A 227,467-nucleotide genomic window follows, 5' to 3' on the forward strand; every position below is an offset into this window, starting at 1 on the left:
CGAGCGGGTCCGCTGAAGCGGCTCCCCGAGGGGCCTATGGAGTCTCCTTTGGATAAAGGTTTCATGTAAACGCTTGCATTCCTCACTGACTGGTGATTAGTGTGATGGTCGGCACACAGACAATACGGCCGTTTTTCACCGGTACTCAGCGAGGAGCACTCCAGTATGAAAACCCGCAAATTCCTACTTCCCGTCGCCACAGCAGGCATTTTGGCCATCACCCTCTCGGCGTGTGGCGGCGGAGGTGGCGGCACTACCGGCGGCGGCGACGCCGCCTCGCAGGGCCTGGATGGACGCGGCCCCATCACCTACGTTCAGGGCAAGGACAACAGCAACGTTGTCCGTCCGCTGATCGAAAAGTGGAACGCAGCCCACCCGAACGAGAAGGTCACCTTCAAGGAGCAGACGGACCAGGCCGACCAGCAGCACGACGACCTCGTACAGCACTTCCAGGCCAAGGACGCCGGCTATGACGTCGCGAGCGTCGACGTCGTCTGGACCGCGGAATTCGCTGCCAAGGGCTGGCTGCAGCCGCTCAAGGACAAGATGGCGCTGGATACCTCGGCCATGCTGAAGCCGACCGTCACGGCCGCGTCCTACAAGGGCACGCTGTACGCGGCACCGGAATCGTCCGACGGCGGCATCCTGTACTACCGCAAGGACCTGGTCCCCACGCCCCCGAAGACCTGGGACGAAATGATCAGCATGTGCTCCGTCGCCAAGGCCAACAACATTGGCTGCTACTCCGGCCAGTTCAAGAAGTACGAGGGCCTGACCGTCAACGCGTCCGAGGCCATCAACTCCGCCGGCGGCGCCGTGCTGGATGCCGATGGCAAGCCCAACCTGCTCACCCCTGAGGCCAAGGCGGGCATGGCGAACCTGACCAAGGCCTACGCCGACGGCGACATTCCCAAGGAGGCCATCACCTTCCAGGAAGAGGAAAGCCGCCAGGCTTTCCAGGACGGCAAGCTGCTGTTCCTGCGCAACTGGCCGTACGTCTACAACCTGGCCACCACTGAAGGATCCTCGAAGGTCAAGGACGTCCTGGGCATGACCGCCCTCCCGGGCAAGGACGGTCCGGGCGCCTCGTCCCTCGGCGGCCACAGCGCCGCGATCAGCGTCTACTCCAAGAACAAGGCCACTGCCTTGGACTTCCTGAAGTTCCTCACCACCGAAGAAACGCAGAAGTTCTTCGCCACGCAGGGTTCGCTCGCTCCGGTGCTCGGCAAGCTCTACGACGACCAGGAGCTCGTCGCCAAGCTGCCGTACCTGCCGGTCCTGAAGACCTCCATCGAGAACGCCGTGCCGCGTCCGGTTACCCCGTTCTACCCGGCCGTTACCAAGGCCATCCAGGAAAACGCGTACTCGGCCATCAAGGGTGAGAAGACCGTAGACGCTGCCCTGTCCGACATGCAGAAGTCCATCGAGTCCGCTAGCGCGGGACAGTAGGTCCATCATGGCAACCGAAGTAGGCCCGACGTCGGTCAAGGCACCGGCGTCGGGCGAGGCCCCGATCCACCACGGCCCCAAGGGCGTCGGGGAGGACAACCGCATCGCGACGCAGGGGCGCTGGGCAGCCTGGCTGCTGGCGCCGACCATCATCGCCTTGTCGGTCGTGATCGTGTACCCGATCATTACCGCCGTTGTGATGTCCTTCCAGAAAGACGCCGGCCTGGACCCAGCCACGGGTCTCTTTGTCGAAGGCGGGCCGGCCGGCTTCTCGAACTACTACAACTGGATTTTCCAGCAATGCCCGGCTCCCGACGGCGGAACCGTTGACTGCCCGCCGGGTACCCTCGGTGCGCAGTTCTGGTCCGCCACCGGCACCACCTTCTTCTTCACCATCGTCACGGTGGCCCTGGAAACAGTGCTCGGCTTCTGGATGGCCGTCATCATGGCGCGCGCCTTCAAGGGCCGCAGCCTGGTCCGTGCAGCCGTCCTGGTGCCGTGGGCCATCCCCACCGCCGTTACGGCCAAGCTGTGGCTGTTCATCTTCGCCTTCGAAGGCATCGGCAACAAGCTCTTCAACACCACAGTCCTGTGGACCGGCAGCGAATGGCCGGCCCGGTGGGCAGTGATCATCGCGGATGTCTGGAAGACCACACCATTTATGGCGCTGCTGATTCTCGCCGGCCTGCAGATGATTCCCGCGGAAGTGTACGAGGCAGCCAAGGTCGACGGCGCCACCGCCTGGCAGCGGTTCCGGATGATCACGCTGCCGCTGGTGAAGCCGGCGCTCATGGTGGCCATCCTGTTCCGCACCCTGGACGCACTGCGCATGTTCGACCTCCCGTACATCCTGACGGGCGGAGCCAACAACACCACCACGCTGTCCATTCTGGTGATCAACCAAATCAGGCAAGGCTTCAACGCGGCGGCGGCGTTGTCCACCATCACGTTCATCATCATCTTTCTGGTGGCTTTCATCTTTGTGCGCTTCCTCGGAGCGAACGTGGTGGAGCAGCAGACCGGCGCAGGTAAGGGGAAGAAATGACCGCCGCGACCGAACTCCGCGCGAAGCAGGACCAGGGGCGCAAGGCGGCGCAGAACCGCGAAAAGTGGGCCAACGGCCGCACCTACATCAGCGCGGTCGTGATCCTCTTCTGGTGCCTGGCCCCGGCCTACTGGATGGTGGTGACGGCGTTCCGCGATGTCGGCTACACCTACGACACCTCGATCCTGCCGACCCACGTGACGCTGGACAACTTCAAGACGGCGTTCGACACCTCCTTCGGCAACCACTTCGGCCAGGCGCTGCTCAACAGCCTCTTCATCGGCACCGTCGTTACCCTGGTGTCGCTGCTGATCGGCGTGTTCGCCGCGTACGCCCTGGCCCGGCTGAACTTCCGGTTCAAGTACCTCGTGCTGGGCTTCATCCTGGGGGCCTCCATGTTCCCCGGCGTCGCCCTCATCACGCCGCTGTTCCAGCTGTTCACGAACATCGGCTGGATGGGCACCTACCAGGCCCTGATCATCCCGAACATCTCGTTCGTGCTGCCACTGACCGTCTACACCATGACGTCCTTCTTCCGGGAGATGCCGTGGGAGCTGGAAGAATCGGCGCGGGTCGACGGATGCACGCAGGGCCAGGCCTTCAGGAAGGTCATCATGCCGCTGGCCGCACCGGCCATCTTCACGACGGCCATCCTGGCATTCATCTCCTCGTGGAATGAATTCCTGATCGCCAGCCAGCTCTCCAGCGACGCAACGCAGCCGGTCACCGTGGCCATTGCCAGCTTCGCCGGTGCACAGCCCAACCAGATCCCGTACACCGCGATCATGGCTGCGGGCACCATCGTGACCATTCCCCTGGTCATCCTGGTCCTGGTATTCCAGCGTAAGATCGTGGCTGGCCTGACCGCCGGTGCGGTTAAATGACTGTGGCGTCATGACGGACGAACAGAACCAGGGCCACGTGCCGCCGACGCGCCGGAAGGTGCGTTCGGGCGAGGATTTCGACATCATCATCGGGTTCCTCGGCTTCTGGGCCGTCGTGCTGCTGGTGGTCACCGTCTGGATGGAAGTGACCGCCCAGCCGGCCCTCTTCTGGGCCCTGGGTCTGCTCGCCATGCTGCTGGCCCTTTACGGGATGATCCGGCTGCGCCGGCGCTTGCCGCGCCGGACCGCCAGCCGGCGCGGCTAGGCAGCCAAGAGCAGGAACTAGTTACAGGAACGACTGCCGCGGGGAGGCAGGGCGCCGCACATCTGCGGGCAGCGCCCTGCCTTCCGCGGACCGTCAATAAGGGGGCAAAGGTGGCACGGACAGAAAGGGCGCAACGGGGCGGCCATTCCGGCGTCAGCATTGAAGATGTTGCCGCCGCTGCCGGCGTATCCACGGCCACCGTATCCCGTGCCGTCCGCGGGCTGCCCCGCGTATCTCCGGCGACGCGGGAGAAGATCCTCGCCATTGCCGAGTCCCTGGGCTACGTCGCCTCGTCCTCGGCGTCCGGCCTGGCGACGGGACGGACCAAGACCATCGGTGTGCTGGCCCCGTTCGTCAGCCGCTGGTTCTTCTCCAAGGCCATCGAGGGCGCAGACCGGGAACTGCACTCGCGCCAGTACAACCTTTCCCTCTTCAATCTTGGCGGCCACGGCAGCAACCGTGAGCGGCTGTTCAGCAAGACCATGGTCTACAAGCAGATCGACGCCCTGCTGGTCCTCTGTATGGCGCTCACCCATGAGGAAATCGATCACCTGCAGAAGATTGACATTCCGCTGGTGGTGGTCGGAGGCCACGTCGAGGAGTGCCCCTACATCGGCATTGACGACTACGCCGCGGCCGCCACCGCGGTCCGGCACCTGATCGGGCTGGGCCACACCGAGATCGCGCTCCTGCACGGCGACGACGAAACCGACCTCAACTTCGACGTCCCCCGGGTCCGGATCCAGGCCTTCCACGACATCATGCGCGAGGCGCGGCTGCCCATCCGGCCCGAATGGGATGTGTGGGGGGACTTCACCGTCCGCAGCGGCCAGGAGGCGTTCCGGCGCCTGTGGACCGCGACCGGGCCCAAGCCCACAGCGATCTTCTGCGCCTCGGACGAGATGGCCATGGGCGTCATTTTCGAGGCGAACAAGGCCGGCGTGCGGGTGCCGCAGGACTTGTCGGTCATCGGGATTGACGACCACGACTTCGCCGAGGCCATGGGGCTCACCACGGTGGGACAGCGCCCGGATCTGCAGGCCGAACTCGGCACCAAGATGCTGCTGGACGAGCTCGACGGCATTCCCGGGGCCGTGCAGTCCGCCGTGGCGCCGCACCGGCTGATCGTGCGGACGACGACGGCGCCGCCGCTGCGCCGGTCGGCCGGCGTGGCCTAGGCTTCTGGCCTAGGAAGCGCGGGCAAGCTGCCGGATTGGCACCCAACGCGTGGCCAGCCGGCGGTAGGCCGCGGCGGCGCCGGTCATGTCGCCTTCAGCCAGGCACTCGATGCCGAGCCGCACGTCCAGCGGCGAATCGTCCGGGTAGACCTTGTCCGCCACCGCGCCGTAGTCCAGTTCCACTGCCGAATCCGGGTGGAAGAGCTCAAGCCATTCCGTGAGCTGGGTCAGGTCCTCGAGCATGTCCAGGTCCGGCGCGGCGAGGGCCAGGTGTGCCACGGCGTAGCTCACGCGCTCCAGCGCCTTGCCTATGCCCGCGCGGATCCGGACGGTCACAATGTGGCCCTCGGATTCGACGACGTCGGTGGGATCCGACTCCTGGAAGAGGCAGAACCAGCTGAAGGGAATGCCCCACGTGGACGCCCGGGTGTGGACCCTGCTCAGGCCATCGTGTGCCCGGACCTCGTCGATGCGTTCCTGGTGCTTGTCCCGCTGTTCTTCCGGGATCAGGAGCTGGGCCAGGGGCCCGTGGATGCCTTCCATCAGGGCATTGGCGGCCAGCCCGGCGCGCAGGACAAGCTGGCTGGGGCAGTACAGCAGCTTGTCGGCCTGCCGCGCGGCAGCCCCGGGGCCGGGCTCGGCGGCGTCGCGGGCTGCGCCGGAGGACGCCTGCCGTGCCGGGGCCGGGACGACGCGCACGAGGTCGGTCCGGCCGGTGGGAAAAGGGTCCCCGTCGGAACGGGTGATGCGGCCCAGGGAGGCCAGGAGCTCGGCATTCTCCACGGCGGCGCGGGACGCCAGGCCCGCGCCCGCAGTCCGCAGGGTTTCCTGCTGCTGCTCGGGGAACGCCTCGAGGGGCTCGTAGATCCGGAGCGCGGAAGAGAACGGCAGGCCGGCCTGGCCGCGGTAAATGTTCCCGGTCATTGGATCACCACGCTTCCCTGGGCGGCAGCCACTAGTCCGCCAGTTCCGCAATCACCGGCGCGTGGTCCGAGGCGCCCTTGCCCTTGCGCTCCTCGCGGTCGATCACCGCGCCGGTGACCCGTGCCGCCAGGGCCGGGGAGCCGAGGATGAAGTCGATCCGCATGCCCTCCTTCTTCGGGAAGCGGAGCTGCGTGTAGTCCCAGTAGGTGTACACCCCAGGTCCCGGGGTGTGCGGGCGGACGACGTCCTGGAAGCCGGCCTCCTCAAAAGCGTGGAAGGCGGCGCGCTCGGGCTCGCTGACGTGGGTCATGGCGTTGGCGCGGAAGAAGTCGATGTCCCAGACGTCGTCGTCCTGCGGGGCGATATTGAAATCGCCCATCAGCGCGATCTGCGCCTGGGGATCGTCCTTGACCCAGGTGCCGGCGTGGGATTTCAGGATGTCCAGCCAGTTGAGCTTGTAGGGCATGTGTTCGTCGTCGAGGGAGCGGCCGTTGGGGACGTAGAGGCTCCAGACCCGGATGCCGCCGCAGGTGGCGCCGATCGCGCGGGCCTCCTGCACGGCGTCCTTGCCGTTCTTGCCGAACACGGGCTGGTCCAGGAAGGTGCGTTCGACGTCGTCGAGTCCCACCCGCGAGGCGATCGCCACGCCGTTCCACTGGCTCAGGCCGAAGTGCGCCACCTCATAGCCCATGCTCTCGAAAAGCTCCCAGGGAAAGTTCTCGTCCTTGCACTTAGTTTCCTGGATAGCGAGGACGTCACAGTCCGTGCGCTGAAGCCAGGCCTCCACACGGTCGGCGCGGGCACGGAGCGAGTTCACATTCCAGGTAGCAATCTTCACAGTCCCTAACTTACCGAACTTGGCCCCCGGGCGAAGCAGTCGGCCGCTTCCGTCCTCTGGAAATTAGTAGGAAGTCCGAGTATATTCGGCTTCAGAGATGATCTGGGTCACATGCAAAGGAGCAGTTGGTCATGGTTCGAGAGCTATCCCATTACATTGGCGGGCAGCGGGTGGAAGGCACTTCCGGCCGGTTCAGCGATGTGTACGATCCCTGTACCGGTGAGGTCCAGGCCCGCTTGCCGCTGGCCAGCGTCGAGGAAGTGCGCAACGCGATTGCCAGCGCGGAAAAGGGGCAGGCGGAATGGGCTGCGATGAATCCGCAGCGCCGCGGCCGGATTCTGCTCAAGTTCGTGGATCTGGTCAACGAGCACATGGACGAACTCGCCACCCTGCTCTCCTCCGAGCACGGCAAGACCTTCCTCGACGCCAAGGGGGACATCCAGCGCGGCATCGAAGTCGTCGAGTTCTCCGCAAGCGCGCCGCACCTGCTCAAGGGCGAGTTCACCGACAGCGCCGGAACCGGCATCGATGTCCACTCGATGCGCCAGCCGCTCGGCGTCGTCGCCGGCATCACGCCGTTCAACTTCCCGGCCATGATCCCGCTCTGGAAGTCCGGTCCTGCGCTCGCCGCGGGCAATTCCTTCATCCTCAAGCCCTCCGAGCGGGACCCGTCTGTGCCGCTTCGCCTGGCCGAGCTCTTCACCGAGGCCGGACTTCCCGACGGTGTCTTCAACGTGGTCAACGGCGACAAGGAAGCCGTGGACGCGCTGCTGGAAGATCCGCGGGTCCAGGCCATCGGGTTCGTCGGCTCCACGCCCATTGCCCAGTACATCTACGCGACCGCCGCGGCCAACGGCAAACGTGCCCAGTGCTTCGGCGGCGCCAAAAACCACATGGTGATCATGCCGGACGCGGACCTGGACATGGCCGCGGACGCCTTGATCGGCGCCGGCTTCGGCTCGGCCGGAGAGCGCTGCATGGCCATCTCGGTCGCGGTGCCGGTGGGGCGGAAGACCGCCGACGTGCTGGTGGAGAAGCTGCAGGAACGGATCGCGGGCCTGAAGGTCGGCCCCAGCCTGGCCAAGGATTCGGACTTCGGCCCGGTGGTGGCGGCCTCCGCGAAGGAGCGGATCGAAGGCTACATCGCCTCCGGCGTCGAGGAAGGCGCCAGCCTCGTGACCGATGGCCGCGGACTCAAAGTCGAGGGCTACGACGGCGGCTTCTGGATCGGCCCGACGCTTTTCGACAACGTCACGAAGGACATGAAGATCTACAAGGAAGAGATCTTCGGCCCGGTCCTCAGCGTGCTCCGCGCCGAGGACTACGACGAAGCCCTCCGGCTCTGCAGCGAACACGAGTTCGGCAATGGCGTGGCCATCTTCACCCGCGACGGCGACGCCGCCCGTGACTTCGCCAGCCGGGTCCAGGTGGGCATGGTGGGCATCAACGTCCCCATTCCGGTGCCGATCGCCTACTACACCTTTGGCGGCTGGAAGGCGTCGGGCTTCGGCGACCTCAACCAGCACGGCGCGGACGCCTTCCGCTTCTACACAAAGACCAAGACGGTCACCACCCGCTGGCCCTCGGGCGTGCGCAGCGGCGCCAGCTTCGTCATGCCGGAAGGCAGCTGATGGGGGCGGAAGTTGCGCGGGAAGCGGCCAGCGGAGCCGCGGCCGGCGGAGCAGCGGCCGGCGAACGCTTGCCCGGGGAAGCAGAGGAAGTCCTGTTTGAACGGCGCGGCAGCCTCGGCGTCGTGACCCTCAACCGGCCCGCGGCCGTCAACGCCCTGACGGCCGGGATGGCCGCCGCCATGCTGGAGCAGCTCACGCTCTGGGCCGACGACGACGCCATTGCTACGGTGCTGGTCCGCGGCGCCGGCGACCGGGGCCTCTGCGCCGGCGGCGACATCGTCGCCATCTACCGGGACATGCTCGACGGCGGGGATGCCACCGCGGACTTCTGGGCGGACGAGTACCGGCTGAACCTGCTGATCTCTGAATACCCCAAGCCCTACGTGGCGTTCATGGACGGGCTGGTCCTGGGCGGCGGCGTCGGGATCTCGGCGCACGGCTCCGTGCGGATCGTCACCGACCGGACCCGCACGGGCATGCCCGAAACGACGATCGGCTTCGTGCCCGACGTCGGCGGCACCCTGCTGCTCTCCGGCTCACCGGGGGAGACCGGCACACACGCGGCCCTGACCGGCGCCCACCTGAGCGGGGCGGACGCGCTGTTCCTGGGCCTCGCCGACAGCTTTGTGCCCTCCGACCGTTTGCCGGAACTGGCTGCAGCGCTCGAAACCGAGGCGGCCGGCGCCGCCGTCGCCCGCTTCACCGAACCGGCTCCGGCGTCGGTGCTCGCGGCACAGCAGGAATGGATCGACGCCTGCTACTCCAGCGACGACGCCGAGGAGATCCTGAGCCGCCTCCGCGCCCTTGGCGGAGAAGCTGGCGGAGAGGCCGCCGCGGCCGCCGACACAATCGAGGCGAAGTCGCCGACGGCGGTGAAGGTGGCGCTGGAGTCCCTGCGCCGCGTTCGCGGGCTGGGCCTGGCGCAGGCGCTCGAGCAGGAGTACCGCGTGGGCCTGCACTTCCTCGCCGGACCGGACTTCCGCGAGGGGATCCGGGCCCAGGTGGTGGACAAGGACCGCAACCCGCGCTGGAAGCCCGCCACCCTCGCGGAGGTCACCCCGGCGGACGTCGCTGCCTACTTCGCCCCGCTGGATGGACGCGAACTGAAGCTCTCCCCGCAGGAGAGGAACAAGGAGAAGAACAATGTCTGAAGCAGGAGCGCCGGAAACAGGCACCATCGCCTTCCTGGGCCTCGGGCACATGGGCGGGCCCATGGCCGTGAACCTGGTCAAGGCCGGCTACCAGGTGACCGGCTTCGACGTCGTGCCGGCGGCCCTGGACGCGGCCCGGGAGCACGGCATTCCAACGGCCGGGACGGCAGCGGAGGCCACCGCGGGGGCCGCCGTCGTGCTGACCATGCTGCCCAGCGGGAAGCACCTCCTGGACGCCTACCGGGGCACCGGCGGTGCGCCCGGCCTGCTTGAAGTGGCCGCCCCGGGCACCATGTTCCTGGACTGTTCCACGATCAACGTGGACGAGGCCCGCGAGGCCGCGGAACTCGCCGTCGCGGCCGGGCACCGGGCCGTCGACGCCCCCGTATCCGGAGGCGTCGTGGGGGCCGAGGCCGGCACACTCACGTTCATGGTCGGTGCCCTCCCGGAGGATTTCGAGGCCGTCAAGCCCCTGCTGGAAGTCATGGGCAAACGGGTGGTTCACTGCGGCGCGCACGGTGCGGGCCAGTCGGCCAAGATCTGCAACAACATGATCCTGGGCGTCTCGATGATCGCCGTCAGCGAGGCCTTTGTGCTGGGCGAGAAGCTCGGGCTGACCCACCAGGCGCTCTTCGACGTCGCGTCCGCCGCCTCCGGACAGTGCTGGGCGCTGACCACCAATTGCCCGGTGCCGGGGCCGGTCCCGACGAGCCCCGCCAACCGGGACTACCAGCCCGGCTTCGCCGGGGCGCTCATGGCCAAGGATCTCAATCTGGCCCTCAACGCGCTCCAAAGCACCGGCGTCGCTGCCCGGCTCGGCCCGCTCGCCGCCGAAATTTACGATACGTTTGCCGCGGAAGGCGGCGCCGGCCGGGACTTCTCCGGCATCATCACCGACATCCGCGAAAAGTCTGAAACAGGCACGTCGGAAGCAGGCAAACCGGGATCCGGCACGCCGGGCGGCAGCCCCGCCGACACCCACGGGCCGAGGCCTTGACCGACAACAGGGCCCGGCGCCGGGCCCGCAACCAGTACCACCGAAGGGGACCACTTTTATGACGGAACAGTACGCGAACATCCTGGTGGAGCGCCGCGGCCGGGTAGGCCTGGTGACGCTCAACCGGCCCGAGGCCCTGAACGCCCTGAACAAGGCCACAATGGACGAGCTGGTGGGGGCCGTCACCGCGATGGACGCGGACCCGGAGGTCGGTGCCGTGGTGGTGACCGGCTCGGCGAAGGCCTTCGCCGCCGGTGCGGACATCAAGGAAATGCAGTCCAAGGGCTACATGGACATGTACGCGGCGGACTGGTTCCGCGGCTGGGAGGACTTCACCCGGCTCCGCATCCCGGTCGTGGCGGCCGTGTCCGGCTTCGCGCTGGGCGGCGGCTGTGAGCTGGCCATGATGTGCGATTTCATCATCGCCGGTGACAACGCCAAATTCGGCCAGCCGGAAATCAACCTCGGCGTGCTCCCGGGCATGGGCGGCTCGCAGCGGCTGACCCGCGCGGTGGGCAAGGCCAAGGCGATGGACATGATCCTGACCGGCCGCTTCATGGACGCCGAGGAAGCCGAACGCGCGGGCCTGGTGTCCCGCGTGGTCCCGGCCGCGGACGTCGTCGAGGAAGCCCTGAAGGCCGCCGGGGTGATCGCCTCCAAGTCCAAGCCCGTGGCGATGGTGGCCAAGGAAGCGGTCAACGCGGCTTTTGAGACCGGGCTGGCCCAGGGCGTGCTGTTCGAACGGCGGGTGTTCCACTCGCTGTTCGCCACCGAGGACCAGAAGGAAGGCATGGCTGCCTTCACCGAGAAGCGCCAACCGGAGTTCAACCACCGCTGAGGCCATACCGGCCACCGGTGTTTGGGGCCACCGTTTTAGGGGCACGGCGCGTTTGGGGCACGGGGCGTGGCCGGCAGGGAGGCAGCCATGACCACCGGATTCCTGGGCGTCGCAGCGTCCCCGGAGGAGGTCGGCGCCTTCGTCCCGGGCGACGCGCTGGTCCCCGCCCCGGACGTGGTGATGGACCGCGGCTTCGACCTGCCCGGGCTGCCCGACGCCGTCTGGCCCTGGATCGTGCAGCTGGGCAAGGAGCGCTCCGGCTGGTACCTGCCACGGTGGGGCGAAGCACTGATCCCGGCCGCGCGCCGGGCCCTCCGGACCATTGACCCGGCACTCCAGGCCCTCAGGGTGGGTGACGTCATTGCGGACTGGGGCGGGCCCGGAGCCGCTTTCGAGATCGTGGCCGTCGACCGGCTGCGGGCGCTCGTGCACCGCTCGCAGCGCGGCGCGCTGGCCGTCAGCTGGGCGATCATGCTGCGGCCGGGCCGCCGTCGTCACGTGAAGATGTCTGCGACGTACCTCCCGTGCGTGCGTTCCACTTCATCCATCCACGCCTCGGCGTCGGGTTTAGAGGCGCCGGTCGCTTCCTGATAGATCAGGACGCACGTGTCCCGGACCTGCGGCGCCATGTGCTTGCCGTCGCCGCAGACATAGACCGTGGCGCCCTGCTTGACCAGTTCGACGACGTCGGCCCGGTCTGCCCACAGCCGGTCCTGGACGTACTTCAGGCCGTCTTCGGGCGCGGTGGAGAAGACCGGCCGCAGATCAAGGTTGGCCTGCTCTGCCCACGATGCCAGTTCCGCGCTGTAGAGGAAGTCGGTGTCCGGGGCCCGACAGCCGAAGAACAGCAGGGCGGGCGCCGGCGTCGTGTCCTCGGCCTCGGCCCGCAGCGCCCGGTCCTGGACGAAGCCGCGGAACGGCGCCAGCCCGGTCCCTGCGCAGACCATGATGAGCGGGACCTCCAGCGACGGCGGCGGGTGGAAGGCCGCGTTCGAGGGACGGACAGTCACCGCGACCCGTGAGCCGGGCCTGGCCTGGGCGAGGTAGGTGGAGGAGGCGCCCTCGAAGACGCCGCGGCCAGACCACGCCGGGGCCTGGACGACGGCAAAGGTCAAGGTGGCGTGGTCGGGGCTCCAGAGCGGGGACGAGGAAATGGAGTAGCGCCGCGGGGTCAGCTGGGTCAGCAGTTGCAGGAACGAGGTGAACGACAGCTGGCATGACGGATACGTTTCCAGCAGGTCCAGGAGCGAGACCCGCTTGTCCAGGATCTCCTCCGCATACCGCCCGCGGTCCTGGGCCAGGGCCTCAAGCTCGGCGCGGTGTGCCGGATCCGCCGCGACATCGGCCAGGTCCTCGAGCTGGATGCGGGTGGCAGGAATCGCGAGCTCGACGTAGCTGCTCAGCAGTTCGCCTACGGCCACGGGCGCGCCAGTGGGTAGGAACGTGTCTCCCCGTTCCATGCTTAGCTGGACGTGCGAGTCGTAGTCGAGGCTGAATCGGGCCAGGGCGCGCTGCACGAGTGTGCTGGGGTTCAGCGGCAGCACGGCCAGGTAGTCCCCGGTCCGGTAGCTCATCCCCTCGGGCAGGGCGATCTCGACATGCCGCTTGGACCGGGCGCCGGGCTTGGCCAGATCGACCAGCTCCCGGTTCGCCACGACGGTGCCCAGGGCCAGCTCGTTCTGGCGCAGCAGCGGGTCCCGGACGTTGCCGACGAACTGCAGTTCAAGCTGGGGCTGTGCGGTGGGGTTGCTGGTCCTCTGCCCGAGGGCGGCGTCCACGGCCGGCCAGAATCCGGCATACCACTCTTCGAAGTCGCCGAAGAAGTCCCCGCGGGCGTTGGCTTCGCCCCGGGCATAGATCCGGGCGGCGCCGGCCGCCTCGAGCCGAGCATCGATGGCCTTGGGCACCTCCTGGTACGTTCGCGCCCAGTCCTTGTTGCCGTTGCCGAAGACGGCGTACCGCACACCCGCCAGACTGCCCGCCTGCAGGCCCTCGGTCCAGGCCACAAATTTCCGGGCGTTGTCCGGCGGCTGTCCCTCGTAGGAGGACGTGACGATGGTGGTGAGTCCCTCCGACGGCAATCCGCCGGCCGCCTCGTCGAGCGGGCCGATGGTGGGGCTGTAGCCGCGCCGTCCGGCGTCGTTGGCGATGCGCTGGGCGAAGTCCTTGGACGTGCCCGCATTGGAACCGTAGAGCACGCGGATCGGAACGCCGTTGGGCGCGGAGGCCGCCGCTTCCGCCTGCCGGGCATGTTCGACGGCGGCCGGCGGCCCGGCTGCGATGGTGACGTCCCGCCGGCGCACATGGATGAACAGCCCTTCGGGCTTCATGGTCAGGGTGTGCTTGATGTGCAGTTCATAGCCCGGGTCCGCGGCCGTGACGTCGAACCGCTGCAGGAGCTTGGCCAGGAAGAGCATGGCCTCCTGCAGGGCAAACCCACGGCCGATGCAGGAGCGCTGCCCGTTGCCGAAGGGCTTCCAGGCATTGGCGGGGATCTCCGCGGCCCGTTCCGGGGAGAACCGGTCCGGATCGAAGATCTCGGCATCCTCGCCCCACGCCTCCTTGTCCCGGTGCAGCAGCGGTATAAGGACCAGGATGGGCTGGCCCGCCGGAAGGTCGTAGCGGCCGCCCAGGGTGGTGTCCTGGAACGGCGCGAGGTTGAACGCCGGGGCGGTGGGCCACAGCCGCAGCGTCTCCTTGAGGATCTGGTCCAGGTACCCCAGCCGGGGCAGGTGCTCGAACCGGGCGCTCTCGGTGCCGAGGACCTCGTCTACCTGGGCGCGTGCCTTGGCCAGGACGGCGGGATGGCGGAGCAGTTCGTAGAGGGCGAAGGAGAGCAGGCCGCTGGTGGTCTCGTGCCCGGCCACCAGGAAGGTGACCATCTGATAGCGGATGTTTTCCTCGTCCAGCCGCTCGCCGGTCACCGGATCCGCGGCGTTGAGCATGGTGTCCAGGATGTCTTCGCTGCCCGCCGGGCTGGGGTTGCGCCGGCGTTCGCTGATCATCTGGTCCGCGACCTCGAACATCAGGGCATGGTCTTCCTCGAGCTGGTGGCGCCGGCGGAGCATGATCTTGTTCTGGACCGGGAGCCTGCGCGCCCGGCTCCCGGACTCGACCAGGGACCGGACCATGGCCCCGACGAAGGGATGCAGCTCTTCCCGGTAGAGGCTGTTGAAGCGGTAGCTGAACGAGCACAGGGCAATCGTGTCCAGGGTCAGCCGGGTGGTGTTGTCCGGAACGTCGATACGGGCCGTGGGGCCGAGCCTCTCCCACTTCAGGAGCAGCTGTTCGGCGATGTCGTCCATCCCGCTGAACATCCGCTTCAGCGCCGCGGGCCCGAACGCGGGCATCAGGATCCGGTGCGCCTTCTGCCAGTTTGGTTCTTCTGTCCTTGCGGTGAACAGGCCGTCGCCGATGAAATCCCGCACCTCCCGAAGGGAGACGCCGAGCACCTTGCCGAAACGGGACTCGTCGCACACTTCGTTGACGAGCTCCTGGGAGGAGATGGCGATGACGCTGCGGTTGAAAAACTGGATGCGGACAATGGGGCCGTACCGCTCGGCCACCTCGACTATTCCCAGGATCCCCTTGCTGGAGTCGATGTCGGGCAAATTGCCGACCACCGGCTTCGGGGGAGGCTGCGGTATGGGGACGCTGGGCGAAGTCATGGCCCCTCCTAGGCGATTGCCAATCGAGGCTCTGAGAGCACTAATTGCTGCCTGACCGGACGGCACTGTCCGGCTTCGAACCACGATACTCCGGTAGGATTCCGGGCAAAATAGGCTCCCGCCGCACGTGGTCCTGGTGGCAACCACAAGCTTGTGACGGGTGGTTTCCTTGTGACAAGTGATGCTGATGAATCGCTCCTACGATCTGACCGATGGGCAGGGGACAACTTCACCGGACAGTAGGACTGGTCATTGCAGTGATCGCCGGCACCGCCGTGGCGCTCCTGTGGGCCGCCGTCGCCGCGGGCGGTCAGGCACAAGTGGAAGGGCCGCCGCACGACGCCGCCATCTACGATCGCCTCGCTGCGGGCGCAGTCCCACAGCCCGGAACGGATCATCGTCGTGGCGGACAATTGCACCCGCCGCCGACACAGTCAAGGAGTCCGCATGAGCCTCACCGGCGGGCCCGTCCCCAGGGGCCTTCTCTTCCCGCAGACCCTCCTGAACACGGAGTGGTTCGCCATCCTGGCGACCTTCGTTGCCATCAATACCGTCATGTACGCGGCCCTCGCCACCGCCAAGGTGCTGCCTAGAGTTTACCGCCCAAACTGGCTGCGGTCCCGGCATGAGCGCGGCGAAACCCGCGGCATCCACCCCGACGCGCCCCGCTGAGCACTAGGCGGAATCTGCCCGCTGGGGAACCTGCGCCGCGGGCGGACCGGCAGGCAACCTGCGCATCCCGGTCAGCGGCGAGAACACCACGAAGCCGCAGCCCAGGAGCGCTCCTGCGGCGGCGATCCACATGGTCGGCAGCATTCCCAGCCAGTCTCCGAGCAAGCCTGCACCAAGGCTGGAGAACGGCATCACCCCCCACACCACGAAGCGGATCGAGGCGTTCATCCGCCCGAGCAGTTGCGGCGGGCACAGGCGCTGCCGGAGGCTCACCTGGGTGATGTTGTACGTCATCACTGCGAACGACTGGCAGAATTCCGCGGCCAGCAGGATCGGCAGGGCGTACTGCGGCGCCGTTGCGGCCAAGGGAATCAGCGCCAGCATCACGGAGAGGGCCACTGCGGAGACCGAAATGAGGCGTCCCTCGCCCACACGGCGCGAAAGGCAGGGCGTGGCGATGGCACCGAGCAGCCCGCCGACAGCCCCGACCGAGAGGATAAGGCCAAGTCCCGCCGCGCCAAGGTGAAGATCCCGGAGCACCAGCAGCGGCAGCAGCGTGAACGTCAGGGTGGCGAACAGGTTGGACGTTGCCGTGGTGCCGACCACCCGTCGAATCAGCGGCTCCCGTGCGACGTACCGGACGCCCTCGGCGATTTCGCTGGCGAGCCTCCTGCGTGTGGACCGGTCCGCGCGCACTTCGCCGTCTTTCACCCGCCACAGCAGGGCTCCCGAGAAGACGTAGGACAAAGAATCCCACACCAGCAACACCGGGGCAGCGGCGACGGCCAGTAGGGCGCCGGCGAGGGCGGGTCCTCCGATCCTGGCCACCTGGAAGCTTGCTTCAAGTTTTGAGTTGGCCTCGGCCACCTGAGGACCGGTCACAAGAACCGGCACATAGCTTTGGTAGGACACGTCAAAAAAGACGGTGCCGATGCCAACAACCGCCGCGACGGCCGCCAGATGCCACAGTTGCAGCGCCCCCAGCCACCACAGCACCGGGATGACGGCGATGGCCAGAGCCCGTACGACGTCGGCGAAGATCATCACCCGCCGCTTGAGCCATCGGTCGACCCACGCCCCGGCCGGGAGCCCGACCACGAAGAAGGCCGCCGTGCCCGCGGCGTTCAGGACCCCGAGCTGCCACTCGTCCGCGCCCAGCACGGACACGGCAAGCAGGGGCAGCGCGAGGATGCTGAATTGTGCTCCGAGCTCGCTGATGCTCTCCGCACCCCACAGCAACAGGAACCCCCGGTGCCTCCAGAGCGAGCGCTGCCCGGTCAGTGTTTCTTGGTCTTCGCCGTCCACGACGTCCTTCACCGTCGAAATAATTTGGGATCAGTCAACCACACACTGAAGCATTTGCTTCGGATCTCGGATAGTGTGATCCGGCGGGGGACCGAAACAGCGCCTTGCCGTGGCCTAAAAGTGTCACGACCAAGCCCACGAGTTCGTCCCGGCCGCCACGGGCGAAGAACGCTATGTGCGTGTCCTCATCGGCTCACGCCGCCCGGAGGGCAAGGGCGTAGGCAGGCTCTGGCTCGGCTTCGCGGATGACGCCGGCTGTCCTGATCCTCGGGGGTGTCAGCCGCTGAAATCCCCGGCGTTCCGGCGGAACGTGCCCAGGATCCGGATCAGCTGGTCCACGTCCTGGTCGCCGAAGCCGGACTGGCCGAAGACCTCGGAGTTGAGCACCGCCGTCGCGCGTTTGGCCAGGGCGCGCCCGTCCGGCGTGAGCTCGATCAGGGTGGTGCGGCCGTCCGTGGGGTGCGGCGAGCGGACCACCAGGCCGGCGTCCTGGAGCCGGTCCACGGCATTGGTGACCGAGGTGGGGTGGACCTGCAGCAGCGCGCTCGCCTTGTTCATGGGCAGCGCCCCGCTGCGGGCGAAGCTGAGCAGTGCCAGCAGCTCGTACCGGGCAAAGGTCAGTCCGAAGGGCTTGAGGACGGCCTCGATCCGGCCCAGCAGAATCTGCTGGGTCCGCATGATGGCGGTGATGGCGGCCATCGGGGCGGCGACGTCGGACCAGCCGTGGCGCTCCCAGTTCAGCCGGGCGTCGGCGATCGGATCTCGCGGAAGCGGCGTTCCCACGCTCAGCCCTGACCCTTGAGCCCGGGGAAATCGGAGTCGGAGTACTCGACGCCGAAGCCCTCGGGAATGGGCCCGCCGCCGTGCCGCACTTCCTCGCTGTGCCGCAGCTCCACGCGGCGGATCTTGCCGGAGATCGTCTTGGGAAGCTCGGCAAACTCCAGCCGGCGGATGCGCTTGAACGGTGCCAGATGCTCCCGGCAGTACCGCAGGATGTCCTCGGCCAGCTCCGGGCCGGGCTGGTGCCCGGCCGCCAGGACCACAAACGCCTTCGGCACCGACAGCTTGAGCGGGTCGGGGGAGGGGACGACGGCGGCCTCCGCCACCGCCGGGTGTTCAATCAGCACGCTCTCGAGCTCGAAGGGGGAGAGCCGGTAGTCGGAGGACTTGAAGACGTCGTCGCCGCGGCCCACATATGTGATGATGCCGCGCTCGTCCCGGCTCGCCATGTCCCCCGTGTGGTAGTAGCCGCCGCGGAAAGCCTCCGCCGTTTTCTGCGGATCGCCGTGGTACGCCTTCATGAGCCCCGCGGGGCGGGGGTCCAGGCGCAGGCAGAGCTCGCCGTCGTCGGCCTCCTCACCGGTGGCGGGGTCCACCAGCACCACGTCGTAGCCGGGCAGCGGCTTGCCCATGGCGCCGATCTTGATCGGCTGGCCCGGGGTGTTGGCGATCTGCACGGTGGATTCCGTCTGTCCGAAGCCGTCCCTGATGGTCTGGCCCCAGGCGCGGTGGACCTGGTCGATCACCTCGGCGTTGAGCGGTTCGCCGGCGGACACCACCTTGGTAGGCGGGTTCTTGAGCAGGGTCAGATCCGCCTGGATGAGCATCCGCCACACCGTGGGCGGGGCGCAGAAGCTGGTCACGGCTTCGCGGTCCATCTGTTCCATGAGCGCCCTGGCGTCGAAGCGATCGTAGTTGTAGATGAACACGCAGGCCTCGGCGATCCAGGGTGTGAACACGTTGGACCAGGCGTGCTTGGCCCAGCCCGGCGAGGCCACGTTCAGGTGCACGTCACCCGGTTCCATCCCGATCCAGAACATCGTGGACAGATGCCCCACCGGGTAGGAGGTGTGCGTGTGTTCCACGAGTTTGGCCTTGGACGTGGTGCCGGAGGTGAAGTACAGCAGCAGTGTCTCGTCCGCAAGGGTGGGGGCGTCCGGGGTGAAGTCCACGCCGGCGGCGGCCGCGTCGGAGTACTGCAGCGCGTCCGGGGCCGCGGCCGGATTCCCGGCGGGGTTAGCTGCGCCCGCACCGATTTCAATGAGCCTGTAGTCACCAGCGACGTCGGCGAACTTGGCGATGTTGGCACTTCCGACGGCGGCCCAGGCCGCGCCGCCGCGCTCCACCCGGTCCTGGAGGTCGGCCGGGCCCATCAGGGTGGTGGTGGGGATCAGGACGATGCCCAGCTTGATCCCGGCCAGCATGAGTTCCCAGAGCTCTACCTGGTTGCCGAGCATGATGATCATCCGGTCCCCGCGCCGCACGCCCTGGCCGCGCAGCCAGTTCGCCACCTGCGAGGAGCGCCGGGAGAGATCCGCGAAGCTGCGCCGGGTGGCGGATCCGTCCTGTTCGACGATCACCAGCGCCGGCTTGTCCGCCTTGGCCGGGTCTGCCGCGAGCTGGTCGAACCAGTCCAGCGCGAAGTTGAATTCCTCGAAGCGCGGCCACTGGAATTCGCTGCGGGCAGCCTCGTAGTCCCCGCGCAGGGCCAGCAGCCGGTCCCGCGCGGCCCGGAACTCATCAGTCACGGTCATGGTGCACCTTTCGAAGTCCTCTGGCGCAGCCCTTCCGGAAAATCCGGCGCCGGCGCCGTTGCCTGGGATCCCGCCGGCCCGGCGCGGCGCCTGCCTAGTGATCCCCGTCACTGTGCAATATACTAGGACATCCAAGGGTTTGGAAGAGCGGCGCTGCTCTGCGGACGGCGCATGACGAAGGGATCGTGCCCGTGCAGCCACAAGGACGTGCCGGCGGACAGCTGGCTCCAGCCGCAGCAGACACCGCATCCGTTGCGGCGGCGCCGCTGCCGCCGTTTCCGGACGCCGACCTCATGTACATCGTGGACCTGCTGCCGCCGGAGGAACAGCTCCGCTACCAGGAGGTCCGGGAGTTCCTGCAGTCCCGGGTCCGTGCCGCGTCGATCGACTACTGGAACCGTGAGGAGTTCCCCTTCGGGCTGCTGGCGGAACTCGGCAAGTACGGCCTGGGCGGCTTGCAGACGGACGGCACGTCCAAGCTCTTCAAGGGGCTCATGTACGTCGAGGTGGCACGCGCCGACGTTTCCCTCTCGGCGCTCGTGGGCATCCACAACGAACTGATCGTCGGCATGATCGACGAGCTGGGCTCGGAGGAGCAGAAGGCCCGCTGGCTCCCCGGCCTCACCGCGTTCACCCAGCTCGGAGCCTTCGCCCTGACCGAGCCGGACCACGGCTCGGACATCGCCGGCGGCCTGGAAACCACCGCGCGGCTCGAGGGCGGCGAATGGGTCATCAACGGTGCCAAGCGGTGGATCGGTGCCGGCACCATCGCGGACTTCGCCCTCGTGTGGGCCCGGGACGTCGCTGACCAGCACGTCAAGGGCTTCATCGTGGAGACGGACCGTCCCGGCTACACCGCCACGAAGATCGCCAACAAGATCGGCCTGCGCATCATGCAGAACGCCGACATTGTCCTCGACGAGGTCCGCATCCCGGCGGCCAACCTGCTGCCCGGCGCCACCGACTTCTCCAAGGCCAACGAGCTCCTGCGCGATTCGCGGGCCTGGGTGGGCTGGCAGGGCGCCGGCATCCAGCTGGCCGCATTCGACGTCGCGCGCGCCTACTCGCTCCAGCGCCGCCAGTTCGGCAAGGAACTGGCCCGCTTCCAGCTCATCCAGCAGCAGCTCGCCGAGATCCTGGGCAACGCGACCGCCTCGCTGGCCCTGATGGCCCAGCTGGCGAGAATCCAGGAAGACGGCAAACTCGAGATGGTCCAGGCGGCCATGGCCAAAGCCACCACCACGCGGCTGGCGCGCGCCTCGGTGGCAATGGGCCGGTCCCTCCTGGGCGGCAACGGCATCAGCAGCGACTACGAGATGGGCAAGCTCTTCGGCGACGCCGAAATCCTCTACACGTACGAGGGCAGCTACGAAATCAATTCACTGATCGTGGCCCGGGCCGTGACGGGAAAGTCGGCGTTCGTCTAGGCTCCCCGCGTGGTCCGGGCTTCCGGCTTGGTTTGGGCTTCCCGCGGTTCAGTGGCGTCGGGCGCCTGCCCTGCCGGGGTGGACTGCCTTGCCGGGGTGGACTGGGCGGCGGCGGGGGTGGGGTGGCCGTATCGGGACGTGCGGTTGCGGCCGCCGTTCTTGGCCTCGTACAGAGCCCGGTCCGCGCAGTCCAGGAGGGAGCCTGCAGTGGCGTCGCGCTGCTCGCAAACCCCGGCGGAGATCGTCAGGTAACCGGCGTCCCCGAACGGTTCGGACGCGATGGCCTTCCGGGCACGTTCCGCGGCGAGCAGGGCCTCGGCGCCGTCGGTCTCCGGGAGCAGCCAAACGAACTCCTCGCCGCCGAACCGGGCCACGATCTCCTTGCTGCGGGCGACCGTCCGGAGCCTCGCGGCGACCTCCGCCAGGACGACGTCGCCCATCAGGTGGCCGTAGGTGTCGTTGATCCGCTTGAAGTGGTCGATATCGAGGACGATCGCACTCAGGTAAGTCCCACGGCTCCCGGCCACCGCAACCTGTTCGGCGAGGTGCCGTTCCAGGGCCCGCCGGTTGGGCAGGCCGCTCAGGGCATCGGTCGTTGCCTGCTGCTCCAGGTCGGTCCGGGCCTCCGTGTTGCCGATGGCAATTTCGACGAGCTCCGCGAACTGGGCCAGCCGCTCCATCATGGCTTCCGTGACCCCGGTGCGCGACTTCGAAGTCAGGCTTACCGCGCCCCACAGGCTGCCGCGGACGCGGATCGGCGCCGCCGCCGCGGACTGGAAGCCGCCGGCGCGCATCTGCTCCGCAACCTGTCCGCCCTCCGGCCGGTAGACGACGTGGGCCGGTTTGCCGGTCACCGCCACCCGGACGGTGGCCGATTCATCCGTCGGTGCGAAGATCTGCCGACGGCTCAGCGTCGGCGGCAGCGTCGGGGCCATGGCGACGATTTCCGCCGAGGAGGCGCCGGTGAAACGGACGACGGCGGCGGAATCGACGTTGAACAGGCCGCGGACGATCGCGGCGACCCGCTCGGAGATGTCCTCGGGGGCCGCGTTGCGGGCGACTTCGGTCGCCAATTCGTGCAGGGCCCGCCAAACCTGCTGTTGCTGGAGGCGCTCGGTGACGTCTACCGCCACCACCATGCCGGCCGCGGCGTCCTCGTCGGAGTAGACCGGCCCGGCATTCAACCGGTAGGTGCGGTGGCCGATCTGCCGGCTCCAGGAGACCTCGCGGCCGGCGAGGGCCGCACGGTAGCGCGGCTCGAGTTCGGCGGCGAGATCGCCCTTGAGCACGTCCTGGATGCGCTGGCCCTCGAGCTCTTCCCTGCGGTAGCCGAACGTCTCCAGTTCCTGGCCTTCGGCGATCAGGTAGCGCAGCTCGGCGTCGAAGAGGAGCACGAAGACACCGGGGACGCTTCGCGCGAGGGCACGGTACCGGTCCATGTCCCGTTGCCGGCGCCGGTCGGCCAGCACCCGCTCCGTGATGTCCGTGACCTGGACGAAGAAGCCCTGCACGGCGCCGTCGCGGGTGTCGGGGGTGTAGGTCACTTCGGTGAAGCGGGACTCGCCCGCAGGGTCCACAAGGGTCCGGTCAAACTGTTGCGCTTCGCCGGCGAGGGCCCGCTCGATGTACGGCCGGTTGGCCTCAAGGACGGCTTCCCCGAGCACGTCCCGGATGTGCATGCCGTGAAGCTGCTGGGGGCTGAAGCCGAACCACTCGCAGTAGGCGTCGTTGGCCAGTCGGTTGCGCAGTCCGTTGTCCCAATAGCCCACGAGGGCCTGTATCCCGTTGAGCACCGCCCGCAGCTGCGCCGGGATCTCAGGCAGTGGCGACGGATCGGCATCGTCCCTGCTGAGCGGGCTGAAATTAGTCATTGCCCCAGTATCCATCGCCGGCCGCGGCAGGGAAAACCGTCAGGAGCAGCTGCCTGGAAAGCTGTCAGGGCATGAACCGGTAGCCGATCCCTGCCTCGGTGAGCAGGTGGCGGGGGTTGGCGGTGTCCGGTTCCAGCTTGCGCCGCAGCTGGGCCATATAGACCCGCAGGTAATTGGTCTCCTTGGCGTACGCCGGCCCCCAGACCTCGGAGAGCAACTGCTGCTGGGTGATGAGCTTTTCCGGATTCCGGACCAGCACTTCGAGCATGTTCCACTCCGTGGGGGTCAGCCGGACGTCCTGTCCGGCCCGGACCACCCGGCGCTTGCCCAGGTCCACCGTGAAGTTCTCCGTGCTGACCACGGCTTCGGTCTCCGGTTCCGTGGTGCGGCGCAGCAGGGCGCGGAGCCGGGCCAGGAGCTCGTCCAGGCCGAACGGTTTGGTGATGTAGTCATCCGCGCCGGCGTCGAGGGCCTGGACTTTGTCCTCGGAACCGTGGCGGGCGGACAGCACCAGGACGGGGACGCTACTGAAGCCGCGCAGCTCCCGGATCACCGCGGTGCCGTCCAGGTCCGGGAGGCCCAGATCCAGGATCACCACCGACGGCGGCTCCTGCCTGGCCTTGAGCAGCGCCGACCGGCCGTCGGCCGCCGCGGAAACGTCGTAGCCGTGGGCCTGCAGGGTGATGCGCAGTGCCCGCAGCAGGTGCGGATCGTCGTCGACCACCAGGACGGCGGTCATGGCGCGTCCTGCCCGGCAGCCGACGTCGACGGTGCCGGGGACGGCGACGGCGGCGGCGGGTGACCGTGGCGGCGGCCGGTCAGCGCCGATTGCGGCTCCAGCGGGGCCTGGCCCGTTGGGGCGTCGTAGGGCTCGCCGCTGGAGAGCGGGAGCGTGACGACCATGGTCAGGCCGCCGCCCGGCGTGGGCTCCGCCGCCAGCCGTCCGCCCATAGCCTCGGTGAAGCCTTTCGCCACGGCCAGGCCGAGCCCGACGCCGGCGGCCTGGGCGGCGTCGTCGAGGCGCTGGAACGGGCGGAACATGTCCAGCACCCGCTCGGCCGGGACGCCGCGGCCGTGGTCGATGATGCGCAGCTCGCCGGCCGGGCGCCCAGCGAGCGTCGCCGGGCTGAGCCCGCCTGCGGTTCCCGCCACCACGATGTCGGAGTCGGGTGCGTATTTGACCGCGTTTTCGACAATGTTCGCGACGACCCGTTCCAGCATGCCCTGGTCGGCGTCGATCTCGGGCATGTTGGCGGGAAGTTCCACCCGCACACGGCCCGGCGGGACGCCGTGCAGGGCGCCCGGGATGACCTCATACCAACGGAGGGGACGAAGCTGCGGGCTGGCCGAGTCGGAGGTGATGCGGGACATGTCCAGCAGGTTGCCGACCAGCAGGTCGAGCCGGTCCGAGCATTCCTCGATCGTGGCCAGCAGTTCCTGCTCTTCCTGCGGGGAATAGCGGGCCCCGGGCTGCCGGAGGCCGCCGACGGCGAGCTTGATCCCGGCCAGCGGGGTCCGGAGATCGTGCGAAACCGCGCGGAGGATGGACGTGCGCATGGTGTTGCTCTCGGCCAGGCGCATCATTTCGCGCCGGCTGGCCACGAGCTGCTGGCGCTCCAGCTGTGCGGCCACGTGCACGCCGAACGCGGCGAGGAGCCGCCGGTCGCTGGCCGGCAGGATCCGGCCGTAGAGGACCAGCCGGGTGGTGGAGTCGATCTCCTCGATGTTCTCGCCGCCGGGGTCCTGACCGTCTGCCGTGTCCTCGCCGGCGGACGCCAGGAGCCGCCAGGCTCCATCGCCGTCGGCAGCTTGGCCGAAGAGGGCCGTGCCGCGGACCTGGAAGACGGTCCTGGCCTGCTCGAGCAGCGCCTGGACAGTGTCGTCGGAGCCGGCCGCCCCGCGGGTGAGGTCACTGAGGGTGGTGGCCTCGGCCCGGGCCCGGGCGGCCTCCTTCGAACGACGGGCGGACAGGTCCACCACCACGGCCACGGCCGCGGACACTCCGAGGAAGACGAAGAGTGCCAGGAAGTTCTGCGCATCGCTGATGGTCAGGTTGCCGAGCGGCGGAGTGGAGAAGTAGTTCACGAGCAGGCTGCTCCACAGGGCCGCCAGGACTGCCGGCCACAGGCCGCCCACCAGGGCGACCGCCACGGAGCCGCTGAGCTGGACCAGCATGGCGGTGGCCAGGCTGTGGTCCGGATTCACGAGGGAGAGCAGCAGTTGCAGGACCGCAGGCACGAGCACAGCCAGGACGAAGCCCACGGCAACCCGGACCCGGCCGAGATCGCGAGAGCGCGGCACCCCAGTGCCCTGGCCGCCGAGCGGATGCGAGACCATGTGGACGTCGATGTCCCCGGAGCCCCGCACCACCCTGGTGCCAACGCCGCCGCCCAGCAGGCCGCCCAGCAGGCTGGCGACGTTCTTGTGCCGCGAGATGCCGACCACGATTTGGGTGGCGTTGACGCTGCGGGCGAAGTCCAGCAGGGCGGTGGCGGGGTCCTCTCCTGCCACGACGTGGTAGCTGCCGCCCAGGTCCTGGATCAGCCGCCGCTGCCGTTCGAGCGCATGCGGCGACTCCGAGGCGACACCATCGGCGGCGCGCACATGGACTGCCAGGAGGTCCCCGCCGCTGACGCGGGTCAGGATGCGGGCCCCGCGCCGGATGAGGGCCTCACCCTCAGGGCCGCCGGTCAGGCCCACGACGATGCGCTCGCGGGCCGGCCAGCTGTCCTGGATCCCGTGCTCGGCCCGGTACTTCGCCAGGCCTTCGTCCACTCGGTCGGCCAGCCACAGCAAGGCGAGCTCGCGCAGCGCACTGAGGTTGCCGAGCCGGAAATAGTTGGAGAGGGCCGCATCGATCTTCTCCGCGGCGTAGATTTTTCCGTCGCTCAGCCGCTGGCGCAACAGTTCAGGCGGGATATCGACCAGATCGATCTGGTCGGCGCGCCGTACGACGTCGTCCGGGACAACTTCATCCGGGACAACTTCAGCCGGGACCGTCTCTGCCTGCCGGACGTCGGTGACGGCGCTGACGACGTCGCCGAGGGACGCCAGATGCTGGATATTGACGGTGGACAGGACATTGATCCCGGCCGTGAGGAGTTCGTCCACGTCCTGCCAGCGTTTCTGGTTGCGGCTGCCCGGGACGTTCGAGTGGGCGTATTCGTCCACCACTGCGGTTTCGGGGGCGCGGGCCAGGACTGCGTCCACGTCCATTTCCTCGAAGTCCGCGCCCCGGTAGCTCAGCGGCCGGGGCGGAATGATCTCCAGGCCCGCCATGAGCGCCCTGGTGTCGGCCCGGCCGTGGTCCAGTGCGAAGGCGACGGCAACGTCCTCGCCCCGCTCACTGAGGCGGTGGGCTTCCTCCAGCATCTCGTAGGTTTTGCCCACTCCGGGCGCGGCCCCCAGGAAGATCCGCAGCGTTCCACGTGCCATGTCGTCATTCTGTCACTTGGAGGCGGACACGGGCGACGCGGCGGCAACTGCCAGGTTCAGTGCGGTCACGTTCACGGACGTCCGCCCGAAGGGCCCCCGCACAGCCGCGTTAGGCAGCCGCGTTAAGGAACCATCAGGATTGTCCGCCGGAGGGGTGCGGCGGTTGCGGACGCTGGTACTGTCGCGGACGGAAGCGGCGCGGAGCGCCGCGTGGAAAGGACATCATGACCACCCTCAGCCGGCCCCCGGCAGACCCGTCGGCGCCGAGACCGGGCGCAGGAGAGCACTTCAGGAACTGGCTGCTGTTCGGCCTCCAGGATGCCAAGGGAATCCATCAAGGTCCCGGGGCCGTGAGTGACAGCCACCTGAAAAAGCACACGTGGTGGCAGGTCATGTGCCTCACCGGCGTGGACTACTTCTCCACCCTGGGCTACCAGCCCGCCATCGCCGCCCTCGCGGCCGGCGTGATTTCGCCGCTGGCCACCCTGGTGCTGGTTGCCGTGACCCTGCTGGGCGCGCTGCCGGTATACCGCCGGGTGGCCGGGGAAAGCCCGCGCGGTGAAGGCTCCATCGCCATGCTGGAACGGCTGTTGCCGCGCTGGGGCGGGAAACTGCTCGTCCTGGTGCTGCTCGGGTTCGCCGCCACGGACTTCATGATCACCATGACGCTCTCCGCCGCCGACGCAACGGCGCACGCGATCGAGAACCCGTTCGCTCCCGACTGGATGCAGGGCCAGAACGTCGCGGTCACGCTGTTCCTGCTGGCCCTGCTGGCAGCGGTGTTCCTCCGCGGTTTCAAGGAAGCGATCGGCGTCGCCGTCGTCCTCGTCGCCCTCTACCTCGGGCTGAACGTCATTGTCGTCGTCACGACGATTTTCGAGGTCATCGGCCACCCGGTGGCCGTGGACAACTGGTGGGTCGCCCTGACCACCCAGCATGGCAGCCCGCTGATGGTGGTGGGGATCGCGCTGCTGGTCTTCCCGAAGCTTGCCCTGGGCCTCTCGGGGTTCGAGACCGGCGTCGCCGTCATGCCGCAAATCCGCGGCCACGCGACGGACACCGAGGAGAACCCCGCGGGCCGGATCCACGGCGCCCGGCGCCTGCTGACCACGGCCGCCGTCATCATGAGCGCATTCCTGGTCACCACGAGCTTCACCACGGTGGTGCTCATCCCGGAGCAGGACTTCCAGCCGGGCGGCCCGGCGAACGGGCGGGCACTGGCATACCTAGCCCACGAATACCTCGGCAACGGCTTCGGCACCGTTTACGACCTCAGCACCATTGCGATCCTGTGGTTTGCCGGCGCTTCCGCCATGGCCGGGCTCCTGAACCTCGTCCCGCGCTACCTGCCCAGGTACGGCATGGCCCCTTCATGGGCCCGCGCCGTGCGGCCGCTGGTCCTGGTGTTCACGCTCGTGGGATTCATGATCACCTGGCTGTTCGACGCCGACGTCGACGCCCAGGGCGGTGCCTACGCCACCGGCGTCCTGGTCCTGATGACCTCGGCGGCGGTCGCCGTGACCTTGTCCGCCCGTGGCCGGCGGCAGCGCAAGCGCAGCATCGGGTTCGGGGTCATCGCCGTCGTGTTCATCTACACCACGGTGGCCAACATCTTCGAGCGGCCCGAGGGCATCCGGATCGCGGCGTTCTTCATCCTCGGGATCATCGTGATCTCGCTGCTTTCGCGCCTCCGGCGCTCCTTCGAGCTCCACGCCACGCACGTGCGGATGGACACGCCGGCCCTGGAATTCCTGGCCGCCAACGAGACCGGCCCCATCGCGATCATCGCCCATGAGCCGCTGCGGCTCAGCGCTGAGGCGTACCGCGACAAGCTCACGTCCGCCATCGAGGTCAGCCATCTTCCGGTGGACTACCAGGCGCTGTTCCTCGAAGTCGTGGTGGATGACTCGTCGGACTTCGAGACCGCGCTCGAGGTCCGCGGGGTGGTCCGGCACGGGTACCAGGTCCTGGAGGTCCACGGGCCCGTGGTTCCCAACACCATCGCCTCCGTGCTGCTGCACATCCGCGACGTCACCGGCCTGATGCCGCACATCTACTTCCGCTGGACGGAAGGAAACCCTTTCACCAACCTCCTGCGGTTCCTGGCCTTCGGCGAAGGCGAGATCGCACCGGTGACGCGGGAAGTCCTGCGCGAGGCCGAACCGGACGTCACACGGCGTCCCTGGGTCCACGTCGGCTGACCCCGCCGGGCGTCCTGACCATGGGCGCCCGGGAACACAAGCGCCCCTCCGGAGGAGTCCTCCGGAGGGGCGTTGTGGTCTTCGGGGAAAGTGTCCCGGCCGGGCGGCCGGGACAAAATCCAAAGTACTTAGAGCGGGCGGATGTTCTCAGCCTGCGGGCCCTTCGGGCCCTGCGTGACGTCGAATTCAACCTTCTGGTTCTCGTCCAGCGAGCGGTAGCCGCTGGTGGCGATTGCCGAGTAGTGGGCGAAAACGTCGGCCGACCCGTCATCCGGGGCAATGAAGCCAAAACCCTTTTCGGCGTTGAACCATTTAACTGTGCCTGTAGCCATGCCTTTATCCTTCTGAAATGCTGCTGATCTCCGGCGGCCATGAGGCCAACGGCTGCGGAGACATTCGTCCGCTGTCCCCAACGTACGGTGCGACGGGCCGCGGTGCAAGGGTCTAATGCGGGTCTTCGCCTCGGTTGTTTGCTTTGGTCATGCCGACGCGGAGTCTGCGAACAGCGCAATCAGGTCCCGGCTGATCTGGTACGGCGACGTCTCGCTGGGGCTGTGGCCGCCGCGGTAGACCGCAATCCGGGCCCCGATCGACTGCGCGAAGTGGCGGTGCAGCGCCAACGGCCAGAGATCGTGTTCGCCGACGGCGACAAACTTCGGCAGCGACGCCGCGGCCAGGACCCGGCGCAGATCCGGGGTGTGCTTCATGAGACCGATGATGTCGACCACCGAGGAGCGGCGCGTGAACGCGAACCGGCTTCTCACGAACCGCAGCCGCTGGGGCGCCACCCTCGCGACATTGCTCCGGATGCCCCAAATCATCAGTGCGGTGCCGGCCCTGCTGTTGACCCAGCCGCTGAACCAGCCGATGAACCGGAGACCGCGGAAACACTGCCCTGGCTCCGGCGGGCAGCTGATCAAGGTCAGGCTGCGGAACTTCTCCGGCCGTTGCCGGAAGGCCAGTTGGGCGACAGTTGCGGCGAAGGAGTAGCCCACGACGTGAGCCGAGCCTTCCTCGGCGTCCAGCATGGCCAGAAGGTCGTCGCGGAAGAGCTCGTAGTCGTAGCGGCACCGCGGCGGAACGAGGTTTTCGGGCCCGGCGCGGGCGGATTCATACTGCCCGGCGATGTCACAGCTGAGCACAAAGTAGCCGGCCGCGGCGAGCTCGGGCAGCATCAGGACGAAGTCTTCCTTGGATCCTGTTGCGCCCGGGACGAGCACCACGCGCGGATTCCCGGGATCTCCGGTGGCGATGGTCGCCAGGGTGCCGCTGGGCGCCGCAAAGTGCCCCCGGATCACGCCGTCGGGGAGGGCGGCCCAGTCGAAGTCGGGCAATGCGGCGTCCCGGCGGGCGGCATCATCCACCAGCCCCGAACCGAAGCCCTCGGGCTCCGGATGCGGCGTGCCGTGTGCGTTGCTGCCAGCAGACACCATGAACTTAAGATAGCCCCTTCATCGGGTCAGCCGGCCAGGCTGCCGGCGGTCGTGGCGGGGAGCGGGGCATCCACCTGCCGCACCGTTCCGGCGGATCCGTCCACGGTCACCCTCTGGCCGGTCCGCAGCCGGGTGGTGGCGTCCGGCACGCCCACGACGGCGGGGATGCCGTATTCGCGGGCCACCACGGCGCCGTGCGAGATCACCCCGCCCATTTCCATCACCAGGGCACCGGCGGTCATGAACAGCGGCGTCCAGCCCGGATCGGTGGAAGGGGCCACCAGGATTTCCCCGGGCTCGAGGTGGGCCCCCACCGGGTCCAGGATGACCCGGACCGTTCCGGTGGCGGTGCCGGCCGACGCCGGTGTCCCGGCGAGGGCTCCGGAGGCGGGTGCCTTGGCCATGACGGCGGCCTCCACGTCCGTTCCGTCGGAAAGCAGGAGCCGGGGGATCCGGCGTCGGCGCAGTTCGACGTCGTAGAGCCGGCGGCGGTCCGAAACGATGCCTTGGAGACTGGCGCCCCGCAAACCCACACGGACCTCGTCGGCTTCCAGGAAATACACATCCTCCGCGGCGGCGATCGCACCGGAGCGGGCCAGCTCGGTGCCGATCGTGTTGAGCTGGCGGTGCATCTCCGCCAGTGCGAGGACGATGTAGAACTTGGGCAGTTCGCGCAGACCGGACAACTGCCGGGTCCGGCGCAGGCAGAATTCCACCAGCCGGGCGCGGAGCCGGCTCCGGGCCCGGGTCCGTTCCACCAGGGTGCGGATCCTGGCCTCGGCGTGTTCCTCGGCGCGGGCGAACTGCCGGTCGGGGGCCTGCTCGGGGTCCTCCACGTGCAGGTAGTTCGAGAGCATGCCGAGGATATGGTCCGGTTTCTCCGACCACCGCGGCATGCCGAGGTCTATCTCCGCCACGGCGCGGTGGCCGTAGCGGTCCAGGAACCCGCGCAGGCCTGTCTGCGCCACCGCGGGCAGCGTGCCGGCGGCGTACATCGCGGCAAGTTCCTTCGGGCCGTGGGCCAGGAACGCCTCACGGGACGCGTCATTCGAGCGGATCGTGACGGCCAGCTGCCAGAGCTCCAGGTCCATCTCGGTGGTGACGTTGTTGGGCAGGCCCCGCAGCACTGCCTCGAGTTCCCTCGGTTCGGCGATGCCGCGCAGCAGCCGGCGGGCCCCGGCCAGCAGGAGGTAGCCAACGGACGGTCCGGGCAGCGTCGCGGTGATCAGCCCGTCCACCGTTTGGTCCAGGATGCGCTGGGTGTGGTCGAGCCGGCCGAAGGCGGTGGCCGGCTCGGGCAGGGCGAGCTCGGCTTCGAGGTGCTTTCCGTAATCGAAGGCATGGCGCAGTTCGGCGGCCGGCCGCGCGACGGCCCTCACCATGGACGGAACCAGCCGGACCGTCAAGCCCAGGCTCCCCAGAGCGCTGGGACCCCGTGCTGTGGGATTGCGCGCTGCGCCGGGACGTGTTTGCCGGTGTGGGCGTTCGCGCACGCCGAACCGCGGATCATCCAGGAGCGCCGGGAAAACAGCGCCCGACCGCCCGTCAGCCAGCGGGAGTATCCGCAGCAGGTAGCGGCGGCCGTACTTGCTGCGCACCATGGCCGTCACGTCCACATACATGCGCAGTCCCGGGTTGACGTACTGCCACGGCCCGTTGCGGTTCCGCATTGAGCCCAGCGCGGAGAGACCCATGGGCGTGAGCGGCCGGGTCAGGCCCTGGAGCAAGCTGCCGCACAGGTACACGCGGGGTTCGACGGCGGCCGCCGACTCCGCGCCGAGGGGTTCCGCGGCGGCCGGGTCCGGCAGCGGATACAACGTAGTAATGGGCCGTGATTGTGTCACCCAGATTTTGCCCGCGCCGTCGATCACCCATTCCACATCCTGGGGTGTGCCGAACAACCGCTGGATGGTGTCGCCCAGCGCAGTGAGTTTGCGGATCCGGGCATCGTCCAGGCTCGGCCGCCGCTTTCCTGCGGTCCCATTCGGTGAGTGCAGCAGAATGCGTCCGGTGGCCGTATCCGCGACGAAGTGGTCCGGGTTCACGCTGCCGGAGACCACTGCCAGGCCCGGACCGGCGCTCGCATCAATGACCGTTTCGGTCCGCGTGCCCGTCACGGGGTTGGCCGTGAACAGCACACCGGCGGTGGTGGCGGCGACGTAGTTTTGAACGACGACGGCGAGTCCGGCGTCGCGGTGGCTGATCCCGTTGGCGGAGCGGTAGGCCACGGCCCGTTCGGTCCAGAGTGAGGCCCAGCAGAGCCGGGCCGACTCGACCACGGCGTCGGCTCCGGAGATGTTGAGGAAGGAATCCTGCTGTCCGGCGAAGCTGGCGAAGGGCAGGTCCTCGGCGGTGGCGGAGGACCTGACCGCCACGGTGGCCCTGCCGCCGAGCCCGGCATACGCGGCGCGGAGGGCGGCGTCGACATCGGCGGGAATCGGCGCGGTCACGATCATTTCCCGCGCCTGCCTCGCCAGTTGGCCCAGGTCGGCCTCGGGGTGGCCCAACCCGGCGTGCCCACCGTGGTCCTGGCCGGGTTCGCCGGCAACCGGTGAGTTCGGTGGGTTCGCTGAGTTATGTGAGTTCGGTGATTCCGGCTGGGCCGCGTCCAGGCGGGCGGCCAGTGCGTCCAGTCCGGCCGGGGCGGCTTTCCGGTAGGCGGCCGTGGTGAGGCAGAAGCCGCGCGGCACCGGGAGCCCCGCCGCGATGAGCCTGCCCAGGTTCAGGGCCTTGCCGCCCACGAGCGGCAGGGGAGCGGATCCCAGTTCGCTGAGATCCACGACGAGGCTTTCCGGTGCCCTGCTCTCTGCAGAACCCATTTCCCTGCTCCCACGTCCCGTTCGCGCGCCTAAGCCGCGTATTCAAGCCATGTCAATTAGCCATGTCGATTAGCTGTGTGAATCAGCCAGGTTTTCAAGCCACGGCCGGTCCGGTCCCGGGTCGCCTGTCCTGGCGCCGCGCCTGTGTGGCCGCTGCGCCCGGTACGGCCTCCTGTGCCGGGCGATACTGCAGGCTTACTTGCCGGCGTCGTCCCCGCCGGTGTCCTCCCACATGACATCGAGGTTGCGGAAGACCGGCGGCCCGTCGCACAGGGCGGCCATCTTCGCGGCGAATTCGGAGGTCTCGGGCCGGTTGGAGTTCTCCATGGCCGACTCGTAGGACTCGAACTCAACGATCGTGAAGTAGGTGCCCGGGCGGTCGCGGTCGGCGGTGGCAATGATGCGGCCGAACGTGGGGGCCGTGCTTCCCTCCGTCCTGGAGGGCCGGCCGAGTTCTTCAATCTCCTCGATGCGGGAGCTCTGAAATTCGATGATCTGCACAAACCTGGCCATGACGGCTCCTCGACGGCGGCGGATGCTGATGCGCTTCACGCTAGACCCTCGTCCTTGCCCGTGCAAGGGCGGGTGGAAGTGGCACATGGAAGGAGGGAAAGGCGGCGGCGCGGCATCCGGCGCCGCCGCCGTCGAGGAGTCCGGCTACGGGGTCAGCAGGACCTTGATGGCGCGCCTCTCGTCCATGGCGCGGTAGGCCTCGGGTGCCTCCTCAAGGGGCATGACCGAGTCGAACACCCGGCCCGGATTGATGGTGCCGTCCAGCACGTCCGCCAGCAGTTCCGGGATGTAGGTCCGGGCCGGGGCCATGCCGCCGCCGATCGTGATGTTGGTGTCGAACAGGAAGCGCAGCGGGGCCTCGGCTCCGCCGGTGGGGACGCCCACAAAGCCGAGGGCGCCGCCGGGACGGACGCTGTGCAGGGCCTGCTCCATGGATTCCTTGGTCCCCACGCACTCCAGCACGGAGTCGGCCAGAACGCCGCCGAGCAGTTCGCGGACCTTGGCGACGCCCCCGCGTTCGGCGACGATGTCCGTGGCCCCGAATTCGCGGGCGATCGCCTGGCGGTCGGCGTGCCGCGACATGGCGATGATCCGCTCCGCGCCGAGGCGCTTGGCGGCCAGGACGCCGCAGAGCCCGACGGCGCCGTCGCCCACCACGACGACCGTCCGGCCGGGGCCGGCTTTGGCCGCGAGCGCCGCGTGGTGGCCGGTGGCCATGACGTCAGAGAGCGTGAGCAGGCTGGCACGGAGGGCGTCGTCCGGATCGGTGACGCCGGGGACCTTGACCAGCGTGGACTCGGCGAGCGGCACGCGGACGGCCTGGCCCTGGCCGCCGTCAATCGCGAGGCCGGTGTCATCCTTGCCGCCCCAGCCGGCGAGGTGATCGCAGGCGACCGTGACGCCGTCCAGGCACTGGGGGCACTCGCCGCAGCTGACCACGAAGGGCGCGATCACGAGGTCGCCCACGGCAAGGTCCGTGATGTCCTCGCCGATGCTTTCGACCGTCCCGATGAACTCGTGCCCGATCGCGGACGGCTTGTGGGTGGGCTTGACCCCGCGGTAGGGCCACAGGTCTGAACCGCAGACGCAGGAGGCGGTGACCTTCACGACGACGTCGGTGGGCAGCTGGACCGTGGGGTAGTCGCGGTCTTCGACTCGGATGTCGCCGGGACCGTGGATGATGGTGGCGCGCATGGGTGCTCCTCGCATTGTGGTGGATGGGCTGGGAACGAGTTTAGTCCTGCGTCCGGAGTGCCGGCAGCCGCTACCGCATGCCCTCGCGGCGGATCGCGGTGGCGATCGCTGCGGCCCGGGTTTCCACGCCGAGCTTGGCGTAAATGTGCGCCAGGTGCGTCTTCACAGTCGCCTCGGAGATGAACAGCCGCTGGCCGAGCTCACGGTTGCTGAGGCCTTCGATCAGCAGGCTCAGCAGCTCCGCCTCGCGCGGTGTCAGGATCTCGTCCGGGTTCCGCAGCTGCTGGAAGAGCCGCGACGCCACAGGAGCGCTCATCACGCTCTTACCCTGGACCGCGCCCCGGATCGCGGCGAAGATCTCCTCCGGCGCGGCATCCTTGAGCAGGTAGCCCATGGCGCCGGCGTCGACGGCGCGGACAATGTCAGCGTCCGAATCGTAGGTGGTGAACACCAGCACGGCCTGCGTGCTGTTGCGGCGGCGCAGCTGTTTGATGGCCTCGATGCCGTCCATGCCAGGCCCCATGGCCAGGTCCATCACCACCACGGCCGGGCCGAGCTGCTCCATCTGGACCAGCGCTTCCTCGCCGGAGGCCGCCTCGGCCACGACCTGGAGATCGGGCTGTGTTCCCAGGAGCGCCCTGAGCCCGCTGCGGACCACCAGATGGTCGTACACCAGCAGCACGGTAATCGGATTCATTGTTCCTCCGCTGTTGGCAGTTGCGCGGCCACGATGGTCCCGACGCCCGGGGTGCTTTCCACCGAGAATACGCCGCCCAGCCTTTCCACCCGCTGGCGCATGGCCCGGAGCCCGTAGCCTCCGGTGTCCGACGGCGGTGCCAGCGACTGCGGGTCGAAGCCGGCGCCGTCGTCGTAAACATCCAGGGTGACCGCGCCGGGCAGGAAGCCCAGCGTTACGGTGGCGCTGGCCGCCACTGCGTGGAGCTTGGTGTTGGCCGCCGCGCTCTGGACCACGCGGAGCAGTGCGTGCCGGACATCCGCTGGCACAGGGCGCGGTTCGCCGGTGACCAGCAGGCGCACGTCCGGGACGTACTGGAACGCCGCCTGAAGCAGGGCGTCCGGCAGCGGTGCCGTTTCCAGTCCGGGGGAGGCGAGCTCGTGGACCAGGCTGCGGGTGTCCGACAGGTTCCGGCGCAGCATTCCGCTGGCGTTTTGGACGTCCTCGCGCGCCGCCGGGCTGGGCCATGACCTGTTCGCGGCTTCCAAAAGGAGCAGGCTGCTGGCCAGGCCCTGCGTCACGGTGTCGTGGATTTCCCGGGACACCCGCTCGCGCTCCTCGATGGTGCCTGCCCGCCGCTCGCTGGCGGCTAGCCGGCCCTGGGCCAGCGACACCTCGGCGTGCAGCCGGCGCTGCTCGGCGGCGTCGCGCTCGATGCGGTCGTAGACCAGGGTCAGCATGAGGCCGACGGCCAGCGGCCCCAGGAGCATGGCCAGATCGCTGCCGTCGCTGAGCCGGAACAGCCCGACGGCGGTGGCCGCCGCCGTCGCGCCGGCCGCCAGGTATGCCACGGGGCCGCTGAAGGCGGTCCGGCACAGGAAGAACAGCGCGAACGAGCACCACGCGAAACTTGGCGCCACGATCACCAGCACCGACCACACCGCCACCAGGACGAACATCCACACAGCCCACGGCCGGCGCCGCTGCGAAAGCACCGCGATCACGGCGTACAGCGAGCACACCGCCGCGGCGAGCGCCAGCACCCACACGTTGTCCGCGGGGCTGTGCCGCATCACGTAGCGGACCGCCGACGCCACCAGCAGGACGGCAAAGCCAAGATGGACGACGGCGTCAATCCGGCCCAGGGCGCCGCTTCCGGCAGCGGTGTGCGGGACGGGTGCGGATCCCGGGGCGGGTTCCGGTGCGGGGATTGGCGGTGTGGGGAGGGCTGGTGGCGAGGAGGGCATGGGGTCCGGTTCGGGGTGGAGGAGTGCTACCCACCATGGTATGACCAGCGTCGCTGCCGGTCTCTCAGCCTTTTGGCTGACAGGCCGAGCCCGATGGGGGAGGCCGCGGCAGACTAACGCCCGATGCCCAGCCAGGTCCTGGGCGGAAGCATGGATTCCAGGCCCGGAGCACGAATCCGGGCAGTTCCAAGAACCTCATTCCCCCAAGAACCTCATTCCCCCAGAACCTCATTCCAAGGAGTACTCGTGAAGATGTCCAAGAAAATCGCCGCTTCCGCTGCCGCGGGAGCATTGCTCCTGACGGGCGGGCTGACGGCCGCGGCCAACGCCGGCACATCGGCCGTGGCTCCCGCGGAGGCGGCCGCTCCCGCCGCTGACATCCAGCCGGTTCCCGCAACGGTGGTTGCCCAGAACCGGATCAGCGCAGGCGCTTCCGGGGACGCGGTCAAGGCCGCGCTGGCCAAGTGCCAGGCGGACCAGCTGCCGTTCGTCACCGTGGCACTGGTGGACAGGTTCGGGACGGTGCAGGCCCTGCTCCGCGGCGACAACGCTGCCGAGCACACCATTGAAGCGGCCCAGCAGAAGGCCTACACGGCTGCCGCCTTCGGCACGCCCACCAGCGACCTGGCCAAGCGCATCAACGGCAACGGACCCAGCATCGCGGACCTCCCCGGCACACTCTTCCTGGCCGGCGGGGTCCCGCTCAAGGTCAACGGGGTCTCCGTGGCCGGGATCGGCGTGGGCGGCGCTCCGGACGGGATGCTGGACGAAGCGTGCGCAACTGCCGGCGCCTCGGCCATCGCTGCCGGGCCCTCGAAGTAGGCTCTGGGGTCATGTGGCGGTTCAGGAGATGGCGGCGGGCGCGGCAGGTAGCCGCGGCATTCATCGCACCGGCAGTCCTGGCATCCTGCGTGGCTGTCTGTCTGGCATCCTGCCGGCCCGGCGGGGATCCCGGCCCACCGGAGACACCGCCGTCGTCAAGTCCTTCAACGGCGGCGGCAACCGCGGCGGCGCCCGCGCCGTCGTCGTCAAGTCCCACGGGGGCGGTAACCGCCTCGGCGCCCCCACCGCCGTCGTCAAGTCCTTCAACGGCGCCGCCGGCCGCTAGTACCCGCCCCGCCCTGTCCCCAGAGGCGCGGGCTGACCTCGACCAGAGACTGATTCGCGCCGCGAAAGCCAACGATGCCGGGGCTGTGGGGGAGCTCATCAAGGCCGGGGGCAACGTGAACGCCAAGGACGCCATCCAGGACTCGGCGTTCCTCTACGCCGGGGCCGAGGGGTTCAACGAGGTGCTCCAGCTGACCTTGGCCGCCGGCGCGGACGTGCGGAGCACCAACCGCTATGGCGGGACGGCGCTGATTCCCGCCAGCGAGCACGGGCACGTGGACACGGTCCGGATCCTGATCGCTGCGGGCGTGCCCGTGAACCACGTCAACAAGCTGGGCTGGACGGCCATGCAGGAAGCCATCCTGCTCAACAACGGAGGTCCCAGGCAGCAGGAGGTGGTCCGGATGCTTCTCGCAGCCGGCGCCGACCCCGGGATCCGGGACCCCCAGGGCCGGACGGCGCTGGAAAATGCAGAGCGGCTGGGGTTTGCGGAGATTGTGGCTCTGATCCGGGAGCAGGGCCAGCCGCGGTGACGCTGCCGAACTTCCCCACCTTTGTCGCCGCTGGACCGGGACACCCCGGGGAAAATCGGGAACACGCCGGGGCAGGCGGTCAAAGGTGGGGAGATTCAGCGGTGCCTTGGCGTCGTCGTGCGCTTAGGCGGCTTCGAGCACGCTGACGTAGTTGGCGATGCCCACGCCGCCCATGTTCTGCACGGCGGCCCGGCGCGGGTTGGCCAGCTGCATGCCGCCGGCGGTGCCGGTGAGCTGCATGGCGGCGATGACGTGCTGGGACACCCCGGTGGCGCCGACGGGGTGTCCCTTGGCCTTGAGCCCGCCGGAGACGTTGACCGGCAGCTTGCCGTCCTTGAAGACCCAGCCCTCCTCGAGCGCCCGGGCGCCCTGGCCGCGTTCGGTCAGTCCCATGGCCTCATACATGAGCAGTTCGGCGATGGTGAAGCAGTCGTGGACTTCCGCGAAGTCGAGGTCCTCCAGCCCGACGCCGGCCATCCCCAGGGCCCGCTGCCAGGACGCCCGGGTGGCCGCGAATTCGGTGGGGTCCCGGCGCTCGGCCGGGAAGAAGTCGTTCGCCTGGCCGAAGCCGGCGAGCCGCACCGGCGCGGTGGCGCCCCCGGTGGGGGCGACGCTGAGGACGACGGCGGCGGCGCCGTCGGACACGGGGGAGCAGTCGGTGCGGCGCAAGGGATCGGCCACCATCGGGTTCTTGTCCGAGACGGTGCGGCAGAACTCCTCGCCGAGGTCCTTGCGGAGCTGGGCGTAGGGGTTGTCGACGCCGTTGCGGTGGTTCTTCGCCGCGATGGTGCCCAGGACATCGCCGAGGGCGCCGTCCCCGTAGCGCTTCCCGTAGTGCTTCGCGACCTCGGCAAAGAGCCCGGTGAACCCGGTGGTGGACGCCTTGCCGGCCATGTCGTAGTCCGCGCCGAGCAGGGCCGCGCCCACGACGTCGGCCCCGGCCTGCGTCATCTTCTCGGCGCCGATCACCAGGACGGTCTTCGCGGTGCCGGCCAGGAGGGACTTCGTGCCCTGCTGGAACGCCGCCGAGCCGGAGGCGCACGCGTTCTCAACCCGGGTGGAAGGCACGTTGGCCAGCTGGTCCGAGACCTGGAGCGCCAGGGAGGACGGGAAGGCCAGCGGCATCATGCCCGAGTTGAACTGGCCCAGGTAGATTTCATCGATCTGGCCGGCCTCGATCCCGGCGTTGCCGATCGCCTCCGTGGCGACCTGCACAATCAGGGATTCCAGGGTCTCGTCGGTGAGTTTGCCGAACCGGCTGTGGCCCCAGCCGGTGAGCAGGACGTCCTTGCCAAACTGTTCCTTCAGGCTCATGCCGTGGCTCCTTCCAAAGCGGATTCGTCAAGGGCGACGTCGAATTCGGCCTCGGTCTTCCCGCGGATCTCCTCCACTGTGACTCCCGGCGCTAGCCGGGTCAGCGTGAGCTGCCGGCCGCCGCCCGTTTCGTGGTCAGGCTTGTGGAGGTCGAAGACCGCGAGGTGGCTGATGATGCGGTCCACGCAGCTCAGGCCGGTGAGCGGCAGCGTGCATTCCTTGACGATCTTGGCGGTCCCGTCTTTGGCGTTGTGCTCGGTGAGCACCACGACGCGCGGGGTGCCGGCCACCAGGTCCATGGCGCCGCCCATGCCCTTGACCATCTTGCCGGGGATGGTCCAGTTGGCGAGGTCGCCGTTCCCGGAGACCTGCATGGCGCCCAGGATCGCAACCTTCACGTGGCCGCCGCGGATCATGCCGAAGGACGTCGCGGAGTCGAAGATGCTGCCGCCGGGCAGGACCGTGACGGTCTGCTTGCCGGCGTTGATGAGGTCCGCGTCTTCCTCGCCCTCGTAAGGGAACGGGCCCATGCCGAGCAGCCCGTTCTCGCTCTGCAGGACAACGCGGACGCCGTCGGGCAGGTTGTTGGCCACCAGCGTGGGGATGCCGATGCCAAGGTTGACGTAGTCGCCGTCGTTCAGTTCTTCGGCCGCGATTGCGGCCATTTCGTCTCGGGTCCAAGCCATGGTGGTTCTCCTAAAAACGTGGGGGTGGGGGCGGCGTTCAGGGCCCGACTAGACGGCGACGGCGGATGCGGCGCCGGCCGCCTCTGCTGCCGCTTCGGTTCGGGGGCGGACGGTCCGCTGTTCGATGTCCTTGACCCGTCCGCTGGCCTGGACCAGGCGCTGGACAAACACACCGGGGGTAACGATGTGGTTCGGATCCAGCTGGCCCGGCTCAAGAATCACCTCGGCCTCGGCGACCGTCACGGCGCCGGCCGTCGCCACCACCGGGTTGAAGTTCTGGGCGGTGTAGCGGTAGATCAGGTTGCCGTCGGTGTCGGCGGTGTGGGCGTGCACGAGTGCGACGTCGGCCTTGATGGCGCGTTCCTGGACGTACGTTTCGCCGTCGAAGTCCGCCAGCGGCTTGCCTTCGGCGACGAGGGTGCCCACGCCGGTTTTCGTGTAGAAGGCCGGGATGCCGGCGCCGCCGGCGCGCAGGCGCTCGGCGAGGGTGCCCTGCGGGGTGAACTCCACCTCCAGTTGGCCGGCGAGGTACTGCTCGGCGAAAAGCTTGTTTTCCCCGACGTAGGACGCGATCACTTTGCGGACCTGGCCGCCTTCGATCAGCACGCCGAGGCCCTTGCCGTCCACGCCCATGTTATTGGAGACCACCGTCAGGTTCTTCACCCCGGAGTCCCGCACTGCCTCGATCAGGTCAGCGGGGATCCCGCTGAGGCCGAAACCGCCGACGGCGAGCGTCATGCCGTCCCGCAGGACGTCCTGCAGGGCAGCCGCTGCCCCGGATTTCACCTTTGACATTGCATCTCCTCATTGAGCTCTACTTGGTTCCAGGTCTTGGTTCCACGTCGCAATCCACTTTGTGGACTCCATGTCTAAAAAGGGAGCCTATGGCGTGTTTAGGACCACTGTCAATGCGAAAAATTCCCGCAAACTGGGGGAGTTTTACAGTGTGGACGGTATGCTTTGGAGTATCCACTATGTGGATGATGGAACCCGATAAGCACCCGAAACGACGTGAGGCACGAAATGAATGCGATACCGGTCCAGGGCGCCCAGGTGGTCAGCCGGGCAGCCAGCCTCCTGCGCATGGTCGGCCGGAAACCCGAGGGCTGCCCGCTGGTGGAGCTCGTGCGTGAGTCGGGACTGACCCGCCCCACGGTGCACCGCCTGCTGAGCTCCCTGGCGGCCGAGGGCCTGCTGGACCAGGATCCGGGCAGCGGCAATTGGGTCCTGGGCCCGGAGATCCTGCTGCTGGGGTCCGTGGCGTCGGCGCGTTTCCCCCTGGAGGACATCGCGAGGCCGAGCCTTCGCCGCCTGGCCGAGGAGACCGGGGAGAGCGCGTTCTTCTCCATCCGCCGCGGGAACGAGACGGTGTGCCTGCTCCGGGAGGAAGGCAGCTTCCCGGTCCGTTCCTTCGTGCTGCACGAGGGCGTCCGGTTTCCGCTCGGCGTGGCCTCCGCCGGCACCGCCATCATGGCCTTCCTGCCGGCAGAAGAGCAGGAAGAGCTGCTCGTAAACTGGGCAGCCCACGCCGGCAGCTTTGCGGCCGCGCACACCGAAGCGCTCGTCAGGGAGAACCTGGAGGCGACGCGGCAGGCCGGCTATTCGGTCAACCCGGGACTGGTCCTGGAAGGCAGCTGGGGGATGGGCGCGGCGGTGTTCAACCAGCGCGGGCTTCCGGCCTGGGCGCTCTCGCTGACCGGCATCGAGCCGCGCTTCCGGGAAGACCGGCGCCCGCAGCTGGGGCGGCTGCTCATGGACGAGGCCCACCGCATTTCGACGCAGCTGCAGGCCTAACGTCCAGGGGGCGCCGACGCCTTAGTCACAAGCTGTGGCCCTCCCGGGGCACATTGGCACGGACACGCCGGCCCTGGGCGCCTAAACGGGTTGTCAGGGCCCCAAAAGTGCCCCCGGATCGCCGGTTGCGTGACGATGCAGGGGCTCAAAGTGCCCCCGGATCGCCGCCCGCGCGAGGATGCAGGGGCTCAAAGTGCCCCCGGAGCCCTGGCTATTTCCACCACGTATCGAAAATCGTCACCGGGACCGTGCGCTTGTGGCGGGTCCGCAGGTACAGGGCCTCGATCCGTTCGGCAGCGGCATCCGGTACGTCGCGGCCCTCGAGGTAGTCATCGATCAGGTCGTAGCCGAGGCCGAGTTCGTCCTCGTCGGTGCGGCCGGGCTTGTCGTCCAAGAGATCCGCCGTCGGGATCTTTTCCCAGATCCGGGCGGGGGCGCCGAGCTCGGCGAGCAGCGCGCGGTTCTGGCGCTTGTTGAGGCCGAACAGCGGCAGGATGTCCGCGCCGCCGTCGCCGAACTTGGTGAAGAACCCGGTGACGGATTCGGCACCGTGGTCCGTGCCGATCACCAGGTAGTTGTGCTCGCCGGCCAGGGCGTATTGGGCAATCATCCGGGTCCGGGCCTTGGTGTTGCCCTTGTGGAAATCGGAGATGTCCGTGCCCACCGTCTTTTGGAACTCGTCCTCGAAGCCGTCCACTGCCGCCGAGATGTTGAACGTCCACTCGGTCTTGGCGCGGATGAAGTCCAGGGCTGCCTGGGCGTCGTCCTCGTCGTGCTGGACACCGTAGGGCAGCCGCACGGCCACGAAATTTGCCTCGACGCCCTCGGCCTCGAGCTCCTCGACCGCCAGCTGGGCCAGCCGCCCGGCCAGGGAGGAGTCCAGGCCGCCCGAGATGCCCAGGACGAAGCCCTTCGTGTGGGTCGCCTTGAGATATTCCTTGAGGAACATCACGCGTTTGCGCACCTCCCAGGCGGGGTCGATCCGGGGCTGCACGCCCATTTCCTCGATGATCTTCGCCTGGAGTTCACGCATGCCTCACAGCCTAGCCAGCGCTGTCAACAACGCTCAACTGTTGCGGCCGCGCTGGCCGGTGGACTGAGGCCGAGGCGTCGGAATGGCGCTACGCCTGCGGGCCGGCGCTGCACTTTGGACCCTCGCTACGCTTTTGGACCCGCGCTACGCGGATACCCGTCGCGCAGGGCCGGATCCGCAGCGCGCGCCCGGAACCGCCGCGAAAACCGCGCCAGATGGGGACGTCCGGTCCGCAGGGCCAGCCGGGGACGTCCGGCCCGCAGGGCCAGCCGGTGAACCCGGCTAGCGCTCCTGCCGCGCCGGCCCGGTGGAACCGCGGACCGTCAGGTGGGTGGGCATCACGGACCGGTTCCGGATGCCGCCGCCGGCCAGCGGGTTCAGCTGGGCCAGCAGCATGGAGACCGCCACCCGGCCGGCCTGTTCGATCGGGGAAGCCATGGTGGACAGCGGCGGATTGCAGAAGTCCGCGCCAAAGATGTCGTCGCAGCCCACAATGCTCATGTCCTCGGGTACGCGGATGCCGCGCTCGCGCAGGCGCTGGAGCATGCCGATGGCGATGAGGTCGTTGAACGCGATGCAGGCCGTGACCCCACTGTGCACGGCGGCGTCCGCTGCTGCCGCGCCGGACTGGGTCTTGGGGGCGAACGGGCCGAGCCGACGGACCTCCACGCCGCACTCCTCGGCCGCCTCGGACAGCGCGGTCCACCGCCGTTCGCTGGACTGGGACGTCAGCGGGCCTGCCACATAGGCCACGCGGGTGTGCCCCAGCGAGATCAGGTGGTCCAGCGCCTGGCTAGTGGCGGACGGTGTGTCGATCAGGACGGCCGGAACGCCGGGAACATCACGGTTGATGGCAACCATGGGCATCTTGGCCGCCGCGTCCAGCAGGGAGGCGTCGGTGAGCCGGGATGCGGCAACGATGATGCCGTCGGCGCTCTTGCGCAGCTGCTCCACGGTGCTGGCCTCCACCTCGTCGGACTCCTCCGTGTCCACCAGCAACTGGGTGTAGCCGGCCGCCTTGAGCTGGAGCTGGGTGCCCCTGATGAGGTCGAAGTAGAACGGGTTGGTGATATCCGGAACCAGGACCCCCACCGCGCCGGTGCGGCCGGAGCTTAGCGCCTTCGCCTGGCTGTTGGGGGTGTAGTGCAGCTGGGCTGCGGCTTCCTCGATCCGCAGCCGCGTCCTGATGTTGACGCGGTCCGGGGTGGACAGCGCCCGGGAAACGGTGGAGGCCGCCACGCCACAGAGCGCGGCGATGTCATGGATGGTGGCCGGGCGGTCCACTGCTGCTGGTTGCGTCGTAGCCACGGCGCTCCTCTCTGAACGTGGTGGCCGGGCCGTGCTGGCCGGGTCGGATGGGCGGTGCTGTGATTGCCGCCACAGAACCGGTCAGCAAAGGATGCCACAGATTGTCAAAGTTTGGCAATCGGTTGTCAATCGTCGGCGGGCATAGCTAGACTGGTTGTACACCGTTTGTGAACTGCGTCACCGCGCTGGAGCCGGAAGCTGCCCGCGTCGGCCGCGAAACCCAGGAGATCCGCGTGAGCAAAACCCCAACAGTCTGGTCACTTTCAGGCTTCGGCGACGAAATAGATCCGGACCCGGCCGTTCAGGCCGCCGTGCTGCTTGCGCTCGGCGCCAGCCACATCGAGGTGCGCAGCGCCTGGGGCACCAATGTCTCCGAACTGGAGCCCGAACAGGTTGCCCGGCTCAAGGAAATCCTCGATGAGAAGGGCCTGAAGGTCTCGGCCGTGGCCAGCCCCATCGGCAAGGTGGACGTCAGCCTGCCGGTGGAGCACGAAGTCGAACGGCTCCGCCAGATCATTTCCGCGGCCAGGGGGCTGGGCACCAAGTACATCCGCATCTTCTCCTTCTACCGGGCGGAAGGCCGCGGCGCCGAAGGCATCCGCGAGGACGTCCTGGCCCGCATGGGCGCCCTTTCGGCGCTCGCCGAGGATTCCGGCGTCGTGCTGCTGCATGAAAATGAAAAGGGCATCTACGGCGATACGCCGCAACGCGTGCTGGACATCATGGAGTCGGTGAACTCGCCCGCGCTGCGTATCGCGTGGGACAACGCCAACTTCGTCCAGGTGGGCGTCAAGCCCTTCACCGAGGGCTACGCCATGCTGCGCCCCTACCTCGAGTACTTCCAGGTCAAGGACGCGCTCTCCACCACCGGCGAAGTGGTGCCCTCCGGCGAGGGCGACGGCGAACTCGACGCAACGATCGCCGCACTGGCGGCGGACGGGTACTCGGGCTTCGCCTCGCTGGAACCCCACCTTGCCACCGCGCACGAACTGGGCGGCTTCTCGGGCCCGGTGGCCTTCGGCGTCGCGGCCCGCGCCTTCGCGGCGCTCGCGGCGAAAAACGGGGTTGAACTCTCTTGAGTACGACGGCGGCGGTCATCGGATGCGGTGATGTTTCCGCCGTGCACTTCGAGGCGGTGGCAAAGCTCGACGGCGCCACGCTGGTTGCGGTCTGCGATTCGGATCCACAACGGCTGGCCGCCGCGGAAGCCGCCTACGGGGTCCCCGGCTTCGCCGACCACCTGAGCCTGATCGAGGCGGTCCGGCCGGACGTGGTGCACATCTGCACCCCGCATGACCAGCACGCCTCGGTGGCGGCGGACTGCCTGGAGAGCGGCGTCAACGTCATCGTGGAGAAGCCGCTGGCCCACACACTGGCGGAGGGCCGGCGGCTGGTTGAGGCGGCCTCGGCCGGCAGCGCGAAAATCGCCGTGTGCTTCCAGAACCGCTACAACGCGACGGCGCAGGCCATGCACGCCCTGCTGTCCTCGGGCGAGCTGGGGGCCGTGGTGGGGGCGTCCGCAACAGTGATGTGGCAGCGCTCCGCCGAGTACTACCAAACCCGGCCGTGGCGGGGGACCTGGGCCGGCGGTGGCGGCGGGCTGATGATGAACCAGGCCATCCATACCGTGGACCTGCTGCAATGGCTGGTGGGCGACGTCGTCACCGTGACGGGCAATACGTCCACGCGGTTCCTGGGCGGCACCATCGAAGTCGAAGACACCGCTGAATTCGTTGCGGAGCATGCCAACGGTGCCCGCAGCGCGTTCTATGCCACCCTGGCCAATGCCTTCAACGCGCCGGTGACGCTCGATGTGGTCACCGAGAATGCCGTCCTGAGCCTGCGCGGAGACCTCACAGTGACGCATGCGGACGGACGCGTGGACCTCGTCCCGGAGCGCCAGAGCGAATCCGGCGGCCGGTCCTACTGGGGTGTCTCGCACGAGCTGCTGATCAACGACTTCTATGGCCGGCTGGACGAGGCAGAGCCCTTCTGGATCAGCCCGGCGGAGGCCGAGAAATCCCTGCGCATCATCAAGGATGTCTACCGGCAGAGCTACCCGGGGTCAGTTGCGCAGGTTTCCTGAGCCGCCAAGACAACCGGTTGCGCTTCTATGCACCCCATGTGAGCTTCCCGATTGCGCGTTTTCATAAGTAATGTTGCAACTCCTTTGACAATCGGTTGCCAAGATCGGCAACACTGCGTACTCTGAATCTCACAAGGCCGGTGTGGCCCACGCCACACCGGCCTGATTCCGTAAGCATCACGTTCCACAGATTCAAAGGAGCCAACAATGAAGTTAGGTCCCAAGGCGGCAGCGTCCGCCCTCATCCTCAGCGCGGCGATGGCGTTGACCGCGTGCGGTGGCGCCGCCAACTCCGGCGCGGCCGCAGGCGCTGCGGCCACGTCCCTGACGATCGGCACCATCCAGGACGTCCGGTCCTGGGACCCCGCCCAGGCCCACGTCGGACACGTCCTCCAGCCGTACCAGGCCGTCTACGACACCCTGATCCTGCGCCAGCCGGACGGAAAGCTCAGCCCGATGCTGGCCACGGCGTGGAAGTACAACGCCGCCAACACCAAGCTGACCGTGGATCTGCGCACGGATGTCACCTTCAGTGACGGGGCCAAGTTCGACGCCGCGGCCGCTAAGGCCAACATGGACCACTTCAAGAAGGCCAACGGCCCGCAGATGGCGCAGCTTTCCTCAGTCCAGGACGTGGCCGTTGTAGACCCCGACACCATCGACATCAACCTCACGGCCCCGGACCCGGCCCTGGAATACTTCCTCAGCCAGGCCGCAGGCCTGATGGGCAGCCCCAAGGCGCTCGGCACCGAGGGCATAAAGACCGAACCGGTCGGCTCCGGCCCCTACGTGATGGACAAGGCAGCGTCCGTCAAGGACTCCCAAACGGTGTTCACGGCCCGCAAGGACTACTGGAACAAGGACCTGCAGAAGTACCAGAAACTCACGTTCAAGATCCTGACCGACCTGACAGCCCGCACCAACGCCCTGGTCTCCGGCCAGGTGGACGCCACGATCCTGGACCCGAAGACCGGCAAGCAGGCAGAAGGCGCCAAGATGCAGCTGGCCGCCAACGAGGTCGACTGGCAGGGCCTGCTGCTGATGGACCGGGACGGTGCCAAGAACCCGGCGCTGCAGAACGTCAAGGTCCGCCAGGCCATCAACTACGCCTTCGACCGCAAGACCATCCTGGACCAGGTTATGCTGGGCCAGGGCACCCCGACGTCCCAGCCGTTCGGCAAGGCCAGCGGGGCCTGGACCGAAGAGCTGGAAAACTACTACAGCTACGACCCGGCCAAGGCCAAGCAGCTGCTCAAGGAAGCCGGCTACGAAAGCGGCGTGACCCTGGAAATCCCGAGCGTTCCCGGGTTCGAAACCCAGATTTCCGTGGTCCAGCAGCAGCTGGCAGACGTCGGCATCACGCTGAAGGTGGGCGCAGCGCTGACCAACACCTTCACCTCCGATGTCGCCGCGCAGAAGTACACGACCATGTACTTCTCCCTGTTCCAGGGCGAGCCGACGGTTGCCGTCAACCAGATCATCTCCACCAAAGCGCTCTACAACCCGTTCAAGAACGCGACGCCGGAGCTGGACGCCAAGATTGAGGCCGTGCGCGCCGGCGGCGCCGATGCCGGCAAGCTGGCCCAGGAAGTCAACAAGTACGTGGTGGAGCAGGCATGGTTCGCGCCGCTCTTCCGGGTGAACCAGATGTACTACCACAACGCCAAGGTGAACGTCACGCCACAGATCCAGCAGGCGGTTCCGTCCATCTACAACTACTCACCGGCCAAGTAGGACCCCATGATCAGGTTCATTGCGAAAAGGCTGGGCAGCGGGCTGGTGGTGCTGTTTGTTGTCTCGGCACTCACCTTCTTCCTGCTGTACACCTCCAGCGGGAGCATCGCCCGGAACATCCTGGGCGATCAGGCCAGCGCCGAACAGGTGGCGCTGAAAGAACACGAGTTGGGGCTGGACCAGCCTCTGCTGGCCCGCTACCTCACCTGGGTTATCGACGCCTTGAGCGGAAACCTTGGGGCCTCCTGGTTCACCTCGGAACCGGTGGCCAACTCCCTGGCCACCCGGATCCCGGTGACCATGACCATGGTCTTCGCCGCAATGATCCTGATCGCGCTTTGCGCGGCACTGATCGGTGTTGCCGCTGCGGTCAAGCGCGGCTGGGTGGACAGGGTGGTCCAGGTCGGCGCCATCATCGGCGACTCCATCCCGGGGTTCGTCATCGGCGTCATCCTGGTCACCATCCTGGCCATCCAGCTGGGCCTCTTCCCGGCCACCAGCACCATCTCCCCGGATGCCGGGGCCGACGCGTGGGTCTATTCAATGTCCCTTCCGGTGATTGCCCTGCTGATCAACGGCGTCACCGGCGGCGCGCAGCAGATCCGCAGCGCCGTCATCAAACAACTTGAGCGCGACTATGTCCGCACCCTGCGCAGCCGCGGGATCGGCGAGCGGGAGATCCTGTTCAAGCACGTCCTGCGCAGCGCGGCTCCGGCCGGCCTGACCGTCCTGAGCCTGCAGCTGATCGGCATGCTTGGCGGCGTGGTGATCATCGAGCAGATCTTCGCCCTTCCCGGCATGGGCCCGCTGGCGGTCGCCGCTACCGGCCAGTCGGACCTCCCGGTGGTGATGGGCGTCGTGATGTACACGGTGGTCGTCGTCATTGTCGTCAACCTGTTGGTCGACATTCTCAATGGCTGGCTCAACCCGAAGGTACGTGTGTCATGAACAATTCTTCTGAAGAAGCAGCCGCAACCGCGGCAACCGCCGCCGCTGCACCCTCTGCCCCGACGGGGCAGGGCGGCACAGGGCAGGGCGGAACAGGGCAGGGCGGAACTGTGGTCCGTTCCACCGTCATCCGGCGCCTGTTCAAGAACCCCCTGGGCATCGTGGCCATGACCATCCTGCTGGCGATCGGCCTCCTGGCCATCCTGGCTCCGGTCCTGGCACCGTTCGACCAGAACTACGCCAACATTGCCAAGACCCTCGCCGCACCGGATTCGGTCAACATCCTGGGAACGGACAGCGCCGGGCGCGATGTCTGGAGCCGTCTGCTGTTCGGTGCGCAGCTGACCCTGCTGTCCGCCCTGCTCTGCGCCGGCGTGGCCATCGGCATCGGCCTGCCGGCCGGCCTGATCGCCGGCTACTACGCCGGCAAGTTCGAGGCAGTCTCCAACTGGGTGGTCAGCATCCTCATGAGCCTTCCCGGGCTGATCGTGCTGCTGACCATCCGGGCGGCCTTCGGCCCCTCGGTGTGGATCTCCATGATCGCCTTCGGCATCCTCATCAGCCCGTCCTACTTCCGGCTGACCCGCACGGCCGTCCAGTCAGTCCGCAACGAGCTCTACGTGGACGCCGCACGGGTCTCCGGACTGTCGGACCTGAGCATCATCGCGCGGCACATCTTCTCCGTGGTCCGGGCCCCCATCATCATCCAGACAGCGGCCATCGCCGGCGTGGCCATCGCCATCCAGTCCGGCCTGGAATTCCTCGGCCTGGGCGATCCCACCAGGGCAACGTGGGGCGTCATGCTCTCCGAGGGCTTCAAGAACGTCTACCTGAACCCGACCCTGCTGTTCTGGCCGGCGCTTGCCATGGCGCTGACCATCGGCGCCCTGGTCCTGCTGGGCAACGCCATCCGCGACGCCCTCGAGGACGGCGAGAAGATCAAGCACCGCAAGAAAAAGGCAACGCTTCAAGGCACGACGACGACGGCGGCGCCCGCCGCCGCGCGCCCGTCGCGGAAGCCTGTGGCCGCCGTCGAGGCCGGAACCGAGCACCACCTGGTCAAGGTGACCAATCTCGGCGTCGGCTATCCCCAGGCGGACGGTTCCATCAAGAAGGTGGTGGACGACGTCTCGTTCCACGTGGACCGCGGCGAGATCCTGGGCATCGTGGGCGAATCCGGCTCGGGCAAGTCCCAGACCGCCTTCTCCATCCTTGGGTTGCTGCCGGACAACGCCCGCATCGTGGCCGGGTCCATCCAGTTCGACGGCAACTACACCGTGGTCCCGGGCGAGGAACGCGTCAGCCAGGAGCGGCTGTCCAAACTGCGCGGCAAGCGGATTTCCTACATTCCGCAGGAGCCCATGAGCAACCTGGATCCGGCCTTCACCATCGGCTACCAGCTGGTGACGCCGATGGTGCGCGTCCTCGGCATCTCCAAGGCCGAGGCGAGGAAGCGGGCGCTGAAACTGCTCACGGATGTCGGCATCGTCCACCCGGAGCGGACCTTCGCCGCCTACCCGCACGAGGTCTCCGGAGGCATGGCCCAGCGTGTGCTGATCGCCGGGGCCATCAGCTGCGAGCCGGACCTGGTGATCGCCGACGAGCCCACCACGGCCCTGGATGTCACGGTGCAGGCCGACGTGCTGGACCTCCTGCGCGAGCTCCAGCAGCGCCTGAACATCGGCGTTATCCTGGTGACCCACAACTTCGGGGTGGTGGCTGACCTCTGCGACCGTGTGGCGGTCATGCAGAACGGCCGGCTCGTGGAGGAAGGATCCGTGCGGGACATCCTCCGCAATCCGCAAGAACCCTACACACAAACGCTCTTGGCATCGATGCTTGAAGGCAAGGAACCCATGTCCATGCTCGTTTCAACCCGGCAGAAGGAGTCAGTCGCATGAGCACCACGGAAAGAGCGGCGCTGCTCGCGGTGGACCAGCTGGTGGTTGAGTACCCCAGCAAGCACTTCCGGGCCAAGCCCTTCCGCGCCCTGACGGACATCAACATCACCATCGGCCGGGGCGAGACCCTGGGCCTGGTGGGGGAGTCCGGTTCCGGCAAGACCACCCTGGGCCGCGCCATCCTGGGGCTGGCACCGGTGACCGGCGGGAAGATCGGCTTCGACGGCAAGGACATCAGCCACGCCACCCGCAAGGACCGTCGGGTCCTCAGCCGGGATCTGCAGGTGGTGTTCCAGGACCCGTACACCTCGCTGAACCCCGCCCTGGAGATCGGCGACATCCTCGCCGAGCCCCTCGGCGTGCAGGGCATGGAAGCCGCGGCGGCCAAGAAGCGCGTGAAGGAACTCCTGGACCAGGTGGGCCTGCCCTCGGATGCGATCAACCGGCTGCCGCGCGAATTCAGCGGCGGGCAGCGCCAGCGCGTGGCGATCGCCCGCGCCCTGGCGCTCTCGCCCAAGCTGATCGTCTGCGATGAGCCGGTCAGCGCGCTGGACCTGTCCACCCAGGCCCGCGTGCTGGACCTGTTCCTGCAGATCCAGAAGGACACCGGCGTGTCCTACCTCTTCGTCTCGCACGACCTCGACGTCGTCCGGCACATCAGCCACCGCGTCGCCGTGATGTACCACGGCGAGATCGTCGAACAAGGCCCGGCCGGCGTCGTCACCACCGACCCTGACCACCCCTACACCCAGCGGCTCCTGCTGGCGTCCCCAGTACCCGATCCGGACCGGCAGGAGGAGCGCCGGGCGGATCGCCACCGGCTGCTGGAAATTCAGCGGCAACAGAGAGAACAGGCAGGTGCCCTCGCCTAGCGCTGTGCGCATGCACTAGGCCGAGCGCACTCACCGACCAAGCGGCCCTGACGGCCCGGAAGACCACGGAGGAATACAGTGTCCACAATTGGCGTACAAGCGATGATGCTCAAAGACAGCTTCACCGAACTCGGAGCGTTTGAAACGCTACGCAAGGTCAGCGCAATCGGCTACAACGCCGTCGAGATCTCCCAGATCCCGATGACGCCGGAGAACGTCGCGGAACTGGACCGTTCCCGCAGCGAACTGGGCATGGATATCGCAGCCCTGTCCGTGGCCATGGAGATCCCCAAAGGGCGCCCCGGGGATTCGCTGGCCGAGCACTTCGAGAAGATCGTGGAGGACGCCAAGCGACTGGACACGAAGCTGCTGCGAATCGGCATGCTGCCCTTCCCGGCGATGAAGTCCATTGGCGCCGTCGTTGACTTCGCCAAGCAGGCCAACGAATACGCCGAACGCCTGCAGGAACACGGCCTGGGCCTGTACTACCACAACCACCACATCGAGTTCGCGAAGTTCGACGGCAAATACATGCTGGACATCATCGCCGAGAACTCCCCGGCCATGGGCATGGAAATCGACGTCCACTGGGTGCAGCGCGGCGGCCTGGACCCGGTCCGCACGCTGGAAAAGTACGCCGGCCGCACGGCCATGGTCCACCTGAAGGACTACCGGATCGGCCAATTGCCGGAATTCTCCTTCGGGCTGCTGGATTCCGGGGACTTCCTGGGCTTCATGGCCGAGTTCAAGAACGTGGTCCAGTTCGCCGAAGTGGGCGAAGGCAACCTGGACTTCCCGTCCATCATTCCGGCCGCGCAGGCCGCCGGAGCCCGCTACATGCTGGTGGAGCAGGACGAACTCTACGGACGCACCGTGTGGGACGCCCTGCAGACCTCCCACGACAACCTGGTGGCCATGGGCCACTCGAACCTTTTCTAGACCACACCCACTGACTACGGAGAATCACCACATGAGCAAGAAAGTACGCCTCGGCATCATCGGCCTGGGCCAGCAGGGCGGCATGTACGCGAAGTTCATCGCTGACGGCGCAGTCCCGAACATGGTGATCGGCGCCATCTGCGACACCGACCCCGCCAAGAAGGAACTCGCCGCTTCCCAGTACCCGGACGCACCCTTCTACGAGGACTACATCGCCATGCTGGAAAGCGGCAACGTCGACGCCGTCGTGACGTGCGTGCCGCACTTCCTGCACCCGGAAATGGGCATCGAGAGCCTCAAGCGCGACGTCCACGCCCTCGTGGAGAAGCCTGCCGGCGTTTACACAAAGCAGGTCAAGGAGCTCAACGAGTTCGCCGCCAGCAAGCCCGAGTTGTCCTTTGCCATCATGTTCAACCAGCGCAATAACCCGCTGTACCAGAAGCTCAAGGAGATCGTCGACAACGGCGAGATCGGCAGCATCCGCCGCACCAACTGGATCATCACCAACTGGTGGCGGCCGCAGGGTTATTACAACTCCAGCGAATGGCGCGCCACGTGGGGCGGCGAAGGCGGCGGCGTGCTGGTCAACCAGGCACCGCACCAGCTGGACCTCTGGCAGTGGATCTGCGGCGTGCCGAAGTCCGTCTACTCCAAGGTTGCCTACGGCTTCCGCCGCGACATCGCGGTGGAGGACGAGGTCACCGCCGTAGTGGACTACGGCAACGGCGCCACGGGCGTCTTCGTCACCGCGACGCACGACCTCGTGGGCACCGACCGCTTCGAGATCCTGGGCGACCAGGGCAAGATCGTGGTCGAAAACTCCAAGACCGCCACCGTGACCCGCCTCAAGCAGCCCGAGCGTGAACTCAGCGACGGCATGGGCATGGAGGACGTCCGCAAACTCTTCATGGGCGAGCTGAATCCCGAGGAGTACTACACCACCGAGGTCATCGAGTTCGAGTCCGCCTGGGGGGCGCAGCACTCCGGCGTCCTGGCGAACTTCGCCGCCAACATCCTGGACGGCACACCGCTGCTGGCCCCGGGATCGGACGGCATCAAGGGTGTCCGCCTGGCCAACGCCATCCACCTCTCCAGCTGGACCGGCACGGAAGTGTCGCTGGACTTCGACGAGGACGAGTTCCTCGCCGAGCTGAACAAGCGCATCGTGGACGAAGGCAAGTTCCCCGAGCGCTCCTAGGCACACCCGCCCAACTGACTGGCAGCTGCGGCCGTTTTGAGTGCTCAAAACGGACCCTGCTGCCAGTTAGTTGGGCTGACGCTCGCTAGGATGGGGCGGTGACAGAACCCAAGACGCCGGACGCGCCCGAATCGGCAGCCCCGGCCAAAAAGCCCTCCCGTGCGGGAAGGTCCAGCGCCACCATCTATGACATCGCGAAGGTTGCCGGGGTCAATCCCTCCACTGTCTCGCGGGCGCTCAGCAAGCCCGGCCGGGTCAGCGCCAAGACGCAGAAACTCATCGAGGACGCCGCCGCCGAGCTGAACTACCAGGTCAACCCGTTCGCCCGCGCCCTGCCCACCGGCCGCACCAACACCTTCGGCCTGATCGTCGCGGATATCACCAACCCCACCTTTTTCGACATCATCCGCGGGGCGGAAACGACCGCCACGCTGCGGGACTACACGCTGGTCCTGGCCGAATCCGCCGAGTCCGCCGACACCGAGCTGACGGCAGCACGCCGGATGATGGCAACCGTGGACGGCCTCATCCTTGCCAGCCCCCGCATGGACGACGACGACATCCGGGCCATCGCCCGGGACAAGCCCGTGGTGGTCATCAACCGTGAAGTAGACGGCGTGCCGTGCGTGGTCCCGGACGTGAACAAGGGCATCAGCGAGGCAGTCCGCAGCCTGGCCGCCAACGGCCACCACAAGGTTGCCTTTGTTGCCGGTCCGCCGCAGTCCTGGATGTCCGCGCGCCGCTGGGAGGGCGTGCAGGCCGCCTGCGAATGGTCCCGGCTCGAGGCCGTGCGGCTGGAATCCAGCAAGCCCACCGTCGACGGCGGCCGCCAGGTGGCGCGCGACGTCCGGGACAGCGGCGCCACGGCGGTGCTGACCTACAACGACCTGCTGGCTATCGGCCTCATGCAGGAACTCCAGGCCGCCGGCATGGTGGTTCCGGACCAGATCAGCATCGTGGGCTTCGACGACATCTTCGGGGCCGACTTCACCACGCCGCCGCTCACCACCGTGCGCTCACCACTGGGGGAGTGCGGCTCCGGCGCCGCCACCTTGCTGCTGGACCTCCTGCACGGCGGTCACCCGCAAGGCACCACAGGGCCTGCCGCCACGCTGCGCGTCGAGACGGAGCTGGTGCTCCGGGGCTCCAGCGGACGGCTGCTGCCCGCCGGCTAGCCCCGCTATTGCGGCCGCCACGCAACTTGGCGGCAATTTATGGCAACCGGTTGACAAATGCCTTGAGCGGGCCGGACCATTGAGCTATGTCACAGTCGATTGCCGCCAACCCAGACCGGCTCCTGCCCGCGGATCCCGGAACGCGCAGCATTGCGCGGGACCTCCTGCAGCGCGTCCAGGACCTCCCCATCATTTCCCCGCACGGGCACGTTGACGCCGCCGTCATCGAGCACAACACCCCCTTCCCGGACCCGGCCGCGCTGCTGGTCAGCCCGGACCACTACGTCACCCGGCTGATCCATGCCAGCGGCGTTCCGCTGGACCGGCTGACGGCCTCGGCCACGGCCGAGGCGGACTCCCGCACAGTCTGGCGCGAGTTCTGCAAGGCCTGGCCGCTGTTCGAGGGAACGGCCTCCGGCTACTGGCTCCGCACCCAGTTCGACAGCGTTTTCGGCCTCCGGCAGGAGATCAGCGCCGAGACCGCCGACGCCAGCTACGACGCGATCTCCGCCAAGCTGCTGGAACCCGGCTTCCGGCCCCGGCAGCTCTTCAAAGACTTCAACATCGAGGTCCTGGCCACCACGGACGACCCCCTGGACAGCCTCGCCAGCCACCAGGCGATCGCAGAGGACCCCACCTTCCACGGCCGCGTCCTGCCCACGTTCCGCCCGGACGCCTATCTGAACGTCGCGCACCCCACGTGGAGCGCGAACGTGGACCGGCTCATCGCGGCAGCGGGCGACGGCGCCACCGGCTATGCCGGCTACATCACCGCCCTGGAAAACCGGCGTCGGTACTTCGTGGAGCACGGCGCAGTCTCGGCCGACCACGGCGTCCGCACCCCCGCAACGCTCAAGCTCGACGCCGCCGACGCGGCCAGGCTGTTCGACCGCGCCCGGGCCGGCCAGGCCACGTCGCAGGACCGCGAAGACTTCGAGGCCCACATGATGTACCAGATGGCGCGGATGTCCGTGGAGGACGGCCTGGTCATGACCATCCACCCGGGCTCGTTCCGCAACCACCATGAGGCAACGTTCGAGAAGTTCGGCGCCGACACCGGCCACGACATCCCGTTCGCCGTGAACTACACCGAGGCCATCCGCCCCCTGCTGCAGGACTTCGGCACCGCCAAGGACTTCCACCTGGTTCTCTTCACCATGGACGAGACCGTGTTCTCCCGCGAACTCGCCCCGCTGGCCGGCTTCTACCCGTCCGTCTTCCTCGGTGCCCCGTGGTGGTTCCTGGACGCACCCGACGCTATGCTGCGCTTCCGCTCCGCCGTGACCGAGACCGCCGGCTTCTCCCGCTCGTCCGGCTTCATCGACGACACCCGCGCGTTCTGCTCCATCCCCGCCCGCCACGACGCCTCCCGCCGGATCGAGGCCTCCTTCCTGGCCCGGCTGGTCGCGGAACACCGCGTCAGCGAGGACCGGGCCCACGAACTCATCGTCGACGTCGTGGACGGCTCGCCCCGAAGGGTCTTCAAGCTGTGAGCACCGAACTGACATCCGCACGCGAATCCGAGGTCGAGCCCGCCGTGGACCTTCCCCAGCTGAACCGCAGCCTGCGGCCCTCCGCCAAGGCGCCCGTGCGGATCGTCCACCTGGGCCTGGGCGCCTTCCACCGCTCGCACCAGGCCTGGTACACCCACCAGGCGTCTGACGCCGCGGACTGGGGCATCGCGGCCTTCACCGGCCGCCGCCCCGACGCCGCGCTGGCACTGGCCGAACAGGACGGGCTGTACACGGTCGTGAACCGCGCCGACGACGGCGACTCCTTCGCCGTGGTCAGCAGCATCGTCGAAGCCGTGGACGGCGCCGACGTGCTGCGGCTTGCAGGGCTGGTTGCCGCCCCGGCCACCGCGGTAATCACCCTGACCATCACCGAGGCGGCGTACCGGCTCCGCGCCGACGGGCAGCTTGACCGCGCCGCGCCCGACGTCGCCGCGGACCTGGCGCTGCTGGCGTCCGGCAGCGGCAACCCGACGACGCCGCTGGGCCGGCTGGTGCTGGCCCTCGCCGCCCGCCGGTCGGCCGGCGCCGGACCGCTCGCCGTCGTCTGCTGCGACAACCTGTCCAACAACGGCACCGTGGCACACAACGCCGTGGTGGGCATGGCCGAGGCGTGGGACGCGGGCCTGGCCGGATGGATCGACGCCAACGTCAGCTTCGTCAGCACCTCGGTGGACCGCATCACTCCGCGGACCACCGCCACGGACATGGCCGCCGTCCAGGCCGCGTGCGGCTACCGCGACAACTCACCCGTGGTGGCCGAGCCCTTCTCCAACTGGGTGCTCAGCGGGGACTTCCCGGCCGGGCGGCCGCGCTGGGAGGACGCCGGTGCCGTGTTCGTGACCGAGATCGAGCCGTACGAGAACCGCAAGCTGTGGCTCCTGAACGGCGCGCACTCCCTGCTGGCGTACGCCGGCCAGCTTCGCGGCCACACCACCGTGGCCGAGGCCCTGGCGGACCCGTTGTGCCTGCAGGCCGTCGAGAAGTTCTGGGACGAGGCGGAAGCGAACCTGTCCAGGACGGAGGCCATTGCCGCCGAGCTCCAGATCCCGGCCTACCGCGCCGCCCTGCTGTCGCGCTTCAGCAACGCCAGGATTGCCCACCACCTCGCACAGATCGCGATGGACGGCAGCACCAAACTGCGGATGCGCGCCGTTCCCGTCCTGCAGGCCGAGCGCGCCGCGGGCAGGTCCGGCGCGGCCGCCGCGCTCATGATCGCCGCCTGGATGGACTACGGCGCGGCCTCGGACGCATTCCAAGACCCCCTGGCCGATCAGGTGGCCGTAGCCAACCGCCTCGCCGGCGCCGGGCGGATCCGGGCCCTGCTGGCCCTGGTGGATCCCGCCCTAGCCGCAGATGGCGACGTCGTGGATCTGATTGAAGGCCTGTGCGGAACGTTCGGGGAGCGGGCTGTCTCCCTGTAGCGCCCTCCGTGCAAGCGATACTGCCCGGCTCCCGGTCACGGGGAGCCGGGCAGCAGCGTTTCCAAAAACTTTCAACTAAATGTATGGCAACCGCTTGCCATTTGATTGCCAAGTGATTAGGATTACATCCAGACGAATGGGGCCGCACCGGTAGCGGCCGGCACCGCCGGCCCAGCCCGAAGGCCCGCCCCCGCAACGATGCGTAAGGAATTCCCACAATGCTCAAGCCCCAGGCCAGTGAAACCCGCGAGATCGTCAATCTCGACGGCCTGTACCGCTTCAAGGTGGACTTTGACCGCTCCGGCCACCGGGACGAATGGTTCAAGGCGCCGCTGGACTCGTCCCTGGAAATGGGTGTCCCGGCCAGCTACAACGACGTCTTCCCCGACAAGGCCGTCCGCGACCACGTGGGCTACGTCTGGTACCAGCGCGAGGTCCGCGTCCCGCGCGGCTGGGCCGGGGAGCGCATCCACATCCGCCTCGACTCGGCAACGCACGAGGGCATGGTGTGGGTCGATGACACCCTTGTGGCCCAGCACACCGGCGGCTACATGCCGTTCAGCGCGGACATCACCGAGCACGTCACGCCCGGTCAGGTCTTCCGCCTCACGGTCTCCGTCAACAACGAGCTCACGCAGGCCACCATCCCGCCCGGTACGATCACCGTCACCGGGGACGGCCGCCGCCAGCAGAGCTACCTCCACGATTTCTACAACTACGCCGGCCTGCACCGCAGCGTCTGGCTGTTCAGCACCCCGGCGGTAACGGTCGATGACATCACCGTCGTCACCGGCTTCGAAGGCACCACCGGCAGCGTCGGCTACACGGTCGGCACCGCCGGCGGGACCGGCAGCGAAACCGTCACCGTTTCGCTCCGGGACGCCGACGGCGCCGAGGTCGCCCGCGCCGACGGCGCCACCGGCACCCTGACGATCGCCGACGTCGTGCTGTGGAAGCCCGGCGCCGCCTACCTCTACAGCATCACCGCGGAAATCCGCGACGGCGGCCAGCTGCTGGACAGCTACACCCTGCCGGTCGGCGTCCGCACCGTCGAAATCAGCGGCAAAGAATTCCTCATCAACGGCGAACCGTTCTACTTCACCGGCTTCGGCATGCACGAGGACCACGTGGCCATCGGCAAGGGCCACAACAACGCCCAGATGGTCAACGATTTCCAGCTCCTGGACTGGGTGGGTGCCAACTCCTTCCGCACCTCGCACTACCCCTACGCCGAGGAAGTCATGGAGTTCGCCGACCGGCACGGCATCGTGGTGATCGACGAGACCGCCGCCGTCGGGCTGCACCTGGGCTTCGGCGCCGTCTTTGGCGGCATCGCCAAGAAGACCTATGAGGACGGGGGAGTCGACGCCAACACCGCCGCCAACCACCGGCAGGCGATCTCCGAACTCGTCGCCCGCGACAAGAACCACCCCTCCGTGGTGATCTGGTCGATCGCCAACGAACCCAACGGTTCGGAAGAGGGCGCCCGCGAATACTTCGCACCCCTCGTGGAACTGACCCGCAGCCTGGACCCCACCCGGCCCGTCGGCTACGTCAACGTCCTGTTCGACACCCCGGACAAGGAACTGCTCGGGGACCTCTTCGACGTCATCATGCTCAACCGCTACTACGGCTGGTACCTCAATAACGGCGACCTCGAATCGGCCGAGCAGGCGCTCGAGACGGAACTGCGCGAGTGGGAAGCCAAGTACGGCAAGCCCATGATCATGACCGAGTACGGCCCGGACACCATGCCCGGCTTCCACTCCATCTATGAACAGCCCTGGAGCGAGGAATACCAGGCCGCGTTCCTGGCCATGTACCACCGGGTCTTCGACCGCGTGGACGCCATGGTGGGCGAACAGGTCTGGAACTTCGCGGACTTCCAGACGTCCAACGGCATCATGCGCGTGGACGGCAACAAGAAGGGCGTCTTCACCCGGGACAGGCGGCCCAAACCCGCCGCCTATGCCCTGCGCCAACGGTGGACGGCACTGGCCGGCACCAAGAACACCACCCCCGAGGCGTAGGCCTAAACGCACATTTTTTCGCCGGACCCAGGTCCGGCACCGGGTAAAGGAGCCCAATCATGAAAAAGCTTTCCAAGCTCAGCATCGTCGGCTACGGCGCCGGCGATGCCGCCAACAACCTCGCCTTCACCACGGCCACGATGTTCCTGCTGGTGTACTACACGGACGTGGCGGGGATCTCCGCCGCGGCCGCCGGCACCCTGCTGCTTGTGGTGCGGATCTTCGATGCCTTTGCCGATGTCTTCGCCGGCCGCGTCGTGGACCGGACCTACAGCAAACGGTTCGGCAAGTTCCGCCCGTTCATTATGTTCGGCTCCATCCCGCTGTTGCTGTTGAGCGTCGCTACGTTCTCCATCCCCGCGCTCGGGGAATCCGGCACCCTGCTCTACGCCTACGTCACGTACGCCGCCCTGGGCCTGGCCTACAGCCTGGTCAACATCCCCTACGGCTCGCTGGCCGGCGCCATGACCCAGGACCCGGCCGAACGCGCCAAACTGGGCTCCGCCCGGATGATCGGCGGGCTGCTGGTCGGCTCCGCCCTGGGCATCTTCGTGGCCCCGTTGGTCAAGCCGGGCGCCGACCTGCAGGCCACGTTCACCGCCATCACCATCGCCTTCGTCGTCATCGGTGCGGCCCTGTACCTCTTCACCTTCCTGACCGCCAAGGAACGGGTCCACCGCGCCGTCCCCAACGTCACGTTCAAGCAGAGCATGGAGACGCTCAAGGGCAACCGGCCGCTGCTCATGCTGTGCGTGAGCTCCTTCTTCTTCCTGACCGGCTACCTGGCCCTCACCTCCGTGCAGCTGTACTACCTCCGCGATGTCCTGGGCCGGCTGGACCTGTACCCGGTGCTGTCCATCACCCAGCTCGTCCTGACGTTCGTGCTGGCCGGATTCATGCCCAAGCTGGTCCGGAACATCGGCAAGAAGCGGGTCTACATCTTCTCCTCGCTGTTCACGGTGGTTGGCGGTGCTATCATCTTCTTCACCCCGGCCAGCCAGGCCTGGGTCGGCTTCAGCGGCCTGGTGATCAGCCTCGTGGGCGTGCTCGCGGTCAACATCGTGGTGTGGGCCCTGGAGGCCGACACGGTGGAGTACGGCGAATGGAAGACCGGCGTCCGCACCGAAGGCATCACCTACGCACTGTTCTCCTTCACCCGAAAGACCGGGCAGGCAGTCGGCGGCGCGCTCGCGGCCTATGCCCTGGCCCTGGGCGGCTACAAGTCCGGCGCCGTCCAGACCGCCGACGCCGTCTTCGGCATCCAGATCGCGGCCGGCGCACTGCCGGCGGTCATGACCATCCTGGCCGTGCTCGTGATGGCCAAGTACACCCTCACCGACGCCATGCACGCCCGGATCCTCACCGAGATCCGCGCCCGCCGCAGCGACGGCACCGGATCCGCCGATGTGGCCGCCGCTGATTCCGACGACGCCGGCACCGTTTCCGCTAACGCCGGCACCGTTTCCGCCGGCACCGTTTCCGCCGACGCCGCGCCGCTGGCGCCCCGCAACTAAGACACCGCGCAACTAAGACACCGCGCAACTAAGACACCCGGATAGACCAGAAAAGGACCTGTTGTGAAAATCATTGCTGCTGAAGTGTTCGTCACCAGCCCCTCGCGGAACTTCGTGACCCTGCGGATAACCACGGAGGACGGCGTGACCGGGATCGGCGACGCGACCCTGAACGGGCGCGAACTCGCCGTGGCCGCGTACCTGAAGGAGCACGTCGCGCAGCTGCTGATCGGCAAGGACCCGCACCGGATCGAGGACACCTGGCAGTTCCTGTACCGGTCCTCGTACTGGCGCCGCGGCCCGGTCACGATGGCCGCGATCGCCGCCGTCGACATGGCGTTGTGGGACATCAAGGGCAAGATCGCCGGGATGCCGGTCTACCAGCTCCTCGGCGGCGCTTCCCGGAACGGGCTGCGCGCCTACGGTCACGCCTCCGGCGCGGACCTGCCCTCCCTCTTCGACTCCGTCCGGGAGCACCTGGAACTCGGCTACAAGTCGATCCGCATCCAGACCGCGGTCCCGGGCATCAAGGCCGTCTACGGCGTCGCCGCGCAGGCCCAGGCCTCCGGCGAACGCTACGACTACGAACCCGCCGGCCGCGGCGCCTTCCCGCAGGAAGAGGACTGGGACACCCGCGCCTACCTGCGCCACCTCCCCTCCGTGTTCGAGGCCGTGCGCAACGAGTTCGGCCCGGAAATCCCGCTGCTGCACGACGGGCACCACCGGATGACCCCGATCCAGGCCGCCAAGCTCGGCAAGGCGCTGGAACCCTACGACCTCTTCTGGCTCGAGGACTGCACCCCGGCCGAAAACCAGGAGGGCCTGCGGCTGGTCCGCCAGCACACCACCACCCCGCTGGCCATCGGGGAAATCTTCAACACCGTGTGGGACTACCAGACCCTGATCAAGGAACAGCTGATCGACTACGTCCGGGCCGCCTCCACCCACTTCGGCGGGATCAGCCCGCTGAAGAAGGTGATGGACTTCGCCGCGCAGTACCAGATCAAGTCCGGCTTCCACGGCCCCACCGACATCTCCCCGGTCGGGTTCGCCGCGCAGCTGCACGTGGGCCTGGCGATCCACAACTACGGCATCCAGGAATACATGCAGCACTCGGAGAAGACCAACGAGGTCTTCGAACAGTCCATGACGTTCGTGGACGGCTACCTGCACCCGGGCGACAAGCCCGGCATCGGCGTCGAATTCAACGAAGAAGCCGCCGCGGCCTACCCCTACCAGCAGGCCTACCTGCCCTACAACCGCCTCGTCGACGGCACCGTCCATGACTGGTAACCCGGCCATGACGAACGACCCGGCCATGACAGCTAACCAGAAGCCCGCAGTTGGCGGCCGCCAGATTGTGGTGATGGGTGTCTCCGGCTGCGGCAAGACCACCATCGGCGACCTCGTGGCCCGTGAACTCGGCGTCCGCTTCCTCGACGGCGACTCCCTCCACCCGGTGGAGAACGTCGCCAAGATGGCAGCCGGGACGCCGCTGACGGACGTGGACCGCTGGCCGTGGCTCGCCACCGTGGGCGCCGAACTCGCCGCCGCCGGGGCCGCAGGCCTGGTGCTGGCCTGCTCCGCGCTCAAGCGCAGCTACCGCGACGCCATCCGAGCCCAGGCGCCCGAGACCGTCTTCCTGCACCTGCACGGCAGCAGGGACGTGCTCGGCGGCAGGATCGAAGGCCGTTCCGGCCACTTCATGCCGGCCGCGCTGCTCGACTCCCAGCTCGCTACGCTCGAGCCGCTCGAAGCTGACGAAGCCGGGACGGTCGTGGACATCGCCGGCCCGGTGGAACACGTCGTTGCCGCCGCCCTCGCCGGCGTCTCGGACCGGGCCGGCGTGACAGCTGGGGCGCCAGCCCCGGCAACAGTTCCCGCCGTCGGGACGTTCGCCGTCGACCTTCAGTCCGCGCCGTTCAACCTCGACGACGACGCGGTTGCGTGGGTGGAGTCCACCATCGCCGCAATGTCGCTCGAGGAAAAGATCGGGCAGCTGTTCATCAACCACAACAACGACTACGCCCCGGAATACCTCGACGGGATCCTGGAGCAGTATCACGTGGGCGGGATGCGCTACCGGCCGGGACCGTCGGCCGCGGTGCAGGAACACATCCGCTACGCGCAGTCCAAGACCCGGGTGCCGCTGCTGATCGCGTCGAACCCCGAAATGGGCGGCGCCGGCAGCTGCGACGACGGGACGTTCGTCTCCACCCACCTGCAGGCGGGCTCGCACCCGGACAAGGACATCGCCCGCCAGATGGGGCGCGTTGCCGGTGTGGAGACCGCCGCACTGGGCTGCAACTGGGCCTTCGCGCCGATCGTGGACATCCACTACAACTGGCGCAACACCGTGGTCTCCACCCGGTCCTTCGGCAACACCCCGGAGATCGTCGTGGAACGGGCGAAGGAATACTTCGACGGCATCAGCGAATCGCCCACCGTGTGCGCCATGAAGCATTTCCCGGGCGATGGCCTGGACGAACGCGACCAGCACGTGGTCACCTCCTACAACACGCTCGGCTACGAGGAATGGACCAAGACCTACGGGCACGTGTACCGGGAGATGATCGGCCACGGCGTGCAGTCCATCATGATCGGGCACATCGGCGCGCCGGACTTGTCCCGGCATTTCCGGCCCGGGATGGCGGCGGAGGACATCCTGCCCGCAACCCTGGCGCCGGAACTGCTCCAGGACCTGCTCCGCGGCGAGCTCGGCTTCAACGGGCTGATCCTCACCGACGCGTCCCAGATGATCGGCCTCACGCAGGCCAAGAAGCGCAGCGAGCTCGTCCCGGCCACCATTGCGGCCGGTTGCGACATGTTCCTGTTCTTCCGGAATCCGGCCGAGGACTTCGGGTACATGCTGGAGGGTTACAAGTCCGGGGTCATTACGGAGGCGCGTCTGCTTGACGCCTTGCGCCGGATCCTGGGCCTGAAGGCCTCGCTCGGACTGCACAAGGCCGCGCGGGAATCCCTCGTCCCGCCGGCCAAGGCACTGCAGCTGATCGGGAGCCCGGCCCACCGTGAGGTTGCCGCGCAGATCGCCGACAAGACCGTCACCCTGGTCAAGGACACCGCCGGCAACCTGCCCATCACGCCGCAGACCCACAAGCGCATCCGGCTCTACGGCATCTCCGGCGGGTCGGACTTCACGCGGGCGGACCCGCTGGCCTACCTGGACGTTGTCCGGGACGAGCTCGAAAAAGCCGGCTTCGAAGTCCATGTCTTCAAGACGGCCGAGCAGCGCGAGGCCGCCGGTGAGACGGGGGTGAACTTCATGTCCGTCATCTCCGAGGAAGCCACCGCGGAGTATGCGCAGAAGTACGACGCCGCGTTCGTGTTCGCCAATGTGAAAGGCTTCGCCCAGGAAGCGGCGATCCGGATCAAGTGGTCCACGCCCATGGCGGCCGAGATTCCCTGGTATGCCACGGAAGTCCCCACCGTGTTCGTCTCGCTCAACCAGCCGAACCACCTCATCGACGTGCCGATGGTGAAGACTGCCATCCACGCCCACGCGGGCACGCCCGAGGCCATCCGGGCCGCGATCGAGAAGATCCAGGGCAAGTCGGAGTTCCAGGGCACGTTCAACGAGAACGTCTTCTGCGACTCGTTCGACACCCGGCTCTGACGAGGCGTTTCCTGGCGCCCGCTGCGCAAAATATCCTGCGCTACGTGGATTCCCGTAGCGCAGGATATTTTGCGCCGCGCCAACCAGAAAGCGCCGCGAATACCCCCTCCCGCGGGACCCCGCGCAGGCGTAGCGTGGGGCCATGGAGAAGACCGGATGCGCGGTGGTGGGCGGCGGCCCCGCGGGGATGATGCTTGGCCTGCTGCTGGCCCGGGCCGGGGTGCAGGTGACAGTTCTTGAGAAACACGCCGATTTCCTGCGAGACTTCCGCGGCGACACCGTCCACCCCTCCACCATCCGGCTGATCGATGAACTCGGCCTCGGCCAGGAATTCCGGCAACTGCCGCAGAGCCGCCTGAAGAACGTTGTGCTCCCCATACCCGGCGGGCCGCCCGTGACCATGGGCGACTTTGATGCCCTGCCGCCGCCGTACAACTACATCGCCATGATGCCGCAATGGGATTTCCTGAACTTCCTTGCATCCGCGGCAGCACAGGAACCGGGGTTCACGCTGCTCATGAGCCACACCGCCACCGGCCTGGTCCGCAACGGGGGCCGTGTCCGGGGAGTCCGCTTCCGCACCCCGGACGGCACGCTGGACGAACTCCCGGCAGATCTGGTGGTGGCCACGGACGGCCGCCATTCCGCCCTTCGCACCGCGGCCGGGATGGCGCCCAAAGAGTTCCCGGTGCCCTTTGACACCTGGTGGTTCCGGCTGCCCCGCTATCCCTCCGAAACGGGTGAGGTGGCGGGCCTTGTGCCGGCGTTCGGCCCCGGCGAGGCGCTGCTGGCCCTGTTCCGCACCGACTACTACCAAATGGGCTACCTCGCCGCCAAGGGCACCGACGCGCGGATCCGCGCGGAAGGCGTTGAGGGCTTCCGACGGCGGATCGCGGCGCTCCGCCCCGACCTTGCGGACCGCGTTGACGCCATCGAGTCCCTCGATGACCTCCACTGGCTGGACGTGCGGCTGAACCGGCTGCACTCGTGGCACATCAACGGGATGCTGTGCATCGGGGACGCCGCGCACGCGATGTCCCCTGCCGGCGGCGTCGGCATCAACCTCGCCATCCAGGACGCGGCGGCCACCGCCGAACTCCTTGCCCCCGCACTGCTCCGCGGCCGCGTGACCACAGCAGACCTGGAGAAAGTGGAACGGCGACGGCGGCTGCCCACCGTCGTCGTGCAGACCGTTCAGCGTGTCATGCAGCGGGCCATCTTCTTCCCGATCATGACCGGGAAGCGGTCAAGTTTTCCGGCCGCCGCGCTGTTCGTGGCCCGTCGCGTTCCGGCCGTCCGCAGGATCATTCCCCGGTTCATCGCCTTCGGCCCGCGCCCCGAGCACGCCCCGGCCTTCGCACGGCGGGCCCCGCAGAGCCCGCAAGCACCGGCCTCCGCGGGCGTCGAACGGGATCAGGTCCCGCCCCCGGAACCTCTCCCTGGCCGGACGTCGCATGCTGCCGCCTCCCGGCGCCTCCACCACGGGCGGTGGGGCAGCAGATCAGCCACCTGAAGCGGCCCCGCGTCATACGGAGGCCGGCTGGGAAGCGGCGGCGGGCCAGCCACTAAACTGGGACCCATGACTGCCACCCCTGACTTCGCAGCCGACGCTGCCGCTGCCCGTGCCCGACTCCTGGAACTGATCAAGGAACTGGCCGTCGTCCGCGGCAAGGTCATCCTCTCCAGCGGCGCGGAAGCCGACTACTACATCGACCTGCGCCGCATCACCCTGCACCACGAGGCGTCCAAGCTGGTGGGACAGGTCATGCTCTCGCTGCTGGAGGACGCCGGAATCGATTTCGAGTGCGCCGGCGGGCTCACCATGGGGGCAGACCCCGTGGGCACCGCCGTCATGCACGCCGCCGTCGACGCCGGCCGTCCGGTGGACGCGTTCGTGGTCCGCAAGGCGCAGAAGTCCTACGGCATGGGCCGCCAGGTGGAAGGCCCCTCGGTGGAGGGCCGCAAGGTCCTGGTCCTGGAAGACACCTCAACCACCGGCGGTTCCGCGCTGACCGCCGTCGAAGGTGTCCGCAAGGCCGGAGGCAACGTGGTGGCCGTCGCCGTGATCGTGGACCGTGATACGGGCGCCAAGGAAAAGATCGAAGCCGAAGCAGGTGTTCCGTACCTCTTCGCCTTCGGCAAGGACGAACTGGGCCTTAACTAGGCGGTTCGGAGCTAGGCGGTCCGACTCTGGCCCGAACGGTGGACGGCGGGTAGGCCGTGACTTATCATTTGTCGGATACCCGTCCGTTCCTTTATCTGGAGATCACGCGCCATGCTCCCGTCCGAAAAGTCCCTGAACAGCGGTGCGAATCTGGGTGCCGAAGGCCAGGACGCCGACGTGTCGGTGGGCACGATCGACCAGGTCCAGAACCTGATCCTGGACAGCGCGGACTTCGAGGAGTTCCTGAACGAACTCGCCCGTTTTTCCGCGCACCAGGTGGCGGGCACCGGCGACGACGCGCTGTGCGGAATTACGCTGCTGCGGGACCGTAAGGCCGCCACGATCGGGTGGAGCAGCGACTCCGCCCGCGAAGTGGACGAGATCCAGTATTCGCTGTCCCAGGGCCCGTGCCTGACCGCGGCCAAGGAGGAGCGGGAAGTCTACGTCCCGGACCTCTTCGAGGAGGACCGCTGGGGCCCCGACTACGCCGCCGCCGTCGCCTCGCACGGTCTGCGCTCGGTGTTGTCCGTGCCCTTCCACCTGCAGGGCGACGCCCAGGCGGCATTGAACCTCTACTCCGATGTGCCGCGCAAATTCGACGGCGACGTCGCGGCCCGGGCCCGCGGCTACACCCGCGAAATCTCCCAGGCGCTGCGACTGGCCGTCCGGTTTTCGCTGCACACGGACAGCGCCACCAACCTGCGGGCCACACTCGAATCCCGGACCGTCATCGACATGGCAATCGGGATCGTCATGGCGCAGAACCGCTGCGACCAGGAAACGGCGGTCCGGATCCTCACCGACGCGTCCAGCAACGGCAACGTCAAGCTGCGCGATATCGCCAAATCCCTGGTGCAGTCTGTCGGCGGAACGGCAACCCGGACGCACTTCGAAGAGCCGGGCCGGCGACAGCCAGCCTGAACCGGAAGTCGCCTATGACTTGTGCGCGACCACCAGCGAGGATACGCTGAGTGCGGTTGAGCCGTCGGCCATAGACACCTTCTTTGGAGTACCTATGGACCAGTCGCTGCAAGCCCACGTCAAGCTCGATGTCGTTTCCGACGTCGTCCGGATTGTTGTCCGGGGGAGCCTCACGCAAGCCTCCCGCCCCTCCCTGATGCATATCATTCAGCGCGTTCGCCGCATGGGGATCAACTCGCACATCCGCGTCGACCTGGGCCGGGCCGCCGTCGTGGAATCGGCGGCGCTGGCGGGTTTGCGCAACGACCTCAACGCTGTCGACGGCGCGAGTCCAGGCCAGGAAATCGCCGGCATGCCCGCCCCCAGCGGCGTCTCCCTGGAGTTGACCTCGCACGGCGATGATTCCGCCGCACTGCCCACACTGGACATGTCCGGGGAGTTCCTGGCATCGGTCGATCCCTCCGGCTCCCGGCAGCTGAACCGGTTCTCCGACGACGAACTCCTCGCCGCGAGCGACTCCGTGTTCGGGCTGCTGGATGACCCCGCTGACATGGCCCGCTCGGAACTCTTGGCCACCTATGACGAAATCGGCATGGAGATCAGCCGCCGCGAGGTCGGCCGCGAGACAGGCCGCGCGACCGAGCCTGCATAGCCGGGCCTGCATAGCCGAGCCTGCATAGCCCGGCCTGCATAGCCGGGCCTGCATAGCCGGGCCAAGGCGGCAACCTCGCCAAAGGAGGCCCGGGCTGCCCCTCGGGCCTCCGGTCTGGTCCGGTTTCTCATCCCCGCCTGAGCGTGGATACGGTAGTGATGTGCCTGCTGAGATGGAGCCGAACCATCCGCGAGGCCCCGGTTCTGCCGAGGCCCGCCTGCTCCGCCGCGCCGTCGAGCTCAAGCGGGTTTCGCGGCGCACGTTCCTGATCGGCGCCGGATCCGCATCCCTGCTGGCGGCGGACATGCTGTTCACCCGGCGCGTGCAGACCGAGCGCCGGGTCACCCGGATCCTCGAAGTACCGGACGACGTCGCCGAACGGTACTACCCCTACGCCAGCTGGATCCTGTTCCCCGGCTACAAGACGAGCTGGGAAGAAGCCCAGTGGATCCTGAACGCGCTACGCGGGTCCCTGAACAAGCGGGGCCAGCTCGCCGCCGTCGGATATTCCAACGAGGGGCTGGACATCGACGAGGTGGTCATCGCCGTGATCGAGCACGCCCGCGCCCACAACCTCACCACGCTCTACTTCTACGGCCACAGTTTCGGCGGCATGGTGGCAACCCAGGTGGCCGCCCGGCTGCGCGAGCTGCACGGCGTCGAAGTGGCGTTCATCCTGCTCGACTCCAGCCCGGCAAGCCGGCATGACGTGCTGGACCAGAGCTGGTTCGAGGGCGTGGTGCTGCTCTACGAGAGCGGGTTCCGCTTCCCCACAGTGCTGCGCGGCGGCTACGAGCTCGGCGAGCGGATGCTGCACAAGGACGAACGCAGCTGGGGCCAGATCGTGGACCAGAGCCTGGAACAGCTCTCGCCGATCGCGCCCTCCAGCGTGCTGATCCAGTCCGAATCGGCCTACATCTACCACTTCGAAGCCAGCCGTTTCGTCGGGAAGCTCGGCAATACAAAGATGGCGTTCATCGGCAACCCCCGGGACAAGACGGTGGACTACGAGACCGCCCGAGACACGTGGTCCTTGACGTTCCAGGCCAACATGGTCTCGGATGACCTGCGCACGGACGGCGCCAGGCCGGAGCACGCGAGCCCGGGCTGGAGCCCGTTCGTCTACCGTCCCATCATCGAAAAACTCCAGGACGAGCTCTTCCCGCTGCCGGGCGGCGGCGGGAAGATGACGGCGTTCTGAGGGGATTCCCTAGATCTGGTTCTTGAGGTCCGCCACGGAATTCAGGATCTGGTTCGGCCGGAACGGGTACGCGGCGATGTCGTCCCGGTGGGTGATGCCGCTGAGCACCAGCACCGTGTGCAGCCCCGCTTCCATCCCGGCGATGATGTCGGTGTCCATGCGGTCACCGATCATGGCCGTGGTCTCGGAGTGCGCGTCGATCTGGTTCATCGCCGAACGGAACATCATCGGGTTGGGCTTGCCCACAATGTACGGCTCGCGGCCCGTCGCCTTGGTGATGAGCGCGGCGATGGCCCCCGTGGCGGGCATGGGGCCGTCCTTGGACGGGCCGGTGGCGTCCGGGTTGGTGGCGATGAAGCGTGCGCCCGCCAGGATCAGCCGGATGGCCATGGTGATGGCTTCAAACGAGTAGGTGCGGGTCTCGCCGAGCACCACGAAGTCGGGGTTCTGGTCGGTGAGGATGAAGCCTGCCTCGTGGAGCGCCGTCGTGAGCCCTGCTTCGCCGATCGTGTACGCGCGGTTCCCCGATTCCGAGCCGCGGACCTGATCCTTGAGGAACTGGGCGGTGGCCAGTGCCGAGGTCCAGATGTTCTCCTCGGGGATTTCCAGTCCGGAAGAACTCAGCCGGGCCGCGAGGTCCCTTGGCGTGAAGATCGAGTTGTTGGTCAGCACCAGGAACCGCTTGGACGTGTCCACCCAGCGCTGGATCAGCTCGGCCGCGCCCTGGATGGGCTGGTTCTCGTGGACCAGCACGCCGTCCATGTCCGTCAGCCAGCACTCGATTTCCTGGCCGCTGCGATAGACCGAAGAGGAGGAACGCACCTCGTCTGCATCTGTCCGCTGGTCTTTGCGTCGTTCTGCCATGGTTCCTCCGCCGTAAGTGTGCCGCTACCTTTGCCCCAGTCTAATGTTGAGGCGTGACTGAACCCGAGATCCCCGGCGACGCCGGCGTAACCTCTGTGCCAGAGACTTCAGCGGAGTCAGCAGACTTAGCGGCAGAGCCCAAGCCGGAGGTCGGCGTCGGCCCCTGGGAAGGCGAACTGCCCCAGGGCGGGCACTGGGACCCGGACCTCCTGGCCGACGGGGACCGGCGCAACGTCGTCGACAAATACCGCTACTGGAAGCACGAGGCGATCGTGGCGGACCTGGACTCCAAGCGCCACAACTTCCACATCGCGATCGAGAACTGGCAGCACGACCTCAACATCGGCACCGTGGTCCGCACGGCCAACGCATTCCTCGCCAAGGAAGTCCACATCATCGGACGACGCCGGTGGAACCGCCGCGGGGCCATGGTCACCGACCGCTACCAGCATGTCCGCCACCACCCCACCGTCGAGGACTTCGTGGCGTGGGCGCAGGGGGAGGGGCTGGCGATCATCGGAATCGACATCTTCCCGGATTCCGTCCCGCTGGAGACCTACGAACTGCCCAAGGACTGCGTCCTGGTCTTCGGCCAGGAGGGCCCGGGCCTGACCCCCGAGGTCCACGACGTGGCGCTGGACACCCTGTCGATCGAGCAGTTCGGCTCCACCCGGTCCATCAACGCCGCCTCCGCCGCGGCCATCGCGATGCACGCCTGGATCCGCCGCCACGTGTTCGGCCAGCTTCCGGGGTAGCTGTGTTGTCCCGGCACGTTCGCCGCGCGTTGCCCGAGGCGGCACTTCTCGGCCCAAAGACTGGACATGTCCCCCCGCGCCCGGCCCAAAGAATGGACATGCCCCTCGGTATGGAGAATCACAGGACATGAGGCCCACGTGCCCACCCGTGGGCCCAAAGACTGGACATGTTCCGCGCGCCCGGCGCTAAAGACTGGACATGCCCCTCGGAATGGAGAGCCACAGGACATGAAGCCCAGCCGCGCACTCCCAAAGACTGGACATGTCCCCGCGGGCGCAGCTCGGCCAGTGGACATGTTCCCAAGCCTTGCAGACAGCTGGACATGTGCTCTTATGCTCCGGGACGACCCCCGAAGGATGGACATGTTCCGCGCGCCCGGCGCCAAAGAATGGACATGTCCGTCTGTATGGAGAACCACAGGACATGAAGCCCAGCCGCCCACTCCCCGGCCCAAAGACTGGACATGTCCCCGCGGGTGCACAAGCCCGGCGTGAGTGTTACAGCGGCACAGTGACCGGAGACACTGCCCAGGCGCAGGAATGACTAGGATGGTTCGTAGCCGACGAGGTTCCTTCCAGAATCACCAGCCCGTAGACGAAATTCACTTTAGGAGTCAGCATGCCCATTGCAACCCCAGAGATCTACTCCGAGATGATCGACCGTGCAAAGACGGGCGGCTTCGCCTTCCCGGCTGTCAACGTCACGTCCTCCCAGACCCTGAACGGCGCCCTGCGCGGCTTCGCCGAGGCCGAGTCCGACGGCATCGTCCAGGTTTCCACCGGCGGCGCGGCTTACTGGTCCGGCGCCTCCACCAAGGACATGGTTGCCGGCTCCCTGGGCTTCGCGGCCTTCGCCCGCGAAGTCGCGAAGAACTACGGCGTCAACATCGCGCTGCACACGGACCACTGCCCGAAGGACAAGCTGGACGGCTTCGTGCTGCCGCTGCTCGCCGCCTCCGAGGCCGAGGTCAAGGCCGGCCGCAACCCCCTCTTCAACTCGCACATGTGGGACGGCTCGGCCGAGACCCTGCAGGAAAACCTGCGGATCGCCCGTGAGCTGCTCGAGCGCACCGCGGCCGCCAAGATGATCCTTGAAGTTGAGATCGGCACCGTCGGCGGCGAGGAAGACGGCGTCGAGAACGAGATCAACGAGAAGCTCTACACCACGGTCGAGGACGCCCTGGCCACCATCGACGCGCTCGGTTCCGGCGAAAACGGCCGCTACATCACCGCCCTGACCTTCGGCAACGTGCACGGCGTGTACAAGCCCGGCGGCGTCAAGCTCCGCCCGGAGATCCTCAAGGACATCCAGGAGCAGGTGGGCGCCAAGATCGGCAAGGCCAACCCGTTCGACCTCGTGTTCCACGGCGGCTCCGGCTCCTCGGACAAGGAAATCGCGGACGCCGTCTCCTACGGCGTCATCAAGATGAACATCGACACCGACACCCAGTACGCCTACACGCGTCCTGTGGCGGACCACATGTTCCGCAACTACGACGGCGTCCTGAAGGTCGACGGTGAGGTCGGCAACAAGAAGACATACGACCCCCGCGTCTGGGGTGCCTCCGCCGAGGCCGGCCTGGCCGCCCGTGTGGTCGAGGCAGCCCAGCAGCTGGGCTCCACCGGCAAGACCTTCTAGCCATGTCCGACGAGTTCCGCAAGAACCTGATGGGTCCCGAGCCCACGCTCCTGCCTGCCGAGTCTGAGATCTATCAGCACCTCGCGCTGGGCCAGGAAGCCGTGGACCTCGTGGCGAAACACCCCACTTCCTCGCTCCTGTGGGCCATCCTGGCCGAGGAAGCGTGGAACGAGGGCCGCACCATCGATTCCTACGCGTACTCGCGGGTGGGCTACCACCGCGGCCTGGATTCGCTGCGCCGCAACGGCTGGCGCGGCATCGGGCCGATCCCGTGGGAGCACGAACCCAACCGCGGCTTCCTGCGCTCGCTGTACTCGCTGGGCCGTGCGTCCGCGGCGATCGGCGAGGCCGAGGAGCCGGAGCGGATCGAAAAGTTCCTCAAGGATTCCGATCCCGGCGCGAAGGCGGCCATCGAAGCCGAGGGCTGATCGGACATTGGGGTTAACGATCGACGGCGGGCTCCCACCTCAAGGTGGGAGCCCGCCGTCGTTCCTCAGAAGTCAGCTGGCTTTGGCCAGGCCGGTGCGGGCCATGGCATCCGCGTACGCGGTGCGCATCTCGGCCAGGTACTCTTCCTGGCGGGCCGGGGTGCCGGCGAACGCCCGGCCGCTGAGCGATCGGACCTTGTAGGTCTTCAGGCCGCGGCGCCAGATCATGGGCACCTCGGTCTTCAGCAGCAGGTTGGCCAGGCGGTTGGCCTCGGTGCCGTGAGCCACGATCACGGAGGCGCGCGGAACGAGGGCCAGGAATTTCAGCAGCGGCTTGAGGCCTGCGGAAATCTGGTCCGGCGTGAACTTGCCGTTGGGCTCGCCGGGGACGTGCCACGGGTGGACGTTCCACGGCATGACGAATTCGGGGCGCAGGCCCAGCTTCCACTGGATGCCGAGCATGCGGGTGGCCGCCTCGTCATCGCCGGCGGTGATGAAGCCTGACGCGTCCGCGGTGCCGATGTTCGAGTACAGGCTGACGATGCGGCACTCTTCGACGTCGTGCATGGGGTCCACGTAGGGGACAGCGGTGCCATCTTTGGTTGCCTGGAGAGCGTCAAGGAGCTCGTTGACGGGGGCGACGCTAGGTTCGTACCGGCGGCTCAGGAGCTCTTCGCGGAAATTTTCGGTGGCCAGGGCTGTCATATGGTGCTGGGTCTCCTGCGGGATTGGCAAAGCTGCCACACCACCGCGGAAACGCCTGATTCAGGGCATGCAAAGCAGCGGTGTGGTTTGAAAATGTGGTGTGGACCGATTCCTGGTCGATCCTTATCAGTCTATCAAGCCCCGCGAAATGCAGCGCTGGGTCCCCGCCTGCCGTCCGGTGCTGCTACCAGAGCCGTTTGGTGGCGCGGCGGGCCCCTTCGCCGAGGGACTCCAGCTTGGCGTACGCAATTTGCGGATGCACCCGGCCGCCCAGGCCGCAATCTGTGGAGGCAATCACATTTTCCCGCCCCACGAGGTCCGCGAAGCGCACGATCCGGTCTGCCACGAGGTCCGGGTGCTCCACGACGTTGGTGGCGTGCGAGACGACGCCGGGGACGATTGCCTTCCCCTCGGGAAGCGTCGTGTCTTCCCAGACCCGCCATTCGTGCTCGTGCCGGACATTCGCGGCCTCGAAGGAGTAGCTGCCGGCATTGATCTGCAGGACCGAGTCGACGATGTCCGCGAAGGGGATGTCGGTGGTGTGGGGACCGTGCCAGGAACCCCAGCAGACATGCAGCCGGATCTGCTCCTGCGGGAGGCCGCGCAGCGCCCAGTTCGTGGCCTCGACCCGGAGCTGGATGAATTTCAGGTAGTCCGCCAGGCTCGGCTCCGGGTTGATCTGGTCCCAGCTCTCGGCCAGGGACGGGTCGTCGAGCTGGACCGTCAGGCCGGCGTCGATGATGGCCTTGTATTCCTCGCGCATCGCGTCGGCGCAGGCGTAGAGGAGTTCCTCGTCGCTCCGGTAGTACTCGTTGGCCACGCGGGCGCACGAGCCGGGGGAGAGGGAGGCGACGAACCCCTCGGTGAGGCCGGCCGCGGCCAGGCCGGTCTTGAGGTTGGCGATGTCCGAGGCCACGAGCTCATGGCCCGTGTACGTCAGTGGTCCCGCAATCTTGGGCTGGGTGACGGACTTGCGGTGGGCCAGGATCCCGGAGGCGGGGTCGTTGTAGGCTTCATCGAATTTCTGCCGGTCCCGGCGGTCGGGGAAAGACGTCAGGACGATGTGGCCCGGCGAGGAACGGTGCACCTTGGCGTCGGCCCAGCGGTCCACGTCGGTCGGTTCCAGGCCGCCGAGCCGGGAGAAGGAGTAGTTCCACCAGGCGCCGTAGTCCACGGAGCTGGACATCGTGTGCCCGTATTCGCCGTCGTTGGGGATATCGATGCCCAGATTCTTCTGGCGCTGGACGACGTCCACCACCGAGGTTTCGAGCAAGTCCAGGAATTCGGGCGTGATGCCGTCGGTTTCCTTGGCCTCGTTCGCCGCGATCAGCTCGGTGGTGCGGGGCAACGAGCCGGCATGGGTCACCCGGATGCGGTCGGCGTTCGGGAAGGCAGGGTTCTCGGAAATGGAGTTCTGGGACATGGCGCTGTTTCCTTTCCATCGGTCCTGGCGGTAGCACCGTTGCCTGTCACGGCTGCCGCGGTTGAGCGGGCCGTCGTGTCCGGCACGGTTGCTGCGGCGTCAACGGTCCAGATCCCTCGGCCGCCCGGGATGGCTACTCCCACTCAATTCCACACTGGCTGCTCTTGCAAGTGGCGCCCGCAAGTCGTGCCCGCTATGTGTCGGCCGCGACCTGGTGGATGATGCAGCTATGAAGAAGAACGAATCGTCGGCTGCCGCCGTCGACGCCTTCGGAGGCATGGCCCACGCTCGCGGAAGCCGCCCTGGCGTTCACCACGGGCTAGCCACCGTGTCCACGCAAGGACCCAAAACGATGCCGGTCACCGATTTCGGCTAAACTTGGGTGGTAAGAGCCCCGGAACTCTGGCGTTGGTTAAGAGCACAGCGGTAGATTCGGGGCATTCTCATGAACGGCGCTGAGCTGCGGTGATCACCTGGTGAATCAACCAGAGCTCGGCCCGAACGAATGGGGGAGGATCCCATGCCAGCAATCGTGATCGTCGGAGCCCAATGGGGCGACGAAGGCAAAGGTAAGGCCACTGACCTGCTTGGCGGGCGCGTTGACTACGTCGTCAAGCCCAACGGCGGCAACAATGCAGGACACACCGTCGTCGTAGGCGGTGAGAAGTATGAGCTCAAGCTCCTTCCGGCCGGCATCCTGAGCCCGAACGCGGTTCCGATCATCGGCAACGGCTGCGTGGTGAACCTGGAAGCCCTGTTCCAGGAGATCGACGGCCTGGAAGCCCGCGGCGCGGACACCTCCAAGCTGCGTGTCTCCGCCAACGCGCACCTCGTGGCGCCCTACCACCAGGTCCTGGACAAGGTCACCGAGCGGTTCCTTGGCAGCCGCGCCATCGGCACCACCGGACGCGGCATCGGCCCGGCCTACATGGACAAGGTGGCCCGCCTCGGCATCCGCGTCCAGGACGTCTTTGACGCCTCGATCCTGCGCCAGAAGGTGGAAGGCTCGCTGCGCCAGAAGAACGAACTGCTGGTCAAGGTCTACAACCGCCGCGACATCGAGGTGGACGAGATCGTGGAGTACTTCCTGTCCTTCGCCGAGCGGCTGCGCCCGCTGGTCATCGACAGCACCTACGTCCTGAACACCGCCCTGGACGAGGGCAAGGTGGTCCTCATGGAGGGCGGCCAGGCTACCTTCCTGGACGTCGACCACGGCACCTACCCCTTCGTGACGTCCTCCAACCCGACCGCCGGCGGCGCTTCCGTGGGCTCCGGCATCGGCCCCACCCGGATCTCGCGTTCCATCGGCATCATCAAGGCGTACACCACCCGTGTGGGCGCCGGTCCGTTCCCCACGGAACTGTTCGATGAGATGGGCATGTACCTGCAGAAGACCGGCGGCGAATTCGGTGTCAATACCGGCCGTCCCCGCCGCTGCGGCTGGTACGACGCCGTGCTGGCGCGCCACGCCTCCAGGGTCAACGGCTTCACGGACTACTTCGTCACCAAGCTGGACGTCCTCACCGGCATCGAGCAGATCCCGGTCTGCGTGGCCTACGACGTCGACGGCGTGCGGCACGACGAAATGCCCATGACCCAGACCGAGTTCCACCACGCGAAGCCGATCTTCGAGTTCTTCGACGGCTGGACCGAGGACATCACGGGCGCCCGCACCCTGGATGACCTGCCGGAAAATGCCCGGAACTACGTCCTGGCCCTGGAGAAGCTCTCCGGCACCCGGTTCTCCGCGATCGGCGTCGGCCCGGACCGCGACCAGACGATCGTGGTCAACGACCTCATCAACGACTGACGCAACTAGCGCCAAAAGTTCGACGGCGGCGGGCCACCCTGGAAGGGGCGGCCCGCCGCCGTCGCTGTTTAAACGTGTTGTTGAAGGCGGTTCGAGGCGCCACGCCCGGACCGGTGCGGCGGGCTACCCGGCGGACGTGAACCGCAGCGACAGCCAGTTTTCCCGGCACGCCCTGGCGGCGGCTTCGGCGTCGCCAAGGCGGGCGAGCCGGATGATTTCGGCGTGTTGGGCCACCGAATCCCGGGCGGCAAAGGAACCGAAGCGCATCCGCTCCACGCGGCGCAGGACGGGAGTGGTTTGCTCCAGGAGTTCCTGGAGCACCGGGTTGCCGCCGGCCGCGACAAAGACGGCGTGGAAATCGTCGTCGGCCCTGAGCGCCGACTCCACGTCGGAGTCCTGCAGGGCCTGCTCGAACCGCGCGTTGGCCTCGGACATGGCGGCGAGGTGTTCCTCGGCCAGGACCGGGACGGCCAGGCGTGCGGCCAGTTCGTGCAGCCCGGCCACCACCTGCTGCGTGCTGAGGGTAGACGCCTGGTCATAGGGGGCCACGATGGTCGCCTTGCCAGGCAGCGCGATGACCAGGCCTGCCCGTTCCAGCCGCAGCAGCGCCTCCCGGATCGGTGTCCGGCTCACGCCCAGCCAGGCTTCCAGTTCTGTGTCCTTCAGCCGTTCGCCGGGCTCGAAGGTGCCGTCCACAATCGCGTCTCGGATCGAGTCAAAGACGTTGTCCCGCAGCAGCTGCCGCTTATGGACTCCGGAGAGCGGGGGAACAGGCATGCAACATATCGTATATTGCCCTTGCCCTTCCGCGTCCCGTGTCGGAGAATGCAATATATTGCATTCTGCACGTTCAGAAAGCCGTTCCCACCGCGAGCGAAGGACCGTCGATGGCCATCACCGATTTTGAGCGCTACCCCCTGACGTTTGGACCGAGCCCCGTCCACCCGCTGCCGCGGCTCAGCGCGCACCTGGGCGGCGCGCAGATCTGGGCGAAACGGGAGGACGTCAACAGCGGCCTCGCGTTTGGCGGCAACAAGACCCGCAAGCTGGAGTACTTCGTCCCGGACGCCCTCCTCCAGGGCGCGGACACGCTGGTCTCCATTGGCGGCTACCAGTCCAACCACACCCGCCAGGTCGCCGCGGTGGCCGCGAAACTCGGCCTCAAGGCCCGCCTGGTCCAGGAAAACTGGGTCGACTGGCCGGACCCGCTGTCCGACCGCGTGGGCAACATCCTGCTCTCGCGAATCATGGGTGCGGACGTCCGGCTGGACAGTGCGGGCTTTGACATCGGCATCCGCAGCAGCTGGGAGAACGCGATCGAGGAGGTCAAGGCCGCCGGCGGCAAGCCGTACGCGATCCCGGCCGGCGGGTCCGACCACAGGCTGGGCGGCCTGGGCTTCGCCAACTGGGCGTACGAGGTGCAGGAGCAGGAGCGGGAGCTTGGCATCTTCTTCGACACGATTGTCGTCTGCACCGTCACCGGGTCCACGCACGCCGGAATGATCGCGGGCTTTGCCGGCCAGGACAAGCCGCGCCGCGTGATCGGCATCGATGCCTCGGCGACCCTGGCGAAGACCCGCGACCAGGTTGAACGCATTGCCCGGAACACGGCCGAGCTGATCGGCGTGGGCAGGGAACTCCGGGACGACGAAATCAACGTCATGGAGGGCTGGGCCGGGGACCTCTACGGAATCCCGGTGGATTCCACCCTGGAAGCCATCCGCCTGGGCGCCTCGCTGGAGGCCATGATCACCGACCCCGTCTATGAGGGCAAGTCCCTAGCCGGGCTGATCGACCTGGTGAAAAGCCGGGAGATCCCGGCCGGCAGCAACGTCCTCTACGCCCACCTCGGCGGCCAGATCGCCCTCAATGCCTACAGCGGGCTCTTCCGCTCCTAAGGGCTCGTTGCGCTATCACCTACGGTCGTTCTGAGCTCTGAGAACGACCGGAGGTGATAGAGCAACGGGTGTGGTGGCGGCGGCTGAGGCGTGACGGCGGCGGGTGTGGCGTGACGGCGGCGGGTTCCCTGGCGAGGGGGCCCGCCGTCGTCGTCGTTAATCCCCGCAGCGCCGGGCCCAAAAAGTCTAGAATCCCCGCGGCGCCGGGCCCAAAAAAGAAATTCTGGAAATTTCCGATTGGTGCGTAACCTTTCGTGGCCTCCCAGCGATTACCTCTTTGTAAGCGCCGCCGGAGCCAGGACCCCCCACCGGGCACCGGATGGCCTTCCATCGCAAGCGCCGGCCGGCGCCTTCCCCCCATCTGGTCTCCGGTCGGCCCTTCACCGTAAGCGCTTGCCGGCGCCCGCCCCATCGGGCGCCGGCCAGCCTTCCATGGCGAGAGCGGGCGACTGCCCCCATGAGGCCTCAGCCCGCCGTCAACCAAAAAAACAAAGGATGTACTGCTGTTATGAAGAGTGTTAGCAAGACCACAAAGATCGCTGTCGGCGCCGCAATCCTGGCAGTCGGAGGCTTCTCCGGCATCGGACTGGCCAACGCGGCCCAGGTGTCCGGCACCCAGCAGTCCGAAGTGAACCACGCTACGCCCGCCACGCCGGCCACCCCGGCTGTGCCCGCCACTCCTGAGCTCCCGGCAAAGCCCGCCGTCCCGGCCGTGCCCGCTGTTCCGGCTGCACCGTCCACCGATCACGCCGCCAAGGGCGACGCCTCGGTCAAGGGCGACGCCGACGTCGACGGCACCAAGGGTGCCGTCGAAGGCTCCGTCGACGCAGACCAGGACGGCGCTACCGTCAAGGGCGACGCCAGCGTCAAGGGTGCTGCCGGCGAGGCACGCGCCAAGGCCAACGTGAAGGCCGCAGTTCCCGCAACCCCGGCAACCCCGGCCGTCCCCGGCGCCAACGGTGTTCCGGCAACGTCGGCCGTTCCGGCGACCCCGGCCGTTCCGGCCAAGCCGTCCGTTGAACTGCCCCAGCACGACAAGTAATTCCGGCTGTTCAGCCTGGACCCGGCAAGGGTCCGCAAGCAAGGAGGGAGCCCTAATTTTGAAGGGCTCGGGGGTGCGGCCGCTAGACTTTGGGGGGCCGCACCCCAGCAGTAACGGAAGGACAGCCTCTTGGCACAGCAGCTAAGCGACGACGACTTGTCAGCCGCTTTAGCTGGTGACCCCTCAGGATTCAGCGCCGTCTACGTGGCTATTTCCCCCGCAGTCCTGGGCTACTTCCGGGCCCGGGGCGTGGACGACGCCGAGGCCCTGACCCAGGACGTGTTCGTGGACGTCCTGCCGAAACTGGCTGGCGTCCGCGGCGGCCACACGGGTCTGCGGACATTTATTTTCTCGGTCGCCCACGCCCGGCTGGTCGACTACCGGCGGCGGGTGGAGCGCACGCCGCATCTGGCCGAATACGACCCCCTGAATGACGCGCGTTATTCAGCATCCGCCGAGGACGAGGCACTCGGATCCCTGGGCGGTATCTCTGCCACTCTCGCGAGGCTCAATGAGGAGCAACGGGAAGTGCTGGTCCTGCGCATCGTCGCGGACCTCTCCATCGAACAGGTGGCCGGCATCATGGACAAGACGCCGGGTGCCATCAAACAGCTTCAGCGCCGCGGGCTCAGTGCCCTGCGCGAACTCGTAACCGAAAAGGACCACGCAGCATCATGACCGGCACCCGCGATCCCAAGCAGGATGGCAGCATCCAGGCGATGCTGAGCGACTCCGGCCTCGAATCCGCGGCCGAGCTCCGGAGCGCGCTGGAAGAACTCCGCGCCGTGGTCCGGGATGAGGCTCCCGCTCCCCGCGCCGATCTTGCGGCATTGCTCGCCGCCGGCGCCGCCCCGGCCGCCCCCGTCGCGGCCACGACGACGGCGCTGCCCACGGTGGCCGCCACGACGACGGCGCTGCCGGTGGTCATGTCCGCGACGGATTCCGACCATGAAGCCGAGGAAGTGCAGCCGGCCGGGGTCACGAGCCTCGCCGAACGCCGCGGCCGGAAGCGTCGGCTGGCAATCGTGGGCGGCGCCGTGATCGGTGCGATGAGCCTGGGAGCAGGTGCCGTGGCGGCATCCAGCGAGGATTTCCGGCACAGCGTCAGCCAGACCGTCGACGTCATCTTCCAGCCCGCGGGGCACGCCACTCCGGCGCCGGAACGCGTCCAGCCGTCGCCGTCGTCGGTCCCGGTCGCCCCCGTGGCGACGTACCCTGCCGGCACCCCGGGCGCCACTTCCAATGCCCCGTCGTCTGCACCCAGTCGTGCGGCAAAGGACGGCGACGAGGACTCGGACAAGCAGTCCGGACGCAGGCCGCGCAGCACGCCGCCTGCGTTCGGGCGTGACGGTATCCTGCCGTCGCCAGGCCAACGGCCGGGGCGGCCGGCGCCCGGCTTCCCGGGCAACGGCAACGGGAACGGCGATGACAACGAGGACATGCCCCGCGTTCCCGGCCACGTCACCCCGACCCTGCCCGGCGTCCTTCCGACCAAGGCCCCCTAAACCCCCGGCAACCGCCTTTTACCCAGTTGCGCTACCACTTAAGGTCGTTCTGAGCGCTGGGAACGACCCTAAGTGATAGCGCAACGGGTGGGTTGGCGGCCTCAGCAGCTTTTTGGTCTGTAGGTGCGTGTGTAGGTGCTAGGCCAGCTGTTGTTAAGCCAGGACCTGACGTTTGGAGGAAATGACGCCGGTGTCGAAGCCGGCCAGGTGCAGGCCGCCGTGGAAGCGGGCATGCTCAATCTTCACGCAGCGGTCCATGACGACGTCGAGTCCGGCGGCTTCGGCCTCCTTGGCAACGTCCTCGTGCCACGAGCCCAATTGCAGCCACAGTGTCTTGGCGCCGGCCGCGATGGCCTCGTCCAGGACACCCGGCAGGTCATCGTGCCTGCGGAACACGTCCACGATGTCCGGGCTCTCCGGCAGATCGGCCAGTGACGCATACGTCGGCTTGCCCAGGATTTCCTTCACCACGGGGTTCACGAAATAGACCCTGTACCGCGTGGAGGACTGCAGGTAGGTGGCGACGAAGTAGCTCGCGCGCGACGGCTTGTCCGAGGCGCCCACAATCGCGATCGATTTCGCCTGCCGCAGCAGGTTCAGCCGCTCCGGCGCCGAGGGGCCGGTCCAGGTCCTGGTTTGTTCCGTGCTCATGACAGTGCTCCGATCGTGCAGGCGGCTGCTTCATCCGGCCCGGCCGGGAGTGCCTCCGCGTCGGCCTCCACCGTCTCCAGGTTCGCCGCGTCCAGCGCCTGATCCAGGTCCCAGAGGATGTCGTCGATGTCCTCGAGGCCCACGGAGATGCGGACCAGGTCCTCGGGGACCCCGGCGGATTCCAGCTGCTCGGGGCTGAGCTGCTGGTGGGTGGTGGAGCCGGGGTGGATCACCAGGGTCCGGGAGTCGCCCACATTGGCCAGGTGCGAGGCCAGCTGCAGGGCTTCGATGAACTTCTGGCCCGCGGCACGGCCGCCCTTCACACCGAAGGAGAACACCGAGCCGGGGCCCAGCGGCAGGTACTTTTGCGCGCGTTCGTAATGCGGGTGCGAGGGCAGGCCGGAGAAGTTCACGTAGGCCACGCGCTCGTCCGCTTCCAGCCATTCGGCGACGGCCTGCGCGTTCTTCAGGTGCTCGTCCAGTCGCTGGGGGAGCGTTTCGACGCCCTGCAGCAGCTGGAAGGCCGACTGCGGCGAGAGCGCGGGGCCGATGTCACGCAGCTGCTCGCAGCGCAGTTTGGTCAGGAAGCCGTATTCGCCGAAGTTTCCCCACCAGGAGACGTTTCCGTACGAGGCCACCGGCTCGGTCATGGTGGGGAACTTGCCGTTGCCCCAGTCGAAGCGGCCGCTCTCCACGATCACGCCGCCCAGGGTGGTGCCGTGGCCGCCGAGGAATTTGGTGGCGGAGTGGATCACGATGTCCGCCCCGTGTTCAATGGGCCGCACAAGGTAAGGCGTGCTCAAGGTGGCGTCGACGACGAGGGGGATGCCGGCGTCGTGCGCGACCTTGGCGAGCCCCGCCAGGTCCTGGACCTCCGAGGACGGGTTGGCCACCACCTCGACGAAGACCGCCTTCGTGTTCTCCCGGACCGCGGCGGCGTAGTCCGCCGGGTCGGTGCCCGCGACGAATGTGGTGTCCACGCCGAAGCGGCGCAGCGTGACGTCCAGCTGGGTGACCGTGCCGCCGTAGAGCTGGGAGGCGGCGACGATGTGGTCTCCGGCCTGGGTCAGCGCGGCAAAGGTGATGAACTCCGCGGCCATGCCCGAGGACGTGGCCACGGCGCCGATGCCGCCCTCCAGGGACGCGATCCGCTCCTCGAACGCGGCCACGGTGGGGTTGCCGATCCGGGAGTAGATGTTGCCGTACTTCTGCAGCGCGAAGAGGTTCGCGGCGTCCTGGGTGTCCTTGAACACGAACGACGTCGTCTGGTAGATCGGCACGGCCCGGGCGCCGTGCTCGGCGTCGGGGGTGCCGCCGGCGTGCAGCGCGCGGGTGCGGAAACCGAACTTGCGGTCGGCCATTACGCGGCCACCTCCGCGTTCGCGACGGGGGTCTGGGAGAGGTCCAGCTCGGTGCCGTTCTTGCGGGCCAGGTCCGCCTCGAGCTCGCGGACGATCGGCAGGACGTCCTGGCCGAACGCTGCGATTTCCTCCTGGAAGTGCAGGTAGCCGGTGAGGAACAGGTTCACGCCGATCTTCTTGTACTCCACGATCCGCTCGGCGATCTGCTCCGGCGTGCCGATCAGCTGGGTCTTGAAGCCGTCGTTGTACTGGACCAGGTCCTCGAAGCTCGAGTCGGCCCACATGCCCTTGCCGTCCTTGGTGGAGGCTCCGGCTTCCTGCACGGCGGCACGGAAACCCTCGACGGCGGGCCTGTGCGCCTTCTCGACGATCTCGCGGAGGGTGTCGCGGGCTTCCTTCTCGGAGTCGCGGGCGATCACGAAACCGTTGAGGCCAAACCTTGGGGAGGGGAGTGCGCCGTCGGTGCCGCGGCGGGTCTCGCCGGACGCCGCCACAACCCCGGCAATGTTGGCCTTGAACCCTTCGAGGTCCTTGCCGTTGGAGAAATACCAGTCAGCCACGCGGCCGGCGGTGGCCTGCGCCGCGGTGGAGTTGCCGCCGAAGAAGATCTCCGGGTGGGCCCGGCCCGGCACGTCCACCGGGGCCGGGTTCAGGGTGAAGTCGGTGATGTTGTAGTACTTGCCGGACTGGCTGTAGTCCCGCTCGGTCCAGAGACCGCGGAGGACCTTGATGAATTCCTCGGTGCGGACGTAGCGCTCGTCGTGCTCGAGCCATTCGAGGCCGAAGTTCTCAAATTCCGCCTTGAGCCAGCCCGAGACGATGTTCACGGCGGCGCGGCCGTTGGAGATGTGGTCCGCGGTGATGATGAACTTCGCCAGCACGCCGGGGTGCCACATGCCCGGGTGGACGGCGGAAATCACCTTGAGCCGCTCGGTGGCGGCCAGCAGCGCCAGGCTGAACGACGTCGCCTCGTGCTGCTTGTCCGCGCCGTAGGAGGCGGCGTAGCGGGTCTGGGTCAGGGCATATTCGAAGCCGGAGTTTTCCGCGATCCGGGCCAGCTTCTTGTTGTAGTCGAAGTCCCAGGAGGTGCGCTGCTCGATGGTGGAAACCACCAGGCCGCCGGAGACGTTGGGAACCCAGTAGGCGAACTTGAGCGGTTCGGAAAGTCGGGCGACGTTGCTGATTTCAGTCATGAGTGATCCTTTACTTCCGGTACTTCCGGGGTATTTCGAACGCGCAGCACATCCTGGATGCCCGCGATGGATGGTTCGTTCTGGAGCGACGTGGTGTCCCCGAGCGTGGTTCCTTCGAACAGCTGGGTCAGCAGCCGGCGCATGATCTTGCCGCTGCGGGTTTTGGGTACATCGGGAACGACGACGACGTCGCGCGGCTTCGCGATGGGGCCGATCTGCTTCGCGACGTGGTTGCGGAGCTCCTCAGCAAATGAGTTTGGGCCCACGCCCGCAGGGTTCCCTGCCCGAGCTTGTGGGGGGAGGGGGCGGGTGGGGACCACGAAGGCGACGATCGCGTGGCCGGTCTTGGCGTCCGCGACCGGGCAGACCCCGGCCTCCACCACATCCGGGTGGGACACGAGCGCCGATTCGACCTCGATGGTGGAGAGCAGGTGTCCGGAGACGTTGAGCGTGTCATCCACCCGCCCGAGGATCCAGATGTCGCCGTCGTCGTCATACTTGGCGCCGTCACCGGCGAGGAACCAGCCCTGCGCCGCGTACTGGCGCCAGTAGGAATCGAAGTAGCGCCGCGGGTTGCCCCAGACCGTGCGGGCGATCGCCGGGCCGGGGGAGTCCACCACGATGAAGCCCTGGACGCCCGGTGCAACGGTGTTGCCGGCCTCGTCCACGATGCGGGTGCTGACACCGGGCAGCGGGCGGGCCGCGCAGCCGGGCTTGAACCCGGTGTCCGTCGGGGCGGGGGAGAGGATGGCGGCGCCGGTTTCGGACTGCCACCAGGTGTCCACCACCGGGGCGGTGCCGGCGCCAATGTTGGCCCGGAACCAGCGCCAGGCCTCCGGGTTGATGGCCTCGCCCACCGTGCCGAGGAGGCGGATGGAGGAGAAGTCGTACGTGTCCGGGACACCGTCGGGGAACCAGCCCATGAGGGAGCGGACCAGGGTGGGCGCGGTGTAGTACTGCGTGACCGCGTACCGCTCGATGATTTCGAAGTGCCGGCCCGGGTGAGGGGTGTTCGGCGTGCCCTCGAAGATGACCTGCGTGACGCCGTTGGAGAGCGGGCCGTAGAGCTCGTAGGTGTGCGCGGTGACCCAGGCGAGATCTGCCGTGCACCAGTGCACGTCCTGGTCCCGGAGCGCCGGGTCGGGGTTGCTGAACAGGTGCTCGAAGCTCCAGGACGCCTGGGTGAGGTAGCCGCCGGAGGTGTGGACCAGGCCCTTGGGCTTGCCGGTGGTGCCGGAGGTGTACATGATGAACAGCGGCGTCTCGGCGTCGAACGCTTCGGCCTCGTGGACGTCGGAGGCCGTCCCGACAGCGTCGTGCCACCAGACATCGCGGCCCGCGGTCATCGGGACGGTGCCGAGTTCTTCGGCCGGGGTGGTCCGGTTGACCACCAGGACGTGCTCGATCGCGTTCTCGCCGGAGACGGCGGCGTCCGCGTTGTCCTTGACCGGAACGGCGGTGCCGCGGCGGAACTGCCCATCGGTGGTGACCAGAAGTTTGGCTCCGGTGTCCTCCACCCGGAACTTCAGGGCCTCGGCGGAGAAGCCGCCGAAGACCAGGGAGTGGACGGCGCCGATGCGGGCCACGGCGAGCGTGATGATCACGGTTTCGGGGATGACCGGGAGGTAGATGACCACGCGGTCGCCCTTGGTGATGCCCAGGTCCAGGAGCGCGTTGGCGGCCTTGGACACCTCGCGCTGGAGTTCGGCGTAGGTGATGGCGCGGCGGTCGCCGGGCTCGCCCTCGAAATGCAGCGCCACCTTCTCCCCGCGCCCCGCCGCTACGTGGCGGTCGACGCAGTTGTAGGCGACATTGAGCCTGCCGCCTTCGAACCAGGTGATCTGCGGGCCGATGCCGGCCTCGACGTCGGCCGGGACGCGCCGGTGCGCAGTGTGCCAGGGCTTGCCGCTGCCCGCAAGGCCGCCCGCGGCCGTACCGGTGGGTTCGGCCCAGTCGAGGCGGAGGGCCTGCTCTTCCCAGAAAGCAACCGTCTCTGCCGGGATGGTGCCAGCGGCGGGGTTGTGCTCGGGGGTGGTGCTGCGGTGACGCGCCGGTCCGTCGGTGGGGACGCCGTGCACTGCGCCGTCCGTGGGCTCGGTCAGGGACCATCCCGACGAGCCGCGAGAGGAGCCAGGCGCGTCACGCAGCCCTGCTTCGATCGCCGTCGCGTCCGAAGAGGTTTGTGGGGTTGCCGCGGACGGAATCCGGGCAACGGTGGGCAAGGCGGAAGAATTCTCAGGGGTCATTTATGGCACTCCATCGGTCCTGGCAGTAGCACCCTTGGTCCCTCCCGCTCCATCGAAAGTTCGATCGAAAGAGGAGGAACAGCGGCGTGGGAATGGTCGTCCCACGTCACCGGGGGTTGCTGCGGCTTCATCGATCCAGGTCTCTCGGCCGCTCGGGATGGTCCCTACCAACTAGAACGTCAAATGCGGGATTTCACAAAATCCAAGCCGTCGGCGCTGTAATATTCGTTCACGGCGCCGGCTCACGCGTTGGAATCATTCATTTATTCGAAGATCGCGCCCAAAGGTCGCAGGAGTAAGGTTGATGCATGGCCCACGTTAACGATCCGGCAGTCATTGACCGCCTCATGCGAACCAAAGGCACGTGGGCGGTGGTTGGCCTCACCACTAATGAATGGCGCTCTGCCTACGACGTCTCCCTGTACATCCGGGACAGGATGGGCATGGAGATCATTCCGGTCAACCTGCCCGGCGACGACGTCCACGGGGAGAGGGGATACCGCTCGCTGGCGGACATCCCGGCAGAGAAGCATCCGATCGACGTCGTGGACTGCTTCGTCAACTCCCACAAGGTGGGCGCCGTCATAGACCAGGCCATCGCCGTCGGCGCAAAGGCCGTCTGGCTGCAACTGGGCGTCTTCGACGACGCCGCGGTGGGCCGCGCCAAGGCCGCCGGGCTGGACGTCGTGGTGAACGAATGCCCCGCCCGCGAAGGGTGGCGGGTGGGCATCTAGGAGCCCAAGGATCAGGGGTTAACAGGATTTGGAAAAGCCGGTTACAAAATGTGACTGGCTTTTTCCGTATCTGTCCGCGGGCCGTGTCAGATGGAGTCGTAACCATCCCGAGCGGCTGAGAGACCTGGCTCCGTGACGCCGCAGCAACCCCCTCCCCGAGGACGGTGCTACCGCCAGGACCGATGGAGAAGGCGCCGCCTTCCGCTCGGATTCGCGGCCCTGGCTGGCAGAATCTGCGGAGGCAGCGCTTTCCCGGCACACGCCAGGAGACCGCACATGAGCACTGAAACCGCACGCCCGCAGAAGATGCGCCCGCAGAAGATGACCGGGAAGGTGGCCGTAGCCAGCTTCATCGGCACCACCATCGAAGGCTACGACTTCGTCCTGTACGGCCTCGCCGCGGCCACCGTCTTCGGCCCGCTGTTCTTCGCCCCGGCCGCCCCTCTCATAGGCACCATCGCCGCGTTCGCCACATACGCCGTCGGGTTCGTTGCCCGGCCCGTCGGCGGGGTGCTGGGCGGCCACTACGGCGACAGGATCGGCCGGAAGACCGTCCTGGTGGCCTCCCTGCTCTTGACCGGACTCGCCACCACCGCAATCGGGCTCCTGCCCACCTACGCCCAGATCGGCTGGGTGGCGCCGGCCCTGCTGCTCCTGCTGCGCGTGATCCAGGGCATCGGCTACGGCGCCGAGTGGGCCGGCGCCGCCCTCATGACCGTGGAGCATGCCGCCCCCAAAAAACGGGGCCTGACTTCCAGCGCCACCCAGCTTGGCCCCACCTCGGGCATGCTGCTGGCCACCGGCGTCCTCCTCCTGCTGGAGAACACCCTGAGCGACGAGCAGTTCCTGGCCTGGGGCTGGCGCGTGCCGTTCGTGGCGAGCCTGGTCCTGGTTGCCGTGGGCCTGGCCATCCGGCTCTCCGTCGAGGACAGCCCCGAGTTCAAGCACGTCCAGTCTGTCCAGACCGTTGCCGCCCGCCCGGTGGTGGAGAGCTTCAAGACGCACCCGCGCCAGATCCTGCTGACCACGGGCCTCCGGATCGCCCAGAACGCGTTCTACTACGTGTACACAGTGTTCATCCTGACGTACCTCACGCAGGTTGCCGGAACCGACCGCAACACCGGGCTGACCGCCGTCCTGATCGCCTCGGCGCTGGGCTTGGTCACCGTGCCGCTGTGGGGTGCCCTGTCGGACCGCTTCGGGCGCCGATCCGTCTATCTCTTTGGCGCCGTGGCCAGTGCCGCCGCCATCATCCCTTTCTTCTGGCTGCTGGATACCGGCAATTTTCTGCTGATCATCCTGGGCGTCGTCGTCGGCCTCAATATCGGCCATGATGCGATGTACGGCCCCCAGGCTGCGTTCTTCTCGGAGCTCTTCAGCACCCGCGTCCGCTTCAGCGGTGTGTCCATCGGCTACCAGATCGGCTCGGTGCTCGGCGGCGGGCTGGCTCCGCTGGTCGCCACGGCCCTGCTGGCCGCCGGCGGCGGAAATCCGGTCTGGGTGGTCGTCTACTTCCTCGCCGTCTCCGCCATCACCATCGTGGCCACCCTCAAGTCACCGGAAACGAAGGACCGGGCCCTCGGCGACACCGAACTGCCGGCTGCGGCCCCTGCCGCAGCGGCCGCTGAAAGCCGGGACCCCGCCGTCGTGCGCTGACCACACGTTCTTCATGAAGTTCACATCGCCATGATTTTTACATTGCAAGGAAAGGGGCCCCATGGCCACCGCTGACACTGCACATCCCCAAGGGCGGCCCAGGCTGCTGCTGAGCGCTTTCGTCATGAACACCACAAGCCACATCATGGGCGGCCAATGGCGGCACCCTGCGGCGCAGCAGCACCGCTTCAACGAGTTGGAGCTGTGGACCAGCCTGGCCCGGCAGCTGGAGGACGCGAAGTTCGATGTGATGTTCTTCGCCGATGTGGTGGGGCTGTACGGGAACGACGACGGCGGCTGGGCCCCGCACGTGCGTCGCGGCATGCAGGTGCCCGCCAATGACCCGCTGATCCTCCTCGGCGCGCTGGCCGCCTCGACCAGTAACATCGGCCTCGCGGCGACGTCCTCGGTGATCCAAAGCCATCCCTTCCAGTTCGCCCGCCAGATCTCAACCCTGGACCACCTCTCCCGGGGGCGCGCTGCGTGGAACATCGTCACCAGCGCGGCGGAGAATGCCCACCGGAACTTCGGCGACGGCCTGGTCGCCCACGATGACCGCTACGCCTGGGCAGACGAATACGTGGCGGCCGCCTACAAGCTGTGGGAAGGGTCCTGGGACGACGGCGCGCTGGTCCAGGACAAGGAGAACGGCATCCACGCGGATCCGGACAAGGTCCACAAGATCTACCACCGCGGCGACCGTTACTCCATCGACGGGCCGCACCTGTCCGCTCCCTCGCCGCAGCGCACACCCGTGCTGTTCCAGGCCGGCAGCTCAGGCCGCGGGCAGCAGTTCTGCGCCGCCCATGCCGAAGCCACCTTCATGCTGTCCCCGAACCCGGCCGCCGCCGCCGAATACACGGCATCCGTGCGCCGGCAGGCCGTCGCGGCCGGCCGGCTCGCCGGGGACGTGAAGTTCTTCCAGGGGCTCCACTTCATCGTCGGAAGCACCGAGGCGGAAGCCGCACGCAAGGCCGCAGAATTGGACGAGTACCTGGATTCCGGGGCGCTGATCGCCCACATCGGCGGCGGAGCCGGCGTGGACCTCGGCGGACTGGATCTGGACACGCCGCTGGGCGACTTCCACACCGAAGGCACCCAGGGGCACCTGGACAGCCTGCGCAAATCAGTGCCCGGCGGCAACCCGACCCTGCGTGACGTGGCCAATTTCCGCAGCCGCGCCCACCGCGTCCTGGGAACCCCGGAGCAGATCGTGGACCGGCTCGAGGAATGGCAGGACGCCGGGGTGGACGGCATCAACATCATCAACCAGCTGATTCCGGATTCCTACACCGACTTCATCGAGCACGTGCTGCCCGAGCTGCGCCGCCGCGGCCTGGCCCAGCAGGACTACGCGGAAGGAACCCTGCGCGAAAAGCTGTTCGGCGGCGGGGAAAACGGCGCCGGACTCAATGACCGGCACCCGGCCCGCGGCTACCGCGGCGCCTTCACCGCCAACTCGGCAACGGCCGAGCAGGCACGGGAGATCCTGGAGGACGCACGATGAGAGAAGCGCTGAAGACCGCTGCGGCGCTTTCCGCCGAGGCCGCATACGAGAAGCTCGCGCAGCGTTTCCGCCCCGTGTTTGCCCGGATCGCCGAGGGCGCGCTGGCCCGCGAACAGGACCGGGTGCTGCCCTTCGAACAGGTCCGCTGGCTGAACGAGGCCGGCTTCGGACGGCTCCGGGTGCCCGCGGAACACGGCGGCGACGGCATTGGCTTTGAGCCCTTCTTCCGGCTGCTCATCGAACTCGCCGAGGCCGATTCCTCCGTGGCCCACCTGTACCGGTCGCACTTCGCCTTCGTCGAAACCGTGGGCCTGGAGCCGGAATCCTTCCGGAACCGCTGGTACCCCCGCGTGGTGGCCGGTGAGATCTTCGGAAACGCCGCCACGGAGAAGTCCGGAAACGCCCTCGGAACCACCGGAACCAAGCTGACGCGCGACGGCGGCGACTGGCTGCTGAACGGCAAGAAGTACTACACCACCGGAACCATCTTCGCCGAGTGGATTGCGGTCATGGCCAGCACCGAGGGCACGGAGGGCCGCCAGTACGCGGTGGTCAGCACCACCCAGCCGGGCGTGGAAATCCTGGACGACTGGGACGGCTTCGGCCAGCAGCTGACCGGCACCGGCACCACCATCTTCCGCGACGCGGTTGTTCCGGACGCCAACATCATCCGGCGCTCGGAGTCCACCACGCACGAGCCGGCCTTCTTCCAGCTGGTCCTGCTCGCCGTCCTGGCGGGCATCGGCCGGGCAGCGCTGGCCGACGCGCGGACGCTGGTCCGTGACCGCAAGCGCACCTTCAACACCGGTTCCGGCGAGCTGTTCCGCAGCGACCCGCTGATCCTGCAGCTCGTCGGCCAGCTCTCGGCCAAGGTCTTCGCCGCGGAGTCCGTGGTCCTGGCAGCCGCCCGGGAACTCGACGCCGGCGCCGATCCGGATCTGGATCTCAGCCCGGAGCAGCGGTATGTCCGCGGCGAAATCGCGGTGGAGAAGGCCCAGCTGCTGGTGCCCGAACTCGTCCAGTCCGCCGCCCAGCAGCTCTTCGACGTGACCGGGGCATCGGCCACGTCGAAGTCCAGGTCACTGGACCGGCACTGGCGCAACGCCCGGACCGTGGCCACCCACAACCCGGCCGTGTTCAAGGCGCGCACCGTGGGGGATTACGAAGTCAACGGCACTACCCCGGAAGGGCTGCACAGCATCGGCGATGCCCGCACCGCCGGGTAGGCCAGGCGAGGCGGGCCAGGGCAGGCCAGGCCAGGCCAGGTGAGGGCGAGGCAGGCCAGGGCCGGATAGGCTCGTGCCATGGACGTTGCCACCCTCCGCGGGATCTGCCTGAGCTTCCCCGGCGCCTTCGAGGACTTTCCCTTCGGCCCGGAGACCTCCGTCTTCAAGGTGCGGGCGGCCGTCGCGGGCGGCGCGCGGCAGGACGCCAAGATGTTCGCGGCGTCCGCCATGGACCCGGAAAACTGGTCCGTGAGCCTGAAGTGCGAGCCGGCCCTGGCCGAGCAGCTGCGGGCCATCCATCCGGAAATCACCGGTGCCTGGCACATGAACAAGAGGCACTGGAACGGGGTCCGGCTGGACGGCTCGCTGCCCGATGACATGATCCGGGACATGGTGGAGGACTCCTACGACCTGGTGGTGGCCTCACTCAGCCAAAAGCAGCGGGAGCAGCTGGGCTGGGCGGGGCTAGCCCGGGGCGAAGGCGCATGAGCGGCAACCCCGCCGGCCGCATCGCGCGGGGCGCACTGAATTATCCGGGCATTGGCTCCACCGAGCACGGCCAGGCGCCGGAAGGATTCCCATGCCTGGTGGCCCGGACATACCTCGGCGACGGGCCGGAGACCTATCGGCGGGTGGCGCAGGGAATCCTTGCCTGGGAGCTGCAGAAGCGGTCCGGGCTGCGCGTCCGCACCGACTCCGACGCCGTCGTACCCGGAGCGCGCGTGGTGAGCGGATTCGGCGTCGGGCCCTTCCGGATCAACGCGCCCTGCGAAGTGGTGTGGGTGCACCGGCCGGTGCCCGGCGACGGGCCGCAAAGCTCCGGCTTCGGGTACGGCACACTGCCCGGCCATCCGGAGCGCGGCGAAGAGGCGTTTGAGGTGGAGATCGACGCCGCGGGGCGGGTGGTCCTGAGCATCACGGCCTTCAGCAGGCACTCCAACTGGTTCTACACCGCCGGCGGCCTCCTGGCCCGGGCGGCGCAGCGGCACGTCACTTCCCGATACATTGAAGGGGCACGTCAACTCGCAGGTGAAAGCTGATCAGGAGAACGTACATGCTGGAACAGATAACCCTTGACCAACTGTGGAACTTCGATGACCCCGCCGGCTCCGAAACCCGCTTCCGGGCGGCCGCTGCAGATGACAGCTACGACGCCGACGAGCGGGCCGAGCTCGCCACCCAGCTGGGCCGGGCAATCGGGCTGCAGGGCCGCTACGAGGAAGCCGACGCCCTGCTGGATTCGATCGATGCCGACGAGCCCACCGTGGCCGTCCGGGTGCTGCTGGAACGCGGCCGTCTGCTGAACTCCAGCGGCCATGCGGCGATGGCCGTGCCCCTGTTTGAACAGGCGGCAGAACTGGCGGACCACCTCAGCGAGGAATTCCTTGCCGTAGATGCGCTGCACATGCTGGCGATCGCGGACTCCGCCCACGCGGATTCGTGGACGCGGAGCGCCCTGGAGTACGCCTCCACGGTCCACGATCCGCGGACCAAGCGCTGGATGGTCTCGCTGCACAACAACCTCGGCTGGACACTGCATGAGGCCGGGCGTTTCACCGAGGCATTAGTGGAATTCCAGCTCGCCGAGCAGTGGGCGGAACGCGTCGGCACGCCCCGGCAGCAGGAGTGGGCCCGGGAGGCAATCGCCGAGTGCGAGCACTCGCTCTCAGCCAGTGCCGCGGCATCCGGGCCATCCGCGGCGCCGGCTGCCGCCGCTCCCGCCGTTGCCGCTCCCGCCGTTGCCGCTCCCGGTGAAACAATCGACTGACCGATCCGCACCCAACGAAAGGCATAGCCCTGTGATCTTCATCGTCGTTAAGTTCAAGGTAAAACCCGACTGGTCCGATCAGTGGCTGGGCCTGGTGGATGACTTCACCCAGGCCACGCGCCAAGAGCCCGGCAACCTGTGGTTCGACTGGTCGCGCAGCGTGGAGGACCCCAACGAGTTCGTGCTCGTGGAGGCCTTCAAGGACGACGCCGCGGGCGACCACGTCAATAGCGCACACTTCAAGAAGGCCATGGCGGACATGCCGCAGGCGCTGGCCGAGACGCCGCAGATCATCAGCCGCCAGCTCGACGGCGACGGCTGGGACCGCATGGGCGAACTCACCATCTAACCCGCTCACCCCGTCGATTGCTCCGAAACGGCCCTTTTGAGGCGTCAAAACGGCCGTTTCGGAGCAATCGATAGGCTGAGGGCATGTGGATCGGGTGGATCGAGTTCGACATCCTTCTGGGCGACGTTCACAGCCTCAAGGAGAAGCGTTCCGTGGTGCGGCCGCTGCTGGCGGAGCTCAAGCGCCGCTTTGACCTCTCCGTGGCCGAGGTCGGGGACCATGAACAGTACCGGCGCACGCAGCTGGGCGCCGGCCTCGTGGCAGCAGACCGGGCACACCTCGTGGAGGTGCTCACCGCCGTCGAGCGCTTCGTGGCGGCCCGGCCCGAACTCGAACTCCTCAGCGCCCGCCAGCGGGAACTGCGCAGCGACGACTGACCGACCTCCATCGATTGCTCCGTAGCTGCCGTTTTGAGGGTTCAAAAGGGCAGTTACGGAGCAATCGATGAGTCTTGGGGATAACTTCTGCGGCCGGCGCGCCGATCTGCTCTCATGAAGCCATGAAGACCGCACGCCCGCTCCCGCAGGAATTCGAGGGCCGTCCGTTTACTGTCGCCGAAGCCCGCCTGGCCGGTGTGAAACCCAAACGGCTCCGCCACGCGTCCCTCCGGAGGCAGGGCAAAGGCATCCGGTCGGACGGCCCGACGTCGGGGCTCCCTCTGAGTGTCAGGGTGCGGCCGTTCATTGAGGTCAACACGCGATGCGCCGCATCCCACCTCACTGCTGCGGAACTGCTCTTGTTGCCGCGGCGGCCGCGAAAGGAGACACCTGACATGCATCACATCATCCGCCCCGAAGGCGAGGCGCACCTCGACCGGCCCCACGTGATCGTCCACCGGATGAAACTGTACGACGACGAAGTCACGCTCGTTGACGGCGTGCCCGTCACCACGCCGGAACGTACGTGGCTGGACATGGCAGAAATGCTGTCGGCGGACGAGTTGGTGGCCATGGGGGACAGCTGTGTTCGCGTCCCACGGGCTGACCTTGAGGGCAGGGACATGCCACATTGCGACATAGCCGACCTCCAACGGATGATCTTCAGACACAAGGGAAAACCCGGCATCCGCAAAGCGAAGGAAGCCATTAGGCTCATCAGAGTCGGGGCCGATTCGCCGCAGGAGACGCGTCTCCGGCTGGCGATATTGCGCGCAGGTCTGCCCGAACCAGAGCTGAACGTAGCCATCACTTCAGAGGACGGCGTTCGCCATCATGAGCCGGACCTCTCGTACCGCAGGTACAGAATCGGCGTCGAATACGAGGGGGCGCACCATGGCGGAGAAGCCCAGGTTGTCCGCGACATCTCACGTTCCGAGAGATACCAGGCGCTGGGCTGGACCGAGGTCCGTATTTCCAAGCGGCACATGCACGATGACGCCAGGGCGGCGGTGGCCAAGATCCGCGCCGCGCTCGTGCAGGCGGGCTGGCGGCCCGGCCCTTAACGAACGATTGCTCCGCAACTGCCCTTTTGAGGGTTCAAAAGGGCAGTTACGGAGCAACCGATGAGGAGGCGGTGGTTAGCCGAAGTACTTCGGCAGGGTCGCCTCGTGGGCTTCGCGGAGGGCGTCGAGGTTCATGGTCTCGACGCCGTTGATCTCCAGCGTGCCGCCTTCGGCGTCCACGACGCCGATCCGGATGTGCGCGAAGCCGCGGGCGGTGCACATGTCGGTGAAGCGGATTTCCTCCGAGCGGGGCACAGAGACGATCGCGCGGCCCTGGGTTTCGGAGAACAGCGCCGTGAACAGGTCCACGCCGTCGCGGTCCAGGACGTCCTGCAGCGCGATCCGGGCGCCCACGCCGTAGCGCAGGGACGACTCCACGAGGGCCGCGGCGAGGCCGCCTTCGGAGAGGTCGTGGGCGGAATCCACCATGCCGTCGCGGGAGGCGTTGATCAGGATCTGGCCCAGTTCGCGCTCGGCGTCCAGGTCAACCTTCGGCGGCAGGCCGCCGAGGTGTCCGCGCAGGTTGGACCATTCGGAACCGTCCAGCTCCGCGGCCGTCGTGCCCAGGAGGTAGATGGCCTGGCCGTCTTCCTTCCAGCCCGACGGCGTACGGCGGGCGACGTCGTCGAACTTGCCCAGCACAGCCACCACGGGGGAGGGGTGGATGGGGGTGGTGCCGGTCTGGTTGTAGAGGGAGACGTTGCCGCCGGTGACCGGGATGCCGAGCACCATGCAGGCGTCGGACAGGCCCCGGATGGCTTCGGCCAGCTGCCACATGACGTCCGGGTCCTCGGGGGAACCGAAGTTCAGGCAGTCGCTGACGGCCATCGGCACGGCGCCTGAGGTGGCGACGTTGCGGTAGGCCTCGGCCAGCGCCAGCTGCGCGCCGTGGTACGGGTCCAGGTAGGTGTAGCGGCCGTTGGCGTCCGTGGCCAGGGCCACGCCCAGCCCGGTTTCCTCGTCCACCCGGACCACGCCGGCGTCGTCCGGGAACGCCATGGCGGTGTTGCCGCCGACGTAGCGGTCATACTGCTTGGTGATCCAGGACTTGTCGCACATGTTCGGCGAGGCCACGAGCTCGGTGATGGCGGCGGCCAGGTCCGCGGGGGCGGAGGGGCGGCCGGAGTCCTGCACGGAGCCGGTGAAGGAGTCGGCCTGCACGGCGTCCTGCCATTCGGGCCGGGCGTACGGGCGGTCGTAGACCGGACCGTCGTGGGCCACGGTGCGCGGGTCGACGTCGACGATTACTTCGCCTTCCCACGTGATGATGAGGCGGCCGGTGTCGGTGACTTCACCGAGCCAGGAGTACTCCACGGCCCACTTGTCCATGACCGCTTCGAACGCGGCGATGTTCTCGGGGGTGACCACGGCCATCATGCGTTCCTGCGACTCGGACATCAGGATTTCGCCCGGGGTCAGGGTGGGGTCGCGGAGCAGGACGGAGGTCAGTTCGACCTCCATGCCGCCGTCGCCGTTGGAGGCGAGCTCGGAGGTGGCGCAGGAGATGCCTGCGGCGCCCAGGTCCTGGATGCCCTCAACAAGTGAACCCTTGAACAGCTCCAGGCAGCACTCGATCAGGACCTTCTCGGCGAACGGGTCGCCGACCTGGACGGCGGGGCGCTTGGACGGCTTGGTGTCATCGAAGGACTCCGAGGCCAGCACGGAGGCGCCGCCGATGCCGTCGCCGCCGGTGCGGGCACCGAACAGCACGACTTTGTTGCCCTTGCCGGAGGCGTTGGCGAGGCGGATATCCTCGTGGCGCATTACGCCGACGGCCAGCGCGTTGACCAGCGGGTTGCCCTGGTACACGGAGTCGAAGACCATTTCGCCGCCGATGTTGGGCAGGCCCAGGGAGTTGCCGTAGCCGCCGATGCCGGCGACCGCGCCGTGCATGACGCGGGCGGTGTCCGGGTGGTCAATGGCGCCGAAGCGCAGCGGATCCATCACGGCCACCGGGCGGGCGCCCATGGAGATGATGTCGCGGACGATGCCGCCGATGCCGGTTGCGGCGCCCTGGTAGGGCTCCACGAACGACGGCGAGTTGTGGGACTCGATCTTGAACGTCACGGCCCAGCCGTCGCCCAGGTTGGTGACGCCGGCGTTTTCGCCGATGCCCACGAGCATGTCCTTCTTCATTTCCTCGGTCACCTTGTCGCCGAACTGGCGCAGGTGGTTCTTGGAGGACTTGTAGGAGCAGTGTTCGCTCCACATCACCGAGTACATGGCGAGCTCAGCGCCGGTGGGGCGGCGGCCCAGGACCTTCACGACCTCGTCGAACTCGTTCTGCTTCAGGCCCAGTTCGGCCCAGGGGAGTTCGGTGTCCGGCGTCTTGGCCGCGTTCTCGACGGTGTCGATGTTGAACTTACGGGCGGTCTCCGCGGGCTCCGCCACTGCGGGTGTCTCCGTCATTTGTTGCCTCCCACGATTTTGTTCAGGACAGAGGTGAAGAAACCGAGGCCCTCGGTGCCGGCGCCGATCTCGGGGCCGAAGCCGGCCTCCACGGCGTGCTCGGGGTGCGGCATGAGGCCCACCACGTTGCCGGCGGCGTTGGAGATGCCGGCGATGTCCCGGCGGGAGCCGTTCGGGTTGAAGCCGACGTAGCGGAACACGACGCGGCCTTCGGCCTCGAGCGCGTCCAGGGTCTTCTCGTCGGCGATGTACTGGCCGTCCTGGTTCTTCAGCGGCACCGTGATTTCCTGGCCGGCGGCGTAGTCCCCGGTCCAGTCCGTCGTGTTGTTCTCCACGCGCAGGACCTGGTCGCGGCACATGAACTTCAGGTGGTCGTTCTTGATCATGGAGCCGGGCAGCAGGTGCGACTCGGTCAGGATCTGGAAGCCGTTGCAGATGCCGAGGACCGGAAGCTTGGCGTCGGAATTGGCGGCGTCGATGATCTTGGACATCAGCGGCGCGAAGCGGGCGATGGCGCCGGCGCGGAGGTAATCACCATAGGAGAAACCGCCGGGAATCACGACGGCGTCGACGTCACCCAGGGTGGTGCCGGCGTGCCAGAGCTCCACCGGGGTGGCGCCGGCCAGGCGGACCGCGCGGGCGGCGTCGCGGTCATCCAGCGTGCCGGGGAAGGTGACGACGCCGATCTTGGCGCCGGCCAGCCGGGGGTTGGCCGCGACGGCGATGGCTTCGCCGATCAGGGGGAGTTCAGTCATCTCAGGCCTCAACGACCTCGACGTTGACGACGTCCTCGATGACCGGGTTGGACAGCAGGGTCTCCGCGGCGTCGCGGGCCTGGGCCAGGATCTCCTCGGTCACCTCGCCGTCAACCGTGAGTTCGAAGCGCTTGCCCTGGCGGACAGAGCTGAAAGCGGTGAAGCCCAGCCGGGGCAGCGCACCGACGATGGCCTTCCCCTGCGGGTCCAGAATCTCGGGCTTGGGCATGACGTCGACAACGATCCGGGGCATCCGGTAACTCCTGTGCGTGAGCATTGGGTAAGGGCGCAGCGGAGTGGTGCCGTCTCACGCCGATCCGCTGTGTGCTGAGGACTGCTTGGTGAAAACAGCGTGAAGTGAATACAGCGTGAAAGGGCGCTCCGCGAGCTTGCATGCCCATTCTACCGGCCGCGGTGCGTCCGGCCGCATTCGGCGCTGGGACTGTGAACCGGGCCACGCCGTCAGGTCCTCGACGTCGGCAAACGCCCCGGAAAACACTGTCGGCAAGCCCCATCGGCGACGTTGGGAAACGCCGACGGCGGCGTTGGGTAACGCCGACGGCGGGCGGCCGCCGCCTATGGTCGGTGATGCCGCAGGTCAGTAGGATGTGCGCATGGCTGAGAAACCGAAATCCGTGGTGCTGTCTGTTGTGGCCGTTGCAGTGTTCGCCGGCCTGGCCCGGATGGTCCTGCAGAAGATCAGGGCCGACCGTGCAGCAAGGGCGACCAAGGTGGCGGGTCCGGTAGACGAGAAGACCCGTGCCTGGATCAGTGAAGTGGTCCGGACGCCGCGCCAGTAGGCCGGACCATGAGGCGACGCGGTTGGTGCGCACCCGTGGGGGCCTGCTGAACTGCGTTTGACGCAGTACAGCAGGCCCCGCAGTCGCATCCTGTCGTGTTGCATGACTAATTTTAAATACCTTCTTGTGGTGTATGTCATAACCAGCTCTCAGTCTGTACTGTATGAATCGGCTGGTATCCGTCGGGGCAAGCCGGGCGATCGCCCGGCGCCCCGCCAGTCCGTAGGGCCCGGTGTTGCAGCCGGGCCGTTCCTTTACGAAAGGTTCATCACTCGTGACATCACCAGGAAAGAGCTTCCTTCGAAGCGGGGGACTCAGGAGGGCCGCGGCACTGACCCTGGGCTTGCCGGTTCTTCTGTCCAGCATCGCGATCGCCCCCGCCAACGCGGCGCCTGCACAAGGCCCGGCCGTGGCCGGTGTGGCACAGAAGAACGTTGATCCAAACACTTACAAGGACGGCCGCTACATTGTGGTGCTTGCGGAAAAGCCGTCCGCAACCTACGACGGCGGGACCGCCGGGATGCCGGCGACGAAGCCTGCGGCCGGCAAGAAGCTGGACGCCAACAGGGCCGAGGTCAAGCAGTACCGGACACACCTGGAGCAGAAGCAGGCCCAGGTCGCGGGCCAGCAGGGCGTCAAGATCCAGCGCCAGTTCACGGCAGCCCTTAACGGCTTCAGCGCCAAGCTGACGGCGAACCAGGCCATCAAACTGGCCAAAGACCCCGCCGTCCTGGTGGTCGCACCTGACACCGAGAACGCACCCGACTACTCCACCACCGACTTCCTGAAGCTCAGCGGGCCCAACGGCACCTGGAACACGAAGTTCGGCGGCCAGGACGGCGCCGGCAAGGGCGTCGTGGTCGGTGTCATCGACACCGGCTACACCCCGTCCAGCGCCTTCTTTGCCGGTGACGAGGTCAAGCCGCTCACGGGAGATCCCGTGGTTGGCGTGCCCTACCGCACCGCCGACGGCAAGATCAAGATGCTCAAGTCCGATGGCGAGTACTTCCAGGGCGAGTGCCAGGCCGGCACCGACTTCGACGGCACCGCCTGCAACTCCAAGGTCCTGAGTGCCCGCTACTTCGGCGACGACTTCGCCGCCACCGTCCCGCCGGAAAACTGGGCCCCGGGTGAGCGGCTGTCCCCGGTCGACGCCGCCAGCCACGGAACCCACACCGCCAGCACCGCTGCCGGTAACGCCAACGTCGAACCCGTGGTTGACGGCCGCAGTTTCGGCAAGACCAGCGGCATTGCGCCGGCCGCAAAGCTATCCATCTACAAGGTCTGCTGGGAAGACAACGATCCCAACACCGGCGGCTGCTACTCCTCCGCGTCCGTCGAGGCCATTAACCAGGCCGTTCAGGACGGCGTTGACGTCCTGAACTACTCCATCTCCGGCGCCACGGACACCACCACCGACCCCGTGTCCATGGCCTTCCTGTCCGCAGCCTCGGCCGGCGTCTTCGTGGCCGTTTCCGCCGGCAACTCCGGCCCGACGGCCGGCACCGTCAACCACGGTGCCCCGTGGCTGACCACGGTCGCCGCCACCAGCTTCTCGCAGGAACTGCAGGGAACGGTGGAGTTCTCCGACGGCAGCAAGTATCGCGGTGCCAGCATCATGAACAGCCAGGTCACCAACGCCGGCGTCGTGCTGGCAGCCAGCGCGGGAGCTGCCGGGAGCGCCAACCCGGCCCTGTGCGGCAACGGCACACTGGACCCGGCCAAGATCGCCGGCAAAGTAGTGGTCTGTGACCGTGGCGTCGTTGACCGCGTCGAAAAGAGCGCCGAGGTCAAGCGCGGCGGCGGCGTGGGCATGATTCTGGTCAACCTGACCGTCTCCTCGCTGGATACGGACAAGCACTCGGTGCCCACGGTCCACGTGAACCCGCCCGCCACCGAGGCCATCAAGGCCAAGGTCACCGCCAACCCGGCCATCACCGTATCGCTGGTGAACAAGGACACCACCGGTCTGCCCCTCGAGGCCCAGCCGCAGATCGCCGGGTTCTCCTCCCGCGGCCCGCTGTTGGCCGCCGGCTCCGACCTCCTCAAGCCCGACGTGGCCGCACCCGGCGTGGCCGTGCTGGCCGGCGTTTCGCCGATCGGCACCGGGGGAGACGACTTCGGGTTCCTTTCCGGAACGTCCATGGCGTCCCCGCACGTGGCCGGTTTCGGCGCGCTGATCCTGGGCAAGAACCCCACGTGGTCCCCGGCCACGGTCAAGTCCGCGATGATGACCACCACGAGCGACGTCAAGAACGCCGACGGATCGAAAAACACCGATGTCCTCGCCACTGGCGCGGGCCAGGTGGACCCGGCACGCGTGCTGGATCCGGGCCTGGTTTACGACGCCACCACGGATGACTATCTGGCGTTCATCCAGGGCACCGGTATCGACCTTGGAATCCCGGGCATCGGCACCACGAAGCCGCGGGACATGAACCTCCCCTCCTTCGCCCTGGGCAACCTGACCGGGAAGATCGAGGTCACCCGCACGGTGACTGCGCTGACTCCCGGGGTCTACCGGGCCAAGTTCAGCGTTCCGGGCATCAAGGTCAACGTGACCCCGAGCGTGCTGAACTTCAACGCCGCGGGCGAAAAGCGCACGTTCAAGGTCTCCTTTGAGAACCAGGGCGCACCCCTGGGCAAGTTCGCGACCGGTTCGCTGACCTGGCAGGGCGCCAACAAGAACGTGGCGTCGCCGATCGCGGTCCGTCCGCAGTCGGTCGTGGCCTTGCCCGATGTTGCCTTTACCTCCCAGGGCGGCAACGGATCCGGCGCCATCAAGGTGGTCTCCGGCACCAACTCGCCTGTCCAGATGACCCTCGACGGCCTGTCGAAGGCCGACTCCACCGCCGTCGAGCTCGTCCCCGGACCGTTCACCGGCGGCACGGATGCCTCGAACGTCGTCAAGACGGTTCAGGTCCCGGCAGGATCGCCGCTGGCCAAGTTCTCGGTCATTTCCGCGGACCCCAACGCTGACTTCGACATGTATGTCATGACCCCGGACGGGCCGCTGACGGTCGCAACGTCGTCGGCCAGTGAATCGGTCTCCATCCCCAACCCGACGCCGGGTGAGTACACGATCTACGCAAACCTGTACGCCAGCCCGAACAACCAGGCCACCAAGGCCTCGGTGGACTCGGCCGTGCTGGGCGTGGTGGTGGGCAAGGCCTCGCTGAATCCGAACCCGCTGCGGTTGGACAACGGCAAGGCGGGCACCGTCACGCTGAACTGGACGGGCCTGCCGGCCGGATCCTACATCGGCCGCGTCACCTTCGCCGGTGCCAGCGAACCCACGTTCGTCTCCGTCCTGGTGACCCCGGCCGGGGCCGTCGTGGTACCGCCGACCTCGGAGGACCAGGAGTGCAACGACGGGCCGGGTGACAACCCAAGTGGCGACAACGGCCAGAAGGACAAGAAGGACAAAGGCAAGAAGGTGAAGAAGGAGACGGGCAAGATCCAGAACAGCGATCAGTCCTTCACCCCGAACAACTCCATCTAGGTCCGCTACTTAGACCAGGCACCAAAGAGACGGCGACGGCCGGCGGTTCCCACCGCCGGCCGTTGCCGTTTAAACCTCCCAGGCGCGGGACCGCGCCGACGCGTGGCGTGCCGCCGACCGGTGCCGGGCTGAAACGTCAGATGGCGCCCGTGCTCCCCGCGGTGCCGCCGAGCAGCGGCGCCATGGCGCGCCAGCGGGCGATCTCGCAGCCGTCGGTCCGGCTGAAGCGGCTGTTGACCTCACGGCCGAGGTACCAGCCGGTCACGACGGCGGTCTGCGGACCGCCGTACTGCTGCGTGCACAGCTTGGGCGGTCCCGGCTTGGGGAAGAAGATGGCCTCGCCGTGGCGCCGGACGGCCTCAAGTGCGGCGGCCGGATCGGGCAGGGTGGACGCGGGGGAGGGGGCGCCGTCGGTGTTTTCCAGCCGGAACGTGTATTCCGGGGCGCCGGGAGCCTCGGTGAGGCGGATGGTCAGGTCGACGTCGTTGCGGGCGTGCCTTGGTTCGGATGTCTCTGTCATGGGCGTCCTTCCGTGCTGGTGCTGGTGCGCGGTGCCCCGGCGTCCGGGCGGCCGGCGGCGGCGTTGAGCAGGGGTGTCAGTTCCTGCAGCAGCCGTTCCCGGAGTTGCTGGGACTCGGCCGCGAACCTCCGCTGGTGTTCAACGTACTCGGCCTTGCCGTCCGGTGTCTCAATCCTGATGGCCGGATACCCCCAGTCGGCGAGGTCGTAGGGGGAGGCCTGCATGTCCATGGCCCGGATCCGCCACGAGAGTTCAAAGCAGTCCATGACGAGTTCGCTGGGCAGCAGCGGGGAAAGCTTGTAGGCCCACTTGTAGAGGTCCATGTTGGCGTGCAGGCAGCCGGGCTGCTCAAGGTCCCGTTGGTTCTCCCGGCTGGGCACCAGGCTGTTCAGCGGAACGGCGTCCGGTGTGTAGAACCGGAAGGCGTCAAAATGTGAACACCGGATCCGGTTCTCCTCCACCACCTCGTCAGTGCGCCCGGACCCCAGCCGCAACCGCAGGTACTCGTGCCGGAGGTCGAACTTGTCCTGCCGGTAAACCATGGCCCACTCGTGCAGCCCGAAGCAGCCGAATTGCGCCGGGCGCGCGGCGGTCCCCGCGAGGATGATCCCGGCGAACTGCAGCGCCTCCCGGCGGTCCCTCAGGAAGGCGCCGACGTCGACAGTCACCGCCGGCGATTCCGCCGGCAGCCCGGCGGCGGTGCGCTCGGCGCCGTCGGCCGCTCGGTAGTACTTCCAGCCGGTCCGCGCCGCTGCCTCGGGGCCGGAGAGCACAACGCCGGCGCCCGGATGCCAGCGCAGCAGCTGTCCAGGCTTCTGGGTGTAGTAGGTGAAGAGGAAGTCCTCCACCGGGTGCTTCCGCCCTGCGGAGCGCCGCTCGAGGTAGGGATCCGCGTAGCGGTGGACGCGTTGCTGGTGGGCGGCCTGGCGCGGCAGCCATTCTTCCTGCTGGAGGTGCAAGGGCCTAGCTCTTCCCGCCGGATGAACCCAGGACGTCCTTGGCGGCGTTCCAGGCGGCGATTTCGCAGCCGTCACGCTGGCTGAAGCTCACCTGGACCGGCCGGCCGTCCACGACGCCGGTGACGGTGGCCACCTGGGGGCCGCCGTAAATCATGCCGTGCATGGCGGGGGCCACCACGGGCGCCTCCTGGGTGCAGACCTGCTTCTTGTCGGCCGGAACGGGGCTGAGGATGGCCGGGTTGTTCTTGATGGCGGTGCACGCTGCGGCCGGGTTCGGGTGCTGGCTTTCGGCCGCGGGAACCCCGTTTTGGCAGACAAGCGTGAAGTTGGTCGCCGCGGCGGTGTCGGAGGGCTTGATCATGATGGCGAGCTCGGCGTTGCCTTGTCCCGGGCCGGTGGGCAACGGGGCGGCGGAGGGTGACGGGGCCGGGGACGTCGTCTCGGTGTCCGGCGACGGGGAGCCGGACGGCGCTGTTGGCGAGGGGGTGGGCGACGCGGTGGAGGGGGTGCCCGTCGTCGTGGTGGGAGAAGGAGAGGGTGTGGGCCCGCCGTTCGGCGTGCAGGCGGCCAAGCCGGCCACGGCCATCAGGACAGCCGCCAGAACAAGCGCCGGGCGGCCCGATTGCGTACGCATCAGCAATCCTCCTCTGTTTTGCCCAGTCTACCGCCGGGGCGCATCGTCCGAGTGCGGGCGTGTGGCGGCGATCAGGTCCATCATGGTCGCGTGCAGCTCGCCGACCTGGTCCCGCGTCAGACCGAGCCGGGCCATCATGATGCCCGGCACCGCGGTGGCCTGCTCCCGAAGGGCAGCGCCGCGGGGCGTCAGCCGGACATCGAGGGTGCGCTCGTTGCCCTCCATCCGCTGACGGGTGATGAAACCGGCAGTTTCGAGGCGGCGCAACAGCGGCGAGATGGTTGCCGGCTCCTGGGCCAGGGCATCGCTGATGTCGCGGACCGACCGTGGGCTCGCTTCCCAAAGGCACAACATGACGAGGTACTGCGGGTGGGTCAGGCCGAGCTCGTCCAGGACAGGTTTGTAGGCGCCCACGACGCTGCGGGAGGCAACGGTCAGGGCGAAGCAGAGCTGCTGCTCCAGCAGCAGGTCGTCCTGCTCTGCCTGTGAGTCCCGGGTTCCCTGGGCTGTTTGGGTTGAGGTTCCTTTGGTCACACCGGCTCCTTCAGATGATTAGTGCACTAATGATTAGCGTACACTGGGTGCATTGTCTTGTTCCCAGGAAAGGATAGTCATGGCCAAGGAAAACGCCGTCGAGAGGTTCATGCGGGCCACCGGAAAGTTCCGGGCCGTCTTCGGCCCGGCCAACCGCAGTTCGCTCGGTCACGAGATGACCGACCAGAACAGGCGGCTGCTGGCGATGCGGCAGGCCGAGACCGAGCAGTGGGAGACGTTGCACCGGCCCGACGGCAGCACCTATGTGGTGCCCCGGAACCCGGACGACAAGTCGCTCCGGTAGGCCTTTTCCGCGGCACCCCACCCGGGCCATTTCCCCACCGCCGGGCGTAAAATGAGGGCACTGACACACCGCTGTGCAGCTTCCTGAACCACCCGGGACGAGGAAAGGGCGTGGGACAAATGACATATACGGTCAGGCGATTCATGAACGCGACCGACAAGCTGAGGCTCCTGTTCGGACCGGCAAACCGGGGCGACACCGCGGCGCCTGTTGTCCACCGGCATGACGACTTCGAGCATGCCTCCGAAGATGACCTGGCAGGTTTTGAGGTCGAGACGGACTCATCCGGACACCACTACGCTGTCCGAAAGACGGATCTCTGGAAAGAAGAGGTCTGAGAAGAGACGGGGAAGGGAGCGGCAGGCGCCGCTCCCTTCCCCATCCTTGTGCGTCCGGGCTCCCGCCCCGATGCGCAACCGGTTTCGTCTGTGCCGCTTGGCGGCCGGCTTGGTTATCGGCCGGCTTGGTTAGCGGCCGGTGCCGCCGTAGACCGTGGCCTCGTCCTCGCTGTCGAGGTCAAACGCCCTGTGGATGGCGCGGACGGCGTCGTCGAGCAGGTCCGCGTGGGTGACCACGGAGATCCTGATCTCCGAGGTGGAGATCATGTTGATGTTGATGCCGGCCTCGGAGAGGGCCGCGAAGAAGCGCGCGGACACACCCGGGTGCGAGCGCATGCCGGCGCCGATCAGCGAAAGCTTGCCGATCTTCTCGTTGTATTCGATGCTCTCGAAGCCGATCCGTTCCTGCGCGGCGTGCAGGGCGGCCAGGGCCTCGGCGCCTTCGACGATCGGCAGCGTGAAGGAGATGTCGGTCCGGCCCGTGCCGTGGGTGGAGACGTTCTGGACGATCATGTCGATGTTGGAGTGCGCGTCCGCGATGACCTGGAAGATCGCCGCAGCCTTGCCGGGGATATCCGGCACGCCGACAACGGTGACCTTGGCTTCGGAACGGTCGTGTGCAACACCGGAGATGATTGGCTGCTCCAAGGCAACTCCTTCTTGGGTCGTGATCTTGTCGTCGGCGCCGGGCAGGACCCAGGTGCCTTCATTCTGGCTGAATGAGGAGCGGACATGTAGCGGCACACCGAAGCGGCGGGCATATTCGACGCAGCGCAGGTGCAGGATCTTGGCCCCGGATGCGGCGAGTTCCAGCATTTCCTCGCTGGAGATGCGGTCGATCTTTTTGGCGGACGCGACGACGCGCGGGTCGGCCGTGTAGACGCCGTCGACGTCGGTGAAGATCTCGCACACATCGGCGTCGAGCGCCGCGGCGAGGGCCACCGCGGTCGTGTCCGAACCGCCGCGCCCGAGCGTCGTGATCTCGTTGGTGGTGTGGCTCATGCCCTGGAACCCGGCCACAATCGCGATGTGCCCCTTGTCCAGGGCCGTGCGGATGCGGTGCGGGTCGACGTCGATGATCCGGGCCTTGCCGTGGATGCCGTCGGTGATCATGCCGGCCTGGGAGCCGGTGAAGGACTGGGCCGAGGCGCCGAATTTGTTGATGGCCATGGCAAGCAGCGCCATGGAAATGCGTTCCCCGGCGGAAAGGAGCATGTCCATCTCGCGGGCGGGGGCCGAGTCGGTCACCTGGCCGGCGAGGTCAAGGAGCTCATCCGTGGTGTCGCCCATGGCGGAGACCACCACCACGACCTCATCGCCGGCGTTTTGTGCGTCCACGACCCGACGGGCGACGCGCTTGATGCCCTCTGCGTCCGCCACCGAGGAACCGCCGAATTTCTTCACGACAAGGTGCTTGGTGGTGGCGGCCGAGACGGGCAGCGTCTGCGGCTGCGATCCGGGCTGGACTTCGGTAGTGGGCAAACTCATTCGCGCACCCTCACTGGATCATCGGGGTTCTGGGCCAGGCAACCAAATGGCGCGACGGCGTAACTTCTCATCCCAGTTTATCGCCGCGCCCCCTGCCCCGTTGAATTGTGACCGAATGCTAGACACGCCGCGGCTGTCTCAATCGGACATGCCCTCCGTTCCGCCGGACATGCTCATTTTTGGTGGCCAGGGGTGGCTGGGGGTGGGCATGAGGGCATTGTGCCCGTTCCTCGGCGTGGCCGCGGGACATGTCCATCGGTCCTGGGGATGACTGCGGGACATGTCCGGTGGGCCGGGAGGGGGAGTGCTGCGGGCAACCAACGTGTGGGCCCCTGAACGCGGGGACATGCTCATTTTTGGTGGCTGGGCGTGGGCATGAGGGCAGTGTGCCCATTTCTCGGCGCGGCCGCGGGACATATCCATCGGTCCTGGGGATGACTGCGGGACATGTCCATTGGTCGGGGCGGGCCCGGGACATGTCCGGGAGGTGCTAGCCGCAGTCCAGACGGTAGCGCCACGAAGGCAGTTGTTTTCCCGCCGTGTCTTCGACAACCGGGAAAAAGCGGTCAGTCCGGAAGCCCAGGCCCTCCAGCAGCCTGCGCGAAGGAAGATTCGGCTCGTAGACCCCCGCGAAAATGGTCTCGCATCCGCGCGTATGGAAAAGCCAGTCGACCAGGGCGCCGGCGGCCTCCCGGCCCAGCCCGAGCCCGTGGTGTTCGGGGTGCAGGACGTAGCCCAGGCTCGCTGACTCTGCAGGAATACGGCCGGGCGTTGGAGGCTCCTCGGTGTTCCAGGTCCGGGCGTCGCCAATGACCTCACCGGTGGCCCGGAGCTCGATCGCCCAGCCAAAGTGGAACCACTCGGCCGTGGAGGATTCCGCGGCGAAGAGCGCCTGCTGGAGCCGGGCCCCGTTCTGCTCCGGGGTGAGCGGTCCGTGGGACAGGTACCGTGTGGCTGTGGGGTGACCGCGGAACCGGAACAGGGCGCCGTCGTCATCCGCCGTCAAGGGACGCAGTAACAGGCGCCCGGTGACGAGCGGGGCCGGGGACTTGCTGCCAGCTACTGCCACGAAGTCCGTCAGCTCAGCGCGTTGCGGCGGCCCTCGAAAGCCCTGCCGAGCGTGACTTCGTCGGCGTATTCCAAGTCCCCTCCCACGGGCAGGCCGGAAGCGAGCCGGGTGACTGCGATGCCAATCGACTTGAGCATCCTGGCAAGATACGTCGCCGTGGCCTCGCCCTCCAGGTTGGGGTCGGTGGCGATGATGATTTCCTGGATGGCGCCGTCGTTGAGTCTGGTGAGCAACTCGCGGATCCGGAGTTGTTCCGGACCGATGCCGGCGATTGGATTAATCGCCCCGCCCAGCACGTGGTACCTGCCTCGGAACGACCGCGTGCGCTCCACTGCCAGGACGTCCTTGGATTCCTCGACGACGCAGATCACGGACGGATCCCGGCGCGGATCGCGGCAGATGTTGCACAGTTCCTGCTCCGTCACGTTGCCGCAAACCGTGCAGAACTTGACCCGTTCCTTCACTGTGGTGATGGCCTCGACGAGGCGTTTCATGTCCTGGGGATCCGCCTCCAGGATGTGGAAGGCCAGCCGCTGGGCCGACTTGGGCCCTACTCCGGGAAGGCGTCCGAGCTCGTCGATCAGCTCTTGAACTGCGCCTTCGTACACAATGTCCTCGTTCGTTTGGAGTGGGGCCGGGGCCAGCCGGCAGGGGGTTTGCTAGAAGCGGGGCGGCAGCGGGCTTCCATCCAGGGAGCGCTCCTCCACCAGTTTCCCGCCCAGAATACGCTCGACGGCGGCCCGGCCGAAGACGCCCGATTCCTCGATGGTTTCGTCGTCGGCGCTCGGGATGTCCTGAACGTACGCGGTGGCCGCGGCAGCAGCGCGGGCGGGGGCTTTCGCCCGGCCGGCCTCGGCCTCCGGGCTGTTCGACAGCCGCTGGTACAGGCTTTGCCTTCCCGCCATGGCCGCAACCTCCGGGCCGGCTGACGGCGGAGCCGGAGCAGCAGCAACGGCAGCGGCGGCCACACGCGGTACCGCAGCGGTCGGCGCCGGGGCCACTTCCGCACGGGCAGCGTGCTCAGCACGGGCAGCGTGCTCGGAGGTTAGTCCGGCCGGTGCGGACACGACGCCGGCGTACTCCGGGATCTGCGCCGCGGCCGGCTCGTAGTACACCGGCGCCGGCTCGGGCTCCGGTGCCGCGGGACCGGCATCCGGCGTCGAGTACTTGCCGAGGTTCGAATCCGTGCCGACAGTCCAGACACCGGGTGACTGCTCGACGGCGCGGGCCCACGCGTCTGCTGACGTGTCCTGGTCTGCGGCTGGCTTCCCGGCTGGGGAGCCTGCGGCCTTGGACGCCGAGGACGCCGGGGACTTGCGGGCTGGAACCGCTGCCGCCGCCGCGGGCTCGGGGCGGCGCGGCGCGGCGGCCGGTGAGGGGTCCCAATCCATCGGCGGTTCTTCGTCCAGCGGCGGGGCGTCCTCATCCCGCGGCGGCCCCCAGTCGTCGTCAGGGTCGGCGTAGGAGCCGGAATCCTCAGACGGGCGGGACGGTTCGACAGCCGGCCCCGCCGCGCGGACCTGGGTTTGGGCTGCAGTGGCAGGCGTTTGCGGGGCCGCTTCCGGTGCGGCGGTGGGGGAGGACGCCCCGGATTGCGGCGCCGGGGCGGTGTCCGTGGCGGCGGGGACATGCGCCGGGGCCGGTGTCGCGGCCGGGGCGGTGTCAGATGATCCGTTGGCCGCCGCGTTGGCCGCAGATGCGGGCGGCTGGGGAGCGGGGCTCAGGCCCCAGGCGACGTCGGCCGACGTAGCCGAGGTAGGCGACGTTGCCGGGGCCGCCGGGGCGCCCTGGCTAGCCGGAGCTTTTGGGTTTGGCTCAGCGCTCGCTGGGCTGTTGCTGCCGCCGGCCACGGCACGGATCTGGCAATCGATGCCGATCGACTTGTGGATCGCCTGGCGGAGGTTGTCGGCGTGGTCTGCCCGGCCGAAGGCACCCGCCAGCCCCGTGGTGGTGAACGCGAGGGTCAGGACGTGGTCTTCGAAGTGGCCTACCTGGGCATTGGGTTCCACCAGTGCCCAGGTGCTCCGCTTAATCTTGGTGAGCGTTTGCAGGATCTCGGGCCACGCGCGGCGCAAAACCTCCACATCGGCTCCAGCGCCGGAAGCAGGGCTGGGAGCGGGGCTTGAGGCCGCGGCAGGCACCGTTGCGGTCGGTGCCGCCTCGGGTGCGGCCGCCCGTGCGGGCTGGACGGGCGGGACAGCGGTTGATGCGGCAGCTGACGGAGCCGGGGTGGCCGGAGCCGGGGCGGGCGCTGGCCTGCTGGCGGCCGCGGGTTCGTCCACGGGCCAGTCGCTGGTGCTGACCCGGGGTGCCGTCAGCGGTTCCCGGACAGGCTCGTCCCGCCGGGCGGCCGGCGCGGCCACAGGGGCCGTGGTCGGCGGCTGCTCAGCCCTGGGCGGGGTGGATGCGGCGGCGTCGGCCGCGGCAACGGGGGCCGGGTGCGAAGGCGCGTCGGGCACGCGCGCGGCAGCCGGCTGTGGAGAAGCGGGCGGCTCAGCGTGCACGGGCGAGGCGGCAGGTGCGGTAGCGCCGGCGAGGGGAGCTCCGACGTCGTTCCCGGCGTAGTTCAAACGCCGCTCAACGCGGTCGATCCGGGCCGCGATGCCGCGCTCGGTCTGTTCGGAGCTGGGCAGCAGGATGCGGGCGCACAGCAGTTCCAGATGCAGGCGCGGCGAGGTTGCCCCGGTCATGTCCGTGAGTGCGGTATTGGTGACGTCCGCGGCGCGGGAGAGTTCGGACGCCCCGAGGTTGTGCGCCTGGTTCTGCAGGCGGGCGATCTGGTCCGCCGGCATGCCGCGGAGGATGGACTGGGCGCTTTCGGGCATTGCCTGGACGATGATGAGGTCGCGGAAGCGTTCCAGCAGGTCTTCGACGAAACGCCGGGGATCGTGCCCTGTCTGGATGACCCGGTCCACAGCGCGGAATACGGTGGCGGAGTCCGATGCGGCGACGGCCTCGACGACGTCGTCCAGCAGGGAAGCGTGCGTGTAGCCCAGGAGGGCGACCGCGAGCTCGTAGTCCAGGCCGTTGGGTCCGGCGCCGGCCATGAGCTGGTCCAGCACGGAGAGGGAGTCGCGCACGGATCCTCCGCCCGCGCGGATGACCAGCGAGAGCACGCCGGGCGCCACGGGCACGTTCTCCTGGGTGCAGAGCAGCTCCAGGTACGCCATGAGGGGCTCCGGCGGCACCAGCCGGAAGGGATAGTGGTGCGTGCGGGAGCGGATGGTGCCGATGACCTTGTCCGGCTCCGTGGTGGCGAAGATGAACTTGATGTGTTCCGGCGGCTCTTCGACGATCTTGAGCAGGGCGTTGAAGCCGGCAGAGGTGACCATGTGGGCCTCGTCGATGATGAAGATCTTGTAGCGGTCCCGGACCGGGGCGTAGGTGGCCCGCTCGCGGAGGTCACGGGCGTCGTCCACGCCGCCGTGGCTGGCAGCGTCAATCTCGATGACATCCAGGGAGCCGGAGCCGCCGCGGGCCAGTTCCACACAGCTGGGGCACTTGCCGCAAGGGGTGTCCGTGGGGCCTTCGGCGCAGTTCAGGCAGCGCGCCAGGATGCGGGCCGACGTGGTTTTGCCGCAGCCGCGGGGGCCGGAAAAGAGGTAGGCGTGGTTGACGCGGTTCTTGCGCAGGGCCGTCATGAGAGGCTCGGTGACGTGCTCCTGCCCGATAACGTCCGCGAACGAATCGGGGCGGTATCGACGGTAGAGGGCGGTAGTAACAGTCACAGATAAACCCTACCAATCGGCACAGACATAAAAGACCCCTCATGCACCCGCCAGAGCCCGTTTACCCTTGCTACCTTCCGGTCCTGGGGGAGTTCAACAGGATGACGCCACATGAGGGGCCGTCAGCAATATTACCTGACGATTGGGTGTGCCTCGAATCGGCCCGGGCCGGCCCTGCTTCGCCGGCGGTACATGCTCATTTTTCGCGGACAGGACTGGGCGGGTTGGGATTATGTCCAGGCCTGGTGTGGGCGGCGGGGCATGTCCCGTGGTGGGGCGGGCGGCGTGGGACATGCTCCTTTTTCGCGGGCGAAGACTGGGCAGGTTGGGATTATGTCCAGGCCTGGTGTGGGCCGTGGGGCATGTCCAGTGGTAGACGTGGCCGGCGTGGGACATGCTCATTTTTCGCGGGCGAAGACTGGGCGGCTTGGGATTATGTCCAGTCTTCGTATGCTGCAGGGGGCATGTCCCGCGGAGGGGCCAAGGCGGCGCGCGGAGGGCTCAATTGGGCGATGCCGGAAAGTTCAGGTATTCTAGTATCTGCTTTTGATTCAGAAGCTACTGGAGAATTCGCCTAGCGGCCTATGGCGCACGCCTGGAACGCGTGTTGGGTTAACGCCCTCGGGGGTTCAAATCCCCCATTCTCCGCGGTTGGCCCCGGTCCTCGGACCGGGGCCTTTTTGCGTCCAAAGACGTTTGCATCCTCGTGGGGTTTTACGCCAAGCGGCCCCGCCCGGCCACCCCCAGCTCAGAACCCGCCGGGTCGCCCCCCGGGCTCGGACCCCGCCCGGCCACCCCAGTTCAAGCCCGGTAGCCCAAGTCCCCAGCAACCCCGCCCAGCCCCACTCTCAGGCGGCGTAGCCCAGCCGGCGCAGGCGGGCCCGGGCGGCCTGCTCGCTCGGACCCACCCGGCCCAGGGCCAGATGCACGACGCCGAGCGTGACCCGTGTGGCCAGGGTTACGGGCAGCGGAATCGGGCCCAGCCTGGCGGTGTGCAGGCCAAGGAGCTCGCGGTATCGGGGCTCGAGGCTGGTCACGGCGGCGGCGAACAGCACCCGGTAGCCCGGCCTGAGCGCCGGGTGGAGAGGCGGGTCGCGGATGAATGCCACCGTTTCGGTGACCCGTTCGTCGCAGCGGAGCTCGCCGTCGTCGTACCAGCGGTCCAGCTGCTGCCGCATTTCCGCCTCGCTCAGCGGAGGGGCCTCCACACCCATCAGCCGGCCGGCTTGGGCCCACTCGCGCACATAGGCATCGGGTCCGCCGGGAATCGGTCGTCCCCACAGCTTGTGGGCGGAGAGGAAGGCATCCGTGAAGGCAATGTGAACCCAGCGGAGCAGCTCGGGATCGTTGGCCGCGTAACTGCGATGGACGCCGTGGCCGTCCACGAACTCTCCCCGCACCGTCCGGTGGCGCCGAATCACCCAGTCCGACGCCGCCCGGGCCGCGTCCGTGGAGCCATAGGAGACGGTGAAGATCCATCGGATCGTGCGCGCCAGCCGGCCCAGGGGGTCTTCGCGGAAGCGTGAGTGTTCGTGGACCCCGGCCAACGCGCCAGGGTGGAGCGCCTGCATCAGCAGTGCGCGGATGCCCGCCACGATAGTGGGCATGTCCCCATGCACGGCCCAGACTGCCGAGCCCGGCAGGTGGTAACCGGCGTCGTCCCCCTCGGCGAGGTGCGGCACCCACTCGGGCACCGCGTCACGCGTCCCGGTGAGTGCTTCTTTGAGTTCGGCCCGCCATTCGCCGAGGACATTGCCCATGATCCATTCTTACCCGGCTCCTGCATGCTGGACACCTGCAATTCCGGGGAGGACTACTGGGCAGCCGCGCGCTGGCTACTGGGGACATCCGGGGATTGCCGATTGGTACCGCAAAAGGAGCACGCTGACGGTTCACAGACCCCGCAGTCTGTGGTCACATAGGGAGATGGGTCCGCGAAGATTGGGGTCTGGCGGACATAATGCGGGAGTCACATCGTGGGAAAACACTGGGGAAACTCAACGAGTGAGCAGGAAGTCAGGGCACGGACCATTGCCGTGCGCTGCTTATCCGGAGGCCTTTGCCTGTCCTTGGCCGTTCTGGCGTTCGGCGGCTTTCAGGGGCTGAGCGCCCAGGCGCCCTACGGGGCTCCCGCCGTCATCGCCACCGCGACCATCCAGCCGTCCGGGGCCGTGGGACCTGAAACCCTGGACCCTCTGGCCCACTCCGACGCGACCGCTGCGGCGGGGACCCCGGGCAACGTCACCGCGGACGCGCAGGCGCTCCTGGCCTTCAGCAGGACCACGGTGGGCACGGTGAACCGGGAGGGAGTGGGCGCCGAGCTCAATGTGGCCTCGGCGTCCCTGAGCCGGCCCGCGGTCGGTTTCCTCATGGCCCCGCTGGAATCGCTGGTGCCTTCGTCCCCGTTCGGGCTGCGCACCAGCCCCCTGACAGGGGTGGCGGGCGAGTTCCACTGGGGTCAGGACTTCGCGGCGCCCTGCGGCACCCGGGTCTATTCGGCCGACGCCGGTGTGGTCAGGGCCGTCGGGTGGCATCCGTGGGGCGGCGGCAACCGGGTGGAAATCGACCATGGCAACGGTCTCATCACCACGTACAACCATCTGGAAGCGATTGCGGTCCACAAGGGAGACTCCGTGCGGGTGGGGGAGGTCATTGCCCGGGTGGGGTCCACCGGATCTTCCACCGGCTGCCACCTTCATTTCGAAACGATCCTCAACGGATCCCACACAGATCCGCGGGACTGGACCTGGCTCCCGATCAAGCAGGTGGACCAGCTCGGGCCGATAGAAATGACCAGTTACGCGCCCGACGCCGGCAAGGAGACCAACGCGGGCATTGGCTGGGCAATTCCTGTCCGCGAGGACCTGACCCACGTGGTGGCCGGCGGCGTTCAGGAACAGCCTGCCGCGGTGGCCGCCAAGCCGCCCGCAAGTGCCTCCGCCGCAGCCACCGAAGCCGCCGCCAACAAGCCATCGGCCACGGCCAAGCCAACGCCTTCTGCCACCGCCAAGCCGACGCCCTCCGCGACCCCGACGCCGACCGGAACCGCCTCTGCGACCCCGACGCCGACCAAAACCGCGACGCCGACGCCGTCGGCAACTCCACCCGCCACGCCGACCGGAACTGCCGCGCCGACGGGACCCGCCACGCCGACCGGAACTGCCGCGCCGACGGGACCCGCCACGCCGACAGCCACGCCGACAGCGACGCCGTCGCCCTCCGCTACCGCAACGAAGGCCACGACTCCGAAGCCGACACCCACACCGACACCCACACCAACCCCGACGGCAACGGCTTCCGCCAAGCCGGCCCCTCCGGTGGCCGCGGTGCCGTCAGTAACCATGTCCGCGAAGGCAACGGCCTCTGCAACGGCGACAGAGGCTGCCAGCCGGCCGGCCGCCACGAAGAAGACCGCGCCGAAGGCCACTAAGTCGGCGACAACAAAGCCTGCGCCCACGGCAACGCCGACAGCAACGCCGGGCCACTAACCGCCACGAGCTTTCAGGCAGGGCCGCCCGTCCGTGCTGGCGGCCGGGAGCCCGTCCACTTGTTCGTGATGCATACCCATACCGTCACGCCCCGGTGCCGAATAATGGAAGTGACTACTTCCGGACAACTGCTCCGGACCACTGACATCGCGAGGAAGCGCCCCATGACAGATCTGCACTCCATCCCCCTGACCCTCATCGACGGCACCGAGACCGACTTTGGCCGCTTCAAGGGAGAGGTGGTGCTGGTGGTCAACGTGGCGTCCCAGTGCGGTTTCACACCCCAATACGCAGGACTCGAGGCGCTGCACAACAAATTCCATGACCAGGGGTTCGAAGTCCTCGGCGTCCCCTGCAACCAGTTCGCGGGGCAGGAGCCCGGCGCCGACGCCGAGATCGCCGAGTTCTGCCAGCGCAATTTCGGCGTGACCTTTCCCCTGACTGTCAAGGCAAACGTCCGGGGAAAGAACCAGCACCCGCTCTATGCGGAGCTCACCAAGTTCAAGAACGGAATCCTGCCCGGCCTGGTGAAGTGGAACTTTGAAAAGTTCCTCGTGAACCGCGACGGCGAGGTCATCGCCCGCTTTGCGCCCACCGTGGAGCCGGACTCGCCTGAGATCATCGAAGCCGTTGAGGCTGCCCTGAAGTAGGCCCAGCCGACCAGTCCCCGAAGCCACTACCCCTAAGCATGCTGACCGCCTAGACTGGCCGAACCCTCCATCAATCCGGGCAAACCCGCGGCTCAGTCATCCCTGGCGGCCGCCGGTCGGCAGTGCTGCCGAGGTGTCCGTGCGGAGGGCGCATCAAACAACTTCGTCAATCACATCAGGGCCGCGTGAGGCCCGTGAAAGCAGGAGGAATGAGATGACAGGGAACAAAGCCGTTGCCTACAAGGGACCGGGAAAAGTCGAATTGATCGACATTGACTACCCCACCTTTGAACTTAAGGATGGTCCGGGGGTCAACCCCGCCAACGTGGGCCGGCAGGTGCGCCACGGCGCCATCATCAAGACCGTGGCCACGAACATTTGCGGCTCGGACCAGCACATGGTCCGGGGGCGCACCACGGCCCCCACGGACCTTGTGCTTGGGCACGAAATCACCGGCGAAGTAGTGGAAGTGGGCCCGGACGTTGAATTCATCAAGGTGGGGGACATCTGCTCCGTCCCGTTCAACATCGCCTGCGGGCGCTGCAAGAACTGCAAGGAACGCAAGACCGGCATCTGCCTCAACGTCAACCCCGACCGGCCGGGAAGCGCCTACGGGTATGTCGACATGGGCGGCTGGGTGGGCGGCCAGGCCAACTTCGTCCTGGTGCCGTACGCCGACTGGAACCTCCTGAAGTTTCCGGACAAGGACCAGGCCCTCGAAAAAATCATGGACCTGGCCATGCTCTCGGACATCTTCCCGACCGGGTTCCACGGCGCGGTCACTGCGGGCGTCGGCGTCGGCTCCACCGTATATGTCGCAGGCGCAGGACCCGTAGGCCTGGCCGCGGCGACCAGTGCCCAGCTGCTGGGTGCCGCCGTCGTGATTGTCGGGGACATGAACGCAGACCGCCTGGCCCAGGCGCGCAGCTTCGGCTGCGAGACCGTCGACCTGAGCAAGGGCGGCCCGGCGGAGCAAATCGAGCAACTCCTCGGCGTCCCGGAAGTCGAATGCGGCGTTGATGCTGTGGGGTTCGAAGCCAAGGGCCACGGCGCCGGGGCCCATGAAGCCCCGGCCACCGTGCTGAACTCCCTGATGGAAGTGACGGCCGCGGGCGGCGCCTTGGGCATTCCCGGGCTCTACGTCACAGGTGACCCGGGCGGCATAGATGAGGCAGCGCAGAAAGGCTCTCTGTCCCTCAGCCTCGGAACGGGCTGGGCAAAGTCGCTCAGCTTCACCACGGGACAGTGTCCGGTCATGAAGTATAACCGGCAGCTGATGATGGCGATCCTGCACGACAAAGTTCACATCGCCAAGAACGTCAACGCGAAGGCCATTGCCCTCGAAGACGCCCCGAAAGGTTACGCAGAATTCGACGCCGGTGCGGCGACCAAGTACGTGCTCAACCCGAACGGCTACCTCAGCTAGCGGAAGCCCGGCCCGGCGGAGCTGCCCGTCCCCACTGACGTGGGGATTCGCGTAGGGCCGCCGGGCGGCGGCGGCCCGCATATGCCGGCAGGAGCATGTGAGAATCCGCCACCTGTTAACGCCTATTTTTCCAATATGCCTGTCCCAGTTTTAACATTGTTTGCCTATTGTCTGGTTGGATAGTTGTAACTGAGAGGGACGCTGGGAGCACCGCTTCCACCCAACCAAGAAGGCAGCAATGGAGCGCATCGAGGCCGAACACCCCCGGCCACGTCATTTCCTACTTCACCTGAGTGACCCCCATTTGCTGGGGGGTCCGCAACCTTTGCACGGTGTCGTGGACAGCGAAGCCCTGCTCAGGCAACTCTTTGATGAGGTCCACGCCTCAGGTGCCCGCCCCGAAGCCGTGATCTTCACGGGCGACCTGGCTGACCTGGGGGAACCGGAGGCCTACGCCAAGCTTCGCGCGATCGTGGATCCGGCCTGCAAGGCCCTCGGGGCGAAGGTCATCTGGGCGATGGGCAACCACGACGACCGGGCCAATTTCCGGGCCGGGCTCCTGGACCAGGCCGACAATGACGCGCCGGTGGACCACAGCTACTTCGTCAACGGGCTGCGCATCATCACCTTGGACACCTCCGTGCCCGGCTTCCACCATGGCGAATTGAGCCAGGACCAGCTGGACTGGCTCGCGGCCGAGCTGGCCACTCCGGCACCGGACGGGACCATCCTGGCCCTGCACCACCCGCCGGTGCCCTCCGTGCTGGACCTTGCCGTGCTCGTGGAGCTCCGGGGCCAGTCGGCGCTCGCGGGCGTGCTGCGCAACTCCGATGTCCGCGCCATCCTGGGCGGCCACCTGCACTACTCGACCACCGCGACGTTCGCGGGCATCCCCGTGTCCGTAGCCTCAGCCACGTGCTACACCCAGGACCTGAACGTTCCGGTGGGCGGCACCCGCGGCCGCGACGGCGGCCAGGCGTTCAACCTGGTCCACGTCTACGAACACACGATTGTGCACTCCGTGGTGCTGCTAGGCGATACCCCGGAGGTCGGCGAGCTGGTCTCTCCCGAGGAGGTCCGGCGCAGGCTCGCAGCCGCGGGGGTCGTCATTCCGGAGAAGGCCAAGCTGGAGGCGCCGGCCCGGACGCCGGCGCCCCGCCGGTTCACCACGCTGAACTGAGTCACTCGAACTGAGTCTCTCCACGTGCTGAGTCCCGGGGTGGTTCCGTGACTTGGTCACGGAACGTTACTTCTCCCAGGGCGCCTTGATCGGGTAGTACTTCTCCAGGAACCCCGTGACCAGTTCGGCCCGCTCCTCCGCCGGGACCTCCGGGAAGCTGCCGTCGTTGAGGCAGAAGAAGTCCATGTTCCGCTTGGCCAGGAGCTTGGGCAGGTAGTTCAGGCCGGCCCGCGCCGTGGTGTCCACATACTTCACCCTGGCCGCCGTCTGGGTCACGGCCCGGCCTGTGAGCAGCGCGTAGTAGTGGTAGAAGGAGTTGGTCACGGAGATGTTGTCCGCGGCCCGGAACCTGCTCGCGGCGGTCTTGGCGAATTCGGCCGGGAACTCCTGTTCCATCTGTTCCACCACGCTGCGCCGCAGCGGCGCCGCCGTGTGCTCCAGGTGCCGGGTGGTGATGCGGCCGAATCGGTTCCAGAGCAGCTTGCGGTTCATCCTGGCGGCGTTCTCAAAGCCGCTGCGTTCGGCGTCGTTGTCGCCCAACCCGATCCGCGTTTCGGCCTCAATGAACTTCGTGATGCCGCCCGGCGTGAAGAACATGTCCGGCCCGACGGCGCGGCCGAAAAACATGTCGTCATTGGAATACAGGAAGTGCTCGGAGAGCCCCTCGATGTGGTGCAGCTGGCACTCCACGGCCTGCGAATTGTGAGTCGGCAGCACCGAAGGGTCGGCGAAGAACTCCTCGCTGCGGACGATCGTCACGCCCGGGTGGTCCGCGAGCCACGACGGGGTGGGTGAGTCCGTGGCGATGAAGATCCGGCGGATCCACGGCGCAAACATGTAGACCGAGCGCAGGGCGTACTTGAGCTCGTCGATCTGGCGGAAGCGGGCCTCGTGGTCATCGCCTTCGCCCACCACGACGCCGGCCATGCGGGCGCGGCGGGCCGCGATGTACTCCGGGGAGCTGCCGTCAACCCACGAGAACACGAGGTCAATGTCGAAGCTGATGTCGCTGGCATGGTCCGCGAACATGTTCTCGATGGTAGGCCACGTGTGGCCGTAGCGTTCCACCGTGCCGCGCACTGCATCCTGGGCGAGCATGGTGCGGCGGGTCAGGGAGTTCTCGATCGGCAGGATCAGCTGGTCGCCCTCGAAGCTCCAAAGTTCCAACTGCACGCCGGCGGAGGCGCCAAACTCGAAACCGCCCTCCGGCTCCGCCCTGGGCCGGTACAGCCGGAAGATCCGCGCCTGGCGGTTCGGCGAGAGCTCGCCGTCGGCCACCAGCACGGAGGACTTCTTCTTGGCGTCCACGCTCATGGAGTAGAACGGCTCGTCGCGGCACGCCTCCACGAGGGCGTCGCGGAGTTCCTTGCGGTCTTTCCAGTCGACGGCGATAACCGGCCGGTGGTTGTTGCCGCGGACCAGCAGGTAGCCGATGCCGGTCCCGGCCAGGACGGAACGCAGGAACATCAGGTCCTCGACCATGGCCTGGTACGGGGTGCGGTTCTCGTTGATCAGCGCATAGCGGCCGCGGTGGCGGACGACATCGGAGCGGGTCCTGAATCTGGCGACGGCGGCCGCCGACGTGACCTCGGCGTGGGCGTCCTCGGATGCCTGGCTGCCATAATAAATCTCGTCTTGGATCGCTGCTTCGGTGATGTCTGGATCTCCCGTTTCTTTGAGTGCGTTGGCGTCTACTTGCATGATAACGCGGGCCTCAAAATTGTCGCGGGAAACCGGCCGTCGCCCGGCTGTGACGGCGGAATGTGACGTAGGAACGTGACGGCAGAATGCGCCGGCAAATGTGCCAGCAGGACCTGACGGGGGAAACGGGCCTCAGCCGGTGACGACGGCCCGCCAGTGGTGCAGGAAAGCGGCGCCGGCGTCGTCGTGGATCACGTCCTCGCCGAGCCCCAGATCGGCGGCGGTGAGAACCTCATAGGGTTTCACCGGGATGCCGTCCGCGGGCCGGACGTCCACGTGCTTCACGGCGTGGTCGTTGTGGTGCAGCCAGTCGGCCATGGCGTAGTCGGTGCGGGAATCGCCCACCGTGCGCCAGGCCTGCGGCGTGATGCCCTGGGCGGCCAGGAACTCCACCGCCCGGCTCGCGCCCAGGTCCTTGCCCAGCCGCACGGATTCGATGTCGGTGGAGATGATGGTCGGATCGACGCGGAAGTCCACCTGGTCATCCGAATCGGGGACGTGGTGGTCCAGCCGCACCACGCCGAGCCCGTGCCGTGCCATGAGGCCCATGGCGTCGGCGTCGAAGAGTTCCTGCTCGGCCCGGTAGTCCGGGTTGGCGACGGCAATGTGCTGCTCCACGGACACCATGGCCCGCTTGGTTTCGTCGTAGAACATGTGCGCGGAATAGTCCTCGGCCACCAGGCGGCGGACGTCGTCACCGAAGGCCTGCGGGATGGCGAGCTCATGATCCACGTGGACCGGGCCGGGGCCCGCCGCGGTGTAGCTGAACCAGACGGCGCCCTTCTCGCAAATGGCGTGGATGACGGCGTCGGCGGGCATGCCGGCAGCGATCATCGGCTCCATGACCTGCTCGCGGATGAACGCGTCCGACCGGCCGGTGTTGAAGATGACCGGCACGCCAGCGGCGGCCAGCGCCAGGAGGTCCGCGATGATTCCGGGCTGCACATCGCGGGTGACCGGGCTCGCGATCGGACCGTCGACGTCGAGCAGCAGCGCCAGCAGCGGGGCCGACGGCGACAGAACAGGGGCAGTCTCGGGTGAAGTCATACGGCTATTCTGTCAGCCGCCCGGCACCTTTGCGTGAACTGTGCAGAAGATCGCCGGCACGGCGCCGGATGTGACCGGCGGCAGTGGTGTGGCAAATGGTTACCGTTTGGCCACAACCTCACGCCGTCCGTGGACATCGATTCCTTCGGGCGGCCAAGTTCCCTAGGCTGGCAGGGTGATATTCAAAGCTGTGGGCGAGGGACGCCCGTACCCCGACCATGGTTACAGCACGCCCAAGGACTGGGCCGCCCTGCCGCCGCGCCCTGTCCGGCTCGATGAGCTGGTGACCACGAAGCGCACGCTGGACCTTGAAGCCCTGCTGGCCGAGGACTCGACGTTTTTCGGCGATCTGTTTCCGCACGTCGTGGAATACCGCGGCGTCCTCTACCTTGAAGACGGCCTGCACCGGGCCGTCCGCACGGCGCTGCACCAGCGCACCGCAATCCACGCGCGGGTCCTCGTGATAAATGGCTAGGAAGCCGAGAGACATCACCGTCCTGCATGGGCACCGCGTCGTCAGTGGCTCCGAGCTGCGGGCCACGTTCGTGGAGCAGGAAAACACGGAGGACAACCCGGTCCGGCTGCGCCGCAGGATCGTGCACGGCGTTGTCCTGGTGATGCTTGTCGGCCTGCTTGTGGCGGCGATTATTGTGGCCGTTGCCATCATGAACGGCCAGATCAAGCTTCCCGTGGCGGAGCGGAGCAAAGCGGCGGCGGTGTCGGTGTGCCCGGCGGCGACCTATGACTACACGCCGCCGGAGAAGGTCAACGTCAACATCTACAACTCCACGAGCCGGCCGGGCCTGGCGCGGAGCGTGGCCGATCAGCTCGCCGCCCGGAAATTCATTGTCGGTGCCATCGCGAACACGACGTCGAGCTACCGCGGCGTGGCGCTGGTGGTCTCCGGTGCCGCCGGCCAGTCGGCCGCCTTCAGTGTCCAGCGCAATGTGCCCGGTTCGGACTATTTCCAGGACGGCCGCACGGACCCGAGCGTGGACGTCATCATTACCGGCGACTTCAAGGAACTGGCCAAACCGGAACTCGTGGACCAGGCTCCGGGCCGGCTCAGCTGCCCTCGCGAGGACCGGCGCATCGTGGACGACTCGCCGCTGCCCGTAGCGCCGACGGCGACACCCGCCACGGGCTAGTCGCGCACATCCGGCGTTCCGCAGGACTTCGCGTCCGGGAACCGCAGCCTAGCTGCCGGCGCGGACCGGGCGGCCGTCGTCGTCGAACCTGGCCCCTGCTCCCAGCTGGATGAACCGCACCGTCCGGGCGACCCGCGCCTCGGCCTCGGCGTCCTGGCCCGCCCCGTCGCCCCGGGCGGCGCTGGAGGAGAGCGTGCCGTGGATGAGCTGGGCGAGCTGGGCGATGTCCGACTCGGGCAGGTAGCCCTGGGCCATGCCGTCGCGGAGGATTCCCCGCAGGAGCACGCTGAGCTCGCCCACGTGGTCGGCGAGCTTGGCGAACGACGACGGCGAAAGCACCGCCGCCATGGCCGGCCCCGGCGGCAGGTGGCGCCTGCTCAGGTCCTCCACTTGGGCCCGGACATAGACGGCCAGCCGCTCCACCGGGTTCTCCAAGGCCTCGAGCGATTCGCGCAGATCGAGCAGGAACCGCTCCGTCTCGTCCAGGGCATAAGCGATCAGGAGCTCTTCGATGTCCGCGTAGTAGTTGTAGACGGCGGTCCGGCCGATCCGGGCGTGACGTGCGACGTCCGTCATGGTCAGGCCGGGCAGCCCGTGGGTGAAGAGGAGTTCCCCGAACGCGGTCAGGATGCGGCGCTGGGTCTCGGCACGTTGGGCGGCGTTACTCGCGGCCGAAATCCTGGGCATACGGACACTTTAGCGTGATCTGTCACTAAATCAGTGGGGTGGCGGACTGTGACACGGCGGGCGCGGCCGTGTCAGTCATCGCCCCCGGAGTGCTTGTCGTCGCCGGGTTCTGATTTGCCGTGGCCGCCGTGGTCATCGCCGGGTTCGTTAGTGCGGGCGGGCGCCGGCGCCGGGACGATCGCGGGGGCGGCGGTCCGGTTGTCAGTGGTGGGAGGGCTGGTGGGGACGGAAGCGTGGTGGGGCGCATCGTCCCTCGCGGAAGGACTCGGCGAAGGCACCGGGCTTCGGTCCTCGACGGTCGAAGGGCCGGGCGTCGATGCGGGGGAAACGTACGCGGCGCTGGTGGAATTCTGCGGCAGAAGGACGGTATTCGCGGGGGACGACGTCCCGGGCTGCGGGCCGTTCAGGGTTTGCACGTTTACTGCGAGGGCCGCGGATCCGGTGAGGAGGATGCCCGCCGTGGTGAGGACGATGACTGTTTTTGTCTTCATGGCTCAACCCTAGGAACTCAACGGAAAGGACAGGTCTTCGGAAAATCCAAGATCTGTCCAAGTTTGCGCACACGGTCGGCCAAGCCGCGTGGGTTGCCCCGCGAATTGCGTTGGGCAGGAACATAATCAGGTATGCAGATCCTGGTAGTGGAGGATGACGAATCGGTGGCCGCCGGAGTCCTTGAAGGGCTGGGCCGCGCCGGCTTTGGGGCCAGCCACGTTGGGACGGGTGGCCGGGCCCTGGATGTGGTTCGCGCGGACAGTCCGGATTTTGTGCTCCTGGATCTGGGATTGCCGGACATGGACGGAACTGATGTGTGCCGCGCCATTCGCGCACTGACAGCGATCCCGATCATCGTGGTCAGCGCACGGGACGAAGAAATCGACCGGGTGCTGGCGTTGGAACTGGGTGCCGACGATTATCTGGTCAAGCCGTTCGGGATGCGGGAACTCATCGCCAGGATCCGGGCGGTGGCCCGCCGCTCCGACGAACGGCTCCCGGACGGCCGGCCCGGGACGGACCCCAGCAGGAACATCGGCGGCCTGAGCATTGACCAGCGCTCGCGTCGCGTGGTCCTCGACGGCGCCGAGGTTTATCTGACTGCAAAGGAGTTCGAACTCCTGTACTTCCTTGCGGCGGAGCCGGGCGCGGTGTTCGAACGGCGCGAGATCCTTCGCGCCGTGTGGGACGGGGACTGGTACGGCACCACGAAGACCGTGGATGCCCACATAGCCGGGATCCGCAAGAAGCTCGGTGATCCCCGCTGGATCGAGGCGGTCCGGGGCGTCGGGTTCAGGCTCGGGGTGCCTGGATGAGATGGAGGCTGATCGGTGCGTTCATGCTCATCACCTTGCTGGTGGTCCTCGTGCAGGACATTCCGCTAGGGAACTATCTGGTCCGCGTTGAACGTGAGCGCCTCACCACGTCCCTGGAACGCGACGCGTTTCTTCTGGCCGGGAGGGCTGGCGATGCGTTGAGGGCCGGCGGCCCCCTGGCCCCGGAGGTGGCCGCCGACGTGCGTCGATACAGCGAGGCGGGCGGCGCCCGTGTGGTGATCGTCGACGCCGTCGGGACGGCCGTGGCGACTTCGGATGACGATCAGGCCGCCACCGGATCGCCCTACAGCTCACGGCCGGAAATTGCCGCCGCCCTGGCCGGACAGATCAACGCCGGTCAGCGGTATTCCCAGACTCTGGGCCTGGATCTGCTCTACGTCGCGGTCCCCGTCCTCAGCGGTGAGAAGATTTCCGGCGTCGTCCGCCTGACCTACCCTGCCTCAGTGGTGGCCGACCAGGTGAACGGGCAGCTGCGGACCATCTGGACCGTCGCCGGAACCACGGTTTTGCTCGCCGGCATCCTGGCCTACGTCATGGCCGGGGCCGTGACCAGAAGGCTCCAGAGGCTGCGGACCGCCACGGAGCTCCTCGCCGGCGGGAACCTGGACACCCGTACCGATGAAGGGGGTGCGCCCGAACTCAAGGCCCTCGCGGGGTCCTTCAACCGCATGGCAGACCGGCTGAAGGACCTGCTCGAGCAACAACGGGGCTTCGCCTCCGATGCCTCCCACCAGCTCCGCACCCCACTGACGGGGCTGCGGCTGAGGCTCGAGAACGCGGTGGACACGATCCCCACCGACCCGGAAGCGGGCCGAAGCATGGTGGCCGCCTCTCTTGAGGAGACCTACCGGTTACAGCGCATCATCGACGGTCTGCTGTTGCTCAGCAAGGCTGAAGGCAACACCGCCGTCCCTGGCAGCACGGACCTCGTCGCCGTCGCGAAGGCCCGCAAGGAACAATGGGAGGCGCTCGCGGAAGAGACGGGCGTGCGCCTGAGCCTGGACGGCCCGCCGGCAGCGGACGTCCTGGTCCTACCCGGGGCTGCCGAACAGATCATCGACAATTTGATCGACAACGCCCTTGCCGTCGCCCCGCCGGGGTCGCTGATCCGGCTCGTGGTCTCCCACGGGGAGCAGCCAGGCGTCGTCGAGCTGCACATCCTGGACGAGGGGCCGGGCCTGTCCTTGGAGGACTGCCAGCGGGCCTTCAGTCGGTTCTGGCGAGGCACGCAGGGCGGCGAGGGCAGCGGCCTCGGATTGCCCATCGTGCACCAGCTGGCCCGGGCCAGCGGCGCCGATGCTTCGCTGACGCCCAGAACGCCCGGACCCGGGACGGGAACCACCGGCCTGGACGCCTGCGTGACGTTCAGGTCAGCCTAAAATTCACCGGCGGAACCACCTGGCGGCGGAGCGGGCAGGCGGGAGCCGACGGCCGCCGTCGGACGCGGTCATCCGAGGATTTCGGCACGCTGCTTGACAGCCGCCACGAACCCGGCCAGGTCCTCCTCGGCGCCGAAGGGGGAGCGGATGAAGGTCCGCAGCGGACCGCTGATCTCGTCCCTGACCACCAGGAGCGTCATGGCGTCCTGGGGCGTCAAGACAAAGGTGCGCTTGAACGCCCCGAGCCGAGGCGGGATGCCCCAGGTCCAGGTCATGACCCCACCGGGGACCTGTTCAACGCGGAGCCGGACGCTGGTGCCGCCAGCGTGCCGTGTGCGGACCCGGATGGTTCCTCCATTGCGGAGATCGCCCGTAACGTCCGTAATGCCGGACGCCCACACCGCGAAGTTGCCGGCATCGGTGATGATTTCCCAGACGGTGGAGCCCCGGGCGTTGATCAGACTGTGGGCCTCAAGGGGTGCCATGGGCCACAGGCTACCGGGCGCTGGTGAACGTTAGGTGTCGTGTGGCGCCCGGTGGAATTCTCGCTGGGCATGTAACTTCTGCCGCGCCTCCGGAAACTAATGGGGTGAGTGGGCGGCATCAGCCCGCCAGGGGGGCACTTTCTGAGCCCACCCTGCCGGCCGACGGAGGCGCGAGGTACTACTTCATGGGCGTCCGGTTGGCTCGCGAGTTCCAGCCGGCGTACACCAGCTCGGGATCCCCCAGGTTTCGTTGCCCAACGGGGTCATGGAAGCCGCGGTTATCTTTGACCTCGAGAAGCAGCCCGTTTTCGCCTCGCCCGACGCCGCGAAAGCCTGGATGGCCACGGAGCAGTACGCCCAGCTGAAGGCACTGCTGCTGAGCTTGACCTACTCCTGACTTGCTGATCGCCGGGAACCGTCTCCTGATCGCCTTCGGTGGCGGTGCTTCCCACTAGGCTGATTCTCACACGTGTTGGACAGGAGGCTGAGATGGCGGAGACGCTGGCGGAGACGACGGTGGCCGAGGTGATGGCCGAGCTGGCCGCGCTCGAGGACCCCAGGGCACGCGAGGTGAACGGGAAACATGGCGACGACCACGGTGTGAACCTGGGCAAGCTGCGCGCGGTCGCGAAGCGGCTGAAGACCCAGCAGCAACTCGCGCGCCAGCTCTGGGAGACGGATGACACCGCGGCGAGACTGCTTTCGATCCTGATCTGCCGCCCGAAGGCGTTCGATCGTGAGGAGCTGGATGCCATGTTGCGCCAGGCGCGCGCCCCCAAGGTGCACGACTGGCTCGTGAACTACGTGGTGAAGAAGAACCCGCACGCCGAAGCGCTGCGCGTGGCCTGGTCCGCCGACCCGGATCCGGTCGTCGCCAGCGCCGGCTGGGCGCTGACCACCGACCGTGTGGCCAAGGATCCTGAGGGGCTCGACCTCGCAGGACTGCTGGATGCCATCGAGGCGCAGATGAAAGACGCCCCGGATCGCCTGCAGTGGGCGATGAACCACTGCCTGGCGCAGATCGGGATCGAGCACGCCGAGCACCGCGCCCGTGCACTCGGCATCGGTGAGCGCCTGGAGGTGCTCAAGGACTACCCGACGCCCCCGAACTGCACGTCTCCGTTTGCGCCCATCTGGATTACCGAGATGGTGCGCCGCCAGCAGGACACGTAGGAACGTTCAGCGGCGCAGCAGGTAATTGGCCACGCCGTCGGGGTCGGCCAGGGCGAGGAGGTGGCCGCCGGGCATGACGTCGGGCTCTATGCCGAGGCGCTCGCGGGCGATCCGGTGCTGGAAATCCAGTGGAAAAAACCGGTCTGTCTCCCCGGCAAGTACGCGGGTGGGAATCCCGGGCCAGTCCGTAAAGTCGCATACCGATTCGAAGACCGCGTTTGCTTCGGGGCGTTGATACGGTTCCCCTTCGGCTGCCACTTCCGCTGGAACGTCGTGCAGGAAGTATGTTTCCGTGTCGAACTCGGTGCTGTACCCATGGGCCTTCGCCGCGCTTTGCCGCGCTGCGGCCCAGCCGGTGTTGTCCCACCATGCGCCGGGGGTCTCGCCCGGTATGGGGATCATCGCATTCACTAGGACGAGGCCTCCGACGGAAGCCCTTTCGCACACGAGCGGGGCGGTGAAGCCACCCAGCGACTGGGCAACGAGGACCACGTCGGGGCGCCCGCCGATGGCTTCGAGAACCAGGCGGGCGTACTCGGGCAGCCCGGCGCTGTCATCGTCGCCGGGCAGATCGACCGCCAGAGCCTCATGGCCGGCCTGCTGAAGCAAAGGAATGACGCGGCTCCAGTACCAGGCTGCGCCGCCAGCTCCCGGTATCAGCACGAACGTGCTCACCGCAGCACCAGCCAAGCGCCGACGGCGGGACCGGGGTCCCGAACCAGCAGGCGGCGGCCGTTGGACCGATTTCGTATCAACGCGGATCTCATCTCCCCATTCTTACCCCGCCCGCATGGACACCGGCACCCCTGCAACCGGGCTCTTCGCACGCCCGAGACGCACGTTTCCCAACCGGTGACACCACAATTGCTTGACGTGACACCACCGTGGTGTCACTATGGTGACATGGAACTCGGACAATACGTCATCGACCTACAACGCCAGCTCGTGGATGCCGCGGAGAACGGCACGGAGGACACCCGCGCCGTCGCCGAGCGGCTCGCCGCCGGGCTCGATGCAGCGACGCGGCTCGTGCTGCTCGACGTCCTGTCGGCCGCGGCCGGCGAGATCACCCGCGACCTCGCCCCCGGATCGGTTGACATGCGGCTGCGCGGACGCGACGTCGAGTTCGTAGTTACCCAGCCGAACGGCGAGCCTGACAACGACGAGGGGCCCGCTGCAACCGTCGACCTCAACGACGTGAGCACCTCGCGCACCACGCTCCGCCTGCCGGACGCCCTCAAGGCGCGGGTGGACGAGGCGGCGGCGGCAGACGGCCTGTCCGTCAACACGTGGCTGGTCCGTGCGATTGCGGCCGCTGTCCAACCTAAGCAACGACGATCAGCGAAGCGCGCGCTGCACACCGGCGACAACTTCGCCGGCTGGGCGCGCTAACCCGCTCAGCCCTCCACCTTCACCAGTCACCACTCACGAACCACGCCGACCCGCGGGGTGGTACGAACACGCGCAAAGAGAGGTAGCTTCAGCATGCCCACCTACAACACCCCCGCCCCGATCGACCTCGCCATCAACCTGCAGGTCGGCGCGATCGACGTCTTCGCCAGCGACCGCGCCGACACGGTCGTGACCGTCTCGCCGACCAACCCCGAAAAGGCCGTCGACCGCCGAGGTGCCGAGCAGACCACGGTCGATTTTGACGGCCAGCGGATCACCATTGTGGGCCCACGGCCCCGCCTCAGCTGGATCGGCCCAACCGAGTCGGTCGACGTGAAGGTCGAACTGCCGGCGGGGTCGCGGCTCACCGCCGAAATCGCGGTCGGCGGCCTCCGCACCGTCGGACGCCTCGGCGCAACCCGCATCAAAAGCTCGATGGGTCGTGTGGACGTCGACACCACCGGCGACCTGTGGCTGCGCGCCTCGCACGGCAACGCGACCCTCGGTACCGCCGAGGGCGGGATCGAGATCACGGCCGACCACGGTCAGATCCGGGTCGGCACGGTCACCGGCGACGCGATCCTCAAGGCGTCGCATGGCACCATCATGGTCGGTGAGTCCGGCGGCGACCTCGACGCGAAGCTCTCCTACGGCGACCTCGAAATCACGAAGGCGCTCGCGTCCGTCGCGGCGAAGACCGCGTACGGAAGCATCCAGCTGGAAGAGGTCTCGAGTGGGTCTATCCAGGTCGAGAGCGGCTTCGGCCAGGTCACCATCGGCGTACGGCCCGGCGTCCCCGCCTGGCTCGACCTGTCCTCGAAAGAGGGGCACGTGCGCAACGAGCTCGCCGGCGACAGCGCTCCCGACGCGTCCATGCAGACCGTCGAAGTGCGTGCGCGCACCCAGCACGGCAACATCCACATCCAGCGCGCGCGGTGAATTCGCGCATCCAACGGAAGGGAACGAACCACATGAACACGCCAGCAATCGAAGTCCACGGACTGCGGAAGTCCTACGGCGGAAAAGTCGTGCTCGACGCCGTCGACCTCACCGTCAACGCGGGTACCGTCACCGCGCTGCTCGGCCCGAACGGCGCCGGCAAAACCACCACCGTGCACATCCTGTCCACGCTCGTGCGGCCCGACGGCGGCACGGCATTGGTCAACGGGTTCGACGTCGTGAACGACCACGGCGGCGTGCGCGCCGCGATCGGCCTCACCGGCCAGTTCTCCGCGGTGGACAAGCTCCTCACCGGCGAGGAGAACCTGCTGCTGATGGCGCGGCTGCGCCACCTCGGGTCGAAGCGCTCCAAGACCCGGGTGGCCGAGTTGTTCGAGCAGTTCGACCTCGTGGACGCCGCCCGCAAGCCGCTCGCCACCTACTCCGGCGGGATGCAGCGCCGCCTCGACCTCGCGATGACGCTCGTCGCCACACCGAGCGTGATCTTCCTCGACGAGCCGACCACGGGCCTGGACCCGCGCAGCCGCCACACCATGTGGGACATCGTGCGCAGCCTCGTCGCGGACGGCACCACCGTCCTGCTCACCACCCAGTACCTCGACGAAGCGGACGAACTCGCGGACCGCATCGCCGTGCTCGACGGCGGCCGCATCGTCGCCGATGGGACGCCCGACGAACTCAAACGCCTGGTGCCCGGCGGGCACATCCGGCTCCGGTTCGCGGACGCCGCGGCGCTCGACGCCGCCTCGCGGCTCCTCGACGGGTCCGCCCGCGACGACGCCGGGCTCGCGCTCGCCGTGCCGAGCGACGGCGGGGTGGGCGCGCTGCGGACCGTGCTGGACCGCCTCGATGCGGCCGACGTCGAGGTCGAGGACCTCAGCATCCACACCCCGGACCTCGATGACGTGTTCTTCGCGCTCACCGGCCGGGTCGACACGAAGGGAACCGAGTCATGACCACCATCACCGCCCAGCGCCAGGCCGCCCCCGGCACCAGCCGACGCTCGCACGTCGTCGCGGACTCTGTGACCATGCTGCACCGCAACCTGCTGCATATGGTGCGCTACCCGGGCCTGTCGGTGTTCACCATCATGGGGCCGGTGGTGCTCCTGCTGTTCTTCGTGTTCGTGTTCGGCGGCACGCTCGGGGCCGGCCTGCCCGGTGCGGATCCGGCCGGCGGCCGGGACGCCTATGTCGCGTACATCATGCCGGGCATCCTGCTGCTGACCATCGCCGGCAGCGCCGGCGGCACCGCGACGACGGTCGCGATGGACATGACCGAGGGCATCACGGCACGGTTCCGTACCATGGCGATCTCGCGGGCGGCGGTGCTCGCCGGGCACGTGCTCGGCAACACCATCCAGGCGATCATCGCCGTCGCGCTGGTGCTCGGCGTCGGGTTGCTGATCGGCTTCCGCCCGACGGCCGGGCTGATCGAGTGGATCGCCGCCGCCGGCCTGCTCGTGCTCATCGCGTACGCGATCAACTGGCTCGGGGTCGCCATGGGCATGCAGGCGAAGTCGGTGGAGACAGCCAGCAATTGGCCCCTCCTGCTGACCTTCCTCCCCTTTCTCGGCAGCGGGTTCGTGCCGACCGAGTCGATGCCGGAGTGGCTGCAGTGGTTCGCGCAGTACCAGCCGTTCACGCCGTTCGTTGAGACCATCCGCGGGCTGCTGCTCGGCACCCCGCTCGGCTGGAGCCCGGCCCTCGCGATCGGATGGTGCATCGTGATCGCGGTCGCCGGGTACGCCTGGTCGATGGCGATCTACGAGCGGAAGTCGGTGCGCTGAGCCCAGATGTCACCCGGTACAAGTCCCACCAGACGAAGAACGGGCGGTCGCGAGTCCATCGCGGCCGCCCGTTTTTCGTCTGCAGCCCTACTCGTAGATGGTGGGGATGGCCGGCTCGCCGGGTTGCAGCCGGTCCACCACGCGGGGCAGCTCAGCCATGGACGCCGTGTGACGCTCCCGCGCCCGCGCCACCGCGGCCGGCCCGGTCCAGCCGGGCAGGATTTCACCGTCCTTCATGAACTGCTGCAGGAGGGGGCGCCCTTTGCGGCCGTCGGCCGGCGGGTGGCCCACGCCGAGGACCTCGTGGGTGGCGACGCCGCGGTCATTCAGGCGGCGCACCGCGAACTTGCGCCCGCCCATGTTGATCTTGTCCTGGGACGTCTTCGCCACGGCAATGAGCTCGCCGGACTCATCGGCGCGGCCCACCAGTTTGTACACCATGCCGGCTGTCGGCGCCCCCGAACCGGTGACCAGCGCCGTGCCGATGCCGTAGGAATCGGCCGGGGCAGCCCGGAGCGCGGCGACGGAGAATTCGTCCAGGTCCGAGGTAACCACAATCCTGGTGTGCAAATTGCCCAGACTGTCCAGGAGCTCGCGGACCCAGCGCGCCTGGGCCACGAGGTCTCCGGAGTCCAGCCGGACGGCTCCGAGGTTGTTTCCGGCGAGGCCGACGGCGGTACGGACCGCCGTTTCGACGTCGTACGTGTCCACGAGCAGCGTGGTTCCGGGCCCCAGCGAGGCCAGCTGCGCCGCGAAGGCGTCCCGCTCGGAGTCATGGAGCAGGGTGAAGGAGTGGGCCGCCGTGCCGACAGTCCGGAGGCCGTAACGCCGCCCGGCTGCCAGGTTGGACGTCCCGGCGAAGCCTGCGATCACGGCCGCGCGCGCCGCCGCTGTGGCCGCTTCCTCGTGCGTGCGGCGGGACCCCATCTCCAGGCAGGGCCTGCCGCCGGCGGCGCTGATCATCCGGGACGCGGCCGAGGCGACGGCGCTGTCATGGTTCAGCACCGACAGGACGTAGGTCTCCAGGACGCAGGCCTCCGCGAAGGTCGATTCGATGACCAGGACGGGGGAGTGCGGGAAATACGCCTCGCCCTCCGGATAGCCCCAGATGTCGCCGGAGAACCGGAAGGCGGCAAGTTGCTCCAGCGTGGCCTCATGGACAACACCGGTGCCGGCGAGGAAATCGAGGTCGTCCGAGTCGAAGCGGAAATCCGCGATTCCCTCCAGGAGCCGGCCGGTGCCCGCCACGATCCCGTACCGGCGCCCGGCCGGCAGCCCGCGCGCAAAGGCCTGGAAGACGGACCGGCGGTGTGCCGTCCCGGACTGCAGAGCCGCTTGGAACATCGTCAGCTCATAGTGGTCGGTAAACAGGGAAGTCCGGCGTCCGCCCGGGCCGGCCGATGTGTCCATGATTCACTCTAGGCCGGGAACTCTATGAGGGCCGCGAGTTCGCCGGAAACCTGCGGGATCGTCGGGAACTTCCGGCGAACTCGGACGTTTCCGGCGAATTCGACGGCAGCGGGCTCAGGCGGCGGGGCTTAGACGGGGCAGCCGTCGGGGCCGCAGGCGCTCGCATCCGCGGCACCGTCCGGGCCGCCGGCCTCCGCCGCCTCCGCGGCACCCACCATGACCAGCGGGTGGCTGTCCTGCCAGGCCTGCTCGAGGGCCGCGGTGAAGGTTTCCGCGGGCTGGGCGCCGGAGAGCCCGAACTTCCGGTCGATCACGAAGAACGGGACGCCGCTGATGCCCAGGGCGCGGGCCTCGGCGATGTCGTGCCGGACGGCGTCGGCGTAGCTGTCGGTGCTGAACAGTTCCGCCAGCTCGCCGGCGTCGAGCCCGAGATCCAGGCCCAGGGCGGTCAGGTAGTCCTGGCTGCCGATGTCCTTGCCGTGTTCGAAGTGGTCGCTGAGCAGGCGTTCCTTCGCGGTGTCCTGCTGGCCGTGGGCGGCGGCGAGGTGGATCAGCCGGTGGGCCGTGAAGCTGTTGGCCACCACGACGGCGTCGAACCGGTAGTTCAGCCCCTCGCCCTTGGCCTGGGCCGCCACGTGCTCGAACATCTGCGAGACCTGCGCCGGCGCCAGGCCCTTGCGTGTGCTCAGGTAGTCCAGTTCGGTGCCGTCGTGGTGATCCGGGAGTGTGGGGTCCAGCTGGTAGCTGCGCCACTGCACCTCCACGGAATCGCGGTGCGGGAAGGCCGCGAGGGCGGTTTCGAAACGGCGTTTGCCGATGTAGCACCAGGGACAGGCGACGTCGGACCAGATCTCAATCTTCATGTCGGCAACAACCCCGGCAGTGCAGGGTCCATTCCCCGGCGGCCTGTCGGCTTCGTCACTGCCTCTCACGGTCACTGCCTCTCACGTTCACGGTGCCACCCGGCGCTCCATCACGAAGTCGTGTTCCACGGTGGTGCCCAGCTGGAAGGACTTGGTGCCGACCTTGCGGAAGCCGGACTTCTCGTAGAACCGGATGGCCCGGGAGTTCTGGCTGTTCACGCCGAGCCAGAGTCCGCGGGCCCCGGCCTCCGCCGCCGAGCCGATACTGGCGTGCATCAGTTCGGCGGCGGCGCCGAGTCCGTGGTGGTCCGGGTGGACGTAGCACTTGCTGAGCTCGGTGCACGGCAGTTCGCTCAGGACCGCGGCCACGTCCGGGTCCCCGGTGGGGCGGGCCACCAGCAGGCTGTAGCCGCGGAGGTCGCCGCCGGCGTCAATCACCAGAATCGTTACAGCGGGATCGTCCAGATAGGCCCGGAAGTTGGTCTCGCTCAAGGTGTTGGCCACGTGTGCGGCGATGTCCTCTGGCCGGGATTCGGGCGGGCAGGCCAGCGGGAAGGTGACGGCCGCGAGGGCAGCCAGCCTGCCGGCGTCGTCCGCGGTTGCTGTCCGGATCTGGTGCGTCATGGCTAAAACCCTAGCCCGTCCCCGCACTCCTAAACGGCCTCTGTGGTGAGGTAGTCCCTGATGGACTCGATCACGAGCCGGTGGTCGTCGTCGGAGGATAGCCCGGATACCGTCACGGCGGCGACGACGCCGGCGTTCCGAACCCTGACGGGGTAGGAACCGCCTGCCAGCGTGTAGTCCGCCGGGGCCAGCCACCCGCCCTGCGTGGGGTCGTAGTCCTTGGACGCGAACTCCTCGGCGAGCAGGTCCGTGCTGCGTTCAAAGCGGAGCGTCGTGGCCGCCTTGTGGCGGATCCATTCCTCCTGGTCGGCGGTGGCTCCGGGCAGGACACAGCGGAAGAGAACCAGGTTGTGCCGCCGGATGTCGATGGCCACAGGATGGGCCGCGGCCATGGCCCGGGAGGCGATGAGCGAGCGGAGGCGCCAGACGTCGTGGTGGTCAAAGGCGGGGAAGACCGAGCTCGTCCTCGTGCTGCAGCAGTTCGGCGAGCCGGGTTGTTGCCGTGTCAGTCACGGGGTCCCTTCGGGTGCGGCGTCGGCGTCGTAGGAGAGGCCGATCTGGCGTCGGATCTCATCCATGGCGGCCATGACGGCCACGCTTTCGCGGGGCGGAAGGATGGTGCCGCCGGTTACGCCTTCCCTGACCAGTCGTTCCAGTTCGGCGGCCTGGTACTGCATGCCTCGGCTGTTGACAGGCTGCTCAAAGCGTTCAACAACGCTGCCATCCGCGGCATGGACTGTGAAGGGCGTGGGGTTGTACCAAGTGGATTCGATATCGATCCACCCGTCGGTCCCGATGACCATGGCCCGGTTGGCGCTGGCGGCGTCCAGTTCGCAGTCCACAATGGCCTGCTGACCGCCAACATATTCAAAGATGGCTGCAGTTTGCCGGTCTACGCCGGTAGCGGTCGTGGACGCACTGGCGCGAATGGTCTCCGGGGTGCCCAGGATGTCGAACGCAAAGGAGACCGGGTAGATGCCGAGGTCCAGCAGCGCTCCGCCGCCCAGTGCAGGATCGTTCAGCCGGTGGGCAGGGTCCTTGGGCAGGCTCTGGTTGTGGCTGGCGACCACCTTCCGGACCTCGCCGATGGTGCCTTCCTCGATGATGGCGCGGAGGCGGATCATGTGCGGGAGGAACCGCGACCACATGGCTTCCAGCGCCACGAGCCCTTTGGATTCCGCGGAGTCAACAATGTCCTGCGCTTCACGGGCGTTCATGGTGAACGACTTCTCCACCAGCACATGCTTGCCGGCATTCAACGCCAACAAGGCATTGGCGTGGTGGAACGGGTGCGGCGTGGCGATGTAGACCACGTCAACGTCCGGGTCGGCCACCAAGTCCTCATAGCTGCCGTGCGCGGTTGCCACACCGTACTCTTCAGCGAACGCCTTGCTCGAAGCCAGCGACCGGGAACCTACTGCCTGGACGGTGAAACCGTTCTCGTTCAGGTCCTGCGTTTGCAGCCCGGCGATGAAGCCGGTGCCGAGGATTCCCCAGCGGATCGTTCCGTCAGAGGTGCCGGTTGGTTGATTAGTCACGTGCTTGGTCCTTTGGTGTGTCGGTGTTGGCGAGAGGGTAGGCGACGTACGCGAAGCGCGCCGAGTCCGGGGACCAGCTGTTAACGTTGAGCGTTCCCTGCCCGCCGAACAGCGGCCAGGAGTGCAGCGGTGTGCTCCAGTCGCCGGTGGAGACAAGCACGACGTCGACCGGCAGGTCCGCGGGGTGGCCCAGCGTCCCGGCGGGGAACCGGATGTAACTTGCCAGCTGTCCGTCAGGAGAGAGATGGGGGAACCAGTCGACGGTTTCGCTCTCAACGAGGCGCTCGAAACCGCTCCCATCAACCTGCACGCGGGCAAGCTGGGCGTGGCCGGGAAGAGCGCTGAAGGACTCCGTGTTCAGGTAGAGCCACTTGCCGTCGGGCGAGTATTCCGGTCCGTCGCAATGGCCGGGACCGACATCGACGCCGGCGGTAGCGCCGCCGTCGGACGGTATGGTCCTGAGGCGGCCCGGCTGCGTAAAGTCGCCGGCCTCGATCCCCACATAGGCCAGTTCCCGGCCGTTCGGGCTGACGCCGTGCAGGAAGTGGAAGGAGCCGTCGTCGTCGGTGATCCGCTCTGCGGTGCCCCCACTCAAAGCTGCCCGGTAGATGTGGCCGTCGTTCGCCGAGAGGAAGATGCCGGTGCCGTCGGGCGCCAGGACATGGTCGTTGTTGAGGTCGGGATGCCGGTCAGCGGAACCTGGCTGATGGTCCGGCCGGGCAACTCAAACCGCCACAGCTTCCCGTCCCCGTTGAGGATGAGGGCCGAGCCGTCAAGGGTCCAGTTGGGCGCTTCGAGGAGGAACTCGTCGGTGCTGTAGACGAGTTCGGATTCGCCTGTGACGGAAGCTATCCAGACCTCGCAGCGCTGGCCGGGCTGAAGGGTGCGCAGCATGCTCAGAGCTCCTTGATCCGGATGTTCCGCCACCGACACTGCGCGCCCTTGCCCCAGCGGGCCTCGCCGAACATGGAGTCGTTGTCGTGGACTTCCAAGGCGATGTGCCCGCGCTCTCCGAGAACACCCAGGACATCCGCCGGGTTGTAGTTCGGCGACTCCAGCGTAGCGGTGTCCAGTTCGGCGATCTTGAGACCGTTGACCCAGGTGGTGATGACGGGCAGGGCCCCGACGCAGCGGATGCGCAGCTCGTTCCAGTCGTCCCAGCGCCACACGTTGAGGAAGTCCTCGACGTCGGCGGCGTGCTTCAGGCGGGCACGCTTTTCCGCCGTGACGGGTTCCACGGACGTTGCGGGGTCATCCGCAACCAGCCCGGCCGGACGGCCGTCCGCGTCGACGGCGACGTCGATCGCGAAGGGCACCGCCGAGAAGCTCGCCAATCCGTTGCCGAAGAACCCGCCGATACCGCCCGAGGGACGGTGGTCTACCAGCACCCGTCGCCGCCGTCGGGCGTTTCAATGCCTGACATGAACTAGTCCCTACTGTTTGAAGGCGGCGTCGAAGGAGGTGTTCGAGGCCGGGAAGTCGAACTTCTTGAGCGCGGCGAGGGCTTCGGGGGCGCCGTGGAGCCGGTCCATGCCGGCGTCTTCCCATTCGATGCTGATGGGGCCGTCGTAGCCGATCGCGGTCAGGGCGCGGAAGGACGATTCCCAGGGCACGTCGCCGCGTCCTGCGGAGACGAAGTCCCAGCCGCGGCGCGGGTCGCCCCAGGGCAGGTGCGAGCCCATGACGGTGTTCCGGCCGGTGGGCCGGAGCTTGGTGTCCTTGCAGTCCACGTGGTAGATCCGGTCCTTGAAGTCCCAGATGAAGGAGACCGGGTCGATGCCCTGCCACATGAAGTGGGACGGGTCCCAGTTCAGCCCGAACGCTTCGCGGTGGCCGATCGCCTCGAGCGTCCGGACGGTGGTCCAGTAGTCGTAGGCGATCTCGGAGGGGTGGACCTCGTGGGCGAAGCGGACGCCGTTTTCGTCGAAGACGTCCAGGATGGGGTTCCAGCGGTCGGCGAAGTCCTGGTAGCCGGCCTCGATGACCTTCTCCGGGACGGGCGGGAACATGGCGACGTACTGCCAGATGGAGGAGCCGGTGAAGCCGACCACGGTGTCCACGCCGAGGGCCTTGGCGAGCCGGGCGGTGTGTTTCATTTCCTCGGCGGCGCGGGTGCGGACGCCTTCGGGGTCCCCGTCGCCCCAGACCTTGGCCCCGACGATCGCCTCGTGCCGGAAATCGATCGGGTCATCGCACACCGCCTGGCCCTTGAGATGGTTGGAGATGGCCCAGACCTTGAGGTTGTACTTCTCCAGTACGGCGAGCTTGGACTCGACGTAGCCGGGCTCGTCCCAGCGCCAGGCGTCGAGGTGGTCGCCGGACACGGCGATTTCCAGGCCGTCGTAACCCCAACCGGAAGCCAACTTGGCGACTTCCTCGAAGGGCAGATCGGCCCACTGGCCGGTGAACAGGGTGTACGGGCGGGGCATGTCAGGGTCCTTCGGCAGGGGTCTGGGTGGCTGGGGTCTGGGTGGCAGGGGTGGACGGTGTGAGCTGGATGAGCGAGCTCTTGGCCGCGGCGCTCTCTTCCACGGCGGCGAGGATCCGCTGGACGGTCAGGCCGTCCTCGAACGACGGCGAGGGCTCGGTTCCGGTGCCCACCGCGGCCAGGAAGTCGCGGATCTCGTGCGTGAACGTGTGCTCCCAGCCGAGCACGTGGCCCTGCGGCCACCACGCATCAACGTAGGGGTGCTCGGGTTCGTTGACCAGGATCCGGCGGAAGCCCTGCTCGCGGACCGGCAGCGTAGCGTCGAGGAAGCCGAGCTCGTTCAGGTCCTCCAGATCGAACAGCAGGGCTCCCTTGTCGCCGTAGATCTCCAGCTTGAGCGAGTTCTTCTGCCCGGTGGCCACCCGGGAGACCTCCACCGAGGCGATGGCCCCGGAGGCGAGGGTCAGCGTGGCCCAGGCGGCGTCGTCGACCGTCACGTCCTCCAGCCCGGCAGCGCCGGGGCGCTGGGAGGTGAAGGTGTGCAGCCGGCCAGAAACCTCAGTGACCTGGTCTCCGAGGAGGAACAGCACCTGGTCGATCGCGTGCGAGGCGATGTCGCCCAGCGCCCCGGACCCGGCGGTTTCCTTGTTCAGCCGCCAGGTCATGGGCGAGTCCGGGTCCACGAGCCAGTCCTGCAGGTATGCGGCACGGACGTGCCGGACCGTGCCGAGCCGGCCTTCGGCGATCAGTTCCTTGGCCAGCGCCAGGGCCGGGACCCGGCGGTAGTTGAAGCCGATCATCGACTGCACGCCCTGGCTTTGGGCGGCACGGGCCGCCTCCGCCATGGCCTCGGCCTCGGCCAGGGTGTTGGCCAGCGGCTTTTCGACCAGGACGTGCTTGCCGGCGGCCAGGGCGGCGATGGCGATCTCTGCGTGCATCCAGCCCGGCGCGCAGATATCGATGATGTGGATGTCGTCGCGGGCGATCACCGCGCGCCAGTCCGTGGCGGACTCGGCCCAGCCGTACTTCCCTGCGGCCCCGGCCACCCCGTCGGGGTCGCGTCCGACCAGCACGCGCTGTTCGAAGGCCGGGACGTCGAAGTAGCTGGCAACATTCCGCCAGGCATTCGAGTGGGCCTTGCCCATGAACGCGTACCCGATCATCGCCACACCCAATGGCGAACCGGCGGGCTGGCCGGGAGTGGATTCGTGGGGGTTCATTGCCGGTTCCTAGAGTGTGGAGGCGGTCGGGTCCCAGTCCTCGGGGAGGGCTGCGGAGGCGGGCGCGGAGCTGTCGACGTCCACGAAGGTTCCCGATTCCACGGACTCGGAGATCGAGACCATGGTGTCCAGGACGTGGTAAGCGAGGTTGCCGGTGGCGCGGTGCGGGACGCCGGCGCGGATGGAGCGTGCCATGTCCAGCACGCCCATGCCGCGGCCCTGGCTGGGGCCGGTGGCCGGGATGACGGTCCAGTCCTCGTCCCCGGCGCGCCAGAGCCTGATGTCCCCGTCGAAGTAGTTCGGGTCCGGCAGCGAGATGGTGGCCTCGGTGCCGGTGATCTCCACGAAGCCCATCCGCTGCCGCGGCGACTCGAAGCTGAACACACTGTGCGAGGACGCACCGGACTCGAACTGGGCCATGGCGGACACATGCGTGGGGACCTCGACCGTGAATTCCTCCCCGGCCTTGGGCCCGGAACCGATGACCCGGACCTCTTTGGCCTTGGACCCGACGGCGGCGACCTTGCGGATGGAGCCGAAGGTCTGCACCAGGGCGGTGAGGTAGTACGGGCCCATGTCGAACAGCGGGCCGGCGCCGTACTGGAACAGGAACGCCGGGTTGGGGTGCCAGGATTCCGGGCCGGGGGTCTGGAACGTGGTCATGGCGGTCAGCGGGGTGCCGATGTCGCCGCGTTCGATCAGCCGCCGCGCGGTCTGCAGCCCGGCGCCCAGGAACGTGTCCGGGGCGCAGCCGAGCCGCAGCCCGGCGGCGTCGGCCGCTTTCAGCAAGCCAAGGCCCGATTCGCGGTCCAGCGAGAACGGCTTTTCCGTCCAGACGTGCTTGCCGGCGTTGACGGCGGCCGTGGCCACCTCCACGTGGGCCGCCGGGATGGTCAGGTTCACGATGATCTCGACGTCGGGGTGGTTCAGGGCGGCGTCCACGCCGCCCCATTCGGCGATCCCATACTCCTTGGCGCGCGCCTCGGCGGCGTCCTCGAAGAGGTCGGCGATGACGTGGACCTTGAGGTCGGGGAAGACCGTCAAGTTGTCCAGGTACTGCTTGCTGATGTTGCCGGCACCGATGACGGCGACGCCCACCGGGCCCTTCTTCGTGGAAGAGGTGCTCATGCCCGTGCTCCTTCGCTTGCTCCGGCGTTCAGGTACGCCAGGCTCTGGGCGACGCCGTTGAAGATGTCGCCGGAGTAGTCGTCGAATTCCACGACGCCGACTTCGAGGGACTGCGCGGCGTTGATGACGTCCCACACGGCGATCTGGCCCTGGCCGGCCGGCTGCTGCGCCTTGGTGTCGGTGGAGACGGGGCCGTCCTTGATGTGGATGAACTTCACGCGGTCGCCGAGGCGCTGCAGCAGCTGGACCGGGTCCTGGCCGCCGACGGCTGCCCAGTAGGTGTCCACTTCCAGGACCAGTTCGGGGTCCAGGAGTCCTTCGAAGTACTCCAGGGCGGTCTGGCCCTCGATGCTGGACTCCAGTTCCCAGGCGTGGTTGTGGTAGCCGACGCGGATGCCGTACCCGGCGCCCTTCTTGGCGGCGGCGTTGAGCTTCGCGGCGGTGGCCTGGATGTCCTCGGCGGACTGCCAGTGCTCGGCCGGGAGGTAGGGATCGATTACCGTGCTGATGCCAAGTTCCTTGGCGGCCGCGAAGATCTCGTCCTGGTCCTGGCTCAGCAGCGGGGCGTGGCCGGACGGGGCGGTCAGGCCGTTTTCCTTCAGGGCCGCGCCGAGCTCGGCGGCCGTGGCCACGAAGTTGTAGGGCTCGACCTGGGTGAAACCGAGATCGGCCACTTTCTTGATGGTGCCGGGCAGGTCTTCGGCGATGGCGTTGCGGAGGGTGTACAGCTGCAGTGAATAAGACACGGGATTCCTTTGCTGGGAGTCGGTTTCGGAAGTCTGGGGCCGGCCTTGGCGGCCGGCGTCGGGAGTGGATGAGGAGTGGGTATGGGGCCTAGCGGCCAGCGAGGGAGCCGCCGATGCCGCCGACGCTGAAGTACTTGTTCAGGGTGGCGAAGACGATGATGGGCGGGAGCATCATGATCACGGCCAGGGCCATGACCCCGGACCAGTCGGTCTGGTTCTGCTGGAAGAAGGACTGGACGCCCATGGGCAGGGTGAAGATTTCGTTGGAGCGCAGGAACACGATGGCCACGAGATAGTCGTTCCAGGCAAGCAGGAAGGCGAAGATCGCGGTGGAGAGCACGCCCGGGAGGGAGTTGCGCAGCACCACCTTGGTGAAGCTGCCAAAGACGGAGCAGCCGTCGATCCAGGAGGCCTCCTCGAGGCTGATCGGGATCGAGTCGAAGTAGGCGGCCATCATCCAGGTGGCCACCGTCATGGTGGAGCCCACATAAATGATCGTAAGGCCCATCAGGTTGTCCACCAGGCCCATGCCGGCGAACAAAATGAACAGCGGCACCACCGAGGTGATGATGGGCAGGGACTGCATGACGAACAGCAGCAGGGAGTAGCCGGAAACGGCCTTGGAGCGGCCGCGGGAAAGGACATAGCCGGCCGGGGCGGCCACGGCCACCGCGACCACCACCGTGCTGAGCGTGGTGATGAGGCTGTTCTGCAGCCAGGTGGCGGCCAGGGTTTTGGAGAACACGTTGCTGATGTTCTCGAACGTCAGGCCGGTGGCGGTGCTGTTCGGTCCGGGCGTGAAAGCGAGCAGGACTGTCACCATGATCGGCACGAGCACGACCGCGGTGATGGCCAGGATGGCGGTGAACCGCCACCAGCGGCCGCGCAGGCCGGCTTCGGAGAGGACACGGTTGGGCTTGCCGGTGCCGGTTACTCCGATGGCGGGTCCGGACTCGGGGTGGGCGTGGAGGACTGCGCTCATTATTCGACGCTCGACTTTCGGATCTGGCGGTACAGGATGACCGAGATCACCACCAGGGTAATGGTCATGAGGAAGGCGATCGCGACGCCCGGGCCGGTCTGGAAGTCCTGGAAGACCGTGCGGTAGGCCAAGACCACCAGGGAGGTGGTGGCGTCCACGGGGCCGCCGCCGGTGAGCAGGTAGATGGTGGGGAAATCGTTGACGCAGAAGATCGTCATGAGGATCCAGCTGATGTAGGTGGAGCGGGCGATCAGCGGCAAGGTGATCTGGCTGAACTGCTGGAAGCGGGTTGCGCCGTCCATGCTGGCGGCCTCGTACACGGTGGTGTCCACGGAGGCCAGGGCCGCCGAGGTCATCATCATCATGAAGGGGAAGCTCACCCAGACCTTGAAGACCATGACCGTGATCGCGGCGAGCGTCGGATCGGCGAGGAAGAGCGGGGTGCCCAGTCCGAGGTTGCGGAAGATGGACGGGATTAGGCTCTCCGGGGTGCCGACCAGCCAGTTCCAGGCGGTGGACGACACGACGATCGGCACCACCCAGGGCAGCAGGAGCAGGACCTTGAAGAGACCGCCCGCGGGGATCTTGGTGCGCAGCAGCAACGCCAGGCCCAGGCCGAGGAGCCAGGACCCGAAGACGCCCACGATCGTGAAGAGCAGGGTGAAGCGGGCCGCCTTCCAGAACGCCTCGGAGGCAAGGACTGTGGCGAAGTTTTCTAGGCCGACGAACGCGCCGGTGTCCAGCAGGGAGCCGTCGTGGGTGGCCTGGATGCCGGCGTAGACGAGCGGGTAGCCGTGGATCAGGACGAGCAAGACGACTGAGGGCAGCAGCAGCCAGAAGAACGTCTTGCGGGTCTGCGCGCTGAGCTTGCTCTTGCGGTTGACGGGCCTACCCGGCCCGCCGGGGGCGACGCCCCGGCTGGCCCGGCTCAGGCCGGTTTGGGCTGTGGTCAGTGCCATGGGAGAGCCGCTTACTTCTTCAGGACCGATTGCAGCCCGGACTGGAACGTCTGCAGGGCGGACTTGGCATCGGTCTTGCCGGTCAGGATGGTCTGGGTGAACTGGTTCAGGGCTTGGCCGCCGTCAAGGACGGCAAGATTGGCATTGAGAGTGTTGCCCTGGGAGGCGAACGTTTTCGCGATGGGCTGCCAGTCCTTGACGATCTTGACGTTGTTGGGGTCGGACGCAAACTCGGGAAGTTCAGTGATCGATTTGAAGACAGGCAGCGCAGACATGAGCTTCTGGCGCCACAGTTCCTTCAGCTGCCCCAGGTAGGCGACCAGGAAGGCCTCGGACGACGCCTGCGAGGGGGTGTTGGTGTACATCATGATGTTGTTCGGGAAGACAATCGTGGCCTTGTCGCCGTGCGGGCCGGTAATGGGGTCAGCGACAAGAAGGTCTCCCGAGGTGTCGCCGACGCGCTGCGGAACGTTGACTTGGAACAGGCCGAAGCCTGCCTTCTTGTCCTTCCACTGGGCGGACATGTTGTCGGTGGTGTAGCTGACCGCAGCGGGGTCCACGATGCCGTTGGAGACGAGTTCCAAGATGAACTCGATCGCCTCGACGTTGCGGTCGTTCATGACGTCCAGCTCGCCGTCCTTCGTGAACACCCCACCGCCGTTGTTCACCATCATCATGATCATCGAGTGGTTGCCGTAGTTGTTGCCTGCGCCGGACCCGGTTGTAAAGCCGAAGGCGCCGACCTTCTTCAGTGCCTTACCAGCCTCCAGCAGAGTCGGCCAGTCGGTGGGGAGTGCCACGCCAGCCTTCTCGAAGAGCGACTTCCGGTACCAGAACACGCGCATGTCCAGCTGCCAGGGGACGGCCACATAGCCCTTGTCCGACTTGAACGGCTCCAGTACACCGGGCAGGAAGTCGTCGTACATGCCGTTCTGCTTGAGCGTATCCACCACCTTGTCCGCGTAGGCGATCTGGCCCTGCTGCGCGAACTGGAAGGCCTGGAAGCCGCCGCCGGTGGATACTGCCGGTCCGGTCTTGGAGGCGATGGCCGAGGAGAACGTCTGGTAGAAGTTCGCCCACTGGATGGTCTGGTAGCTGGCCTTGAGGTTGCCGGAAGCTGGCGCGTAGCCCTCTGCGATCTTCTTGGCGGCGTCGTTGTAGGCCGGCGTGGCCCACGGCATGTCCCAGAACTTGACGACGCCGCTGGCGCCCGACTGGGAGGCGGAGCCGCCGCCGCACGCGGCGAGGAGTGGTGCGCTGGCCGCGGCTGCGGCGAAGCCCAGGAATCCCCGGCGGGAGAAAGCGGTGGAGGTAACAGAGGACTTGATCGTCACGATAATTTCCTTTCGTGGCCGGTCCGCGGCGTCGCGGTCCGGTCTTCTCGACAGTGAGTTGATGCGGAAGGTATTGCTGGCGGTGCAGTTAGTGCCGTTAGTGCTTTTGGTTGAAGTGGTGCGGGTTAGTCGTGGAGTTGCCCGACGAGCGCGGTCAGGGCGGCGAACTGGTCCAAATCGGCCTCCGCGGAGCCGGAGTCGACGGCGGCGCGGAGCCGCCTCCAGCTGTGGCGGTGGGAGGATTCGTAAATGGTGGGGAAGCTGGCGGCCCCGTCGGAAGTGACCGAGCGGACCTCAGCCGGCCAACCTGCGGAGGCGTCGGGCAGGGTGATGTCCGCCCGACCGGAGGAGGTCAGGATGGAAACGGTGGCCGTCGCCGGGACCGAGGACGTGGTGATCCCCTGCAGGGCGGCCGGTGCGCCGCCGGGGAGGCTGCCGATCACGGTGTAGCCGTTGGCGTTGCGCTGAATGACCCGCAGGCCGGCCAGTTCGACGCCGCAGGCCAGGACAGCCGCGAGATGCCGGGTGAGCAGGAGCTCCGGGTCGGTCCCCGGGGCGCCCCACGCCACGGAGTCCAGCAGTACGGCGTCCGCCAGGGCATCGGCCATGGCGGTCCGAACCGCGGCCCGGGACTGGGCAAGGGCGGGGTTTCCGGCCCACACCTGGTCAAGGACCACGGTGGTGCCCGCCTCGGCGGCAGCCGCGGCCAGCGCCGCCGTTTCTTCGGCCACGGGATCAACGACGACGACGCCGCGCACGCCGCTCCGGACGGCTGCGGTGACGCTGATGGTCCAGCCGGTGACGCCGGCGACCGCGACGACGTCGGGCTGGCCGTCCGCGGGGGCGAAGGAAACAGGCAGGGAAGCCACGACGGCGCCGACGGAACCGGCTTGTTCGGCGTCGGGGCCGGCGTGGACGAGAAGCGGGGTTGTCATGAGCGGGCCTCCTCGAAAGCGGCGTCGCCGGCATCGACGCGGGCGGCGGCGGCGTCGGCGATCGCGAGGGCGAATTCCAGGTCGTGGATCAGCGTCTCCGGCTCAGGGGCCGTTCCGGTGCCGCGGGCGATGTCGGCGAGTCTGCGCCATTCGCCCTCGTACCCGTTGTGGCCGAACGGCCCGAGGACGGTGGTGCCAGCAGCGGTCCGGATCCGGGCCGTGGCTGAGCCCGCGTGGACGTAAGAGGGCGTGAAGTCGATGGACAGCGATGCGTCGTCGCCGATGGCTTCGAAGGTCCAGGACGGCTCCCAGGTTCCGTTCATGGCGGCGCGCAGTTCGATGGCCACGGTTCCCGCCCGCAGGGAGATGACATAGCCGAACGGCAGGACGGTTTGGGCGTGCAGCACCTCGACGGACGCGAAATCCGGGACAAACCGGCGGACCAGCGGGAGGTCGTGGATGGCCAGGCCCATGACGCCGCCGGTCAGTTTGGCTTTCACTGCGGCATTATCGTCAGAAGGCGCGCCAGTGCTCGCGGGCGGCGGCGGGGGAGTGCGGCCTACGATCTCGGTCGCGAAGTCCTCGAACCGGGGGTTGGGCGGCAGGACGATCGAGGACCGGACAGTGTGGACCTGGTCCGGAAGGCCGCCCCAGGCGGCTTCCGCGGCCAGCCACCCCGGGTCGAAGGTGTGCATGGCGCCGACGACGATCGGCACCCCGGTTTCGGCGGACACGGCGGCGATGGCCGCGGCTTCCTCGCCGTTCATGGCGAAGGGCTTCTCACACAGGACGGCCTTCTTGCCGGCGCGGCAGGCTGCGATCACCTGGACCGCGTGGAACTGGTGGGGGCTGCAGATCGCGACGATCTCGACCCCGGGATCGGCCAGCAGCTCTTCCATGCTGGTACTGAAGCGTGCCCCGACCCGGGCGGCCACGGATTCCGCTACCGCCGGGTCGACGTCCATGATGTGGCGGACTTCCAGGATGTCCCGCAGCCGTGCGAGGGACGGCAGGTGGATCGCCTGCGTGACGGGGCCTGCGCCCAGGATCCCCACCCCGATGCGGCGGTTTGTGGCCTCTGTTTGTCTGGACAAGTGCAGTTACCTCTTCGTAAGCGGACTTTGGACAAGGGCAGATCGACGCCGGCGATTCCCGGCATCTATGGCGTTGATGTGGTGCACACCACAACTTATGGGTACTTTTGTCGAGCGTCAAGCAAAAGTTGAAGACTACGTTTCAAACTTTCTGCGGCGTGACATGCAGAAGACCTTCGTGCTATCACTTACTCATGCGTTCGCCCACCGGTACCGAGTCCGCAACCTTAGAGGCTGGCGGCAGCCTGTCCCGCGCCGGCGACCTCTTCCAACTTCTCCGCGACGGCAGGGCCCGGACCCGCGCGGAACTGGCCCTGACCACCGGGCTGGCCCGCTCCACCGTGGCGTCGCGCATCGACGCGCTGATGGTTTCTGGCCTCGTGGGCCCCGCCGGGGAGGCGAGCTCCAGCGGCGGCAGGCCGCCGTCGCGCTTTGCCTTCAACCCCGCCGCCCGGGTAGTCCTGGCGGTCGACGTCGGGGCCACGCACGTGATCATCGCCGTCACCGACCTCAACGGGAAGGTCCTCGCGGAACGCCGGCTGGCGCAAGATGTCGCGGAGGGCCCGGTGGTTGTGCTGGACCGTGTGCTCGAGGAAGGGCTGCGGCTGCTTGGCGAGGCCGGCCGGGGCACCGCGGAGCTGGCCGGCGCCGGCATCGGTCTCCCGGGTCCCGTGGAACACGCCACCGGCATGCCGGTGAAGCCGCCGATCATGCCCGGCTGGGACGGGTTCGACGTCGTCCGCCACGTCCAGCGGTCCCTCCCGGTTCCTGTACTGGTGGACAACGACGTGAATATCATGGCGCTCGGCGAACGCACGGCGCACTGGCCCGGGGACGACAACCTCCTGTTCATCAAGGTCGCCACGGGCATCGGGGCGGGCATCATCAGCAGCGGCGAGCTCCAGCGCGGGGCCAACGGAACCGCCGGCGACCTCGGCCACGTCCGGGTTCCGCGCGGCGATGACGTGCTGTGCCGCTGCGGCAACTACGGGTGCCTCGAAGCCCTGGCCTCCGGGCCCGCCGTCGCCAAGGCGCTGACGCAGCACGGCCTGCCGGCGCGCGACGGCGGCGACGTGCTGCGCCTCGTCGCGGAGGGAAACCTGCAGGCCATCCAGGCGCTGCGGCAGGCGGGCAGGGACCTCGGCGACGTCCTCTCCACGGTGGTGAACCTGCTGAACCCCTCGGTGATTGTGCTCGGCGGAAGCCTCGGCCAGGCCGGGGAACACCTCATGGCCGGCGTCCGCGAGGTGGTCTATCGGCGTTCGCTGCCCCTGGCCACGACGCATCTGCGGATCGGCCTGTCCCGGGCCGGAGACAAGGCCGCCATCCTCGGCGCCAGCCAGATGGTCACGCAGCACGTGCTCTCGCCCGCGGTCATCGAGGCGACGCTGCAGGCCACGGGCTAGGCCCGGCGGTCCCGGGAGCGGTGGTCCCGCGAGCCGTGGGCCCGCGAGCGTCACATTCGGCAGGTGCGGCGGGGGCCCGTGATAGCAATGGGACTGATGAAATCATATTTCTGCCCGCCGGCCGGGCGACGGCCCAATCCATGAGCGATCTGGGCCGGGCACCGCGCGGCTGGCTCCTTATGCTCGCCATCGGGCTCATCGCGCTGAACATGCGCGGACCCTTGGTGGCCGTGGCCCCGGTGGTCGCGCAACTCGAAGCCGATCTCGGGTTCACCCCGGTGGAGCTGGGATTCCTGACCGGGATCCCGGTCCTGTGCTTTGCCCTGGCGGCGCCGCTGGCCTCGCTGGCCGGGCGCAGGCTGGGCCCCGAGTTCGCCATCACCCTGACCCTGCTCGGCGTGCTCTTCGGCGTCGTGGTCCGCTCGGCCGGCGGCGGCGCCCTGGTCATGCTGGGCACCGTGATCCTCGGCGTCGCCATCACGATCGGCAACATCGTGGTCCCGCTGATCATCCGGAGGGACTTCACGCCGGCCCGGCAGGGCGCGGCGATGGGCACGTACACCGCGGCGCTGAATATCGGCTCGTTCCTGACCTCCATGGTGTCGGCGCCGCTCGCTGAGCTGCTGGGCTGGCGGCCCGCGATCGCCGCGAGCGGTCTCTTCGCGTTGTCGGCAATCGCGGTCTGGGTGATCGCCGTTGGCGGCCGGCGGGCCTTCACTCCAGCCGCCGTCCCCGCGGCGGACCCGGGGCGCCCGGCCGGCAAGCTCACGTCCCGGTGGATCACGGCGGCCCTGACCTTCGGATTCGCCGGGCAGGCCTTCTCCTACTACGGGGTGACCGCCTGGTTGCCGAGCCTGCTGGCGGACGAGCTCGGCATGGCGCCCGCGGCCGCCGGGGCAGGGTCCTCGCTTTTCCAGATCCTGGCCATTGTGGGCGGACTGGGCGTCCCGCTGGCGGCCCGTTTCGCCAGCACCACGGCGGTGGGCCTCGCCCTGGGACTGCTGTGGCTCACTGTCCCGCTGGGCCTGCTGCTCGCACCGGAGCTGTGGTGGCTCTGGTGTTCCTTCGGAGGTGTGGCCCAGGGCGGCGGCATCACGCTGATCTTTCTCGCCATCATCCGGCTGGCCCGCGACCAGGCCTCGGCGGCCCGGATGTCCGCCATTGTCCAGGGGACAGGGTATTCCTTCGGGGCAGTCGCGCCGACCCTCCTGGGCTACGTCCACGGGGTTTCCGGCGCCTGGACCGGCCCGCTGCTGATGATCCTGTGCTCCGTGGCCGCGTTCATCCTGGGCACTGCCCTGTCCCTGCGCAAGGTGCCGAAGCCGCACTAGGCATTTGGCCGCCCGGGCCCCGCTGCCCGGTCATGCCGGGGGCAGGCGGCGGTCACGCCGACGCCACAGATACCGAAAGCACAGGTACCGAAAGCACGGACAAGGCCCATGTTCGCGGAGAACATGGGCCTTATCTGTGGTCTCGACGCCGTTGTCGAGTACACGGGATCTTCCGTTGCTGGGCTGCCGCCCGGATCTCGGGGTGCCTGTTGCGAAGGGCGTGGCAGCCCAGCTAACGGAAATCGTTGCGGACCCACCCGGTCGCCCGGGGCCGTTGGGTCCTGCACGGGGGTTCCTAGGTCGGGGTCCTAGGCCGGGATGAGGGCGGCCGTCGCGCGGATGGCATCGGCGCCGTCGCGCGCTTCATGCAGGAAGCGGTCGTAGGCCGGCAGGGTCAGGAACGCCGGGAACTGGTTGCTGAGCGTGACTTCCTCGAAGATGTCCCGCGCGTCGGCGAAACGGTCCCCTTCGAAGCGCTCCAGCCTGGCGAATTCCTCGTCCAGCATGTCCTCCACCCACTCCCGGGTGACCACGTCGCCGTGGTCCGTGATGGCCCGGGAGAAGATCCACTGCCACAGCTGCGAGCGGGAGATCTCCGCGGTGGCGGCGTCCTCCATCAGGTTGTGGATCGCCACCGCGCCGTTGCCGCGCAGCCACGACTCGATGTAGCGGATCCCCACTTCGATGTTGTTCCGGATGCCCTGTTCGGTGATGGTCCCGGTGGTCGCCGAGATGTCCAGGAGGGCGCGGTCGTCCGGGGTGACGTCCTCGCGGAGGCGCTCCAGCTGGTTCGGGCGGTCGCCGAGGACGCCGTCGAACACCTCGCGGCAGACCGGCACCAGGTCCGGGTGCGCCACCCACGAGCCGTCGAAGCCGTCGCCGGCCTCCCGGGTCTTGTCGGCGCGGACCTTCTCGAAGGCAATGGCGTTGGCGTTCTGGTCTTTGCGGTTGGGAACGGCCGCGGCCATCCCGCCGATCGCCATGGCGCCGCGCTTGTGGCAGGCCCGGACGAGCTGTTCGGTGTAGGCCCGCATGAACGGCTGGGTCATGGTGACCTGGCCGCGGTCCGGCAGCACGAAGCGGGGGCCACGGGTGCGGAAGTTCTTGATCAGGGAGAAGATGTAGTCCCAGCGGCCGGCGTTCAGGCCCGCGGCGTGGTCGCGGAGTTCGTAGAGGATCTCCTCCATCTCGAATGCCGCGGTGATGGTCTCGATCAGGACAGTGGCGCGGATGGTGCCCTGCGGGATGCCGAGCAGGTCCTGGGCCAGGATGAAGATATCGTTCCACAGCCGGGCCTCGAGGTGGTTCTCGATCTTTGGCAGGTAGAAGTAGGGCCCCTTGCCCTGGGCGATCAGGCGGCGGGCGTTGTGGAAGAAGTGCAGGCCGAAGTCCACGATCCCGCCGGCGATGGGTTCGCCGTCAATGAGCATGTGCTTTTCCGGCAGGTGCCAGCCGCGGGGCCGGACCACGATTGTGGGCAGCTCTCCGGCCGGGCGCAGCTTGTATTCTTTGCCCTCGGGGGACGTGAAGTCGATCCTGCGTTCTAGCGCGTCCGTGAGGTTGAGTTGGCCCTGGATCACGTTGCGCCAGGAGGGGGTGGAGGAGTCCTCCATGTCGGCGAGCCAGACCTTGGCGCCGGAGTTCAGCGCGTTGATGGTCATCTTCTTGTCCACCGGACCGGTGATTTCCACCCGGCGGTCCTCCAGGCCCGGGGCCGGGGGTGCCACGCGCCAGTTCGGGTCGTTGCGCACGGACTCGGTGTCGCGCAGGAACCGCGGATCCTGGCCCTTGGTGATCTGGTGGCGGCGTTCCCGGCGTGCCTGCAGCAGCTCCTGCCGGCGCCCGGCCGTGGCCCGGTGCAGCTTGGCAACAAAGGCCAGCGCGTCCGGGGTCAGAACCTCGCTCTGCCGGCAAATCGGCTGCGCAGTCAGCGTGATCCCGTTGATGGTGAAGTTGTCAGTGAAGCTGTTCATGGGAGTTGCTCCTTGAAAGTCCGCCGTTGCCCTATCACTTTTGGTCCCCAAAGGCGGCCGATGAGGGCCAAAAGTGATAGAGCAAGGGGCGGGGAAAGGTGTGGGGCCACGGCCGCCGGGTTCCCTCGTGAGCTTGCGAGCGGAGGGGGCGGCTGGGGATTAGTGGAACTGGCCTTCTTCGGTGGATCCCACCAGGGCCAGGGTGGATGCGTTCGGGTTGAGCGCGGTGGCGATGTCGTCGAAGTAGCCCGTACCGACTTCGCGCTGGTGCTTGGTCGCGGTGTAGCCGCGGGACTCGGAGGCGAATTCCTTCTCCTGCAGCTCGACGTACGCGCTCATGCCTTCCCGGGCGTAGCCGTGGGCGAGGTCGAACATCGAGTAGTTCAGGGCGTGGAAGCCGGCCAAAGTGATGAACTGGAAGGTGAAGCCCATGGCGCCGAGTTCGCGCTGGAACTTCGCGATCGTGGCGTCGTCGAGGTGCTTGCGCCAGTTGAACGACGGCGAGCAGTTGTAGGAGAGCATCTGGTCCGGGAACTCGGCCTTGACGGATTCGGCGAACTTGCGGGCCAGCTCCAGGTCCGGAGTGCCGGTCTCCATCCAGATCAGGTCCGAGTAGGGGGCGTAGGCCTTGGCGCGGGCGATGCAGGGTTCGATCCCGTTGCGGACCTTGTAGAAGCCCTCCGGGGTGCGGACCGGCTGTCCGCCTTCGCGGAGGATGAATTCTTGGTCCCGCTCGTCGACGTCGGAGGTGATCAGGGTGGCTGCCTCGGCATCGGTGCGGGCGATGATGACCGACGGCGTGCCGGCGACGTCGGCGGCCAGGCGGGCCGCGTTCAGCGTCCGGACGTGCTGCTGGGTGGGGATCAGGACCTTGCCGCCGAGGTGGCCGCATTTCTTCTCCGAGGCGAGCTGGTCTTCCCAGTGCACGCCCGCGGCGCCGGCCTGGATCATGGACTTCATGAGCTCGTAGGCGTTCAGCGGGCCGCCGAAGCCGGCCTCGGCGTCGGCGACGATCGGGACCAGCCAGTCCTCGACCGTCTGGATGCCCTCGGAGAACTCGATCTGGTCCGCGCGGAGCAGCGCGTTGTTGATGCGGCGGACCACGGTGGGGACCGAGTTCGCCGGGTAGAGCGACTGGTCCGGGTAGGTGTGGCCGGAGTTGTTGGCGTCCGCGGCGACCTGCCAGCCGGAAAGGTAGATGGCGCGGAGGCCGGCCTTGACCTGCTGCACGGCCTGGTTGCCGGTCAGCGCGCCCAGGGCGTTGGTGTACTTGCCTTCGGTGTGCTCCTCGGTGAGCTGCTTCCACAGCTTTTCGGAGCCGCGGCGGGCCAGGGTGTGTTCCTCGGAGACGCGGCCGCGGAGGCGGACGACGTCGGAGGCCGAGTAGTCCCGAGTGACACCTTCCCAGCGCGGGTTGGCGGCCCACTCGAGCTCCAGTGCGGCGGCCTGCTGTGTTGTGTCCTGGCCGGACGGCTGCTGGGTGGGCTCAAATGCTGCAGTCATCGTTGTCTCCTTGGTGTGTCCGGGACTGGGGGTTCCGGGAGCGGTGCCTGCGTCGCTGCAGGTCCTGGCCGGTTGTTCCCGGATGGCGAATCTTTCCGTGAGAACTACTTTTCTGCACTTTCAATAGGCTTTCTAGATAAAAAGCATGGAAAGAAACGCACTTCTTCACGTATTCTTCAGAAATGTCGCTTACGAGCTGGAACAGCAAAGCCGCAACCCCGCCGTCGCCCGCCGCGCCCGAGGTCGACGTCATCAGCCTGGGTCGCCGCGTCCGTCACTTGCGCAAGGCCGCCGGACTCACGCTGGACGACCTGAGTGCCGCCGTCGGAACGGCCCCCAGCCAGCTGAGCCTGATCGAAAACGGCAAGCGCGAGCCCAAACTCGGCCTGCTCCAGCAGCTCGCCGCAGCCCTCGGCGTCAGCATCGACGAGCTCCTGGGGGCCGAGCCGCCCAACCGCCGCGCGGCGCTGGAAATTGAGCTGGAACGCTACCAGCGCAGCCCGCTGTACGAGTCCCTCAACCTGCCGAAAATCCGCATCAGCTCGCGGCTTCCCATGGACGTGCTGGAGTCCATGGTGGGGCTGCAGCACGAGCTCGAGCGCCGGCTCAACGAGCAGGTGGCTACCCCGGAAGAGGCCCGCCGTGCCAACGGTGAGCTGCGGGCCATGATGCGGGAGCGGAACAACTACTTCCCCGAGTATGAGGCGGAGGCGCAGAAGGTCCTGGCCTCGGTGGGCCACACGAGCGGCCCGCTGTCCCACCACGTCATCGCAGACATCGCCGGGCACCTCGGTTTCAGCCTCCACCACGTGGGCGATCTGCCGCATTCCACCCGGTCAGTGACCGATCTTAAGAACCGCAGAATTTACCTCACACAGAACCAGCGCACCGATCACGACCCCCGCTCGGTGCTGTTGCAGGCCCTGGGACACTACGTCTTGGGCCACCAGACGCCGTCGAACTACGGGGATTTCCTCATGCAGCGCGTGGCCACCAACTACTTCGCCGCCGCGCTCCTGCTGCCCGAGCAGGCGACCGTGGAGTTCCTGCAGCGGGCCAAGCAGGCGAAGGAAATCGCAGTCGAGGACATCCGGGACGCCTTCGCCGTGTCCTACGAGACCGCCGCCCACCGGTTCACCAACCTCGCCACCCAGCACCTGGACATCCGCACCCACTTCCAGAAGACGCATAAGAGCGGCATCATCTACAAGGCCTACGAAAACGACGGCGTGACGTTCCCGCAGGACCACACCGGCGCGATCGAGGGCCAGCCGTCGTGCAAGAACTGGACGTCCCGGGTGGTGTTCGACGTGCCGGACAAGTTCAGCGCCTACAACCAGTACACGGACACACCGGCCGGGACCTACTGGTGCACGGCCCGGACGGAACGCTCCGCCAACGGGGAGTTCTCGCTCTCCGTCGGCGTCCCGTACGCGCATGTGAAGTGGTTCCGCGGGCGCGAAACAACGGAGCGGTCCAAGTCCACGTGCCCGGACGAAAGTTGCTGCCGTCGCCCGCCGGCGTCGCTGACCGCGGAATGGGCCGGCAACGCCTGGCCCTCGGCCCGGGCCCACTCGCACCTGCTGGCCGCGATGCCGCCGGGCGCGTTCCCCGGCGTGGACGAGACCGAGGTCTACTCCTTCCTCAAGGCGCACTCGGGTAACTGATCCTCCCTCCGATCCTGCGGGTTGTCGCAGAACGCTCCAGCAGTTTTTCGTCGGGATTCTCGTGACGCTCACGTCCTGTTGTGGGGGACCGGATGACTGTTGCCGGCCGGCTTGCGCGGCCGCCCTGTGGCGACACATTTCTCGTTGAGTACCCCGTGGTAGAGGACGCCATGCAAAATCTGGTGGCTTTCGTCGGTGCCGGTCCATCGGCCGGTGTCCTTCAGAAAGTGCATGTACGCGAACAGTGAGAGACAGAAAAATGATGCAATGTCGGCATCGTGCTCATTGAGCGAGTCCACGAATTCAGCGACAAGGCCGGGGTCCATTGCGGTCACGGCGGCGCCGCCAGAGATTTCGGCGTAAATCGCGAAGACTGTGCTCAGTTGCTCCAGAACGGGAACAACGTCTGGCACAATCCCGTGCTCCCGGTGCCAATACATGAATGCGATCAGGGAGCCTTGCTCTTGGTCGCTTTGGTGGGACGCGACGGGAGCCGGCACGGGGGCAGGTTTCCCGGTCCCACGCCCGCTCGGGCTCTGACCTGCCGGATGACGACGTGGTTTTTGGCCAAAATCAATCCTGACTGTTGAAACGGCAAGAGGCGGACCATCTACCAAAACGCTATGAGTGGGGAACCCAGGGCCTCAAGGACGGCCATCCGTATGTGGAAAACGGGCCGCCCAGGGCCACCTCCCGCACGCCGCCACCCGGAAGTCTGGGACCCGCGCCAAGCAGGGAAGACTATATTGGCGAGTGTCAGCTCATCGACCCACCTTCCGGGAGCGTGCACCCATGGCCAAGGAACTTGCCACCCAGCTCATCGAACAACTCCAGGCTGCCGGCGTGCAGCGGATCTACGGGATCGTGGGGGACAGCCTCAACCCGATCGTCGACGCCGTCCGCAAGACCGGCGGCTCGCAGCAGGGCGGCATCGACTGGATCCACGTCCGGCATGAGGAAGCGGCGGCCTTCGCCGCGGCAGCCGAAGCCCAGCTGACCGGCCGGCTCGCCGTGTGCGCCGGCTCCTGCGGGCCCGGCAACCTGCACCTGATCAACGGTCTCTACGACGCCAACCGGTCCGGCGCGCCCGTGCTCGCGATCGCCTCGCACATTCCCAGCGCGCAGATAGGCAGCAGCTTCTTCCAGGAAACCCATCCCGACCGGCTCTTCAACGAGTGCTCGGTCTACTCCGAGCTGATCAGCGCCGCGGAGCAGGCGCCCCGCGTCATGCACAGCGCCATCCAGCACGCCATCGGGCTCCGGGGTGTCGCCGTCGTGACCCTGCCCGGCGATATCGCCGCACTGGAGGCGACGGCCGAAACCCCGGCCCCGGCAGCGTTCCGGCCGGCCACGCTGACGCCGGACCCCGCCAGCGTGCTGGAGCTGGCGGACGCCATCAACGCCGCCGGGAAGGTCGCCATCTTTGCCGGCGCCGGCGTCGAAGGGGCGCACGACGAGGTGATTGCCCTCGCCGAACTGCTTGCGGCGCCGATCGGCCACAGCCTCCGCGGCAAGGATTTCATGCAGTACGAGAATCCCTACGACATCGGCATGACCGGGCTGCTGGGCTACGGTGCCGCGGCCGAAGGGATCGAGGACGCGGACCTGCTGATCCTGCTGGGCACCGACTTCCCGTACAACCAGTTCCTCCCCGGGACCCGGACGGCGCAGGTGGACCGGGCCGCGCACAAGCTGGGGCGGCGGACCGACGTCGACGTTGCCGTCCACGGGGACGTGCTGCCTACCCTGGCCGCCCTGATGCCGCAGCTGCAGCCGAAGAAGAACCGCCGCTTCCTGAACCAGATGCTCAAGAAGCACGACCGGCTCATGAACAAGGCCGTGGGGGCGTACACCCGGAACGTCGAGAAGAAGCAGCCGATCCACCCGGAATACGCGGCCTCGCTGCTGGACCAGGTGGCCGCCGAGGACGCGATCTTCACGGCCGACACCGGCATGTGCAACGTCTGGACCGCGCGGTACATCAATCCGCTGGGCACCCGACGGCTGATCGGCTCGTACCTGCACGGGTCCATGGCCAACGCTCTGCCTCACGCGATCGGCGCCCAACTGGCTTACCCCGGCCGGCAGGTGGTCTCGGTCTCGGGCGACGGCGGCCTGTCCATGCTGCTGGGCGAGCTCATCACCGTCGCCGCGCACCGGCTGCCCGTCAACGTGGTGGTCTTCAATAACTCCACCCTGGGCATGGTGAAACTCGAAATGCTGGTGGACGGGCTCCCCGACTTCGGCGTGGACGTCCCGGACGCCAACTACGCGGACGTCGCCCGGGCCCTGGGCTTCCATGCCGTCCGCGTCACGGACCCGTCCCGCATCGAGGCAGCGTACCGGGCCGCTTTCGCCCACCCCGGACCGTCGCTCGTGGAGCTCATCACGGATCCCAAGGCGCTGTCCCTGCCGCCGAAGATCAAGGGCGCACAGGTCCTGGGTTTCGCAACGGCAATGTCCAAGGTGGTCCTCAACCGGGGCGCCGGCGAGGCCGTCAGCATGGCACGGAGCAACCTGCGAAACATCCCCCGGCGTTGAGGGGTCCTTCGAGTTCGCCGGACCCTCGCGAGATCGCCGGAAATTTCCGGCGATCTCGCAGCTTTCCGGCGACCTGCGTACCAACGAGACGACGGGAGCGGCAATGAAGAATCACGGCATGGGGAGAATTGTGGCGGCGGGGACCATCGCGGCGCTCACGGCGTGTTCGCCGCCGGTGCCCGGGCTCTTGGAGGCCGACGGCGTTGAGCGGGTTACGGTGGACCGCGCCTTGTACGCCGCCGAACTGAAGGTATTCCGGGCATCCGCCCTGACATTGGGAGTCGCTCTCCTGGCCGAGGGCGGTGAAGGGTCCGGAGGAAACGTGGTGTCATCCCCGGGTGGGCTGCTGATAGCGCTCGCAATGCTGCGGGCAGGGGCCTCCGGGGCGACCGCCGTCGAGATGGACAAGGTGCTGGGTCTCCCGGACGACCACCGGGATGAGGCCATGAACGCCCTGCTCGAGTCCCTGGCGGCGTACGACGGCGATCCCGGCTCGGTCGACGAAAAGAACCCGCCCCGGAAGCCGGTGATGCATGCGGCCAATGGCTTGTTTGTGGACAGGGACGTGGCAACCGGAAAGAACTACCTGGAAACCCTTGCCCGGCACTATGGCACCGGGGTGTACCCGGTGGCCTTCCGGGATGAGGCCGCCACCAGGCCCGCCCTGGATGTCTGGGTGGACAGGAACACCGGCGGACGGATCAAGCACGCACCCACGCAGTACGATCGCGACAACACGTTCAGCCTCCTCAACGCCCTGTACTTCGCCGCGGCATGGCAGTCGCCTTTCGACCCCAACAACACCTCGGACTACCCCTTCACCAAGTCCGGAGGCGAGGAAATCAGCGTGCCGACGATGCACCAGGAGCTGGTGCTGGCCTATGCGGAGGGTGCCGGCTGGCGAGCAGTGGAGTTGCCGTACGCAGACGGTTTTGTCATGCGGCTGGTGCTGCCCGGCCCAGGCGTCGGGCCGGAAACCCTCACCGCCGCCAAGCTGGCGGAGATTGCCGCGGCCCTGGACACGGCCGCGGAGGTCTCCGTGCTGATCTCCCTGCCCAAGTGGGACCACAAGAGCAGCTTCGACCTTCGGAAAGTCCTCGAATCGATGGGTCTGGTCAAGACCTTGGCCACCACCGAAGACTTCAACGCCATCCAGAACAGGCTCACCATCACCCAGGCCGCCCAGGCTGCCAATATCACCGTTGCGGAGAAGGGAACGGTGGCCGCGGCAGTGACGCAGATTGACGCTGCAGTGACCGGTGTGCCGCCCCTCCCGGACCAGACCATCGAGTTCGACAGGCCGTTTCACTACCAGATCGTGCACAACGAGACCGGGCTCCCGCTCTTCATGGGGGCGGTTTTGGACCCGCGCTGACGGGCGGCCGGCCAGGGGGCCAGCTCGCCGGGACCTCTCCAGCTCGCCGGAACCTCTCCAGCTCGCCGGAAACTTCCGGCGAGCTCGCAGCTTTCCGGCGACCTCGGCGGCTTACGGGGTCCGGTCAGGAACCCCGGCGTTCCCCGGCCAGAGCCGCGGCCACTTTCCCGATCAGCTCGAACGGGACGGGCTTCTGCAACGGGAACTTCAACGTGCCCTTCGCGGCGCGGTACGGCGCGAGTTCCTCGTTCAGCGACTCGTCCCCGGCGGGCACCGGGTAGACGGAGATGTGGTGTGCCCAGCCCGCGAAATACACCACGTACTTGCCGTCGAGTGTGATTGTGGGGATGCCGTAACTGATCATTTCCCCTGAACCGGGCACCGCGGCACGGCACCGCCGCCGGATCTCCTGCAGCATCTCCTGCACCTCGGCAGGAAACGAGGCGATGTACTCCTCCACGGACTCAAATTGCTGTGCCATTGCCGCCCCCTTCAACGATCCCCTGACGATCCCACCGACGATCACCGCAGCGAGTTAGCGCGGGCCGCCCTGCCACAAGGCATCGAACGGGGCGCCCGAGGCCACCCGGTTCCGGATTCCCGCGGTCACAAACGACTTCGCCGTCCGGGCCGCTTGGAGCGGCGTCGCGCCCTTGGCGAGCTCGGCCGTCACCGCCGCGGCCAGCGAGCACCCGGCGCCGGACACGGCCACCTCGCCCACCTTCGGGGCGGACAGGACTTCCAGCGTCTCGCCGTCAAAGTAGACGTCGACGGCGTCGGGGCCTTCCAGCCGCACGCCGCCCTTAGCGAGGACAGCGGCGCCGCTGAGCTCATGGATCCGGACCGCCGCGGCCTTCAGCGACTCCACATCGGTGATTTCGAGCCCGGAGAGCGACTCGGCTTCGAAATGGTTGGGCGTGACGAAAGTGGCCAGCGGCAGGATCTGGGACTTGAGCGCCTGGTCGGTGTCCAGGGCGTGGCCAGGCTCCTGGCCCTTGCAGATCAGCACTGGATCCAGCACCACGTTGGCGAACTGGCCGCCGGCCAGCGCTGCGGCCACGGTCGATATCGTCGCGGGGCTGCCCAGCATGCCGATCTTGACGGTGTCCAACACGGCCGGCGCGCCGGACGCGGCACCATAGGCCGCCGTCGTCGCCTCCAGCTGGTCCGCGATGACCTGCTGGTCCACCGGTACGAAGCGGTGGTTCCAGTTGTCCTTGGGGTCGAAGGACACGATGCAGGTCAGGTTCGCGATGCCGAACACGCCCAGTTCCTGGAACGTCTTCAGGTCAGCCTGCGCGCCGGCGCCGCCTGTCGCTTCGGAGCCTGCGATGGTCAGCGCGACGGCGGGGGAGGGGCCGGTGTTGGAGGCGGTATCGGATGCAGCCAAGGCGGCGGAATCGAATGCGGTAGAAGTCATGGTCCCATCCTGCCATCCCACCAAAACTGGCCGCATTGTGCTCATGAACAGGCGCTCCATGAACAGTATGAACAAAACCCGAGTGTTCCGGATCACCCGGACTATGGTGGCGGACGGTGTTGCTTACAGGCGGCGCCGGATCCAGGAAGGTTCATTGATGAGCACCCAACTGTCCGAAGCGGCCCAGACCCGGAAAGCCGTCGGCAACATCCTCAAAGGCTCGGCCGGCAACCTGGTTGAGTGGTATGACCTCTACGTCTACACCGTCTTCGCGGCCTACTTCCAGGCGCACTTCTTCAACTCAACGGACGAGCTTCAGGCTGGCCTGGAAGCGATGGCCGTCTTCTCGACGTCGTTCCTGATGCGTCCGATCGGCGCCTGGTTCTTCGGCCGGTACGCCGACCGCAGGGGCCGCAAAGCCGCCCTGACGCTGAGCGTGACCATGATGTCCGCGGGCTCCTTTGCCATCGCCGTGCTTCCCACCCAGGACGTGATCGGCCTGTGGGCCATGATCCTGCTGGTGCTCATCCGCGTGCTCCAGGGCTTCTCGGTGGGCGGTGAATACGGCACCAGCGCCACCTACATGTCCGAGGCCGCCACCTCCAAGCGCCGCGGCTTCTTCTCCAGCTTCCAGTACGTCACGCTGATCGGCGGCCAGATGCTGGCCCTGCTGGTCCTCGTGGTCCTGCAGAACGCCATGCCTAAGGCAGAGCTGACCGAGTGGGGCTGGCGCATCCCGTTCGCGATCGGCGGCGTCGCGGCCCTGGTGGTCCTGTGGCTGCGCCGCTCCATGGAAGAAACTGTCTCGGCCGCACAGATCGAGGCCGCGAAGGCCCCTGCAGTGGCGGGCCAGGCGCAGCCGGGGACCATGAAGCTGCTGTTCATCAGCTACTGGAAGCCGCTCCTGATCTGCATCGGGATCACCCTCGGCGGCACGGTGGCGTTCTACACGTACACCAACTTCATCCTGAAGTTCATGAACGATACGTCCGGCATCGCCAAGACCGACACCTCGGTCATCAATTTCTGGGCGCTGTTCATCTTCATGCTGCTCCAGCCGGTCTACGGCATCATCTCGGACAAAGTGGGCCGCAAGCCGCTGCTGCTGTGGTTCGGCATCACCGGCGTCCTGTTCACCTGGCTGCTGCTGTCCACCCTCGCCGGCACCAAGGATCCGTTTACCGCGTTCCTGCTCATGATGGGCGGCCTGCTGATCGTGGGCGGCTACACCTCCATCAACGCCCTGGTGAAGGCCGAGCTGTTCCCCGCTTCCATTCGCGCCCTGGGCGTGGGCCTGGGCTACGCGATCGCCAACTCGCTCTTCGGCGGCACCGTCCCGCTGATCGGTGCGGCCTTGCAAAAGGCTGGCCAGGAGGAGCTGTTCTTCACGTATGTCACCGTGGCAATCGGCATCTCCCTGCTCGTCTACATCTTCGCGCTGAAGAACAAGAAGTCCACGCACCTGGACAACGAGCAGGGCCACGCCTGGGCACCCGCTGCCGGCGCCGCTGTGCCGGGCGACGGCCGCGGGGGCGACGACAAGGACGGCGACAAGGACCTCATCGACGCCTCGCGCAGCTAGGGCGGGCCGGCCCGGCCTGCGAATTCGCCGGAAGCGTGCCGAGGCGCCGTATATTTCCGGCGAGCTCGAGAGCTTCCGGCGAACTCGTGGCGTGGGGCCGTGCCCGGACCGCCGGGTGCGAGAATGGGGGTGGTTCGTTCTGCCGGGGCCGTCCCAGTGCTAATACAGCCGGCCGCCCAGCCGTTCCCTTGCGGGTACGGACTGCCGAGCGAACCACTAAGAATGGAATGCCCATGACTTCCGCCAAGACCTTCCCGGCGTCAGCCCCACCGAAGTTCGCCTCGATCGGCTCCCCATATTTCGGCATCATGCTGGCGGTCATGGCCGTGGTGCTGATCCTGTCCAACATCGGGGCGTCCAAGGGCGTGGCAATCGGCCCCATCATCACGGACGGCGGATTTTTCCTCTTCCCGCTGGCCTACATTCTGGGCGACGTCATCAGCGAGGTCTACGGTTTCAAGGTGGCGCGCAAGGCCATCATCACCGCCTTTGCGCTCTCCGTCTTTGCGTCCCTCTGCTACTGGGTCATCATCGCCCTGCCGGGGTTCGACGACGAGTACGGCGCATCGAAGCAGGCAGCCTTGGAAGGCGCCCTGGGTCCGGTCCCGCAGATTGTGATGGCATCCCTCCTGGCCTTTCTTGCCGGCCAGACCATCAACTCGTGGATCCTCGTGAAGATGAAGGCGCGCACGGGGGAACGGTCTTTGTGGGCCCGCATCATGGGGTCCTCCGTGGTGGGCGAGTTCGTGGACACCCTCATTTTCTGCAGCATTGCCGCGTCCGTGATCGGGATTTCCGATGCCGGAATGTTCGTGAACTACGTCCTCGTGGGATTCCTGTACAAGACCCTTGTGGAATTCGCCTTCGTGCCGCTGACCGCGCTCGCCATCGGCTGGGTGAAGAAACGCGAACCGAGTTACGGATCGTAGTACCCGCTGCCGACGCTGTACGAGGGCCCCGGAACCGCTGTCCGACGGCGCCCGACGGCGCCCGCCAGGGCACGACGCTGTCCGACGGCCCCGCCGTCGCCCGCCAGGGCACGACGCTGTCCGACGGCCCCGCCGTCGCAGCCGCCGGCAGCCGCCCAATACGCCGTTTCGCAGCGGGCACGCCGTAAGCTTCCGGCGGTGTCGCGGGCTTCCGGCGACCTCGACACTCACGGGTGCGGGCGGCCGGCCAAGGCACCCAGCAGCCGGCTCTTGAACTCCTGCTCCCTGAAGAGGTCCTTCCACTCGATGCGCAGGAACCGCCAGCCCTCTTCGGTGAGGGCCTTCTCCCGGCGTCGTTCCTCGAATAGCACTTCGGCCGTGGGGCTGTATTCGAAGTACTTGGTCCTGCCGTCGAATTCGAGGGCGACCTTTTCCTCCTTCCACGCAAAGTCCAGACGGTGCCGCCCGGCGCGGCTTGACACTTCAAGTTGAAGCTCAGGAGGCCTGATTCGGAACCGCAGAATCAGCTCGCGGGTCAGGGTTTCGCCGGGCGATTCGGACAGCGGATCGGTCGAGGCGAGGACGCGGCGGAATGTCCGGACTCCCCGCCGGCCGTCCAGTGCATCCGCCATGGCCTGCAGCGCTGCCAGGTCCGCGCCGAGGCGAAGCGCATGGTCAGTGAGAATCAACGCCTGCCTGTAGCCCAGCATCATGGCGCAGTCGGCAGTCGTGCGCTCCAGGGAAGTGGTCCGAAGGCCGTCCACAACGGCGACGTCGTGCTCGGCGAACGGGCGCGTGTGGCAGCGGACGTCCCTGCCGTGCCGCTCGTTCGAGGGGTGCACCTTCTGGAGGAGATGGATCGTGTCATCCACGTCCCAGAGGTAGAGGCGGCGCAAGCGCGCCGCCGAGGTGTGGCTGTAAAGGAAGGTGCCAGTCGACGTCGTAAGCGTTCCGTGGGCGTGGGCAAAGATGAGTTGTCTGCTCCGCACGGCCGGGGGCTGGGCATGCCATAAGCCGGCACGGGCGTAGCAGCCGTGCCGGAGCCGGACGAGGGTACCTGATTCCAGGAGCGAGCGGATGGCCCGCGATCCGTACCCCAGATCGAGCAGTTGTTCAGTGCGCCAGAGGTTGCCCGAGGGCGGCAACTTCAGCAATGCGGTGGATGGCATGCCTTCAGTTTCGGCTGCCCTGGAAGCGGCCGGGAAGCTCCGCCGTCGCTATGTGGAAAACACACTGTGTGGAAAAGGCGCTGTGCGGAAAACGCGAAGACGCCGCCCGCGGCCACCGCCGCTGCCCAGTTCGTCGGATAGCGGCGGAGACGCCGTAAATTTCCGGCGAATTCGGGCGCTTCCGGCGACTTCGGCGGTGAGTGGGAGAGGGGAGGCAGGCGGTGAGTGGGAGTGGGGAGGCAGGCGGTGAGTGGGAGGCGGTGGGGAGGCAGGCGGTGAGTGGGAGGCAGCCAGCGGGCCGGAGGTGCCCGGGTGGCCTGTGTCAGCCCGAAACGCGGGCCGTGGTGCCGCGGACAATGAGGGCCGGCTCGATCAGCTTGCGCCGCGGTTCGAGGGCGGGGTCCTGGATCCGTGCCAGCAGCGTGCTTGCGACATCGGATCCGACAATGTCGCTGCGGTTGTCCACCGAGGTCAGGTCCAGATACCGCGACTTGGCCAGCTGGGAGTTGTCGTAGCCGATCACGGAGAGGTCTGCCGGGACGGACAGTCCGCGGGCCTTGGCAGCGGCGAGGGCACCGAGGGCCATGGTGTCATTGGCCGCGAACAGGGCGGTCGTGTCGGGGTAATTCTCGAGCAGCCAGGAGGCGGCGGCATAGCCGTCCTCCTCGGAGGTCCCCTGGGATTCTCCGGCGATCCGGACGTCGATGCCGGCCTCCACGATGCCTCGGCGGAAGCCGTCCCGCCGGTGCGCGGCGGCGCCGCCGGAGCCGGAAAGATGTCCGATCCGCGCGTGGCCGAGCCCCAGCAGGTGCTCCGCCGCCATGCGGCCGCCGCCGTCGTCGTCGTTCGTAATGAGGTCGGCGCCGGCGGGAACGCCGTTTCGCCAGCCGGCGACGACGGCGGGAACCCAGGTCCCGGCCATCATGGACTCGCTGGGCTCCGCGGCAATGACGAGGCCCTCCACGTGCATGGACAGCAGCCCGTCCACGGCTTCGGTGATGCGGTTCTCGCCGGGGCGGGAATCCGCGAGGGTGACCTGGTAGCCGTGCGGGGAGAGCGCGGATTCCATGCCGCGAAGGAGGTCCACGAACCAGAGGTTCCGGAAGTCGTCGATGACCAGGCCGATGCTCTTGGTCTGGCTGCTGGCGAGCGTGGTGGCCGCCCGGCTGGGGCGGTATCCCAACTCCGACATGGCCGCCCGGACGGCCTCCCGCCGCTTCTCGCTGACCTTGGCCGGGTTTTGCAGCACCAGTGACACCAGCGACGGGGAAACTCCGGCGCTCTTGGCGACGTCGTAAATCGTCGGGCGGCGGGTTCGAGGGGTGTTCAGCGACATCTGCAGGGCCTTTCAAGTCTCATCCGAGGATAACCGGTCCATCATTGACAGGACATATGGACATGGACACGCTCTTACCAGCGCCAGATTTTGTAGCGCTCCAATTTTATGGGACCGGGCCGGTGGCCTGGCCGAATTTCAAAGGAGAAATCGATGGCTGACAGTTTAGGAGTCGCCGTAATCGGCGCAGGCATGGCAGGGAAGGCGCACGCTGCCGCGTACCGGACGGCCTCTGCGCTGTACAGCCCGGTTCTTCCTCCCATCAGGCTGGTCTCGATCGGCGACGTCAACGCCGAGTTCGGTTCGCTGGCCGCGAAGCGTTTTGGCTACGAACGCAATGACACGTCGTGGCAGGCGATCGCCGAGGCCGATGACATCGACGTCGTGAGCGTCGTGATCGCAAACTCCCTGCACCGGGAAGTCGTGGAGGGCCTGCTGGCCGCCGGCAAGCATGTACTGTGCGAGAAGCCGCTGAGTGACTCCATCGAGGACGCCCGCGCCATGGCGGACGCGGCCCGCAACGCCAGCTCGATTGCCCGCATCGGCTTCACCTTCCGCCGCACGCCCGGCATTGCGTACATCCGCGACCTCATCCGCACCGGCGTCCTGGGCAACGTCCTGCACTTCAGCGGCCGCTACTGGACCGACTACGGCTTCAGCCCGTCGGCGCCGATGAGCTGGCGCTACAAAGGCGGTCCCGGTTCCGGTGCGCTGGCCGACGTCGGAAGCCACCTCACGTACATCTCTGAGTTCCTCTGCGGCGACATCAAGTCCATCAGCGGCGGACGCCTCAGCACCGTGATCGACAAGCGTCCGCTGCCGCTCGCCGCCGTCATGGGCCACGACCACGCGGCGGTCAGCGACACGTTCGAGCCGGTCGAAAACGACGATTACGCCGCGTTCTCCGCAGAATTCGAGAACGGCGCCGGCAGCTTTGAGGTCTCCCGCGTCGCGGCCGGCCACGCCAACAGCCTCAACTTCGAAGTGTTCTGCGAGAACGGTGCGGCCAAGTTTGACCAGCGCCGCCCCGCTGAAATCCAGCTGTTCCTCAACGACGGATCCGGCAACGAGAACGGCTACCGCCAGGTGATCCTCGGCCCCGGCCACCCCTACATCGCCGGCGGACTTGCCATGGACGCCCCCGAGGTCGGCTTCGGCCAGAATGACGCTTTCGGCTACCAGGCCCGGGCGTTCCTTGAGGAGGTCGCAGGTCTCAGCGAGGCGGAGTCCCTGCCCCGCTGCGCCACGTTCGACGAGGGCGTGCGCAACATGGAACTGCTCGGCGCGGTCGCCGAATCCGCGCTCAACAGCGGGAAGAAAATCACGCTATGAAACTCGGGGTCTACAACGCAATCCTGCACGACCGGCCGCTTCCCGACGCCCTCAAGGTCATCGCCGACCTGGGCCTGACCGGCATCGAAATCAACACGGGCGGATTCCTGCCGGCAGTGCACGTCCCCACCATGGACCAGATCCTCGAATCCGATGCGGCCCGCGATGACTACCTCGCGATGTTCGAGGGGACCGGCGTCTCGATCGCCGGGCTGAACTGCAACGGGAACCCGCTGCACCCCAAGCGTGAAATCGGCGAGAAGCATGCCGAGGACATCCGCCGCTCCATCCGGCTGGCGCAGCGGCTGGGACAGGACCGCGTGGTGACCATGTCCGGCCTGCCCGGCGGCGAGCCCGGCGCCACCACGGTCAACTGGGTGGTCAACGCCTGGAACTCGGCCGCCCTGGACGTGCTCGACTACCAGTGGGGCATCGCGGCCGAGTTCTGGAAGGAAACAGACCGCCTCGCCGCCGACCACGGGGTGAAGGTGGCCCTTGAACTGCACCCGCAGAACATCGTGTTCAACACTGCCGACGTCCACAAGCTCATTGAGCTCACCGGCGCCACCCACGTCGGCGTCGAGCTGGACGCCTCGCACCTGTTCTGGCAGCAGATGGACCCGGTGGCTGTGGTCCGCGAACTCGGTCCGCTTGTGTTCCAGGCGGCTGCGAAGGACGTCCGCGTGAACACGGAGAATGCCGCGCTTTACGGCGTTCTGGACAACAGCTTCCGCCGGCTCTCCCCGGAGGAAAACCGCACCAATCTCGGCGGCGATGAGTGGGCCAACGAGTGGCCCAAAGCCTCCGCGTGGGACTTCGTGGCGCTGGGGCGTGGGCACGACACCGCCTACTGGACCGAGTTCCTGCGCGCGCTCTACGAGGTGGACCCGGACATGCTGGTCAACATCGAGCACGAGGACGTCTCCCTGGGCCGGATCGAGGGCCTCCAGGTGGCGGCCAAGGTCCTGCGGGATGCCGACTCGGCGCTCTCGGCGTCGCTGCACCCCGCGAACTGAGGGGCGGCAAATCACGGCCTGACGGCCCGCCGGCCACGAGTTCGCCGGATCGCTGCGGGGTCGCCGGAAACTTCCGGCGACCCCGCACGTTTCCGGCGACCTCGACGGCGGGACGGTCAGGACGCCCCTAAGAGTAGTAGCGGCCCAGGGTCTCGGCTTTGAACTCGAAGAAGTTGCCGGCCTCGATGGCGAGCCGGGCGTCGTCGACCATCTTCACCACGAAGCGCTCGTTGTGGATCGAGATCAGGGTGGCCGAGACCATCTCCTTGGCCTTGAACAGATGGTGGATGTAGGCCCGCGAGTAGTTCAGGCAGGCGTAGCAGTCGCAGCCTTCCTGCAGCGGGCCGAAATCGCGCTTGTACTTGGCGCCGGAGAGGTTGTACCGGCCGGTGGGGTGGTAGAACGCCGAGTTGCGGGCCACCCGGGTGGGGGAGACGCAGTCGAACGTGTCCGCGCCGTTCTCGATGGCGGTGAAGATGTCGTCCGGTTCGGAGATGCCCAGCAGGTGCCGCGGCTTGTTCTCCGGCAGCTCCTCGTTGCACCAGCGCACGATCGTGCCGAGGTTCTCTTTCTCCAGCGCCCCGCCGATGCCGAAGCCGTCGAAGTTCATGGCGCCAAGGTCGCGGCAGGCCTTGCGGCGCAGATCCTCGTACTGGGCACCCTGGATCACGCCGAACAGGGCCTGGTAAGGCTTGCCGGCGCGCTCGGACGTGAGCCGGAAGTGCTCGGTGATGCACCGTTCGGCCCAGCGCCGGGTCCGTTCCAGGGACTCCTCCTGGTAGCCGCGGGAGTTCTGCAGCGTGGTCAGCTCATCGAACGCGAACATGATGTCCGCGCCGATCTGGTGCTGGACATTCATGGAGATCTCGGGGCTGAAGCGGTGCCGGTCGCCGTTGAGGTGGCTCTTGAACCAGACGCCTTCCTCGTCCACGTGGGCCAGGCGTTCCTTGCCGGGCGCCACGGCGTCGTCGGGTCCTGAGCTGTCCACCGATTTCATGTCGATGACCTTCTTGAACCCCGAGCCCAGGCTCATCACCTGGAAACCGCCGGAATCGGTGAACGTGGGCCCGCGCCAGTTCATGAACGCGCCCAGTCCGCCGGCCTCGTCCAGGATGTCCGCGCCCGGCTGCAGGTACAGGTGGTAGGCGTTGGCCAGTACGGCCTGCGCGCCGAGTTCGGCAATGGATTCCGGCAGCACGGATTTAACCGTGGCCTTGGTGCCGACGGCAATGAACGCCGGGGTCTGGATCTCCCCGTGCGGGGTGGCGATGGTGCCGGTGCGGCCCAGGAATTGCCCGCCGTTGGCGGCAATCTGCGCGGCCGACGGCGGGCACGCCTCGCTCAGGCGCTTGCCCACGCGGAAGGAAAACTCGGACTGCCGGGCAGGCGCGGGGAAAGACTCGGGCAGAGACTCGGGCAAGGAATCGGAGTCAGGATTGGCTGGCACGGTTCAAGTGTGCCAGCTAACGCAGCCCTTGCCTTAGTGGACGGGATCCGATGTGGGGTAGTTCTCAGCCCGCCACTTGTCCCAGTAATTGCGGATCGCCTCCAGCTGGTGGGCCCCGAGGTCGTACGTGGAGACAATCGCCAGGGATCCGCCGTCGGGCCGGACGTCGGCGATGACGGGCTGGTCCGCGACGATCAGCAGGCCGTCCCCGTGCTCGGCGTAGTGGTGGACCGTCAGGCCCACCTGGTGGTTGCTGCGGAACCACACCTTGCCGGAGACCTCCTCGCCAGTGGGCAGGGTGAACGAATACGGTTCCCCGGGCGCCGGGACATCGCTGAGCCCGAGTTTTTCAATCGCGGACCCGTCGCTGCCGGGCATGGAGAAGAACAACGTCCGGCGCTTGCCGTGCGGGTGCCGTTCCAGGGCAAAGCGCAACTGGTGGAGGAAAGTCAGCCAGCCCTGGGTGATGTCCTCGTCCCAGGCCGCCCACTCGGAATTGTGGTCGATGGCCGCCCGCGTGACGCTGACCTCCGTGCCCGTGGGGACGGGTTTCAAGGTGAAGACGTCTCCGCCGTCGACCACCAGGGACGTGTGGTCTGCGCCTTCGACCACGTTGGGGCCGAAGTAGATTTCGCTGATTTCGGCCTGTTGGTCATCGGCCACCCAGCCGTGCCATTGGGCGATCAGGGCGGGTTCGCGCAGCATGGTCCAAACTTGCTGCGCGTCAGAATTAATCACAACGCTCAGATTGTTCGTCATGGGGTGAATCTACAACTCCCGGCCCCCAACGGGTAGGGCCAACTTGTGTGGGCCCACCCCCACTCAGCCCGGGGCGCTAGGCGCGGACCGATTCGAGCTCGTTGCCGATCCGGCGGTCCAGTTCGGTGGCGCCAATGGTTTCGGAGCCGCCATGCGCGCGCAGGAACAGGAGCGCCTCAAGCCGCAGCAGCCGCCATTCGCGTTCCGCGTCCGGGTTCGCGTTGTCGATCGAGCGGAAGATTTCCTTGTCGTACAGGTTCGGCTCGTTGAGCGAACGCTGGCGCACCTTGGCGTTGATCCTGGCCTTGAACGGGTCCATTTCCATGGCCTCGGGCGCGCGGAGCAGTTTTTCGTAGATCCCGGCGCGCGTCTCCTGCCCCAGCTGGCCGCAAATGTAGCTGGAGAGCGCCAGGGTTGACTCCACCGAAGCCCAGCGGTCCGGGTTGCCGTCGAACGGCAGGACGTTAAGGAGGTCGGCCACCGCCAGCGCGTTCTCGGCGTCCTTGAGGATGATGAAGAGCTCGTGCGCGAGGTCGCTGAGGTCCTTCAGGCAGCTTCCGGACTTCGTATTGATGCCCTTGGCGAGCCGTTCGCTGAGCAGCTGGACGCCGACGGAGCCGGGATGGGCCCCGGCCACGGCCTCCACCACAGACTCCGGCGTGCCGTCCGGGGCCGGGATGAGCGCCAGGTCCGCTTCGCTGGGCTCGCTCACCGCCGGCGGTGCAACGGGCTGCGGAGGGACGACGACGGCGGCCGCCGTGTCGGGTGCCTCTTCTTCCGGCTCGGAGGACTGCCCGGACGCCGGATCATCGCCGTCGTCGGAAGTGCCGGAACCGGCAGCGGCGCCGAAAATAACTGACGTGCCTGGCTCGGCGTCTACCGTGAGCCGGATCATGGAACCTGCCGCGATCCGCAGTACGCCGCCGCCGCTGAGGGTCGCCAGGACCATGGCGGGAGTACCGAAATCGTCGGCTTCGACGTCCACGCGCTGGACCTCGGCGGAGCGGTTTCCGTCGGGCAGGATCAGGTGGTCGCCGGCCTGCAGAGATCCAGCCTGCTGTTCACTGTAGTTCCGGGAGGCTGGGGGGTGGGTCATCGGGAGTCCTTAAAGTTCTCTTGCGGTCCGCCCTCCAGTCTACAAAATCGGGTGCGTGAAGTCGGGGACGCAGCGGGCCCCGAGCGTCCCGGGCTGTGCCGGACCCGAAGGTCGGGCTGTGCCGGACCCGAAGGAGCCGGCTAGTTGCCGACGCCCGCGAAGGCCAGCGCCTGCCGGACCAGGGCCCCGCGGCCGCCGCTGAATTCCAGCTGCACGTCCGTGCTCATGACCTCCTGCGGGGTCATCCAGGTCAGTTCGAGGGCGTCCTGCCGCGGGGAGCAATCTCCCGTGACGGGAATGACGTACGCCAGGGAGACGGCGTGCTGGCGGTCGTCCGTGAAACCGGTATGGGACGGCGACGGGAAGTACTCGGCCACCGTGAACGGCACCGGGCTGACCGGCAGCTGCGGGAAGGCCAGCGGGCCCAGGTCCTTCTCCATGTGGCGGAGCAGCGCGGCGCGGATGGTCTCGCGGTAGAGAACGCGGCCGGACACCAGGGAACGGACCATGGTGCCGTCCTCGTCGGCCTGCAGGAGGGTGCCCACCTCGTTCACGAACCCCAGCGGGTCCAGCCGGACCGGAACAGCCTCGACATAGACCATCGGCAGCCGGCCGCGCGCTTCGAACAGGTCGTCGTCGGAGAGCCAGCCGGGATTCGGGTCAGGGGTGCGCACGTTCATGGTTAAGTTCTACCCCATCCCTGACCCCCGGGCCTCACGCCCAGGCGACGACGAGCCGGGCCGTCTGCTCCGGGACCGCCAGGTCCACGCCGGTCAGTTCCTGAAAACGGCTGATCCGGTTGAGGATGGTGTTGCGGTGGCAGAAGAGCTGCTGGGCCGTCGTCGTAACACTGCCTGTTTCCAGATAGTGCCGGACGGTTTCTTCCAGCCGCTCCCGTTCGCCGCCGCGGCACCCGGCCAGGCCCGCCTCAAGGTCGGCCAGCAGGTCCAGGCCGACGTCGAGCATTTGCTGCTTGGCCAGCCGGGCCCAGGCGGCCTCCGCCGACAGGGGCCCGGAATCGGAGGGGCGCAGCAGGGCGGCGAGGCTTCCGGCTGTGCGGGCCGCCGCGGGCAAGGCCCTCAGCCCGGCGACTCCAGGGACATAGCCGCATGGGATCTCACTAAGGGCGGCGGGAACAGGCTGCCGGGAGCCGTCCCGATGCGCCGGGACCGACCAGAACGCGTAGGTGTTGCCGCCGAACTCGTGGACGAAGAAGCGGCTGCGGGTGGGCTGCCCCGCCCCCAGACTGGTGGCGGCGTTTCGGAGGCTCACGGCAGCATCGCCGCTGGCCGCCACGAGTCCGAAGCGGGAGGTCGAGTCCAGGCCCAGGGCCGCGGCGACCTGGCTGACGGTCTCCGCGGTGGGGCTGGTCTGGTTGAACAGCCGGGCGATGAATTCGCGCCGAATGCTGGATTCCTCCTGGGCCATCCGGACCCGTTCGGTCAGGTAGCTCGTGTGGGTCCGCGTGGCGAATTGGTCCACGACGCGCCAGACCCTGTCCACCCTGGATGCCAGCAGCGCGGCGTCCGTGGCATCGGCGATCTGCAGCAGGCTTTCCCAGATGATGCTGAAGTCCAGCCGGACGGCCGAGATCAGTGCCTCGGGCGGGATGCCGGCCCGGGCGCGTTTGGCGCCCAGATCGGCGGCGAATTCGAGGAGCGACTCCATCGCCGGACCGGGGGTGGACTGCTGCCGGAGCTCCTGTCCGCGCAGGCCGTCGATCAAGCGCCTGAACGTTTCGCGGGCGGTCACTTCGAGGTCGCCGCGTCCCACCTGTTTTTCGGCGTACTCGGGGATGTCGCGGACTCTCGACGTGAAGGTCTCGGCCAGCGTGTCCAGCCGCCCGTGGAGCAGCTCCACCAGTTCGGCCCAGCGCCGGGAATCACCCGGCGAATGGAAATTGTGCATTCACACATTCTAGGCACGGAAATGCGTGATGCAATGCTAGTTTTTTGGACGAAATGTGCTGGCAGAATGGAACAAGAGTAATCGGGTGAGCGCAGTCACACCCCGTCGGCCTTGCTGGCCGGTCCCATCCCTTCCGCATTATTTGGAGTAATCATGGCAAGAAGCGCAAGCAACGCCACCACCACCGCCAGCCCGCAGTTACCCGGGGTTGTCGATGAGAGTGTGGCCAAGAAAGTCGCCCTCGCGGCCCTCGTCGGGACGGCGCTGGAGTGGTACGACTTCTTCCTGTTCACCACCGCCGCGGCGCTGGTGTTCAACGCGCAGTACTTCGTGTCCCAGGACCCGTTCGTCTCGGCCATGAGCTCCTTCGCCACCCTCGCAGTGGGCTTCGTGGCCCGCCCGATCGGCGGCTTCATCTTCGGCGCCCTGGGCGACAAGGTGGGCCGGAAGAAGATCCTCATGGTCACCATCGTGGGCATCGGCCTCGTGACCGGGCTCATCGGCCTGCTCCCGAACTACATGACAATCGGCGTCGCGGCCCCTATCCTGCTGGTCGCCCTGCGCATCCTGCAGGGCCTCGCCGTCGGCGGCGAGTGGAGCGGCGCGGTGATCATCGCCGTCGAAAACGCGCCGGTCGCGAAGCGCGCCCGCTACGCCGCCCTGCCGCAGCTCGGCTCGCCGATCGGCACCATCCTGTCCTCGGGCGGGTTCTTCGGAATGCTGTACCTGGTGGGCCAGGCCAACTTCGACGCCTGGGGCTGGCGCATCCCGTTCATCGCGGCGATCCCGCTGCTGGCCGTCTCGATGTGGATCCGCAGCAAGCTCAGCGAGTCCCCGGAATTCGAAGCCCTCATGGAGTCAGGCGAGACCGAGCACGCCCCCATCCGCGGCGTCCTGACCAAGAGCTGGCGCCAGATCCTGGTGGGCATGTGCTCCGCGCTGCTGGGCATCGGCGGTTTCTACCTGATCACCAGCTTCGTGGTCTTCTACGGCACCAAGGTCCTCAAGCTGCCCTCCGAAACCCTGCTGCTCGGCTCGCTGCTGGCCGCAGTCTTTGAAATCTTCGCCCTCATCTGGGCCGGGCGTATGGGCGAGAAGTTCGGTGCCAGCAAGGTCATCCTGTGGGGCGGCATCGCCTCCGCCGCCGTCGCCGTGCCCGTCTTCCTGGCCATCGACACCGCCAACCCCGTCCTGGTGGTCCTGGCCATGATCATCGGAGTCTGCACGCTGTCCGTCCCGTACGCGGTGTCCGGGACTGCCCTGACCGCACTCTTCGCCACGAAGGTCCGCTACACCGGCGTCGCCATCACCTCCAACAGCGCCGGCGTCATCTCCGGCTTCGTGCCGCTGATCGCCACCGCCCTCGTCGCCGCCACCGGCAACTCATTCTGGCCCGGCGCCATCATCTTGCTGGTCGTGTCCGTACTGACCGCACTGTCCGGCATTTTCCTCCCCGCACTGAGCATCGAAGAAAAGGGAATGAAGCATTGAGCACCACAACAACCGCAGGACACCTGATTGTTGCCCAGCTGGAACGGGCCGGCGTCCAGCGCGTCTACGGCGTTCCCGGCGAGAGCTTCCTGGATGTGCTGGACGGCCTGCACGGATCCTCCATCGAAACCGTGGTGACCCGCCACGAAGGCGGAGCCGGGTTCATGGCACTCGCCGAGGGCCGGCTGACGGAGCTTCCGGGCGTGGCCATGGTGACCCGGGGTCCGGGCGCCGCCAACGCCTTCATCGCCATCCACACCGCGCACCAGGACGCCACCCCGATGATCCTGTTCGTCGGCCTCATCCCGGTGGCCGACCGCGGCCGGGAGTCGTTCCAGGAATTCGACATCAATGCCTGGTTCGGCAGCACGGCCAAGAAAGTGGTGACGCTCGACGACGCCGCGTCCGCCGCCCGCGTGGTGGACGACGCGATCTTCACGGCGCTCAGCGGCCGGCCCGGACCCGTGGTGATCGGGCTGCCCGAAGACGTGCTGGTCCACACCATCGAATCGGGCCCAGCGAAATCGTGCACGGTGGAGCCCCGCACCGTGGCCCGGACCGAACCCGCAGCGGCGGACCTCGCCGGCCTTGAGGCGAAGCTGGCCGCGGCCAGCAAGCCCCTGATCGTGGTGGGCGGCGAAGGCTGGGACCAGGAATCCTCCGACGCCCTGGCCGGCTGGGCCTCCCGGCACGGTGTCCCCGTGCTCGCCGATTTCCGCGCCTACGACGCCGTCCCGCACTCCAGCGACTCCTACGCCGGCTACCTCGGCTATGCCCGCAGCGACGCCAACGCCCGCCGCCTCGACGAGGCCGACCTGCTGGTCTTCGTCGGCTGCGTCCGCGCCGACGTCCTCTCCGACGGCTACAAGCGCGGACTGGACGCCGTCACCGTCGTCGTCCACCCCGGCGCCGACCTGCTGGGCCACTTCGGCCGGCTGGACCAGCACATTCCCGCCCACGTCGCGTCCTTCGCCACGGCGCTCGCCGCCACGGATTCCGCGGTGAAACCCGCGGCCGGCTGGCTGGCCGGGGCCCGCGCTGACTACGAGAAGTTCTCGTCCGCGCAGCCTGACGGGGGAACGGGAGTGGACCTCGCCGTCGTGATGGAAATCCTCAAGCAGGAAATGGACCACGACGCCGTCATCACCTACGGGGCCGGGAACCACTCGCTGTGGCCGGCCCGCTACCTCAAGCACACCACCGCGAACTCCCTCGCCGCGCCCCGGAACGGTGCCATGGGCATGGGGATCCCGGCCGCGGTGGCCGCGTCCCTGGCCTACCCCGGCCGCCAGGTGATCTCCGTGGCAGGCGATGGCTGCTTCATGATGAACGGCCAGGAAATCGCCACCGCCATGGGCCACGGCGGGAAGTTCATCGCCCTGGTGGTGGACAACGGAATCTTCGCCACCATCCGCGAACACCAGGAAGGCCACTACCCGGGCCGCCCCTCGGGCACCCACATGACCAACCCGGACTTCGCCGCGCTGGCCCGCTCCTACGGCGGCTACGGCGAACGCGTGGAGAAGGCCGAGGACTTCGGCGCAGCCTTCCGCCGCGCCGTTGACTCCGGGCTGCCGGCCGTCCTGCACCTCCCGCAGGACCCCACCACCCGCTCACCCAAGACCGCCAGCAACTGACCGGAGCCCGCCATGATCACCCTGCACAACATCATCAACGGCGAGATCGTCCCAGGCACCGCCGCGGACGGCTCGGCCGAGGCCACCCTGCCGTTCTTCGACCCCGCCACCGGGGTACAGCTCGGCACCGCACCGGACAGCGACGCCGCCACCGTGGACCGGGCCTTCCAGGCCGCCCACGCCGCCTTCAAGAGCTACAAGCGGACCACCCCGGCCGAACGCCAGGCCATGATGCTCACACTCGCCGACCTCATCGAGGCCAACGTCGACCGGCTCCTGGACGCCGAGGTGGCCTGCACCGGGAAGCCCCGCGAGGTCACCCGCGAGATTGAGATCCTCCGCGGCGCCGACCAGCTGCGCTTCTTCGCCGGCGCCTGCCGCGTGGTCTCCGGGACCGCGCAGACCGAATACGTCCGCGGCTTTTCCTCCACCGTCCGGCGCGAACCCCTCGGCGTGGTCGCCCAGATCACCCCGTGGAACTACCCGTTCATGATGGCCATCTGGAAGATCGGACCGGCGCTCGCCGCCGGGAACACCCTCGTCCTGAAGCCCGCGGACACCACCCCCTGGTCCACGCTGGTCCTGGGCGAGCTGGCGCAGGAGGCCTACCCGGCCGGCGTCGTGAACGTCATCTGCGGCGGCCGCGGGACCGGCGCCGCCATGGTGGATCACGAGATCCCGGAAATGGTGTCCATCACCGGCTCCACCCGGGCCGGGGCACAGGTGATGTCCGCGGCGTCCAAGACGCTCAAGGACGTCCACCTGGAACTCGGCGGCAAGGCCCCGGCAATCGTCTTCGCCGACACCGACATTGACCAGGCGGCCCGGGAGATCGCGCTCGGTGCGTTCTTCAACGCCGGCCAGGACTGCACCGCCGTGACCCGCGTGCTCGTGGAGGAACCGATCCACCAGGAGTTCGGCGCCGCCCTGGCAGCGGCCGCCGCAGCGCTCAAGGTCGGCGGCGACGCCGCAGACCTGGGCCCGCTGAACAGCGCCGCCCAGCTGGACCGCGTGGAGGGCTTCATGTCCCGGCTCCCCGCGAACGCCAAGGTCCTCGCCGGGGGCAAGCGCACGGGCGCCGGCTTCCACTTCGAACCGACAGTGATCGACGGAGTGCTCCAGGCCGACGAGGTGGTGTGCGAGGAAATCTTCGGACCCGTCGTCACCATCCAGCCCTTCCGGGACGAGGCGGAGGCCGTGGAGCTCGCCAACGGGACCAAGTACGCGCTGGCGTCCAGCGTCTGGTCGAACAACCACGGCGTGGTCACCCGGGTGTCCAACGAGCTGGACTTCGGCGCCGTCTGGATCAACTGCCACCAGGTGATCCCGGCCGAGGCCCCGCATGGCGGGTTCAAGCACTCCGGCACCGGCAAGGACCTCTCCGTCTTTGGCCTGGAGGATTACACCCGCCTCAAGTCAGTCACCACCTCCCACCGCTGAGAACCACGCAAGGTAATCCCATGAAACTCGATCTGCTGCTGCGCAACGCGGACATCATCACCATGGACGAGCGCCGCCCGCGTGCCACCTCGCTGGGGGTCTGGCAGGGCCGGATTGTGGGCCTCGACGACGACCTGGACGGGCTGGAGGCCGCCGAGGTCCTGGACCTGGCCGGCGCCACCGTGACCCCCGGCTTCATCGACGCGCACTGCCACACCACCTGGTTCGGGCTCGGCCTCGGCGAACTGGACGTCTCCGGCGCCCGCGGCCTGAACCAGCTCTACGCCCTGCTGGAGGCCGGCATGGCCGCAGACGCCGCCGCGGGGGACGGGGACGGTGACGGCCAGGCGCCGGGCTGGCTGCTGGCCACCGGGTTCAGCCAGACGCAGCACGGCGGCGAATTTCCGGACATCACCGTCCTGGACCGGATCACGGGAAGCCGGCCGCTGTTCATGCGGCACAACTCCGGCCACATGGCCGTGGTCAACACCGCCGCGCTCCGGCTGGCCGACGCCGAACCGGCGTCGTTCCCGGACCCCGACGGCGGCGTGATCGTCCGCGACGCCGGCGGCCGCCCCACCGGGCTGGTCCAGGAAACCGCCCAGCAGCTGATCCAGCAGCTGATCCTGCCGTACTCCACCGAGGCGATCGAAGAAGCCCTGGACCGGGCCACCCGCCATTACGCCGCGGAGGGCATCACCAGCTTCACCGAGGCCGGGATTGGCGGCGGCTGGATCGGGCACAGCCCGGTGGAGCTGGCCGCCTACCAGCGGGCGGCGTCCGCGGGCAGGCTCCATGCCCGGGCACAGCTGATGCCGGTCCTTGATGTGCTGCACCCGCTCGGCGGGCCGCACGCGCCGGAAACTGCACGGGCCGGCCTGGATCTGGGCATCGCCAGCGGATTTGGCGACGACTTCCTGTCCCTGGGCCCGGCGAAGGTGTTCCTCGACGGGTCGCTGCTGGGCGAAACGGCCGCGGTCAGCCAGGACTACTGCAGCCACGGCGGGACGGACAACACTGGCAACACCGGCTATTTCCAGGCGGAACCGGAGGCGCTCCGGACCAAGATCGAGGCCGCCTACGCGGCCGGGTGGTCAATCGCGGCGCACGCCATCGGCGACCGCGCCGTTGACCTCGCCATCGACATCATCGCCAGCTGCGCCGCGAAGTACGGCCCGCGGACGGTGCCCAACAGGATCGAACACGCCTCGATGACCCGGCCGGAGCAGCTTCAGCGGCTGGCCGCCGCGGACATCGCCGTCACCCCGCAGGCCAGCTTCTTCTCCGACGGAGGGGACGGCATGACGCTTTCGCTCGGTCCGGAACGGCTCGGCTGGGCCTACCGGGCGGCGTCGTTCCTTGCCGGGGGAGTGACGCTCGCCGGCAGCTCCGACCGCCCCGTGGCGGACGGAAACGTGCTCCGCGGAATGCAGGCCTTCGTGGACCGGCGCACCGCCTCCGGGGCCATCTTCGGGAACCCGGACGAGCGGCTGAGCCCGCTCCAGGCCCTGGGGGCGTACACCACCGGAGCCGCCGCAGCCACTGGCACCTCCGGCGTCAAAGGATCGCTGACCGCCGGCAAGCTGGCCGACTTCACCGTCCTGTCCGGGTCCCCGCTCACCGCGGACAGCATCGCCGAACTTGAGGTGCTGGCCACCGCCGTCGGGGGGAACTTTACGTTCCGGAGCCCCGGCCCCACATCCCCGGTTGCGGCCGATTCGGCCGCAACCGGTCCACTCTTCAGCGCCGCCACCAATCGTTCATAGGGGAACACCGTGACTACTCACACCACTTTCAGCACCCGCGACGCCGCGTTCGTGCAGGACTTCCACACCATGAGCGAATTCGGCGCTACCGAGAACGGCGGCGTTGACCGGCAGGCCGCCAGCGTGCCGGATGGCCAGCAGCGGCAATGGCTCACGGGCCTGCTGGAGGCCAGAGGTTTCACGGTGCGGTTCGACCGGGCCGGCAACCAGTGGGGACTGTACGAGGCCGTGCCGGGTGCCCCCTTCGTGGTGGTGGGCTCCCACATGGACTCCCAGCCGACGGCGGGACGCTACGACGGCGCCTACGGCGTGCTTGCCGCAGCCCACGCGGCGTTCCGGCTCGTGGAGCAGTGGGCCGCGGCCGGACCCGCCGGTCAGCCCCGGTTCAACATCGCGGTGGTCAACTGGTTCAACGAGGAAGGCTCCCGCTTCAAGCCGTCCATGATGGGCTCCTCCGTCTACACGGGCAAACTCGACCTCGAGACCGCGCTGGCCACCACGGACGCGGCCGGCGTCTCGGTCCGCGACGCCCTGGACGCGATCGGCTGCCGGGGCAGCTACGAGGGTCCCGAGGCCGCGTTCTGCGCCGAAATCCACATCGAGCAGGGCCGGAGCATGGAGCGCGAAGGCATCACCATCGGCCTGGTGAATTCGAACTGGGCGGCCAACAAATACGAGTTCGTGGTCCACGGCGAGCAGGCCCACACGGGCTCCACCGTGATTGCCGACCGGAAGGACGCGCTGCTGGGCGCCTCGATGATGGTGGTCGCGGCCCGGGAGCTCGCCGACACCTTCCCGGGCGTCCTGCACACCTCCGTGGGGCAGCTGAACGTCTACCCCAACTCGCCCGTCGTGGTGCCGTCCCGGGTGAGCCTGCTGCTGGACCTGCGCAGCGCCGATGAAGCTGTCCTGGCCGAGGCGGACACCTTGCTGCACGAGCGGATTTCAACGATCGAGCGGCTGGCGAACGTCACGGTGGAGCGCAACCACTCCCACTCCTGGCCCGTGACCCCGTACCAGCCCGAGGGCGTGGAACTCGCGGCCAAGGTGGCGGCGGACCTGGGCCTGGCGAACAAGCAGGTCATGACCCTGGCCGGGCACGATTCGACCAACATGAAGGACCTGGTCCCGACGGTGATGCTGTTCGTGCCCAGCGTGGACGGGATCTCCCACAACGAGCACGAATACACCACGGACCAGGACATCGTTGCGGGGCTGGCCATGCTCACCGAAGTTGTGAACCGGCTCTGCAACGGTGACTTGGCGGACGACGCCGCGGCCCCGGTCAGCGCCTGATGGAACCCGGCGTCCTGGAACCCGACGTCCTGGAACCCGACGTCGTTGACCACGCCGGGCTGGAGGCGGACGCAACCAGGGCACGGCACGAAAGCCTGTGGGCCGTGCGCTCAGCCAACAGCACCTCGACGGAGGTCGGGGACATCTTTGCGCTGGCCGCGCGGCCGGGCACGATATCCCTGGCCGGCGGCAACCCCGACGTGGGCTCGCTGCCACTGGATCTGCTGGGCCGGAGCGCCGCCCGCATCCTGTCCGGCCAAGGCCCGCGGGCGCTGCAATATGGCGGCGCCCAGGGCACCGAGGAGCTGCGCCGGCAGATCTGCGACGTGATGTCGCTTGAGGGCATTTCCGATGCGGACCCGGAGGACATCGCCGTCACCATCGGCTCCCAGTCCGGCCTCGACACCATCACGAAGATCCTCTGCGACCCCGGCGACACCGTCCTGACGGACGACGCCACGTATATGGGCGCACTGGGAACCTTTTCCACCTACCAGGTCAATGTCCAGCCTGCGGCGACCGACGCGGAGGGCCTCATCCCCGAGCTCCTGGAACGCCGGATCCTCGAGCTGCGGGCGGACGGCCACAGGATCAAATTCCTCTACACCATTCCGAACTTCAACAACCCCACCGGCGTGACCCTGGCCGCCCACAGGCGGCAGCGCATCGTGGACATCTGCCAGGCGGCCAACATCCTGGTGGTGGAGGACAACCCCTACGGCCTCCTGCGCTACGAGGGCGGCCTGCTGCCTCCCCTGCGGGCCGGAAATCCCCTGGACGTCCTCTATCTGAGTTCATTTTCGAAGATCTTCGCCCCGGGCCTGCGGCTGGGGTGGGCCCTGATCCCGCGGCATCTGAAGCAGCGGTTCCTCATCGCCGGCGGGTCCAGCACCCTGTGCCCGCCGGCGTTCAACCAGATGTTGACCTCGGCGTACTTGCGGGACTTTGACTGGCAGGGCCAGCTCGACGTGTCCCGCGGCATCTACAGGCAGCGCCGGGACGCCACTTTGGCCGCGCTGGAGGACCAGATGCCGGCCGGGGTCACCTGGACCAGGCCGCAAGGCGGCTTCTTCACGTGGCTGACGCTCGACCCCGCGGTGGACACGCATGCGCTGGTCCACCGGGCCGCGAGCGCCGGGGTGGTGGTCTTCCACGGAGCTCCCTTCATGCCGCTCAATGAGCCCACCAACCGGCTCCGCCTGGCGTTCAGCGCCCTGGCCCCGGAGCTCATCGCGGAGGGCATCGGCCGCCTGGCGCCGGTGATCGCGGCCTCCTGAGGCGCAAGACCTCACCATTAAAAGCAAAGGGCGGGTCCGGGCTTATCAGCCCGGACCCGCCCTTTATTTCGCCTCGCGGCGGGTGTCCCTAGTTGAGCGGTGGCCCTCCGGGAAGAACATCACCAATGGGCTCCCCGGATCGGAGCCGATCCAGGATGGCCGGCTCCGCCCGGTCGGAGGCGAGGGCCGCGTCCACGACGGCTGCGGCCTCGGCGGCGGACAGGACCAGGACACCGTTGTCATCGGCCATGACCACGTCGCCCGGGTTTACCATCACGCCGCCGCACAAGACCGGAACATTGACGGCACTGCGGGGGCTGGCGATCCGCTTCGCGGTCAGGACGCTCGTGCCGCGGGCGAAGACTGGCAGCCCTGCCGCGCGAAGCTCGACGACGTCCGTCACGACGCCGTCGACCACAACCCCCGCCGCACCCCGGCACATTGCGGCGCACCCCGTGACCGCCCCGACCGGGGCATGGGCGAGGTCATTCCCGGTCTCAATCACCAGCACATCGCCGGGTTCCAGCAGGGCCAGGGCCCGGTTGGTGGCGTAGGCGTCCGCCTCGGCCACCCGCACGGTGACGGCGCGCCCCACAACCCGGACGTCCCGGAGCAGGGACCGGATGCCCGAGTCGAGGAAGCCCTCTTCCAGGAAATGCCCGATGGTGGGAAAACTGACCGTGCGGAGGCGCTGGACCAATTCAGCCTCCAGCGCCATCTGTGCCGACCTCATGCTGCTTCTCCGTCTCGCAGGACTGCGATGCATTGGATTTCGAACGTGAAGTCCCAGATACCCACGCAGACGGACGTCCGGGCGGGCAGGTGGGCGGCGCCGAAGACCTCGGCGAAGATGCTGTCGTACTCCTCGAACTGGTCAGGGCCGCTGAGGTACGTGGTGACGTTGACGACGTGCGCCAGGGATGAGCCGGCTCCGAGCAGTACCGTCTCCAGGTTGCTGAGGACCTGCCGGACCGATCCGGCAAAGTCGTCCGGCCTGTCGTCGGTGCCGGAGATCAACGGGATCTGTCCGGTGGTGAAAACGAAGCCGCCGGCCACGACGGCCTGCGAGAACGGTCCGACGGCGGGGGCCATTCCGGGGAAAGAGGCGAGCCGTTTCATGATGCCGCCACCTCGTCCCGCGTTCGCCCGGTGCGGGACGGATCTTCCGGCCCCTGCTCCGGGGCTACGACCGCAATACACTCGATCTCGAGCGCAATGTCCCAGATGTCTACGCAACACGAGGTCCGTGCCGGCAGGTAAGAACCAAAGAAGTCCGCATAGATGCCGTTGTACTCATCGAGCTGGTCCGGATCCGTCAGGTAGGTGGTGACCTTCGTGACGCGGTCCAGTCCGGAGCCCGCCTCGATGAGGACAGCCTCCAGATTGTCCAGGGTCTGGCGGACTTTGCCGCCGAAATCCTCCGGCTGGTCTGCCATGCTGCTGCGCGCGGGGATCTGACCCGAGGTGAAGACGAAGCCGTTGGCAACCACGGCCTGGGAGTACGGGCCCAAGACCGGGGCCATGCCCGGGGCGTTCGCAATTCTGCGGATCCCGCCCGCGTCGTCAGCGCTGGCGACAACGGCGACGCACTGGACTTCGATGGCGAAATCGCCGCCGGCCACCATGACGGTGGTCCGGGCAGGCAGCTCGTCACCGAAGACTTCGGCATAGACCGCGTTGTACTCCGCCAGCCGCGGATCGGTCAGGAACGTCGTGATTTTTACGGCATGCTTCAGGCTTGAGCCGGCGGCCTCCAGGGTCGCGGACAGATTGGCGAGAACCAGCCGCACCTGGTCGGCGAAGTCCGCTGGTGGTTCGTTCGTATCCACCGGCAGGGGAACTTGGCCCGACGCGAAGACGAACCCGTTGGCGACGACGGCCTGGGAGGCTGCGCCCCTGGCCGCGGCGACTCCGCTGACGGTGTCAAGGCGCCTCATGAACCCACCGGCACTTCTTCGGGTCCGGGGGTCGACGTGGCCCGGACCGGAGCCTCATGCACGGAGTGGAGGTTGGAGCGCAGGGTCTCGGAGAGCAGAAGCAGGCCGACGAGGGACACAACCGCGGAACCGATCAGGAACCACGCCACTGACGAGCCTTGGCCCGTGGCTTTCAGCAGCGCAGTGGTGACCACAGGGGTGATGGCACTGCCCAGCAACCCGGCCAGCATGTACGCGACGGACAGGCCGGAGTACCTGACCCGGGAACCGAACAGTTCGGCCAGGAACGTGGCGATGGGGCCGTAGTTGGCGCAGAAAGCGGTCATCATCAGGACGTAGGCGCACATGAGGCCCGCGATGGATTTCGTATCCATCAGCCAGAACATCGGGAACGCCAGGACAATCTCCGCGACGATGCCGCCCACAATGATCGGCTTTCGGCCGAAGCGGTCGGACAGGCGGCCGAAGACGGGGAGCATCACGAGCCCCACCGCGCATGCGACGAGTACGGCCCAGAGCATGGTGTTGGTGGAGTATTTCAGTTCAGTCTTGCCATAGGTCAATCCGAAGGCGACAAGGATGTTGAAGGCTGTGCCGGTCGATACCGTGGCGAGTGCTCCGAGGATGACTTCCTTCCAGTATTTGCGCAGCAGTTCCGCCAGCGGGATCTTGGCTTTGGCCCCGGCGTCCTTCACCGCCTGGAACGAGGGAGTCTCCTCGAGAGTCAGACGGATGTAGATGCCGATGGCCACCAGCAGGATGCTGGCCAGGAAGGGCACACGCCAGCCCCATGCCAGGAGTTCCTGCTCGGGCATGACGGCCGCGATCACGAGGAACACGAGGTTGGCGATCAAGGTCCCGCCGGGGACCCCGACCTGGACGAGCGAGCCGTAGAACCCACGCTTCTCCTTCGGGGCGTGTTCGACCACCATGAGGACCGCGCCGCCCCACTCTCCGCCCAAAGCCAAGCCCTGGATGATGCGGAGGGTCAGCAGCAGGATGGGTGCCGCGATGCCGATCGTGGCGTAGTCCGGCAGCAGGCCGATCGCGAACGTGGCGGCACCCATCGTCAGCAGCGAGGTCAGCAGCATTGACTTGCGGCCCATCCGGTCACCGAAGTGGCCGAACAGTGCGGCGCCGACGATCCGCGCCGCATATGCGGCAGCGAACGTGCCGAACGCCAGCATCGTTCCCACCAGCGGATCGAAGCTCGGGAAGAAGATCTTGTTGAACACGAGGGCGGAAGCAGTGGCGAAGAGGAAGAGGTCGTACCACTCCACCGTGGTGCCGATGACGCTGGCAACTGCGATCTTTCGCATCTTGCCGATGTCGGAGAAGGCCGTGCGTGGGTCGACGCGGGTTTGGGTCATGAGGGCTCCAGGATGCGAGGAAGGTGATGATCGACGGCGACGGTCGCCGGATCCCTCCCACTCTGACGTGCTGTAGATCACGTTTCAATGGAAGTTTCCACCCGTTTGGGCCCCCCGAAATGGGCAGATACCCAATGCCGCGGCACCGACAGTGCGGCAACCGGGCAGCACGCCACGCTTCCGGCTCAGTCCTCCGCCGGGGCCGAGGCGATCCAGAGGTCGTGGGGGTGCGCGGCGCTGCCGGCTGCGTCCGGATTGGCCACGTGCAGGGTCCGCACGAAAGCCTCTTCCGTCAGGGTGGCCCGGTGGCCCGCGGCCGCCAACCGGTCCCGCAGGGCGGTGAGGTCGCCCGCGTATTCAAAGCCGAGGCCGGACCGGGCGGCGCCGGTGGCCGGGCGCACCATCAGCACGCCGCCGTTCTTCGCCGTGAAGTCCGCCGTTTCGTCATTGTCCGGGGCCGGGCGCAGCCGGGCGCCCATGTTCCGCAGGGTTTGGGCGGCGGCGGCAGCGTCCGGCGTGAACCAGACTTCGACGACGGCGAGGGCAGGATCGGCGTCCGCGCACTGCGCGCCGTGGGCGGCCTTGTCCGCGAAGAAGCCGAACCCGTCCACGCCGGTGATGCGGCAGGTGTCGCCGTGGCGGGCGCTGACCAGCTCGGCCGGGGCGGTCCCGTCCTCCACTCCGGCGAGGTTGGTACGGCGCGCGAACTCGGCAAGGTCTCCGACTTCGACGCCGAAGTCCGTCCCGCCGTCCAGCATGTTCCCATGTTCACCGGCACCGGCACCGGCACCGGCACCGGCACCGGCACTGCCGGCTTCGGCGCCTGCGGCTACGCGGTGCAGCGCGAGGCGGCCCGAGCCGGCGTCGAACTCCTGCCAATCGCCGTGGTCGACCGTCCGCACCATGCCAAGGGCGGACAGCAGACGCTCCCACTGGTCCATGCGGGAGGTGTAGTGGATCGGGCGGACGCGCAGCATAGGGATCTCCTTGCTAGGACGGTTGTGGCTCCACAAGACATGGTGCCACCAAAGCGCTCATCCGGTCAGCCCCGCGGAGCACAATGGTGCCATGGCTGTTGAACTCGAGGAATTGCTGGTGAAGGATGCCGCCCAGTGGCGCGCCTGGCTGGAGCAGCACCACGCGCAGAGTCCCGGCGTGTGGCTCGTGCTGCACAAGAAGGGCGGCTCCGTCACCGAGCTGGACTACGAGGCCGCGCTGCAGGAGGCGCTGTGTTTCGGCTGGATCGACGGGCAGGGCCGGCGGCGGGACGAGGAGAGCTCCTTCCAGCGGATGACCCGGCGGGGACCCAGGAGCGTGTGGTCCGCGCGGAACGTGGAGCGGATTGAACGACTGGAGTCAGCGGGGCGGATGGCCCCGGCCGGCCAGGCCGCCGTCGCTGCCGCCAAGGCGGACGGGCGCTGGGAGGCCGCCTATTCCGGCTCCGCGACGGCGGAGGTGCCGGACGACCTCGCCGCGGCCATCGCGGCGGAGCCCAGGGCGCAGGCGATGTTCGAGGTCCTGACCTCCGTGAACCGGTTCGCGTTGATCTACCGCACGAACTCGGTCAAGCAGGCCTCCACCCGGGAGCGGAAGATCGCCGGGTTCGTGGACATGCTGGCCCGGTTCGAAACGCCGTACCCGCAGACCAAGCGGCCGCCGGAACCATAACAACCGGAACCATAACAACCGGAACCATAACAACCGGAGCCGTAACAACCGGGCCCTATCGGGCGTCCCTGCTGCCGCCGATGCGGGCGCATTCCAGAGAATTCCCAGCGGCCGTCCGGGTTGCAGGTAGTTGGCACTGGCAGGATTGGGCGATGCTCCTTGCCCAGCGTGCTCCGCGTCCCCCTGCCCGCCTGCCGCTGCCGTCCCAGCGCCGGCTCTTCTTCGTGGCCGCGGGCCTGCTGATCGCGGGCGAGACGATTTTCTGGACCGTGCTCGCCGCGGTGCAGTCCAAGAGCGGCGTGGCCGCCCTGGACGGGCCCGTGCACGACGGGCTCGTGGCGTCCCGCAACCCCCTCGCCACCGCACTCCTGACGGCCGTGACCACGGTGACGTCGCCGCTGTGGATGACCGTGATTGGCTGCGCGCTGGCACTGGCCTGGGCGGCCTGGAAACGCGAACTCTGGCGCCCCGGCCTGCTCATCGGCGCCATGGCCGCAACGTTCGCGGTGTCCACGCTGATCAAGGACGACGTCGGCCGCGGCAGGGCCGCCGCCAGCGACTTCCTGCTGGGACCGGACGACGCACTGTCCTTCCCGTCCGGCCATACCTTCGGCGCCGGCGTCTTCCTGGGCGTCCTGTGTTACCTGCTGGTGGCGGGCCGCGGGACACGGACGGGCAAACAGTCGACGGCGATACTCGGCTTCACGGCGGCCGCCGCGGTGACGCTGGTGGTCGCCCTAAGCCGCCTGTATCTGGGCTACCACTGGCTGACGGACGTGCTCGCCTCGATGGGCCTGGCGCTCGCCGTTATCGGGATCGTAATCCTTGCAGACGGGCTGCGGGCCGCCCAGGCCCCGCGGCCGGCAGGGCCAATCCCGGCAGAGCCCGTTCCGGCAGAGCCCGTTCTGGCAGAGCCCGTCCCGTCAGAGCCCGGCGCCCATCGCCTGGGCGATCACCACAGCCGAGGCTGAGGACCATGCCTGCGGGTGGCACGACGCCGGATAAGGCACCGCAACGCCCGAGTCCTCGGCCCGCACCCCGGCGAACACCTCCGGCAGCCGGTGCCCGAAGGAGGCTGCCGCCGCGAGCAGGCCGTCGGCCAGGGTCCGGGCCTCGGCGATGAAACCGTCGGCCAGGAGGCCGCGGATCGCGATGGCGGTGTCGTGGCTCCAGACCGAGCCGCAGTGGTAGCTGAACGGCCAGAACCCTGCGGCCCGCCGCGAAATCGTGTGCACACCGTAGCCGGAGAACAGCTCGGGGCTGACCATCCGGTCCGCCACGATCCGGGCCTCGGCGGCGTCCAGGATGCCCGTGCCCAGCAGGTGCCCCATGTTCGAGCCAGGGACATCCAGGGCAACCCCGTGGCCGTCCAGGGCCATGGCCGGGAACGCCCCGGCGTCGTCCGCAACCCAGAAGCGCTCGCGGAACCTGAGCCGGAGGGCTGCTGCGAAGTCGCGCAGCGCCTGGCCGCTCGGTTCCCCGAAGGCGTCGAACAGTTCCGCCGTTTCCACTGCTGCCTGGTACGCGTAGCCCTGCACCTCGGACAGGGCGATCGGCCCCTCGGCCTGCCGGCCGTCGCGGAACTGCATGGCGTCCCGGGAGTCCTTCCAGCCCTGGTTGCTCAGGCCGTGCCCCGACGCGTCACGGTAGCTGAGGAATCCGCCGTTGCCCACTGAGCTGCCCGGTTCCGCTGAGCTGCCCGGTGCCGTTGAGCTGCCCGGTGTGCCGGCGGCGAGCAGCCACTGGGCGGCGCGGGCCGCGTTCGGCAGCAGGAACCGGACAGCGGCCTCGTCCCGGCCGGAGCGCCAGAGTTCGGCCAGCAGGCATAGCCACAGCGGGGTTGAATCCACGGCCCCGAAGTACACCGGAGGCAGGCGCAGGCCCTGGCTCTCCAGCACCAGTTCCTTGGACCGCAGCTCGTGCAGGATCTTGCCGGGCTCCTCGGCGGCCGCCGCGTCCGTCCTGGTGCCCTGGAAGGCAGCCAGTGCGCGCAGTGTCCCCGCCGCCAGGCCCGTGTCCACCCCGGTGTCCAGGGGCAGCAACAGCCGTGCCGCCCACAGCGAATCCCGCCCGAACAAGGTGAAGTACCAGGGCGCTCCGGCGGCAATGAACGGCGCGTCCGGCAGCTGCCGGGTGGCCAGCCGGAGCCCGGCCACTTCATCGAGGGAGTTGTCCAGCAGCAGGCCCAGGGCGCCGGCCGGCCGGGGCAGGCGGGACGCAGGCATACTGGCCGCCGCGGCCGTGCTGGCCGCGGGCGGGCGGGCCGCCACGACGGCGTCGTCATCGTCGGTGACGACGGCCTGCCATTCGGCCTCGAAGGGCCGGCCCCGGCCCAAGGTCCCGCGCCAGGCGAGGCGGCCCTCCGGGGTGACGGCGCCGGGGGCCGCCACGGCCAGGGCCTTGCCGTCCTCCCTCCAGCGCAGCGCTGAGTCGTCGGCGGCGATCGGCGCGGACGGGTCACGGAAGCGGCTGAGGCGGATCTGGGCCATGTCGGTGAAGTCGGCGGCGAGCTCGACCTCGACGTCAACGTCGAGGGAATCCAGTGAGGTCCGCAGCTGCAGGGTGTGCCGCACCAGGCCCGGAGTCACGGTCCAGGTCTGGAGGAGTTCGACGGCGGGATCCTCCGTGGGGCCCGGGATGCCCCGGACCAGGCCACGGACGCGCAGGATGCCGCCGGGCTCGGCCTCGACGGTCGCAGGTTCGGGTTCCAGGCCGTTGACTCGCACCAGTGCCCGGGAGAGCATCCTGGTGTCGCCGTGGAGGAGCCCGGTGAACCCGGCCGGATCAGCAGGGTCACCGGCCCCGGGCGGCTTCACCTCGCCGGCCAGGCGGCCGTCCGGATCGAGCCACAGCTGCGTGGGCGCGGCAACAGAGCAGTATTGGCGGTGCAGGCCTGGCTGAACAGTCATGCGCCCCACCCTATCTCCAGGACACGATTACGGGGACGGCGGCCCATCCACGGGAAAGGCCACGGCCTCGCCCACCACGCGGAGACGGAGCTCCGTGCCGGGTCGGGCGATCGAGGCGTTCCAGTGCCGGATGGTGATGATTTCGCCGCCGCCGGGGTAGCGGTGGTCCGGAACGGCGCCGGCAGCAAGGACCGGCGGAACGGGGAGCTGGAGCCGCACCGTGGTCTCGGGGCCGAAGTAGTCGGTATCCACCACGGTGCCGCGGATAGGGCCGTCCTCGGAAATGCGGATCTGCTCGGGCCGCAGCATCAGCTGGACCCGGCCCTGGGCCGGCGGGCGGCGGACGGGGATCCCGCCGAGCGAGCACGTGGCCAGGGAGCCTTCCATCCAGGCATCCAGGATGACGGCGTCACCGAGGAATTCGGCGGTGGCGCGGTCCGCCGGGCGGGTGTAGACGACGAACGGGTTGCCGATCTGGGCCAGCCTGCCGCCCCGCATCACCGCCACCTGGTCGGCGAAGGACAGCGCCTCGGCCTGGTCGTGCGTGACCAGGATCGTGGTCACGCCGGCGTCTTTCAGGACCTGGGCCACGGCGCGGCGTGTGGCCACGCGCAGGCCGGCGTCCAGGGCGGAGAATGGCTCGTCCAGCAACATGAGCGCGGGCTTGCGGGCCAGCGCCCGGGCCAGGGCCACGCGCTGCTGCTGGCCGCCGGAGAGCTGGTGCGGGCGGCGCTTGGCCATGGCCGGGTCCAGGGAGACCATTTCCAGCAGTTCGCCAACCCGCGCCTTGACGCCGCGGTGCCCGCCGGGCAGTTGCGAGGCGTCCAGGCCAAAGGAGATGTTCTGCCCGACCGTCAGGTGCGGGAACAAGGCGCCGTCCTGGGCCACGTAGCCGACGTGGCGCTTGTGGGCGGGGACCCAGGCGTTCTCTCCCGCCACCTTGCTCCCGTTGAGCGCGATGCTGCCGGTGTCGGGGTGTTCGAAGCCGGCAATCAGGCGCAGGAGTGTGGTCTTTCCGGAGCCGGACGGTCCCACGATCGCCGTCGTTCCGCCTTTTGCGACGGAGAGATTGACGCCCTGGAGGACGGCCTGGGAGCCAAAGTTCTTGGTGACCGCGTCAATTTCCAGGTGGCTGTTGGTGCTGGGCGCCACGGAAGCCGCGATCCGCGGCTCGGGGAGACGGGAGGGGGCCTCGCGCGACGGGTGGATATCGGTCACTGTCCGGCTACTTTCTTGGACTGCTGGAAGAGGAGATAGGTCATGGGCGCCGAGATCACGATCATCAGCAGCGCGTACGGGGCGGCGCCGGCGTAGTCGATCTCGCTGCTCTTGCTCCAGAACTCGGTGGCGAGGGTACGCGTCCCGTTGGGCGAGAGCAGCAGGGTGGCCGTGAGCTCGTTGACGATCCCGAGGAACACCAGGGCCGCGCCGCCGGCCGCGGCGGGGGCCGTGAGGCGCAGCGTCACGCGGAGGAAGGCCAGCAGTGGCGGTTTGCCGAGCACCTGGGCGGCCTCGTCGAGTTCCTTCGGTGCCTGGGACAGCCCCGAGCGGATGTTCACGAGGGCCCGGGGGAGGAACAACAGCACGTAGGCCGCGATCAGCAGCGCCGAGGTCTGGTACATGCTGGGCACCATCCGGATGCTGACGGTCACGAAGGCCAGGCCCACCACAATCCCGGGCATGGAGCTGGTGATGTAGTTGGAGAGCTCCAAGGATTTACTGAACCAGCTGGGGCGCCGCACGGCGAGGTAGGCCATGGGGAACGCGACCACGGTGGTGACGACGGCCGCGGCGAGGCCATATGCCAGGGTCTGCAGGAGGGCCGGCATGAACTCCTCGGCAGCCCAGATATCCGGGCCGCCGGTGACGATCCAGCGCAGCACGAACGTCAGCGGCAGGCCGAAGGCGAGTCCGACGAGGACTATCAGGAACAGCTGGGCGGGGAACTGGTAGGCGCGCAGGGGCAGGCGCAGGGCGCGCGCCTGGGCGCCGGAGCCGATCCGGGCGTACCGGGCGCTGCCGCGGCTGCGGACCTCCACAAGCAGCAGGATCAGGCACAGGAACACCAGGACGCTGGCCAGCATGTTCCCGGCGGTGCCGTTGAACGTGGACTGGTACTGCACCATGATCGCGGTGGTGAAGGTGTCGAAGCGGATCATCGCGAACGCCCCGTATTCGGCCAGCAGATGCAGCGCGACCAGCAGCCCGCCGCCGGTCATGGCGATGCGCAGCTGCGGCAGCACCACGCGGAAGAACGCACGCCAGGCACCGAGCCCGAGGGACGCAGCGGACTGTTCGATCGCCGGATCCAGGCGGCTGAGCGTCGCGGCGGCCGGGATATAGACAAGCGGGAAATACGACAGCGTGGCGATCAGGACCCCGGACCACAGCCCGCCGAGGGACGGCACCGCGGAAACCCAGGCGTAGCTGTTGACGAAGGCGGGGATGGCCAGCGGGGCGGCGAGCAGCACGGCCCACCACTTCCGGCCGACGAGGTTGGTGCGCTCGACGAGCCACGCGCCGCCGACGCCCAGGACCAGGCACAGCGGCACGGTCACCACGGTCAGCAGCACGGTGTTCAGCAGGAGCTCGCCCACGCGCGGGCGGATGATCAGGGCAGCGGCCGTGTCCCAGCCGGTGGAGGCCGTCATGAAGATCACGTAGGCCAGCGGCACCAGGGAGAACAGGGCGATCAGGACCGCAATGATGGATACAACAGAAACGCCGAAAGGCGGGCGGGGGCGCTTGCCCCTGCCCGCCGTCGTCGTGTCCCCCGAAATTCCGGGGACCGCCAGCTTGCTACTCACTTCAGTTACAGCAGTCCTGCCTGGGTCATCAGCTCGGTGACCTTAGAGGAGTTGAGCTTGGCCGGATCCACTGTGGGGGCCTGCAGCTCCTTCAGCGGAACCAGCTTGTCGTTGGACGGGACGTCCGAGGCGACGGCGTACTCGAAGGACGTGCCCTTCTGGAGTACTTCCTGGCCCTTCTTGCCGGTGATGAACTTCAGGAACGCCTGGGCAGCTGCTGCGTTCTTCGAGGACTTCAGGACACCGCCGCCGGAGATGGAGACGAATGCGCCCGGGTCCTGGTTCTTGAAGTAGAACGGCGTGACCTTGTTGGAGTTCTCGCCGGTCTTGGCCTGATCGCCGTAGTAGTAGTAGTGGTAGATGAGGGCGGAGTCGACTTCGCCGGCGTTGACGGCCTTCATGGCCGTGCTGTTGCCCTTGTACGCCTTGGAGTTTTCCTTCATGCCCTTGAGCCATGCCTGCGTGGCGGCTTCGCCCTTTAGCTCGAGCAGGGCCGAGACGATCGCCTGGAAGTCGGCGCCGGACGGCGAGGCTGCCCACTTGCCCTTCCACTCGGGGTTGGCCAGGTCCAGCATGGACTTGGGCAGCTTGTCCTCGCTGATCTTGGTCTTGTCATAGACCAGCACGGTGGAGCGGGCCGCGATGCCGGTCCACTTGTTGGTGGAGGGGCGGAACTCGGCGGGAACCTGGTCCACGGTGGCCTTGTCCACGTCCGCGAACAGGCCGGCGTTTTCCACCTGGGCCATGGCGGGGGAGTTCTCGGTGAGGAAGACATCCGCCGGGGAGGCCTGGCCCTCCTGGATGATCTGGTTCGACATCTCGGTGTCGTCGCCCTGGCGCAGGGTGACCTTGATACCGGTTTCGGCCGTGAAGGCGTCCACCCATTCTTTGGTCAGGGACTCGTGCTGGGCGTTATAGACCGTGATCTCGCCGGCGGACGAGCCGCCGGCCGCTGCACTGCTGCCAGCCGGGGCAGCCGAACCGGAGCCGCAGGCGGCCAGACCCAGAGCGGCGGTGGCTGCCAGGGCGATGCCCGCCAGCGCGTTGTTGCGGATCTTCATGGGGCTACTTTCTGCAAAGAATTCGTCGTCGGTGCCCTGACCCCCGTGAGCGGGGGAGTTAGGGCATGCTCACTACGAAAGACTGTAGGTTAGCCAAACCTAAGCGACCAACCCGAAGCCGCATTAAGTGATCAGGATCACATGAATTACGAAACTGTTGCGTGACGTAATTGAATTTCGGTCACCGGGTGGGTGCCGGGGCGATCGATGCGGCCGCCTCGAGCACCATCCAGGCCTGGAGTTGGGTGGAGAGTTCGACGGCGGCGCCCTCCGGATAGCTGCGGCGGGCCGGCAGTTCGGTGCTGTCAGAGAACACCAGGTGGCTGCCCGGGCGCGCGAGGCGGTCCTGCGGCGGGAGGATCCGGCGGCCCTCCCAGAGGGCCTCGGCGGTGTCGTTCACCAGTGCGGCGGCCGTGGCCCGGGTTTCGGCCGGCAGCCGTTCGTCGACGGCGGCCAGGGCAAGGTAGCGGACGAGGATCCCGGTGAAGAGTCCGCCGTCGCCCGTTCCCTCGCAGCGCAACACCGCGGCGGTGCGCCCCAGCAGCGGAGCCGGCTGCGTCAGGTTGTTCGCCACCGCGTCCACGAGCGCCGCCGCGCGCGCGAGGTTGGCCACGCCCCCGAGTTCCAGCAGGGCCCCGAGGACGGGCCCCTGGTTGTAGGTGTAGATCGTGTCCTCCAGCACCACGTCCCCTGTCCCGGAAATCCGCAGCCCGTCCCGGTAAAGGCCCTGTTCGGGCTCGTAGAGCCTGGCGTCCAGCCAGTCCAGCAGGGCCTGCGCCTTGGCCCGGTTGCCTGTCCGGGCGTAGTAAAGGGCCACGGGTGCGGTGGCGGGTGTGTTCTTGAAATCGCGCTTGGTGCTCCAGAAGGTCCCGCCGCCCAGGTCGTCCGTGGAGGCGGAGTCGAACTGCAGGGTCAGGCTTTGCAGGACTTTGGCATTGCGCCCCCGGCCGGCGTGTTTGCGGGTGTCCTCGGCGAGCTTGTCCAGCCGGTGCGTGGCCAGGGCTAGCCAGGCCATGTCGTCGTAGTAGTTGTTGACCACCGTGAGGAAATTGCGCAGTCGGATGCCCGTGACCAGCCGGGAGGCGAGCTGCCCGGCGCTGGGCCGGTTCTCGCCGTCGAATTTGCCGCCCGGGTGCTCGGGTGAGCCCAGTTCGCGGCGGCCGGCGTCCACGAGGCAGTCCAGGTAATGCGCCTGCCACCAGTAGTGCCAGGGCCGGGACAGGTTGTTCAGCCTCCCGGAGGGACGGACGGTGGCCGCTATGTGGGTCCGTGGCAGGAAGAAGAGCCGCTGCCCGAAGAGCCTGGTCACCGAGCGGGCGGCCTCGTCCGCGCGGAAGGACCAGTTGGGGGCGGCGGCGGGTCGGGTCATGGCTCAAGCGTAATCGCGGGAGCGTGTCCGGACGGGGAGCGTGGCTGCGCCCGGTGGCCGCGCCGTCCCTGCGTGTGCACAAAGGTGCGGAATGGCCGTATTCCAGTTAACATTCACTAACTAATGTTCCCCGTGGGCCGCTGCTGCAAGCGTAGCCCGCGTCGAGGCATTGCGGCCGGGGTTCGGTTCCACATCAAGGAGGATGCATGGACATCAAGGGTACTGTCGCGCTGATTACGGGCGGGGCCTCGGGTCTCGGAGCGGCTACGGCCAGGCGGCTGTTCGACGCCGGCGCGTCGGTGGTGCTCGTGGACCTGCCGGGTTCCGCCGGGGATGCCCTTGCCGCCGAACTGACCGCTGGTGCCGCCGGCTCCGCCGGGGACCCGGCCGGCGGCAACCGCACAGCCGTCTTTGCCCCTGCCGACGTCACGGACGAAGCGCAGGTCCGGGCCGCCGTCGAGGCTGCCGTCGCCCTGGGACCGCTCCGCATCGTGGTCAACTGCGCCGGGATCGCCACCCCGGGGAAGGTCCTGGGCCGCGACGGCGTGCTCCCGCTGGAGAGCTTCAACCGCGTCATCCAGATCAACCTCGTGGGCACCTTCAACGTCATCCGCCTCGCCGCGGCCGCGATGGCGGTCACCGAGCCCGCCGCCACCGATCTCGGCGGCCCCGAACGCGGCGTCATCATCAACACCGCCTCCGTTGCCGCGTTCGACGGCCAGATCGGCCAGCCCGCCTACGCCGCCTCCAAGGGCGCCGTGGCCGCCATGACGCTGCCGATCGCCCGCGAACTCGCGCGCTCGCTGATCAGGGTGGTCACCATTGCCCCGGGCATCTTCGAGACCCCGATGATGGCCGGGCTGCCGCAGGAGGCGCAGGACTCGCTGGGCCATCAGGTGCCGCATCCCTCGCGGCTGGGCCGCCCCGCCGAATACGCGAACCTCGCCGCGCACATTGTGGAGAACGCCATGCTCAACGGCGAGACGATCCGCCTCGACGGTGCCATCCGCATGGGGCCGAAATGACGGGCGCCGGGCTGCCCACGGCGGACTTCTTCGACTACGAGTCCCTGCTCAGCCCGGTGGAGCGGGACAAGCTGGCGCAGCTGCGGGACTTCCTGGCTGCCGAGGTCGCCCCCTTCGCCACGGACTGGTGGAACAACGCCGAATTCCCGGCCCACATCCTGCCCAAGCTGGCTGCCTTGGAGCTCAGCGCCCCGGCCCAGCGCGGCTACAGCAACCTGTTCGCCGGGATCATCATCGCCGAGATGACCCGTGTGGACACCTCGCTGGCGACCTTTTTCCTGGTCCACCATGACCTCTTCGTGGAGTCGCTCTACGGCTTTGGCTCCGAGGAGCAGAAGGCGCGCCTGCTCGAGGACGCGGCGAACCTTCGCACCACCGGCGCCTTCGCCCTCACCGAGCCGGACCACGGCTCGGACGTTGCCGGCGGCATGGAAACCCGGGCCCGGCGCGTTCCCGGAAGCGCGGCCGACGGCGGCGACGCCTGGGTGCTCAACGGCGCCAAGCGCTGGATCGGCAACGGGACGTTTTGCGACTACATGCTGGTCTGGGCCCGGGACGAGGCCGACGGCGGCGTCCGCGGCTTCATCGTCGATGCCACCTTGCCGGGGGTGGCCCGGAGCCGGATCGAGAACAAGATCGCGCTGCGCACGGTGCAGAACGCGGACATCGTCTTCACTGACGTCCGGGTGGCCGAAGCGGACCGCTTCGCCGGCATCAGCAGCTTCGAGGACACCAACGAGCTCCTGCGCGGTTCCCGGATCATGGTGGCTTGGCAGGGCGTGGGGCAGCAGCTCGCGGCGTTCGACGTCGCGCGGCAGTACGCCGTCGAACGCCAGCAGTTCGGCCGCCCGCTGGCGAAGTTCCAGCTGGTCCAGCAGCAGCTGGTGACAATGCTCGGCAACGCGGTGGCCAGCATGGGCATGATGGTCCGGATCGCGCAGCTGCAGGACCAGGGGGCCGCGGACATGCCGCAGGTGGCCCTCGCAAAGTCCTACGTAAGCGCCCGGATGCGCGAAACAGTGGCGATGGGCCGGTCCCTGCTGGGCGGCAACGGAATTGTCACCGACTACCGGATGGCCAAGATCTTCTCCGACGCGGAGGCGATCTACACCTATGAGGGCTCGTTCGAGATCAACACCCTGATCGCAGGGCGCGCCGTCACTGGAATGTCCGCGATCGCCTAATCGTCTAGGAGCCGCTAAAAGACGCCGTCCGGAAGGGGCTGTCTAGAAGAGGCCGGGCTCCTTCTCGCCGGCCGTGATCCGGTAGTCCAGGCTGTTGTTCTTCACCGGCATGGGGCACGTGCCGTACGGGGTGAAGGCGCTGGGGTAGTTGATGGCACGGTTGAAATCCAGGACCACCGTGCCATCTGGCCTCGGCCTTGCCGTGGAGACCTTACGCCACTCATCCGTGCTCTCGCCGTTGGTCTCGTCGTGGAACGTCACCGTCAGGGCACCGAGCTTCTCCTCCTCGGCCTGCAGGTGGAACTCGTGGTCCGTGCCGGGCAGCCGGAACACCAGTTCGCCGACCGAGCGGTGGACCCCGTCCACGAGCGGGTTGGCGGTGCCGATCGGCACGTCCACGGGCTCCTGATACGGGATGAACTTCGCCTCTACCACGAGGTCCGGGCGGAAGTCGAAGGTGGGTACGCCGTCGAACTCGGTGAACGCCGGTGACTGGGAGTCCCGGGTGCGGATCGCGTACTTGTCCGCGCGCATGGCGAGCTCCACCACCACCTGGCGGCCGTCGTCGCCGCCGTATTGGACCCACATGAGTGATTCCTCGTCGGCGAGTACGGCGCTGATGGTCCCGTCCACGGGTTCGCCGTTTTCCATGAGGGTCAGGCCGTCGGCCGCGGCGGCGGTGAGGAACGCCGCCGTGCCGTCGGTGGACCAGAGCCCGGGGGCGAGCTCGACGGCGGCCGGCCGGCCCTCGAGCCACTGGAAGGAGGTCAAGGTCAGCCAGCCGTGCGCGGCCGCGAGGGCCGTGTTGCGGCTGGTCCGGAACCGCTGCCAGCGGGCAAGCTGGGCGTCGTCGGCGGGCTCAGTGCTGTTCATCGGTTTCCTCCAAGGGGTCTCAGCCCAACTAGCTGGCAGCAGGGGCCGTTTTGAGGCCTCATAACGACCCCTGCTGCGAGTCAGTTGGGGCGGGTGGGGTTCTGAGGCTGGCCGCCACGAGTTGGGCGGCTGTGGCCTTGGCGGCGCTGGCCGCGGCCGGGTCGCCGTCGAGCACCCCGCTGGCCAGGCCGCCGTCCAGGAGCAGGGCCAGGCTCCGGGCGAGCTGGTCCGGGTCCCCGGCGCCGGCGCGGGCGGCCAGGTCCCGGATCCAGGCGCGGATCTGCTGCTTGTGCGCCACGGTCCGGTCGTGGACCCTGGTGCCGGCGGCCGACTCGGCGGCCGCGTTGATGAAGGCGCAGCCGCGGTAGCCGTCCCGCCGGCAGGCGGTTGTCAGGGCATCGAACAGGCCCGCAAGCTGCGCCGCCGGGTCCTCGCCGGCGGTGCGGGCGGCGGCGTGCAGCTGCCCGGTCCAGATGCCGTCGGCCTTCTCCAGGTAGGCCAGGATGAGGTCGTCCTTGGCCGGAAAATACTTGTAGAACGTGGCCTTCGCGACGCCGGACTCGGCGATGATCGTATCGATGCCGGCCCGGAAGCCGTGAGCGTAAAAGAGCCGGAAGGCCGTGGCCAGGATCTTCTCCCTGGCTGGCCCGGCGGGGGCACGGGTGGCCGGCGGCGGGATGGCTGCTGGCAGGGTCATGGGACCATGCTACACAGACAAGTCTGTCTATGCGCGACCGCCCGGGCCGCCGGGTGCCTTGTTGCCGGCAGGCCGGTCTGATAGCTTCGTGTCCAGCGGCAGACGGAGCTGTCTACCGGCGGATTTCGGGCTGAGCCCTGGCGGGCGGAATCGAGGATGCCATGAAGATCGCGGTGATGGGAACCGGTACGGTGGGCCGCACGATTGCCGGCGCGCTCGCGGGCCTGGGGCACGACGTCGTGATCGGAACCCGCGACCCGCAGGCCACGCTCGCCCGGACCGAGCCGGACAGGATGGGTACCCCGCCGTTCGCGCAGTGGCAGGCAACGAACACCGGAATCGGCCTCGCCGCGTTTGGCGACGCGGCGGCCGGCGCGGAGCTGGTCGTCAACGCCACCCACGGCGGCGGCTCCCTGGCTGCGCTGGCCGCCGCCGGCACAGGGAACCTCTCCGGCAAAGTCATCATGGACATCGCCAACCCGCTGGACTTCTCGCAGGGCATGCCGCCGTCGCTGAACCCGGTGAACACGGACAGCCTTGGCGAGCAGATCCAGCGGGCCTTCCCGCACGCCCGGGTGGTGAAGACGCTCAACACCATGACGGCGTCGGTGATGGTGAATCCGGCGCGGGTGGCCGGCGGCGACCACTCGGTGTTCGTCTCCGGCGACGACGCCGACGCCAAGGCCGCCGTCACGGAACTGCTCAAGGGCCTCGGGCACCGCGACGTGATCGACCTCGGGGACATCACGAGTGCCCGCGGCGCGGAAATGATCCTGCCGATCTGGCTGCGGCTCTGGGGCGCGCTGGGCACCGGCGAGTTCAATTTCAAGATCGCCCGCTAACCGAACTGGCGCTGCACGGGACGTGCTGTGTTGCGTGACACTATCTGAGACGGAATTTTGGCCGGGAGTGCCTGCGGGTAACATCCCATGGGAAGAAGTAATCGGGCTCACAGTATCCAGCGCAGTGTACGAGCCAAGTCGAACCCTCGAAAGATAGTTTCCATGGCTAACACTGCAATGCATTCCGACACCGATCTTGCCACCGAACTCCGGGCTGATGTGCGCCGGGTCTCCACCCTCCTGGGCGAATCCCTGGTCCGCCAGCACGGTCCGGAACTCCTCGACCTCGTTGAGCAGGTGCGCCTGCTGACCAAGGAATCCAAGGAGGCAGCCCGCGGCGGGGCCGACGCCACTGGGCCGTGGAGCTCGTACGACGTCGTCGCCCAGGTCCGCGAGCTGCTCGGCTCCCTGCCGCTGGACCAGGCCACCGACCTGGTCCGGGCCTTCGCGTTCTACTTCCACCTGGCGAACGCCGCCGAGCAGGTCCACCGGGTCCGCGGGCTGCGCACCCGGCAGGAGAAGGACGGCTGGCTCGCCAAGGCCGTGGAGGAGATCGCGGACCAGGCCGGGAACTCCGTGCTGCAGGAAGTCGTCGACGAGCTCGACGTCCGGCCCATTTTCACCGCCCACCCCACCGAGGCCTCGCGCCGCTCCGTGCTGGATAAGATCCGCAGGCTCTCGGACATTCTTTCCGAATCCACGCAGGAGGGCACGTCCGCCCGCCGCCGCCAGGACCGCCACCTGTCCGAGGTGATCGACCAGATGTGGCAGACCGACGAGCTGCGCCAGGTCCGGCCCACGCCGGTGGACGAGGCCCGGAACGCCATCTACTACCTCACCGGCATCCTCAGCGACGCCATGCCGGAAATGCTCTCGGACCTCTCCGAGCTGCTCGCCGACCACGGCGTCACGCTGCCGCCGCAGAAGGCCCCGATCCGCTTCGGCTCCTGGATCGGCGGGGACCGGGACGGCAATCCCAACGTCACGGCCGCCGTCACCCGCGAAATCCTGCAGATCCAAAACCAGCACGCCGTCCGGATCAGCATCGGGCTGATCGATGGACTCATCTCCATCCTGTCCAACTCGACCGCGCTGGCCGGGGCAGATCAGGAACTCCTGGACTCGATCGACGTCGACCTCAAGAACCTGCCCGGTCTGGACCGCCGCGTCCTGGAGCTGAATGCGCAGGAGCCGTACCGGCTCAAGCTCACCTGCATCAAGGCCAAGCTGATCAACACCGGCAAACGGGTCGCGGCCGGGTTCGCACACGAGCCCGGCCGCGACTACACCGCCACCGCGGAGCTCCTCGCCGAGCTCGGCCTGCTGGAACGGTCGCTGCGGAACCACCACGCCGCCCTCGCCGCCGACGGCGCCCTGTCCCGGGTCCGCCGCGCCATCGCCTCCTTCGGCCTGCACCTTGCCACGCTCGACATCCGCGAGCACGCCGACCACCACCACGACGCCGTCGGGCAGCTCATGGACCGCCTTGGCGGCCCCGGCGTCCGCTACGCGGAACTCAGCCGCGCCGAGCGGCTTGAGGTGCTCGGTTCCGAACTCGCGTCCCGGCGCCCGCTCTCCGGCCACCCGATCAAGCTCGACGGGTTCGCTGACGGCACCTACGACGTCTTCCGGGAGATCCGCCGTGCCCTGCGCACCTACGGCCCCGATGTGATCGAGACGTACATCATCTCCATGACCCGCGGCGCGGACGACGTCCTGGCCGCGGCCGTGCTGGCCCGCGAGGCCGGCCTGGTCAGCATCTTCGGCGAGGCGCCCTACGCCAAGATCGGCTTCGCGCCGCTGCTGGAGACGGTGGACGAGCTGCGCGCCTCGGCCGAGATCGTGGACCAGCTGCTCTCTGACGCCTCCTACCGCGAACTGGTCCGGCTCCGCGGCGACGTGCAGGAGATCATGCTCGGCTACTCGGACTCCAACAAGGAATCCGGCGTCATGACCAGCCAGTGGGAAATCTACAAGACCCAGCGCAAGCTGCGGGACGTGGCAGCGAAGCACGGCGTCCGCGTGCGCCTGTTCCATGGCCGCGGCGGCTCCGTGGGCCGCGGCGGCGGGCCGACCTACGACGCCATCATGGCCCAGCCCAACGGCGTGCTCGAGGGCGAGATCAAGTTCACCGAGCAGGGCGAGGTCATCTCGGACAAGTACTCCCTGCCGGAGCTGGCCCGCGAAAACCTCGAGCTCTCCCTTGCCGCGGTACTGCAGGGTTCCGCGCTGCACCGCACCCCGCGCACCTCGGAGGACCAGCGCGTGCGCTACGGCGACGTCATGGAAACCGTCTCCGACGGCGCATTTGCCCGCTACCGCTCGCTGATCGAGGACCCGGACCTGCCCGCCTACTTCATGGCCTCCACCCCGGTGGAGCAGCTGGGCTCCCTGAACATCGGATCGCGTCCGTCCAAGCGGCCCGATTCCGGCGCCGGGCTTGAGGGGCTGCGGGCCATCCCGTGGGTGTTCGGCTGGACCCAGTCGCGGCAGATCGTGCCGGGCTGGTTCGGTGTGGGCTCTGGCCTCAAGGCCGCCCGCGAGGCCGGCAATTCGGCCCAGCTCAAGGAGATGATCGAAGGCTGGCACTTCTTCCGTTCGGTGCTGTCGAACGTCGAGATGACCCTGGCCAAGACGGACATGGACATTGCGGGCTACTACGTCTCCACCCTGGTTCCGGAGGAACTGCACCACCTGTTCCGCGCCATCCGGGCCGAATATGAGCTCACCGTCGAGGAAATCCAGAACCTCACCGGCGAGCACGTGATCCTCGATGCCCAGCCCACGCTGAAGCGCTCCCTGGAAATCCGGGACCAGTACCTTGACCCGATCAGCTACCTGCAGGTGGAACTGCTGCGCCGTGTCCGGGCCGAGGCCGCGGACGGCATGACCGGTGCCGAGATCGACGAGCGCCTCCAGCGCGCCATGCTGATCACCGTCAACGGAGTCGCCGCCGGGCTGCGCAACACGGGATAACCCTCCACGCCCCCGCCGGCGCTCCCTCGCCTTGTGGACCTGTTCCTTGGCGGGGGAGCGCCTTGGCTTTGGGGCGGAAAACGGGGAGGGCGGCGGCGCGCCGCTAGGGTTGTTCCATGCCGTCGTTCCAGACCAGACTCAAGATCACCGGGCTCAAGCCGGGCACCGCTCCCGAAGCTGTCATGGCCGCAGCCATCGAAGCCCTCGGGACGCGGCACCATGTTGAATCGCACCAGCTGGAGCTCGCCGGCGGCGTGCCGCAGCTGAACCTGCGTTTCCTGGTCGATGCCACCGCGTACAGCGCCGAAAACAGCCAGGCGCTGGAATCGGCAGCCATGATGCGCGACGCCGTCGAACGCGTTGCGCTCACCGGAACCCTGACCGTGCTGCGCCGCAGCCGCGGCCGCTGGGCACCTGTTTGAAAAGTCGGGCGTCTAGAAGTCCAGTTCCTCGTCCGGGTCTGCTGCGTTGGACTCCACGGGGGAGGGGCTGCCCCGGCGCCGCGTGACGATCACGCCCACGACGGCGCCGATCACCAGCCCGACGCCGACGCCGATCAGGGAGCTCGCCCAGAACGGGAGCCCGGTGGCGGAGCCCGTGAAGTAGCCCAGCGCCACGGACCAGCTGGCCCAGAGCAAGCCGCCGATCGCCGCGCAGAGACTGAACCCGCGCGTGGAGACGTTGGCAATGCCCGCCGCCGCCGTGGTCGCCAGCCGGCCGCCTGGGATGAACCGGACGCCGATAATCGCGCCGTAGGTGGAGGAGCGGCCCGCCCTCGCGATTGCCGCGTGCACGGCGGCGTGGAAGTGCAGGCCCCATTTCCAGCGGTCGAGCACGTGGCTCAGCCGCCGTTTGAAGAGTTCGAAGACGAGCAGGTCACCCAGCCATGAGGACACCGTGGCCAGGAGCACCACAAGGAACGCGTTGATGTGGCCCTCAGCCGACAGCGCGCCTCCGGTGATGACGAGCATCTCTGAGGGGACAGGCGGGAAAATGGCGTCGCCAATCACGAAGGGGAAGATCCAGAAATAGATCGCGGCGCCCCAGCTGTCCGCATTTCCGAAGTCCATGGGCACAAGGTACCGCACTTCGCGCTGCTAGCGTGCTTCGCTCAGTTCCAGTCTGCTGCGGTACTCCACCGGGCTCCCCGAGATGGGGTCCACGAAGCGGATCCCGCGGGCCAGGAGCTGTAGGGGCCTGGCGTAATTGTCCGGGGCTTTGTCCAGCAGCTCCGGGTAGAACGCATCGTTGACAATCCCCAGCCCCAGTGAGGCCATGTGCACGCGGAGCTGGTGGGTTTTTCCTGAGTGCGGTTCCAGCCGGTACAGCGCACGGCGTTGGGGTCCGCCGTCGTTTTCTACGTCGTTTTCTCCGCGGAGTCCGGCGGCCGGCTCGCTTGAGACGTCTTGGCCGGCAGCCGAACCTTCGCCCGTTCCGTCGGCCGGGTCAAATGTGCGCAGCCGCTCGATCCGGGTTTCCGCGTTGGGTTCGCCGTCAATCACCTCGGCTAGCAGATAGCTGCGGGACTTGGTCATCCGGTTCCGCACCACCACGGGGAAGTCCACGGCGGGATGGCCACGCGCCGGCTCCGCGGCGGACACGCACTCGTATTCCTTCTGGACCTGGCGCTTTTCGAAGAGTACCTGGTACTTGCCCCGTGTCTCGGGGTTGGTGGAGAGCAGCAGGATGCCGGCCGTCATGCGGTCGAGGCGGTGCATGGGGATCAGGTCCGGGAGGCCGAGCTGGTTCCGGAGCCGGACCAGCGCCGATTCCTGGATGTACGTCCCGCCGGGTGTGGTGGGCAGGAAGTGAGGCTTGTCCACGACCAGCAGGTGATCGTCCTGGTGCAGGATGCTCAGCTCCACCGGGATCCGGGTCTCCGGCGGCAGCGTGCGGTAGTACCAGATGAAGGTGTGGTCCTGCAGCGGCGTGGTGCGGTCCAGGGTGACCCCGGCCTCGCCCACGATCTCGCCGGCATCGAACCGTTCCTCGATGCCCTGGGGATCGATATGCCCCCAGCGGTGCATCATGTAGTCCAGCGCGGTCTCCCAGGGCCCCTCGTCCGGCAGGCGCAGGCGGGTCGCGTTGACGCCGTCGCGCACAGGGAGGGGGGATTGCATCACCGGACTATTCTACGTGTCCGGCCTCTCGCCCCGCCCGTCCCTGCCGCCCACGCCCTCCGCCCCGCACGCGTCCGCCCCGTGCCCGTCCCCGCCTGCCATGCCCATGCGCGGCCGCCCCCGCCCTTCTCACGCTCGAGTTCGCTGGAAGCCTGCGGGGTCGCCGTAAATTTCGTGCGGTCTCGCACGCTTCCGGCGAACTCGAGGACCGTGCCGCCCTAGCCGCCGAACAGAAAAAAGTTCTTGACAAATTAAATTGTCGGCAAGCAGACTGGAAGCATGTTGGACATCGAAGTGATCGAGGATCCGGCCGCGGCAGAGGCTTCGCTGGACCCCATCCGGACCAGGATCTTGCGTGAGCTGGCCGAGCCCGGATCCGCAACACAGCTCGCCGCGAAGGTGGGCCTGCCGCGGCAGAAGGTGAACTACCACCTCAAGGCCCTCGAGCGGCATGGGCTCGTCGAGCTCATCGAGGAGCGGCGGCGCGGCAACGTCACCGAACGCATCCTGCAGGCGACGGCGGCGTCGTACCTGATTTCGCCGGCGGCACTGGCCTCCGTGGCGCCGGATCCGCACCGGTTCTCGGACCGCTTTTCCGCGTTCTGGCTGCTGGCGCTCGCCGCCCGCATGGTCCAGGAGGTGGGACAGCTGATCGCCGGGGCGGCCTCGGCCAGGCAGAAACTCGCCACCTTCGCCATCGACGGCGAGATCACCTTCCGCTCTGCGGCGGACCGGGCAGCCTTCGCCGAGGAGCTCGGCGTCGCCGTGACCCGGCTCGTGGACAAATACCACGACGGCGGCCGTGGCGTCCCGGCGGTTTCCCCGGCGGGTTCGCCGCCGGTGGGACGTAAGCACCGGCTCGTCGTCGCGCTCCACCCGTCCTTGAAGGCGCCGGCAACCAAAGCGGCGCCCGCAAGCGAACACACTGCAAGCCCACAAGAGACAAACCCGAAAGCTAAGGAGCAGGACAATGACTGACAAGCGGAACTTCGAAATCGTCTACGACACCGAACTGCCCGGCACCCCGGAACGCGTGTGGGAGGCCGTCACCAAGGACACCCCGGCCTGGATGTTCCCCACCGACCAGTGGCCGGCGGTGCGGACCGTTGACGAATATCCCTCCCATCTCGTGTCCCGGATGGACGGTCCGGACGGCTGGTTCAACCAGTTGGAGCACGTCCTGGAACCGCTCGACGGCGACCGTGCACGGCTGCATTACGTGCACAGCGGCATCTTCGCGGACAACTGGGACGAGCAGTACGACGGCGCCAGCAAGCACACGGCGTTCTATCTGCACACCCTGGGCCAGTACCTGCAGTACTTCGACGGCAAGGCCGTGGTCTTCACGGACGTCCAGGCCCCCGCCGCCTCACAGACCCCGGACGGCTTCGACCGGCTCAAGAAGGCTTTGGGCGTCGCCGGCTCGGCCCAAGGGGACACGGTGGACCTGGAGCTCGACGGCGTCGGGCCGCTCACCGGCGAAGTGGACTTCTCCAACGAAAACTTCCTCGGGCTGCGGACCGCTGACACGATGTACCGCTTCTTCGGCCGCAACGCCTTCGGAGCGCCGGTCGGGATGACGGTCCACGACTTCAGCGGCAGCGGGAATTCCGAGGCGACGGCGAAAGCCTGGGCCGGATTCTTGGACAAGGTCTACGCCTAACCCCGCGTCGCGCATCCTGCGTCGCGCATCCTGCTTTGCGACGCGCACATGCCCTGTCGACACCCGAATTCGGGAGTCGACAGGGCATTTGCGCAGCATCGAGAGGATTGCGCAGCGCCAGAAAATACCGGCGTCACAGCGCGGGCCTGCGGGCGTGCGGCGCCATTGGGATCTAGGCGATGGCGACGGCGGGCGGACTGGTGAGGTCGCGCCGCAGCTGTGGGGACGCCTCCAGCCGGTCCTGGGCTGAGCGCAGCGCCAGCACTGCCGTCCTCAGCTGCTCCGGAGCCAGTGTGAACGGCACGCGGAGATAGTGTTCGAAGGCGCCGCCAACACCAAACCTGGGGCCGGCCGCCAGACGGATGCCGAAGTCCGGGGCGATGACCGTCATTGCCGTGCTGAGAGGGCCGGGCAGCCGGCACCAGACCGACAGTCCGCCGTCGGGCCGCTCCGCCTGCCACGTCGGCAGGTTTTCGGCGATGAGCCCCAGCAGCGCGTCCCGGTTGGTACGGAGCGAGGCGAGCCTTTCGGGAAGGGGCTCCGTGAGGTTGTTGACGAGATGGGCCGCGGCGAGCTGTTCCACAACAGGGCCGCCCAGGTCCATGGTGGTTCGGGCGGCGGCGAAGCGCTGGATGAGTGACTCGCCGGCCCGGATCCACCCGGTCCGCAACCCCGCCCAGTGCGACTTGCTCAGCGAACCGATGGACACCACGGCCGGGCCGAACGCGGCCAAGGGCGTGGAGCGCGCGCCGTCGAGGTTGAGCTCCCGCATGGTTTCGTCCACCACCAGCACAGTGCCCGACGCGGATGCCGCCCGGACCAGTTGCCGGCGTTCGGTATCCGGCATCAGCCGGCCGGTGGGGTTGTGGAAGTCGGGGACCACGTAGGCCATCGCGGGCCGCTGCTGCAGCAGCGCTGATTCCATGGCCTCGATGTCCCAGCCGGTCCTGCCGCCCTGGCGAGCCGGGGGCATGGCCACCGGGACGGGCCGGCAGCCCGCGGCACGGATTGCATCGAGGGCGTTCGGGTAGCTCGGATGTTCCACGAGTACTTTTGTCCCCGAGCGGCCTGCCAGGGTGCGGAGCACAATGTTCAGGGCATGCTGAGCGCCGGAGGTGACCAGGATCTGTCCGGCCGTTGTGGGAACCCCTGCGGCGGTGTAATGGGCCGCAATGGCTTCGCGGAGCGGGCCCACCCCCAGTGCGTCGTAACCGAAACCCGGCAGCAGTGCCGGCAGTTCGGTCAGTGCCGCGGCAAAAGCCCGGTGCACCACCTCGCCGCTGGCTGGCAGCGAGGCGTAGGCAAGGTCCAGCAGCCCGTCCGGAATGGCCAGTCCGGGCGCCCCGCTGAGTTCGGACCGGCCATCCGCGGCGGTTCCCCGCGGTCCGCGGTGCGGAATGCAGGTCCGGCCGCGGCTGCCCTGGCCGCTGCTGAGAAAACCCTGGTCCCGCAGCAGGCTGTAGGCGGCGGTCACCGTGGTGCGGCTGATGCCGAGAGTATCGGCCAGCGACCGCTCGCTGGGCAGGGCAACGTCGAGGGCGACGCGGCCGTCGAGGATGAGCAGGCGGACGACGTCGGCGAGCTCGCGGTAGGCGGGGGCGGCGCCGAGGTTCCACTCACCCAGCAGGCGAGCCAGGGAGCCCGGAGTCAAGGAGACTGACATCAGGCCAGTATTTCAGACTGGCTATGGATTGCAAGGCCAGTTTTCTTGGAGGATGGACACCATGTTGACTCGCAGACTCCTCCAGCTCCTCATTGGCCTTGCCCTGTACGGCTTTTCCCTCGCCATATTCATCCGCGCGGGGCTGGGCCTGGACCCCTGGGACGTGTTTCACCAAGGCCTTGCGATCAAGACCGGTTTGAGCATCGGCACCGTCGTGGTGATAGTCAGCTTCCTCGTGCTGCTCCTGTGGATTCCGCTCCGGCAGTGGCCCGGCGTCGGCACGCTGTGCAACGCCGTGCTCGTGGGAGTCTTCGCCGACGTCGGCCTGGCCCTCATTCCGGAGGTCACGCATCTCGGCGGGCAGATCGGCATGCTCGTGGGGGCCATCCTGCTCAACGGCATCGCCTCGGCTTGCTACATCGGCGCACGGCTGGGGCCCGGGGCGCGCGACGGCCTGATGACGGGGCTCGCCCGCCGCACCGACTGGTCGATACGAACGTCGCGGACCGGCATCGAAATCGTGGTGCTGGGCGCCGGCTGGCTGCTGGGCGGTTCGGTCGGTGTGGGCACGGTGCTCTACGCGCTGGCGATCGGGCCGCTGGTGCAGTTGCTGTTGCCGCGGTTCACCGTTCCAGAGGCGCGTCCTGCCGCCGCGCCTGCCCCTGAACTGGCTGCGGCTGAAGCGGCGGAGACTGAATTCGCTGCGCCTGAACTGGCCGCGGCTGTAGCGGCGAAGGCTGAACCGGCGGGAACCGGGCTGGCAGAACCGGCCGGGGCTGAACCGGAGGTTGCGGTTGCCGGGACGGCGGTTGCCGGGACGGCGGTGCCGGCGGCGGCATCCGGCGGCCGGACAGGCTGATCCGCCTTCGGGACGTCGTCAGCCGGCGCTCTCCGGCACGGCGTACGGCTGGCAGGTGGGGCAGTAGTAAATGTCCCGTTCCTCTATGCCGGCGTCCTTGCCGAGGACTCCGCGGCGGATAGGGGTGCCGCATTTGAGGCACGGCTGGTGCTCGCGCCGGTAGACCCAGTAGCCGGGGCGCCCGGCGGTGCGGCCCACAGGTACGCCCCGGGCGTTCAGCACAGTGGTCCGGCGGCCCGCGCCGAGATTGGCCGAGAGCAGGATCTGGGCATCGGTGATCAAGGCCGCAAGATCCTTCACCACGGAGACGGGCGACGCCGGATGGACTCCGGCGAGGAAACAGGCCTCGCAGCGGTAGATGTTTCCGATTCCCGCCAGCTTGCTCTGGTCCAGCAGGGCGATTCCGATGGGGACGTCCGGGGAGACGAGCAGCCGGCGTTCGGCCTCGGCCGCGTCCCAGTCAGGGCCCAGCAAATCCGGGCCGAGGTGCCCCACGATGGAGTCCTCCTGGTCGGTGCGGACCACCTCAAGAATGCCGAGCGAGAACCCGACGGCGTCGGCCGTGGCGGTGCGCAGCACACAGCGGGCCGTGAAGCCGGGCTTCCGCCAGCGGCCACCGGGCGGGTAGACCTGCCAGCTGCCTTCCATCTTCAGGTGTGAGTGGATGGTAAGCCGGTCCTTCGGCGTCGGGCCCTGCACGCGCATCAGCAGGTGCTTGCCGCGGGGTACCACCTCGTCCACGGTCCAGCCGCCGAGCTTCAGAGTGGCGAAACGGGGGACCCGGAAATCGGAGGACACCAGTTCCTTGCCGGCCAGTGCAGCATGCAGCTGCGCCGCGGCGCGGAAGACGGAATCGCCCTCAGGCACGGATTCTCAGTCCCTTCGGGGTGGAGTAGGCCCCGGCCTGGGCGAGCGCGGCCGCCATGGGCGTGTCCAGGATGCCGTGGCCGTTGACCTTTTCCATGATCAGCTTGTCCACCGCGCCGCGGGTTACCACCCCTACCAGCGCCGACCCGGCCGCGGACAGAACGTCGGGGTCGTCGCTGAACGCGAGCAGGGTCTTGCCGCCGCGCTCCACATAGAGCGCCAGGGCGCCGTCGACCAGCACCACCAGGGCGCCGGCCTTCCGGCCGGGGCGGTGGCCTGTGCCGGCGTCTACGTTGAGCGCGGGCCAGGGGAGTGCGGCGCCGTACGGGTTGGCGGGATCGGTCGCGGCCAGGGCCAGCGCCACGGGCTCGGCCTTGTGCAGCTGGGCGTCCTCGACGTAGGACCGCAGCCGGTCCACCGTGGCCGGCACGGCGAACTGCGCCGCACCGAGGTGCTCGATGAAGTACCCGCGCCGGCAGCGTCCGGCCTCTTCAAGGCGTGCGAGCACCTTGTACATGAGGCCGAAGCCGCCGAGGATGTTCTCCGCCATGACCGAACCGCGGGTGACCACGCCGTAGCGGTCCAGGAGGAGCTCGGCGGTGGCCCGGGCGTGGATGGTGGGATCGAGCTCGGGGGAGGGCAGCGCGGACCAGCGCCCGGCGGCAAGCGCGGGTGCGGGGGCGGTGCCGGTCAAGGAGCCGTACCGGCCGCCGGTGAGGCCCGGCGATCCCAGCAGGCCGGTACCGTGGGCCCGTCCGAGCCGGCTCAGCCTCGGCGCCCTGGCCCGCGGGGCGCGCCCCACCTGCCGGTGGGCGGTGTGGCCTCCGGCGATGAGGGCCCTGACGGGGGCAAAGGTATCGCCGGTAGCCCGGCCCGCCCAGGCGAGATCCCAGAGTGCCGTCACCACGTCCTGGTCGCTGAGCACCGAGTCCATGCCGCCGGCCACCTCGGTCAGCTGCCGGAAGAAGTAGCCGCCGCCGTTGTTCTGCAGGTGCTCCAGGAGCCGCTGCTGCGCGGCGCCGGGTTCGAAATCGATGGCAGGGTTCAGCGTCAGCTCGGCGGAATCGGCTAGGTGCAGGCTGATCCAGCCGTCGTTGCCGGGCAGCGATCCGGCACCGGACCAGAGGACTTCACCGGCGGCCATGAGTTCGTCCAGCATGGCCGGCTGGTAATTGGAGACCCGGCTGGCCAGGACCAGTGGTTCCCATGCCGAGGCCGGAATGGGCACGCCGGACAGCTGGTCGACGGCCGTGATGATCCCGTCCAGGCCGCGCAGGGAGGACTGCCCGCGGCCGCCGGGGGTCCGCACGTTCTGCCAGGCGGGAAGGAACCGGCCGTACGCGGCGGCGTCCACGGGTTCGACTTCGGCGCGGAGCGCGGCGAGCGACCGGCGGCGCAGCTTGCGGAGGACCTCGGCGTCGCACCATTCGCTCACACCGGCCAGAGGCAGAACGACGGACGCGGCCGTCGGTGCTGCCGCGTCGACGGGTCCGGCAGGGCTGCCTGCAGTATCTGCCGCCGTGCCGGCCGGCGGCGGCGCGTGCGGACGGAATTCGCCTTCCACCACGCGGCCGTCAGCGGCCAGCCGCTTCAGCGCCGTCCCGACGACGGCGACGCCGAGTCCCAGCCGAGCCGCGGCCTCGGCGGCGGTGAAGGGCCCGTGCGTGCGGGCGTAGCGCGAGACGAGGTCACCGAGCGGGTCCGCGACCGGTTCGATGAAGGCCAACGGCACGCCCATGGGCAGGGGGACGCCGAGGGCATCCCGGAGCCGGGCGGCGTCCTCGACCGCCGCAAAGCGTTCGATCCCGCCGATGTTGACCTTGATCGCCCGGTTGGCTCTCTGCAGGGCGGCGAGGTGGGCAGCTGCGTCGGCTTCGGTTGCCGGGGTTTCGACCCGCCCAACCTCCGGAACGGTCCCTGAGGTCTCTCCGTCAGGCTCGGCGGTCTCGGCCGTCCCGCCGCCGGTCTCGGTAGCCGCGGCAGGGTCCGGCGCCGGCTCCAGGCGGGCGGCAACTTCGTACGGCGAGAGCGGCCCCAGGAGGCGCAGGAGGTCCGCGACGCCTTCGAGGCCGCGCACCTGCCGGTCCCGGGCCAGACGCTGCAGTTCGCGCTCGGTGGCGTCGATGACCTTCGCATCCAGCAGTTCGCGCAGCTCCACGCGGCCCAGGAGTTCATTGAGCAGGGTGGAATCGAGGGCCAGGGCGGCGGCACGGCGCTCCGCCAGCGGCGAGTCACCCTCGTAGAGGAACTGCGCCACGTAGCCGAACAGCAAGGACTTCGCGAACGGGGAGGGCTGCTGGGTGGTGGTCTGGACGATCCTGAGCTCGCGGCGCTCCACCGAGGCGGCGATGTCCTTCAGCGCGGGAAGGTCGTAGACATCCTGCAGGCACTCGCGCACCGTCTCGAGCACAATCGGGAACGCCGGGTACTTCCGGGCAACATCCAGCAGCTGAGCCGAGCGCTGCCGCTGCTGCCACAAGGGCTGCCGTTTGCCCGGGTTCTGCCGCGGCAGCAGCAACGCGCGGGCGGCGCACTCGCGGAACCGGGAGGCGAAGAGGGCGCTGCCGCCGACCTCCGCCGTCACGATCTGCTCGAGTTCCTCCGGGTCGAACAGGAACAATTCGGCGCCCGGCGGCTCGTCTTCCATCATGGGCACCCGCAGCACGATGCCGTCGTCGGCGGCCATGGCCGAGCCGTCCATGCCGTAGCGCTGGTGCAGGCGCTGGCCCACGGCCAGCGCCCATGGCGCGTGCACGGGCAGGCCAAAGGGGCTGTGCAGCACCACGCGCCAGTCGCCGAGCTCGTCGTGGAAGCGTTCCACCACAAGAGTCGTGTCGCTGGGGACCACCTCGGTGGCGAGCCGTTGTTCGGCGAGGTACTGGATCAGGTTGTTCGCGGCGAAGTCGTCCAGTCCGCTGGCCTTGCACCGCTCGGTTGCCGGCCCGATGTCGGACGCCGCCAGTTCGCGCATGAACGCACCGAGGGCGCGGCCCAGGTCCACGGGCCGGCCGAGCGAATCGCCCTTCCAGAACGGGAGCTTGCCGGGCTGGCCGAACGCCGGCGAAACCAGGACACGGTCGTGGGTGATGTCCTCGATTTTCCAGCTGGTGGCGCCGAGGGCGAAGATGTCCCCGACCCGGGATTCGTAGACCATTTCCTCGTCGAGTTCACCCACCCGGCGCCCGCCCTTGGCCGCGGCGGCGGCCGGGCTGGCCGCCCTGCCGTCCGCACTGGCACCGCCGGACCCCGAACCGCCGGTGCCCTCGACCTCGCTGCCGATGATGTAGACGCCGAACAGCCCGCGGTCCGGAATGGTCCCGCCGGAGGTGACAGCGAGCCGCTGCGCGCCGGGCCGGCCTTCGATGGTCCCGGCGTTCCGGTCCCAGATGACCCGCGGACGCAGTTCGGCGAATTCGTCCGAGGGATAGCGTCCGGCCAGCAGGTCCAGGGTGGCCTCGAACGCGGACCGGGGGAGCGAGGCGAACGGCGCTGACCGCCGGACTGTGGCGAACCATTCCTCCACGTCGATGGCGCCCAGGGCTGTGGCGGCGACCGTCTGCTGGGCCAGGATGTCCAGCGGGTTGGCCGGTACGCTGAGCCGCTCGATCTTGCCGTCGAGCATCCGTTCCACGGTGATGGCCGTGTGGACGAGGTCTGCCCGGTGTTTCGGGAACAACACGCCTTGGGAGATTTCGCCGACTTGGTGGCCGGCGCGGCCCACCCGCTGCAGGCCGCTGGCCACCGAGGGCGGTGACTCGACCTGCACCACCAGGTCCACGGCGCCCATGTCGATGCCAAGCTCGAGGGAGGACGTGGCCACGACGCAGCGCAGCCGCCCGGATTTGAGGTCATCTTCGATCAGGGCGCGCTGGTCCTTGGATACGGAGCCGTGGTGGGCGCGGGCCAGCACGGGATCCGCGCCGGTGGTGCTGCCGGCCTGGGCCATCATATGGGCCGGCGTGGCGGTGGACGTGGGCAGTGCAGCGGCACCGCCGGACGGCACCGTGCTGGGTATGGGATTGGGTACGCCAGTCGGCGTGAGATTCGGTGCGGCCTCGAAATCCGGGGCGCCGGCGCCAAAGTCGGCCCAGCCGCCGCCGGCTGCCATGAGCTGGCGTTCGGTGTAGATCTCGTTGAGCCGGGCGGTCAGCCGTTCGGCGAGGCGGCGGGAGTTCGCGAACACGATGGTGGACTGGTTGGCCAGCACCAGGTCCACGATCTTTTCCTCCACGTGGGGCCAGATGGAGGCCTGGGGCTGGAGCCCGGAGGCGGGACCGGAATCGAAGGCCGCCGCGGCGCCCTGAAGGTCGGACATGTCCTCCACGGGGACAGAGACGGTCAGGTCCCAGTTCTTCCGTGACGGAGGGGCCACAATTTCCACCGGCGCGGACCCGGCGAGGAACTGTGCCACTAGTTCTTTGGGTTCCACGGTGGCCGACAGGCCGATACGTTGGGCGGGCTTGGGCAGCAGCGCGTCCAGCCGTTCCAGCGACACCGCAAGATGGGCCCCTCGCTTGGTGCCGGCGACGGCGTGGACTTCGTCGACAATGATCGTGTCGACCTCGCTGAGGGTTTCCCGGGCCTTGGACGTCAGCATCAGGAAGAGCGATTCCGGGGTGGTGATGAGGATGTCGGGCGGGTGGCTGAGCAGCGAGCGGCGGTCGGCCGCCGTCGTGTCCCCGGACCGGACGCCCACGGTAATGAGCGGCGCGGGCAGGTCCAGGCGTTTGGCGGTCTGCGTGATGCCGATAAGCGGGGCGCGGAGGTTGCGTTCGACGTCGACGCCGAGGGCCTTGAGCGGCGAGATGTACAGTACGCGCGTCTTCCGCTTCGCTGATTTTCCTTGCGGTGCCGTCCGGCGCCCGCCTTTGGCAGCGGTGGCAAGGCCGGGCAGGGGCTCGGGCTCGGCGGGGGCGGAAACGAGCAGCCGGTCGAGTGCCCAAAGGAATGCGGCAAGCGTCTTGCCGGAGCCGGTGGGGGCGACGACGAGGGCGTGCGCTCCGGAGGAGATGGCATTCCAGGCGCCGTTCTGGGCCGGGGTGGGCGCGGAAAAAGCGCCCAGGAACCAATCCCGGGTCGGTCGGCTGAACCGGTCCATGGCGTTGGCCGAAAGTGCGCCGCCGGCGAGCTCCTGCCCCTTCATTCCTCCATCATGCCCTACCCCACTGACACTATTAGCCGGGCACAACCACGGGGAGCGGGCGGGCACTGGCGTGCCAGGCGCTTCGTGGCGGGCGGATCTCGGGACGTCCGGGGCCCGGTGCTACTTCGGCTGGAAAGCTCCGATGGTCAGAAGGTTGATGTCGGTGTTCGTGCAGGCGTCCAGCTGCTGCGCCAGGAACAGTGAGGCGGTGTCATTGGGCGGGTAGACCCGGAATCCGGCCGCCTGCATCCGACTGCAATCAGGGTAGTTCGCAGCCTGGGTGTAGCGCAGTGTGGCGGCGCCGGCCTTGCCCGGGGCGAGCAGGACATCTACCACCGGGGTTGAGTCGTCGCGGGTGGCGGCAGCTCCGATCGGCTCGCCGTCGGCACCGGTTGTGAGTGATACGCCCGCATAGCCCTTCAACAGGCACGGTTCGGTGCCGGAGTTGGTTACGATCAGCTGCATGTAAATGCTGCCCGCCGCGCCGCCGCCGCTGGAGTCGGTTGTTGCCGTCAGGCTGTCCGCCTTGCACAGCGCGGTGCCGGCCTGGGCGGCCTGCGAGGACGCGGCGGCGGGCGAGGATTCCGTTGCCGCGCCGGAGGCCGTTGGCTCGCTCGATGCGCTGACGGACGGGGTGGGCGGGGAGGTGGCTGGCTGGGGCTGCGCAGAGCTGCCCCCGCAGCTGCTAAGGAGGAGGGCCGCCGCGGCAGCCGATGTCACAACCAGTGCGTGCTTCATTCGCTGAGACCTCATGGCTCAACCATTATGCTCGCCGTTGCCTTAGTCAACGATGCCACGGCAGCCGGGCCCGATTGATGCCCGGATTGTGATTTCCGGGCATCAGCCGAGGTCAGGTGGCTGAGGAGCCGCTGCAGCTAGTCAGTCTCGGGGCCTGAGCAGTAGTGGCAGTCATCCGGGCAGGAGTCGGCGGTGTTTGGCCGCTGGACCGTGGTTAACCGCTGAATGGTGGCTTCCCGGCGATCAGTGGTCAGCATGGCGGGCTCCTTCGGGGTCTGCGACGCTCAGTTCAAAGCCGTCAGCGACATGGAACAGCCGCCGGTGCCCGACCTTGGAAACCACCCACACGACGGCGCCGTCGGCGGTGCGGGTGTCCACGCGTCCCGCGTGTTCCAGGCGGCCGTCCCGGTGGACGTGGACGGCGTCGCCGATCTCGACGTCGTCCCACTGTGCGGGGCGGCTTGAGGGCCGGTTCTTCTGCAATGTCATGAGGATTCCTGAACGGTTACGGGCAAACGATGATGTGATCCAGCTAACCGTGGGAACCCCAGCCGCCTCAATGGTCAAGTGAATGACGCACTGCCTTCCCGTTGTGCAGGAGTCCAGACGCTAGGACTCCGGTCAACTTGGTGTGCAGCGCTAGGCGTTCAGGTGCGCCTCAGCGCCGGCCGCGGGAGAGTGGATTGCGCCCCCGCGACAGCCACGCAAAGGTGGGCGGGGGCGGCGGTGGAATGGTGGGGGTTCCCGGCCCGTTGCGCCCCGCCGTGGCCCGGCGTCGGCGCAGCTCCAAGGCGAGGCTCTCCTGGCCGCGGGCCATCGCCCAGCGGTGGTTGGCGGCGAAACCGGGCTTGAACAGCCAGCTCAGCCGGCGCAGCAGGGGCTTGGCGGCGCTGACCCGCCAGTCGTAGGTGATGACTGTTTCCGGTCCGTCCGGCTCGAAAGTCCACCGGCCGGTGCCGTTGAGATCGCCGGCCGCGGTGAGGGCGAAACCTCGGGGAGTGACCGGCTCCGTGACGGTGAGGGTCCAGCGGAGCGTATAGGGCAGCCAGCCTTTCGTGTGGAGGCGGGTGGGGCGGGGAATGCCGGGACCGGGTTCCGGCCCGCCCGCCACCGGCTCAGCGCTGAGGTAGACGGAAGGCCACCAGCGGGGCATGGCCATGGCATCGCCCAGGACGGCCGCGACTTCCTCCGGCGTCCCCGCCACGCGCCAGACGGTCCGGAATTCATAGTCTGCGCTGCCCATCGGAGCCTCCCGGCATGTTCCCCGTCCGCGGGTGAAGCCGCGGCCGGCACGGATCGATGCACGCGACCGTACTCAGCCGGGCGCCCCCGGTCAATGGGCCCGGCGGAAGCGAGCCTAGACGACGCCGTGGCCCGGGTGTGCGCCGGGGCCGCGATGCTGCTAGCGGCGCCGGGTGCTCTGCCTGGCGACGAGTTCCGGCGTGAACACCACTTGGCTGTGCACGTGGCCGGTCTCGTCGGCAATCTCGTTGAACAGGAGCTCTGCGGGTCGATGTCGTCAAAGCCGACAATGGCGATGTCCTCGGGCACCCGGAGCCCGTTGGCGGTGAAGGACTGCAATAGCCCGAGGGCCAGCTGGTCGTTGGCGGCAAACACGGCATCCGGCCGCTTGTCTGGCTGGAGATTTCCGATCAGATCGCCGATCTGGCGGCCGCGCTCGAATTTCAGGTCAGGCGTTTCGAACAGTTGAATGGGGACCCCCGCCTGTTCCGCCGCATCGGCGGCGCCCCGGTGGCGGTCCTTGACCTGCTGCAGCGTGAAAGGGCCGCCGACGAACGCCGGGCGCACCGAGCCGACGCTGAGGAGGTGGCGCTGCCCCTTGGCCGCGTGGCTGCCGGCCCGGATCGAAAAATCACCAAACTGCCGGGCATCGCCGCCGGCTGGACCCCGAGCCGGGACATCCCCGCACCGCCAGGACAGTCGTTCCGGCAATGGTGGGGCAAGGAACACCGGGCCCCGGCTGGCCCGACGGATGCAACCGGCGACGAGGAGACCCCGTGAACGCGCGCGAAGAAATACTCGACCGGATCCGCTCCGCACTCCGGGACGCCCCGGCCGTGGCCAAGGTGCCCCGCGGCTACCGGCGCTCCTCCGGACTGGGCGAGGAGGCGCTCATCGAGCTGCTGACGGACCGGCTCCTGGACTACAAGGCGAACGTCTTCGTTGAGGAAGCGGCGGCGGTGCCCCGGCGTCTCGCCACCCTGCTCGAGGGCACCGACCGCTACGCCGTCCCGCACGGCCTGGACCAGTCCCTCTTCGCGGAGGCGGACGCGCACGACGGCGGTTCCCGACCGCCGCGTGGCCGACGCGCCCGGGCAGCGGCTCAGCGTCCAGGAACTGGACGGTGTGGACGCCGTGGTGACCGGCAGCGCCGTCGCGGTGGCCGAAACCGGCACCATCATCCTCGACGCCGGCCCGGACCAGGGACGCCGGGTCATCAGCCTCGTCCCGGACCGCCACATCTGCATTATTCGGGCCGGGGACATCATCGCCATCCTGCCCGAGGCCCTCCGCCGGCTCGACGCCACCCGCCCGCAAACCTGGATCAGCGGGCCCTGGATGTGGTGATCGTTCGGGGGTAGCCGGGAGGCCGCGCGTAGCCAGGAGGCGGCCTTGAACCCGTTCGGGGGCGGGCTGGGCCCACGCCCGAACGGGGAAGCGCTGTCTCCAGCGGTGCCGTGTAGCATTGGCTGGCCCGCAAACCCGCGGGCACCAGTCCACATTGGCGGCGCAGCTATCTGGAGGCACGGTACATAGTGGCATTTGTCCGCTCCCGGCCGGTATCCATTTTTCTCCGGCTCCTACTGATCGCGGCACTCACGCTTGTGCTGGTGCCGGTGTCGCCCCCGCAAGGGCCGGCGGAGACCACTCCTCCGGCGCCGCAAGGGCCGGCCGAGCCCACTCCTTCGGCGCCAACTGGGGACGTCACGGTCCTGCATGTGTTCCTGGCCGCCGGGCAGTCGAACATGTCCGGGCGCGGCCTTCCGGCCGGCGGCGCGTATGACCCGGCCGACCCGCGCATCTTCCAGTTCGGGGCGAAGATCCGGACATTCCGCCCCGCGACGGTCCCCCTGGACATGCATGACGTGGCAACCGGGATCTCCCCGGCAACAACCTTTGCCCGCGAATACCTGAAGACCCAGCCGCCCAACGTGGGTGTGCTCATCATTCCTGCCGCCCACGGAGCCACGGCGTTCACCACAGCACAGGACAAGCTGTCGTGGTCTGTCGGCGTAGCGGTCGATCCGGAGTTCGATCTCCCGGCCCTGGCTGTTGCCCAGACTCTGCAGGGCATGGCAGCCGCGAAAGCAGCCGGCTACAGCGTGGACCTCAAAGGCGTCCTCTGGCACCAGGGCGAAAGCAACTCCGCCATATCCATGGCGGCCTACGCGGCGAAACTTGACGAACTGATCGCGTTCTTCCGCTCGCGTCTCCTTTCCCCAAAACTCCCTTTTGTTGTTGGGGGACTGGCGCCGGAAGGCATCGCAGCTACACCGGGCGCGGCCAACATCGATCGAGCCCACCGCGAAACCCCGTCCAGGGTCGCCTACACCGGCTTCGCAAAATCCATGGCCGGCGGCGTCAACCCGGGCGAGAGAATCCACTTCTCCCGCGTTGGCATCGAGTTCCTCGGGAAGTCCTATCTTTCCGCGTATCGGCAGGCGCTCCGGAACACCGCCGCCAGCCCCAGGAGTTCTCCCGCGCCGCGGGTCACCGTCTCCGCGAAGCAGTTGAAAGTCACGGGCCCGCCCGGCACGTTGTGCGCCTAATCCCTACTACCCAGACGATACTCATGCTCTTCTCAGCGGAGAGTTGAACCATGGAAGCATGTACTTAGTCGATCCCAGAGCCTATGCGCATCGTTTGATGCATCCTGGCACTTGGTTCCCGAAGTCGATCCGCCGGCACTTGATCACCCGGGACCAGCAGCCCACCCACTCCCGCCTCGACTATCTCGAGGCCGGCATGACGGGAACCCTCAGCACGGCCTATTCGCGGCGCCGGGCCAAGGAACTGGAGCAGGCCTTCCGGAACGGCGACGTTTCCTATGAAGAGGCCTGCCTGGAGATGGAGAGCCTCGACGGCGAGCCCTGAGCGGCTGGCGCACCCTACAACCTCTACAACGTCATCTGGCGCGCCCAGAACTGGGTCCTGGAGAACTGCGACGACTGGCCGTCTCGGAGCGTCCTATTCGCGTAGAAGGGCCAGAATTGGGCTGGGCGTAGGGTGGAACGTAGACGAAAGGAGCACTTCATGAAGAAGATTCTCATGGTTCTGACCAGCGTTTCCGAGATCGGCGATACGGGCGAGAAGACCGGCTACAACGTGGCCGAAGCCGCACATCCTTGGAAGGTCTTCAAGGATTCCGGGCATTTCGTCGACTTCGCGTCCATCCAGGGCGGCCAGCCCCCGCGCGACGACGTGGACTCAAAGGATCCCATCCAGGTGGCCTTCACGGAGGACGAGACCACGCGCGCCGGCCTCTACAACACGGCCCGGGTCGACGTAGTTGATCCCGATCAGTACGACGCCGTCTTCCTGGTGGGAGGCCACGGCACCATGTGGGACTTCCCGGACAGCGAAGGCTTGCAGAATCTGGTTGCCAGCATCTACAACGCCGGCGGGCTGGTGGGCGCGGTCTGCCATGGACCGGCCGGCCTGCTGAACGTGGAATTGAAGAACGGGTTCCGCCTCGTCGAGGGCCGAAAGGTTGCCGCCTTCACCAACGACGAGGAGGTTGCCGCAGGGAAGGACAAGGTCATCCCGTTCTTCTTGGCCGACCGACTTGAGGAACAGGGCGCCACCCACGTCTCCGCTGATGTCTTTAAGGAGAAGGTCGTGGTTGACGGCCGGCTGGTGACCGGCCAGAACCCGGCCTCGGCCGCCGGCGTGGCCAAGGAAATGGAGAAGCTCTTCGCAGAGGTCATCCACCAGGAAAAAGCCGAGGAACAGCACGAGACGGAGGCTCTGCGCGCCGAGAAGGACGCCGAGAAAAACGCCAAGAAGGCTGCTGAAGAAGCCGAGCACTAATGCCCGCAGCTTCGTTGCCGCTGCGTTGCCAATGAGCCCGGGCCGGGCCGTGCCGGGCAAAGCAAAGGCCCCTGCTTCCCTTATAAACAAAGGAAAGCAGGGGCCTTGCTACTTGGCGGGGGTATTACGAATTAGCTGAAGTCCTTACGGTGCAAGGGAAGTTTGAGCAGCCTAACCTCTCTTGGCACAGGCTAAGCACCAGATTTAGCACAGCTCTTGGCGAGCGTTTGCCGGTCTCGCATGCCGACTCGACGGCTATCCCGGGGCATCGGCGCGCGCCGGGCGTTCGTCGCGGGCGAACCGGTCCCTGCTGCGTCGCCAGGCATCAAAGCGGTGATTCCCGAACCCTCCGACCAGATCCGGCACAGGAAGCGCAGCGGCTCTCGCGGCGGGCGTCCTGTGGGCTGCGATTCCGAGACCTATTCCGAGACCTAGTAATGGCCGCAATGCTGTCGAACTGTCCTTCAGCCTCTTCAAGCAATGGCGGGCCATCGCCACCCGTTACGACAAACTCGCGCTGACCTTCCGTGCCGGCGTCGTCCTCTAAGCCGTCGTCTTTTGGCTACGCCAATAAGGAGACACACCCTAGTTGTGGTTCCTTGCCTGCCCGATGGTGAGAGTCAGGGGGCACAGCGACTGATCCGCTGCAGTGACTAAGCACCGGAAAACAATCCACTCAGCAAGATGGCGCCCCCAGCAATTACCATACAATGCCACCATCTCGGTAGGGTGACGGGGACGTTGTCACCGGGGGGGGGGGCGGTCGTCTTCCGCAGCAGCGAACGACTCACGGGACTACTGTCTTCGGGTCTTTCCAACGACTTTTCCTGGATCCGGGTCCGATCGGCGGATCGTGGGCGTGGAAGCTGACCTGGAAAAGGTGACCGTGAGCGCCGACGGACGGTCCACGGTGGTGAAGGAACAGGACCTGTCGATCCATGACGAGCTCACGGGCGTCGCCATCTCCGACGATGCCCGTGAGGTCGCCGGGGCCGGCTAGCGAACGGGGCAGTATAGGACATCGATTACTACGCCCGCGCGCTGCGCGCCCCGCGGATCGCGGACGGCTGGCGGTTCCTCGGGGACCGGGGCACGGGGCCAGGCTGGTCGGACGAGGTATAGTTTCGCCGCTGTCCTCTCCCGCGAGATCGCCGAACTCGAAGCCCCCGGGGCCGCTCTGCGGATCAGGGCAGCGAGGTTCCCCGGACACAAGCTGCTGGACGAGTTCAACTTCGACCACCAGCCTGCCGCGGACCGGAACCTCGTCGCGCTTTGGGCACCGGTGCCTTTCTGGAGGAAGCCAAGAACGTGGTCCTGCTCGGCCCACCCGGCACCGGCAAAACCCACCTGGCTGTCGGGATCGGGATCGGGATCGGGATCCGGGTCGCGGGCGCCGGGCACCGCGTCCTGTTCGACACCGCGACCGGGTGGGTATCGACGTTGGCGGCGGTACTCGCACGTTTATGTCCAGATGATCCGCCCAGAAGGATGGAAAAATTTGGCTTCTGGTATGAGATCAAACGGAAACCTGCTTTAGTCGGCAGAGCCGTGTATATGGTTGAAAAATGGAAACTGCCTTGGGGAAGCTTGGAGAATGGTCTGCACCTCTGGCCGGTACATCCTTCGGCCTGTATTGGTTTCATCCATATTTTGGATTCCTTGGGAGCGTACGCATTGGCATGTGGCCCATTCCGGCCATCGCACTACTCACTTTGGCGATCGCAACCGCAGGGCGCTGGCCCCGCATATCCCTGGCGTTTGTGGCAGTCCTACTCAGTCTCCAGCTACTGAAGGTAATCTCGCCGATGACTTCAGTAATGTGGCAGGTCCACATAGGGTCGTTCATAGCGCTGGCTTTCATCCTCTGGAAGGGCAAATACCGGGTCCATATCTTGGCTATTGGGATGAACCTCCTGTTCGCCGGAGCCATGGCATTCCTCACTGCGTCCCGGCAGTATGGTTCAGGAGGATCGTGGTTCAGAGTCTCGGACCTGCCTAACGAAGCAATGGTTAGCTTCTGGTGGCATTGCCTGTCGGTTCTCATAGTGATAGCGACGGGCTTTGGATTGGTCGGTCTTTCACTTCGCTTATTTGAAGAACGCAGGGGCCTCTTCCAAGCTGCTGAAGAGGCCCAGGCGAGCCTTCAACGAGCCGAAATTGAACTTGTCGTGGAACAGGAGCGGAGGCGCATCTCGCGGGACTTTCACGACGTGCTCGCGCACTCGCTGGCCGTGATCGCAGCTCAGGCCGATGGTGCACGTTATCTGCATCCAAATCAGCCGGAATCCGTCAATACGTCCCTGAAGGATATTTCGACGACAGCCCGAACCGCGTTGGTAGATCTTCAGCGCGTTATCGACAGTGACTCCCGCGCAACTTCGGAAGATGTCCAGCCCAATCTTGCAGAAATTCCAACACTGGTCCGCCGAACGTGCGACGCGGGCATGGACGTGCATCTAGGAGACCGGTTGAGCCACCGAACTTAGCAGCGGACCAACAAGTGACCGTCCAACCGGATCATCCAGGAACGCCTGACCAACGCCCTGAGGCTCGCCTACCGACAGTTCCCTGGGCTCCGGCGAACCGTGCTAAACACCGCCACACCTCCTTGATAGCCCTACGTCCTTGGGTTAGCCGTCCTCCACGGCTAGGATCGCCCCAGGCGCTGGACACGCTGGCGTCGCCGTTGGTGGGTGAGGTGATGCAACTACTTTTCAGAGGGCAAAGTGATCGGTCGCACAAGACGACACAAGGCTTTGCTCGCATAAGCTTGTCGCCCTCAGCCTGATGGAGAAGGCCGTTCTGCGGCCTGACGAATAGGGATATCGTATGGACTTCTTTGGAACAATCATGGCCCCATTCAAATGGCTGGTCTCAGCCATCATGGTGGGCTTCCATGACGGACTCAGCGCCATTGGCATGCCGGCGGCCAATGGCTGGACGTGGACGCTGTCCATCATCGGGCTCGTGCTGGTCATCCGTGCCGCCCTGATTCCCGTGTTCGTCAAGCAGATCAAGGCCCAGCGCGGCATGCAGCTGCTGCAGCCTGACCTGAAGAAGCTGCAGGACAAGTACAAAGGCAAGACTGACCAGCTGTCCCGCCAGGCCATGGCGCAGGAACAGATGGCGCTGTACAAGAAGCACGGCACCAACCCGTTCTCTGCCTGCCTGCCCATGCTGATCCAGATGCCGTTCTTCTTCGCGCTCTTCCAGGTGCTCTCGGGCATCAGCACGGCCAAATCTGCCGGCCAAGGCATCGGCGCCATGAGCGCCGAGCAGGTCAAGCAGTTTGACGAGTCGACCATTTTCGGTGCCCCGCTGTCGGCGTCGCTGCTGCACGGCGGCGCCAGCGGCAATGAGGCGGCAGTTTGGATCCTTTCCATCGTGATGATCCTGGCCATGACGGCCTCGCAGTTCATCACGCAGAAGCAGATCATGGCCAAGAACATGTCCGAAGAGGCGCTGGCCAGCCCGTTCATGCGCCAGCAGAAGATGATGCTCTACATCCTGCCGATCGTGTTCGGGGTGGGTGGCATCAACTTCCCCATCGGCGTCCTGATCTACTGGACCACCACCAACCTCTGGACCATGGGACAGCAGTTCTTCGTGATCCGCCGGATGCCTACGCCGGGTTCCCCCGCCGCGAAGGCTCTTGCCGAGCGCCGGGCAGCCAGGGGCCTGCCCGCAATGCCCCTCTTGGGTGCAAAGAAGGCCGAAGCCGAAGCAGCCGAGGCTTCCGCCGCGACTGCCGTGGAAGCCAAGACCCAGCGGGCCCAGCCGCAACGTAAGAACAGGAAGCGGAAGTAACCTCTATTGGTCTCCTCGCGCCGGACACTATTGATTAGGCCTGACTTGAAGATCAGTCTTCTCCGGTGAGCGAAAGACTTCCGCTGCACGGGCCCGGCTTGGACAATTGAGTCCCGCAGCATCGATTTGGGCCTCCGCACGGCGGAGCAATCACGCCCGCGCTACTGCCTATCGGATAGGGTCGCGATCTCCGGGGCTCCTAGTAAAGGGTCTGTCATACAGGCGTGGCGAAAAGACAAGACCCGACGGTCCGATCATTGCGACCGAGGTTTCAAAGATATGGTGCCCGCTATTTCTGACGAAATACATCATCCAGACCTATCCTTCATGAAAAGAATGTAAAGTACCAGATACAGTACCGACTGCGACCACTTGTGGCGTGAACCTTGGGGGTAGGGAATGAAAATTAAGCTCCGCGCAACCGTGCTTCTAGGTCTAGCAATGACACTTTCCGTTTCAAGCTGCTCGTCGGGGCTTAGCTCCGACGAATTAAAGTCAATGAAATCCAGCTTGGACTACAAAACTATGACCATAGTTCTCCCGTTAGATAAGTACACCTTGTCTCCCCGTGAGGCGTTACTGATAGACCAGGCGAACGCGATAGTCTTCGACGGATGCCTTCAAAGGTTTGGATTTTCGGACCCCAACGCTGGCAGGGATTGGGCAACCAGACCTGTTCAAGCAGACAGAACATTCGGCCTATGGTCAATGGACTACGCCGAGAAGTTCGGATACGGAATTATTCCCGATCCGGCAGGTGACGCCATCAACAAACAGTTTGAGGAATCGATCCCTGCCAGGAACGAAGCCTGGTCAAAGTGTCTTACTGAGGTACAGTTCATGCCGACGTACAGGTCCAGATCGACTCCACTCGGCGCGTCTCGAACCGTTGTGGAAGAGGGATATAGACAGGCCTACGACGCTACGGAAAAGGACAGCGGAACGAAAGCCGTTATTAAGGACTGGCAGGCGTGTATGAAGGCTAGCGGACTCGAGATCAATGAGGAAGCCGGATTTCTACCTGTCTATCCGCCGGACGACATTGCTGCGCAGATGCCCATTGCCGTCATCGATGTCAAGTGCAAAGAAAAACTTCTGTTCCGTCAAAAAATCGGTGACATTGAAGCGCAGTACCAAGCCTCCTATATAGGTAACCACGAGGCAGAGCTTCTGGCCCACCGGAATAAAGCAAACGAAGCGCTCGAGAAGGCACGGAAGATCGTAAATGGGTGAGACTGACATTTCAGAGCGAAACGCGAACTCCCGCGACCTATCACCGCGAGAAACAGTGCGAGTCCGTGCCGTAAGCCGACCTGGCCGGGCTATTGTCTTTCTGACCGTAAACATCGCAGTGGCCGGGGCCGCCTTCGCATGTGCACAGCTCGTCCAGCAGCCTGAGGGAAAACTCGCGGCAACAGCGCGTGAAGTCATCCCCATCTTCGCCGCTGTCGAAGAAAGGCAAGTAACCGATGGCTTGGTAGCGAAAGCTTCCGTAAGGCAAGGACCTACTGTTTCAATTGACGGGACAAAAGTCGGCGGGGAATCAAGTCCTGTTGTCACTAGGACTTTCCTGCAGCCAGGTGACGTGTTAGAAAATGGCAGCCTTGTCGCTACCGTAGCAGACCGACCTCTGTTTTTTTTGGCGTTGGAAATTCCGTTGTATCGCGACCTACATTTGAAAGACAAGGGGTCCGATGTCTTGAGTCTTCAACGAGCACTAGGGACCATGGAAACCGGGGTCTTCGACAGTCGAACGCTCTGGGCTTGGCGACGACTCTACGCTGGCCAAGATCTTGCTCCCCCGGGTGGTTTGGGAGAGGGCACATTTGTATCGATGAAGGAAGTGCAAAGACTGCCTGCCGCAGGCTATCCAAGGAAGATTCTCACAGTGGCACCACCAGGCTCTCTTCTTTCTGAGAGTCTTCCTCTAG

At 67.6% G+C, this 227,467-nt stretch carries 201 protein-coding genes, 1 tRNA gene, 1 other RNA gene, 6 pseudogenes and 1 riboswitch (1 of these 210 only partly in view); of the genes and pseudogenes, 112 read left to right on the forward strand and 97 right to left on the reverse strand.

Annotation, left to right across the window (positions count from 1 at the left end; translation table 11 throughout):
* From ACFVTM_RS02725 to ACFVTM_RS02750, 6 genes are all read left to right on the forward strand, one after another.
* Positions 1–16, forward strand: partial view of a hypothetical protein gene (locus ACFVTM_RS02725; protein WP_390201827.1) — the final stretch only. Its footprint begins 596 nt before the window's first position; only the last 16 of its 612 coding nucleotides appear in the window; the start codon falls outside the window, past its left edge; its stop codon occupies positions 14–16.
* Positions 17–165: 149 nt separating this feature from the next.
* Positions 166–1,449, forward strand: a complete 1,284-nt coding sequence (locus ACFVTM_RS02730) for an ABC transporter substrate-binding protein (protein ID WP_390201828.1) — start codon at positions 166–168, stop codon at positions 1,447–1,449.
* Positions 1,450–1,456: 7 nt separating this feature from the next.
* Positions 1,457–2,494, forward strand: a complete 1,038-nt coding sequence (locus ACFVTM_RS02735; protein WP_390201829.1) for a carbohydrate ABC transporter permease — start codon at positions 1,457–1,459, stop codon at positions 2,492–2,494.
* A complete protein-coding gene (locus ACFVTM_RS02740; RefSeq protein ID WP_390201830.1) occupies positions 2,491–3,378 on the forward strand; it encodes a carbohydrate ABC transporter permease in 888 nt (295 codons plus the stop codon). The genes ACFVTM_RS02735 and ACFVTM_RS02740 overlap by 4 nt, the downstream gene beginning before the upstream one ends.
* A 10-nt stretch (positions 3,379–3,388) precedes the next feature.
* Entirely contained in the window at positions 3,389–3,643 is a 255-nt protein-coding gene (locus tag ACFVTM_RS02745; RefSeq protein WP_390201831.1) for a hypothetical protein, read from the forward strand.
* 110 nt (positions 3,644–3,753) lie between these two features.
* Positions 3,754–4,821 carry a LacI family DNA-binding transcriptional regulator gene (locus ACFVTM_RS02750; RefSeq protein WP_390201832.1) on the forward strand — a complete coding sequence of 356 codons (1,068 nt, stop codon included), beginning with the start codon at positions 3,754–3,756 and terminating at the stop codon, positions 4,819–4,821.
* Between the two features lie 9 nt (positions 4,822–4,830).
* On the opposite strand, the gene ACFVTM_RS02755 is transcribed toward ACFVTM_RS02750, so the two are convergent.
* Together ACFVTM_RS02755 and ACFVTM_RS02760 are read right to left on the reverse strand one after the other, a co-directional pair.
* Positions 4,831–5,745 carry a hypothetical protein gene (locus ACFVTM_RS02755; RefSeq protein ID WP_390201833.1) on the reverse strand — a complete coding sequence of 305 codons (915 nt, stop codon included), beginning with the start codon at positions 5,743–5,745 and terminating at the stop codon, positions 4,831–4,833.
* A 31-nt stretch (positions 5,746–5,776) separates the two neighbouring features.
* Positions 5,777–6,583 carry an exodeoxyribonuclease III gene (locus ACFVTM_RS02760; protein WP_390201834.1) on the reverse strand — a complete coding sequence of 269 codons (807 nt, stop codon included), beginning with the start codon at positions 6,581–6,583 and terminating at the stop codon, positions 5,777–5,779.
* A 131-nt stretch (positions 6,584–6,714) separates the two neighbouring features.
* Between ACFVTM_RS02760 and ACFVTM_RS02765 the strand changes: the two genes are divergently transcribed.
* The 5 genes from ACFVTM_RS02765 (at position 6,715) to ACFVTM_RS02785 (ending at position 11,791) form a co-directional block, all read left to right on the forward strand.
* Positions 6,715–8,214, forward strand: a complete 1,500-nt coding sequence (locus tag ACFVTM_RS02765) for a CoA-acylating methylmalonate-semialdehyde dehydrogenase (RefSeq protein WP_390201835.1) — start codon at positions 6,715–6,717, stop codon at positions 8,212–8,214.
* Positions 8,214–9,365, forward strand: a complete 1,152-nt coding sequence (locus tag ACFVTM_RS02770; RefSeq protein ID WP_390201836.1) for an enoyl-CoA hydratase/isomerase family protein — start codon at positions 8,214–8,216, stop codon at positions 9,363–9,365. Before ACFVTM_RS02765 ends, ACFVTM_RS02770 begins: the two co-directional genes overlap by 1 nt.
* Positions 9,358–10,362 carry a 3-hydroxyisobutyrate dehydrogenase gene (gene mmsB / locus ACFVTM_RS02775; RefSeq protein WP_390201837.1) on the forward strand — a complete coding sequence of 335 codons (1,005 nt, stop codon included), beginning with the start codon at positions 9,358–9,360 and terminating at the stop codon, positions 10,360–10,362. The genes ACFVTM_RS02770 and mmsB overlap by 8 nt, the downstream gene beginning before the upstream one ends.
* Positions 10,363–10,420: 58 nt before the next feature.
* Positions 10,421–11,200: an enoyl-CoA hydratase gene (locus ACFVTM_RS02780; protein ID WP_390201838.1), complete on the forward strand. Its 780-nt coding sequence runs from the start codon at positions 10,421–10,423 to the stop codon at positions 11,198–11,200.
* Between the two features lie 87 nt (positions 11,201–11,287).
* Positions 11,288–11,791 carry a hypothetical protein gene (locus ACFVTM_RS02785; RefSeq protein WP_390201840.1) on the forward strand — a complete coding sequence of 168 codons (504 nt, stop codon included), beginning with the start codon at positions 11,288–11,290 and terminating at the stop codon, positions 11,789–11,791.
* Here ACFVTM_RS02785 and ACFVTM_RS02790 read toward each other — a convergent pair.
* Positions 11,695–14,868 carry a bifunctional cytochrome P450/NADPH--P450 reductase gene (locus tag ACFVTM_RS02790; protein WP_390201841.1) on the reverse strand — a complete coding sequence of 1,058 codons (3,174 nt, stop codon included), beginning with the start codon at positions 14,866–14,868 and terminating at the stop codon, positions 11,695–11,697. The genes ACFVTM_RS02785 and ACFVTM_RS02790 overlap by 97 nt on opposite strands.
* Before the next feature lie 447 nt (positions 14,869–15,315).
* On the opposite strand from ACFVTM_RS02790, the gene ACFVTM_RS02795 reads away from it, so the two are divergent.
* Complete coding sequence (locus ACFVTM_RS02795; RefSeq protein WP_390201842.1) at positions 15,316–15,540, forward strand: hypothetical protein; 225 nt, start codon at positions 15,316–15,318, stop codon at positions 15,538–15,540.
* A 3-nt stretch (positions 15,541–15,543) separates the two neighbouring features.
* Here the strand turns inward: ACFVTM_RS02795 and ACFVTM_RS02800 are convergent, their stop codons facing one another.
* The 3 genes from ACFVTM_RS02800 to ACFVTM_RS02810 all read right to left on the reverse strand — a co-directional run bounded on the left by ACFVTM_RS02800 (position 15,544) and on the right by ACFVTM_RS02810 (position 19,379).
* Complete coding sequence (locus ACFVTM_RS02800; RefSeq protein WP_390201843.1) at positions 15,544–16,857, reverse strand: MFS transporter; 1,314 nt, start codon at positions 16,855–16,857, stop codon at positions 15,544–15,546.
* Positions 16,858–17,121: 264 nt separating this feature from the next.
* Positions 17,122–17,628 (reverse strand): MarR family winged helix-turn-helix transcriptional regulator, encoded by a 507-nt coding sequence (locus tag ACFVTM_RS02805; protein WP_390201844.1) that lies wholly within the window; start codon positions 17,626–17,628, stop codon positions 17,122–17,124.
* 2 nt (positions 17,629–17,630) lie between these two features.
* Entirely contained in the window at positions 17,631–19,379 is a 1,749-nt protein-coding gene (locus tag ACFVTM_RS02810) for an AMP-binding protein (RefSeq protein WP_390201845.1), read from the reverse strand.
* Between the two features lie 293 nt (positions 19,380–19,672).
* Here ACFVTM_RS02810 and ACFVTM_RS02815 point away from each other — a divergent pair, with 293 nt between their 5' ends.
* A complete protein-coding gene (locus tag ACFVTM_RS02815) occupies positions 19,673–20,806 on the forward strand; it encodes an acyl-CoA dehydrogenase family protein (RefSeq protein ID WP_390202098.1) in 1,134 nt (377 codons plus the stop codon).
* On the opposite strand, the gene ACFVTM_RS02820 is transcribed toward ACFVTM_RS02815, so the two are convergent.
* The 3 genes from ACFVTM_RS02820 to ACFVTM_RS02830 form a co-directional block, all read right to left on the reverse strand.
* The gene (locus ACFVTM_RS02820) at positions 20,803–22,677 is read right to left on the reverse strand and encodes a diguanylate cyclase (RefSeq protein WP_390201846.1); all 1,875 of its coding nucleotides are present in this window, start codon (positions 22,675–22,677) and stop codon (positions 20,803–20,805) included. The two genes, ACFVTM_RS02815 and ACFVTM_RS02820, sit on opposite strands and share 4 nt — an antisense overlap.
* A gap of 64 nt (positions 22,678–22,741) precedes the next feature.
* Positions 22,742–23,416: a response regulator gene (locus ACFVTM_RS02825; protein ID WP_390201847.1), complete on the reverse strand. Its 675-nt coding sequence runs from the start codon at positions 23,414–23,416 to the stop codon at positions 22,742–22,744.
* Entirely contained in the window at positions 23,413–26,112 is a 2,700-nt protein-coding gene (locus tag ACFVTM_RS02830; protein WP_390201848.1) for a DUF4118 domain-containing protein, read from the reverse strand. The genes ACFVTM_RS02825 and ACFVTM_RS02830 overlap by 4 nt, the downstream gene beginning before the upstream one ends.
* Positions 26,113–26,336: 224 nt before the next feature.
* Here ACFVTM_RS02830 and ACFVTM_RS02835 point away from each other — a divergent pair, with 224 nt between their 5' ends.
* Complete coding sequence (locus ACFVTM_RS02835) at positions 26,337–28,313, forward strand: amino acid transporter (protein ID WP_390201849.1); 1,977 nt, start codon at positions 26,337–26,339, stop codon at positions 28,311–28,313.
* Between the two features lie 128 nt (positions 28,314–28,441).
* On the opposite strand, the gene ACFVTM_RS02840 is transcribed toward ACFVTM_RS02835, so the two are convergent.
* From ACFVTM_RS02840 to ACFVTM_RS02870, 7 genes are all read right to left on the reverse strand, one after another.
* Positions 28,442–28,645: a cold-shock protein gene (locus ACFVTM_RS02840; protein WP_009357211.1), complete on the reverse strand. Its 204-nt coding sequence runs from the start codon at positions 28,643–28,645 to the stop codon at positions 28,442–28,444.
* A gap of 147 nt (positions 28,646–28,792) precedes the next feature.
* Positions 28,793–29,746 (reverse strand): alpha/beta fold hydrolase, encoded by a 954-nt coding sequence (locus tag ACFVTM_RS02845; protein ID WP_390201850.1) that lies wholly within the window; start codon positions 29,744–29,746, stop codon positions 28,793–28,795.
* Between the two features lie 26 nt (positions 29,747–29,772).
* A complete protein-coding gene (locus ACFVTM_RS02850) occupies positions 29,773–32,565 on the reverse strand; it encodes a PEP/pyruvate-binding domain-containing protein (RefSeq protein ID WP_390201851.1) in 2,793 nt (930 codons plus the stop codon).
* Between the two features lie 195 nt (positions 32,566–32,760).
* Positions 32,761–33,117, reverse strand: a complete 357-nt coding sequence (locus ACFVTM_RS02855; RefSeq protein ID WP_390201852.1) for a hypothetical protein — start codon at positions 33,115–33,117, stop codon at positions 32,761–32,763.
* A gap of 105 nt (positions 33,118–33,222) precedes the next feature.
* The gene (locus ACFVTM_RS02860; RefSeq protein ID WP_390201853.1) at positions 33,223–34,272 is read right to left on the reverse strand and encodes a zinc-dependent alcohol dehydrogenase family protein; all 1,050 of its coding nucleotides are present in this window, start codon (positions 34,270–34,272) and stop codon (positions 33,223–33,225) included.
* Positions 34,273–34,342: 70 nt separating this feature from the next.
* Positions 34,343–34,969 (reverse strand): response regulator, encoded by a 627-nt coding sequence (locus tag ACFVTM_RS02865; RefSeq protein ID WP_390201854.1) that lies wholly within the window; start codon positions 34,967–34,969, stop codon positions 34,343–34,345.
* Complete coding sequence (locus ACFVTM_RS02870; RefSeq protein ID WP_390201855.1) at positions 34,966–36,195, reverse strand: sensor histidine kinase; 1,230 nt, start codon at positions 36,193–36,195, stop codon at positions 34,966–34,968. The genes ACFVTM_RS02865 and ACFVTM_RS02870 overlap by 4 nt, the downstream gene beginning before the upstream one ends.
* 252 nt (positions 36,196–36,447) lie before the next feature.
* Between ACFVTM_RS02870 and ACFVTM_RS02875 the strand changes: the two genes are divergently transcribed.
* From ACFVTM_RS02875 to ACFVTM_RS02885, 3 genes are read left to right on the forward strand one after another with little or no spacing between them, the layout of a single operon-like run.
* Positions 36,448–37,017: a heme-binding protein gene (locus tag ACFVTM_RS02875; RefSeq protein WP_390202099.1), complete on the forward strand. Its 570-nt coding sequence runs from the start codon at positions 36,448–36,450 to the stop codon at positions 37,015–37,017.
* 13 nt (positions 37,018–37,030) lie between these two features.
* Positions 37,031–37,303 (forward strand): hypothetical protein, encoded by a 273-nt coding sequence (locus ACFVTM_RS02880; RefSeq protein ID WP_390202121.1) that lies wholly within the window; start codon positions 37,031–37,033, stop codon positions 37,301–37,303.
* Positions 37,304–37,352: 49 nt separating this feature from the next.
* Positions 37,353–37,835 (forward strand): ankyrin repeat domain-containing protein, encoded by a 483-nt coding sequence (locus ACFVTM_RS02885; protein WP_390202100.1) that lies wholly within the window; start codon positions 37,353–37,355, stop codon positions 37,833–37,835.
* Positions 37,836–37,958: 123 nt separating this feature from the next.
* Here ACFVTM_RS02885 and ACFVTM_RS02890 read toward each other — a convergent pair whose 3' ends face one another.
* From ACFVTM_RS02890 to ACFVTM_RS02900, 3 genes are read right to left on the reverse strand one after another with little or no spacing between them, the layout of a single operon-like run.
* A complete protein-coding gene (locus ACFVTM_RS02890; protein ID WP_390201856.1) occupies positions 37,959–39,149 on the reverse strand; it encodes an acetyl-CoA acetyltransferase in 1,191 nt (396 codons plus the stop codon).
* Positions 39,146–39,835: a CoA transferase subunit B gene (locus ACFVTM_RS02895; protein WP_390201857.1), complete on the reverse strand. Its 690-nt coding sequence runs from the start codon at positions 39,833–39,835 to the stop codon at positions 39,146–39,148. Before ACFVTM_RS02895 ends, ACFVTM_RS02890 begins: the two co-directional genes overlap by 4 nt.
* A gap of 48 nt (positions 39,836–39,883) precedes the next feature.
* Positions 39,884–40,630, reverse strand: coding sequence for a CoA transferase subunit A (locus ACFVTM_RS02900; RefSeq protein ID WP_390201858.1), 747 nt, complete (start codon positions 40,628–40,630; stop codon positions 39,884–39,886).
* Positions 40,631–40,858: 228 nt separating this feature from the next.
* On the opposite strand from ACFVTM_RS02900, the gene ACFVTM_RS02905 reads away from it, so the two are divergent.
* A complete protein-coding gene (locus ACFVTM_RS02905) occupies positions 40,859–41,629 on the forward strand; it encodes an IclR family transcriptional regulator (protein WP_390201859.1) in 771 nt (256 codons plus the stop codon).
* 211 nt (positions 41,630–41,840) lie between these two features.
* Here the strand turns inward: ACFVTM_RS02905 and nadE are convergent, their stop codons facing one another.
* On the reverse strand, positions 41,841–42,662 hold the full coding sequence (gene nadE / locus ACFVTM_RS02910; RefSeq protein WP_390201860.1) for an ammonia-dependent NAD(+) synthetase: 822 nt from the start codon (positions 42,660–42,662) through the stop codon (positions 41,841–41,843).
* Positions 42,663–42,944: 282 nt separating this feature from the next.
* Positions 42,945–43,970 (reverse strand): LacI family DNA-binding transcriptional regulator, encoded by a 1,026-nt coding sequence (locus tag ACFVTM_RS02915; RefSeq protein ID WP_390201861.1) that lies wholly within the window; start codon positions 43,968–43,970, stop codon positions 42,945–42,947.
* A 233-nt stretch (positions 43,971–44,203) separates the two neighbouring features.
* Here ACFVTM_RS02915 and ACFVTM_RS02920 point away from each other — a divergent pair, with 233 nt between their 5' ends.
* The 20 genes from ACFVTM_RS02920 (at position 44,204) to ACFVTM_RS03015 (ending at position 69,874) form a co-directional block, all read left to right on the forward strand.
* Entirely contained in the window at positions 44,204–45,049 is an 846-nt protein-coding gene (locus ACFVTM_RS02920; RefSeq protein ID WP_390201862.1) for a sugar phosphate isomerase/epimerase family protein, read from the forward strand.
* Positions 45,046–46,056 (forward strand): Gfo/Idh/MocA family protein, encoded by a 1,011-nt coding sequence (locus ACFVTM_RS02925; protein WP_390201863.1) that lies wholly within the window; start codon positions 45,046–45,048, stop codon positions 46,054–46,056. The genes ACFVTM_RS02920 and ACFVTM_RS02925 overlap by 4 nt, the downstream gene beginning before the upstream one ends.
* A gap of 207 nt (positions 46,057–46,263) precedes the next feature.
* Positions 46,264–47,790 carry an ABC transporter substrate-binding protein gene (locus ACFVTM_RS02930; protein ID WP_390201864.1) on the forward strand — a complete coding sequence of 509 codons (1,527 nt, stop codon included), beginning with the start codon at positions 46,264–46,266 and terminating at the stop codon, positions 47,788–47,790.
* Positions 47,791–47,796: 6 nt separating this feature from the next.
* Complete coding sequence (locus ACFVTM_RS02935; RefSeq protein ID WP_390201865.1) at positions 47,797–48,738, forward strand: ABC transporter permease; 942 nt, start codon at positions 47,797–47,799, stop codon at positions 48,736–48,738.
* Positions 48,735–50,639, forward strand: a complete 1,905-nt coding sequence (locus tag ACFVTM_RS02940; protein WP_390201866.1) for a dipeptide/oligopeptide/nickel ABC transporter permease/ATP-binding protein — start codon at positions 48,735–48,737, stop codon at positions 50,637–50,639. Before ACFVTM_RS02935 ends, ACFVTM_RS02940 begins: the two co-directional genes overlap by 4 nt.
* Complete coding sequence (locus ACFVTM_RS02945; RefSeq protein ID WP_390201867.1) at positions 50,636–51,511, forward strand: ATP-binding cassette domain-containing protein; 876 nt, start codon at positions 50,636–50,638, stop codon at positions 51,509–51,511. Before ACFVTM_RS02940 ends, ACFVTM_RS02945 begins: the two co-directional genes overlap by 4 nt.
* Positions 51,512–51,589: 78 nt before the next feature.
* Positions 51,590–52,450 carry a sugar phosphate isomerase/epimerase family protein gene (locus ACFVTM_RS02950; RefSeq protein WP_390201868.1) on the forward strand — a complete coding sequence of 287 codons (861 nt, stop codon included), beginning with the start codon at positions 51,590–51,592 and terminating at the stop codon, positions 52,448–52,450.
* Between the two features lie 31 nt (positions 52,451–52,481).
* Entirely contained in the window at positions 52,482–53,648 is a 1,167-nt protein-coding gene (locus ACFVTM_RS02955; protein ID WP_390201869.1) for a Gfo/Idh/MocA family protein, read from the forward strand.
* A gap of 98 nt (positions 53,649–53,746) precedes the next feature.
* On the forward strand, positions 53,747–54,823 hold the full coding sequence (locus ACFVTM_RS02960) for a LacI family DNA-binding transcriptional regulator (RefSeq protein ID WP_390201870.1): 1,077 nt from the start codon (positions 53,747–53,749) through the stop codon (positions 54,821–54,823).
* Positions 54,824–54,909: 86 nt separating this feature from the next.
* Positions 54,910–56,316, forward strand: a complete 1,407-nt coding sequence (gene uxaC, locus ACFVTM_RS02965; protein WP_390201871.1) for a glucuronate isomerase — start codon at positions 54,910–54,912, stop codon at positions 56,314–56,316.
* Positions 56,313–57,758: a mannitol dehydrogenase family protein gene (locus ACFVTM_RS02970; RefSeq protein ID WP_390201872.1), complete on the forward strand. Its 1,446-nt coding sequence runs from the start codon at positions 56,313–56,315 to the stop codon at positions 57,756–57,758. Before uxaC ends, ACFVTM_RS02970 begins: the two co-directional genes overlap by 4 nt.
* 218 nt (positions 57,759–57,976) lie before the next feature.
* Positions 57,977–59,788 (forward strand): beta-glucuronidase, encoded by a 1,812-nt coding sequence (gene uidA / locus ACFVTM_RS02975; protein WP_390201873.1) that lies wholly within the window; start codon positions 57,977–57,979, stop codon positions 59,786–59,788.
* A 59-nt stretch (positions 59,789–59,847) separates the two neighbouring features.
* On the forward strand, positions 59,848–61,302 hold the full coding sequence (gene uidB, locus ACFVTM_RS02980) for a glucuronide transporter (RefSeq protein WP_390201874.1): 1,455 nt from the start codon (positions 59,848–59,850) through the stop codon (positions 61,300–61,302).
* Between the two features lie 63 nt (positions 61,303–61,365).
* Positions 61,366–62,595 carry a D-mannonate dehydratase ManD gene (gene manD / locus ACFVTM_RS02985; protein WP_390201875.1) on the forward strand — a complete coding sequence of 410 codons (1,230 nt, stop codon included), beginning with the start codon at positions 61,366–61,368 and terminating at the stop codon, positions 62,593–62,595.
* Positions 62,596–62,620: 25 nt separating this feature from the next.
* Positions 62,621–64,936, forward strand: coding sequence for a gluconokinase, GntK/IdnK-type (locus tag ACFVTM_RS02990; RefSeq protein WP_390202101.1), 2,316 nt, complete (start codon positions 62,621–62,623; stop codon positions 64,934–64,936).
* Positions 64,937–65,078: 142 nt separating this feature from the next.
* Positions 65,079–66,449, forward strand: a complete 1,371-nt coding sequence (locus tag ACFVTM_RS02995; protein ID WP_390201876.1) for an FAD-dependent oxidoreductase — start codon at positions 65,079–65,081, stop codon at positions 66,447–66,449.
* A gap of 66 nt (positions 66,450–66,515) precedes the next feature.
* Entirely contained in the window at positions 66,516–67,100 is a 585-nt protein-coding gene (pyrE, locus tag ACFVTM_RS03000; RefSeq protein WP_390201877.1) for an orotate phosphoribosyltransferase, read from the forward strand.
* A 111-nt stretch (positions 67,101–67,211) separates the two neighbouring features.
* On the forward strand, positions 67,212–68,021 hold the full coding sequence (locus ACFVTM_RS03005) for a GAF and ANTAR domain-containing protein (protein WP_390201878.1): 810 nt from the start codon (positions 67,212–67,214) through the stop codon (positions 68,019–68,021).
* 94 nt (positions 68,022–68,115) lie between these two features.
* Positions 68,116–68,673, forward strand: a complete 558-nt coding sequence (locus ACFVTM_RS03010; RefSeq protein WP_390201879.1) for a hypothetical protein — start codon at positions 68,116–68,118, stop codon at positions 68,671–68,673.
* 172 nt (positions 68,674–68,845) lie between these two features.
* Positions 68,846–69,874, forward strand: coding sequence for a thioesterase domain-containing protein (locus ACFVTM_RS03015; RefSeq protein WP_390202102.1), 1,029 nt, complete (start codon positions 68,846–68,848; stop codon positions 69,872–69,874).
* Between the two features lie 9 nt (positions 69,875–69,883).
* On the opposite strand, the gene ACFVTM_RS03020 is transcribed toward ACFVTM_RS03015, so the two are convergent.
* Positions 69,884–70,738: an HAD-IIA family hydrolase gene (locus tag ACFVTM_RS03020; RefSeq protein ID WP_390201880.1), complete on the reverse strand. Its 855-nt coding sequence runs from the start codon at positions 70,736–70,738 to the stop codon at positions 69,884–69,886.
* A gap of 95 nt (positions 70,739–70,833) precedes the next feature.
* Here ACFVTM_RS03020 and ACFVTM_RS03025 point away from each other — a divergent pair, with 95 nt between their 5' ends.
* From ACFVTM_RS03025 to ACFVTM_RS03035, 3 genes are all read left to right on the forward strand, one after another.
* Positions 70,834–71,493 (forward strand): TrmH family RNA methyltransferase, encoded by a 660-nt coding sequence (locus ACFVTM_RS03025; protein ID WP_390202103.1) that lies wholly within the window; start codon positions 70,834–70,836, stop codon positions 71,491–71,493.
* 619 nt (positions 71,494–72,112) lie between these two features.
* Positions 72,113–73,132, forward strand: coding sequence for a class II fructose-bisphosphate aldolase (fbaA, locus tag ACFVTM_RS03030; RefSeq protein WP_390201881.1), 1,020 nt, complete (start codon positions 72,113–72,115; stop codon positions 73,130–73,132).
* A gap of 2 nt (positions 73,133–73,134) precedes the next feature.
* A complete protein-coding gene (locus ACFVTM_RS03035) occupies positions 73,135–73,560 on the forward strand; it encodes a DUF3151 domain-containing protein (protein WP_390201882.1) in 426 nt (141 codons plus the stop codon).
* 72 nt (positions 73,561–73,632) lie between these two features.
* On the opposite strand, the gene ACFVTM_RS03040 is transcribed toward ACFVTM_RS03035, so the two are convergent.
* Together ACFVTM_RS03040 and ACFVTM_RS03045 are read right to left on the reverse strand one after the other, a co-directional pair.
* Positions 73,633–74,265, reverse strand: coding sequence for a uracil-DNA glycosylase (locus ACFVTM_RS03040; RefSeq protein ID WP_390201883.1), 633 nt, complete (start codon positions 74,263–74,265; stop codon positions 73,633–73,635).
* Positions 74,266–74,449: 184 nt separating this feature from the next.
* Positions 74,450–75,688, reverse strand: a complete 1,239-nt coding sequence (locus tag ACFVTM_RS03045) for a cobalamin-independent methionine synthase II family protein (RefSeq protein WP_390201884.1) — start codon at positions 75,686–75,688, stop codon at positions 74,450–74,452.
* Between the two features lie 229 nt (positions 75,689–75,917).
* On the opposite strand from ACFVTM_RS03045, the gene ACFVTM_RS03050 reads away from it, so the two are divergent.
* Both ACFVTM_RS03050 and ACFVTM_RS03055 read left to right on the forward strand, forming a co-directional pair.
* Positions 75,918–76,064 (forward strand): hypothetical protein, encoded by a 147-nt coding sequence (locus ACFVTM_RS03050; protein WP_390201885.1) that lies wholly within the window; start codon positions 75,918–75,920, stop codon positions 76,062–76,064.
* Between the two features lie 144 nt (positions 76,065–76,208).
* Positions 76,209–77,498 (forward strand): adenylosuccinate synthase, encoded by a 1,290-nt coding sequence (locus ACFVTM_RS03055; RefSeq protein ID WP_390201886.1) that lies wholly within the window; start codon positions 76,209–76,211, stop codon positions 77,496–77,498.
* A gap of 123 nt (positions 77,499–77,621) precedes the next feature.
* Here ACFVTM_RS03055 and ACFVTM_RS03060 read toward each other — a convergent pair whose 3' ends face one another.
* Entirely contained in the window at positions 77,622–78,275 is a 654-nt protein-coding gene (locus tag ACFVTM_RS03060) for a GntR family transcriptional regulator (protein ID WP_390201887.1), read from the reverse strand.
* A 110-nt stretch (positions 78,276–78,385) separates the two neighbouring features.
* On the opposite strand from ACFVTM_RS03060, the gene ACFVTM_RS03065 reads away from it, so the two are divergent.
* The 4 genes from ACFVTM_RS03065 to ACFVTM_RS03080 all read left to right on the forward strand — a co-directional run bounded on the left by ACFVTM_RS03065 (position 78,386) and on the right by ACFVTM_RS03080 (position 81,943).
* Positions 78,386–79,396 (forward strand): 1-aminocyclopropane-1-carboxylate deaminase, encoded by a 1,011-nt coding sequence (locus tag ACFVTM_RS03065; RefSeq protein WP_390201888.1) that lies wholly within the window; start codon positions 78,386–78,388, stop codon positions 79,394–79,396.
* A 508-nt stretch (positions 79,397–79,904) separates the two neighbouring features.
* Positions 79,905–80,438 (forward strand): hypothetical protein, encoded by a 534-nt coding sequence (locus tag ACFVTM_RS03070; protein ID WP_390201889.1) that lies wholly within the window; start codon positions 79,905–79,907, stop codon positions 80,436–80,438.
* Positions 80,439–80,567: 129 nt separating this feature from the next.
* On the forward strand, positions 80,568–81,116 hold the full coding sequence (locus ACFVTM_RS03075) for an RNA polymerase sigma factor (RefSeq protein WP_390201890.1): 549 nt from the start codon (positions 80,568–80,570) through the stop codon (positions 81,114–81,116).
* Positions 81,113–81,943 (forward strand): hypothetical protein, encoded by an 831-nt coding sequence (locus ACFVTM_RS03080; protein WP_390201891.1) that lies wholly within the window; start codon positions 81,113–81,115, stop codon positions 81,941–81,943. Before ACFVTM_RS03075 ends, ACFVTM_RS03080 begins: the two co-directional genes overlap by 4 nt.
* Positions 81,944–82,096: 153 nt before the next feature.
* Here the strand turns inward: ACFVTM_RS03080 and ACFVTM_RS03085 are convergent, their stop codons facing one another.
* The 4 genes from ACFVTM_RS03085 to acs are packed head-to-tail and all read right to left on the reverse strand — an operon-like array spanning position 82,097 to position 87,394.
* Positions 82,097–82,594 (reverse strand): CoA-binding protein, encoded by a 498-nt coding sequence (locus tag ACFVTM_RS03085; protein WP_390201892.1) that lies wholly within the window; start codon positions 82,592–82,594, stop codon positions 82,097–82,099.
* Positions 82,591–83,955: an O-acetylhomoserine aminocarboxypropyltransferase/cysteine synthase family protein gene (locus ACFVTM_RS03090; protein ID WP_390201893.1), complete on the reverse strand. Its 1,365-nt coding sequence runs from the start codon at positions 83,953–83,955 to the stop codon at positions 82,591–82,593. Before ACFVTM_RS03090 ends, ACFVTM_RS03085 begins: the two co-directional genes overlap by 4 nt.
* Complete coding sequence (gene sfnG, locus ACFVTM_RS03095; RefSeq protein WP_390201894.1) at positions 83,955–85,148, reverse strand: dimethylsulfone monooxygenase SfnG; 1,194 nt, start codon at positions 85,146–85,148, stop codon at positions 83,955–83,957. The genes ACFVTM_RS03090 and sfnG overlap by 1 nt, the downstream gene beginning before the upstream one ends.
* Complete coding sequence (acs, locus tag ACFVTM_RS03100; protein WP_390201895.1) at positions 85,145–87,394, reverse strand: acetate--CoA ligase; 2,250 nt, start codon at positions 87,392–87,394, stop codon at positions 85,145–85,147. Before acs ends, sfnG begins: the two co-directional genes overlap by 4 nt.
* A gap of 308 nt (positions 87,395–87,702) precedes the next feature.
* On the opposite strand from acs, the gene ACFVTM_RS03105 reads away from it, so the two are divergent.
* From ACFVTM_RS03105 to ACFVTM_RS03150, 10 genes are all read left to right on the forward strand, one after another.
* The gene (locus ACFVTM_RS03105; RefSeq protein WP_390201896.1) at positions 87,703–88,128 is read left to right on the forward strand and encodes a CoA-binding protein; all 426 of its coding nucleotides are present in this window, start codon (positions 87,703–87,705) and stop codon (positions 88,126–88,128) included.
* Positions 88,129–88,227: 99 nt separating this feature from the next.
* Positions 88,228–88,317, forward strand: a riboswitch (SAM riboswitch).
* A gap of 87 nt (positions 88,318–88,404) precedes the next feature.
* A complete protein-coding gene (locus tag ACFVTM_RS03110) occupies positions 88,405–89,784 on the forward strand; it encodes an MFS transporter (RefSeq protein ID WP_390201897.1) in 1,380 nt (459 codons plus the stop codon).
* A 61-nt stretch (positions 89,785–89,845) separates the two neighbouring features.
* A complete protein-coding gene (locus tag ACFVTM_RS03115; protein WP_390201898.1) occupies positions 89,846–91,291 on the forward strand; it encodes an NtaA/DmoA family FMN-dependent monooxygenase in 1,446 nt (481 codons plus the stop codon).
* On the forward strand, positions 91,288–92,517 hold the full coding sequence (locus tag ACFVTM_RS03120; RefSeq protein WP_390201899.1) for an acyl-CoA dehydrogenase family protein: 1,230 nt from the start codon (positions 91,288–91,290) through the stop codon (positions 92,515–92,517). The genes ACFVTM_RS03115 and ACFVTM_RS03120 overlap by 4 nt, the downstream gene beginning before the upstream one ends.
* 78 nt (positions 92,518–92,595) lie before the next feature.
* A complete protein-coding gene (locus tag ACFVTM_RS03125) occupies positions 92,596–93,006 on the forward strand; it encodes an MmcQ/YjbR family DNA-binding protein (RefSeq protein ID WP_390201900.1) in 411 nt (136 codons plus the stop codon).
* Positions 93,003–93,557 (forward strand): DUF1990 family protein, encoded by a 555-nt coding sequence (locus ACFVTM_RS03130; protein WP_390201901.1) that lies wholly within the window; start codon positions 93,003–93,005, stop codon positions 93,555–93,557. Before ACFVTM_RS03125 ends, ACFVTM_RS03130 begins: the two co-directional genes overlap by 4 nt.
* Positions 93,558–93,571: 14 nt before the next feature.
* The gene (locus tag ACFVTM_RS03135; RefSeq protein ID WP_390201902.1) at positions 93,572–94,285 is read left to right on the forward strand and encodes a hypothetical protein; all 714 of its coding nucleotides are present in this window, start codon (positions 93,572–93,574) and stop codon (positions 94,283–94,285) included.
* Between the two features lie 31 nt (positions 94,286–94,316).
* Positions 94,317–94,634, forward strand: coding sequence for a putative quinol monooxygenase (locus ACFVTM_RS03140; protein ID WP_390201903.1), 318 nt, complete (start codon positions 94,317–94,319; stop codon positions 94,632–94,634).
* 83 nt (positions 94,635–94,717) lie between these two features.
* Positions 94,718–95,011 (forward strand): DUF503 domain-containing protein, encoded by a 294-nt coding sequence (locus ACFVTM_RS03145; protein ID WP_390201904.1) that lies wholly within the window; start codon positions 94,718–94,720, stop codon positions 95,009–95,011.
* 395 nt (positions 95,012–95,406) lie between these two features.
* Complete coding sequence (locus tag ACFVTM_RS03150; protein WP_390201905.1) at positions 95,407–96,075, forward strand: hypothetical protein; 669 nt, start codon at positions 95,407–95,409, stop codon at positions 96,073–96,075.
* Positions 96,076–96,150: 75 nt separating this feature from the next.
* Here the strand turns inward: ACFVTM_RS03150 and purL are convergent, their stop codons facing one another.
* The 3 genes from purL to purS are packed head-to-tail and all read right to left on the reverse strand — an operon-like array spanning position 96,151 to position 99,492.
* Complete coding sequence (purL, locus tag ACFVTM_RS03155; protein ID WP_390201906.1) at positions 96,151–98,484, reverse strand: phosphoribosylformylglycinamidine synthase subunit PurL; 2,334 nt, start codon at positions 98,482–98,484, stop codon at positions 96,151–96,153.
* On the reverse strand, positions 98,481–99,239 hold the full coding sequence (gene purQ / locus ACFVTM_RS03160; RefSeq protein WP_390201907.1) for a phosphoribosylformylglycinamidine synthase subunit PurQ: 759 nt from the start codon (positions 99,237–99,239) through the stop codon (positions 98,481–98,483). Before purQ ends, purL begins: the two co-directional genes overlap by 4 nt.
* 1 nt (position 99,240) lies before the next feature.
* Complete coding sequence (gene purS, locus ACFVTM_RS03165; protein ID WP_018776110.1) at positions 99,241–99,492, reverse strand: phosphoribosylformylglycinamidine synthase subunit PurS; 252 nt, start codon at positions 99,490–99,492, stop codon at positions 99,241–99,243.
* Between the two features lie 361 nt (positions 99,493–99,853).
* Here purS and ACFVTM_RS03170 point away from each other — a divergent pair, with 361 nt between their 5' ends.
* The gene (locus ACFVTM_RS03170; protein WP_390201908.1) at positions 99,854–100,039 is read left to right on the forward strand and encodes a hypothetical protein; all 186 of its coding nucleotides are present in this window, start codon (positions 99,854–99,856) and stop codon (positions 100,037–100,039) included.
* 331 nt (positions 100,040–100,370) lie between these two features.
* On the forward strand, positions 100,371–103,541 hold the full coding sequence (locus ACFVTM_RS03175) for a S8 family serine peptidase (RefSeq protein ID WP_390202104.1): 3,171 nt from the start codon (positions 100,371–100,373) through the stop codon (positions 103,539–103,541).
* Positions 103,542–103,677: 136 nt separating this feature from the next.
* On the opposite strand, the gene ACFVTM_RS03180 is transcribed toward ACFVTM_RS03175, so the two are convergent.
* From ACFVTM_RS03180 to ACFVTM_RS03195, 4 genes are read right to left on the reverse strand one after another with little or no spacing between them, the layout of a single operon-like run.
* The gene (locus ACFVTM_RS03180) at positions 103,678–104,061 is read right to left on the reverse strand and encodes a serine protease inhibitor (protein ID WP_390201909.1); all 384 of its coding nucleotides are present in this window, start codon (positions 104,059–104,061) and stop codon (positions 103,678–103,680) included.
* Positions 104,058–105,020, reverse strand: coding sequence for a 3-methyladenine DNA glycosylase (locus tag ACFVTM_RS03185; RefSeq protein WP_390201910.1), 963 nt, complete (start codon positions 105,018–105,020; stop codon positions 104,058–104,060). The genes ACFVTM_RS03180 and ACFVTM_RS03185 overlap by 4 nt, the downstream gene beginning before the upstream one ends.
* A 4-nt stretch (positions 105,021–105,024) precedes the next feature.
* A complete protein-coding gene (locus tag ACFVTM_RS03190; RefSeq protein WP_390201911.1) occupies positions 105,025–105,654 on the reverse strand; it encodes a serine protease inhibitor in 630 nt (209 codons plus the stop codon).
* Between the two features lie 27 nt (positions 105,655–105,681).
* On the reverse strand, positions 105,682–106,188 hold the full coding sequence (locus ACFVTM_RS03195) for a MarR family winged helix-turn-helix transcriptional regulator (RefSeq protein WP_390201912.1): 507 nt from the start codon (positions 106,186–106,188) through the stop codon (positions 105,682–105,684).
* A 79-nt stretch (positions 106,189–106,267) separates the two neighbouring features.
* Between ACFVTM_RS03195 and ACFVTM_RS03200 the strand changes: the two genes are divergently transcribed.
* Positions 106,268–106,492, forward strand: a complete 225-nt coding sequence (locus ACFVTM_RS03200) for a hypothetical protein (protein ID WP_229996176.1) — start codon at positions 106,268–106,270, stop codon at positions 106,490–106,492.
* A 119-nt stretch (positions 106,493–106,611) separates the two neighbouring features.
* The gene (locus ACFVTM_RS03205; RefSeq protein WP_390202105.1) at positions 106,612–106,830 is read left to right on the forward strand and encodes a hypothetical protein; all 219 of its coding nucleotides are present in this window, start codon (positions 106,612–106,614) and stop codon (positions 106,828–106,830) included.
* A gap of 129 nt (positions 106,831–106,959) precedes the next feature.
* On the opposite strand, the gene ACFVTM_RS03210 is transcribed toward ACFVTM_RS03205, so the two are convergent.
* The 5 genes from ACFVTM_RS03210 to ffs all read right to left on the reverse strand — a co-directional run bounded on the left by ACFVTM_RS03210 (position 106,960) and on the right by ffs (position 113,239).
* Positions 106,960–108,318 (reverse strand): aspartate kinase, encoded by a 1,359-nt coding sequence (locus ACFVTM_RS03210; protein ID WP_390201913.1) that lies wholly within the window; start codon positions 108,316–108,318, stop codon positions 106,960–106,962.
* A 490-nt stretch (positions 108,319–108,808) separates the two neighbouring features.
* Entirely contained in the window at positions 108,809–109,387 is a 579-nt protein-coding gene (locus tag ACFVTM_RS03215) for a GNAT family N-acetyltransferase (protein WP_390201914.1), read from the reverse strand.
* 8 nt (positions 109,388–109,395) lie between these two features.
* On the reverse strand, positions 109,396–109,995 hold the full coding sequence (gene recR / locus ACFVTM_RS03220; protein ID WP_146335883.1) for a recombination mediator RecR: 600 nt from the start codon (positions 109,993–109,995) through the stop codon (positions 109,396–109,398).
* Positions 109,996–110,046: 51 nt separating this feature from the next.
* Positions 110,047–113,115, reverse strand: a complete 3,069-nt coding sequence (locus ACFVTM_RS03225; RefSeq protein WP_390201915.1) for a DNA polymerase III subunit gamma and tau — start codon at positions 113,113–113,115, stop codon at positions 110,047–110,049.
* Positions 113,116–113,142: 27 nt separating this feature from the next.
* Positions 113,143–113,239, reverse strand: an RNA gene (ffs, locus tag ACFVTM_RS03230) — signal recognition particle sRNA small type.
* Positions 113,240–113,678: 439 nt separating this feature from the next.
* On the opposite strand from ffs, the gene ACFVTM_RS03235 reads away from it, so the two are divergent.
* Positions 113,679–113,763, forward strand: a tRNA-Ser gene (locus ACFVTM_RS03235).
* Between the two features lie 200 nt (positions 113,764–113,963).
* Here ACFVTM_RS03235 and ACFVTM_RS03240 read toward each other — a convergent pair.
* Complete coding sequence (locus tag ACFVTM_RS03240; protein WP_390201916.1) at positions 113,964–114,875, reverse strand: oxygenase MpaB family protein; 912 nt, start codon at positions 114,873–114,875, stop codon at positions 113,964–113,966.
* A 309-nt stretch (positions 114,876–115,184) separates the two neighbouring features.
* Between ACFVTM_RS03240 and ACFVTM_RS03245 the strand changes: the two genes are divergently transcribed.
* The 4 genes from ACFVTM_RS03245 (at position 115,185) to ACFVTM_RS03260 (ending at position 119,859) form a co-directional block, all read left to right on the forward strand.
* Complete coding sequence (locus ACFVTM_RS03245) at positions 115,185–116,603, forward strand: M23 family metallopeptidase (RefSeq protein WP_390201917.1); 1,419 nt, start codon at positions 115,185–115,187, stop codon at positions 116,601–116,603.
* Between the two features lie 164 nt (positions 116,604–116,767).
* Entirely contained in the window at positions 116,768–117,253 is a 486-nt protein-coding gene (locus ACFVTM_RS03250; protein WP_390201918.1) for a glutathione peroxidase, read from the forward strand.
* A 214-nt stretch (positions 117,254–117,467) separates the two neighbouring features.
* A complete protein-coding gene (gene fdhA / locus ACFVTM_RS03255) occupies positions 117,468–118,679 on the forward strand; it encodes a formaldehyde dehydrogenase, glutathione-independent (protein WP_390201919.1) in 1,212 nt (403 codons plus the stop codon).
* A gap of 238 nt (positions 118,680–118,917) precedes the next feature.
* The gene (locus ACFVTM_RS03260) at positions 118,918–119,859 is read left to right on the forward strand and encodes a phosphodiesterase (protein ID WP_390201920.1); all 942 of its coding nucleotides are present in this window, start codon (positions 118,918–118,920) and stop codon (positions 119,857–119,859) included.
* A gap of 66 nt (positions 119,860–119,925) precedes the next feature.
* Here the strand turns inward: ACFVTM_RS03260 and ACFVTM_RS03265 are convergent, their stop codons facing one another.
* Positions 119,926–121,560, reverse strand: a complete 1,635-nt coding sequence (locus ACFVTM_RS03265; RefSeq protein ID WP_390201921.1) for a stealth family protein — start codon at positions 121,558–121,560, stop codon at positions 119,926–119,928.
* 132 nt (positions 121,561–121,692) lie between these two features.
* Positions 121,693–122,607 carry a hypothetical protein gene (locus tag ACFVTM_RS03270; RefSeq protein ID WP_390201922.1) on the reverse strand — a complete coding sequence of 305 codons (915 nt, stop codon included), beginning with the start codon at positions 122,605–122,607 and terminating at the stop codon, positions 121,693–121,695.
* 175 nt (positions 122,608–122,782) lie between these two features.
* On the opposite strand from ACFVTM_RS03270, the gene ACFVTM_RS03275 reads away from it, so the two are divergent.
* Together ACFVTM_RS03275 and ACFVTM_RS03280 are read left to right on the forward strand one after the other, a co-directional pair.
* Complete coding sequence (locus tag ACFVTM_RS03275; RefSeq protein ID WP_354350719.1) at positions 122,783–123,082, forward strand: type II toxin-antitoxin system VapB family antitoxin; 300 nt, start codon at positions 122,783–122,785, stop codon at positions 123,080–123,082.
* Positions 123,075–123,755, forward strand: a complete 681-nt coding sequence (locus ACFVTM_RS03280; RefSeq protein ID WP_390201923.1) for a LytR C-terminal domain-containing protein — start codon at positions 123,075–123,077, stop codon at positions 123,753–123,755. The genes ACFVTM_RS03275 and ACFVTM_RS03280 overlap by 8 nt, the downstream gene beginning before the upstream one ends.
* A gap of 48 nt (positions 123,756–123,803) precedes the next feature.
* Here ACFVTM_RS03280 and ACFVTM_RS03285 read toward each other — a convergent pair whose 3' ends face one another.
* Together ACFVTM_RS03285 and ACFVTM_RS03290 are read right to left on the reverse strand one after the other, a co-directional pair.
* Positions 123,804–124,442, reverse strand: coding sequence for a TetR/AcrR family transcriptional regulator (locus tag ACFVTM_RS03285; protein ID WP_390201924.1), 639 nt, complete (start codon positions 124,440–124,442; stop codon positions 123,804–123,806).
* A 71-nt stretch (positions 124,443–124,513) separates the two neighbouring features.
* A complete protein-coding gene (locus ACFVTM_RS03290; protein ID WP_390201925.1) occupies positions 124,514–124,933 on the reverse strand; it encodes a hypothetical protein in 420 nt (139 codons plus the stop codon).
* 132 nt (positions 124,934–125,065) lie between these two features.
* Here ACFVTM_RS03290 and ACFVTM_RS03295 point away from each other — a divergent pair, with 132 nt between their 5' ends.
* Together ACFVTM_RS03295 and ACFVTM_RS03300 are read left to right on the forward strand one after the other, a co-directional pair.
* Positions 125,066–125,749: a response regulator transcription factor gene (locus ACFVTM_RS03295; RefSeq protein ID WP_390201926.1), complete on the forward strand. Its 684-nt coding sequence runs from the start codon at positions 125,066–125,068 to the stop codon at positions 125,747–125,749.
* Positions 125,746–127,149 carry an ATP-binding protein gene (locus ACFVTM_RS03300; protein WP_390201927.1) on the forward strand — a complete coding sequence of 468 codons (1,404 nt, stop codon included), beginning with the start codon at positions 125,746–125,748 and terminating at the stop codon, positions 127,147–127,149. Before ACFVTM_RS03295 ends, ACFVTM_RS03300 begins: the two co-directional genes overlap by 4 nt.
* Positions 127,150–127,217: 68 nt before the next feature.
* On the opposite strand, the gene ACFVTM_RS03305 is transcribed toward ACFVTM_RS03300, so the two are convergent.
* Complete coding sequence (locus ACFVTM_RS03305; RefSeq protein ID WP_390201928.1) at positions 127,218–127,634, reverse strand: SRPBCC family protein; 417 nt, start codon at positions 127,632–127,634, stop codon at positions 127,218–127,220.
* Between the two features lie 265 nt (positions 127,635–127,899).
* Between ACFVTM_RS03305 and ACFVTM_RS03310 the strand changes: the two genes are divergently transcribed.
* Positions 127,900–128,031, forward strand: a complete 132-nt coding sequence (locus tag ACFVTM_RS03310; RefSeq protein WP_390201929.1) for a hypothetical protein — start codon at positions 127,900–127,902, stop codon at positions 128,029–128,031.
* A gap of 92 nt (positions 128,032–128,123) precedes the next feature.
* Positions 128,124–128,807: a DNA alkylation repair protein gene (locus ACFVTM_RS03315; RefSeq protein WP_390201930.1), complete on the forward strand. Its 684-nt coding sequence runs from the start codon at positions 128,124–128,126 to the stop codon at positions 128,805–128,807.
* 6 nt (positions 128,808–128,813) lie between these two features.
* Here the strand turns inward: ACFVTM_RS03315 and ACFVTM_RS03320 are convergent, their stop codons facing one another.
* Positions 128,814–129,482, reverse strand: a complete 669-nt coding sequence (locus tag ACFVTM_RS03320) for an alpha/beta fold hydrolase (protein ID WP_390201931.1) — start codon at positions 129,480–129,482, stop codon at positions 128,814–128,816.
* Positions 129,483–129,710: 228 nt separating this feature from the next.
* Here ACFVTM_RS03320 and ACFVTM_RS03325 point away from each other — a divergent pair, with 228 nt between their 5' ends.
* The 4 genes from ACFVTM_RS03325 to ACFVTM_RS03340 are packed head-to-tail and all read left to right on the forward strand — an operon-like array spanning position 129,711 to position 132,948.
* Positions 129,711–130,199: a toxin-antitoxin system HicB family antitoxin gene (locus tag ACFVTM_RS03325; RefSeq protein WP_390201932.1), complete on the forward strand. Its 489-nt coding sequence runs from the start codon at positions 129,711–129,713 to the stop codon at positions 130,197–130,199.
* 57 nt (positions 130,200–130,256) lie between these two features.
* Positions 130,257–131,138 carry a DUF4097 domain-containing protein gene (locus ACFVTM_RS03330; RefSeq protein ID WP_390201933.1) on the forward strand — a complete coding sequence of 294 codons (882 nt, stop codon included), beginning with the start codon at positions 130,257–130,259 and terminating at the stop codon, positions 131,136–131,138.
* 32 nt (positions 131,139–131,170) lie between these two features.
* On the forward strand, positions 131,171–132,115 hold the full coding sequence (locus tag ACFVTM_RS03335) for an ATP-binding cassette domain-containing protein (protein ID WP_390201934.1): 945 nt from the start codon (positions 131,171–131,173) through the stop codon (positions 132,113–132,115).
* A complete protein-coding gene (locus tag ACFVTM_RS03340; protein WP_390201935.1) occupies positions 132,112–132,948 on the forward strand; it encodes an ABC transporter permease in 837 nt (278 codons plus the stop codon). Before ACFVTM_RS03335 ends, ACFVTM_RS03340 begins: the two co-directional genes overlap by 4 nt.
* Before the next feature lie 87 nt (positions 132,949–133,035).
* Here ACFVTM_RS03340 and ACFVTM_RS03345 read toward each other — a convergent pair whose 3' ends face one another.
* The 16 genes and pseudogenes from ACFVTM_RS03345 to ACFVTM_RS03420 all read right to left on the reverse strand — a co-directional run bounded on the left by ACFVTM_RS03345 (position 133,036) and on the right by ACFVTM_RS03420 (position 148,209).
* Positions 133,036–134,358, reverse strand: a complete 1,323-nt coding sequence (locus ACFVTM_RS03345) for a nicotinate phosphoribosyltransferase (protein WP_390201936.1) — start codon at positions 134,356–134,358, stop codon at positions 133,036–133,038.
* A 128-nt stretch (positions 134,359–134,486) separates the two neighbouring features.
* Complete coding sequence (locus tag ACFVTM_RS03350) at positions 134,487–135,221, reverse strand: DsbA family oxidoreductase (protein WP_390201937.1); 735 nt, start codon at positions 135,219–135,221, stop codon at positions 134,487–134,489.
* An 87-nt stretch (positions 135,222–135,308) separates the two neighbouring features.
* Complete coding sequence (locus ACFVTM_RS03355; protein ID WP_390201938.1) at positions 135,309–135,845, reverse strand: GNAT family N-acetyltransferase; 537 nt, start codon at positions 135,843–135,845, stop codon at positions 135,309–135,311.
* 29 nt (positions 135,846–135,874) lie between these two features.
* Positions 135,875–136,237, reverse strand: coding sequence for a heme-binding protein (locus ACFVTM_RS03360; RefSeq protein WP_390201939.1), 363 nt, complete (start codon positions 136,235–136,237; stop codon positions 135,875–135,877).
* A 117-nt stretch (positions 136,238–136,354) separates the two neighbouring features.
* A complete protein-coding gene (locus ACFVTM_RS03365) occupies positions 136,355–137,383 on the reverse strand; it encodes a Gfo/Idh/MocA family protein (protein WP_390201940.1) in 1,029 nt (342 codons plus the stop codon).
* Positions 137,376–138,277, reverse strand: a pseudogene (locus ACFVTM_RS03370) (TolB family protein). Before ACFVTM_RS03370 ends, ACFVTM_RS03365 begins: the two are co-directional and overlap by 8 nt.
* Before the next feature lie 2 nt (positions 138,278–138,279).
* Entirely contained in the window at positions 138,280–138,771 is a 492-nt protein-coding gene (locus ACFVTM_RS03375; protein WP_390201941.1) for a family 16 glycoside hydrolase, read from the reverse strand.
* Between the two features lie 45 nt (positions 138,772–138,816).
* Positions 138,817–139,812, reverse strand: a complete 996-nt coding sequence (locus ACFVTM_RS03380) for a sugar phosphate isomerase/epimerase family protein (protein WP_390201942.1) — start codon at positions 139,810–139,812, stop codon at positions 138,817–138,819.
* Between the two features lies 1 nt (position 139,813).
* Positions 139,814–141,031 carry a Gfo/Idh/MocA family protein gene (locus ACFVTM_RS03385; protein WP_390201943.1) on the reverse strand — a complete coding sequence of 406 codons (1,218 nt, stop codon included), beginning with the start codon at positions 141,029–141,031 and terminating at the stop codon, positions 139,814–139,816.
* Between the two features lie 9 nt (positions 141,032–141,040).
* Positions 141,041–142,159 (reverse strand): Gfo/Idh/MocA family protein, encoded by a 1,119-nt coding sequence (locus ACFVTM_RS03390; protein ID WP_390201944.1) that lies wholly within the window; start codon positions 142,157–142,159, stop codon positions 141,041–141,043.
* Positions 142,156–142,905 carry a sugar phosphate isomerase/epimerase family protein gene (locus ACFVTM_RS03395; RefSeq protein WP_390201945.1) on the reverse strand — a complete coding sequence of 250 codons (750 nt, stop codon included), beginning with the start codon at positions 142,903–142,905 and terminating at the stop codon, positions 142,156–142,158. The genes ACFVTM_RS03390 and ACFVTM_RS03395 overlap by 4 nt, the downstream gene beginning before the upstream one ends.
* A gap of 88 nt (positions 142,906–142,993) precedes the next feature.
* A complete protein-coding gene (locus tag ACFVTM_RS03400) occupies positions 142,994–143,887 on the reverse strand; it encodes a carbohydrate ABC transporter permease (RefSeq protein ID WP_390201946.1) in 894 nt (297 codons plus the stop codon).
* The gene (locus ACFVTM_RS03405; RefSeq protein ID WP_390201947.1) at positions 143,887–144,846 is read right to left on the reverse strand and encodes a carbohydrate ABC transporter permease; all 960 of its coding nucleotides are present in this window, start codon (positions 144,844–144,846) and stop codon (positions 143,887–143,889) included. Before ACFVTM_RS03405 ends, ACFVTM_RS03400 begins: the two co-directional genes overlap by 1 nt.
* An 11-nt stretch (positions 144,847–144,857) precedes the next feature.
* The gene (locus ACFVTM_RS03410; protein ID WP_390201948.1) at positions 144,858–146,180 is read right to left on the reverse strand and encodes an ABC transporter substrate-binding protein; all 1,323 of its coding nucleotides are present in this window, start codon (positions 146,178–146,180) and stop codon (positions 144,858–144,860) included.
* 125 nt (positions 146,181–146,305) lie between these two features.
* Positions 146,306–147,115, reverse strand: a complete 810-nt coding sequence (locus ACFVTM_RS03415; protein ID WP_390201949.1) for a hypothetical protein — start codon at positions 147,113–147,115, stop codon at positions 146,306–146,308.
* On the reverse strand, positions 147,112–148,209 hold the full coding sequence (locus tag ACFVTM_RS03420; protein WP_390201950.1) for a Gfo/Idh/MocA family protein: 1,098 nt from the start codon (positions 148,207–148,209) through the stop codon (positions 147,112–147,114). The genes ACFVTM_RS03415 and ACFVTM_RS03420 overlap by 4 nt, the downstream gene beginning before the upstream one ends.
* Positions 148,210–148,403: 194 nt before the next feature.
* Here ACFVTM_RS03420 and ACFVTM_RS03425 point away from each other — a divergent pair, with 194 nt between their 5' ends.
* Together ACFVTM_RS03425 and ACFVTM_RS03430 are read left to right on the forward strand one after the other, a co-directional pair.
* The gene (locus tag ACFVTM_RS03425) at positions 148,404–149,615 is read left to right on the forward strand and encodes an ROK family transcriptional regulator (protein WP_390201951.1); all 1,212 of its coding nucleotides are present in this window, start codon (positions 148,404–148,406) and stop codon (positions 149,613–149,615) included.
* A gap of 140 nt (positions 149,616–149,755) precedes the next feature.
* Positions 149,756–150,946 carry a CynX/NimT family MFS transporter gene (locus ACFVTM_RS03430; RefSeq protein WP_390201952.1) on the forward strand — a complete coding sequence of 397 codons (1,191 nt, stop codon included), beginning with the start codon at positions 149,756–149,758 and terminating at the stop codon, positions 150,944–150,946.
* A 308-nt stretch (positions 150,947–151,254) separates the two neighbouring features.
* On the opposite strand, the gene aceB is transcribed toward ACFVTM_RS03430, so the two are convergent.
* Both aceB and aceA read right to left on the reverse strand, forming a co-directional pair.
* Positions 151,255–152,919 carry a malate synthase A gene (aceB, locus tag ACFVTM_RS03435; protein ID WP_390201953.1) on the reverse strand — a complete coding sequence of 555 codons (1,665 nt, stop codon included), beginning with the start codon at positions 152,917–152,919 and terminating at the stop codon, positions 151,255–151,257.
* 159 nt (positions 152,920–153,078) lie between these two features.
* Complete coding sequence (gene aceA, locus ACFVTM_RS03440; RefSeq protein ID WP_390201954.1) at positions 153,079–154,422, reverse strand: isocitrate lyase; 1,344 nt, start codon at positions 154,420–154,422, stop codon at positions 153,079–153,081.
* A 182-nt stretch (positions 154,423–154,604) separates the two neighbouring features.
* Between aceA and ACFVTM_RS03445 the strand changes: the two genes are divergently transcribed.
* A complete protein-coding gene (locus ACFVTM_RS03445) occupies positions 154,605–156,089 on the forward strand; it encodes a helix-turn-helix domain-containing protein (protein ID WP_390201956.1) in 1,485 nt (494 codons plus the stop codon).
* A 68-nt stretch (positions 156,090–156,157) separates the two neighbouring features.
* Here ACFVTM_RS03445 and ACFVTM_RS03450 read toward each other — a convergent pair whose 3' ends face one another.
* Positions 156,158–156,589, reverse strand: coding sequence for a hypothetical protein (locus ACFVTM_RS03450; RefSeq protein ID WP_390201958.1), 432 nt, complete (start codon positions 156,587–156,589; stop codon positions 156,158–156,160).
* Between the two features lie 292 nt (positions 156,590–156,881).
* Here ACFVTM_RS03450 and ACFVTM_RS03455 point away from each other — a divergent pair, with 292 nt between their 5' ends.
* Both ACFVTM_RS03455 and ACFVTM_RS03460 read left to right on the forward strand, forming a co-directional pair.
* A complete protein-coding gene (locus ACFVTM_RS03455) occupies positions 156,882–158,630 on the forward strand; it encodes a pyruvate dehydrogenase (protein ID WP_390201959.1) in 1,749 nt (582 codons plus the stop codon).
* 118 nt (positions 158,631–158,748) lie between these two features.
* Positions 158,749–160,005 carry a serpin family protein gene (locus ACFVTM_RS03460; RefSeq protein ID WP_390201960.1) on the forward strand — a complete coding sequence of 419 codons (1,257 nt, stop codon included), beginning with the start codon at positions 158,749–158,751 and terminating at the stop codon, positions 160,003–160,005.
* 124 nt (positions 160,006–160,129) lie between these two features.
* Here the strand turns inward: ACFVTM_RS03460 and ACFVTM_RS03465 are convergent, their stop codons facing one another.
* Entirely contained in the window at positions 160,130–160,486 is a 357-nt protein-coding gene (locus ACFVTM_RS03465) for an iron chaperone (RefSeq protein WP_390201961.1), read from the reverse strand.
* 54 nt (positions 160,487–160,540) lie between these two features.
* Entirely contained in the window at positions 160,541–161,425 is an 885-nt protein-coding gene (locus tag ACFVTM_RS03470) for a hydroxymethylpyrimidine/phosphomethylpyrimidine kinase (RefSeq protein WP_390201963.1), read from the reverse strand.
* 157 nt (positions 161,426–161,582) lie between these two features.
* Between ACFVTM_RS03470 and ACFVTM_RS03475 the strand changes: the two genes are divergently transcribed.
* Together ACFVTM_RS03475 and ACFVTM_RS03480 are read left to right on the forward strand one after the other, a co-directional pair.
* Positions 161,583–163,007, forward strand: coding sequence for an MFS transporter (locus ACFVTM_RS03475; RefSeq protein ID WP_390201964.1), 1,425 nt, complete (start codon positions 161,583–161,585; stop codon positions 163,005–163,007).
* Between the two features lie 233 nt (positions 163,008–163,240).
* The gene (locus tag ACFVTM_RS03480; RefSeq protein WP_390201965.1) at positions 163,241–163,936 is read left to right on the forward strand and encodes a queuosine precursor transporter; all 696 of its coding nucleotides are present in this window, start codon (positions 163,241–163,243) and stop codon (positions 163,934–163,936) included.
* 227 nt (positions 163,937–164,163) lie between these two features.
* Here the strand turns inward: ACFVTM_RS03480 and ACFVTM_RS03485 are convergent, their stop codons facing one another.
* The gene (locus ACFVTM_RS03485; RefSeq protein ID WP_390201966.1) at positions 164,164–165,105 is read right to left on the reverse strand and encodes a type IV toxin-antitoxin system AbiEi family antitoxin domain-containing protein; all 942 of its coding nucleotides are present in this window, start codon (positions 165,103–165,105) and stop codon (positions 164,164–164,166) included.
* A gap of 322 nt (positions 165,106–165,427) precedes the next feature.
* Positions 165,428–166,441, reverse strand: coding sequence for a LacI family DNA-binding transcriptional regulator (locus ACFVTM_RS03490; protein WP_390201967.1), 1,014 nt, complete (start codon positions 166,439–166,441; stop codon positions 165,428–165,430).
* Positions 166,442–166,594: 153 nt separating this feature from the next.
* Between ACFVTM_RS03490 and ACFVTM_RS03495 the strand changes: the two genes are divergently transcribed.
* Both ACFVTM_RS03495 and ACFVTM_RS03500 read left to right on the forward strand, forming a co-directional pair.
* A complete protein-coding gene (locus ACFVTM_RS03495; protein ID WP_390201968.1) occupies positions 166,595–167,773 on the forward strand; it encodes a Gfo/Idh/MocA family protein in 1,179 nt (392 codons plus the stop codon).
* Positions 167,770–168,789: a sugar phosphate isomerase/epimerase family protein gene (locus ACFVTM_RS03500; protein WP_390201970.1), complete on the forward strand. Its 1,020-nt coding sequence runs from the start codon at positions 167,770–167,772 to the stop codon at positions 168,787–168,789. Before ACFVTM_RS03495 ends, ACFVTM_RS03500 begins: the two co-directional genes overlap by 4 nt.
* A 127-nt stretch (positions 168,790–168,916) precedes the next feature.
* Here the strand turns inward: ACFVTM_RS03500 and tgt are convergent, their stop codons facing one another.
* The 5 genes from tgt to ACFVTM_RS03525 form a co-directional block, all read right to left on the reverse strand.
* A complete protein-coding gene (tgt, locus tag ACFVTM_RS03505) occupies positions 168,917–170,236 on the reverse strand; it encodes a tRNA guanosine(34) transglycosylase Tgt (RefSeq protein ID WP_390201971.1) in 1,320 nt (439 codons plus the stop codon).
* Positions 170,237–170,269: 33 nt separating this feature from the next.
* Positions 170,270–170,995 (reverse strand): SRPBCC domain-containing protein, encoded by a 726-nt coding sequence (locus ACFVTM_RS03510; protein ID WP_390201972.1) that lies wholly within the window; start codon positions 170,993–170,995, stop codon positions 170,270–170,272.
* Positions 170,996–171,071: 76 nt separating this feature from the next.
* Positions 171,072–172,091, reverse strand: coding sequence for a DUF6707 family protein (locus ACFVTM_RS03515; protein ID WP_390201973.1), 1,020 nt, complete (start codon positions 172,089–172,091; stop codon positions 171,072–171,074).
* Between the two features lie 140 nt (positions 172,092–172,231).
* Positions 172,232–172,771, reverse strand: coding sequence for an NUDIX hydrolase family protein (locus tag ACFVTM_RS03520; RefSeq protein ID WP_390201974.1), 540 nt, complete (start codon positions 172,769–172,771; stop codon positions 172,232–172,234).
* A gap of 34 nt (positions 172,772–172,805) precedes the next feature.
* Positions 172,806–173,999, reverse strand: a complete 1,194-nt coding sequence (locus ACFVTM_RS03525; RefSeq protein ID WP_390201975.1) for a PucR family transcriptional regulator — start codon at positions 173,997–173,999, stop codon at positions 172,806–172,808.
* 153 nt (positions 174,000–174,152) lie between these two features.
* On the opposite strand from ACFVTM_RS03525, the gene ACFVTM_RS03530 reads away from it, so the two are divergent.
* Genes ACFVTM_RS03530 through ACFVTM_RS03555 form a run of 6 tightly spaced genes read left to right on the forward strand, consistent with a single transcriptional unit; the run spans position 174,153 to position 182,906 of the window.
* Positions 174,153–175,490: an MFS transporter gene (locus ACFVTM_RS03530; RefSeq protein ID WP_390201976.1), complete on the forward strand. Its 1,338-nt coding sequence runs from the start codon at positions 174,153–174,155 to the stop codon at positions 175,488–175,490.
* A complete protein-coding gene (locus ACFVTM_RS03535; RefSeq protein ID WP_390201977.1) occupies positions 175,487–177,127 on the forward strand; it encodes a thiamine pyrophosphate-dependent enzyme in 1,641 nt (546 codons plus the stop codon). The genes ACFVTM_RS03530 and ACFVTM_RS03535 overlap by 4 nt, the downstream gene beginning before the upstream one ends.
* A gap of 12 nt (positions 177,128–177,139) precedes the next feature.
* Positions 177,140–178,567 (forward strand): gamma-aminobutyraldehyde dehydrogenase, encoded by a 1,428-nt coding sequence (locus ACFVTM_RS03540; protein WP_390201979.1) that lies wholly within the window; start codon positions 177,140–177,142, stop codon positions 178,565–178,567.
* Positions 178,568–178,587: 20 nt separating this feature from the next.
* A complete protein-coding gene (locus ACFVTM_RS03545) occupies positions 178,588–180,333 on the forward strand; it encodes an amidohydrolase (protein ID WP_390201981.1) in 1,746 nt (581 codons plus the stop codon).
* A gap of 9 nt (positions 180,334–180,342) precedes the next feature.
* Positions 180,343–181,629, forward strand: a complete 1,287-nt coding sequence (locus tag ACFVTM_RS03550; RefSeq protein ID WP_390201983.1) for a M20 family metallo-hydrolase — start codon at positions 180,343–180,345, stop codon at positions 181,627–181,629.
* Positions 181,629–182,906 carry a PLP-dependent aminotransferase family protein gene (locus ACFVTM_RS03555; RefSeq protein WP_390201985.1) on the forward strand — a complete coding sequence of 426 codons (1,278 nt, stop codon included), beginning with the start codon at positions 181,629–181,631 and terminating at the stop codon, positions 182,904–182,906. The genes ACFVTM_RS03550 and ACFVTM_RS03555 overlap by 1 nt, the downstream gene beginning before the upstream one ends.
* A gap of 88 nt (positions 182,907–182,994) precedes the next feature.
* On the opposite strand, the gene ACFVTM_RS03560 is transcribed toward ACFVTM_RS03555, so the two are convergent.
* From ACFVTM_RS03560 to ACFVTM_RS03580, 5 genes are all read right to left on the reverse strand, one after another.
* Positions 182,995–183,639, reverse strand: coding sequence for an RraA family protein (locus ACFVTM_RS03560; protein WP_390201987.1), 645 nt, complete (start codon positions 183,637–183,639; stop codon positions 182,995–182,997).
* Positions 183,636–184,025 (reverse strand): RidA family protein, encoded by a 390-nt coding sequence (locus ACFVTM_RS03565; RefSeq protein ID WP_390201988.1) that lies wholly within the window; start codon positions 184,023–184,025, stop codon positions 183,636–183,638. Before ACFVTM_RS03565 ends, ACFVTM_RS03560 begins: the two co-directional genes overlap by 4 nt.
* The gene (locus ACFVTM_RS03570) at positions 184,022–184,843 is read right to left on the reverse strand and encodes a RidA family protein (RefSeq protein WP_390201989.1); all 822 of its coding nucleotides are present in this window, start codon (positions 184,841–184,843) and stop codon (positions 184,022–184,024) included. Before ACFVTM_RS03570 ends, ACFVTM_RS03565 begins: the two co-directional genes overlap by 4 nt.
* Complete coding sequence (locus ACFVTM_RS03575) at positions 184,840–186,213, reverse strand: MFS transporter (RefSeq protein ID WP_390201990.1); 1,374 nt, start codon at positions 186,211–186,213, stop codon at positions 184,840–184,842. Before ACFVTM_RS03575 ends, ACFVTM_RS03570 begins: the two co-directional genes overlap by 4 nt.
* Before the next feature lie 185 nt (positions 186,214–186,398).
* Positions 186,399–187,190, reverse strand: coding sequence for a VOC family protein (locus ACFVTM_RS03580; protein ID WP_390201991.1), 792 nt, complete (start codon positions 187,188–187,190; stop codon positions 186,399–186,401).
* 91 nt (positions 187,191–187,281) lie between these two features.
* Here ACFVTM_RS03580 and ACFVTM_RS03585 point away from each other — a divergent pair, with 91 nt between their 5' ends.
* Complete coding sequence (locus tag ACFVTM_RS03585; RefSeq protein ID WP_390201992.1) at positions 187,282–187,881, forward strand: YdeI family protein; 600 nt, start codon at positions 187,282–187,284, stop codon at positions 187,879–187,881.
* 152 nt (positions 187,882–188,033) lie between these two features.
* Positions 188,034–188,852 (forward strand): phosphatase PAP2 family protein, encoded by an 819-nt coding sequence (locus ACFVTM_RS03590; protein ID WP_390201993.1) that lies wholly within the window; start codon positions 188,034–188,036, stop codon positions 188,850–188,852.
* Here the strand turns inward: ACFVTM_RS03590 and ACFVTM_RS03595 are convergent.
* From ACFVTM_RS03595 to ACFVTM_RS03615, 5 genes are all read right to left on the reverse strand, one after another.
* Entirely contained in the window at positions 188,805–190,790 is a 1,986-nt protein-coding gene (locus ACFVTM_RS03595) for a glycogen debranching N-terminal domain-containing protein (RefSeq protein WP_390201994.1), read from the reverse strand. The two genes, ACFVTM_RS03590 and ACFVTM_RS03595, sit on opposite strands and share 48 nt — an antisense overlap.
* Before the next feature lie 27 nt (positions 190,791–190,817).
* Positions 190,818–191,999, reverse strand: a complete 1,182-nt coding sequence (locus ACFVTM_RS03600) for an ABC transporter ATP-binding protein (protein ID WP_390202106.1) — start codon at positions 191,997–191,999, stop codon at positions 190,818–190,820.
* Positions 192,000–192,004: 5 nt separating this feature from the next.
* Complete coding sequence (locus ACFVTM_RS03605) at positions 192,005–193,597, reverse strand: ABC transporter permease (RefSeq protein WP_390201995.1); 1,593 nt, start codon at positions 193,595–193,597, stop codon at positions 192,005–192,007.
* 5 nt (positions 193,598–193,602) lie between these two features.
* Complete coding sequence (locus tag ACFVTM_RS03610) at positions 193,603–194,658, reverse strand: iron ABC transporter substrate-binding protein (protein WP_390201996.1); 1,056 nt, start codon at positions 194,656–194,658, stop codon at positions 193,603–193,605.
* Between the two features lie 181 nt (positions 194,659–194,839).
* Entirely contained in the window at positions 194,840–196,027 is a 1,188-nt protein-coding gene (locus ACFVTM_RS03615) for a glycoside hydrolase family 76 protein (protein ID WP_390201997.1), read from the reverse strand.
* A gap of 206 nt (positions 196,028–196,233) precedes the next feature.
* Between ACFVTM_RS03615 and ACFVTM_RS03620 the strand changes: the two genes are divergently transcribed.
* Both ACFVTM_RS03620 and ACFVTM_RS03625 read left to right on the forward strand, forming a co-directional pair.
* The gene (locus ACFVTM_RS03620) at positions 196,234–197,052 is read left to right on the forward strand and encodes an SDR family NAD(P)-dependent oxidoreductase (protein WP_390201998.1); all 819 of its coding nucleotides are present in this window, start codon (positions 196,234–196,236) and stop codon (positions 197,050–197,052) included.
* Positions 197,049–198,236: an acyl-CoA dehydrogenase family protein gene (locus ACFVTM_RS03625; RefSeq protein WP_390201999.1), complete on the forward strand. Its 1,188-nt coding sequence runs from the start codon at positions 197,049–197,051 to the stop codon at positions 198,234–198,236. The genes ACFVTM_RS03620 and ACFVTM_RS03625 overlap by 4 nt, the downstream gene beginning before the upstream one ends.
* A 42-nt stretch (positions 198,237–198,278) precedes the next feature.
* On the opposite strand, the gene ACFVTM_RS03630 is transcribed toward ACFVTM_RS03625, so the two are convergent.
* The gene (locus ACFVTM_RS03630) at positions 198,279–199,109 is read right to left on the reverse strand and encodes a DUF1684 domain-containing protein (RefSeq protein ID WP_390202000.1); all 831 of its coding nucleotides are present in this window, start codon (positions 199,107–199,109) and stop codon (positions 198,279–198,281) included.
* 58 nt (positions 199,110–199,167) lie between these two features.
* A complete protein-coding gene (locus ACFVTM_RS03635) occupies positions 199,168–199,806 on the reverse strand; it encodes a TetR/AcrR family transcriptional regulator (RefSeq protein WP_390202001.1) in 639 nt (212 codons plus the stop codon).
* A 161-nt stretch (positions 199,807–199,967) separates the two neighbouring features.
* Here ACFVTM_RS03635 and ACFVTM_RS03640 point away from each other — a divergent pair, with 161 nt between their 5' ends.
* From ACFVTM_RS03640 to ACFVTM_RS03650, 3 genes are all read left to right on the forward strand, one after another.
* Positions 199,968–200,648: an NADPH-dependent F420 reductase gene (locus tag ACFVTM_RS03640; RefSeq protein WP_390202002.1), complete on the forward strand. Its 681-nt coding sequence runs from the start codon at positions 199,968–199,970 to the stop codon at positions 200,646–200,648.
* 162 nt (positions 200,649–200,810) lie between these two features.
* A complete protein-coding gene (ppc, locus tag ACFVTM_RS03645; RefSeq protein WP_390202003.1) occupies positions 200,811–203,624 on the forward strand; it encodes a phosphoenolpyruvate carboxylase in 2,814 nt (937 codons plus the stop codon).
* Positions 203,625–203,740: 116 nt separating this feature from the next.
* A complete protein-coding gene (locus tag ACFVTM_RS03650; RefSeq protein WP_390202004.1) occupies positions 203,741–204,046 on the forward strand; it encodes a hypothetical protein in 306 nt (101 codons plus the stop codon).
* A 12-nt stretch (positions 204,047–204,058) separates the two neighbouring features.
* On the opposite strand, the gene ACFVTM_RS03655 is transcribed toward ACFVTM_RS03650, so the two are convergent.
* Together ACFVTM_RS03655 and ACFVTM_RS03660 are read right to left on the reverse strand one after the other, a co-directional pair.
* A complete protein-coding gene (locus ACFVTM_RS03655; RefSeq protein ID WP_390202107.1) occupies positions 204,059–204,694 on the reverse strand; it encodes a DedA family protein in 636 nt (211 codons plus the stop codon).
* 27 nt (positions 204,695–204,721) lie between these two features.
* Complete coding sequence (locus ACFVTM_RS03660; RefSeq protein ID WP_390202108.1) at positions 204,722–205,744, reverse strand: RluA family pseudouridine synthase; 1,023 nt, start codon at positions 205,742–205,744, stop codon at positions 204,722–204,724.
* Positions 205,745–206,023: 279 nt separating this feature from the next.
* On the opposite strand from ACFVTM_RS03660, the gene ACFVTM_RS03665 reads away from it, so the two are divergent.
* A complete protein-coding gene (locus ACFVTM_RS03665; RefSeq protein ID WP_390202005.1) occupies positions 206,024–206,722 on the forward strand; it encodes a helix-turn-helix domain-containing protein in 699 nt (232 codons plus the stop codon).
* Positions 206,715–207,407, forward strand: coding sequence for an SRPBCC domain-containing protein (locus ACFVTM_RS03670; RefSeq protein WP_390202006.1), 693 nt, complete (start codon positions 206,715–206,717; stop codon positions 207,405–207,407). Before ACFVTM_RS03665 ends, ACFVTM_RS03670 begins: the two co-directional genes overlap by 8 nt.
* A 172-nt stretch (positions 207,408–207,579) precedes the next feature.
* Here the strand turns inward: ACFVTM_RS03670 and ACFVTM_RS03675 are convergent, their stop codons facing one another.
* A complete protein-coding gene (locus ACFVTM_RS03675; RefSeq protein WP_390202007.1) occupies positions 207,580–209,070 on the reverse strand; it encodes a PLP-dependent aminotransferase family protein in 1,491 nt (496 codons plus the stop codon).
* Between the two features lie 61 nt (positions 209,071–209,131).
* Between ACFVTM_RS03675 and ACFVTM_RS03680 the strand changes: the two are divergent.
* A pseudogene (locus ACFVTM_RS03680) lies at positions 209,132–209,758 on the forward strand (YitT family protein); the annotation flags it as partial.
* A 189-nt stretch (positions 209,759–209,947) separates the two neighbouring features.
* On the opposite strand, the gene ACFVTM_RS03685 reads toward ACFVTM_RS03680, so the two are convergent.
* The 6 genes and pseudogenes from ACFVTM_RS03685 to ACFVTM_RS03710 all read right to left on the reverse strand — a co-directional run.
* The gene (locus tag ACFVTM_RS03685; RefSeq protein WP_390202008.1) at positions 209,948–210,796 is read right to left on the reverse strand and encodes a DNA-formamidopyrimidine glycosylase family protein; all 849 of its coding nucleotides are present in this window, start codon (positions 210,794–210,796) and stop codon (positions 209,948–209,950) included.
* Positions 210,789–215,939 carry a DEAD/DEAH box helicase gene (locus ACFVTM_RS03690; protein WP_390202009.1) on the reverse strand — a complete coding sequence of 1,717 codons (5,151 nt, stop codon included), beginning with the start codon at positions 215,937–215,939 and terminating at the stop codon, positions 210,789–210,791. The genes ACFVTM_RS03685 and ACFVTM_RS03690 overlap by 8 nt, the downstream gene beginning before the upstream one ends.
* 120 nt (positions 215,940–216,059) lie before the next feature.
* The gene (locus tag ACFVTM_RS03695) at positions 216,060–216,677 is read right to left on the reverse strand and encodes a DUF4232 domain-containing protein (RefSeq protein WP_390202010.1); all 618 of its coding nucleotides are present in this window, start codon (positions 216,675–216,677) and stop codon (positions 216,060–216,062) included.
* A gap of 243 nt (positions 216,678–216,920) precedes the next feature.
* A complete protein-coding gene (locus ACFVTM_RS03700; protein WP_390202011.1) occupies positions 216,921–217,166 on the reverse strand; it encodes a hypothetical protein in 246 nt (81 codons plus the stop codon).
* Positions 217,167–217,335: 169 nt separating this feature from the next.
* A complete protein-coding gene (locus ACFVTM_RS03705) occupies positions 217,336–217,920 on the reverse strand; it encodes an SRPBCC family protein (RefSeq protein WP_390202012.1) in 585 nt (194 codons plus the stop codon).
* Positions 217,921–218,243: 323 nt separating this feature from the next.
* Positions 218,244–218,486: pseudogene (locus tag ACFVTM_RS03710) on the reverse strand (substrate-binding domain-containing protein); the annotation flags it as partial.
* Positions 218,487–218,501: 15 nt separating this feature from the next.
* Between ACFVTM_RS03710 and ACFVTM_RS03715 the strand changes: the two are divergent.
* From ACFVTM_RS03715 to ACFVTM_RS03765, 11 genes and pseudogenes are all read left to right on the forward strand, one after another.
* A pseudogene (locus tag ACFVTM_RS03715) lies at positions 218,502–218,699 on the forward strand ((4Fe-4S)-binding protein); the annotation flags it as partial.
* A gap of 297 nt (positions 218,700–218,996) precedes the next feature.
* Positions 218,997–219,266 carry an LUD domain-containing protein gene (locus ACFVTM_RS03720; RefSeq protein WP_390202013.1) on the forward strand — a complete coding sequence of 90 codons (270 nt, stop codon included), beginning with the start codon at positions 218,997–218,999 and terminating at the stop codon, positions 219,264–219,266.
* A 188-nt stretch (positions 219,267–219,454) separates the two neighbouring features.
* Complete coding sequence (locus ACFVTM_RS03725; RefSeq protein ID WP_390202014.1) at positions 219,455–220,468, forward strand: sialate O-acetylesterase; 1,014 nt, start codon at positions 219,455–219,457, stop codon at positions 220,466–220,468.
* Positions 220,469–220,565: 97 nt separating this feature from the next.
* On the forward strand, positions 220,566–220,793 hold the full coding sequence (locus ACFVTM_RS03730; protein WP_390202015.1) for a hypothetical protein: 228 nt from the start codon (positions 220,566–220,568) through the stop codon (positions 220,791–220,793).
* Between the two features lie 159 nt (positions 220,794–220,952).
* Positions 220,953–221,729 carry a type 1 glutamine amidotransferase domain-containing protein gene (locus ACFVTM_RS03735; RefSeq protein WP_390202016.1) on the forward strand — a complete coding sequence of 259 codons (777 nt, stop codon included), beginning with the start codon at positions 220,953–220,955 and terminating at the stop codon, positions 221,727–221,729.
* Positions 221,730–222,171: 442 nt separating this feature from the next.
* A pseudogene (locus ACFVTM_RS03740) lies at positions 222,172–222,276 on the forward strand (IS5/IS1182 family transposase); the annotation flags it as partial.
* A 312-nt stretch (positions 222,277–222,588) separates the two neighbouring features.
* The gene (locus ACFVTM_RS03745; RefSeq protein WP_390202017.1) at positions 222,589–222,729 is read left to right on the forward strand and encodes a hypothetical protein; all 141 of its coding nucleotides are present in this window, start codon (positions 222,589–222,591) and stop codon (positions 222,727–222,729) included.
* Positions 222,730–223,001: 272 nt separating this feature from the next.
* A pseudogene (locus tag ACFVTM_RS03750) lies at positions 223,002–223,160 on the forward strand (ATP-binding protein); the annotation flags it as partial.
* A 134-nt stretch (positions 223,161–223,294) separates the two neighbouring features.
* Complete coding sequence (locus ACFVTM_RS03755) at positions 223,295–224,215, forward strand: sensor histidine kinase (RefSeq protein ID WP_390202018.1); 921 nt, start codon at positions 223,295–223,297, stop codon at positions 224,213–224,215.
* A gap of 343 nt (positions 224,216–224,558) precedes the next feature.
* On the forward strand, positions 224,559–225,536 hold the full coding sequence (gene yidC, locus ACFVTM_RS03760; protein WP_390202019.1) for a membrane protein insertase YidC: 978 nt from the start codon (positions 224,559–224,561) through the stop codon (positions 225,534–225,536).
* A 399-nt stretch (positions 225,537–225,935) separates the two neighbouring features.
* Entirely contained in the window at positions 225,936–226,769 is an 834-nt protein-coding gene (locus tag ACFVTM_RS03765; RefSeq protein ID WP_390202020.1) for a hypothetical protein, read from the forward strand.
* The last annotated feature ends 698 nt before the right edge of the window (positions 226,770–227,467 follow it).

Origin of the sequence: Arthrobacter sp. NPDC058130 (assembly GCF_042884475.1) — a bacterium.
Classification (GTDB): Bacteria; Actinomycetota; Actinomycetes; order Actinomycetales; family Micrococcaceae; genus Arthrobacter.

Coding starts and splice junctions, on each gene's coding strand:
- ACFVTM_RS02730 (WP_390201828.1), top strand. CDS start 166: ATGAAAACCCGCAAATTCCTACTTCCCGTCGCCACAGCAGGCATTTTG.
- ACFVTM_RS02735 (WP_390201829.1), top strand. CDS start 1,457: ATGGCAACCGAAGTAGGCCCGACGTCGGTCAAGGCACCGGCGTCGGGC.
- ACFVTM_RS02740 (WP_390201830.1), top strand. CDS start 2,491: ATGACCGCCGCGACCGAACTCCGCGCGAAGCAGGACCAGGGGCGCAAG.
- ACFVTM_RS02745 (WP_390201831.1), top strand. CDS start 3,389: ATGACGGACGAACAGAACCAGGGCCACGTGCCGCCGACGCGCCGGAAG.
- ACFVTM_RS02755 (WP_390201833.1), bottom strand. CDS start 5,745: ATGACCGGGAACATTTACCGCGGCCAGGCCGGCCTGCCGTTCTCTTCC.
- ACFVTM_RS02765 (WP_390201835.1), top strand. CDS start 6,715: ATGGTTCGAGAGCTATCCCATTACATTGGCGGGCAGCGGGTGGAAGGC.
- ACFVTM_RS02770 (WP_390201836.1), top strand. CDS start 8,214: ATGGGGGCGGAAGTTGCGCGGGAAGCGGCCAGCGGAGCCGCGGCCGGC.
- mmsB (WP_390201837.1), top strand. CDS start 9,358: ATGTCTGAAGCAGGAGCGCCGGAAACAGGCACCATCGCCTTCCTGGGC.
- ACFVTM_RS02780 (WP_390201838.1), top strand. CDS start 10,421: ATGACGGAACAGTACGCGAACATCCTGGTGGAGCGCCGCGGCCGGGTA.
- ACFVTM_RS02785 (WP_390201840.1), top strand. CDS start 11,288: ATGACCACCGGATTCCTGGGCGTCGCAGCGTCCCCGGAGGAGGTCGGC.
- ACFVTM_RS02790 (WP_390201841.1), bottom strand. CDS start 14,868: ATGACTTCGCCCAGCGTCCCCATACCGCAGCCTCCCCCGAAGCCGGTG.
- ACFVTM_RS02795 (WP_390201842.1), top strand. CDS start 15,316: ATGAGCCTCACCGGCGGGCCCGTCCCCAGGGGCCTTCTCTTCCCGCAG.
- ACFVTM_RS02810 (WP_390201845.1), bottom strand. CDS start 19,379: ATGACCGTGACTGATGAGTTCCGGGCCGCGCGGGACCGGCTGCTGGCC.
- ACFVTM_RS02815 (WP_390202098.1), top strand. CDS start 19,673: ATGTACATCGTGGACCTGCTGCCGCCGGAGGAACAGCTCCGCTACCAG.
- ACFVTM_RS02820 (WP_390201846.1), bottom strand. CDS start 22,677: ATGACTAATTTCAGCCCGCTCAGCAGGGACGATGCCGATCCGTCGCCA.
- ACFVTM_RS02825 (WP_390201847.1), bottom strand. CDS start 23,416: ATGACCGCCGTCCTGGTGGTCGACGACGATCCGCACCTGCTGCGGGCA.
- ACFVTM_RS02830 (WP_390201848.1), bottom strand. CDS start 26,112: ATGGCACGTGGAACGCTGCGGATCTTCCTGGGGGCCGCGCCCGGAGTG.
- ACFVTM_RS02835 (WP_390201849.1), top strand. CDS start 26,337: ATGACCACCCTCAGCCGGCCCCCGGCAGACCCGTCGGCGCCGAGACCG.
- ACFVTM_RS02840 (WP_009357211.1), bottom strand. CDS start 28,645: ATGGCTACAGGCACAGTTAAATGGTTCAACGCCGAAAAGGGTTTTGGC.
- ACFVTM_RS02845 (WP_390201850.1), bottom strand. CDS start 29,746: ATGGTGTCTGCTGGCAGCAACGCACACGGCACGCCGCATCCGGAGCCC.
- ACFVTM_RS02850 (WP_390201851.1), bottom strand. CDS start 32,565: ATGGGTTCTGCAGAGAGCAGGGCACCGGAAAGCCTCGTCGTGGATCTC.
- ACFVTM_RS02860 (WP_390201853.1), bottom strand. CDS start 34,272: ATGCGCGCCACCATCATCCACGGTCCCGGCGACATCCGAGTCGAAGAC.
- ACFVTM_RS02865 (WP_390201854.1), bottom strand. CDS start 34,969: ATGAATCCGATTACCGTGCTGCTGGTGTACGACCATCTGGTGGTCCGC.
- ACFVTM_RS02870 (WP_390201855.1), bottom strand. CDS start 36,195: ATGCCCTCCTCGCCACCAGCCCTCCCCACACCGCCAATCCCCGCACCG.
- ACFVTM_RS02875 (WP_390202099.1), top strand. CDS start 36,448: ATGTCCAAGAAAATCGCCGCTTCCGCTGCCGCGGGAGCATTGCTCCTG.
- ACFVTM_RS02890 (WP_390201856.1), bottom strand. CDS start 39,149: ATGAGCCTGAAGGAACAGTTTGGCAAGGACGTCCTGCTCACCGGCTGG.
- ACFVTM_RS02895 (WP_390201857.1), bottom strand. CDS start 39,835: ATGGCTTGGACCCGAGACGAAATGGCCGCAATCGCGGCCGAAGAACTG.
- ACFVTM_RS02900 (WP_390201858.1), bottom strand. CDS start 40,630: ATGTCAAAGGTGAAATCCGGGGCAGCGGCTGCCCTGCAGGACGTCCTG.
- ACFVTM_RS02905 (WP_390201859.1), top strand. CDS start 40,859: ATGAATGCGATACCGGTCCAGGGCGCCCAGGTGGTCAGCCGGGCAGCC.
- nadE (WP_390201860.1), bottom strand. CDS start 42,662: ATGCGTGAACTCCAGGCGAAGATCATCGAGGAAATGGGCGTGCAGCCC.
- ACFVTM_RS02930 (WP_390201864.1), top strand. CDS start 46,264: ATGAAGTTAGGTCCCAAGGCGGCAGCGTCCGCCCTCATCCTCAGCGCG.
- ACFVTM_RS02935 (WP_390201865.1), top strand. CDS start 47,797: ATGATCAGGTTCATTGCGAAAAGGCTGGGCAGCGGGCTGGTGGTGCTG.
- ACFVTM_RS02940 (WP_390201866.1), top strand. CDS start 48,735: ATGAACAATTCTTCTGAAGAAGCAGCCGCAACCGCGGCAACCGCCGCC.
- ACFVTM_RS02945 (WP_390201867.1), top strand. CDS start 50,636: ATGAGCACCACGGAAAGAGCGGCGCTGCTCGCGGTGGACCAGCTGGTG.
- ACFVTM_RS02955 (WP_390201869.1), top strand. CDS start 52,482: ATGAGCAAGAAAGTACGCCTCGGCATCATCGGCCTGGGCCAGCAGGGC.
- uxaC (WP_390201871.1), top strand. CDS start 54,910: ATGTCACAGTCGATTGCCGCCAACCCAGACCGGCTCCTGCCCGCGGAT.
- uidA (WP_390201873.1), top strand. CDS start 57,977: ATGCTCAAGCCCCAGGCCAGTGAAACCCGCGAGATCGTCAATCTCGAC.
- uidB (WP_390201874.1), top strand. CDS start 59,848: ATGAAAAAGCTTTCCAAGCTCAGCATCGTCGGCTACGGCGCCGGCGAT.
- ACFVTM_RS02990 (WP_390202101.1), top strand. CDS start 62,621: ATGACAGCTAACCAGAAGCCCGCAGTTGGCGGCCGCCAGATTGTGGTG.
- ACFVTM_RS02995 (WP_390201876.1), top strand. CDS start 65,079: ATGGAGAAGACCGGATGCGCGGTGGTGGGCGGCGGCCCCGCGGGGATG.
- pyrE (WP_390201877.1), top strand. CDS start 66,516: ATGACTGCCACCCCTGACTTCGCAGCCGACGCTGCCGCTGCCCGTGCC.
- ACFVTM_RS03005 (WP_390201878.1), top strand. CDS start 67,212: ATGCTCCCGTCCGAAAAGTCCCTGAACAGCGGTGCGAATCTGGGTGCC.
- ACFVTM_RS03010 (WP_390201879.1), top strand. CDS start 68,116: ATGGACCAGTCGCTGCAAGCCCACGTCAAGCTCGATGTCGTTTCCGAC.
- ACFVTM_RS03015 (WP_390202102.1), top strand. CDS start 68,846: ATGGAGCCGAACCATCCGCGAGGCCCCGGTTCTGCCGAGGCCCGCCTG.
- ACFVTM_RS03020 (WP_390201880.1), bottom strand. CDS start 70,738: ATGGCAGAACGACGCAAAGACCAGCGGACAGATGCAGACGAGGTGCGT.
- fbaA (WP_390201881.1), top strand. CDS start 72,113: ATGCCCATTGCAACCCCAGAGATCTACTCCGAGATGATCGACCGTGCA.
- ACFVTM_RS03035 (WP_390201882.1), top strand. CDS start 73,135: ATGTCCGACGAGTTCCGCAAGAACCTGATGGGTCCCGAGCCCACGCTC.
- ACFVTM_RS03040 (WP_390201883.1), bottom strand. CDS start 74,265: ATGACAGCCCTGGCCACCGAAAATTTCCGCGAAGAGCTCCTGAGCCGC.
- ACFVTM_RS03045 (WP_390201884.1), bottom strand. CDS start 75,688: ATGTCCCAGAACTCCATTTCCGAGAACCCTGCCTTCCCGAACGCCGAC.
- ACFVTM_RS03050 (WP_390201885.1), top strand. CDS start 75,918: ATGAAGAAGAACGAATCGTCGGCTGCCGCCGTCGACGCCTTCGGAGGC.
- ACFVTM_RS03055 (WP_390201886.1), top strand. CDS start 76,209: ATGCCAGCAATCGTGATCGTCGGAGCCCAATGGGGCGACGAAGGCAAA.
- ACFVTM_RS03060 (WP_390201887.1), bottom strand. CDS start 78,275: ATGCCTGTTCCCCCGCTCTCCGGAGTCCATAAGCGGCAGCTGCTGCGG.
- ACFVTM_RS03065 (WP_390201888.1), top strand. CDS start 78,386: ATGGCCATCACCGATTTTGAGCGCTACCCCCTGACGTTTGGACCGAGC.
- ACFVTM_RS03070 (WP_390201889.1), top strand. CDS start 79,905: ATGAAGAGTGTTAGCAAGACCACAAAGATCGCTGTCGGCGCCGCAATC.
- ACFVTM_RS03080 (WP_390201891.1), top strand. CDS start 81,113: ATGACCGGCACCCGCGATCCCAAGCAGGATGGCAGCATCCAGGCGATG.
- ACFVTM_RS03085 (WP_390201892.1), bottom strand. CDS start 82,594: ATGAGCACGGAACAAACCAGGACCTGGACCGGCCCCTCGGCGCCGGAG.
- ACFVTM_RS03090 (WP_390201893.1), bottom strand. CDS start 83,955: ATGGCCGACCGCAAGTTCGGTTTCCGCACCCGCGCGCTGCACGCCGGC.
- sfnG (WP_390201894.1), bottom strand. CDS start 85,148: ATGACTGAAATCAGCAACGTCGCCCGACTTTCCGAACCGCTCAAGTTC.
- acs (WP_390201895.1), bottom strand. CDS start 87,394: ATGACCCCTGAGAATTCTTCCGCCTTGCCCACCGTTGCCCGGATTCCG.
- ACFVTM_RS03105 (WP_390201896.1), top strand. CDS start 87,703: ATGGCCCACGTTAACGATCCGGCAGTCATTGACCGCCTCATGCGAACC.
- ACFVTM_RS03110 (WP_390201897.1), top strand. CDS start 88,405: ATGAGCACTGAAACCGCACGCCCGCAGAAGATGCGCCCGCAGAAGATG.
- ACFVTM_RS03115 (WP_390201898.1), top strand. CDS start 89,846: ATGGCCACCGCTGACACTGCACATCCCCAAGGGCGGCCCAGGCTGCTG.
- ACFVTM_RS03120 (WP_390201899.1), top strand. CDS start 91,288: ATGAGAGAAGCGCTGAAGACCGCTGCGGCGCTTTCCGCCGAGGCCGCA.
- ACFVTM_RS03125 (WP_390201900.1), top strand. CDS start 92,596: ATGGACGTTGCCACCCTCCGCGGGATCTGCCTGAGCTTCCCCGGCGCC.
- ACFVTM_RS03130 (WP_390201901.1), top strand. CDS start 93,003: ATGAGCGGCAACCCCGCCGGCCGCATCGCGCGGGGCGCACTGAATTAT.
- ACFVTM_RS03135 (WP_390201902.1), top strand. CDS start 93,572: ATGCTGGAACAGATAACCCTTGACCAACTGTGGAACTTCGATGACCCC.
- ACFVTM_RS03145 (WP_390201904.1), top strand. CDS start 94,718: ATGTGGATCGGGTGGATCGAGTTCGACATCCTTCTGGGCGACGTTCAC.
- ACFVTM_RS03150 (WP_390201905.1), top strand. CDS start 95,407: ATGCATCACATCATCCGCCCCGAAGGCGAGGCGCACCTCGACCGGCCC.
- purL (WP_390201906.1), bottom strand. CDS start 98,484: ATGACGGAGACACCCGCAGTGGCGGAGCCCGCGGAGACCGCCCGTAAG.
- purQ (WP_390201907.1), bottom strand. CDS start 99,239: ATGACTGAACTCCCCCTGATCGGCGAAGCCATCGCCGTCGCGGCCAAC.
- purS (WP_018776110.1), bottom strand. CDS start 99,492: ATGCCCCGGATCGTTGTCGACGTCATGCCCAAGCCCGAGATTCTGGAC.
- ACFVTM_RS03170 (WP_390201908.1), top strand. CDS start 99,854: ATGGCTGAGAAACCGAAATCCGTGGTGCTGTCTGTTGTGGCCGTTGCA.
- ACFVTM_RS03180 (WP_390201909.1), bottom strand. CDS start 104,061: ATGACAGAGACATCCGAACCAAGGCACGCCCGCAACGACGTCGACCTG.
- ACFVTM_RS03190 (WP_390201911.1), bottom strand. CDS start 105,654: ATGCGTACGCAATCGGGCCGCCCGGCGCTTGTTCTGGCGGCTGTCCTG.
- ACFVTM_RS03200 (WP_229996176.1), top strand. CDS start 106,268: ATGGCCAAGGAAAACGCCGTCGAGAGGTTCATGCGGGCCACCGGAAAG.
- ACFVTM_RS03205 (WP_390202105.1), top strand. CDS start 106,612: ATGACATATACGGTCAGGCGATTCATGAACGCGACCGACAAGCTGAGG.
- ACFVTM_RS03210 (WP_390201913.1), bottom strand. CDS start 108,318: ATGAGTTTGCCCACTACCGAAGTCCAGCCCGGATCGCAGCCGCAGACG.
- ACFVTM_RS03240 (WP_390201916.1), bottom strand. CDS start 114,875: ATGGGCAATGTCCTCGGCGAATGGCGGGCCGAACTCAAAGAAGCACTC.
- ACFVTM_RS03250 (WP_390201918.1), top strand. CDS start 116,768: ATGACAGATCTGCACTCCATCCCCCTGACCCTCATCGACGGCACCGAG.
- fdhA (WP_390201919.1), top strand. CDS start 117,468: ATGACAGGGAACAAAGCCGTTGCCTACAAGGGACCGGGAAAAGTCGAA.
- ACFVTM_RS03260 (WP_390201920.1), top strand. CDS start 118,918: ATGGAGCGCATCGAGGCCGAACACCCCCGGCCACGTCATTTCCTACTT.
- ACFVTM_RS03265 (WP_390201921.1), bottom strand. CDS start 121,560: ATGCAAGTAGACGCCAACGCACTCAAAGAAACGGGAGATCCAGACATC.
- ACFVTM_RS03270 (WP_390201922.1), bottom strand. CDS start 122,607: ATGACTTCACCCGAGACTGCCCCTGTTCTGTCGCCGTCGGCCCCGCTG.
- ACFVTM_RS03280 (WP_390201923.1), top strand. CDS start 123,075: ATGGCTAGGAAGCCGAGAGACATCACCGTCCTGCATGGGCACCGCGTC.
- ACFVTM_RS03285 (WP_390201924.1), bottom strand. CDS start 124,442: ATGCCCAGGATTTCGGCCGCGAGTAACGCCGCCCAACGTGCCGAGACC.
- ACFVTM_RS03290 (WP_390201925.1), bottom strand. CDS start 124,933: ATGAAGACAAAAACAGTCATCGTCCTCACCACGGCGGGCATCCTCCTC.
- ACFVTM_RS03295 (WP_390201926.1), top strand. CDS start 125,066: ATGCAGATCCTGGTAGTGGAGGATGACGAATCGGTGGCCGCCGGAGTC.
- ACFVTM_RS03300 (WP_390201927.1), top strand. CDS start 125,746: ATGAGATGGAGGCTGATCGGTGCGTTCATGCTCATCACCTTGCTGGTG.
- ACFVTM_RS03305 (WP_390201928.1), bottom strand. CDS start 127,634: ATGGCACCCCTTGAGGCCCACAGTCTGATCAACGCCCGGGGCTCCACC.
- ACFVTM_RS03310 (WP_390201929.1), top strand. CDS start 127,900: ATGGAAGCCGCGGTTATCTTTGACCTCGAGAAGCAGCCCGTTTTCGCC.
- ACFVTM_RS03315 (WP_390201930.1), top strand. CDS start 128,124: ATGGCGGAGACGCTGGCGGAGACGACGGTGGCCGAGGTGATGGCCGAG.
- ACFVTM_RS03325 (WP_390201932.1), top strand. CDS start 129,711: ATGGAACTCGGACAATACGTCATCGACCTACAACGCCAGCTCGTGGAT.
- ACFVTM_RS03335 (WP_390201934.1), top strand. CDS start 131,171: ATGAACACGCCAGCAATCGAAGTCCACGGACTGCGGAAGTCCTACGGC.
- ACFVTM_RS03340 (WP_390201935.1), top strand. CDS start 132,112: ATGACCACCATCACCGCCCAGCGCCAGGCCGCCCCCGGCACCAGCCGA.
- ACFVTM_RS03345 (WP_390201936.1), bottom strand. CDS start 134,358: ATGGACACATCGGCCGGCCCGGGCGGACGCCGGACTTCCCTGTTTACC.
- ACFVTM_RS03350 (WP_390201937.1), bottom strand. CDS start 135,221: ATGAAGATTGAGATCTGGTCCGACGTCGCCTGTCCCTGGTGCTACATC.
- ACFVTM_RS03355 (WP_390201938.1), bottom strand. CDS start 135,845: ATGACGCACCAGATCCGGACAGCAACCGCGGACGACGCCGGCAGGCTG.
- ACFVTM_RS03360 (WP_390201939.1), bottom strand. CDS start 136,237: ATGGCCGCGGCCCATCCTGTGGCCATCGACATCCGGCGGCACAACCTG.
- ACFVTM_RS03380 (WP_390201942.1), bottom strand. CDS start 139,812: ATGCCCCGCCCGTACACCCTGTTCACCGGCCAGTGGGCCGATCTGCCC.
- ACFVTM_RS03385 (WP_390201943.1), bottom strand. CDS start 141,031: ATGAACCCCCACGAATCCACTCCCGGCCAGCCCGCCGGTTCGCCATTG.
- ACFVTM_RS03390 (WP_390201944.1), bottom strand. CDS start 142,159: ATGAGCACCTCTTCCACGAAGAAGGGCCCGGTGGGCGTCGCCGTCATC.
- ACFVTM_RS03400 (WP_390201946.1), bottom strand. CDS start 143,887: ATGAGCGCAGTCCTCCACGCCCACCCCGAGTCCGGACCCGCCATCGGA.
- ACFVTM_RS03405 (WP_390201947.1), bottom strand. CDS start 144,846: ATGGCACTGACCACAGCCCAAACCGGCCTGAGCCGGGCCAGCCGGGGC.
- ACFVTM_RS03415 (WP_390201949.1), bottom strand. CDS start 147,115: ATGACAACCCCGCTTCTCGTCCACGCCGGCCCCGACGCCGAACAAGCC.
- ACFVTM_RS03425 (WP_390201951.1), top strand. CDS start 148,404: ATGCGTTCGCCCACCGGTACCGAGTCCGCAACCTTAGAGGCTGGCGGC.
- ACFVTM_RS03430 (WP_390201952.1), top strand. CDS start 149,756: ATGAGCGATCTGGGCCGGGCACCGCGCGGCTGGCTCCTTATGCTCGCC.
- aceB (WP_390201953.1), bottom strand. CDS start 152,919: ATGAACAGCTTCACTGACAACTTCACCATCAACGGGATCACGCTGACT.
- aceA (WP_390201954.1), bottom strand. CDS start 154,422: ATGACTGCAGCATTTGAGCCCACCCAGCAGCCGTCCGGCCAGGACACA.
- ACFVTM_RS03445 (WP_390201956.1), top strand. CDS start 154,605: ATGTCGCTTACGAGCTGGAACAGCAAAGCCGCAACCCCGCCGTCGCCC.
- ACFVTM_RS03455 (WP_390201959.1), top strand. CDS start 156,882: ATGGCCAAGGAACTTGCCACCCAGCTCATCGAACAACTCCAGGCTGCC.
- ACFVTM_RS03460 (WP_390201960.1), top strand. CDS start 158,749: ATGGGGAGAATTGTGGCGGCGGGGACCATCGCGGCGCTCACGGCGTGT.
- ACFVTM_RS03465 (WP_390201961.1), bottom strand. CDS start 160,486: ATGGCACAGCAATTTGAGTCCGTGGAGGAGTACATCGCCTCGTTTCCT.
- ACFVTM_RS03470 (WP_390201963.1), bottom strand. CDS start 161,425: ATGACTTCTACCGCATTCGATTCCGCCGCCTTGGCTGCATCCGATACC.
- ACFVTM_RS03475 (WP_390201964.1), top strand. CDS start 161,583: ATGAGCACCCAACTGTCCGAAGCGGCCCAGACCCGGAAAGCCGTCGGC.
- ACFVTM_RS03480 (WP_390201965.1), top strand. CDS start 163,241: ATGACTTCCGCCAAGACCTTCCCGGCGTCAGCCCCACCGAAGTTCGCC.
- ACFVTM_RS03485 (WP_390201966.1), bottom strand. CDS start 165,105: ATGCCATCCACCGCATTGCTGAAGTTGCCGCCCTCGGGCAACCTCTGG.
- ACFVTM_RS03490 (WP_390201967.1), bottom strand. CDS start 166,441: ATGTCGCTGAACACCCCTCGAACCCGCCGCCCGACGATTTACGACGTC.
- ACFVTM_RS03495 (WP_390201968.1), top strand. CDS start 166,595: ATGGCTGACAGTTTAGGAGTCGCCGTAATCGGCGCAGGCATGGCAGGG.
- ACFVTM_RS03500 (WP_390201970.1), top strand. CDS start 167,770: ATGAAACTCGGGGTCTACAACGCAATCCTGCACGACCGGCCGCTTCCC.
- ACFVTM_RS03510 (WP_390201972.1), bottom strand. CDS start 170,995: ATGACGAACAATCTGAGCGTTGTGATTAATTCTGACGCGCAGCAAGTT.
- ACFVTM_RS03515 (WP_390201973.1), bottom strand. CDS start 172,091: ATGACCCACCCCCCAGCCTCCCGGAACTACAGTGAACAGCAGGCTGGA.
- ACFVTM_RS03520 (WP_390201974.1), bottom strand. CDS start 172,771: ATGAACGTGCGCACCCCTGACCCGAATCCCGGCTGGCTCTCCGACGAC.
- ACFVTM_RS03525 (WP_390201975.1), bottom strand. CDS start 173,999: ATGCACAATTTCCATTCGCCGGGTGATTCCCGGCGCTGGGCCGAACTG.
- ACFVTM_RS03530 (WP_390201976.1), top strand. CDS start 174,153: ATGGCAAGAAGCGCAAGCAACGCCACCACCACCGCCAGCCCGCAGTTA.
- ACFVTM_RS03540 (WP_390201979.1), top strand. CDS start 177,140: ATGATCACCCTGCACAACATCATCAACGGCGAGATCGTCCCAGGCACC.
- ACFVTM_RS03545 (WP_390201981.1), top strand. CDS start 178,588: ATGAAACTCGATCTGCTGCTGCGCAACGCGGACATCATCACCATGGAC.
- ACFVTM_RS03555 (WP_390201985.1), top strand. CDS start 181,629: ATGGAACCCGGCGTCCTGGAACCCGACGTCCTGGAACCCGACGTCGTT.
- ACFVTM_RS03560 (WP_390201987.1), bottom strand. CDS start 183,639: ATGAGGTCGGCACAGATGGCGCTGGAGGCTGAATTGGTCCAGCGCCTC.
- ACFVTM_RS03565 (WP_390201988.1), bottom strand. CDS start 184,025: ATGAAACGGCTCGCCTCTTTCCCCGGAATGGCCCCCGCCGTCGGACCG.
- ACFVTM_RS03570 (WP_390201989.1), bottom strand. CDS start 184,843: ATGAGGCGCCTTGACACCGTCAGCGGAGTCGCCGCGGCCAGGGGCGCA.
- ACFVTM_RS03575 (WP_390201990.1), bottom strand. CDS start 186,213: ATGACCCAAACCCGCGTCGACCCACGCACGGCCTTCTCCGACATCGGC.
- ACFVTM_RS03580 (WP_390201991.1), bottom strand. CDS start 187,190: ATGCTGCGCGTCCGCCCGATCCACTACACCTCCCGCATGGACCAGTGG.
- ACFVTM_RS03585 (WP_390201992.1), top strand. CDS start 187,282: ATGGCTGTTGAACTCGAGGAATTGCTGGTGAAGGATGCCGCCCAGTGG.
- ACFVTM_RS03590 (WP_390201993.1), top strand. CDS start 188,034: ATGCTCCTTGCCCAGCGTGCTCCGCGTCCCCCTGCCCGCCTGCCGCTG.
- ACFVTM_RS03595 (WP_390201994.1), bottom strand. CDS start 190,790: ATGACTGTTCAGCCAGGCCTGCACCGCCAATACTGCTCTGTTGCCGCG.
- ACFVTM_RS03610 (WP_390201996.1), bottom strand. CDS start 194,658: ATGAAGATCCGCAACAACGCGCTGGCGGGCATCGCCCTGGCAGCCACC.
- ACFVTM_RS03615 (WP_390201997.1), bottom strand. CDS start 196,027: ATGACCCGACCCGCCGCCGCCCCCAACTGGTCCTTCCGCGCGGACGAG.
- ACFVTM_RS03620 (WP_390201998.1), top strand. CDS start 196,234: ATGGACATCAAGGGTACTGTCGCGCTGATTACGGGCGGGGCCTCGGGT.
- ACFVTM_RS03625 (WP_390201999.1), top strand. CDS start 197,049: ATGACGGGCGCCGGGCTGCCCACGGCGGACTTCTTCGACTACGAGTCC.
- ACFVTM_RS03630 (WP_390202000.1), bottom strand. CDS start 199,109: ATGAACAGCACTGAGCCCGCCGACGACGCCCAGCTTGCCCGCTGGCAG.
- ACFVTM_RS03635 (WP_390202001.1), bottom strand. CDS start 199,806: ATGACCCTGCCAGCAGCCATCCCGCCGCCGGCCACCCGTGCCCCCGCC.
- ACFVTM_RS03640 (WP_390202002.1), top strand. CDS start 199,968: ATGAAGATCGCGGTGATGGGAACCGGTACGGTGGGCCGCACGATTGCC.
- ppc (WP_390202003.1), top strand. CDS start 200,811: ATGGCTAACACTGCAATGCATTCCGACACCGATCTTGCCACCGAACTC.
- ACFVTM_RS03650 (WP_390202004.1), top strand. CDS start 203,741: ATGCCGTCGTTCCAGACCAGACTCAAGATCACCGGGCTCAAGCCGGGC.
- ACFVTM_RS03655 (WP_390202107.1), bottom strand. CDS start 204,694: ATGGACTTCGGAAATGCGGACAGCTGGGGCGCCGCGATCTATTTCTGG.
- ACFVTM_RS03660 (WP_390202108.1), bottom strand. CDS start 205,744: ATGCAATCCCCCCTCCCTGTGCGCGACGGCGTCAACGCGACCCGCCTG.
- ACFVTM_RS03665 (WP_390202005.1), top strand. CDS start 206,024: ATGTTGGACATCGAAGTGATCGAGGATCCGGCCGCGGCAGAGGCTTCG.
- ACFVTM_RS03670 (WP_390202006.1), top strand. CDS start 206,715: ATGACTGACAAGCGGAACTTCGAAATCGTCTACGACACCGAACTGCCC.
- ACFVTM_RS03675 (WP_390202007.1), bottom strand. CDS start 209,070: ATGTCAGTCTCCTTGACTCCGGGCTCCCTGGCTCGCCTGCTGGGTGAG.
- ACFVTM_RS03690 (WP_390202009.1), bottom strand. CDS start 215,939: ATGAAGGGGCAGGAGCTCGCCGGCGGCGCACTTTCGGCCAACGCCATG.
- ACFVTM_RS03695 (WP_390202010.1), bottom strand. CDS start 216,677: ATGAAGCACGCACTGGTTGTGACATCGGCTGCCGCGGCGGCCCTCCTC.
- ACFVTM_RS03700 (WP_390202011.1), bottom strand. CDS start 217,166: ATGACATTGCAGAAGAACCGGCCCTCAAGCCGCCCCGCACAGTGGGAC.
- ACFVTM_RS03705 (WP_390202012.1), bottom strand. CDS start 217,920: ATGGGCAGCGCAGACTATGAATTCCGGACCGTCTGGCGCGTGGCGGGG.
- ACFVTM_RS03730 (WP_390202015.1), top strand. CDS start 220,566: ATGCATCCTGGCACTTGGTTCCCGAAGTCGATCCGCCGGCACTTGATC.
- ACFVTM_RS03735 (WP_390202016.1), top strand. CDS start 220,953: ATGAAGAAGATTCTCATGGTTCTGACCAGCGTTTCCGAGATCGGCGAT.
- ACFVTM_RS03755 (WP_390202018.1), top strand. CDS start 223,295: ATGGAAACTGCCTTGGGGAAGCTTGGAGAATGGTCTGCACCTCTGGCC.
- yidC (WP_390202019.1), top strand. CDS start 224,559: ATGGACTTCTTTGGAACAATCATGGCCCCATTCAAATGGCTGGTCTCA.
- ACFVTM_RS03765 (WP_390202020.1), top strand. CDS start 225,936: ATGAAAATTAAGCTCCGCGCAACCGTGCTTCTAGGTCTAGCAATGACA.